This window comes from Ruegeria sp. AG7, assembly GCF_056541545.1.
This window is the reverse complement of sequence record NZ_JBQFYP010000001.1, coordinates 1-225401: the sequence shown is the minus strand read 5'-3', so window position 1 is coordinate 225401 and position 225401 is coordinate 1. Positions and strand designations below refer to the sequence as shown.

Annotated in this window: 225 protein-coding genes, 2 tRNA genes, 1 pseudogene and 1 riboswitch (1 of these 229 running past the window's edge); of the genes and pseudogenes, 135 read left to right on the top strand and 93 right to left on the bottom strand. The window is 58.8% G+C overall.

The window, feature by feature from the left end; all coding sequences use genetic code 11:
• The 5 genes from lnt to cmk all read left to right on the top strand — a co-directional run.
• Nucleotides 1-821, top strand: the 3' portion of a protein-coding gene (gene lnt / locus ACR0BF_RS01140; protein WP_480624106.1) for an apolipoprotein N-acyltransferase. 694 nt of this gene lie to the left of the window's left edge; only the last 821 of its 1515 coding nucleotides appear in the window; its start codon lies off the left edge, out of view; its stop codon occupies nt 819-821.
• Nucleotides 822-851: 30 nt separating this feature from the next.
• A riboswitch (SAM-SAH riboswitch) is annotated at nt 852-900 on the top strand.
• Nucleotides 901-905: 5 nt separating this feature from the next.
• Nucleotides 906-2087 (top strand): methionine adenosyltransferase, encoded by a 1182-nt coding sequence (metK, locus tag ACR0BF_RS01135; protein ID WP_480605077.1) that lies wholly within the window; start codon nt 906-908, stop codon nt 2085-2087.
• 95 nt (nt 2088-2182) lie between these two features.
• Nucleotides 2183-2893 carry a tRNA (guanosine(46)-N7)-methyltransferase TrmB gene (gene trmB, locus ACR0BF_RS01130; RefSeq protein ID WP_480605075.1) on the top strand — a complete coding sequence of 237 codons (711 nt, stop codon included), beginning with the start codon at nt 2183-2185 and terminating at the stop codon, nt 2891-2893.
• 68 nt (nt 2894-2961) lie between these two features.
• On the top strand, nt 2962-4308 hold the full coding sequence (gene aroA / locus ACR0BF_RS01125) for a 3-phosphoshikimate 1-carboxyvinyltransferase (RefSeq protein ID WP_480488258.1): 1347 nt from the start codon (nt 2962-2964) through the stop codon (nt 4306-4308).
• Nucleotides 4305-4922: a (d)CMP kinase gene (cmk, locus tag ACR0BF_RS01120; protein WP_480488256.1), complete on the top strand. Its 618-nt coding sequence runs from the start codon at nt 4305-4307 to the stop codon at nt 4920-4922. Before aroA ends, cmk begins: the two co-directional genes overlap by 4 nt.
• A 24-nt stretch (nt 4923-4946) precedes the next feature.
• Here the strand turns inward: cmk and ACR0BF_RS01115 are convergent, their stop codons facing one another.
• Nucleotides 4947-5423, bottom strand: a complete 477-nt coding sequence (locus ACR0BF_RS01115; RefSeq protein ID WP_480473785.1) for a YHS domain-containing (seleno)protein — start codon at nt 5421-5423, stop codon at nt 4947-4949.
• Nucleotides 5424-6052: 629 nt separating this feature from the next.
• Here ACR0BF_RS01115 and rpsA point away from each other — a divergent pair.
• The 6 genes from rpsA to ACR0BF_RS01085 all read left to right on the top strand — a co-directional run bounded on the left by rpsA (nt 6053) and on the right by ACR0BF_RS01085 (nt 12992).
• Complete coding sequence (rpsA, locus tag ACR0BF_RS01110; protein WP_480473784.1) at nt 6053-7729, top strand: 30S ribosomal protein S1; 1677 nt, start codon at nt 6053-6055, stop codon at nt 7727-7729.
• Between the two features lie 270 nt (nt 7730-7999).
• Nucleotides 8000-8284: an integration host factor subunit beta gene (gene ihfB / locus ACR0BF_RS01105; RefSeq protein WP_050603110.1), complete on the top strand. Its 285-nt coding sequence runs from the start codon at nt 8000-8002 to the stop codon at nt 8282-8284.
• A 7-nt stretch (nt 8285-8291) separates the two neighbouring features.
• Nucleotides 8292-8642: a LapA family protein gene (locus tag ACR0BF_RS01100; RefSeq protein WP_267365457.1), complete on the top strand. Its 351-nt coding sequence runs from the start codon at nt 8292-8294 to the stop codon at nt 8640-8642.
• 5 nt (nt 8643-8647) lie between these two features.
• Entirely contained in the window at nt 8648-9292 is a 645-nt protein-coding gene (locus ACR0BF_RS01095; RefSeq protein WP_480473783.1) for a phosphoribosylanthranilate isomerase, read from the top strand.
• A gap of 98 nt (nt 9293-9390) precedes the next feature.
• Entirely contained in the window at nt 9391-10638 is a 1248-nt protein-coding gene (trpB, locus tag ACR0BF_RS01090) for a tryptophan synthase subunit beta (RefSeq protein WP_480624105.1), read from the top strand.
• A gap of 698 nt (nt 10639-11336) precedes the next feature.
• Nucleotides 11337-12992 (top strand): Ig-like domain-containing protein, encoded by a 1656-nt coding sequence (locus tag ACR0BF_RS01085; protein ID WP_480624104.1) that lies wholly within the window; start codon nt 11337-11339, stop codon nt 12990-12992.
• 28 nt (nt 12993-13020) lie between these two features.
• Here ACR0BF_RS01085 and ACR0BF_RS01080 read toward each other — a convergent pair whose 3' ends face one another.
• The 7 genes from ACR0BF_RS01080 to ACR0BF_RS01050 all read right to left on the bottom strand — a co-directional run bounded on the left by ACR0BF_RS01080 (nt 13021) and on the right by ACR0BF_RS01050 (nt 19039).
• Nucleotides 13021-13395, bottom strand: a complete 375-nt coding sequence (locus tag ACR0BF_RS01080) for a DUF2237 family protein (protein ID WP_480494843.1) — start codon at nt 13393-13395, stop codon at nt 13021-13023.
• Nucleotides 13396-13404: 9 nt separating this feature from the next.
• Nucleotides 13405-14568 carry a serine hydrolase domain-containing protein gene (locus ACR0BF_RS01075; protein WP_480624103.1) on the bottom strand — a complete coding sequence of 388 codons (1164 nt, stop codon included), beginning with the start codon at nt 14566-14568 and terminating at the stop codon, nt 13405-13407.
• Between the two features lie 83 nt (nt 14569-14651).
• Complete coding sequence (gene pth / locus ACR0BF_RS01070; protein WP_480518747.1) at nt 14652-15332, bottom strand: aminoacyl-tRNA hydrolase; 681 nt, start codon at nt 15330-15332, stop codon at nt 14652-14654.
• Between the two features lie 142 nt (nt 15333-15474).
• Nucleotides 15475-16122 carry a 50S ribosomal protein L25/general stress protein Ctc gene (locus ACR0BF_RS01065; protein ID WP_480473778.1) on the bottom strand — a complete coding sequence of 216 codons (648 nt, stop codon included), beginning with the start codon at nt 16120-16122 and terminating at the stop codon, nt 15475-15477.
• A gap of 247 nt (nt 16123-16369) precedes the next feature.
• On the bottom strand, nt 16370-17536 hold the full coding sequence (locus tag ACR0BF_RS01060) for an alpha-hydroxy acid oxidase (RefSeq protein ID WP_480518750.1): 1167 nt from the start codon (nt 17534-17536) through the stop codon (nt 16370-16372).
• Nucleotides 17537-17679: 143 nt separating this feature from the next.
• Nucleotides 17680-18471, bottom strand: coding sequence for a tryptophan synthase subunit alpha (gene trpA / locus ACR0BF_RS01055; RefSeq protein ID WP_480605066.1), 792 nt, complete (start codon nt 18469-18471; stop codon nt 17680-17682).
• A gap of 79 nt (nt 18472-18550) precedes the next feature.
• Nucleotides 18551-19039 carry an acyloxyacyl hydrolase gene (locus ACR0BF_RS01050; protein ID WP_480518754.1) on the bottom strand — a complete coding sequence of 163 codons (489 nt, stop codon included), beginning with the start codon at nt 19037-19039 and terminating at the stop codon, nt 18551-18553.
• A gap of 200 nt (nt 19040-19239) precedes the next feature.
• On the opposite strand from ACR0BF_RS01050, the gene ychF reads away from it, so the two are divergent.
• The 6 genes from ychF (at nt 19240) to ACR0BF_RS01020 (ending at nt 27302) form a co-directional block, all read left to right on the top strand.
• The gene (ychF, locus tag ACR0BF_RS01045; RefSeq protein WP_480624102.1) at nt 19240-20337 is read left to right on the top strand and encodes a redox-regulated ATPase YchF; all 1098 of its coding nucleotides are present in this window, start codon (nt 19240-19242) and stop codon (nt 20335-20337) included.
• 65 nt (nt 20338-20402) lie between these two features.
• Nucleotides 20403-21284 carry a LysR family transcriptional regulator gene (locus ACR0BF_RS01040; RefSeq protein ID WP_480476813.1) on the top strand — a complete coding sequence of 294 codons (882 nt, stop codon included), beginning with the start codon at nt 20403-20405 and terminating at the stop codon, nt 21282-21284.
• Between the two features lie 85 nt (nt 21285-21369).
• Nucleotides 21370-23073, top strand: coding sequence for an NAD(P)H-dependent oxidoreductase subunit E (locus ACR0BF_RS01035; protein WP_480624101.1), 1704 nt, complete (start codon nt 21370-21372; stop codon nt 23071-23073).
• A gap of 13 nt (nt 23074-23086) precedes the next feature.
• A complete protein-coding gene (gene fdhF, locus ACR0BF_RS01030; RefSeq protein ID WP_480624100.1) occupies nt 23087-25870 on the top strand; it encodes a formate dehydrogenase subunit alpha in 2784 nt (927 codons plus the stop codon).
• A 111-nt stretch (nt 25871-25981) separates the two neighbouring features.
• Nucleotides 25982-26770, top strand: a complete 789-nt coding sequence (locus tag ACR0BF_RS01025) for a cyclase family protein (RefSeq protein WP_480624099.1) — start codon at nt 25982-25984, stop codon at nt 26768-26770.
• 10 nt (nt 26771-26780) lie between these two features.
• Nucleotides 26781-27302, top strand: coding sequence for a thioesterase family protein (locus tag ACR0BF_RS01020; RefSeq protein ID WP_480624098.1), 522 nt, complete (start codon nt 26781-26783; stop codon nt 27300-27302).
• 21 nt (nt 27303-27323) lie between these two features.
• Here the strand turns inward: ACR0BF_RS01020 and ACR0BF_RS01015 are convergent, their stop codons facing one another.
• Both ACR0BF_RS01015 and ACR0BF_RS01010 read right to left on the bottom strand, forming a co-directional pair.
• The gene (locus ACR0BF_RS01015) at nt 27324-31412 is read right to left on the bottom strand and encodes a translocation/assembly module TamB domain-containing protein (RefSeq protein WP_480624097.1); all 4089 of its coding nucleotides are present in this window, start codon (nt 31410-31412) and stop codon (nt 27324-27326) included.
• Complete coding sequence (locus ACR0BF_RS01010; RefSeq protein ID WP_480518768.1) at nt 31409-33214, bottom strand: autotransporter assembly complex protein TamA; 1806 nt, start codon at nt 33212-33214, stop codon at nt 31409-31411. The genes ACR0BF_RS01015 and ACR0BF_RS01010 overlap by 4 nt, the downstream gene beginning before the upstream one ends.
• Nucleotides 33215-33545: 331 nt before the next feature.
• Here ACR0BF_RS01010 and ACR0BF_RS01005 point away from each other — a divergent pair, with 331 nt between their 5' ends.
• On the top strand, nt 33546-34481 hold the full coding sequence (locus tag ACR0BF_RS01005; RefSeq protein ID WP_480624096.1) for a LysR family transcriptional regulator: 936 nt from the start codon (nt 33546-33548) through the stop codon (nt 34479-34481).
• Nucleotides 34482-34517: 36 nt separating this feature from the next.
• On the opposite strand, the gene ACR0BF_RS01000 is transcribed toward ACR0BF_RS01005, so the two are convergent.
• The 3 genes from ACR0BF_RS01000 to ACR0BF_RS00990 all read right to left on the bottom strand — a co-directional run bounded on the left by ACR0BF_RS01000 (nt 34518) and on the right by ACR0BF_RS00990 (nt 36826).
• On the bottom strand, nt 34518-35504 hold the full coding sequence (locus ACR0BF_RS01000; RefSeq protein ID WP_480518772.1) for a type I glyceraldehyde-3-phosphate dehydrogenase: 987 nt from the start codon (nt 35502-35504) through the stop codon (nt 34518-34520).
• A 53-nt stretch (nt 35505-35557) separates the two neighbouring features.
• A complete protein-coding gene (locus tag ACR0BF_RS00995; RefSeq protein ID WP_480624095.1) occupies nt 35558-35881 on the bottom strand; it encodes a hypothetical protein in 324 nt (107 codons plus the stop codon).
• Between the two features lie 111 nt (nt 35882-35992).
• A complete protein-coding gene (locus ACR0BF_RS00990; RefSeq protein WP_480605047.1) occupies nt 35993-36826 on the bottom strand; it encodes a bifunctional allantoicase/(S)-ureidoglycine aminohydrolase in 834 nt (277 codons plus the stop codon).
• 176 nt (nt 36827-37002) lie between these two features.
• Here ACR0BF_RS00990 and ACR0BF_RS00985 point away from each other — a divergent pair, with 176 nt between their 5' ends.
• Nucleotides 37003-37359, top strand: a complete 357-nt coding sequence (locus ACR0BF_RS00985) for a hypothetical protein (protein ID WP_480518776.1) — start codon at nt 37003-37005, stop codon at nt 37357-37359.
• Nucleotides 37360-37374: 15 nt separating this feature from the next.
• On the opposite strand, the gene ACR0BF_RS00980 is transcribed toward ACR0BF_RS00985, so the two are convergent.
• Nucleotides 37375-38310, bottom strand: coding sequence for a 2-hydroxyacid dehydrogenase (locus ACR0BF_RS00980; RefSeq protein WP_480605045.1), 936 nt, complete (start codon nt 38308-38310; stop codon nt 37375-37377).
• Nucleotides 38311-38542: 232 nt separating this feature from the next.
• Here ACR0BF_RS00980 and ACR0BF_RS00975 point away from each other — a divergent pair, with 232 nt between their 5' ends.
• From ACR0BF_RS00975 to ACR0BF_RS00965, 3 genes are read left to right on the top strand one after another with little or no spacing between them, the layout of a single operon-like run.
• Nucleotides 38543-39346: a thioesterase family protein gene (locus ACR0BF_RS00975; RefSeq protein WP_480483993.1), complete on the top strand. Its 804-nt coding sequence runs from the start codon at nt 38543-38545 to the stop codon at nt 39344-39346.
• Between the two features lie 44 nt (nt 39347-39390).
• A complete protein-coding gene (locus tag ACR0BF_RS00970; protein WP_480624094.1) occupies nt 39391-40065 on the top strand; it encodes a DUF1007 family protein in 675 nt (224 codons plus the stop codon).
• Nucleotides 40050-40964, top strand: a complete 915-nt coding sequence (locus tag ACR0BF_RS00965) for a nickel/cobalt transporter (protein WP_480605039.1) — start codon at nt 40050-40052, stop codon at nt 40962-40964. The genes ACR0BF_RS00970 and ACR0BF_RS00965 overlap by 16 nt, the downstream gene beginning before the upstream one ends.
• Before the next feature lies 1 nt (nt 40965).
• Here the strand turns inward: ACR0BF_RS00965 and truA are convergent, their stop codons facing one another.
• Entirely contained in the window at nt 40966-41733 is a 768-nt protein-coding gene (gene truA / locus ACR0BF_RS00960) for a tRNA pseudouridine(38-40) synthase TruA (protein WP_480518784.1), read from the bottom strand.
• A gap of 107 nt (nt 41734-41840) precedes the next feature.
• Between truA and ACR0BF_RS00955 the strand changes: the two genes are divergently transcribed.
• From ACR0BF_RS00955 to ileS, 8 genes are all read left to right on the top strand, one after another.
• On the top strand, nt 41841-43256 hold the full coding sequence (locus ACR0BF_RS00955) for a YcjX family GTP-binding protein (protein ID WP_480624093.1): 1416 nt from the start codon (nt 41841-41843) through the stop codon (nt 43254-43256).
• Nucleotides 43253-43708, top strand: a complete 456-nt coding sequence (locus tag ACR0BF_RS00950; protein WP_480624092.1) for a GNAT family N-acetyltransferase — start codon at nt 43253-43255, stop codon at nt 43706-43708. Before ACR0BF_RS00955 ends, ACR0BF_RS00950 begins: the two co-directional genes overlap by 4 nt.
• Nucleotides 43701-44690, top strand: coding sequence for a YcjF family protein (locus tag ACR0BF_RS00945; RefSeq protein ID WP_480605033.1), 990 nt, complete (start codon nt 43701-43703; stop codon nt 44688-44690). The genes ACR0BF_RS00950 and ACR0BF_RS00945 overlap by 8 nt, the downstream gene beginning before the upstream one ends.
• A 60-nt stretch (nt 44691-44750) precedes the next feature.
• The gene (locus tag ACR0BF_RS00940) at nt 44751-45461 is read left to right on the top strand and encodes a VIT1/CCC1 transporter family protein (protein ID WP_480624091.1); all 711 of its coding nucleotides are present in this window, start codon (nt 44751-44753) and stop codon (nt 45459-45461) included.
• Nucleotides 45462-45537: 76 nt separating this feature from the next.
• Nucleotides 45538-46854 (top strand): SDR family oxidoreductase, encoded by a 1317-nt coding sequence (locus ACR0BF_RS00935; RefSeq protein WP_480624090.1) that lies wholly within the window; start codon nt 45538-45540, stop codon nt 46852-46854.
• Nucleotides 46854-47333 carry a DUF2269 family protein gene (locus ACR0BF_RS00930; RefSeq protein WP_480624089.1) on the top strand — a complete coding sequence of 160 codons (480 nt, stop codon included), beginning with the start codon at nt 46854-46856 and terminating at the stop codon, nt 47331-47333. Before ACR0BF_RS00935 ends, ACR0BF_RS00930 begins: the two co-directional genes overlap by 1 nt.
• Before the next feature lie 80 nt (nt 47334-47413).
• A complete protein-coding gene (locus ACR0BF_RS00925) occupies nt 47414-50122 on the top strand; it encodes a DUF2339 domain-containing protein (protein ID WP_480624088.1) in 2709 nt (902 codons plus the stop codon).
• 164 nt (nt 50123-50286) lie between these two features.
• The gene (gene ileS, locus ACR0BF_RS00920; protein ID WP_480624087.1) at nt 50287-53199 is read left to right on the top strand and encodes an isoleucine--tRNA ligase; all 2913 of its coding nucleotides are present in this window, start codon (nt 50287-50289) and stop codon (nt 53197-53199) included.
• A 42-nt stretch (nt 53200-53241) separates the two neighbouring features.
• On the opposite strand, the gene ACR0BF_RS00915 is transcribed toward ileS, so the two are convergent.
• Nucleotides 53242-55212, bottom strand: a complete 1971-nt coding sequence (locus tag ACR0BF_RS00915) for a hypothetical protein (protein WP_480624086.1) — start codon at nt 55210-55212, stop codon at nt 53242-53244.
• Nucleotides 55213-55345: 133 nt separating this feature from the next.
• Between ACR0BF_RS00915 and ACR0BF_RS00910 the strand changes: the two genes are divergently transcribed.
• Nucleotides 55346-55801, top strand: coding sequence for a methylated-DNA--[protein]-cysteine S-methyltransferase (locus ACR0BF_RS00910; RefSeq protein WP_480473747.1), 456 nt, complete (start codon nt 55346-55348; stop codon nt 55799-55801).
• A 76-nt stretch (nt 55802-55877) separates the two neighbouring features.
• On the top strand, nt 55878-56345 hold the full coding sequence (locus ACR0BF_RS00905) for a hypothetical protein (protein ID WP_480494804.1): 468 nt from the start codon (nt 55878-55880) through the stop codon (nt 56343-56345).
• Between the two features lie 22 nt (nt 56346-56367).
• Here ACR0BF_RS00905 and ACR0BF_RS00900 read toward each other — a convergent pair whose 3' ends face one another.
• The 4 genes from ACR0BF_RS00900 to fsa all read right to left on the bottom strand — a co-directional run bounded on the left by ACR0BF_RS00900 (nt 56368) and on the right by fsa (nt 59608).
• Complete coding sequence (locus ACR0BF_RS00900) at nt 56368-57063, bottom strand: CDP-alcohol phosphatidyltransferase family protein (RefSeq protein ID WP_480494802.1); 696 nt, start codon at nt 57061-57063, stop codon at nt 56368-56370.
• 69 nt (nt 57064-57132) lie between these two features.
• Nucleotides 57133-58053: a tyrosine recombinase XerC gene (locus tag ACR0BF_RS00895; RefSeq protein ID WP_480624085.1), complete on the bottom strand. Its 921-nt coding sequence runs from the start codon at nt 58051-58053 to the stop codon at nt 57133-57135.
• Nucleotides 58050-58757, bottom strand: a complete 708-nt coding sequence (locus ACR0BF_RS00890) for a DUF484 family protein (RefSeq protein ID WP_480624084.1) — start codon at nt 58755-58757, stop codon at nt 58050-58052. Before ACR0BF_RS00890 ends, ACR0BF_RS00895 begins: the two co-directional genes overlap by 4 nt.
• A 197-nt stretch (nt 58758-58954) precedes the next feature.
• Complete coding sequence (gene fsa / locus ACR0BF_RS00885; RefSeq protein WP_480622775.1) at nt 58955-59608, bottom strand: fructose-6-phosphate aldolase; 654 nt, start codon at nt 59606-59608, stop codon at nt 58955-58957.
• An 88-nt stretch (nt 59609-59696) separates the two neighbouring features.
• Between fsa and ACR0BF_RS00880 the strand changes: the two genes are divergently transcribed.
• The 4 genes from ACR0BF_RS00880 to ACR0BF_RS00865 all read left to right on the top strand — a co-directional run bounded on the left by ACR0BF_RS00880 (nt 59697) and on the right by ACR0BF_RS00865 (nt 64600).
• A complete protein-coding gene (locus tag ACR0BF_RS00880; protein WP_480624083.1) occupies nt 59697-61892 on the top strand; it encodes a primosomal protein N' in 2196 nt (731 codons plus the stop codon).
• Nucleotides 61893-61977: 85 nt separating this feature from the next.
• On the top strand, nt 61978-63210 hold the full coding sequence (locus tag ACR0BF_RS00875) for an MFS transporter (protein ID WP_480473741.1): 1233 nt from the start codon (nt 61978-61980) through the stop codon (nt 63208-63210).
• 65 nt (nt 63211-63275) lie between these two features.
• A complete protein-coding gene (locus ACR0BF_RS00870; protein WP_480624082.1) occupies nt 63276-64154 on the top strand; it encodes a 50S ribosomal protein L11 methyltransferase in 879 nt (292 codons plus the stop codon).
• Between the two features lie 89 nt (nt 64155-64243).
• Nucleotides 64244-64600, top strand: a complete 357-nt coding sequence (locus ACR0BF_RS00865; RefSeq protein WP_480473739.1) for a hypothetical protein — start codon at nt 64244-64246, stop codon at nt 64598-64600.
• 106 nt (nt 64601-64706) lie between these two features.
• Here ACR0BF_RS00865 and ACR0BF_RS00860 read toward each other — a convergent pair whose 3' ends face one another.
• On the bottom strand, nt 64707-64922 hold the full coding sequence (locus ACR0BF_RS00860; protein ID WP_209505505.1) for a DUF1127 domain-containing protein: 216 nt from the start codon (nt 64920-64922) through the stop codon (nt 64707-64709).
• Between the two features lie 333 nt (nt 64923-65255).
• On the opposite strand from ACR0BF_RS00860, the gene ruvC reads away from it, so the two are divergent.
• The 18 genes from ruvC to ACR0BF_RS00770 all read left to right on the top strand — a co-directional run bounded on the left by ruvC (nt 65256) and on the right by ACR0BF_RS00770 (nt 81668).
• Nucleotides 65256-65753, top strand: coding sequence for a crossover junction endodeoxyribonuclease RuvC (ruvC, locus tag ACR0BF_RS00855; RefSeq protein ID WP_480624081.1), 498 nt, complete (start codon nt 65256-65258; stop codon nt 65751-65753).
• Entirely contained in the window at nt 65750-66427 is a 678-nt protein-coding gene (gene ruvA / locus ACR0BF_RS00850) for a Holliday junction branch migration protein RuvA (protein WP_480624080.1), read from the top strand. Before ruvC ends, ruvA begins: the two co-directional genes overlap by 4 nt.
• A gap of 4 nt (nt 66428-66431) precedes the next feature.
• Nucleotides 66432-67451 (top strand): Holliday junction branch migration DNA helicase RuvB, encoded by a 1020-nt coding sequence (gene ruvB, locus ACR0BF_RS00845; RefSeq protein WP_480605015.1) that lies wholly within the window; start codon nt 66432-66434, stop codon nt 67449-67451.
• Nucleotides 67452-67515: 64 nt separating this feature from the next.
• The gene (locus tag ACR0BF_RS00840; RefSeq protein ID WP_480624079.1) at nt 67516-68139 is read left to right on the top strand and encodes a hypothetical protein; all 624 of its coding nucleotides are present in this window, start codon (nt 67516-67518) and stop codon (nt 68137-68139) included.
• Nucleotides 68136-68519 carry a tol-pal system-associated acyl-CoA thioesterase gene (ybgC, locus tag ACR0BF_RS00835; RefSeq protein WP_480518814.1) on the top strand — a complete coding sequence of 128 codons (384 nt, stop codon included), beginning with the start codon at nt 68136-68138 and terminating at the stop codon, nt 68517-68519. The genes ACR0BF_RS00840 and ybgC overlap by 4 nt, the downstream gene beginning before the upstream one ends.
• A 109-nt stretch (nt 68520-68628) precedes the next feature.
• On the top strand, nt 68629-69324 hold the full coding sequence (gene tolQ / locus ACR0BF_RS00830) for a protein TolQ (RefSeq protein ID WP_209505518.1): 696 nt from the start codon (nt 68629-68631) through the stop codon (nt 69322-69324).
• A 2-nt stretch (nt 69325-69326) separates the two neighbouring features.
• The gene (gene tolR / locus ACR0BF_RS00825; protein ID WP_480473731.1) at nt 69327-69803 is read left to right on the top strand and encodes a protein TolR; all 477 of its coding nucleotides are present in this window, start codon (nt 69327-69329) and stop codon (nt 69801-69803) included.
• A gap of 9 nt (nt 69804-69812) precedes the next feature.
• Complete coding sequence (locus ACR0BF_RS00820) at nt 69813-70916, top strand: energy transducer TonB (protein ID WP_480624078.1); 1104 nt, start codon at nt 69813-69815, stop codon at nt 70914-70916.
• On the top strand, nt 70913-72232 hold the full coding sequence (tolB, locus tag ACR0BF_RS00815) for a Tol-Pal system beta propeller repeat protein TolB (protein WP_480624077.1): 1320 nt from the start codon (nt 70913-70915) through the stop codon (nt 72230-72232). The genes ACR0BF_RS00820 and tolB overlap by 4 nt, the downstream gene beginning before the upstream one ends.
• A gap of 72 nt (nt 72233-72304) precedes the next feature.
• Entirely contained in the window at nt 72305-72811 is a 507-nt protein-coding gene (pal, locus tag ACR0BF_RS00810; protein WP_480518818.1) for a peptidoglycan-associated lipoprotein Pal, read from the top strand.
• A 4-nt stretch (nt 72812-72815) separates the two neighbouring features.
• Nucleotides 72816-73640: a tol-pal system protein YbgF gene (gene ybgF, locus ACR0BF_RS00805; protein ID WP_480476809.1), complete on the top strand. Its 825-nt coding sequence runs from the start codon at nt 72816-72818 to the stop codon at nt 73638-73640.
• On the top strand, nt 73631-74890 hold the full coding sequence (gene tilS / locus ACR0BF_RS00800) for a tRNA lysidine(34) synthetase TilS (RefSeq protein WP_480624076.1): 1260 nt from the start codon (nt 73631-73633) through the stop codon (nt 74888-74890). The genes ybgF and tilS overlap by 10 nt, the downstream gene beginning before the upstream one ends.
• 75 nt (nt 74891-74965) lie before the next feature.
• On the top strand, nt 74966-76882 hold the full coding sequence (ftsH, locus tag ACR0BF_RS00795; RefSeq protein WP_480624075.1) for an ATP-dependent zinc metalloprotease FtsH: 1917 nt from the start codon (nt 74966-74968) through the stop codon (nt 76880-76882).
• Between the two features lie 99 nt (nt 76883-76981).
• Complete coding sequence (locus ACR0BF_RS00790) at nt 76982-77578, top strand: MOSC domain-containing protein (protein ID WP_480624074.1); 597 nt, start codon at nt 76982-76984, stop codon at nt 77576-77578.
• Between the two features lie 144 nt (nt 77579-77722).
• Nucleotides 77723-79399, top strand: a complete 1677-nt coding sequence (locus tag ACR0BF_RS00785; protein ID WP_480518824.1) for a formate--tetrahydrofolate ligase — start codon at nt 77723-77725, stop codon at nt 79397-79399.
• Between the two features lie 55 nt (nt 79400-79454).
• Entirely contained in the window at nt 79455-79760 is a 306-nt protein-coding gene (locus ACR0BF_RS00780; protein ID WP_480496684.1) for a chorismate mutase, read from the top strand.
• A gap of 51 nt (nt 79761-79811) precedes the next feature.
• Nucleotides 79812-80702 carry a bifunctional methylenetetrahydrofolate dehydrogenase/methenyltetrahydrofolate cyclohydrolase FolD gene (gene folD / locus ACR0BF_RS00775; protein WP_480554481.1) on the top strand — a complete coding sequence of 297 codons (891 nt, stop codon included), beginning with the start codon at nt 79812-79814 and terminating at the stop codon, nt 80700-80702.
• A 372-nt stretch (nt 80703-81074) separates the two neighbouring features.
• Nucleotides 81075-81668 carry a LytTR family DNA-binding domain-containing protein gene (locus tag ACR0BF_RS00770; protein WP_480473722.1) on the top strand — a complete coding sequence of 198 codons (594 nt, stop codon included), beginning with the start codon at nt 81075-81077 and terminating at the stop codon, nt 81666-81668.
• 2 nt (nt 81669-81670) lie between these two features.
• On the opposite strand, the gene pdeM is transcribed toward ACR0BF_RS00770, so the two are convergent.
• The 15 genes from pdeM to ACR0BF_RS00695 form a co-directional block, all read right to left on the bottom strand.
• The gene (gene pdeM / locus ACR0BF_RS00765; RefSeq protein WP_480624073.1) at nt 81671-82333 is read right to left on the bottom strand and encodes a ligase-associated DNA damage response endonuclease PdeM; all 663 of its coding nucleotides are present in this window, start codon (nt 82331-82333) and stop codon (nt 81671-81673) included.
• A 40-nt stretch (nt 82334-82373) separates the two neighbouring features.
• Nucleotides 82374-84785 carry a ligase-associated DNA damage response DEXH box helicase gene (locus tag ACR0BF_RS00760; protein ID WP_480624072.1) on the bottom strand — a complete coding sequence of 804 codons (2412 nt, stop codon included), beginning with the start codon at nt 84783-84785 and terminating at the stop codon, nt 82374-82376.
• A 40-nt stretch (nt 84786-84825) separates the two neighbouring features.
• Nucleotides 84826-86133: an ATPase gene (locus tag ACR0BF_RS00755; RefSeq protein WP_480473719.1), complete on the bottom strand. Its 1308-nt coding sequence runs from the start codon at nt 86131-86133 to the stop codon at nt 84826-84828.
• A gap of 117 nt (nt 86134-86250) precedes the next feature.
• Nucleotides 86251-86796 carry a prepilin peptidase gene (locus ACR0BF_RS00750; protein ID WP_480624071.1) on the bottom strand — a complete coding sequence of 182 codons (546 nt, stop codon included), beginning with the start codon at nt 86794-86796 and terminating at the stop codon, nt 86251-86253.
• A 3-nt stretch (nt 86797-86799) separates the two neighbouring features.
• Entirely contained in the window at nt 86800-87651 is an 852-nt protein-coding gene (locus tag ACR0BF_RS00745) for a tetratricopeptide repeat protein (RefSeq protein ID WP_480624070.1), read from the bottom strand.
• A gap of 30 nt (nt 87652-87681) precedes the next feature.
• A complete protein-coding gene (locus ACR0BF_RS00740) occupies nt 87682-88266 on the bottom strand; it encodes a tetratricopeptide repeat protein (RefSeq protein WP_480624069.1) in 585 nt (194 codons plus the stop codon).
• 9 nt (nt 88267-88275) lie between these two features.
• Nucleotides 88276-89256 carry a type II secretion system F family protein gene (locus ACR0BF_RS00735; RefSeq protein WP_480604995.1) on the bottom strand — a complete coding sequence of 327 codons (981 nt, stop codon included), beginning with the start codon at nt 89254-89256 and terminating at the stop codon, nt 88276-88278.
• A gap of 10 nt (nt 89257-89266) precedes the next feature.
• Nucleotides 89267-90235, bottom strand: a complete 969-nt coding sequence (locus ACR0BF_RS00730) for a type II secretion system F family protein (protein ID WP_480518841.1) — start codon at nt 90233-90235, stop codon at nt 89267-89269.
• An 11-nt stretch (nt 90236-90246) separates the two neighbouring features.
• Complete coding sequence (locus ACR0BF_RS00725) at nt 90247-91692, bottom strand: TadA family conjugal transfer-associated ATPase (RefSeq protein ID WP_480473713.1); 1446 nt, start codon at nt 91690-91692, stop codon at nt 90247-90249.
• Nucleotides 91693-91715: 23 nt separating this feature from the next.
• On the bottom strand, nt 91716-92951 hold the full coding sequence (locus ACR0BF_RS00720; RefSeq protein ID WP_480473712.1) for a CpaE/TadZ family protein: 1236 nt from the start codon (nt 92949-92951) through the stop codon (nt 91716-91718).
• Between the two features lie 221 nt (nt 92952-93172).
• Nucleotides 93173-93796, bottom strand: a complete 624-nt coding sequence (locus tag ACR0BF_RS00715; RefSeq protein WP_480554477.1) for an OmpA family protein — start codon at nt 93794-93796, stop codon at nt 93173-93175.
• Nucleotides 93797-93813: 17 nt separating this feature from the next.
• Nucleotides 93814-95187 (bottom strand): type II and III secretion system protein family protein, encoded by a 1374-nt coding sequence (locus ACR0BF_RS00710; protein WP_480624068.1) that lies wholly within the window; start codon nt 95185-95187, stop codon nt 93814-93816.
• 193 nt (nt 95188-95380) lie between these two features.
• A complete protein-coding gene (cpaB, locus tag ACR0BF_RS00705) occupies nt 95381-96259 on the bottom strand; it encodes a Flp pilus assembly protein CpaB (RefSeq protein WP_480604990.1) in 879 nt (292 codons plus the stop codon).
• A gap of 292 nt (nt 96260-96551) precedes the next feature.
• Nucleotides 96552-96779, bottom strand: coding sequence for a hypothetical protein (locus tag ACR0BF_RS00700; protein ID WP_480518852.1), 228 nt, complete (start codon nt 96777-96779; stop codon nt 96552-96554).
• Nucleotides 96780-97080: 301 nt separating this feature from the next.
• A complete protein-coding gene (locus ACR0BF_RS00695; RefSeq protein ID WP_480624067.1) occupies nt 97081-97317 on the bottom strand; it encodes a Flp family type IVb pilin in 237 nt (78 codons plus the stop codon).
• Nucleotides 97318-97670: 353 nt separating this feature from the next.
• Here ACR0BF_RS00695 and ACR0BF_RS00690 point away from each other — a divergent pair, with 353 nt between their 5' ends.
• Nucleotides 97671-98537: a lytic transglycosylase domain-containing protein gene (locus ACR0BF_RS00690; RefSeq protein WP_480518854.1), complete on the top strand. Its 867-nt coding sequence runs from the start codon at nt 97671-97673 to the stop codon at nt 98535-98537.
• 38 nt (nt 98538-98575) lie between these two features.
• On the opposite strand, the gene ACR0BF_RS00685 is transcribed toward ACR0BF_RS00690, so the two are convergent.
• The 6 genes from ACR0BF_RS00685 to tldD form a co-directional block, all read right to left on the bottom strand.
• Nucleotides 98576-99202 (bottom strand): 3-oxoacid CoA-transferase subunit B, encoded by a 627-nt coding sequence (locus ACR0BF_RS00685; protein WP_480473704.1) that lies wholly within the window; start codon nt 99200-99202, stop codon nt 98576-98578.
• Complete coding sequence (locus tag ACR0BF_RS00680) at nt 99202-99906, bottom strand: CoA transferase subunit A (RefSeq protein WP_209505579.1); 705 nt, start codon at nt 99904-99906, stop codon at nt 99202-99204. Before ACR0BF_RS00680 ends, ACR0BF_RS00685 begins: the two co-directional genes overlap by 1 nt.
• Before the next feature lie 112 nt (nt 99907-100018).
• Nucleotides 100019-100546, bottom strand: coding sequence for a superoxide dismutase family protein (locus ACR0BF_RS00675; RefSeq protein ID WP_480554473.1), 528 nt, complete (start codon nt 100544-100546; stop codon nt 100019-100021).
• 123 nt (nt 100547-100669) lie between these two features.
• Nucleotides 100670-103297 carry a type I DNA topoisomerase gene (gene topA / locus ACR0BF_RS00670; protein WP_480624066.1) on the bottom strand — a complete coding sequence of 876 codons (2628 nt, stop codon included), beginning with the start codon at nt 103295-103297 and terminating at the stop codon, nt 100670-100672.
• A 180-nt stretch (nt 103298-103477) separates the two neighbouring features.
• Nucleotides 103478-104605: a DNA-processing protein DprA gene (gene dprA, locus ACR0BF_RS00665; RefSeq protein WP_480624065.1), complete on the bottom strand. Its 1128-nt coding sequence runs from the start codon at nt 104603-104605 to the stop codon at nt 103478-103480.
• Nucleotides 104606-104844: 239 nt separating this feature from the next.
• Nucleotides 104845-106266, bottom strand: coding sequence for a metalloprotease TldD (gene tldD, locus ACR0BF_RS00660; protein ID WP_480624064.1), 1422 nt, complete (start codon nt 106264-106266; stop codon nt 104845-104847).
• A gap of 176 nt (nt 106267-106442) precedes the next feature.
• Here tldD and coxB point away from each other — a divergent pair, with 176 nt between their 5' ends.
• From coxB to ACR0BF_RS00600, 12 genes are all read left to right on the top strand, one after another.
• Entirely contained in the window at nt 106443-107354 is a 912-nt protein-coding gene (coxB, locus tag ACR0BF_RS00655) for a cytochrome c oxidase subunit II (protein ID WP_480473697.1), read from the top strand.
• Nucleotides 107355-107442: 88 nt separating this feature from the next.
• Complete coding sequence (gene cyoE / locus ACR0BF_RS00650) at nt 107443-108393, top strand: heme o synthase (RefSeq protein ID WP_480518862.1); 951 nt, start codon at nt 107443-107445, stop codon at nt 108391-108393.
• A complete protein-coding gene (locus ACR0BF_RS00645) occupies nt 108390-108551 on the top strand; it encodes a hypothetical protein (protein ID WP_267363054.1) in 162 nt (53 codons plus the stop codon). Before cyoE ends, ACR0BF_RS00645 begins: the two co-directional genes overlap by 4 nt.
• Nucleotides 108551-109126, top strand: coding sequence for a cytochrome c oxidase assembly protein (locus ACR0BF_RS00640; RefSeq protein ID WP_480484379.1), 576 nt, complete (start codon nt 108551-108553; stop codon nt 109124-109126). Before ACR0BF_RS00645 ends, ACR0BF_RS00640 begins: the two co-directional genes overlap by 1 nt.
• A 22-nt stretch (nt 109127-109148) precedes the next feature.
• On the top strand, nt 109149-109964 hold the full coding sequence (locus ACR0BF_RS00635) for a cytochrome c oxidase subunit 3 (protein ID WP_209505605.1): 816 nt from the start codon (nt 109149-109151) through the stop codon (nt 109962-109964).
• Nucleotides 109965-110052: 88 nt separating this feature from the next.
• The gene (locus ACR0BF_RS00630; protein ID WP_480624231.1) at nt 110053-110145 is read left to right on the top strand and encodes a twin-arginine translocation signal domain-containing protein; all 93 of its coding nucleotides are present in this window, start codon (nt 110053-110055) and stop codon (nt 110143-110145) included.
• Nucleotides 110121-110798: an SURF1 family protein gene (locus ACR0BF_RS00625; protein WP_480473693.1), complete on the top strand. Its 678-nt coding sequence runs from the start codon at nt 110121-110123 to the stop codon at nt 110796-110798. The genes ACR0BF_RS00630 and ACR0BF_RS00625 overlap by 25 nt, the downstream gene beginning before the upstream one ends.
• Complete coding sequence (thrC, locus tag ACR0BF_RS00620; protein ID WP_480624063.1) at nt 110795-112183, top strand: threonine synthase; 1389 nt, start codon at nt 110795-110797, stop codon at nt 112181-112183. The genes ACR0BF_RS00625 and thrC overlap by 4 nt, the downstream gene beginning before the upstream one ends.
• A complete protein-coding gene (locus tag ACR0BF_RS00615; RefSeq protein WP_480473691.1) occupies nt 112180-113442 on the top strand; it encodes a M16 family metallopeptidase in 1263 nt (420 codons plus the stop codon). The genes thrC and ACR0BF_RS00615 overlap by 4 nt, the downstream gene beginning before the upstream one ends.
• Nucleotides 113442-114026 (top strand): GNAT family N-acetyltransferase, encoded by a 585-nt coding sequence (locus ACR0BF_RS00610; RefSeq protein ID WP_209505614.1) that lies wholly within the window; start codon nt 113442-113444, stop codon nt 114024-114026. The genes ACR0BF_RS00615 and ACR0BF_RS00610 overlap by 1 nt, the downstream gene beginning before the upstream one ends.
• A 102-nt stretch (nt 114027-114128) precedes the next feature.
• A complete protein-coding gene (locus ACR0BF_RS00605) occupies nt 114129-114947 on the top strand; it encodes an MBL fold metallo-hydrolase (protein WP_480554468.1) in 819 nt (272 codons plus the stop codon).
• 38 nt (nt 114948-114985) lie between these two features.
• Nucleotides 114986-116401, top strand: coding sequence for an FAD-binding oxidoreductase (locus ACR0BF_RS00600; RefSeq protein ID WP_480624062.1), 1416 nt, complete (start codon nt 114986-114988; stop codon nt 116399-116401).
• A gap of 42 nt (nt 116402-116443) precedes the next feature.
• On the opposite strand, the gene ACR0BF_RS00595 is transcribed toward ACR0BF_RS00600, so the two are convergent.
• Complete coding sequence (locus tag ACR0BF_RS00595) at nt 116444-116983, bottom strand: adenine phosphoribosyltransferase (RefSeq protein ID WP_480473688.1); 540 nt, start codon at nt 116981-116983, stop codon at nt 116444-116446.
• Nucleotides 116984-117308: 325 nt separating this feature from the next.
• On the opposite strand from ACR0BF_RS00595, the gene ACR0BF_RS00590 reads away from it, so the two are divergent.
• Nucleotides 117309-117482 (top strand): hypothetical protein, encoded by a 174-nt coding sequence (locus ACR0BF_RS00590; protein WP_209505622.1) that lies wholly within the window; start codon nt 117309-117311, stop codon nt 117480-117482.
• A 7-nt stretch (nt 117483-117489) separates the two neighbouring features.
• Here the strand turns inward: ACR0BF_RS00590 and ACR0BF_RS00585 are convergent, their stop codons facing one another.
• Nucleotides 117490-118119, bottom strand: a complete 630-nt coding sequence (locus ACR0BF_RS00585; protein WP_480604974.1) for a LysE family translocator — start codon at nt 118117-118119, stop codon at nt 117490-117492.
• Between the two features lie 251 nt (nt 118120-118370).
• Between ACR0BF_RS00585 and ACR0BF_RS00580 the strand changes: the two genes are divergently transcribed.
• Entirely contained in the window at nt 118371-119219 is an 849-nt protein-coding gene (locus tag ACR0BF_RS00580) for an alpha/beta hydrolase (protein ID WP_480624061.1), read from the top strand.
• Between the two features lie 2 nt (nt 119220-119221).
• On the opposite strand, the gene ACR0BF_RS00575 is transcribed toward ACR0BF_RS00580, so the two are convergent.
• Nucleotides 119222-120094 (bottom strand): S-methyl-5'-thioadenosine phosphorylase, encoded by an 873-nt coding sequence (locus ACR0BF_RS00575; protein WP_480624060.1) that lies wholly within the window; start codon nt 120092-120094, stop codon nt 119222-119224.
• A 66-nt stretch (nt 120095-120160) separates the two neighbouring features.
• Complete coding sequence (locus tag ACR0BF_RS00570; protein ID WP_480473682.1) at nt 120161-120721, bottom strand: invasion associated locus B family protein; 561 nt, start codon at nt 120719-120721, stop codon at nt 120161-120163.
• Between the two features lie 165 nt (nt 120722-120886).
• Between ACR0BF_RS00570 and ACR0BF_RS00565 the strand changes: the two genes are divergently transcribed.
• Complete coding sequence (locus ACR0BF_RS00565) at nt 120887-122521, top strand: SulP family inorganic anion transporter (RefSeq protein ID WP_480518881.1); 1635 nt, start codon at nt 120887-120889, stop codon at nt 122519-122521.
• 135 nt (nt 122522-122656) lie between these two features.
• Here ACR0BF_RS00565 and ACR0BF_RS00560 read toward each other — a convergent pair whose 3' ends face one another.
• On the bottom strand, nt 122657-123262 hold the full coding sequence (locus ACR0BF_RS00560) for a flavin reductase family protein (RefSeq protein WP_480624059.1): 606 nt from the start codon (nt 123260-123262) through the stop codon (nt 122657-122659).
• 72 nt (nt 123263-123334) lie between these two features.
• Between ACR0BF_RS00560 and ACR0BF_RS00555 the strand changes: the two genes are divergently transcribed.
• The 5 genes from ACR0BF_RS00555 to ACR0BF_RS00535 all read left to right on the top strand — a co-directional run bounded on the left by ACR0BF_RS00555 (nt 123335) and on the right by ACR0BF_RS00535 (nt 126397).
• Nucleotides 123335-123829, top strand: a complete 495-nt coding sequence (locus tag ACR0BF_RS00555) for a GNAT family N-acetyltransferase (protein WP_480624058.1) — start codon at nt 123335-123337, stop codon at nt 123827-123829.
• A gap of 52 nt (nt 123830-123881) precedes the next feature.
• Nucleotides 123882-124625 carry an EcsC family protein gene (locus ACR0BF_RS00550; RefSeq protein ID WP_480624057.1) on the top strand — a complete coding sequence of 248 codons (744 nt, stop codon included), beginning with the start codon at nt 123882-123884 and terminating at the stop codon, nt 124623-124625.
• Between the two features lie 140 nt (nt 124626-124765).
• Complete coding sequence (locus ACR0BF_RS00545; protein ID WP_480554454.1) at nt 124766-125227, top strand: NUDIX hydrolase; 462 nt, start codon at nt 124766-124768, stop codon at nt 125225-125227.
• Nucleotides 125228-125299: 72 nt separating this feature from the next.
• Nucleotides 125300-125755 (top strand): DUF1178 family protein, encoded by a 456-nt coding sequence (locus ACR0BF_RS00540; protein WP_480554453.1) that lies wholly within the window; start codon nt 125300-125302, stop codon nt 125753-125755.
• A gap of 3 nt (nt 125756-125758) precedes the next feature.
• The gene (locus ACR0BF_RS00535) at nt 125759-126397 is read left to right on the top strand and encodes an SDR family NAD(P)-dependent oxidoreductase (protein ID WP_480624056.1); all 639 of its coding nucleotides are present in this window, start codon (nt 125759-125761) and stop codon (nt 126395-126397) included.
• Here ACR0BF_RS00535 and ACR0BF_RS00530 read toward each other — a convergent pair.
• Nucleotides 126391-126747, bottom strand: a complete 357-nt coding sequence (locus tag ACR0BF_RS00530) for a hypothetical protein (protein ID WP_480473671.1) — start codon at nt 126745-126747, stop codon at nt 126391-126393. The two genes, ACR0BF_RS00535 and ACR0BF_RS00530, sit on opposite strands and share 7 nt — an antisense overlap.
• 165 nt (nt 126748-126912) lie before the next feature.
• Between ACR0BF_RS00530 and ACR0BF_RS00525 the strand changes: the two genes are divergently transcribed.
• The 6 genes from ACR0BF_RS00525 (at nt 126913) to ACR0BF_RS00500 (ending at nt 135723) form a co-directional block, all read left to right on the top strand.
• Nucleotides 126913-128151 carry an aspartate kinase gene (locus tag ACR0BF_RS00525; RefSeq protein ID WP_480473670.1) on the top strand — a complete coding sequence of 413 codons (1239 nt, stop codon included), beginning with the start codon at nt 126913-126915 and terminating at the stop codon, nt 128149-128151.
• A gap of 46 nt (nt 128152-128197) precedes the next feature.
• Entirely contained in the window at nt 128198-130441 is a 2244-nt protein-coding gene (ptsP, locus tag ACR0BF_RS00520; protein WP_480473669.1) for a phosphoenolpyruvate--protein phosphotransferase, read from the top strand.
• Nucleotides 130442-130590: 149 nt separating this feature from the next.
• Nucleotides 130591-132036, top strand: a complete 1446-nt coding sequence (gene zwf / locus ACR0BF_RS00515) for a glucose-6-phosphate dehydrogenase (protein ID WP_480473668.1) — start codon at nt 130591-130593, stop codon at nt 132034-132036.
• A 2-nt stretch (nt 132037-132038) separates the two neighbouring features.
• Complete coding sequence (gene edd / locus ACR0BF_RS00510; protein WP_480624055.1) at nt 132039-133844, top strand: phosphogluconate dehydratase; 1806 nt, start codon at nt 132039-132041, stop codon at nt 133842-133844.
• A gap of 4 nt (nt 133845-133848) precedes the next feature.
• A complete protein-coding gene (locus ACR0BF_RS00505; protein WP_480507793.1) occupies nt 133849-134481 on the top strand; it encodes a bifunctional 4-hydroxy-2-oxoglutarate aldolase/2-dehydro-3-deoxy-phosphogluconate aldolase in 633 nt (210 codons plus the stop codon).
• Between the two features lie 51 nt (nt 134482-134532).
• Complete coding sequence (locus ACR0BF_RS00500) at nt 134533-135723, top strand: pyridoxal-phosphate-dependent aminotransferase family protein (RefSeq protein WP_480624054.1); 1191 nt, start codon at nt 134533-134535, stop codon at nt 135721-135723.
• Nucleotides 135724-135848: 125 nt separating this feature from the next.
• Here the strand turns inward: ACR0BF_RS00500 and ACR0BF_RS00495 are convergent, their stop codons facing one another.
• A complete protein-coding gene (locus ACR0BF_RS00495) occupies nt 135849-136964 on the bottom strand; it encodes a pyridoxal phosphate-dependent aminotransferase (RefSeq protein WP_480624053.1) in 1116 nt (371 codons plus the stop codon).
• 90 nt (nt 136965-137054) lie between these two features.
• On the opposite strand from ACR0BF_RS00495, the gene ACR0BF_RS00490 reads away from it, so the two are divergent.
• Nucleotides 137055-138125 carry an SMP-30/gluconolactonase/LRE family protein gene (locus ACR0BF_RS00490; RefSeq protein WP_480624052.1) on the top strand — a complete coding sequence of 357 codons (1071 nt, stop codon included), beginning with the start codon at nt 137055-137057 and terminating at the stop codon, nt 138123-138125.
• A 66-nt stretch (nt 138126-138191) separates the two neighbouring features.
• Nucleotides 138192-138974: a crotonase/enoyl-CoA hydratase family protein gene (locus ACR0BF_RS00485; protein WP_209505660.1), complete on the top strand. Its 783-nt coding sequence runs from the start codon at nt 138192-138194 to the stop codon at nt 138972-138974.
• Between the two features lie 141 nt (nt 138975-139115).
• Here the strand turns inward: ACR0BF_RS00485 and ACR0BF_RS00480 are convergent, their stop codons facing one another.
• The 3 genes from ACR0BF_RS00480 to ACR0BF_RS00470 form a co-directional block, all read right to left on the bottom strand.
• Nucleotides 139116-140279, bottom strand: coding sequence for a benzoate/H(+) symporter BenE family transporter (locus tag ACR0BF_RS00480; protein ID WP_480624051.1), 1164 nt, complete (start codon nt 140277-140279; stop codon nt 139116-139118).
• Nucleotides 140280-140414: 135 nt separating this feature from the next.
• Complete coding sequence (locus tag ACR0BF_RS00475; protein ID WP_480624050.1) at nt 140415-143492, bottom strand: valine--tRNA ligase; 3078 nt, start codon at nt 143490-143492, stop codon at nt 140415-140417.
• 94 nt (nt 143493-143586) lie between these two features.
• Nucleotides 143587-144486, bottom strand: coding sequence for a phytanoyl-CoA dioxygenase family protein (locus ACR0BF_RS00470; protein ID WP_480624049.1), 900 nt, complete (start codon nt 144484-144486; stop codon nt 143587-143589).
• Nucleotides 144487-144650: 164 nt separating this feature from the next.
• On the opposite strand from ACR0BF_RS00470, the gene ACR0BF_RS00465 reads away from it, so the two are divergent.
• From ACR0BF_RS00465 to ACR0BF_RS00450, 4 genes are all read left to right on the top strand, one after another.
• A complete protein-coding gene (locus ACR0BF_RS00465) occupies nt 144651-146942 on the top strand; it encodes a xanthine dehydrogenase family protein molybdopterin-binding subunit (protein ID WP_480624048.1) in 2292 nt (763 codons plus the stop codon).
• On the top strand, nt 146920-147996 hold the full coding sequence (locus ACR0BF_RS00460; RefSeq protein WP_480624047.1) for a DUF2235 domain-containing protein: 1077 nt from the start codon (nt 146920-146922) through the stop codon (nt 147994-147996). Before ACR0BF_RS00465 ends, ACR0BF_RS00460 begins: the two co-directional genes overlap by 23 nt.
• A gap of 253 nt (nt 147997-148249) precedes the next feature.
• Nucleotides 148250-148744, top strand: a complete 495-nt coding sequence (locus tag ACR0BF_RS00455) for a GNAT family N-acetyltransferase (protein WP_480624046.1) — start codon at nt 148250-148252, stop codon at nt 148742-148744.
• A gap of 145 nt (nt 148745-148889) precedes the next feature.
• A complete protein-coding gene (locus ACR0BF_RS00450) occupies nt 148890-149564 on the top strand; it encodes a class I SAM-dependent methyltransferase (protein WP_480624045.1) in 675 nt (224 codons plus the stop codon).
• A 210-nt stretch (nt 149565-149774) separates the two neighbouring features.
• On the opposite strand, the gene ACR0BF_RS00445 is transcribed toward ACR0BF_RS00450, so the two are convergent.
• Nucleotides 149775-150344 (bottom strand): GcrA family cell cycle regulator, encoded by a 570-nt coding sequence (locus ACR0BF_RS00445; RefSeq protein ID WP_267363457.1) that lies wholly within the window; start codon nt 150342-150344, stop codon nt 149775-149777.
• 126 nt (nt 150345-150470) lie between these two features.
• Here ACR0BF_RS00445 and ACR0BF_RS00440 point away from each other — a divergent pair, with 126 nt between their 5' ends.
• A complete protein-coding gene (locus tag ACR0BF_RS00440) occupies nt 150471-151274 on the top strand; it encodes an ABC transporter permease (protein ID WP_480624044.1) in 804 nt (267 codons plus the stop codon).
• Here ACR0BF_RS00440 and ACR0BF_RS00435 read toward each other — a convergent pair.
• From ACR0BF_RS00435 to ACR0BF_RS00425, 3 genes are all read right to left on the bottom strand, one after another.
• Nucleotides 151271-152506: an MFS transporter gene (locus ACR0BF_RS00435; protein WP_480624230.1), complete on the bottom strand. Its 1236-nt coding sequence runs from the start codon at nt 152504-152506 to the stop codon at nt 151271-151273. The genes ACR0BF_RS00440 and ACR0BF_RS00435 overlap by 4 nt on opposite strands.
• A 106-nt stretch (nt 152507-152612) precedes the next feature.
• Nucleotides 152613-153497: a DMT family transporter gene (locus ACR0BF_RS00430; RefSeq protein ID WP_480624043.1), complete on the bottom strand. Its 885-nt coding sequence runs from the start codon at nt 153495-153497 to the stop codon at nt 152613-152615.
• Between the two features lie 52 nt (nt 153498-153549).
• Nucleotides 153550-153915, bottom strand: a complete 366-nt coding sequence (locus tag ACR0BF_RS00425) for a MerR family transcriptional regulator (protein WP_480624042.1) — start codon at nt 153913-153915, stop codon at nt 153550-153552.
• A gap of 74 nt (nt 153916-153989) precedes the next feature.
• Between ACR0BF_RS00425 and ACR0BF_RS00420 the strand changes: the two genes are divergently transcribed.
• The 4 genes from ACR0BF_RS00420 (at nt 153990) to ACR0BF_RS00405 (ending at nt 157085) form a co-directional block, all read left to right on the top strand.
• Nucleotides 153990-154250, top strand: a complete 261-nt coding sequence (locus ACR0BF_RS00420) for a zinc ribbon domain-containing protein (protein ID WP_480555996.1) — start codon at nt 153990-153992, stop codon at nt 154248-154250.
• Nucleotides 154251-154492: 242 nt separating this feature from the next.
• Nucleotides 154493-155680 (top strand): acetylornithine transaminase, encoded by a 1188-nt coding sequence (locus tag ACR0BF_RS00415; protein ID WP_480624041.1) that lies wholly within the window; start codon nt 154493-154495, stop codon nt 155678-155680.
• Between the two features lie 75 nt (nt 155681-155755).
• Complete coding sequence (gene argF, locus ACR0BF_RS00410) at nt 155756-156682, top strand: ornithine carbamoyltransferase (protein WP_480473650.1); 927 nt, start codon at nt 155756-155758, stop codon at nt 156680-156682.
• A 58-nt stretch (nt 156683-156740) separates the two neighbouring features.
• Entirely contained in the window at nt 156741-157085 is a 345-nt protein-coding gene (locus ACR0BF_RS00405; protein WP_480624040.1) for a 5-carboxymethyl-2-hydroxymuconate Delta-isomerase, read from the top strand.
• 28 nt (nt 157086-157113) lie between these two features.
• Here ACR0BF_RS00405 and ACR0BF_RS00400 read toward each other — a convergent pair whose 3' ends face one another.
• Nucleotides 157114-157710, bottom strand: a complete 597-nt coding sequence (locus ACR0BF_RS00400) for a ferric reductase-like transmembrane domain-containing protein (RefSeq protein ID WP_480624039.1) — start codon at nt 157708-157710, stop codon at nt 157114-157116.
• 3 nt (nt 157711-157713) lie between these two features.
• On the bottom strand, nt 157714-158202 hold the full coding sequence (locus ACR0BF_RS00395; RefSeq protein ID WP_480624038.1) for a peptidase associated/transthyretin-like domain-containing protein: 489 nt from the start codon (nt 158200-158202) through the stop codon (nt 157714-157716).
• Between the two features lie 273 nt (nt 158203-158475).
• On the opposite strand from ACR0BF_RS00395, the gene ACR0BF_RS00390 reads away from it, so the two are divergent.
• A complete protein-coding gene (locus tag ACR0BF_RS00390; protein ID WP_480518928.1) occupies nt 158476-159471 on the top strand; it encodes a pirin family protein in 996 nt (331 codons plus the stop codon).
• Nucleotides 159472-159516: 45 nt separating this feature from the next.
• Nucleotides 159517-160491 carry a 2-dehydropantoate 2-reductase gene (locus ACR0BF_RS00385; protein WP_480518930.1) on the top strand — a complete coding sequence of 325 codons (975 nt, stop codon included), beginning with the start codon at nt 159517-159519 and terminating at the stop codon, nt 160489-160491.
• 9 nt (nt 160492-160500) lie between these two features.
• Here the strand turns inward: ACR0BF_RS00385 and ACR0BF_RS00380 are convergent, their stop codons facing one another.
• The 3 genes from ACR0BF_RS00380 to hrpB form a co-directional block, all read right to left on the bottom strand.
• Complete coding sequence (locus ACR0BF_RS00380) at nt 160501-161979, bottom strand: inorganic phosphate transporter (RefSeq protein ID WP_480624037.1); 1479 nt, start codon at nt 161977-161979, stop codon at nt 160501-160503.
• A gap of 89 nt (nt 161980-162068) precedes the next feature.
• Nucleotides 162069-162527 carry an NUDIX hydrolase gene (locus ACR0BF_RS00375; RefSeq protein ID WP_480624036.1) on the bottom strand — a complete coding sequence of 153 codons (459 nt, stop codon included), beginning with the start codon at nt 162525-162527 and terminating at the stop codon, nt 162069-162071.
• Nucleotides 162528-162718: 191 nt separating this feature from the next.
• Entirely contained in the window at nt 162719-165172 is a 2454-nt protein-coding gene (gene hrpB, locus ACR0BF_RS00370; protein WP_480624035.1) for an ATP-dependent helicase HrpB, read from the bottom strand.
• Between the two features lie 173 nt (nt 165173-165345).
• Between hrpB and meaB the strand changes: the two genes are divergently transcribed.
• The 5 genes from meaB (at nt 165346) to ACR0BF_RS00345 (ending at nt 168108) form a co-directional block, all read left to right on the top strand.
• Entirely contained in the window at nt 165346-166317 is a 972-nt protein-coding gene (gene meaB / locus ACR0BF_RS00365; protein WP_480624034.1) for a methylmalonyl Co-A mutase-associated GTPase MeaB, read from the top strand.
• A gap of 232 nt (nt 166318-166549) precedes the next feature.
• Nucleotides 166550-166837 carry a 50S ribosomal protein L28 gene (gene rpmB / locus ACR0BF_RS00360; RefSeq protein ID WP_008756960.1) on the top strand — a complete coding sequence of 96 codons (288 nt, stop codon included), beginning with the start codon at nt 166550-166552 and terminating at the stop codon, nt 166835-166837.
• Nucleotides 166838-167026: 189 nt separating this feature from the next.
• Nucleotides 167027-167176 (top strand): hypothetical protein, encoded by a 150-nt coding sequence (locus tag ACR0BF_RS00355; RefSeq protein WP_480555992.1) that lies wholly within the window; start codon nt 167027-167029, stop codon nt 167174-167176.
• Nucleotides 167177-167245: 69 nt separating this feature from the next.
• Complete coding sequence (locus tag ACR0BF_RS00350; RefSeq protein WP_480624033.1) at nt 167246-167596, top strand: hypothetical protein; 351 nt, start codon at nt 167246-167248, stop codon at nt 167594-167596.
• 38 nt (nt 167597-167634) lie between these two features.
• Nucleotides 167635-168108, top strand: a complete 474-nt coding sequence (locus ACR0BF_RS00345; protein WP_480518939.1) for a copper chaperone PCu(A)C — start codon at nt 167635-167637, stop codon at nt 168106-168108.
• Nucleotides 168109-168200: 92 nt separating this feature from the next.
• Here the strand turns inward: ACR0BF_RS00345 and ACR0BF_RS00340 are convergent, their stop codons facing one another.
• Both ACR0BF_RS00340 and ACR0BF_RS00335 read right to left on the bottom strand, forming a co-directional pair.
• On the bottom strand, nt 168201-168809 hold the full coding sequence (locus ACR0BF_RS00340) for an HdeD family acid-resistance protein (RefSeq protein WP_480473636.1): 609 nt from the start codon (nt 168807-168809) through the stop codon (nt 168201-168203).
• 62 nt (nt 168810-168871) lie between these two features.
• Nucleotides 168872-169570: an NAD-dependent deacylase gene (locus tag ACR0BF_RS00335; RefSeq protein ID WP_480518941.1), complete on the bottom strand. Its 699-nt coding sequence runs from the start codon at nt 169568-169570 to the stop codon at nt 168872-168874.
• Nucleotides 169571-169597: 27 nt separating this feature from the next.
• Here ACR0BF_RS00335 and ACR0BF_RS00330 point away from each other — a divergent pair, with 27 nt between their 5' ends.
• A complete protein-coding gene (locus ACR0BF_RS00330; protein WP_480604922.1) occupies nt 169598-170041 on the top strand; it encodes a low molecular weight protein-tyrosine-phosphatase in 444 nt (147 codons plus the stop codon).
• Here ACR0BF_RS00330 and ACR0BF_RS00325 read toward each other — a convergent pair.
• The 4 genes from ACR0BF_RS00325 to ACR0BF_RS00310 form a co-directional block, all read right to left on the bottom strand.
• Nucleotides 170038-170991 (bottom strand): LysR family transcriptional regulator, encoded by a 954-nt coding sequence (locus tag ACR0BF_RS00325; protein WP_480473633.1) that lies wholly within the window; start codon nt 170989-170991, stop codon nt 170038-170040. The genes ACR0BF_RS00330 and ACR0BF_RS00325 overlap by 4 nt on opposite strands.
• 65 nt (nt 170992-171056) lie before the next feature.
• Entirely contained in the window at nt 171057-171365 is a 309-nt protein-coding gene (locus ACR0BF_RS00320) for a hypothetical protein (protein ID WP_480624032.1), read from the bottom strand.
• 172 nt (nt 171366-171537) lie between these two features.
• On the bottom strand, nt 171538-172419 hold the full coding sequence (locus tag ACR0BF_RS00315; RefSeq protein ID WP_480624031.1) for a hypothetical protein: 882 nt from the start codon (nt 172417-172419) through the stop codon (nt 171538-171540).
• On the bottom strand, nt 172416-172646 hold the full coding sequence (locus tag ACR0BF_RS00310) for a hypothetical protein (protein ID WP_480624030.1): 231 nt from the start codon (nt 172644-172646) through the stop codon (nt 172416-172418). The genes ACR0BF_RS00315 and ACR0BF_RS00310 overlap by 4 nt, the downstream gene beginning before the upstream one ends.
• Nucleotides 172647-172764: 118 nt before the next feature.
• Between ACR0BF_RS00310 and lepA the strand changes: the two genes are divergently transcribed.
• On the top strand, nt 172765-174564 hold the full coding sequence (gene lepA, locus ACR0BF_RS00305) for a translation elongation factor 4 (protein WP_480624029.1): 1800 nt from the start codon (nt 172765-172767) through the stop codon (nt 174562-174564).
• A gap of 88 nt (nt 174565-174652) precedes the next feature.
• Here the strand turns inward: lepA and ACR0BF_RS00300 are convergent, their stop codons facing one another.
• The gene (locus ACR0BF_RS00300) at nt 174653-175222 is read right to left on the bottom strand and encodes a hypothetical protein (RefSeq protein WP_480624028.1); all 570 of its coding nucleotides are present in this window, start codon (nt 175220-175222) and stop codon (nt 174653-174655) included.
• Between the two features lie 529 nt (nt 175223-175751).
• On the opposite strand from ACR0BF_RS00300, the gene ACR0BF_RS00295 reads away from it, so the two are divergent.
• Nucleotides 175752-176105, top strand: coding sequence for a hypothetical protein (locus tag ACR0BF_RS00295; protein WP_480624027.1), 354 nt, complete (start codon nt 175752-175754; stop codon nt 176103-176105).
• Between the two features lie 116 nt (nt 176106-176221).
• On the opposite strand, the gene ACR0BF_RS00290 is transcribed toward ACR0BF_RS00295, so the two are convergent.
• From ACR0BF_RS00290 to ACR0BF_RS00275, 4 genes are all read right to left on the bottom strand, one after another.
• On the bottom strand, nt 176222-176986 hold the full coding sequence (locus ACR0BF_RS00290; RefSeq protein ID WP_480624026.1) for an SAM-dependent methyltransferase: 765 nt from the start codon (nt 176984-176986) through the stop codon (nt 176222-176224).
• A 438-nt stretch (nt 176987-177424) separates the two neighbouring features.
• Nucleotides 177425-177841, bottom strand: coding sequence for a type II toxin-antitoxin system Phd/YefM family antitoxin (locus ACR0BF_RS00285; RefSeq protein ID WP_480518955.1), 417 nt, complete (start codon nt 177839-177841; stop codon nt 177425-177427).
• Between the two features lie 831 nt (nt 177842-178672).
• Complete coding sequence (locus tag ACR0BF_RS00280) at nt 178673-178810, bottom strand: entericidin A/B family lipoprotein (protein WP_209505735.1); 138 nt, start codon at nt 178808-178810, stop codon at nt 178673-178675.
• A gap of 60 nt (nt 178811-178870) precedes the next feature.
• A complete protein-coding gene (locus tag ACR0BF_RS00275; RefSeq protein WP_480624025.1) occupies nt 178871-179212 on the bottom strand; it encodes an ArsR/SmtB family transcription factor in 342 nt (113 codons plus the stop codon).
• 359 nt (nt 179213-179571) lie between these two features.
• On the opposite strand from ACR0BF_RS00275, the gene ACR0BF_RS00270 reads away from it, so the two are divergent.
• From ACR0BF_RS00270 to ACR0BF_RS00245, 6 genes are all read left to right on the top strand, one after another.
• Nucleotides 179572-180204 (top strand): ATP-dependent Clp protease proteolytic subunit, encoded by a 633-nt coding sequence (locus ACR0BF_RS00270; protein ID WP_480473624.1) that lies wholly within the window; start codon nt 179572-179574, stop codon nt 180202-180204.
• A gap of 132 nt (nt 180205-180336) precedes the next feature.
• A complete protein-coding gene (gene clpX / locus ACR0BF_RS00265; RefSeq protein ID WP_480473623.1) occupies nt 180337-181605 on the top strand; it encodes an ATP-dependent Clp protease ATP-binding subunit ClpX in 1269 nt (422 codons plus the stop codon).
• A 195-nt stretch (nt 181606-181800) separates the two neighbouring features.
• Nucleotides 181801-182163: a RidA family protein gene (locus ACR0BF_RS00260; protein ID WP_480624024.1), complete on the top strand. Its 363-nt coding sequence runs from the start codon at nt 181801-181803 to the stop codon at nt 182161-182163.
• Nucleotides 182164-182243: 80 nt separating this feature from the next.
• Nucleotides 182244-182627, top strand: coding sequence for an NADH:ubiquinone oxidoreductase subunit NDUFA12 (locus ACR0BF_RS00255; RefSeq protein ID WP_480484513.1), 384 nt, complete (start codon nt 182244-182246; stop codon nt 182625-182627).
• Between the two features lie 11 nt (nt 182628-182638).
• Nucleotides 182639-183091 carry an outer membrane lipid asymmetry maintenance protein MlaD gene (gene mlaD, locus ACR0BF_RS00250; protein ID WP_480624023.1) on the top strand — a complete coding sequence of 151 codons (453 nt, stop codon included), beginning with the start codon at nt 182639-182641 and terminating at the stop codon, nt 183089-183091.
• Nucleotides 183088-183456, top strand: a complete 369-nt coding sequence (locus tag ACR0BF_RS00245) for a DUF2155 domain-containing protein (RefSeq protein ID WP_480484511.1) — start codon at nt 183088-183090, stop codon at nt 183454-183456. Before mlaD ends, ACR0BF_RS00245 begins: the two co-directional genes overlap by 4 nt.
• Here the strand turns inward: ACR0BF_RS00245 and aat are convergent.
• The 4 genes from aat to ACR0BF_RS00225 form a co-directional block, all read right to left on the bottom strand.
• On the bottom strand, nt 183402-184043 hold the full coding sequence (gene aat / locus ACR0BF_RS00240) for a leucyl/phenylalanyl-tRNA--protein transferase (protein ID WP_480624022.1): 642 nt from the start codon (nt 184041-184043) through the stop codon (nt 183402-183404). The genes ACR0BF_RS00245 and aat overlap by 55 nt on opposite strands.
• A gap of 48 nt (nt 184044-184091) precedes the next feature.
• Entirely contained in the window at nt 184092-185441 is a 1350-nt protein-coding gene (gene accC, locus ACR0BF_RS00235; RefSeq protein ID WP_480624021.1) for an acetyl-CoA carboxylase biotin carboxylase subunit, read from the bottom strand.
• A 9-nt stretch (nt 185442-185450) separates the two neighbouring features.
• On the bottom strand, nt 185451-185945 hold the full coding sequence (gene accB / locus ACR0BF_RS00230) for an acetyl-CoA carboxylase biotin carboxyl carrier protein (RefSeq protein WP_480473619.1): 495 nt from the start codon (nt 185943-185945) through the stop codon (nt 185451-185453).
• A 151-nt stretch (nt 185946-186096) separates the two neighbouring features.
• Nucleotides 186097-186633, bottom strand: coding sequence for a LuxR C-terminal-related transcriptional regulator (locus ACR0BF_RS00225; protein WP_209505755.1), 537 nt, complete (start codon nt 186631-186633; stop codon nt 186097-186099).
• 209 nt (nt 186634-186842) lie between these two features.
• Between ACR0BF_RS00225 and ACR0BF_RS00220 the strand changes: the two genes are divergently transcribed.
• The 5 genes from ACR0BF_RS00220 to ACR0BF_RS00200 all read left to right on the top strand — a co-directional run bounded on the left by ACR0BF_RS00220 (nt 186843) and on the right by ACR0BF_RS00200 (nt 192743).
• The gene (locus ACR0BF_RS00220; protein WP_480624020.1) at nt 186843-188135 is read left to right on the top strand and encodes a helix-turn-helix domain-containing protein; all 1293 of its coding nucleotides are present in this window, start codon (nt 186843-186845) and stop codon (nt 188133-188135) included.
• 77 nt (nt 188136-188212) lie between these two features.
• Nucleotides 188213-188593, top strand: coding sequence for a response regulator transcription factor (locus tag ACR0BF_RS00215; protein ID WP_480473617.1), 381 nt, complete (start codon nt 188213-188215; stop codon nt 188591-188593).
• A complete protein-coding gene (locus tag ACR0BF_RS00210; RefSeq protein ID WP_480518966.1) occupies nt 188593-188898 on the top strand; it encodes a hypothetical protein in 306 nt (101 codons plus the stop codon). The genes ACR0BF_RS00215 and ACR0BF_RS00210 overlap by 1 nt, the downstream gene beginning before the upstream one ends.
• Nucleotides 188898-191576 carry an ATP-binding protein gene (locus ACR0BF_RS00205; RefSeq protein ID WP_480624019.1) on the top strand — a complete coding sequence of 893 codons (2679 nt, stop codon included), beginning with the start codon at nt 188898-188900 and terminating at the stop codon, nt 191574-191576. Before ACR0BF_RS00210 ends, ACR0BF_RS00205 begins: the two co-directional genes overlap by 1 nt.
• Before the next feature lie 78 nt (nt 191577-191654).
• Complete coding sequence (locus ACR0BF_RS00200; RefSeq protein WP_480624018.1) at nt 191655-192743, top strand: FliM/FliN family flagellar motor switch protein; 1089 nt, start codon at nt 191655-191657, stop codon at nt 192741-192743.
• Nucleotides 192744-192755: 12 nt separating this feature from the next.
• Here the strand turns inward: ACR0BF_RS00200 and ACR0BF_RS00195 are convergent, their stop codons facing one another.
• Genes ACR0BF_RS00195 through ACR0BF_RS00180 form a run of 4 tightly spaced genes read right to left on the bottom strand, consistent with a single transcriptional unit; the run spans nt 192756 to nt 194957 of the window.
• Nucleotides 192756-193187: a protein tyrosine phosphatase family protein gene (locus tag ACR0BF_RS00195; RefSeq protein WP_480622716.1), complete on the bottom strand. Its 432-nt coding sequence runs from the start codon at nt 193185-193187 to the stop codon at nt 192756-192758.
• A gap of 9 nt (nt 193188-193196) precedes the next feature.
• Nucleotides 193197-193631 carry a DUF6691 family protein gene (locus tag ACR0BF_RS00190; RefSeq protein ID WP_267366618.1) on the bottom strand — a complete coding sequence of 145 codons (435 nt, stop codon included), beginning with the start codon at nt 193629-193631 and terminating at the stop codon, nt 193197-193199.
• Nucleotides 193631-194059 carry a YeeE/YedE family protein gene (locus ACR0BF_RS00185; protein WP_267366620.1) on the bottom strand — a complete coding sequence of 143 codons (429 nt, stop codon included), beginning with the start codon at nt 194057-194059 and terminating at the stop codon, nt 193631-193633. The genes ACR0BF_RS00190 and ACR0BF_RS00185 overlap by 1 nt, the downstream gene beginning before the upstream one ends.
• Before the next feature lie 34 nt (nt 194060-194093).
• Entirely contained in the window at nt 194094-194957 is an 864-nt protein-coding gene (locus ACR0BF_RS00180) for an MBL fold metallo-hydrolase (protein ID WP_480473612.1), read from the bottom strand.
• 244 nt (nt 194958-195201) lie between these two features.
• On the opposite strand from ACR0BF_RS00180, the gene ACR0BF_RS00175 reads away from it, so the two are divergent.
• The gene (locus tag ACR0BF_RS00175) at nt 195202-195417 is read left to right on the top strand and encodes a hypothetical protein (protein ID WP_209505776.1); all 216 of its coding nucleotides are present in this window, start codon (nt 195202-195204) and stop codon (nt 195415-195417) included.
• A 9-nt stretch (nt 195418-195426) separates the two neighbouring features.
• Here the strand turns inward: ACR0BF_RS00175 and ACR0BF_RS00170 are convergent, their stop codons facing one another.
• Nucleotides 195427-195645 (bottom strand): hypothetical protein, encoded by a 219-nt coding sequence (locus ACR0BF_RS00170; RefSeq protein ID WP_209505778.1) that lies wholly within the window; start codon nt 195643-195645, stop codon nt 195427-195429.
• A 246-nt stretch (nt 195646-195891) separates the two neighbouring features.
• Here ACR0BF_RS00170 and ACR0BF_RS00165 point away from each other — a divergent pair, with 246 nt between their 5' ends.
• A complete protein-coding gene (locus tag ACR0BF_RS00165; RefSeq protein ID WP_209505782.1) occupies nt 195892-196155 on the top strand; it encodes a DUF2312 domain-containing protein in 264 nt (87 codons plus the stop codon).
• A 594-nt stretch (nt 196156-196749) separates the two neighbouring features.
• Here the strand turns inward: ACR0BF_RS00165 and ACR0BF_RS00160 are convergent.
• From ACR0BF_RS00160 to ACR0BF_RS00145, 4 genes are all read right to left on the bottom strand, one after another.
• A complete protein-coding gene (locus ACR0BF_RS00160) occupies nt 196750-197760 on the bottom strand; it encodes a DUF2955 domain-containing protein (RefSeq protein WP_480624017.1) in 1011 nt (336 codons plus the stop codon).
• On the bottom strand, nt 197750-198814 hold the full coding sequence (locus ACR0BF_RS00155) for an HlyD family secretion protein (protein ID WP_480518978.1): 1065 nt from the start codon (nt 198812-198814) through the stop codon (nt 197750-197752). The genes ACR0BF_RS00160 and ACR0BF_RS00155 overlap by 11 nt, the downstream gene beginning before the upstream one ends.
• On the bottom strand, nt 198811-199890 hold the full coding sequence (locus ACR0BF_RS00150; protein WP_480518980.1) for an AI-2E family transporter: 1080 nt from the start codon (nt 199888-199890) through the stop codon (nt 198811-198813). Before ACR0BF_RS00150 ends, ACR0BF_RS00155 begins: the two co-directional genes overlap by 4 nt.
• A 181-nt stretch (nt 199891-200071) precedes the next feature.
• Nucleotides 200072-200398, bottom strand: coding sequence for a potassium channel family protein (locus tag ACR0BF_RS00145; protein WP_480518982.1), 327 nt, complete (start codon nt 200396-200398; stop codon nt 200072-200074).
• Nucleotides 200399-200748: 350 nt separating this feature from the next.
• On the opposite strand from ACR0BF_RS00145, the pseudogene ACR0BF_RS00140 reads away from it, so the two are divergent.
• From ACR0BF_RS00140 to ACR0BF_RS00130, 3 genes and pseudogenes are all read left to right on the top strand, one after another.
• Nucleotides 200749-201089 (top strand): annotated as a pseudogene (locus ACR0BF_RS00140) (transposase).
• Nucleotides 201058-201258, top strand: a complete 201-nt coding sequence (locus ACR0BF_RS00135) for a hypothetical protein (protein ID WP_480624236.1) — start codon at nt 201058-201060, stop codon at nt 201256-201258. The pseudogene ACR0BF_RS00140 and the gene ACR0BF_RS00135 overlap by 32 nt, the downstream one beginning before the upstream one ends.
• 309 nt (nt 201259-201567) lie before the next feature.
• Nucleotides 201568-204219, top strand: a complete 2652-nt coding sequence (locus ACR0BF_RS00130; protein ID WP_480624016.1) for an AsmA family protein — start codon at nt 201568-201570, stop codon at nt 204217-204219.
• Nucleotides 204220-204426: 207 nt separating this feature from the next.
• On the opposite strand, the gene ACR0BF_RS00125 is transcribed toward ACR0BF_RS00130, so the two are convergent.
• Entirely contained in the window at nt 204427-205182 is a 756-nt protein-coding gene (locus tag ACR0BF_RS00125; RefSeq protein WP_480607774.1) for an IS5 family transposase, read from the bottom strand.
• Between the two features lie 154 nt (nt 205183-205336).
• Nucleotides 205337-206881, bottom strand: a complete 1545-nt coding sequence (locus tag ACR0BF_RS00120) for a hypothetical protein (protein WP_480624015.1) — start codon at nt 206879-206881, stop codon at nt 205337-205339.
• A gap of 220 nt (nt 206882-207101) precedes the next feature.
• Here ACR0BF_RS00120 and ACR0BF_RS00115 point away from each other — a divergent pair, with 220 nt between their 5' ends.
• Complete coding sequence (locus ACR0BF_RS00115; RefSeq protein WP_480624014.1) at nt 207102-208214, top strand: linear amide C-N hydrolase; 1113 nt, start codon at nt 207102-207104, stop codon at nt 208212-208214.
• A 521-nt stretch (nt 208215-208735) separates the two neighbouring features.
• Here ACR0BF_RS00115 and ACR0BF_RS00110 read toward each other — a convergent pair.
• Nucleotides 208736-209734, bottom strand: a complete 999-nt coding sequence (locus ACR0BF_RS00110; RefSeq protein WP_480518992.1) for a HupE/UreJ family protein — start codon at nt 209732-209734, stop codon at nt 208736-208738.
• On the bottom strand, nt 209731-210555 hold the full coding sequence (locus tag ACR0BF_RS00105) for a peptidyl-prolyl cis-trans isomerase (RefSeq protein WP_480624013.1): 825 nt from the start codon (nt 210553-210555) through the stop codon (nt 209731-209733). Before ACR0BF_RS00105 ends, ACR0BF_RS00110 begins: the two co-directional genes overlap by 4 nt.
• A gap of 340 nt (nt 210556-210895) precedes the next feature.
• Between ACR0BF_RS00105 and ACR0BF_RS00100 the strand changes: the two genes are divergently transcribed.
• Nucleotides 210896-212851 carry a DUF3604 domain-containing protein gene (locus ACR0BF_RS00100; protein WP_480624012.1) on the top strand — a complete coding sequence of 652 codons (1956 nt, stop codon included), beginning with the start codon at nt 210896-210898 and terminating at the stop codon, nt 212849-212851.
• 246 nt (nt 212852-213097) lie between these two features.
• Here ACR0BF_RS00100 and ACR0BF_RS00095 read toward each other — a convergent pair.
• Nucleotides 213098-213172, bottom strand: a tRNA-Thr gene (locus tag ACR0BF_RS00095).
• An 83-nt stretch (nt 213173-213255) separates the two neighbouring features.
• Between ACR0BF_RS00095 and ACR0BF_RS00090 the strand changes: the two genes are divergently transcribed.
• From ACR0BF_RS00090 to ACR0BF_RS00050, 9 genes are all read left to right on the top strand, one after another.
• Nucleotides 213256-213411, top strand: a complete 156-nt coding sequence (locus ACR0BF_RS00090) for a hypothetical protein (protein WP_480624011.1) — start codon at nt 213256-213258, stop codon at nt 213409-213411.
• Between the two features lie 6 nt (nt 213412-213417).
• Nucleotides 213418-214686, top strand: coding sequence for a UDP-N-acetylglucosamine 1-carboxyvinyltransferase (murA, locus tag ACR0BF_RS00085; protein ID WP_480555604.1), 1269 nt, complete (start codon nt 213418-213420; stop codon nt 214684-214686).
• Nucleotides 214683-215159: a DUF2948 family protein gene (locus ACR0BF_RS00080; protein WP_480607764.1), complete on the top strand. Its 477-nt coding sequence runs from the start codon at nt 214683-214685 to the stop codon at nt 215157-215159. The genes murA and ACR0BF_RS00080 overlap by 4 nt, the downstream gene beginning before the upstream one ends.
• On the top strand, nt 215160-215681 hold the full coding sequence (locus ACR0BF_RS00075) for a GNAT family N-acetyltransferase (RefSeq protein WP_480624010.1): 522 nt from the start codon (nt 215160-215162) through the stop codon (nt 215679-215681).
• Between the two features lie 61 nt (nt 215682-215742).
• Nucleotides 215743-217044: a histidinol dehydrogenase gene (gene hisD, locus ACR0BF_RS00070; protein WP_480624009.1), complete on the top strand. Its 1302-nt coding sequence runs from the start codon at nt 215743-215745 to the stop codon at nt 217042-217044.
• Nucleotides 217045-217142: 98 nt separating this feature from the next.
• Nucleotides 217143-217622, top strand: coding sequence for a UPF0262 family protein (locus ACR0BF_RS00065; protein WP_480520976.1), 480 nt, complete (start codon nt 217143-217145; stop codon nt 217620-217622).
• A gap of 3 nt (nt 217623-217625) precedes the next feature.
• Nucleotides 217626-218084, top strand: coding sequence for an arsenate-mycothiol transferase ArsC (locus tag ACR0BF_RS00060; protein WP_209505795.1), 459 nt, complete (start codon nt 217626-217628; stop codon nt 218082-218084).
• A complete protein-coding gene (locus ACR0BF_RS00055; RefSeq protein WP_480488382.1) occupies nt 218081-218479 on the top strand; it encodes a ketosteroid isomerase-related protein in 399 nt (132 codons plus the stop codon). Before ACR0BF_RS00060 ends, ACR0BF_RS00055 begins: the two co-directional genes overlap by 4 nt.
• Complete coding sequence (locus ACR0BF_RS00050) at nt 218472-219065, top strand: GNAT family N-acetyltransferase (protein WP_480624008.1); 594 nt, start codon at nt 218472-218474, stop codon at nt 219063-219065. Before ACR0BF_RS00055 ends, ACR0BF_RS00050 begins: the two co-directional genes overlap by 8 nt.
• Before the next feature lie 55 nt (nt 219066-219120).
• Here ACR0BF_RS00050 and ACR0BF_RS00045 read toward each other — a convergent pair whose 3' ends face one another.
• Nucleotides 219121-220491, bottom strand: a complete 1371-nt coding sequence (locus tag ACR0BF_RS00045) for a KAP family P-loop NTPase fold protein (RefSeq protein WP_480624007.1) — start codon at nt 220489-220491, stop codon at nt 219121-219123.
• Between the two features lie 315 nt (nt 220492-220806).
• Here ACR0BF_RS00045 and ACR0BF_RS00040 point away from each other — a divergent pair, with 315 nt between their 5' ends.
• From ACR0BF_RS00040 to ACR0BF_RS00015, 6 genes are all read left to right on the top strand, one after another.
• Nucleotides 220807-221682 carry a carbon-nitrogen hydrolase family protein gene (locus tag ACR0BF_RS00040; protein WP_480624006.1) on the top strand — a complete coding sequence of 292 codons (876 nt, stop codon included), beginning with the start codon at nt 220807-220809 and terminating at the stop codon, nt 221680-221682.
• A 91-nt stretch (nt 221683-221773) separates the two neighbouring features.
• The gene (infA, locus tag ACR0BF_RS00035; protein ID WP_005978431.1) at nt 221774-221992 is read left to right on the top strand and encodes a translation initiation factor IF-1; all 219 of its coding nucleotides are present in this window, start codon (nt 221774-221776) and stop codon (nt 221990-221992) included.
• 11 nt (nt 221993-222003) lie between these two features.
• Nucleotides 222004-222582 carry a Maf family protein gene (locus tag ACR0BF_RS00030; protein ID WP_480495053.1) on the top strand — a complete coding sequence of 193 codons (579 nt, stop codon included), beginning with the start codon at nt 222004-222006 and terminating at the stop codon, nt 222580-222582.
• Nucleotides 222579-223601 carry a ribonuclease E/G gene (locus tag ACR0BF_RS00025; RefSeq protein ID WP_480624005.1) on the top strand — a complete coding sequence of 341 codons (1023 nt, stop codon included), beginning with the start codon at nt 222579-222581 and terminating at the stop codon, nt 223599-223601. Before ACR0BF_RS00030 ends, ACR0BF_RS00025 begins: the two co-directional genes overlap by 4 nt.
• The gene (locus ACR0BF_RS00020; protein ID WP_480520993.1) at nt 223598-223780 is read left to right on the top strand and encodes a DNA gyrase inhibitor YacG; all 183 of its coding nucleotides are present in this window, start codon (nt 223598-223600) and stop codon (nt 223778-223780) included. The genes ACR0BF_RS00025 and ACR0BF_RS00020 overlap by 4 nt, the downstream gene beginning before the upstream one ends.
• Nucleotides 223781-223859: 79 nt before the next feature.
• Nucleotides 223860-223934: transfer RNA gene (locus ACR0BF_RS00015), tRNA-Phe, on the top strand.
• A gap of 41 nt (nt 223935-223975) precedes the next feature.
• Here ACR0BF_RS00015 and ACR0BF_RS00010 read toward each other — a convergent pair.
• Both ACR0BF_RS00010 and ACR0BF_RS00005 read right to left on the bottom strand, forming a co-directional pair.
• Nucleotides 223976-225067: a tyrosine-type recombinase/integrase gene (locus ACR0BF_RS00010; RefSeq protein ID WP_480536733.1), complete on the bottom strand. Its 1092-nt coding sequence runs from the start codon at nt 225065-225067 to the stop codon at nt 223976-223978.
• A complete protein-coding gene (locus ACR0BF_RS00005) occupies nt 225067-225261 on the bottom strand; it encodes a hypothetical protein (RefSeq protein ID WP_480536734.1) in 195 nt (64 codons plus the stop codon). The genes ACR0BF_RS00010 and ACR0BF_RS00005 overlap by 1 nt, the downstream gene beginning before the upstream one ends.
• Between the last annotated feature and the right edge of the window lie 140 nt (nt 225262-225401).

The following is a 225401-nucleotide window of genomic DNA, read 5'->3' as shown; positions in this document are numbered from 1 at the left end:
CCCCTCAGCATCAAAAATGGGATCCGGCATATGCGCCTTTGTTTTTTGCGCGTCAGGTTGAGTATACTGCAGCCTCTCCTAGACCTGACCTGATTGTTTGGCCCGAGACCGCAGTTCCCGCATGGTTGGGCAGCGCACAACCGTTTCTGTCGACTATTGCGGATGCCGCGCAGGGTGCGCCGGTGATACTGGGGATTCAGCGCGCAGAAGGTCCGAGGATTTTCAACTCGCTGATCTATCTGGATGAAACCGGGCGTCTGGCAGGGGTGTATGACAAACACCATCTGGCGCCATTCGGCGAATATGTCCCCTTGGGTGATCTGATGGGGCGTTTCGGGATCAGTGGTCTGGCAACTACAACCGGGCACGGGTTCAGCGCGGGGCCGGGCCCTGCCGTGTTGGACCTCGGCAAGCAGGGAAAGGCGTTGCCACTGATTTGCTACGAAGCCGTCTTCCCGCAAGATGTGAACGGTGCGCCGGGTCGGGCTGATTTCTTGCTGCAAATCACAAATGACGCCTGGTTTGGAACACGGTCGGGACCGTTTCAACACCTGGTACAAGCCCGGATGAGGGCAATTGAGCAGGGCTTGCCGATGATCCGTTCGGCCAATACCGGTGTATCGGCCATGATTGACCCATTGGGTCGTTTGACTGCGTCGTTGGCTCTGGGTGAGGCTGGATATGTGGACGCCGTGCTGCCGCAACCACACCGTCGCACGGCTTATGCACGTATCGGGGACAGTCCGATCGTTGTTGTCTTACTGTTTATTCTGGCGATGGCGCTGTTTGGTACCCGCGGCAACCGGGCAATTAGAGATTGACCCCAACTTTGGGCAAGCGTATGCGTCTGTGGTCTGTCACAACGGCTTCCTGGCGTGGCGGAGAAACCTTAATGGAGCACATTTATGTCCCGACAGAACTATACTTTTACTTCGGAATCCGTTTCTGAAGGGCATCCGGATAAGGTCTGTGACCGTATCTCAGATGCTGTCCTTGATGCATTTCTGAATGAAGAGCCTGAGGCGCGCGTGGCCTGCGAAACCTTTGCCACGACCAACCGCATCGTTATCGGTGGCGAAGTTGGTCTGTCGGACAAGGACAAACTGCACGACTACATGGGCCGCATCGAAGAGATCGCGCGCGAGTGCGTGAAAGATATCGGATATGAGCAGGACAAATTCCACCACGAAACCGTCGAGGTGACAAACCTTCTGCACGAACAATCCGCCCATATCGCGCAGGGCGTGGATGCCGCGGACAACAAGGACGAAGGCGCTGGCGACCAGGGCATCATGTTCGGCTTCGCGACAACCGAGACGCCTGCGCTTATGCCGGCACCGATCCAGTATTCGCACGCAATCCTGCGGCGTCTGGCCGAAGTGCGCAAGAACGGCACCGAGCCTGCACTGGGGCCGGATGCGAAATCTCAATTGTCGGTCGTTTATCAAAACGGCAAACCGGTCGGCGTCAGTTCGATCGTTCTGTCGACGCAGCATCTGGACGAGGCGCTGACGTCGGATGACATCCGCGCCATCGTTGAACCTTATATCCGTGAAACTCTGCCCGAAGGCTGGTTGTCGGCTGATACCGAATGGCACGTCAACCCGACCGGAAAATTCGTTATTGGCGGGCCGGATGGCGACGCTGGTCTGACCGGTCGTAAGATCATCGTGGATACCTATGGTGGCGCAGCCCCGCATGGTGGCGGCGCATTCTCGGGCAAAGACCCGACCAAGGTTGACCGTTCGGCGGCCTATGCCGCGCGCTATCTGGCGAAAAACGTTGTAGCCGCCGGTATGGCCGAGCGCTGCACCATTCAGTTGAGCTATGCCATTGGCGTATCGAAGCCGCTTTCGATCTATGCAGACACGCATGGCACGGGTCAGGTTGCAGATGCGGCGATCGAAAAAGCAGTTGGTGAGGTCATGGATCTGACACCCCGCGGCATTCGTCAGCACCTTCAGCTGAACAAGCCGATTTACCAGCGTACAGCGGCTTACGGTCACTTTGGCCGCGAACCGGATGCGGATGGCGGTTTTAGCTGGGAACGCACTGATCTGGTCGACGCGCTGAAATCCGCAGTTTGATCTGAAAAATCCAAAGCGCGCCTTCAGGGGCGCGCTTTTTTTGGGGCGGTGCACGGCCCTTGCAACGTACTCCACTGCGCAGTATGGCCACCGCCATGAGCACCGAGATCCCACAACGCCCGCGCAGAAACTTTTATGGCCGCTTCAAGGGCAAGACCCTGAAGCCCAGTCAAAAGACCTATCTGAACGAAGATCTGGCCGCCTTGTCGCCCGGCGCCGTGGACTGGGCCTCGAATCCCGAACGCAAGCCACTGGACCTGAACGATCTGTTCGGCGGCAAGCCGGTCTGGTTGGAAATTGGCTTCGGAGGTGGTGAGCATCTGGTGCACCAGGCGCAAAACAATCCTGACATTGGCATCATCGGGGCCGAGCCATACATCAACGGTGTTGCCATGCTGCTGGGCAGAATCCGTCAGGCAGGTGTTGAAAACCTTGCCGTGCACCCCGGCGATGTGCGCGATCTGTTCGACGTGCTGCCAGAGGCCAGCATTTCGCGCGCGTTCCTTCTCTATCCCGACCCATGGCCCAAAACGCGGCATCATCGCCGTCGATTTGTAACCCAGGAACATCTTGAACCGCTGGCGAAAGTGCTGAAACCCGGGGCGATCTTCCGGGTTGCAACTGACATTCCCGATTATGTGCGTCAGACCTTGGAAGAGGTTCCGCGCGCCGGGTTTGAATGGCTGGCCGAACGCCCTTCTGACTGGCGCGAGCCGTGGGGCGACTGGATCTCCACGCGATACGAACAGAAGGCGCTGCGCGAGGGTCGGACACCTCACTACCTAACCTTCCGACGCAAAGGCTGATTGCCGCTGGACCAACGGGCGTCAATTCGCTAATCGGCTTGAGCACTGATAGCGCAAAAGGAGCCCTCATGTCCGGACACGGCACGCCCATCCCGATGACCTCGCATCCCTGCGGCCCGCTGACCGGCACGGCCGAGGTGCCCGGCGACAAGTCGATTTCGCACCGGTCGCTGATCCTTGGTGCGATGGCCGTGGGTGAAACCAGGATTTCGGGTTTGCTGGAAGGCGAAGACGTACTGGATACCGCAAAGGCGATGCGTGCCTTCGGCGCTGAGGTCACAGAGCACGGAAACGGGGAATGGACAGTGCACGGCGTGGGTGTCGGTGGCTTCGCCGAACCGGGTCAGGTGATCGACTGTGGCAACTCGGGAACCGGTGTGCGGCTGATCATGGGGGCGATGGCGACCTCTCCGATCACGGCGACCTTTACCGGTGATGCCAGTCTGAACAAACGCCCCATGGCGCGGGTGACTGACCCTCTGGCCTTGTTTGGGGCACAATCGGTTGGGCGATCCGGCGGGCGCTTGCCGATGACCATCGTCGGCGCTGCGGACCCGACCCCTGTGCGATACGAAGTTCCTGTGCCGTCGGCGCAGGTGAAATCCGCCGTACTTTTGGCGGGTCTGAATGCCCCCGGAAAGACCGTTGTGATCGAGAAAGAGGCTACGCGTGACCATTCCGAACGGATGCTGGCTGGATTTGGTGCCGAAATCACGGTCGAGGATACCGACGAGGGCCGTGTTATCACTCTGACCGGTCGCCCGGAGCTGAAGCCACAGGTCATCGCTGTACCGCGCGATCCGTCCAGCGCGGCTTTTCCGGTTTGCGCGGCATTGATCACACCTGGATCGGATGTTTTGGTGCCGGGGATCGGTTTGAACCCCACACGCGCGGGCCTTTTTACAACCTTGCGCGAGATGGGCGCTGATCTGACCTATGAAAACGAACGCGAAGAAGGGGGCGAGCCGGTTGCCGATTTGCGCGCCAAGTACTCGCCCAACATGAAAGGCATCGACGTTCCTTCCGAGCGTGCCGCCTCAATGATTGATGAATACCCGGTTCTGTCTGTGGTGGCTGCAAATGCCACAGGCACAACGATGATGGGCGGCGTGAAAGAGCTGCGCGTGAAGGAAAGCGACCGGATTGACGCCATGGCCCGTGGCCTGCGCGCCAACGGGGTGACAGTCGCTGAAGGCGACGACTGGTGGTCGGTTGAAGGGCTGGGCATCGGCAACGTTCCGGGCGGCGGCACCTGCGAAAGCTTTCTGGATCACCGCATTGCCATGTCGTTCATGGTGATGGGTATGGGGGCGCAGAATCCCGTAAGCGTGGATGATGGTGGCCCGATTGCAACGTCGTTCCCGATCTTTGAACCACTGATGGCGTCGCTGGGCGCAAAGGTACAGCGCACGTGAGTTTCACGGTTGCCATTGACGGACCAGCGGCTGCGGGCAAGGGCACGATATCCAAGGCTGTGGCGGCGCATTTCGGCTTTGCCCATCTGGACACGGGCTTGCTGTATCGCGCTGTCGGAAGGCGGACCCTGGAAGGGGTTGACGCGCTTGAGGCCGCACAGGCCCTGACAGCGGAAGAACTTGAACAAGGCGACCTGCGCACCGCCGAGATTGCGCAGGCAGCTTCCAAAGTGGCGGTTCTTCCGGAAGTTCGTGCAGCCTTGGTCAATTTTCAGCGCGCTTTTTCCCGCAGGGCAGGTGGGGCCGTTCTGGACGGTCGTGATATCGGCACGGTGATTTGTCCGAATGCCGAAGTGAAGCTGTTTGTAACAGCCAGTGCTGAAGTGCGCGCCGAGCGACGCTTCCTGGAGCTAAGTGCAAAAGGCGCTGACGTAACCCGTGAACAGGTTCTGGCAGATGTCAGAGAACGGGATGCGCGAGATGCTGAGCGCAGCACCGCTCCGATGAAACCCGCTGAGGATGCCGTGCGGTTGGACACCACCGATTTGAGTATCGAGGCGGCGTTGGCCAAAGCCCTTGAGGTGATCAACGCAAAACTGCCCGCGACGCGTTAACGCCGCAGGCAAACGGGGCAGGTCTTACAGCTCGCCCACGGCGACGGTTTTGATATTCGCCCATTGGTCATCCGCCGTCTTTGCGGTGGCGACAACGTCCTTCAAAAAGGCTGCCCGGGTTTCCGCGTTCAGGAACAGAAACAGTTTTCCGTCTGCGACAAGGTATTGATCCGGGTCACCGTCAAACTTCTTGCCGACCGATACGCCGAATGAACAGAAGCCACCATGCTGCGGCAGGTATGCAGCAGGGTTTGCCTCGAACGCTTCACGGTTCGCGGCGGACGTGAAATAATAGGAGGCTCCGTCATAAGTTGACGAGTGAGTGGCGAAGCCTTCGACCGGGTTGCCATCATTGACCAATGCAACCAGATCAACGCCATGTGCGGCCAGTGGCGCACCAGCGGCTGAAATGCCGTTGGACACGTTGATTTCGTCAGCGGCAAAGGCCGGGGTGGACAGGGCAATTGCAGTCGCCATGGCGGCAAAGATGAGAGATTTCATAATATTTTCCTTTTGGTTCTGGTTTCGGGTCGACCTCTTTGTCGACCGATAAAGCTAAACTAGGGAAAGGATACGGAACGTTTAATCTCAGATACGTCACCAAATCTTGCAGATCGTACAAACAGTCGAATGGTTGGCGTTCACTCTCCAATTCTCCACCATCCATCCTGTGACGCAGGAAGCCGGGCGCCGCGTGACGCGCGAAAAGTTGAGACATATCACCTTTGCGTTGCATGCTGAGGCTTAGCCGCGTGGTTCGGTTCCCGGTACCAAGATTCCTTCGGGCAAGAACCTGCCGCGGACCATGCAGACTTTTTCAGTCAGAACCTGCTATCATTCAGGTTGCCATCTTGCATTGGGGATCAGCGCTAGGCAGGAGTTCCTGCGCGCGCTGCCGCGCACCATAGGCTTTGCACTTGCACCGGTTCAAGATTCAGCCTATACGCGCGCTGTCGATACAAGGGCGGTCAACGTCCGGATGACGTTTCTGAGCAGGGCCGGGTTAACTCGGCCCTTTGTGTTTGTTTGCTCGGGGCGCACCGGATCACGCCTGAAGACGTCATGAAACAAGACCGGCGGAGACAACCGCTCGGCCAGCAAAAACGTACTGTAAAGGAAATGAACGCCACATGGCTAACACATCCATGGAGGAATTCGAAGCCCTCCTGAACGAAAGCTTCGAAATGGACACGCCCGAAGAGGGTTCTGTTGTCAAAGGCAAGATCCTGGCGATTGAAGCCGGTCAAGCCATCATCGACGTCGGCTATAAAATGGAAGGCCGCGTTGATCTGAAAGAATTCGCAAATCCCGGCGAAGCCCCTGAAATCGCTGTCGGCGACGAGGTCGAAGTTTACCTGCGTGCCGCAGAAAACGCCCGTGGCGAAGCCGTCATCTCGCGCGAGATGGCCCGCCGCGAAGAGGCATGGGATCGTCTGGAAAAAGCATATGCCGACGACCAGCGTGTCGATGGTGCAATCTTTGGCCGCGTCAAAGGTGGCTTCACCGTCGATCTGGGTGGCGCAGTTGCATTCCTGCCTGGTTCGCAGGTTGACGTACGCCCCGTACGCGACGCAGGCCCGCTGATGGGTCTGAAGCAGCCGTTCCAGATTCTGAAAATGGACCGCCGCCGTGGCAACATCGTTGTGTCGCGTCGCGCAATCCTGGAAGAATCGCGTGCCGAACAGCGCGCCGAAGTCATCGGCAACCTGACCGAAGGTCAGAACGTCGAGGGCGTGGTCAAGAACATCACCGAATATGGTGCATTTGTTGACCTGGGCGGCGTTGATGGCCTGCTGCACGTCACTGACATGGCATGGCGCCGTGTAAACCACCCGTCTGAGATCCTGACGATCGGCGAAACCATCAAGGTTCAGGTCATCAAGATCAACAAAGACACTCACCGCATCAGCCTGGGCATGAAGCAGCTTCAGGAAGATCCGTGGGATCTGGTTGCCGCCAAGTACCCGCTGGGCTCGGTCCATCAGGGTCGCGTCACCAACATCACCGACTACGGCGCATTCGTCGAACTGGAAGCCGGTGTCGAAGGTCTGGTGCACGTGTCCGAGATGTCCTGGACCAAGAAAAACGTCCACCCCGGCAAGATCGTCTCGACCAGCCAGGAAGTCGACGTCATGGTTCTGGAAATCGACGGCGCCAAGCGCCGCGTGTCTCTAGGCCTGAAACAGACTCAGCGCAACCCATGGGAAGTGTTTGCAGAAACACACCCCGAGGGCACCGAGGTCGAAGGCGAAGTCAAGAACATCACCGAATTTGGTTTGTTCATTGGCCTCGAGGGCGACATCGACGGCATGGTTCACCTGTCGGACCTGTCCTGGGACGAACGTGGCGAGGATGCAATCCAGAACTACCGCAAAGGCGACATGGTTTCGGCCGTTGTCTCGGAAGTGGATGTCGAAAAAGAACGTATCTCGCTGTCGATCAAAGCTCTGGGTGGTGACAAGTTCGCAGAAGCCGTTGGCGGCGTGAAGCGTGGCTCGGTCATCACTGTCGAAGTGACCGCAATCGAAGATGGCGGCATCGAGGTCGAGTACGAAGGCATGAAGTCGTTCATCCGCCGTTCCGATCTGTCGCGTGACCGTTCCGAACAGCGCCCCGAGCGTTTTTCGGTCGGTGACAAGGTTGATGTCCGCGTAACCAACGTTGACAGCAAGACCCGCCGTCTGGGCCTGTCGATCAAGGCACGCGAGATCGCAGAAGAGAAAGAAGCCGTGGAACAGTACGGTTCTTCCGACTCGGGCGCGTCGCTGGGCGACATTCTGGGTGCAGCGCTGAAGTCGGGCGACTAAGCCCGGGGCGCATCCCAAGTATGATTTACGGCCTCGCATGGAAGTGCGGGGCCGTTTTTGTTGCGAATCAACATGTTCCAAACACACTGCTAAAACTCGATAATGTTCGCGCTTGAAGTGTGTAAATCGGCCCGTCGGGCAAAATTTCGCGTGAGAATATGGCAAAATAAGGCCTCAACACGCAGAGTATCCGTTCCCCCGTTCTGGGTTTTTTCCTATACTGTCAAAACAGTAGACCTGTCACACCGGCTGCCTGGGAGGGTATCTCGAATGATCCGTTCAGAACTGATTCAGAAAATCGCTGACGAAAACCCGCATCTCTATCAGCGTGATGTCGAGCGGATTGTGAACACCGTGTTCGAAGAAGTCACCGATGCCATGGCGCGCGGCGACCGGGTCGAACTGCGTGGCTTTGGCGCGTTTTCGGTGAAAAAGCGGGATGCCCGCGTAGGGCGCAACCCCCGTACCGGTGAAACCGTTCAGGTCGAGGAAAAATGTGTACCATTTTTCAAAACTGGCAAGTTGCTCAGGGATCGTTTGAACGGTAAAGCCTGACCTCATGATGCGTTACCTTCGATATGCTTTTCTTGGGACTCTCGGGATCGTTCTGATTTCCGTGTCCTTGGCGAATGTTCAGTCTGTTGAACTGAAACTGATGCCCGATGCTCTGGCCGAGCTTCTGGGCTTTAACGTCAGTACCTCTTTACCGCTTTTTCTGGTCGTTCTCGGTGGCGTTGTCGCCGGTTTGATCATCGGTTTCATGTGGGAATGGCTGCGGGAACATAAACACCGCCGCGATGCGACCGTGAAAAAAGGCGAGGTCCGCAAGCTTGAACGCGAAGTCAAGAAGCTCAAGAAAAAGCAGAACGAGGGTAAGGATGATGTTCTGGCCCTACTCGACGAGGCCAGCTGAGGCTTATGTCTACCGATGTATCCGTTAAAATCTGCGGTTTGACCGCATCAGAACATGTGCGTGCTGCGGTTGAAGCCGGCGCACGCTATGTCGGGTTCAACTTTTTTCCCAAATCGCCCCGTTACGCACCAATACCGCAAGCCGCGGCCTTGGCCGCCGAAGTACCAGTCGGCGTTGCCAAGGTCGCTCTGGCCGTGAATTTCTCGGACGCGCAGCTTGATGAGATTGTCGCTGGGGTTCCGCTGGATATGTTGCAGCTTCACGGCGGAGAGTGCCCCGAGCGTGTGGCAGAGGTCAAGCAGCGCTATGGCCTGCCCGTCATCAAGGCGATCGGTGTGGCGGAGGCCGAGGACTTGGCAGCGATTGATCTGTATTCCGAAGTTGCAGACCAGCTTCTGATCGATGCAAAGCCGCCGAAGAATTCGGAACTTCCCGGCGGCAACGGTCTTCCTTTTGACTGGCGGCTGCTGGCAGGTCGCAAATACTGGCGCAGGCCGTGGATGTTGTCCGGTGGTCTCAACCCGGACAATGTCGCTGAGGCGATCCGCATGACTGGTGCGCGGCAAGTCGATGTGGCGTCAGGTGTTGAAAGCGCGCCGGGCGTAAAGGACGCTGGACTGATACAGGCATTTATCGACGCGACGCGCTGATTTTGTTTGCCTCTGCAAGGGGGCAATATGGTGCGTTTTGCCATGGCAAATCCCGCGACGACCACCTATGACAGTCAGGTACGACGAGGGAGACACCCATGGCCAACGATCTTTTCAATTCCTTCATGTCCGGCCCTGACGAGCAAGGGCGCTTTGGCATATTCGGCGGGCGTTTTGTCAGCGAAACGCTGATGCCGCTGATCCTGTCGCTGGAAGAGGAATACAACAAAGCCAAGGATGATCCGACCTTCTGGGCCGAGATGGATGATCTGTGGGCCAACTATGTGGGCCGTCCCTCGCCCCTGTATTACGCGGAACGCCTGACCGAGCATCTGGGCGGGGCGAAGATCTATCTGAAACGTGATGAGCTGAACCACACCGGCGCACACAAGATCAACAACGTGCTGGGCCAGATCATTCTGGCGCGACGCATGGGCAAGACCCGGATCATTGCCGAGACCGGGGCAGGGCAGCACGGTGTCGCGACAGCCACGGTCTGTGCGAAATTTGGTCTGAAATGCATCGTTTATATGGGTGCCCATGACGTGCAACGTCAGGCCCCGAACGTGTTTCGTATGCGCTTGCTGGGGGCCGAGGTGATCCCGGTCACTTCGGGTCGTGGTACGCTGAAGGACGCGATGAATGACGCGCTGCGCGACTGGGTGACCAATGTGCGCGATACGTTCTACTGCATCGGAACAGTGGCCGGTCCGCACCCATACCCGGCGATGGTGCGTGATTTCCAGTCGATCATTGGCAAGGAAGCCAAAGAGCAGATGATGAAGGCCGAAGGCCGTCTTCCCGATACGATCATTGCGGCTATCGGTGGCGGCTCGAATGCGATGGGCCTGTTCTATCCTTTCCTTGATGACAAGGCCGTCAACATCATCGGTGTTGAGGCTGGCGGTAAAGGTGTGAACGAAAAGATGGAGCATTGTGCCTCGCTGACAGGCGGTCGCCCGGGCGTGCTGCATGGCAACCGAACCTATCTGTTGCAGGATGATGACGGGCAGATTCTGGAAGGCTATTCGATCTCGGCCGGTCTGGACTATCCGGGTATCGGCCCCGAGCATTCCTGGTTGCATGAGGTCGGTCGCGCGACTTACGTCTCGATTACCGACACGGAAGCGCTTGAGGCATTCCAGCTGTGCTGTGCCACCGAGGGAATAATTCCAGCTCTGGAACCCAGCCACGCCCTGGCGCATGTCATGAAGATCGCGCCCGAGTTGCCCAAGGACCACCTGATCTGCATGAATATGTGCGGACGCGGTGACAAGGATGTTCAGACCGTCGCAAAATATCTGAACTTCGATATGTCAGACACCGAAGGCCGCACTGCAGGGTGATTTCAACCAGGACCGCACCGGGGCCACATGCCCCGGTTGACAATCTTGATCGAACAAGTAGCGGGGAAAACCCGTCGGTCCACCCGTGATTGTAATGCCCCTTTGAAATGGCTTTCGAATCTGATTGCTGTTTTTCCGGGCGCAGCCGGATGTTGTTCCTGCCCTGGCGCGGCATCCGGTTTTGTCACGCGTGCTCGCCCTCGCAAGCGATCCTTTTGGACCCGATGGAGCCCGTGCAAAGAATCGTCCACAAGCGATATCGCCCTGTTCAACTTGTGCCAGAAGGTTTCCAAATGGTGGTCAGTGTAGCAACTGGAGCCACACTGTTGCAAAAATGCTGAACTGACAGCGATTATGTCCCTTCTGTTTTTGCAGGCGAATTTCCAGCGCTGCCTGTCTCACGGTTCTTTCTCCACGCGACGACACAGTAAAAATTGGGTGTTTCAAGCTGTCTGAGAGTTGGTTCAGGTCAAAACCCGGTTGTTCCAACAACACTGTGTGGTCCGCACGCCCTAGTTGAATCCCGCAGCGTTCTATACAGCGTCTTCCAATTGAATTAACTTCTCATTAACCGGCGATTTGCCGCCGGTTCTGGGGATGTCTCTGCGAAGACGGGGCAAGGATGACGCTGCTTGGGATGTGATTTTGACCCCGGGCACTCTGGTGTTTGGCACCCACGCGGTGCTGTAGGAGGTAATATGGTTTGGTCCGCAATCACGAGGCTGTCATGTCTCTGTCTTCTGGTTTCCGCGCTTTTGATGGGAAGCGTCAAAGAGGGTCTGGCATTTGGCAACCCGTCCTTTCCGTCCCAGACAGTCGCAACACCTAACGGCGGGCAGATTTTCTTTTCCAATCTCCAAGGCACTGCAACAGCGTTTATGTCTTTGGGCGTTTCGGGAGAAGGCCCCGGAGGATCGTTCTATTTCAACAATGGTGTTTTGACTCAACCTTCGATAACGCCGGCAGGATTGGCCAATCTGGGGTATATTGGCGCGACGATACTCAGCCAGAACGGAGCGGACTCCACTTACGCCACTGATGGCTATCTTGGGGTCATGTTCACCGCGCGCGAAACCGTCGGAGGGCCGCTTTACCTTTATGAAATCGCGCTGTCCGGCGTCACGAATACCCAGATTATCAACACGCGGACTTTGGCCGACACGACGCAGCCGACGGCCTCAATCGGTGCACTGACAACAATCGGCAACGGTACGTTCCAAGCGGTGATCACACTTAGTGAACCCAGCACAGATTTCACAGTGGGTGACTTGTCGGTTACCAATGCTTCAGCCACCCTGACAGGGTCCGGAACCAATTATGTCGCAACGTTGACTGCGCAAAATAACGGTACAATTGAGCTGTTTATTCCCGCTGGCGTTTTTTCTGATGCCGCCGGGAACCTGAATCTTGCATCCAACAGGGTCAGCACACAACAGGGCGTAACGGATACACAGCGACTGGTGCAGGCCTTTCAGAACGCCCGGGCCAACAGCCTTGTGACCAATCAGCCAGAGCTGACGCAGTTTCTTCAGCAATCGGGATCAGGTGCGTTGGACTCATCAGTGACGCAGGGATCGGGGTATCTGAAATTTGCAAGTGATCCAACTCAACCGGTCTGGTTCAATCTGTCCGGCAACTGGAGCTCGCAAAACGATTACGACAGTTCTTATGCCTTGGCCGTGGTGGGGGCGCATGGCTGGGTGAACTCGAACCTTCTGATCGGCGCCATGTTGCAGATCGACTATGCCGAAACCGAAAACGGCCCGGCCAGCGTGGATGGCACAGGGTGGCTGGTCGGGCCTTATGTCGTCGCAAAACTACCTAGCCAGCCGGTGTTTTTCGAGGGGCGCGTTCTGTACGGTCAGGCCGATAACGATATTTCCCCGCTGGGCACCTATACCGACAGTTTCGATAGCGAGCGCTGGCTGATCCAGTCGCGCGTAACCGGAGAGATGAAGCGCGGGAACCTGACGCTTATGCCGCTGCTGGACATCAGCTATGCCAGCGACAATCAGGAGACTTATACTGATAGTCTGGGCAACCTGATTCCGCAGCAGGATTTCAGCCTGACCACCGCACGGTTGGGCATGGATTTCAGCCATCCAATCCAAGTGTCGCGCGGTCAGATGATGCTGACCGGTGGTCTATCTGGTATTTGGAGCACAACATCCGGCACAGGCACTGTTCCTGGCGTGACACCGATAGGGGATACGGCCCGTGCACGCGCTGATCTGGGTTTTGACTACCGACTGGAAAACGACAGCCTTCTGGCCGCAAATCTGTTCTATGATGGTATCGGTGAAAGCGGATTTGAAAACTACAGTGTCAGCCTGATCTGGCAAATGGCATTCTGAATCCGCCGTGTGCTATTTTGGGAGTCCGTCAGGTCTTCGCCTTGTTTTGGAGCAGAATGTCGAGCGGTACGATTTCAAGCGCGCGTTGATGTGTCGCCTCCAGATGAACCTGTGGCGCACATCCTTCGTCATGAGCTTGCAAAAACCGGCTTGCACATAAACACCAGCTGTCACCTGGGCGAAGGCCGGGAAAGCCGAATTCGGGCCGTGCCGTGCTCAGATCATTACCCACATATTTTGAGAACGCCAGAAATTCGGCTGTCATCACGGCGCAGACTGTGTGACTACCCTGATCCTCGGGGCAGGTGTTGCACGCGCCATCCCGGAAAAACCCTGTCAAAGGGTCGCGTGAGCAAGGGGCCAAAAAGCCACCCAGTACATTTACACTGTCTTGTTTCTGCATAATGGCATCTTACAGACTTTCCGCAATCTTGCGGAACATTTCGATGTTAAGATCATTTACGCCGGGTTCACGGAACAGCCTGTCTGCACCAGTTGTCACAATTAGAACGCCCCTGGGCTGGTTGAAATAGATGTACTGACCATAGACACCGCGGGCCAGAAACTCTCCTTCATGTGCGCCGCGGGGAATCCACCATTGATACCCGTACCCGATCTCTCCTTGTGCGGTCGGTGCGCTGGGTTGGGTGGCTTCGAAAATCCATTCGGCAGGAACCAGTTGCTTTCCGTTCGCGATGCCGTCCTGAAGGATCATTTGTCCGAACCGGGCGAAATCACGCGTGGTGAAGTTGAGGCCACCCAAAACAAAAGCGACCCCTGCACCATCAGTGATGTAGTATCCGTCCCGCTCCAGCCCCAACGGTTGAAGTATCTTTTCCGTCAGAAGGTCTGCCACGTTCCGCCCGGTCGCACCGCGTATCACCATGCCCAGAACATGGGTGTCGATCGACACGTATTGCCAGGTTTCACCCGGCGTCGCAAAGCTGTCCCGCAGCGAGGCTGCGAAATCGTCCAACTCACCACCCAGCGCAACCACACGCCCCATCCGATTGATGTCGGAATTTGGGTCGAGATAATCTTCATCAAACGTCACGCCGCTTGCCATGTTCAGCACGTTGCGGATCGATGCAGCCTCATACGCGCTGCCCTTCAGTTTGGGCGCATATTTGACAACCGGGTCATCCAACGACCCGATTGCACCCTCTTGCAGCAGGATACCGAAAAGCGCCGAAAGATAGCTTTTGGCGACCGACCAGGAAATCCTCCGGTCATCAGACCCGGTTCCAAGATAATATTCCTCGAACCTGATTTTGCCGTCCTGCATAACCAGCAACGACGTGACCGCGCGTTCATCGATCCAGCTGTCGGTTCCCTCCGGCAGCTCGAACCCTTCGCCATAAGGCAGGTCCCAGGTAGGTGCGTCGCCACGCGGCAGGTTCACGGTTAGAAAAGCTTCGTCCATGTGCGAGAAATTGTGAACGATCTTCTCTTCAGAAAATAAAGCGTTTACGGCTAAAAGGCGCTGCAACTCTTCGCGTTTCCACAGCCCGACGGCAGTGGCGGCCAGAACCAGCGCCAGCACGATGCGCAGCACCCACTTCAAGATGGATTTCATCGCATTGCCTCCCTAGTTGAGCGGTATTGGAACGCGGGAGATCACATTCCGCAACCTCTACGTAACGGAAAGAGGCCGACGTGCTACCTGAATTTGTCCAAAAGCTTCTGCATCGCCGACCGGTCATCGTCCGCGGCGTCGGGTGCGCCTGTTGAAGGTGTGTCGGTTTTTGGGGCAGCGTTCTTTGATGATCGCGGCGGGGCAGTGCGCAATGCAACCGCATTCATGAACTTGCCGCCCTCGTCCTGTGCCAGGTAGGGTGCTCCGTCCGAAACACCCCAAAGAACGTCGTCCAGCCATTCGGCTTCGGATTTTGCAAAGTCGTTCAGGACATATCCCGACACCATTTCCTTGCGGCCCGGATGCCCGATCCCAAGGCGCACGCGATCATAAGCCGCCCCGATATGCTCATGGATCGAGCGCAGACCGTTGTGCCCGGCGTGCCCGCCCCCTGCCTTGACACGCAGCTTGCCCGGAGCAAGGTCCAGCTCGTCATGGAACACAACAACGTCGGTGGAGTCGAGCTTGTAAAATCGCATCGCCTCGCCGACGGATTGACCCGAACGGTTCATGTAGGTTTGCGGTTTCAACAGCAGGACTTTCTCGGTGCCAAGTCGACCTTCCGAAATCTCGCCCTGAAACTTCGATTTCCAGGGGCCAAACCCGTGATCCTCTGCGATCCGGTCCAGGGCCATGAACCCGATATTGTGCCGGTTCCGGGCATATTTCTGGCCCGGGTTTCCCAATCCAACAAACAGCTTCATGTTTCCGTTTTGCCTCTGTAGCTCCAAAGCCATTTCATGCCCGGAAATCGTCAGGAAATCCAGTCAGGCCTGATGACTGAACCCGTAAAAAAAACGGGGCTCACCCGAGCCCCGCTTCAAAGTCGGAAACATTTTTCCAGACTTATTCTTCTTCTTTTCTGACAACTTCGACTTCATCGGCTGCAACTTCACCATCTTCATCGTCGTCGCTGGTGGACAGACCAGTCGGCGCCGAGATGTTGGCAATCACAAAGTCACGATCGATGGTCGGTTTGGTGCCCTCAGGCAGTTCAACCGACGAAATGGTCACGACGTCATTGATGTTCAGACCGGTCAGATCAACAGTGATCTTTTCAGGAATGTCACCGGCGGTGCAGATCAGTTCGACTTCCGGGCGGACAACGGTCAGAACGCCACCCTTTTTGATGCCAGGGGCCACCCCTTCATTGATGAACTCAACGGGGATGAACAACGCGATCTTGGTGGTCCGGCGCAGGCGCATCAGGTCCAGATGGGTCGGCAGGTCTTTGACGACATCACGCTGAACGTCGCGGCAGATGACGCGCACGTCATCGTGGCCTTCAACTTTCAGGTTCCACAAGGTCGACTTGAACCGGCCCGCTTTCAGGCGCTTGAACAGGACGTTGAACGGGATCTGGATTGGCAACGGATCTTTGTCACCACCAAATACGATGCCCGGAACCATGCCGTCGCGGCGTGCCTGACGAGCGGCGCCCTTGCCTGTCCCCGTCCGTTCCAGAGCTACGAGATCAGGAATCTCACCAGCCATGATATATTCTCCAATGTTAGGGCGGGCATCCTCCAAGGCTGTATACCCGCGTGAAGCCGCGTCCTTAGCTTGATTCACACGATTTGGAAAGAGGTAATCTTGCCATGCGTTCAGCTGGGTTCCACCGCCTATCCTGGAGTGTCGATCTGGTGGACGGCTGAAGAATCCCCAGCTTCATCTGGCCAAAAATATCCCGGGGGAGGCGCCCGGAACGGGCGTCGGGGGCAGAGCCCCCCTGTTTAACCGGTTACGCTTGCCAGCGGCCCCCAAAGTTTTCGGGTATCAGCAGATTGTGGCGCCCCAACGCGGCCACGTTTTTCTCACCACAAAGCGCCATTGTGGTGTCAAGCTCCCTCTGGATCAGCTCAAGCGCCGTGGTGACACCTTTCTGACCCATGGCACCCAGACCATACACAAACGCGCGGCCAACATAGGTCCCTTTTGCCCCAAGCGCCAAGGCTTTGAGCACGTCTTGCCCGGACCGGATGCCGCTGTCCAGATGCACCTCGATATCGCCACCGACCGCATCCATGATCTCGGGCAGGACACGAATTGAGCTTAGCGCGCCGTCAAGTTGACGCCCACCATGGTTTGACACGACAATCGCATCGGCACCCAGCTTGGCGGCCATCCTTGCGTCCTCCGCATCAAGGATGCCCTTGAGGATCACTTTCCCGCCCCATTGCTCCATCAGTTTTTCAACCTTGGACCAGTCCAGGCTGGGGTCGAACTGTTCTGCGGTCCAGGCCCCCAATGACGATGCGTCCGAAATACCATGCACATGCCCCACGATGTTGCCGAACTCGCGACGCTGGGCCCGCAGCATTTCAATGCCCCAGGCCCATTTGGTCATCAGGTTGGCGATGGTTTTTGCCGTCAGTTTGGGCGGGGCCGACAGACCGTTTTTCAGGTCCTTGTGCCGTTGGCCCAGAATTTGCAGGTCGAGCGTGATCACCAGTGCGGAACATCTGGCATCTTTTGCCCGCTGGATCAGGCGGTTGATGTAGTCCGTGTCTTTCATTGTATAAAGCTGGAACCAGAATGGCTTGTCGGTATACCCGGCCACATCTTCGATCGAGTTGATGGACATGGTGGACAGCGTAAAGGGTACACCAAATTCTTCGGCGGCTTTGGCGGCCTTCATCTCTCCGTCTGCATGTTGCATCCCCGTCAACCCGACCGGCGCCAGCGCAACAGGCATTGAAACGTCTTCGCCAATCATTTGCGAAGTTGTGGACCGACCGGACATGTCGACCGCAACCCTTTGGCGCAGGCGAATTTTTTCGAAGTCAGTGCTGTTGTCGCGAAAGGTCTGTTCTGTCCAGCTGCCGCTTTCGGCGTAGTCATAGAACATACGAGGCACGCGGCGTTCATATATGCGTTTGAGGTCTTCGATATTGGTGATCACAGGCATGAAAACAGGGCTCCGCTCACTTTGGTTAGTTTTTCTTACCAATTCATTCCCAAGGCTGCAATGTCTTGACGTCACAGTGAAGGAACAAAAAACCCGCCGCGGTATCCGCGACGGGTCATCATTCTGGCATGTTGGCTGCGAAATCAGGCGCTGTGCGCGCCATCCGAAAGAGATTTCACAAAGGTCAGCACTTCGGCCACAGGTTTACCTGCGCCGATCTGGCTGACGATCGCTGACCCGACCACCGCGCCGTCCGACACAGAGGCAATATTGCGCGATTTCTCAGGCGTGTTGATCCCGAACCCCACGATCACCGGCAGATCGGTCGCGGCCTTGATGCGGGCAACCTCGGGGCCAACATCGGTTGCTTCTGCCTCGGCTGCGCCAGTGATCCCGGTGATCGAGACATAATAAACAAAGCCAGAAGTGTTTTGCAGAACACGTGGCAGGCGTTTGTCATCCGTAGTCGGGGTCGCCAGGCGAATAAAATTCAGACCTGCCGCTTGCGCGGGCAGGCAGAGTTCTGCGTCCTCCTCGGGGGGAAGGTCCACCACGATCAAACCGTCAATCCCTGCCGCTTTTGCATCGGCCAGAAACGCGTCGACACCCCGGCTGTAGATCGGGTTGTAATACCCCATCAGGACAATGGGGGTTGTATCGTCCGTTTCCCGAAACGTTCGTGCCAGATCCAATGTGCGTTGCAAGGTCATGCCCCGCTCAAGCGCACGTTGGCCTGCGGCCTGAATAGTAGGGCCGTCGGCCATCGGGTCGGTAAAGGGCAGGCCCAGCTCGATAACATCCACGCCAGCACCAGGCAGGCCTTTGACCACTTCAAGCGAAGTGTCATAGTCGGGATCTCCGGCCATGACATAGGCGACAAAGGCTTTTTTGCCTTCGGTTTTCAGGGCGGCGAACTTGGCGTCGATACGGGTCATCGGATGTCCTTGCACTCGGGTTTCGACCTGATGTGCAGAAACTTTGACCGAAAATCAATCCCGCCCAGACAGGAATGGATCAGAAGCCCAGATGATAGCGTACCAGCAGGGCATTCACGCCCGGGTTCTCGTCATTTGTGCTGGCGTTGGATTTATGGGTAAGTGCGACAGATACGCTATTGCCATTGTTCAGGTTATAGCCAAGTCCCAAAAGGCTGCGAATCTGGAAATCGCCCCCCAGATCATTCAGGTCGTTGCTGGCGTTATAATACCCAGGCATCACGCTGCCTTCCACGAACCAGCGATCGCTTAGCGCATACTGCCCGATCAGGCCCGCGCCGATATGCGTGTCCCCATCCTCATCTACGGTTAGGGCCGCGCCCAAACCGGCGCGAAACCGCGTGGCCTGATGAAATGGCGTGTGGTGGTATTCGATCGAGATCAGACCCTGATCTTCAGATGTGTCTTCAGAATAGTCCGCGTATCCGGCACCAAAAACTACGGTCTGGGCCTGGGCTGACGCGCAGGCCGTTGCCGCCAGTACGGTTGCAAGAAAAAAGTGCTTCATCTGTGTCTGCCAACAAAAAGTGATCGTGCGCTAATAACTGGTATTCGTAGCCGTCGTTTTTCAATTTAGACAAGAACACGTTTTCCAAACAATTTTGTGATGTGGCGAAATTGACTCTGCCAAAGAGCCGCCAGCAATCCCTTGCGCAATCAGGCGGACCTGCATAGAAGCTGCGATCGTATTCTATGCAGGAGGCCGTGATGGGCTTTAAAATGGGAATCGTGGGTCTGCCGAATGTCGGCAAGTCGACCCTGTTCAATGCGCTGACCAAAACCGCAGCTGCGCAGGCCGCGAACTTCCCGTTCTGCACCATCGAGCCAAATGTCGGGGATGTTGCGGTTCCCGACGCCCGCCTCGACAAGCTGGCGGCGATTGCATCCTCAAAACAGATCATCCCAACGCGGATGACTTTTGTGGATATCGCGGGTCTGGTAAAAGGCGCGTCAAAGGGCGAAGGGCTGGGCAACCAGTTTCTGGCGAACATTCGCGAAACTGATGCGATTGCCCATGTGCTGCGCTGTTTCGAAGACGGCGACGTGACACATGTAGACGGGCGCGTTGATCCGGTTGCGGACGCTGACACGATCGAAACCGAACTGATGCTGGCCGATTTGGAAAGCATCGAAAAGCGTCGGGCCAATCTGGTGCGCAAGCTGAAGGGCAACGACAAAGAAGCGCAACAGCAGGATCGCCTGCTGGCCCAGGCGCAGGCCATGCTGGAAAGCGGCAAGCCCGCACGTCTGGTCGAAGTCAGCGACGAAGACGCCAAGGCGTGGAAGATGTTGCAACTTCTGACCACCAAACCGGTTCTGTACGTCTGCAACGTGTCCGAGGAAGACGCCGCAAAAGGCAACGAATACTCTACCCGCGTGGCCGATATGGCTGCCGCTCAGGGCAATGCCCATGTGATCATCAGCGCCAAGATCGAAGAAGAAATCAGCCTGCTGGATGAGGACGAAGCCCAGATGTTCCTTGAGGAAATGGGACTGGAAGAGCCCGGCCTCGACCGTCTGATCCGCGCCGGTTACGATCTGCTGAAGCTGGAAACCTATTTCACCGTCGGCCCGAAAGAGGCCCGCGCCTGGACCATCCGCACCGGCACCGCTGCACCGCAAGCAGCAGGTGTGATCCATGGCGATTTCGAAAAGGGCTTCATCCGCGCCGAGACCATCGCCTATGACGACTATGTCGCTGCCAATGGCGAACACGGCGCGAAAGAGGCGGGTAAGATGCGGGCAGAGGGTAAAGGCTATATCGTCAAGGACGGCGATGTGATGCACTTTTTGTTTAATACCTGATCAATTGGGCTGTTCCTGTCGGGTGAGCGGGGTATCCTGCCCTAACCGCAGCATTGGAGCTTTCCTTGATCGAAATCCGCGACCTGCAACTGCTCAGCGCTTTGGCGCGGCATCGGCATTTTGCCAAGGCGGCCGAGGAGTGCGGGATTTCACAGCCTGCGTTTTCTATGCGCATCCGCAATCTTGAGGATCGGTTGGGTGTCTCCATCGTCCGCCGCGCCAACCGCTTTCAAGGGCTGACCGAAGAGGGCGAGATGATCGTCCAGAGGGCGCGGCGCATTCTGGACGACACCAAGGCGCTGGAACAGCAGGTGCTTGCTGCCAAGGGCGAGATTACGGGCACACTGATCCTCGGCGTGATCCCGACCGCAATCGCCTTCACGGGGCGGTTGGTCAAAAGGCTGCGTGACGCGCATCCTCGTATCGTCACACGCATTGAAACCATGTCCGCCACCGCAATTCAACATCGGCTGGACGAAGGCAGCCTAGATGCTGGGGTAACCTATGGTGACAGTATTGGCACCGATTTCCGACAGGTTCAGCCCCTTTACGAGGAAACCTATGTATTGTTGGTGCCCACGCATTTGACGGACCAGACCGGCCCGATTCCGTGGGCGCAGGTCGCAGAATTTCCGCTCAGCCTATTGGAGCCGCAGATGCAGAACCGGCGAATTCTGGACCGGGTGTTTGCCGAACAGGGGCTGCACCCTGACATCGTGGCCGAAACCAGCGGTTTCACGGCTTCGATGGTCATGGTGCGTGAAGGGCTGGCAGCGACGGTTGTCCCTCGGGTTTTGGTGCGCGCGCTGGGCGATTTGAAGGGAACGAAAGTGTTGCCGCTGATTGAACCTGTTGTCAGCAAACCGATTTGTCTGGCAACCCTCAGCCGGGATCCCGAGCTGCCAACCGTCAAGGCTTTGCGGGATGTGGTGACCTCTTTGCGGTGATAAGGCGTCGTTATCGTGCGATTGCGAAAAGCGATTTGACGATATGTTTGCCTGATGAGAGACGGAACCTCAATCGGAGGGCATCATGGCACCATTAGATACCAAGCCATCAGGCACACCCAAGGGCGTCTGGAAGTCAGGTAAAGGCAAGGGGCGGCACACACCCAAGGGCCGTCAGTTCACGGATGAGGCGCAGGCTGAAATCACACGCCTGCTGGGTGATCGCCCGCGTCGCCGCGACCTGCTTATCGAGTTTTTGCATTTGATTCAGGACGAACACGGTCATATCAGCGCCGACCATATTGCGGCGCTTGCCGTGGAAATGCGGATCGGTCAGGCCGAGGTCTATGAGACCGCGACTTTCTATGCCCATTTCGATGTGGTGAAAGAAGGTGAGACGCCTCCTCCGGCATTGACCATCCGGGTTTGTGATTCCCTCTCCTGCGAAATGGCCGGTGCCCAGCAGTTGCAGAAGGCGCTGGAAGACGGTTTGGACCCTGCCGAAGTTCGCGTTGTTCGCGCGCCCTGCATGGGGCGTTGCGATACCGCTCCGGTATTGGAGATTGGCCACAACCACATCGACCATGCGACCCCCGAAAAGGTGCAGTCGGCGATTGCGGCAGGGGACACCCATGCGCATCTGCCCAACTATGAGACCTTCGAGGCCTATGAGGCCAACGGCGGCTACACCAAGCTGAAAGATCTGCGCGACGGCGGGAACTGGGAAGAAGTCCAGGAAACTGTTCTGGCCTCGGGCCTGCGTGGTCTGGGCGGTGCTGGCTTCCCGTCGGGCAAGAAATGGGGCTTTGTTCGCATGAACGACGGCCCGCGCTATCTGGCCGTGAACGGCGATGAGGGTGAACCCGGCACATTCAAAGACCGCTATTACCTGGAGCGCACACCGCATGTCTTCTTGGAAGGTATGCTGATCGCGGCATGGGCGGTCGAGGCCGAGACCTGCTTCATCTACATGCGCGACGAATACCCGGCAGTGCTGGAAATTCTGCGTCGTGAGATTGCGGCATTGGAAGATGCCAGTATCGTCGCAGAGGGATACATTGACCTGCGCCGGGGTGCCGGTGCCTATATCTGCGGCGAAGAATCCGCGATGATCGAATCGATTGAGGGCAAGAAGGGCCTGCCGCGCCATCGTCCGCCGTTCGTGGCGCAGGTTGGGGTCTTTAACCGTCCAACCTTGGTGCACAATGTCGAGACGCTTTATTGGGTCTCAAAAATCTGCCGCGAAGGGCCGCAGATTCTGAACTCTGTTGAAAAGAACGGCCGCAAGGGCCTGCGCAGTTATTCGGTCTCGGGGCGTGTGGCGAAGCCGGGCGTTTACCTGCTGCCCGCAGGCTCGACTATTCTTGATGTGATTGATGCCGCCGGCGGCATGGCTGATGGCCATGTGTTCAAGGCGTATCAACCGGGCGGGCCGTCGTCAGGTCTTCTCCCCTCGGGCATTGACGACGTCCCGCTCGATTTCGACACGCTTCAGCCGCTTGGCACTTTCATCGGGTCTGCCGCCGTTGTGGTTCTGTCCGATCAGGACACCGCCCGCGATGCTGCGCTGAACATGCTGCGGTTCTTCGAGGATGAAAGCTGTGGCCAGTGCACCCCCTGCCGGGCAGGCTGCGAAAAGGCGGTCAAGCTGATGCAGGCCGACAAGTGGGATACCGATCTGTTGGAAGATTTGTGCCAGGTCATGGGTGATGCCTCGATCTGCGGTCTGGGGCAGGCGGCCCCGAACCCCATCCGTCTGGTCATGAAACATTTCGCTGACGAAATCTGAGGGAGACAGAGCCATGCTTGACGCAAGCCCAACCAAGACCGTCACCTTCAACCTGAACGGCGATGACGTCACTGTGCCCGAGGGCACCACGATCTGGGAAGCGGCCAATGGCCGGGGCCTGGTGATCCCGCATCTGTGCCACAAGCCTGCACCGGGATACCGCCCCGATGGCAACTGCCGCGCCTGCATGGTCGAGGTGGAGGGCGAGCGTACTTTGGTCGCCTCGTGCATCCGCCCGGCGGCCGATGGGATGGTGGTCAAGACCGACACCGACCGCGCCGAAAAATCGCGTGCCATGGTGATGGAATTGCTCGTGGCTGACCAGCCCGAGCAGCCGCATGACGTATCCAGCCATTTCTGGGATATGGCCAAGTTGAACGATGTCAGCAACAGCCGCTTTCCTGCGAAAGAGGCCGAGAAAATCCCGCTGCTGGATGACAGCCATGTGGCGATGCGTGTCAATCTGGATGCGTGTATCAACTGCAATCTTTGTGTTCGGGCCTGCCGCGAAGTGCAGGTGAATGACGTGATTGGCATGGCCGGTCGTGGTCATACGGCGCAGGTGGTGTTTGACCAGAATGATCCGATGGGTACCTCCTCCTGTGTTGCTTGCGGTGAATGTGTTCAGGCCTGCCCCACCGGTGCACTGATGCCTGCGACCGTGCTGGACGACCAGCAGCAGGGGGACAGCAAGGATTACGATAGCGAGACCGAAAGCGTATGCCCGTTCTGCGGTGTGGGCTGCAAGGTGTCGCTGAAGGTCAAGGACGGCAAGGTGAAGTATGTCGAGGGCATCAACGGCCCCGCAAACGAAGGTCGTTTGTGCGTTAAAGGTCGCTTTGGCTTTGACTACATCCACCACCCACACCGCCTGACCAAACCGCTGATCCGGCGCGAGGATGCGCCCGCCAAGGGGCTGAACGTCGATCCGGGCGATCTGTCGACCCATTTCCGTGAAGCGACCTGGGAAGAGGCGATGGATCTGGCCGCGACCAAGCTGATGGCCCTGCGTGCCAAAGACCCACGCTCGGTTGCAGGCTTCGGTTCGGCCAAGTGTACCAACGAAGAGGCGTATCTGTTCCAGAAGTTCATCCGTCAGGGCTTCAAGCACAACAATGTCGATCACTGCACCCGTTTGTGCCACGCCTCATCCGTTGCGGCGCTGATCGAGAATGTGGGTTCGGGCGCGGTGACGGCGACCTTCAACGAGATCGAGAACGCCGATGTGGCGATCATCATCGGTTCAAATCCGATCGAGAACCACCCTGTCGCGGCGACCTATTTCAAGCAGTTCGCCAAGCGTGGCGGCAAGCTGATCGTGATGGACCCCCGCGGCGTTGGTATGCGCAAGTTCGCCGACGAAATGCTGCAGTTCCGCCCCGGCGCGGATGTCTCGATGCTGAACGCGATCATGAACGTGATCGTCGAGGAAGAGCTGTATGACAGCCAGTACATCCATCGCTGGACCGAGAACTGGGAGGCCGAGAAAGAGCACCTGCGCGCCTTCACGCCCGAAGCGATGGCACCGATCTGTGGTATTGAACCGGATCAACTGCGCCGGGTCGCCCGCACCTTTGCGCAGGCCAAAGCGGGCCTGATCTTCTGGGGCATGGGCGTCAGCCAACATATTCACGGCACCGACAACTCGCGCTGTCTGATTTCGCTGGCTCTGATGACCGGCAATGTCGGTAAACCCGGCGCAGGCCTGCACCCTTTGCGAGGGCAAAACAACGTGCAGGGCGCATCGGATGCGGGCCTGATCCCGATGTTCCTGCCGGACTATCAGTCGGTGACTGACGACGGTGTTCGGGCCAAGTTCAATGATGTCTGGCATTCGGATGACTTTTCGAACGAGAAGGGTCTGACGGTGACCGAGATTATCGATCAGGCATATGCGGGCAACATCAAGGGCATGTATATTCAGGGTGAAAACCCGGCCATGTCCGATCCGGATGTGAACCACGCCCGCGCGGCACTGGCCAAACTGGATCTGATGATCGTGCAGGACATCTTCCTGACCGAGACGGCGAACTATGCCGATATCATCCTGCCTGCCTCCGCGCTCTATGAAAAGAACGGCACGGTGTCGAACACCAACCGTCAGGTACAGCGTGTACGGCCTGCCGTTACTCCTCCGGGTGAGGCGCGCGAAGATTGGAAGATCACGGTTGAGCTGGCACAGCGCATCGGGCTGAATTGGGACTACACCGATGTGTCGCAGGTCTTTGCCGAGATGAAACTGACCATGGCGTCGCTTGACAACATCACGTGGGAGCGTCTGGAGACCGAGACGATTACCTACCCGTCACTCAGCGACACCGATCCGGGTCAGGCCATCGTGTTCGGGGATGGTTTCCCCCGTTCGGGCGGCAAGGCGAAGTTCACTCCCGCCAGCGTCATTCCGCCGGATGAGGCCCCGAACGAGGAATACCCGATGATCGCCACCACTGGCCGTCAACTGGAACATTGGCACACCGGCTCGATGACCCGCCGGTCCAATGTTCTGGACGCGGTGGAGCCGGAGGCGAACTGTTCGATGAATCCACGTACGCTCAAGCTTATGGGAATCAAGCCGGGCGATATGATCCGCCTGACCACACGTCGTGGTTCGATTGAGATCATGGTTCGCGCGGACCGGGCGATTGCCGAGGATATGGTGTTCATCCCGTTTGCCTATGTTGAGGCGGCGGCGAACATTCTGACCAACTCGGCCATCGACCCTTATGGCAAGATCCCCGAGTTCAAGTTCTCGGCCATTCGCGTCGAAAAGATCGAAAGCGCAGTTGCGGCTGAGTAAAACCAACACATATCAAGCAAAGAAGGCGGCCAGATGGGTCGCCTTTTTCTTTTCTTGACAGGCGCTTGCGCTCGACCAACCCTGTCGTAGATGTTGGTGGAGGAATTTCTTTTGGCACGCCGTTTCGTCGATCTGTCCGTTCCGTTGGAAACCGGGATCGTGTCTGACCCGCCAATCATGTTGCCGCAAATTGAATATCTGACCCATGATCAGACGGCAGAACAGGTCATGTCTTTCTTTCCGGGTCTGGAACGGCAAGACCTGCCGAACGGTGAAGGATGGGCAATCGAACGGTTGCAGATCGCGACCCACAACGGCACGCATCTGGATGCGCCGTATCACCATCATTCCACGATGAACAAAGGTGAACGGGCAATAACTATCGACGAAGTGCCGCTGGAATGGTGCATGAACCCCGGCGTCAAGCTGGACTTTCGACACTTCGAGGATGGGTATGTCGTTACCGCGGCAGATGTCGAAGCTGAATTGAAGCGCATCGGCCACGAACTCTGCCCGCTGGATATCGTCGTGGTCAACACTGCTGCAGGGACACGTTATGGTGCGCCGGACTATCTGGTCAAAGGATGTGGAATGGGGCGCGAGGCGACGCTTTTTCTGACTGAACGTGGCGTGCGTGTCACCGGCACCGACGCCTGGAGCTGGGATGCCCCGTTTCCGCTCACCGCTCAGGAATACGCTGAGACCCGAGATCCATCTATAATCTGGGAAGGCCACCGCGCGTCGATGGACATCGGGTATTGCCACTTGGAAAAGCTGACCAATCTGGAAGATTTGCCGCCCTCAGGGTTCGAGATTTCCTGTTTCCCCTTCAAGATTAAAGGGGCCTCTGCCGGATTTGTCCGGGCAGTTGCAATATTTGACGAACAAGACGCGCAGTAAAGGGGGCCAGATGCAGCCGACTACGACACCTCCTGGCGGGCATGATGGCCCGTACGCTGCGCCGGTGGAAATTCGCGGCTTTGAAGTACGGCCCGAATGGATCGACTATAACGGCCATATGAATGTTGGGTTTTACGGTGTCGCCTTTGACATGGCGTTGGAAAAGCTGATGGTTGATCATCTCGGGTTGGGCGAGGTGCAGGTCAAGGCGTTGGGGCAGGGGCCTTACATCCTGCAGTCTCATCTGCATTTCGTGCAGGAGGTCAAAGACGGTTCATCGTTTTATTTCAGGTTCCGTATGCTGGATGCTGACAGCAAGAGAGGACATTATTTCGCGCAGATGCTTTTGGCAGAAACTGACGAGATTTGTGCGACGCAAGAGGCGCTTTTCATGAATGTCAGCCACAGCACCGGGCGATCCGTACCCTACCCGGATTGGGCAGCGGCGCGTCTTGCGCAAATGGTGGATGATCATAAATCTCTGGAACCGGCTTCGCAGATCGGCCAATCGATAGGAATTCGCCGGGAATAATTTTGGAGGTCGGAAGCGATCCTAATAGTCCTTTGAAAAGAACACTCCGATGCCCGTTTCGCCGCGACCGTCAACCGTGCCCTTGACCGAGAAATTGTCGGTGACATCAAGGTTCAGGTTCACCTCGGTATCGCCTTCGGTATTGACGGTAAAGTCGGTATAGAGGTTTTCACCCAGATAGGCCCCGGCACCCAATCGGCCCGCGCCACCGTCTGACGCACCAACATCAATCGTATCAACACCGGTAGAGTCGCGTAATCCCTTGGTCGCGTCCCCTCCAGCACCGCTGAGTTGCGCCAGCGACGCGGCCATCTGCGCAATCAGGAAGGGTGAGATTTCCGAGAACCTGTTCCCAAAGAGCAGCATCGCCAGTGCCTCTTCCGCCGGGCGTTCGGGATCGGAAAACACGCTGACCTCGGGTGAATCCAGCGGCCCTGCGATTTCGATGGTCGCGGTGCCGTCCGAGGTGCTGGCAGAGGATTCAAACTCGATATAAGGCGTCAAGTCACCCTGTAGGGTCACGATGCCTTTGGTCAGGGCCAGCCTGCGGCCCAGAATATCGAAATTACCGCGGATCAATTCAATCTGACCTGATGGGACCACCGAGGTCGTGGTGCCACCAATGGAAATCCGGCCACCCAGTTCGGCATTTACACCGCGCCCCCGTACGAACACGGCTTTGGGTGCCAGCAAGTTGATGTCCAGTGCTATTCGGGATGTGCTTTGGCCCTTGTCTTTGGTGGTTACAAGACCTGCACGCTCGCGCGTGATGAAACTGGCACCGCTTTCGTTGACATGCTGTATTTCGGGGATCGGTGCGGCACCTACAGCCCCCGAAGCCGCAGCGAGGTTGATATTGGTCTCACCAAAGGTGATCTGCCCAGCCAGCGAACTGTTCCCGGCTAGAGCGCCGGTCATCGCAATCTGACCGTTCAAAGTCGTCTCGTATAAAAGCCGATCGGTCAGGACGAGGCTGTTGATTGTTGTCGTGATCTGCGCATTGAACGGGGGCGTCAGATCGACAGGTCCATTGACGGTAAAGCCACCACCGGCCCGCACCCCGCCGTTCAGCGTGATGGTTGCACGGCTTTGCGCCAGATCCACCTGTCCGTTGATCCCGGTGATGGTCTGGCCTGCGCCGGGAAGTGCAAGGGATGTTCCCGAAGTGGTAATCGATCCGCTTAGGGACGCCAGATCAGCCGGGCCTTTGAGGGCTAGATCAAAACGCGCGGACCCCTCAATCTTGTTAGGCGTGATGAAGACGTTTGCTATCCCCAGGTTTACGCCACCCTTTGCTGAAATATCTGCATTGCTGCTGGTTTCATCAAAGGTGCCTGCAACCGTGCTGACGATGTCTGCGGGACCTTGCGCCTTGGCGTCGATGGTCCAAACGCCACTGTCCCGCTTGGCATTGCCCGCAGCGGTAAGGGTGCCGGGAAACTCTGGCACAAACCTTTCGATGCGGTTGAACTTGGCATCGAAGTCCAGATCAGCGGATCCATTTGTGTCCACCGTACCGGACACTTTGGCATAGGAACTCTCTGGCCCAAGCAAGTGTGCTGTTCCTTCGAGCCCGGACCGTGTCGGAGCGACGTTGCCGTCCAGTTTCAGAGGCCCGGAGAGTGTTTTTGACAGCCGCCCCAGATCATCCAGCGCTGCGGAAAAGGTCAATCCGCCGGCATCGCGGTCCAGTTTGCCGGATGCATCCGCAGAAAGGGCGGTGCCGATCAGCTGGAATGTGCGAATATTCAGACCGGCCTCGTCATTCACCGCATCCACCGTCAGGTTCGTTCGCCCCTGGATCAGGTTGTCAACTGCATTGATGCCGGATTTGATGTCATCAGCAGCCAAGTTGCCTTTGATGTCAAATGCCTTGCTGCCAACCGTACCTTTGCCTGCGACGTCCGCGATGATCGAACCTGCAAGATCTCGCCCGGCAAGAGTTGAAAAAGTTGACAGGTCCGGGACGTTCAGACTGACCTGCCCGTCCACGGCCAATGCATCCGTCGGATCATCAATTGTTGCCGCGGCGCTTGCCACAATGGCTGAACCTTTGATCACCGCGTCGCGGATTTCAATCTGCTTCTGGCTCAGCGCGCCGTCGAAATTTATCTCGGTCCGACCGACCAGCAGCGGGTCAATCTCGGGTAGGCCCGTTTTGATGTCCCGGCTCATCACGCTGGCTGTGCCATCAAACTCGAGCGTCTGAACAGTGCCTTTGCCGTCCAGTTTCGCCTGTACCGCACCGCCAAGCTCACGTTTGGCGAGGCCCGAGAACACGGAAAGATCCCGCGCGTTGACTGTTGCTTGCCCGTCAATCGTCACGCTGCCGTCAGGGGTGGTAACCGTACCATCAGCCTGCGCGCGCAGAGTATCGCCGATCAGCGTAAAATCCCGGATCGTTACGCCATCTGGACCGCGTTTTGCGTCCAGCGTGATTGTTGTGTTGCCCCGGATCACTGGGTCAATGTCATCGCGCCCTGTGGAAAGACCGCGCCCTTCGACCTCCAGCTTGCCATCGAAACTGCCTTCAAGCGGCGAACCCTGGCCCGTGAGCCGGGCAGAGGCCTGACCGCCCAGTTCCAGCTGCGCCAGACCCGAAAACCGTGCCAGATCGGTCGCCTGCAATGTCGCGGTTCCATCGACGGCCAAACCACTGGACAAGCCGCTGATCTCGGCATCAACGCCCAGTTCATAGTCCGAGCCGACCATCTCGACCCCGGACACGTTCAGGGTCTGATCCCTGCCATACTGGAACGTACCGTCCAGCGTAATGCGGTCTCCAATAGCTGCGTTCAGGGCATCGTCAGTCAGGTCGATACCGTCCAAAGCAGCTTGCAAATCACCGTCGATCCGCAAAACGTCACCCTGTTCCAAAGTTCCCTGCGCCGTAATTTGCGCGCGTTGCAGGTTCAGGGTATTGGATTTTACCGCGTTAGCGGTCAGACTTAGATCCCAGAGATTGCCGTTTTTCTCATCAAACAACGCAGAGACCTGCGCAGCTTCGATCGATGTGTCGCCACCTGACAACGGAAGGACGACGCTTTGGCCCTCGGGCGGTGTAATGCGTCCTTGCAGGGCCGCCAGTTGCAGCCGACCGCCCGGCGCCAGTTGCAGCGCCCCTTTCAGGTTCAGTGCCTGAGAACTGAGTTCCAGATCACTGATATCCAACGCGCCTTCAGGCAGGGCCCGTCCATCCACGATCAACTGCGTTTTGGGGCCGAAAAACGTATCCATTTTTTCAGCAACAAAAGGTGTCAGGTCACCACCCAGATCCGCGGTAAAGGCGATGCCCTCCTCCGCGCTAGCCGCGGCTGTTGGGGCCGAACGCAACCGAACCTGTCCGGTCACTCGTGGCTGCCCATCACTGCTCAGGCCGATATCGGCCGTAAAATCCGTCACCGGCCCGGACCCTTTCGCGGACAATCCGATCGGGGGCCTGTCCGGCATTTTCAAAGCGGTCGAGATCAGACCCCCCGCGGCTTCGGTGACCTGAAGGTCAAGATCAATCTGGCTGTCAGTGTTCCGAAAACCCGCAGCTATGGAGATTTGATCACCGGCCCGATCCAGTCGGGTGATGTCCAGTTTGGTGTCCAGCGTCCCGTCGGCCAGCGACAGGTTGCCATTGACGGCCAGTTCCGCTGCAACGCCGATCAAAGGTTTGCCCAAGGCCAGCTCGCCAATGTGGATTTCGCCGATTTCGATGGCCACGGGCAGTTCAGGCAGTTGAAAAGCTTGGGTCTCGGCAGAAGCGGACGGTGTGTCCTTGGTCGTGGTGCCCGGCGCACGGGCGACGTCGATTTCCTGTGCGGTCAGCGCGTTGACCGAGAACCGCCCACGAATCAACGCCAACCGGTTCCAATCCAGTTCCGCTCCCCGGATGGTCAGCCAGACCCCTTCATCATCGGCCACCGTGATCTCGGTAATGGTGGCGCGTGAACTCAGCGCGCCTTGCAGACCTTTGACGGTAACATTCTGATCGTCGCCCGACAGCGTGTCCTGTAGGAACCGCTCGATCATGCTGCCGCCTTCGTCCTCCTGCGCGGGGCCGGCCACTGGCACAAGCATCAGCGTGCCAATCAGCAGAAGGTATGAAAGGTGCCGCCTCAAAACGCTTGCCCGATCCCGATATAGAATTGCAGACCGTTGCCGCTGGAGCCGCTTACCGGGAAGGCCAGGTCAAACCGCAGGGGTCCGAAGCCGCCCAAATCATATCTTACGCCGATACCGGCACCTGCATGATCTTCCGCGCCACTTCCTATAAAGGAAGAGGTATCGACGACACCGTAGTCGTAAAACCCAACCAACGACAGAGAATCTGTCACCTTGCCCCGGATCTCGCCTGAAAGTCCAAGGAACGATTTGCCGCCTGCGACACCGGTCCCGACCGGGATGCCAAGGCTTTCATAGGGTTGCCCGCGCACGGTTCCTGCACCGCCGGAAAAAAACAGAAAGTCGGGTGTAACGCCATCTGCTGGCGGGCCAATGACTGATCCAAGTTGCGCCCGCGCTGCCAGCACAACCCTGCCGCCGGTTCCAAGGCTGGTATAGATCCGGCCGTCGACAAACAGGCGAATGCCCGTATCGGTGCCGGAAAAGCCAATGAAAGGCATGACTTCGGAATCCAGATAATAGCCGCGCGTGGCGCTGACTTTATTGTCGCGTTCATCCCTTTCCGAGCGGAAGGGCAGGATAAAGTATCTGAACTTGCGGCCACTTCCATAGGCGTCGTCAGCATCTGACCACTGTAACCCAGCCGAGGCTTCGGCATAGAGCGTGTCCGAGAATGTGCGGCGCGCACCATATGCCACAGACGCAACCGATACATTGTAGTTTTCAGTGTTGCGGCGCTCCAGCAACACGTTCCAGAATGTATTGTCGTCCGGACCCAGACGATCGGGCTGATCCAGACGCAATCCGATCCGCCCATCAAGATCTTCGGAACCACCGATATTTCGTATCGCGGCCTCAAAACGCAGACGCTCCGCGCGTTTGAACATGTTTCGATGTGTCCAGGTCGCGGTCACGTCGAGACCGTCGCGCGAGGCCAGCTCGAGCCCAAAGGTCAGCTGACGCTTTGGTAGGTCTTCGAATGTGGCGTCGAAATCCAGTGTCCCGTCGGGGTTTGCTGTCTCATGTTCCTGCAATGAGACGACGTTGAACGTGCCGGTTCGGCGCAAACGCGTTCCAACCTTCTGGATTTTTTCTGGTGAGTAAACTTCCCCGCTTGGGAAACCGGCGATTTTTTCGATGGACCGGTGGCGCACATCCGTGTCGCCCTTAATGAACATTCTGCCAAACGTCAGCCTGCGCCCCGGGTCCAGATCAATCTGCGCATCCAGACGGGCCTGCGCGTGACGGGCGATAATGGTCTGATCCTCAATTTTTGCTTTTGCGTGGCCTGCATTCCGCCAACCCTGCACACCGTCCGAGCCTGCTTTTTGAATGACCCCTGTTGTTGCTAGTTTGCCGGGGGCGAAACCTTCGGGCAGCACGGTGCCAGACGCCAGGGGCTGAACAATGGCCGTGCCGAATTTGAAGCTTGGCCCGGTTTCAACGGTAATTGCGGCCCTGTTGATCTGGGCTGGCACAGTCAAAGAGCTCAACTCAGCGGCTTCCTGCCCGTCAAGCTTAATGCTGACAACCGGGCTGAAATACCCTTCGTCATACAAGATCTGCACAAGCGTGCGGTAATCCGACAAGGCGGCAGACAGGATCTCAAGTGGCGTATCCAGACCCCGCTCTTCCGCTGTTGTCACCGACGATGTCTTTTTCAGACGTTCAACAAGTTCCTTTGAAGCGCCCGGCGCCGTCAGAGAGGTTTCCAGCGCCATCAGAGCGGTCGGGGTCAGTGCCATGACAATGGCACTCAGCCAGCACTTCAAACGGCCTTGCGGCATGCGCCCTTGCATGAATAGCCCCAACTGTCCCAGTTCCAGATCTCAGCTACCGTGTGATGCACGGTCTTATAGTGTCAGTTTAGAACATCTGAATGCCGTTGGGAAAAGGGATAAACGCGGGATCGGGAAATTTTGGTCGAATTGTCCCGGCCTTTGCTGACACAATCGCTTTGCCGCACCTCGATTGGCAGACCGGAATTGCCGCAGTCCGGGCCAAAGCCAACCGTATACAACCAATGTCCTGGCCGGTCCTTGGCTTCGGCCCTGTGTAATTCACTAGGCAAACGGGCGGTTCTTCGGTATTCCCAATATATTGTCAACTGGTATCAAAAAAACCGAAAAAATGTCCTATCTCGACAACATCCGAACCTTTGTCAGGGTTTACGATCTGGGCAGCATGTCTGCGGCCGGGCGAGATCTGAGGATTTCGCCAGCGGTGACATCGGCGCGAATATCGCAGCTTGAGGACCATCTGGGTGTACGTCTGTTCCAGCGCACCACACGTAACCTGTCCCCGACAGAGCAGGGAAAAGCATTCTACCCCGGTGCGGTGGCGGTTCTGGATGCGGTGGACGAGGCCGAGGCTCAGGTCACGCATCTGACCGAGGCACCGCGCGGGTCGTTGTTCGTGGCGTCTCCACTGGGGGTGGGGCGGCGATTGCTGGCACCGCATGTGCCTGAATTTCTTGCAGAATACCCCGATATTGATGTCCGCTTGCGCCTGACGGATCGCTCGGTTGACCTGACGACGGAAGGTCTTGATCTGGCGTTTTTCATTGGCCAGCCCGAGGACAGCACGTTGCGTATTCGCAAGATTGCCGACTGCCAGCGTGTATTGTGTACTGCGCCGGATTATGTGGCGCGGCGCGGTATGCCTAAAACCGGAGCTGACCTGATTGCCGACAAGCATGAATGCCTGAATCTGCGCTTTCCGGGTGCGACCGAGTTTCAGTGGATGCTGAAAACGCCCGATGGTCCGAAACGTTTTGCCGTGTCCGGGCGGTTCGAATGTGATGATGGGGATGTCCTGACGGATTGGGCGTTGTCCGGTCAAGGCATTGCAATGAAGCCGGTTTTCGAGGTGGCCGAGCATCTGAAATCCGGTCGCCTCGTACCGGTTGCGACGGAAACTCCGCCTGTTCCAGTTCAGATGGCCTGCCTATACACGCATCGACGCCATCAGGATCCAAAGGCACGCCTGTTCATGGATTTCATGATTGAACGGATCAGTAAGGTAGTCCGCGTTACAGAATACCCTATCGCGGGGCCTAAACCATAGGCACCGACCCGACGCTGTGCACGAAGCTAAGTCCGGTCACGGCGCGGCCATCAGGCGAGCCACGTCCAGCATGCGGGCCGAAAAGCCCCATTCGTTGTCGTACCAGCCGAAAACGCGCACCTGATTTTCACCGACCATGCGGGTTTCGGGCCCGGCGATGACCAGCGATTCCGGGCGCGCCCGCAAATCGGAGGACACCAGCGGCATATCCGTCCAACCCAAAACCGGTGACTCGACAACAGCCTGACGCAAAGCATGATCGAAATCCTCGGCCCGCATACCGCGTTCCAGCGTGACCACGAGGTCGACCGCCGAAACGCTGGCTGTCGGGACGCGAACTGCGGCACCCGAGATGCGCCCGGCCAGATGTGGAAGGACCACGTCGATCAGGTGTGTGGCGCTGGACGTTGTCGGAACCATGGACAGCGCACCGGCCCGCGACCGGGCAAGGTCGCCGCGCGGGGCGTCAACCATGGGCTGGCTGTTTGTATAGCAATGGATGGTTGTCATATGGCCTGACAAAACACCACCAATGTGGTCCAGCACTTTAACCAGCGGTGCCAGCCCATTGGTTGTGCAGGAGGCGTTCGATACGATCCGGGCGCTGCCCAACTGATCTTCGTTCGCCCCCAGAACGACGGTTATGTCGGCCGCGGGCGAAGGGCCCGAGATCAGGACCTTGCTAGCGCCCGCAGATAACCCGCGACGCGCCACGTCGGATGTGCGCGCGACCCCGGTACAGTCCAGCATCACGTCAACGCCGGACAGGTCAACGCGTGTCAGATCGGCACTGTGGGTCATAGGAACAGAGCGCCCGTCCACGATCAGCGTTTCATCCCCCTGTGACACATCGCCGGGATAAGGGCCGAAGGTGCTGTCGTATTTGAACAGGTAAGCGCAGGTCTCCAGCGGCGCGATGTCATTGATCAACACCAGCTCGATATCCGACCCTTCGGGCAGGGCCAGAACCTGCCGCAGGATCGTGCGGCCAATGCGGCCGAATCCGTTTATCGCGAGTTTCATGCGCAAGCTATGGCAGGGCGTCGGGGCGACCTCAATGCCTGATCCGCAACAGCTTACTTGCAACTGACCTGAGAAAAGAACTGACCCGAGATATTCTGGTACATGCTGTTGAAGATCACCTTGCAGCCCGTCGCTTGTTGAATGGCAGCAATAGCTTGCGTCGTGCGAAGGCGTGGGGGCGGGCCGAACGGGTTCAGGTTGTTGTTGTCGCGTGTGGCGCGATAAATGACCGGTGCGTCAGCGACCTGTGTCACAGCCCAGTTACGGCTCATGACGAAGACGGATTTGGTCTCTTCCCCCGCAATGGCGGGTGCAGTGTGTAGGATTGCAGAGGTAGAGAGTACGGCAACGGCTATCAGGGCAAGGCGCAGTTTCATGGACAAATCTCCAATGCTCTAAACAAGAATTTACCTGGAGTTCAGCAAATTCCGACCCTTGTGTGAAGCCCTGGGATAAAAAATCACTGCGATTTCCAGCCAGACCAGCGTTTAGCGGTGCGACAGGGACAGGGGCATATGCCGGTTGACGTCCTTGTAAAGCAGATACCTGAATCGACCCGGCCCCCCTGCGTAACAGGCTTGCGGGCAAAAGGCGCGCAGCCACATGTAATCTCCGGCCTCAACTTCGACCCAGTCCTGATTGAGGCGATAGACCGCTTTCCCTTCCAGAACATAAAGCCCGTGTTCCATCACATGAGTTTCGGCGAAGGGAATGACCCCGCCCGGTTCGAAATTGACAATGTTCACATGCATGTCATGGCGCAGGTCCTGTGGGTCTGCGAACCGCGTGGTGGACCATCGGCCTTCGGTGCCCGGCATTTCGACTGGCGTCACATCGCGTTCGTTGGTGATGATCGGGTCTGGCGCGGGCAACCCGGGAACAGCCTCATAGGCTTTGCGGACCCAGTGGAACCGCGCTGCCGTCTGACCAGTGTTCCGCAATGTCCAGTCGCTGCCGACGGGGATATAGGCATAACCGCCTGTCTCCAACACATGGTTTTCCGAGTTCAGTGTCAAAGTCACTGTTCCTTCGACGACAAAAAGCACCGCCTGAGCTTGCGCGTCTGTCTCTGGCTGATCGCTGCCGCCGCCGGGCTGCACTTCCATGATGTATTGCGAGAACGTTTCGGCAAATCCGCTGAGCGGGCGTGAAAGAACCCACAGGCGTGTTCCTTCCCAGAACGGCAGATAGCTGGTGACGATGTCGCGCATCGTACCTTTGGGAATGACCGCATACGCGTCGGTGAACATGGCGCGGTCGGTCAGCAACTGGTTCTGGCCGGGATGGCCGCCGGTCGGGGCGAAGTAGGTCGGATGGGTCATTTGTGTGCCTCGGGATCGTTTGAATGGCACTATGGGCACAAAGGCGCGGCGCTATTAGGTCCTGACGCGCGATAGGTTTGTTCGGGATATTTTGAAGGTCGGCGCCCCGGGGCTTGGCCCTGCTGAAACAGAGGTATATCCTTGGTCACAAATAATTTCAGTTCTGTGAGGCCCCTATGAAAGCCCAGTTGTTACCCATCATTGCCGCGTGTGGCGCCCTTTTGATGACCGGTTCCGCCGACGCCAAGTCACTCTCCCGAATCATAGCTGAGATGGGGCTGTCCCCGGCAGACTTTGAAGTGGTTAGTGAAACCTCGAATGCGCTTTTGAACAATGGCACGCCCTCTGTAGGGCAGGAACGGTCCTGGCAAAACGACGAGACCGGCTCAAAAGGAACGATCCGGGTGCAAAACGTTCAGGGCAACTGCGTCGGCCTTCAGCATGTCATCCAGCCGGAAGGCAGCGATCAAAGCCGAGAAATCAGAACCCGCCGGTGTAATGACGGTAACGGAAACTGGATCCTGACACCCTGATCTCTGACTTGGCTATCAGTACCCGAGGTCCCGGCTGACTTCGTGCAGCAGGGGATCGCCGGATTTGAGCCTGTGGTAGTTCTCGGCCACATCCGACAGTGCATCGCCCAGATACCAGCCCGAGACGTGCGGTGTGATCGTCACAGCGGGGTGCCGCCACAAGGGGCTGTCCTTCGGCAGCGGTTCCTGTGATGTGACGTCCAACACCGCATGGCCCGGAGAACCGTTATCCAGCGCCGCGATCAGTGCCGCCTCGTCAATCAGGTTTCCGCGTCCGGCGTTCAGCAACTGACTGCCCGGCTTCATCGCGGCCAGCGTCTGTGCGTCAAACAGACCCACGGTTTGCGGCGTCGAAGGCAGGATGGCACAGACGTGATCACATTGCCCCAATAGCCGTGGCAGCGCGTCTTGCCCATGCTGGCAGGTGACACCATCGATGGACTTTGGTGAGCGGCTCCAGCCCATGACCTGAAACCCGACGGCACGTAACATGCGGGCAGTGCGGGCTCCGATATGGCCCAGACCCAGAACGCCCACAACCGTATCAGGTGTGAAAACGGGCGCGCGCGGCAACCACTCGGCGCGCCTCTGGGATGCCTCGTGAAAGACCATGTGGCGCTGAGCGCGCAGAATATAGGCGAGAAACCATTCGGCAATGCCCTGCGCAGGCGCGTCTGGCTTCAATCGCGCCACACGGATATGCGGAGGCAGGTCCGGATGGCCAACTATGGTCTCAACCCCGGCCCCCAGCTTCTGAACCAGTTTCAGGTTGGGCAGCTTCGTCGGGTGATTGCTTTGCATGCTGACTACCGCCAGCATCGTAATGTCGTTGGGGTCGCCCAGCGTTTCGGGTGTGCGGATGTCGGCACCAGGCGCCAGGGCCTGTAAAGTGGCGGCGATTTCCTCATCCCCAATCCAGTCCGACAGCCCGGTTTCAATCAACAACGCCATATGCGAACCCCACTTGGAATTGATGTGGTGACGTCCCGTCACAGCGGTGGACAGGATCAGGTCTGTTAAGCCATCCTCGTGCCTAAAAGTACAGCCCGGTTTCAAAACCCGAAAAGGACAGTTTCGTGAAGATACCACTCACCGCGCACCGGGGAAACCACGTTACATCGCAATCGGTTACCGGTATGAGTGAGCCGAGGCACACAACGCAGCGAATGACCAGAGGGGACTGATGGCAGGGCTCGACTTCACGGATCAGACCTATTTTCATCAGCGCGAGGATGGGGCGTTTGTAGGACATGATCCTGCACGCGGTCCGTGGTCTGCCGATCATTGCCACGCAGGGCCGGTCAGCGGGTTGATAGTGCGGGCAGCGGAAACTGAGGTTGGCCCCGAAAAGATGCTGACCCGCCTGACAGTTGACCTGTTGCGCCCTCTGCCCTTGGCCGGGTTGCGGGTTGCCGCAGAAACCACGCGCCATACCAAGACGCTGGCGACCACACGGGTTACGGTGCATGATCTGGATGACACACTCTGCGCCACGGCCACCACCATGCATCTGGTGCGGCGCGATCTAGGCGTGGTGGCAAACGTCGAAACCAGCGCGCCACAGTTGGAAGACGCGGTAGAAGGTCCTTTTCCAATCGGCGAGATTCGTCATGATTTGAAGGGGTTTGCCCACTACAGTGACATCCTTTATCCCAAAGACGGCAAACAGGGGGCCGGACCCAAAACGGTCTGGATGCGCACCCCAAAGCTGTTGAGCGGCGAAGATCAGTCGCCCATTCAGGCACTGTGCCCGTTGGCGGATTGCGGCAATGGAATCTCGTGGAATGCTCCGACGTCGGAAATGGGGTTCATGAACACCGATCTGACCGTGAATATCCACCGCGAACCGGTGTCAGATTGGCTGGCGTCCCGTTCGGTTTCACATTGGCAACCTACGGGCATCGGCATGTCTCAGTCCGTGCTTTTCGACACGCAGGGTCCTGTAGGAACCGCTCTGCAAACACTTGTGCTGTTCCCGCCAGTCTGAAGGTCGGCCAGTTTCCGCATGTGTGTGTAAAGGCCGTTGTCGCCGTGTCCCTTCAGACCTATATTGCGCATATGCGCTGGCTGTTCACTGTCATGACCTGTTGCCTGCCGATCCCGGCACTATCCCACCCGCATGTCTTTATCGACACCGGGCTGGAATTCATCGTGGATGAGGCCGGTCACCTGACCCATATCCGGGTGACTTGGGCATATGACGAATTCTACTCTCTGCTTGTTCTGGAAGACATGAATTTGGATCAGGATGCTGACGGCATTTTGACGAAAAGCGAAGAAGAACGTCTGAGCGGGTTCGATATGCAATGGGTCGAGGGGTATAACGGCGACTTCGTGCTCACCAAAGACGGAGCGCTGGTTGCACTGTCCGGTCCAATGGAGCCCAGTGCGACAACGGAAGATGGGCGGGTCGTGACCACCCATATGCGCGCGGTCGAAGGCGACGCGATACCTGCCATAGGGCTTTCCGCCAAGGCATTTGATGAGTCCTTCTATACGGCCTACGAGATTACGCGCCCTGTAACCGTGACGGGCCCGGCTTTATGCCGGGTGGATCGTAACGATCCCGACATAGACGGGCAGCTTGCACAGATGCAGGCGTTTCTGTTGACACTGGACGCGGATTACGACCTGGAGGAAAACGATATTCCATTGGTTGGTGAGAACTTTGCGACTGAGATCCTCGTTTCATGTCCCGTTTCCTGATTGTTCCGGTCGCTCTGGCCTTTGGTTTGCTGCTTTGGTTCTGGGGCAGTGGTGGGTTTGACAGCCTGGCAAGTTGGGCAGCCGGAGAGCAGCGGGACTTTCAGAACCAGATCGCGCGGTCCTTGCGTGCCGCGCGTGCGGAACAGCCTCAGGCGGTGGCCACGCTTCTGACTGTCTGTTTCGCCTACGGGTTCTTTCATGCCGTGGGTCCGGGCCACGGGAAGGTTTTGATCGGGGGCTACGGTTTGGGTCGGCGTGTTGCCTTCTGGCGGTTGTCGGCGATTAGCGTATTGTCCAGTTTTGGACAGGCGGTGATGGCGGTTGTGCTGGTCTACGCGGGGGTGCTGGTCTTTCAGATGTCCCGCGAAAGCCTTGTTGGGACGACCGAACAGGTGATGGCTCCGATCAGCTACGGAGCCATTGCGTTGATTGGGCTTTGGTTGGTTGTACGGTCTGTGCGCAATTTCGCACGACAACGAAAAAAGCATGTCCCTAACGATCACACCCATCAGCACCATCATGATGACGGAGACTGCGCGGAGTGCGGTCATCGTCATGGTCCAACCGCGGACGAGGTTGCGAATGTCGGCACATTGCGCGAAGCCCTGATCCTGATCGCAGGCATAGCTGCACGGCCTTGTACCGGTGCCTTGTTTGTACTGATCCTGACGTGGCAAATGGGCATCGCCATGGTGGGGATCGCGGGTGCTTTTGCCATGGCGCTTGGCACGGCGACTGTGACTACGCTGGTCGGGTGGACGTCTTTTGGTCTGCGCGGCGGGCTGCTGGCTTCGGCTTCGGCCACGCGCTTTGCGTCGATTTTGGCACCCAGCATCGAACTGGTGGCAGGACTTACAATTGCGGTGATTGCCGGCGGGTTGCTTCTGCGCGCGGTTTAGATCAGTCGAACACCGGTTCCGGGTATCCGACCCGCGCCAGATAAAGCCCCTGCGGCGGACATACCGGCCCGCAGGCAGCGCGGTCGGTGGCTTCCAAAGCCTCACGCACGTTGTCCGGGGTCCACGCTCCCGCCCCGACACGTTCCAGAGTGCCAACGAAACTGCGCACCTGATTGTGCAGGAACGACCGGGCGCGCACGTGGAAATGAACCTCGGGGCCGGAAAAGCCCTCGACCCGTTCAACGCGCAGTTCATCAAGGGTTTTGACCGGGCTGGCCGCCTGACAGATGGAGGACCGAAAGGTGGTGAAATCATGCCGGCCCAGCAGCATGTTTGCCCCTTCCTGCATGGCGTCAACATCCAACTGGTGGCTAATCTGCCAGACCTGTCCCCGGTCGTGGGTTGCAGGCGCACGGCGCATCAGGATGCGGAACAGATATTGCCGTTCAACCGCTGAAAACCGCGCGTGCCAATCCTCGGCCACTGGGGCGGCCTTAACGATAGCCACTGGAAGAGGCTTGAGATGATAGTTCAGCGCCTCAGACAGGCGAAACGGGTCCCATTCCATTGCCATGTCGCAATGGGCAACCTGCCCCAGAGCGTGAACACCGGCGTCTGTGCGCCCTGCTGCGGCAATTGTGTGGCCGCCCGGCTGAATTCGGGAAAGCGCCTGTTCGATGGCACCTTGCACGGATGGTTGATCCTTTTGCCGCTGCCATCCGGCAAACGGCTCCCCCTGGTATTCAACTTTCAACGCATATCTGGGCATGTGCCGCTGGTACAGCGCAGCGCAGGATCGGGCAAGGGGGCGAAAGCGCTGGTATGTGCCGCGACCGCTACCTATCTTGGGTAAAAGGAAAATTGCGGGGCGGCGGATTGGTCATCTCTTCACTGGCAGACAGTCTTGCGCGTGGCGTCGAAAGTATCGGCGACAGCGTGTCCGAGACATTTTTCGAGCCGGTCATCCGTTTGGGTGTCACCGGGCTGGCACGATCCGGCAAAACAGTATTCATCACTTCGTTGGTTGCCAATCTGTTGGATCGGGGCCGTATGACCGGGCTTGTTGCGCAGCAGGAGGGGCGGATCAATGCCGCCTTTCTGCAACCCCAGCCGGATGACACTGTGCCCCGGTTCGATTATGAATCGCACCTGTCTGCCCTGACGGGACCGACACCGCACTGGCCAGACAGCACGCGTGCGGTGTCTGAATTGCGTTTGTCCTTCAAGGCCCGTCCCGCCGGGCTGCTTGCCGGGTTGCAAGGGCCGCGCACGGTCCATTTGGATATCGTCGATTACCCCGGCGAATGGCTGCTGGATCTGGCCTTGCTGGACAAATCTTACGCAGACTGGTCTCAGGAAACTCTGGCACGGATCGAGACCCGTGCGGAGGCTGCCGCGTATCTGGCGCTGGTCCAAAATACAGACCCGTCGGTAGGGCACGACGAACCTGCCGCACAAGCTCTGGCCGCGTCGTTCACCGCCTATCTCAACGCAGCGCGCGATGCCGGGTTTTACGACTGTACGCCGGGACGTTTCCTTCTGCCGGGCGATCTGGCGGGATCTCCGGTGCTGACCTTTGCACCGCTGGCAATCACTGGCTCGTCGCGGCGCAGGACCCTTCAGCGCGAGATGGAACGGCGGTTTGAAGCTTATAAATCTCAGGTCGTGAAACCGTTTTTTCGGGATCACTTCTCGCGGATTGATCGGCAGGTGGTTCTGGTTGACGCGCTGAGCGCAATTCACAAGGGTCCTCAGGCCGTTGAAGATATGCGCCGCGCGATGGCCGATATCCTGTCGGCTTTTCGTCCGGGCCGGAACGCATGGCTGAGCCAGCTTTTGCTGGGCAAAAAGGTCGAACGCATCCTGTTTGCAGCGACAAAAGCGGACCACCTGCACCACAGGCAACATCCCCGCCTGACCGCGATTATCGAGGCTTTGACGCGCGAGGCGCGCGATCGTGCGAATTTCGCCGGGGCCCGGACCGCGGCCCTGTCTCTAGCATCGCTGCGTGCAACGACCGAAGAGATACGCAGCCACGACGGAACCGATCTGCCATGCGTGCGTGGTACTTTGTTGGACAGCGGCAAACAGGCCGCTTTCTATCCCGGAGACTTGCCCGAGGATCCGGCGCATCTGTTGGGTCCGGCGCGAAATGGAGCGGAGAGTTGGTTGAACGAAGACTATGGGTTCATGGCCTTTGCCCCGGCAAAACTAACCCTGAAACCCGGTGACGGCCCTCCGCATATCCGACTGGATCGTGCGGCGCAGTTTCTGATCGGAGACAGATTGTGATCGCGACACTGCGCCCCGCACGCACCACAGATGCCGGTACAATCGGTACGATCCTGCACGGCTTCGCCTTGGAAAACGACTGGATGCCCAAACTGCACAGCTGTGCTGAAACCATCGCCTTTTGCGGCCGGATGATTGATCAGGATTGGGTCACTGTGGCCGAGGCAGAGACAGGTGTGGTCGGGTTTCTGGCGCTGAATGGTGGTGAAATCCATTCACTTTATCTGGATGCGCAAGCTCGGGGGCAGGGGATCGGTCAGCAATTGCTGGATCACGCGAAAGCAAGCCAGCGGCGGCTGGGCTTGTACGCGTTTCAAGGAAACTCTCGTGCCTGTCGGTTCTATGAGCGAAACGGCTTTGCCGAAGTGGCACGCAGCGATGGGGCGGAAAACGATGAAAACCTGCCGGACATAAGGTTTGTCTGGCACTGCAGGGATACGACAAATGGCTAAAGGTCCGGTTCTGATCGATCTTGACGATGATGAACCCGCTGCTGATGTCGCGCAGGCAATACCGGTGCCGGATATTGTGCCGCCTGAAGGGCAGGCGATGCAAAGCGCGGCCCGGCTGGCGGCCCGCAAACCCTCAGTCCTTGCGCGCTGGTTCTGGGGGCTTGCGCTTTCGGTGGTCGGGGCGGCCATATCGGTGGCTGCCTGGGATTTTGCAACCTCTCTGGTGGAGCGGACGCCCGTATTGGGTTGGATCGTTGCCGGACTGTTGGCTGCATTGGTTCTGGTGGTGGTGATCATCGCGCTGCGCGAGCTCGCGGCTTTGGGGCGGTTGTCCCGTGTTGATGGGATGCGCCGTGCTGCAGATACTGCACTGGCTGATGAAAACCTGGCTCAGGCGCGGGCCGTCACACACCGGATTATCGCATTCTACAAAGGGCGCGAGGATACCCGCTGGGGTCGCGAGCGATTGTCCGAGCGTATGGATGAACAGTTCGATGCCGAGGCGCTTTTAAACCTTGCCGAGGATGAGCTGTTGGCCCAGCTCGACGCCGCCGCCAGCCGTGAGGTTGAGGCCGCAGCACGGCAGGTTGCCACCGTGACCGCTCTGGTCCCTCTGGCACTGGCGGATGTTGTAACGGCACTGGCTGCGTCCCTTCGGATGATCCGTCGCATTGCGGAAATCTACGGGGGGCGGGCTGGCACGTTGGGAAGCTGGCGTCTGACGCGTGCCGTCTTTGTGCATCTGGTCGCAACTGGGGCGGTGGCCGTTGGTGACGATCTGCTGGAACCTGTTCTTGGCGGATCCGTTCTCAGCAAATTGTCCCGACGGTTCGGAGAAGGTCTGGTCAACGGTGCGCTCAGCGCCCGAGTGGGCGTGGCCGCGATGGAAGTCTGCCGCCCGTTACCATTCTCAAAACGCCACAAACCCTCCATGCGGGGCATCATCAAGCGAGCCTTGCAGGGTCTATTCTCCAAGGGTTGATCCAGAGCAAAGCGTCAGAACACTCCCTTCGGCACTCTGCCTGTGAAAAAGGAGCTAGCCATGACGGATCACGGTCACAGTCCGCAGGAAATCGCCGACCGGATCAATGCTCCGCCCGGGCGTGGCGTGTTGCGCGACGTTGTGTATGGCGGCATTGACGGTTCCGTCACTACGTTTGCCATTGTCGCCGGTGTCGCGGGGGCGGGTCTTTCCCCGTTTGTCATCGTGGCGCTTGGTCTGGCAAACGTTCTGGCAGACGGATTTTCCATGGCCGCAGGTAACTATTCGGGCACCAAGGCCGAACTGGACAACATACGGCGCATTCGGGCGATCGAGGAACGCCACATCGCACTCTACCCCGACGGCGAGCGCGAGGAGGTCCGTGAAATTCTGTCACAAAAAGGGTTGTCAGGGGAAATTCTGAACGAAGCCACCGCCGCGATCACGTCGAGCCACGAACATTGGGTCAACCTGATGATCGAGGGTGAATATGGGCTGGGCAGTGTAGACCCGCATCCGATGAAAGCCGCGTTGGCCACGTTTTTCGCGTTTCTTGTGGCCGGGATGATCCCGCTGCTGCCGTTTTTAGCGTCGGTGGAGAACGCTTTTGAGATGTCGATCTGGATGACGTTGGGGGTTTTCTTTGCGATTGGAGCATTCAAAAGCCGGTGGTCGTTGGCGGCTTGGTGGCAATCAGGTTTCGAAACGCTGTTGATCGGTGGTTCGGCGGCACTGATCGCGTATCTCGTCGGGTCTCTGTTCCATCCATAAATGTCGCAGCTCGGTGGTCGCGACTGGTCAAAGCTTCCCGGATAGGTAGAGTGGCGCAAAACGGGTGCAAAGGCTAATGGCAGATCACGAGCTTTCTGGAAAGAACGTTTTGGTTCTGGGTGCTTATGGCTTCATCGGCGCCGCCGTCACGCGGGCAGTGTCAGCCGCAGGTGCCACGGTTCAGGGCATGGGGCGCAATCCTGAGCAAGGGGCAAAGGTCCTGCCGGGGGTGTCGCTGAAACAGGGCGATTTGCGAGATCTGTTGCACAAGGAAGACTGGCAGGACCTGCTGGCCAACGTCGATGTCGTGGTGAATTGCGCGGGGGTTTTGCAGGATAACGCGCAGGACAACCTTGAAGCGGTGCACCATACAGCAATCACAGCCCTTGCAGAGGCCTGCGCTAAAGATGGCATCAGCGTTGTTCAGATCTCGGCAATCGGGGCAGAGCCGGATGCGAGCACGCATTTCCTGCGCAGCAAGGCACGCGGAGATGCCGCTTTACGTGCATCGGGCGTAACACTTTGGATCCTGAAGCCGGGGCTAGTTATCGGGCAAACGGATTATGGGGGAACGGCGTTGCTGCGAATGCTGGCTGCCGTGCCTTTTGTTCAACCGCTGGCTTACCCCGATACACCCGTTCAATGCATCGGGATGCCCGATCTGTGTGACGTCGTGATTGCTGTCGTTGCCGGTCACCTACCGCAGGGTAATTACGATCTGGTCGAGGATATCCCGCATAGTTTGTCGGACGTGGTGCGCTGCACGCGGCAGTGGCTCGGGTTTCCTGCCGCGCGCTTTCATTTGGTCCTGCCGCCTGTCCTGACAAAAGCCGTTGCGTCCATGGCGGACTGTCTGGCCCGGTTGGGTTGGCGGTCTCCGCTGCGCAGCACGGCGATGACGGTCATGGCGGATGGCGTGGATGGCGACCCCGGCCACTATCGTGCAGCGGCCGGGCGCGGGATTGCCGCCTTGCCTGATGTCTACGCCAAGCTGCCTTGCGCGCGCGAGCATCGGTTGACCGCTCGGATGACGCTGTTGATGCCGTTGATCGTTGCAACACTCAGCCTGTTCTGGTTGCTGTCGGGCCTGTTTGGTTTGGCGGGTTTATCCACGGCTTCTGGCATGCTGGTCGAAGCAGGGTGGTCATCCGCCATGGCGGTGACCAGCGTTGTGTTCTGGTCCCTGATCGACATAGCGCTGGGTCTGGCCATCCTGTGGCGCCCATGGGCGGCGCGGGCCTGTGTGGCGCAGTTAACCGTGGCCGTGTTCTACCTGATCGCCGCTTCGATCACGATGCCGGACTTGTGGTTGGACCCGCTGGGGCCGCTGGTGAAAATCCTGCCCGCGATGATCCTGTCGCTTGTGGCGCTGCCCTTGTTTGAGAGCCGATGATGGACCCTGAACTGATTTTGCGATGGCTGCACGTCATCGGTGCATGTGTGCTGCTGGGAACCGGGGCAGGGATCGCCTTTTTCATGCTGATCGCGCACCGGACAAACGACCCGCGCGTCATCGCCCATACGGCGGGTACGGTGGTGCTGGGTGACCTTCTGTTCACCACGACCGCTGTCATCCTGCAACCGGTGACCGGAGCGCTGCTTGCCTGGCAGATCGGGTGGCATTTGGGTGAAGGATGGATTGTGTTGTCTCTGGTGCTTTATGGTTTGACGGGCCTGTTCTGGTTGCCGGTGGTTTGGGTCCAAATCCGGTTGCGGGACTACGCGCGAACGGCGGCAGAGCAGGGAACGCAACTGCCATCGGAGTATTACCGCTTGTTTCGGTTCTGGTTCACCTGCGGGGTTCCTGCGTTTCTGGCGGTTTTGACCATCCTTTGGCTGATGATCGCCCGCCCGGCGATTTCTGTGCTTTAGACTTTCTCACGGCTTTACTGACTGTTGCTGACCGACAGCACAAGATAGCTTGGCCGAAATTACGGATCGGAGAGACTCGGTTGGAAACGCTGCTTGTTCTTATTGGCCTGGTTGTTCTGGCCATCCCGGTGACATTGATTGCTCTTCTGGTCGGGCATTCCCGATTGCGTCGCCGGGTCGAACAACTGGAAGCGCAGATCAATGCGTTGGTGTCGCGTGATGCACCGGCATCGCTGCAACCGGAACAAGATGCACCGTCACCGCAACCTGTGGCAGAGGAACAGGTTCAAAGCCCAGGGCCGTGGGCCGCGCCAAAGCGACAGGAAGACGAAAGCGCCGAAGATGTAGACACCGACGCCGCTACGCCTGCAATTGTATTTCGCCATGACCGGTTTGCCGCGCTGGGCGCGTGGCTGCGTGAGAACTGGTTTTACGCTGTCTCGGCCCTGTCGCTGGCATTGGCCGGTATTTTCCTCGTGCAATATGGCGTTGAGAACGGATTGTTACCTCCGGTGGCCCGCGTTTTCGCCGCTCTTGGTTTTGGTTCGGCTTTGATTGTCGGGGGCGAGGTTCTGCGCCGCAGGTTCGGGGATGACGAAGCGGTGGCCACTGCCTATTTGCCATCGGTCTTTTCCGGGGCCGGTCTTGTCACCTTGTTCGGGGCCATCTTGTCTGCGCGGCAGCTCTATGGCCTGATCGGGGCCGAGACAGCTTTGGCAGGTATGGTTGTCATCGCGCTTGTTGGTCTTGTTCTGGGGTGGTTCCACGGCCCGCTGCTGGCTGCGGTTGGACTGATCGGAGCTTTTGCCGCACCCTTTTTGGTTGGGGGCGCATCTGACGATCCTTCGTGGCTCTATGCCTATTTTCTTTTGGTTGCCGTTTTGGGGCTGGGTATCGACACGGTGCGGCGCTGGGCATGGATTTCTGTTCTGACGTTGGTCGGCGTTTATGCGGCAAACCTGCTTTTGATAAGTGGCGCACCGAATACGGTACCGGGGTATCTGGTTGCGACAACAGTGCTGGCGCTTCTGGCAACAGCCATTCCGGTGCGGCGCGTTTGGCCGAATCATGCAGGGCGTATGATGTCTCAGGTAATCCGCACCCCCGGAACCCGCCCGTGGCCCGAGGTTCCAACTCGGCTCGCCGCCGGAGCGATTGCGGCCAGTGCCGCGATCCTGTCCTGGCATTGGGCAGACTCAGCAGCTGAATTCTGGCTGGGTGTCTGCCTGCTGTCCGCCCTGCTTCTGGCGCTGCTTTTGTGGGCCAAGGATGCGCCAGCCCTTCAGGATCTGACCGTGCTACCTGCGACGGGCCTTGTGTTTTTTGTGGCGGCTCACGGGCTGGAATACGGCGCGGTTCAGCGCAGTTTCGCCGACACCTATGCCGAGACGCCCGAGGCCGACTTTCCGATGGTGGCCACCGTGCTGGTTGCTTTGGGCGCGCTCATGTCGATTTTGATGGCATGGCGGTCATTCAGGGTAAACCAGTATCGTGCAATCTGGGCCGGGTGGGCTGTCATTTTTGCACCAGCGCTGGCCATCGCTTTGGAATTGGGCTGGCATCCCGCCACGGTTATCGGTGCGTACGCCTGGGCCCTACACGCGATTGTCCTGGCAGTTCTGATGGTGTTTCTGGCCGGGCGTTTTGGTCGCGCCGACGGCGATGACCGGATGCGGGCTGCTCTGGCCACGTTGTCGGCGCTGTCCTGTCTGGTCTTTGCCTGCGTCATCGTGCTCAGCTCGGCCGCGCTGACGATTGCGCTGGTGGCCAGCGTCGTCGCAGCAGCAGCGTTGGATCGCAGATTCACCTTGCCGCAGATGAGTTGGTTTATCTGGGCCGGTGTCTTCGCCGTCACCGTGCGCTTGGTGCTTGACCCGGGTCTGGACTGGGCCAACGCGGCCCCGGTGTCCGAAATGGCGATGGTTTATGGCGCGGCCACATTGGGTTTCGTGGCTGGCTGGTGGCTGTTGCGTCCCTTGCAGCGGCCGGTTGCAGCACTGCTGCTGGAAAGCGCGGCATGGGCGACGGGCGGCATTCTGCTGTCCCTGTTGCTACTGCGGTGGCTTGAAGGTTTCGGTGAAGGCGGGGCCGACAACAGCCATTGGGGTCTGGGCCTGCTGGCGGTCATCTGGCTGCTGCTGGCCTTTGCTCAGGTTCAGAGGTTTGGGCTGGGCGGCAAGCTGAATTATGCCCGGTACGCGTTGGCGGCGTTCTTTGCCGGTCATGGCTTGTTCCGTCTGACCTTGGCGTTGACCGAACAAAACCCGTTGTTGAACCCCAACGCCGACCCGGTGCTTGGCCCACCGATTCTGAACACCCTTGTCCTTGCTTATCTGGTGCCTGCACTGACCATTGGATTCTCGGCCTGGCGGATCAGGGACATGCCAAAGCAGATCAGGCTGGCAAGCTACGCCATTACGGGCGCGTTGATTGCCGTGTGGTTTGGGTTGACCATCCGCCATGTATGGCAGGGAGCAGCAGGCATGTTTGAAGGCAACGGCGTCACGCAGCCCGAGCTTTATACATATACCCTTGTTCTGCTGCTGGTCGGGGCGGTGCTGTTCTACCAATCTCTGGCACGTGGTTCGGATGCGATGCGCAAGGCGGGGCTGGTGGTGATTGGGCTGGCGGTGGCCAAGGTCTTCCTGATCGATATTGCCGGTCTGGGTGGGCTGATCCGGGTGTTTTCACTGCTGGCGCTGGGGCTTGGGCTCGCTGGTCTGGCATGGCTGAATCGCTGGGCCAAGCTGCGCCATTCGCCGCATGGGCCGGAACCTCTGGACCATTGAAGGCAGGCGTCTTATAAGCGCGGCCATGTATGACCGGACGGCCATCATTATTCGAATTATATCCCCGGCGCTCTGACCCTCTGAGACGCCGGGCAAAGGTGTTTGAGAACTCGCACCGACCGCTTCGATCCAAGTACGACCAGATCATCCAAAGGACGCTCAAAATGTGCGCCGACACGATTCAAACGCCTGACTATAAAGACACGCTGAACCTGCCAAAAACCGATTTTCCCATGCGTGCGGGCCTGCCCGCACGCGAACCCGCATGGTTGGAGCGGTGGGAGACCATCGGTGTCTATGACCGCTTGCGCGAGAAAACGGGCCGCAAACCCTTTACTCTGCACGACGGCCCCCCCTATGCGAACGGCCACCTGCATATCGGCCACGCGCTGAACAAGACGATCAAGGACATGATCGTGCGCTCCCATCAGATGATGGGCTTTGACGCGCGTTACGTGCCCGGTTGGGACTGCCACGGCCTGCCGATCGAATGGAAGATCGAAGAACAGTACCGCAAGAAGGGCAAGAACAAGGACGAGGTGAACATCGTCGACTTCCGTCAGGAATGCCGCAACTTCGCCGAAGGCTGGATCGACATCCAGCGGGAAGAGTTCAAACGTCTGGGCATCACCGGCAACTGGCCTGATCCCTACATCACCATGGACTTCCATGCCGAGGCCGTGATTGCTGACGAATTCATGAAATTCCTGATGAACGGCACGCTGTATCAGGGCTCGAAACCCGTGATGTGGTCGCCCATCGAGAAGACAGCGCTGGCCGAAGCCGAGGTCGAGTATCATGACAAGGAAAGCTTTAACATCTGGGTGAAGTTCAAGGTCGTGAACGCGGGTAATCTGGATGATGCATTCGTCGTGATCTGGACGACGACACCTTGGACCATGCCGTCGAACAAGGCAGTCGTGTATGGCAAAGACATCTCTTACGGTCTGTACGAAGTCACCGGCGCGCCTGAGGAATGCTGGGCTAATGTGGGTGACAGGTTCCTGCTGGCTGACAAACTGGCCGCAGATGTGTTGGGTCGTGCCCGTTTGAACGACGATCAGTGGACCCGCGTACGTGATGTCGCCACTGACGAGCTTGAAGGTCTGCAACTGACCCACCCGCTGGCCGGTGCCGAAGGTGGCAATGGCGAATGGGACGATGTCCGCGACTTCCGCGCTGCCGACTTTGTAACCGACACCGAAGGAACAGGCTTCGTTCACTGCGCGCCCTCGCACGGGATGGAGGAATTCGAACTCTATCGCGATCTGGGCATGTTGGAGCAGGTCATCACCTACAATGTGATGGATGATGGTTCGTTCCGTGCCGATCTGCCGTTCTTTGGTGGCAAATACATCCTGTCCCGCAAGGGCGGTGAGGGTGACGCGAACAAAGCCGTCATCGACAAGCTGGCCGAGGTCGGCGGGTTGCTGGCGCGTGGCAAGATCAAGCACAGCTATCCGCATTCGTGGCGCTCGAAAGCGCCGATCATCTATCGCAACACGCCGCAGTGGTTTGCATCCGTTGACCGCAAGCTGGATGACGGCATGGGTGAGATGGGGGACACCATCCGCGAACGTGCGCTTCGCTCGATCGACGAACTGGTCAAGTGGACGCCGCAGACCGGCCGTAACCGCCTCTATTCGATGATCGAAGCGCGCCCGGACTGGGTTCTGTCCCGCCAGCGTGCCTGGGGCGTGCCGCTGACCTGTTTCACCAAGAAAGGTGCCTTGCCCACCGATGCGGATTACCTGCTTCGCAACGCAGACCTCAACGCGCGTATCAAGGCGGCGTTCGAGAAAGACGGCGCGGATATCTGGTACACCGACGGGTTCAAGGAGAAAATCCTTGACGGCATAGCCAACCCCGATGACTACGATCAGGTGTTTGACGTGCTGGATGTGTGGTTCGACTCGGGCTCGACCCACGCCTTTGTTCTGCGCGACCGCGAAGATGGGACCGAGGACGGTATCGCCGACGTCTACATGGAAGGCACCGACCAGCACCGTGGTTGGTTCCATTCATCCATGTTGCAGGCCTGCGGCACCAAAGGCCGCGCGCCTTATCGCAACGTCGTGACCCATGGTTTCACGCTGGATGCCAAGGGCAACAAGATGTCCAAGTCGCTGGGAAACACCATCGTACCGGAAGAGGTCGTCAAGCAGTACGGCGCCGATATCCTGCGCCTTTGGGTGGCACAGACCGACTACACGGCCGACCAGCGGATCGGGCCGGAGATCCTGAAAGGCACCGCCGACAGCTATCGCCGTTTGCGCAACACTATGCGGTTTATGCTGGGCTCGCTGGCGGATTTCATCGAGGCCGACCGCGTTGCGCCCGAAGACATGCCGCGTCTGGAACGCTGGGTGCTCAGCCGGCTGGCCGATCTGGATGAGCAGGTTCGCAAGGGCTATGCGTCTTTCGATTTCCAGGGCGTATTCAGCGCGGTCTTTACGTTTGCCACGGTTGATCTGTCGTCCTTCTACTTCGACGTTCGCAAGGATGCACTTTATTGTGACGGCGACACGCCGCGCCGTCGTGCCGCGCGGACGGTCTTGGATATCCTGTTCCATCGCCTGACCACGTGGCTTGCACCGGTTCTGGTTTTCACCATGGAAGAGGTCTGGTTGGAGCGCTTTCCGGGCGAAGATAGCTCGGTCCATTTGGTCGACTTCCCGGAAACGCCTGCGGATTGGCGTTTTGCCGAACTGGAAGAGGCTGTTGCCAAAGTGCGCCGTGTACGCCGTGCAGTGACGGCCGCGCTTGAGATCCAGCGTCAGGACAAGGTGATCGGCTCCAGCCTCGAAGCAGCTCCGATTGTGCATGTTGAGGACAGTGAAACCCTTGATCTGCTGGTGACCTTTGACGTGGACGATCTGTGCATCACGTCAGGCCTGACTGTGACCGGCGACCCGGCCCCGGCCGAAGCGTTCCGCGTACCCGAAATCGAAGGCGTTGCCGTCGTGTTCGAGAAGGCCGAAGGCGAGAAGTGTCAGCGCTGTTGGAAAATCCTTCCTGACGTGGGCCGCCACGCCCACGCCGGAGTTTGCCGACGCTGCGATGAAGCGCTAAGCTGATGGAAACCGCCCTCTCGATCTTCCGAGGGGGCGTTTTTCGTTTCACGTCTGCACGGACTGCGGTGTCGGATTAAACAGGTCAAAGCCAATGGCTGGGTCCTTCAGGGCCTTCCAGACCTGATAATCCGTGAAATATCCAGTGTGCCCACCAGGATCGACCGGGATGTTGCGATTTACGGATATCAGCCCGCCTTCAATCTCGGTCCCTACAAAGTCATCCTGCCGGAAGATGTTGAACCATGCGGCGTTCAGGTTTTTGGGAACAACTGTGAACATCTCCGGAAAATAGCGCTGATAGATATGGGTCACAGGACAGCCCATCGTGATCAGCGTCAGGGTGCGCCCGTCAATCAGCTTTTGCACGCGTGGATCAGCCAGCATCTGTGTAGCAATCACGGTGCCTTGTGAATGTGAGATCACCGTGATGTGGTCCGCGGCAAAGATATCCACCACGTAATGCAGCGCACGGTAAAACCGTTCATCAATCGCCTTGCGATCCGGATAATTGCGCAGCCTGGTTTTAAGGCCCGCTTTCAGAAAGCACTTGTCGCGAATGGCATAGGTGACGATGTCTCTTGCCACGCCCAGCCCTGCCGCGACAAAATCGGAAAAGCGGTACATCAATGCTGTTGCACCCAGGACGATCAGGCCAATCTCGCCCTGTTTGCTTGCCAGCTTGTTCAAAACCAGGCCAATCACGTTGCAATTGTCCGTTCCGATCTGGCACAGGGGATCGACGTGCTGGCTCATCGCGATCTCTCGGATTGCGACTAGGGCCAGTGTGATTGCACCGAACAAAAAAACCCATTGTGCAAAACGATTGAGGATGGCGCGGCTGATCAGCCCGTCGCGGACATGCAGGTTTGCTTTCAACCTTCTGCGACCGGCAAACAGGCCAACACCGACAAACACAAGAAGGACAATTGCCGCAAAGGCAACGCTGAGCGTTTCGATGGAATCGCTGAAAAAATTGTCAAACAGACCGGTCAGTTTTCCATCCGAAAGCCCCGGAATCGTGTTGAGCATTTCCCGCAGCATAAGCCACAACCCGGATATAAAGAACATCCAGAACACCAACATCCCGGCACATATGCTGGGATACAGCCGTCTGTGTTCTTTCAGATTGTCTGCCTGAACCTTTTCATCAAGCCTGGTCGCAGAAAGCACGTACAAAATGATTGTCATGAAGATCAGTGAAGCCCAGAAAATCGCCAGCAGGTAGACCTGAAAAGCCACAAACTGCTCCAGCGCCGAAGGGCAGGCTGGGCTGCCCGGCAAGGGTGTGCAGGCCCGGATTTCCAGACCAAGCGGACCTATGATCAGGCAGATCAGCAGCAAGAACCCCATCCCGAAAATGCCGCGCCAGAATACGCGCCTCAGATAAGTCGGGGCTTTAAAGCTGCGCCTTAGTCCGTATGCGGCCCCTCCGGCGTAAAGCGTGAACAAGAGCCAGAAAAGCAGGATCGTGCTTTGAAAGAAGATCCCGGGAACGCGATCGACCATCACGGCGAGCGCTCCGATCAGAAGGTAGGCATTCAGGGTCGCGACTGCACCGAAGAAAACCCAGGTAAAAAGGTGAACCAGCCGCGCGGCCAAAGTGTTCCTGCCGTTGGCTTGGTCCGAGGCCACATCCGCGCGGCTATGCGTTTGTTCGGCATTGTCCATCGCCAGATAACCCAGTGCGAGAACAACCCAGATCAGGTCCAACGCTGTCTTAATGACACCTTTCGGGGCGGGTGAGCGATCTGCCCAGAAAACTTCGGCAAACATGGCCTCGTCCTGCGGTGCTGACGATTTCGTCACCTTGCGCAGGTTGACCGGGAACAATGTCGCGCTTCGGGGGGTGCCGTCGAAGGTTGTCTCGGCCAGCTCGATCATCCCGCGCTGAACCTCAATCGGCGGTTCGGGATAGCCATCCAGCCAGGTTGTCGCGGCCCCGACGACCTGATCGACGGTCTCACCGGGTATTTGTTCGCCAATTCCATGAACCGTCAGGATCAAATGACGACCCATCTCATGCTCCAAAACTCTTTTTTACAATGCAAGTAGGCTAACATGATTACCGCAATTCACAAAATCCGCGCGTCGCGCAGCCCCCATGGCTTCGCCACTTGAACTTGGAGGATTGATCTGAAACCGTCATCCCATGGCGATGATTGCAGTTGAAACTCAGTTCGGAAGACTCGGGATCGAGGAAACCGATGGCGCCCTCACGCGGCTGGTCTGGGACGGCGAGGACGAGGGCGAACCGACCGCTCTGCTGCGCGAGGCGGCGGCGCAGTTGATGGCCTATGACGCTGGTCGGCTTGACCGCTTCGATCTGCCCTACCGCATTCATGGATCGCAGTTTCAAAGGCAGGTCTGTGATCTCATGTATGCCATTCCCCTTGGGGAAACGCGCACCTACGGGGATATCGCCAAGGCGTTGGGGCAACCGGCGCAACCGGTCGGTCAGGCCTGCGGGGCAAACCCGATCCCCGTTATTATTCCCTGCCACCGAGTGCTGGCCGCCAATGGGCTAGGCGGGTTTTCCGGGTGCGGCGGGATCGAGACAAAGGTTGCACTGCTGCGGCATGAACGGGCGGCGGGTCTTTTGATCTGAGCCTCGAAATTCGGTTGCAATCCGGTTCTGGGAAGCACAACTTATATCAGTTGCTGAATTTGAAGGATCGCATTGAATGAGCACTGAAAATGATCGCGCAGCCCAGAAGAAGGCCATTATCGACCGGTTGATGTCGCTTGAGGCGGAGGAGCTTGCAACGGCGCAGGCCCATTACGATGCGTTTCTGAAGGATGCCCGACTGGACGACCGGGAAGGCCACGACAAGGATGACATAGCCGCATCGCGCGAAAATGCCGATCTGGCGGCTGCGTTTGACGCGCCTGTCCATGCGCATCATGCCAAGATCGATGTGATCGAGAATACCGATTTTGGGCTGACAGATACAGTCAAGCCGGGATCGGTGATCAGGTTCAACAACCGCAGCTTTGTCGTCTGTGTTTCGACGACCCGGTTTGAGGTGGGTGGAGATACATATATGGGGATTTCGACGCAAAGCCCGATCTATCTGGCCATGGCCGGTCTGCGAGCGGGTGACGTCTTTACCCATAACGGTACTGAATTTGAGGTTCAGGACGTTCTTTAAACCCGGTCCGGCAGCGCTCGTGTCAGGTACGGCGCTGCGGAATGACCTGTTGTGCGATACCCGCAAATGTCAGGTACAGGCTGGCGATGACCAGACCCCAGTGTGCCCAGCTTTCGGGATGAAAATCGACCCACGCGGCCCAGCCCGCAAAGAACGTCCATGCAAGGGCGACCGGCAAGGTCAGACTGCGCCAGCGTTCGGTGCGCACGGGGTGAACGAACTTCAAAGGTAGAAACATCGCAAGCGACAGCAGTGTGACCAGCAGCAGGATGATCCAGAAATTGGGTTCAAGCGCGAAGATCACGACAACGAACATGTTCCAGCATCCAGGAAAGCCGGAAAAGGAATTGTCCTTGGTTTTCATGCGAGTGTCCGCGAAATACATCGCGCTGGCGAAGGTGATGACAATGATTGCGAACCAGCCAGTCCACCCATCCATCAATCCGGATTTGAACAGCGCAAAGGCTGGAATGAACACATAGGTCAGATAATCGATGATCAGATCCAGCAAGACACCGTCAAACTCGGGCGCGTTCTTTTTGACGTGATAGTGCCGCGCCAGCGGACCGTCGATGCCATCAACAACGAAAGATACAACCAGCCAAAGGTACATTAGGCTCCATTTCTCTTCCACGGCGGCCAGCATGGCCAGCATTGCGAAAACAGCACCTGTGGCAGTGAAGAGATGTACGGCAAGAGCTTTGAATCTGAGTGTCATGTTAGGGTCATGACCGATGCACGCCAGAGATGCAAACCAAAAGCCCGAGGTTTCTGTTCGATGTATCGGTCACGCCTTGGGGTGCGCACGGTTGTAGACCTCCATAAGCCGCGCGGTATCCACTGCGGTATAGGTCTGTGTGGTTGACAATGAGGCGTGCCCCAACAGTTCCTGTATGGCCCGCAGATCTCCTCCGGCGGACAGCAGATGGGTGGCAAAGCTGTGCCGCATGGCATGAGGTGTGGCGGTTGATGGCAGCCCCAGTTGCATCCGTGCCTTAGCCATGACGCCCTGAATTGCGCGCGGGTTCAGAGGGCCGCCACGGACGCCCCGGAACAAGGCTGCGTCCTTCGCTTGCGGGTGGGGGCAAAGCTGAAGATATCGGTCAACCGCGTCTCGGGCAGCTGGAAGAACCGGGACGACCCGCTCCTTGCCGCCCTTCCCGACAATGCGCAACGTCTCGGGCAAGGGCGCGTCTGCACCGGTCAGAGACAAGGCCTCGGATATCCGCAGGCCGCATCCATAAAGCAGGGTGACAACCGCAACATCACGGGCCGCAACCCAGTCGGACACAGATTGCAGCTCGACCGTGTCAATCATGGCGCGCGCGGCGTCTTCGGCCAGAGGGCGGGGCAGTTTCTTGATGAATTTGGGCGCGCGGGTCGACAGAACGGCGGTGGGTTCAAACCCCTCTCGCTCGGCCAGCCAACGATAGAAGCTTTTGACAGCAGAAAGCTTGCGCGCCAGGGATCGCGCGCCAATATCCCCGTTGCGCTGATCCGCCATCCAGGCGCGCATGTCCGCCACGGTGATCCGTTCCAGCGCCTTCAGCCCCTGCCGCTCTGCGTGATGCAGGGTCATGAAAGACAGAAACTCGGTGACATCGCCGCGATAGGCGGTTTGCGTGTTTTGCGACCGCCCCGCCAGCGCGCCCAGAGTGTCCAGCCAGTGCTGGAGCGCGTCGCGGCAGGCGGGTGAGATCAGGTTCACGACAGCCAGTGGCGCATCGAGCGTTCGAATACGCCGGAAAAGAAGGTTAAAAGATCGGTGCCGAGCTGCGGTGTGAAATGCCGCGGATCACGGGCCCCCATGACGATCATGCCCGGCAGGCGACCCGGACCGAGGTCCAGCTTCAGGCAGGCTTCTGAGTGCAACTGATCCGCCAGCGCGCCGAAAACACGTCGGTTCGGCTGATGAGTTTCGCGCAAGGTCACGTCGCGGACAGGGCCGCCGCGACCGTTCGTCAGGTATTGGTTGATAAAGCCGGGCTCTGCGATCGTCAGAACGCCCCCAAGCCTGTCGATGGCAGGATCGTTCTGAACCACGGTGGTTTCCAGAACCAGCGTGATATGGTCAACCCGCAGGATATTTGCGACATCGGCGCCAAGGGCACGCAGGAAATCCTCGAATTCGACGGGTTCCAGCAAGCGCAAAATCGCGCGGTGTACCTGATTGGTGCCTGCAAGGTTTTCATAGGCCGCAGCGATGACCGAGCGGTGGGTATCTTCCAACCGGTCCAGCCGCGCCTCGAGCCGCTGCATGGCAATGCCGCGCAGATCGATCACATTATCACCCCGGGCGCGTTCGTTCGCGGCCACAAGGGCTTGCATCAGGTCCTTGTCGTCCAGAACGACGTCGGGCTCGGCCAGAATTGCCGCGCGGAGATTATCCTCGAGTTTGGGATTGCTGCTCATGTCCTGTCCGGTCTTTTTTTGTTGGGCGGCTTATAGCATGCCGAACCGGATTTGCCTTGGGAAAAATGCACGCAAGAGTGGATTTCCCAGGATGCTGTGGCGGATAGGCTCCCGCCTGCCACGCCCGATCGCAGATCAGGCTTTGGGCCGTTGGGCCGGGCGCGGCGCCTGATAGCGCCGCGCGGTTGCACACCAGATCAGAGGATTTTCTGACCGGTTTTGGCCCAGTCTGCCAGAAAGGTTTCCAGACCTTTGTCAGTCAGCGGGTGATCGGCCAGTTTCTTGATCACGGCTGGTGGCGCGGTGATGACGTCGGCACCAATGCGGGCACTTTCGGTAACGTGGTTCACGGTGCGGATTGAAGCGGCCAGAATTTCGGTTTCGAATCCGTAATTGTCATAGACCTGACGGATGTCGGCGATCAGATCCATGCCATCCAGGTTGATATCGTCCAGACGACCGATGAAGGGCGAGATGAAGGTCGCACCCGCTTTTGCAGCCAGGATCGCCTGATTGGTCGAAAAGCACAGGGTGACGTTGACCATCTGTCCTTCATCGCTGAGCGTCTTGCAGGTTTTCAGACCGGCCCATGTCAGCGGAACCTTCACTGCGATATTCGGGGCAATCTTGGCGAGCTTGCGGCCTTCGGCGATCATGTCGTCAGCTTCGGTGGCGACAACCTCGGCGGAAACGGGACCGTCGACCAGATCGCAGATCTCTTTGGTCACTTCCAGAATGTCGCGGCCCGATTTCAGGATCAGCGAGGGGTTGGTGGTCACGCCGTCCACCATGCCCAGATTGTTCAGTTCAGCGATGGCGTCGATCTCTGCAGTGTCTACGAAGAATTTCATGAGGGCAGTCCTTTGATGGGTTGGCCTTGGTCGCGGATGGCTTTACCTCAAAGAGAGCCATGCTGGAACCCCCTGCAAAGGATATGCTGTGAGCGCTAACGGATTTTTCGACGAGGGAGAGCTGATTGCGGTGCTGACAACGCAACCGCTTGACCGGACGTTGGATTACAAAGCGCCCGAAGGAGGGTGCTTTCTGGGTGCGTTTGTCGAGGTGCCACTTGGTCCGCGCAAGGTGTTGGGCGTGGTCTGGGGGCCGGGGCAGGGCGGTTTCGATCTGAACAAGGCGCGATCGGTGATCCGTCTGCTGGAAGTTGCACCGATGCGCGAGGAAATGCGGGCATTCCTCGGCAAGGTTGCCGACTATACCCTGACACCGATGCCCGCGATGCTGCGGCTGGCGACCCGCGCGCCGGGGCTGGGTGACCCGCCGTCCATGCGCAAGATCTATCGTTTGGGAGCCACCCTGCCAGACCGGATGACCGACGCCAGAACCCGTGTACTTGACGTGTTGCGCGACTATGGCGGGTTGGCATTCACGTTAAAGGAACTGGCGGAACAGGCAGGGGTAACTTCGTCCGTTGTCAAAGGCTTGGTCAAGCAAGGCGCGGTTCGTGAAGAAGACAGCCCGCGCGACCTGCCGTATCCGCATCTTGATCCCGATTTGCCGGGAAAGGACCTGACCGAAGATCAGGCAAGTGCGGTTGCGCAGCTTCGCGCCGGGCAACGGACGGGGAATTACGGCACGACGCTGCTGAAAGGCGTGACGGGTTCCGGCAAGACAGAAGTCTATCTGGAGGCCGTGGCCGAAGCGCTGCGCATGGGGCGGCAGGCGCTTGTCCTTTTGCCTGAAATTGCGCTGACCGCAGAATTCCTGACACGGGTTGAGGCGCGGTTTGGCGCGCGCCCTGCCGAGTGGCATTCGGGCGCGACCATGACTGAACGCAGGCGAGTCTGGCGGATGGTCGGGCAGGGGGAAGCTCAACTGGTTGTTGGCGCGCGGTCAGCCCTGTTTCTGCCATATCGCGATCTGGGGCTGGTCGTGGTCGACGAGGAACACGACACCTCGTACAAGCAGGAAGACGGGGTGCATTACAGCGCGCGAGACATGGCGGTCCTGCGGTCGGCCATCTGCGGCGCGCGGGTGATTCTGGCAAGCGCAACCCCCTCGCTGGAAAGCTGGGCAAATGCTGAGGCAGGTAAATATGATCGGATCGACCTGACTTCGCGCTTCGGCGCGGCAGTGTTGCCCGAGATGAAGCCCATCGACATGCGGGCCGAACAGATGCAGGCCGGAACGTGGATATCTCCGACTTTGCGGCAAGCGGTGCAGCAGCGGATCGAGAAAGGCGAGCAGTCGCTTTTGTTCATCAATCGTCGGGGATATGCTCCTGTAACCCTGTGCCGCGCCTGCGGGGAACAGATCGCTTGTGACCATTGCGACGCGCGCATGGTCGAACACAGATTCCTGAAGCGCCTGATGTGCCACCAATGCGGCGAGACCAAGCCGATGCCCGAGATCTGTCCTTCCTGCGGGGTCGAGGGCAAGCTGGCTCCGGTGGGGCCGGGCATTGAGCGTTTGGCCGAAGAGGCCGAGGTGACTTTCCCCGAGGCCAAAATTGCCATGCTAAGTTCTGATCTTTTCGGCTCAGCCCGCGCACTAAAGGCCAAGATCGAAGAGATTGCGGCCGGGGATGCCGATATCGTTGTCGGAACGCAGCTGGTGGCCAAGGGGCACAACTTTCCCAAGCTGACATTGGTGGGGGTGATCGACGCGGATCTAAGTCTGCATGGCGCAGACCTGAGGGCTGCCGAGCGAACATTTCAGTTGATGCGGCAGGTTGCGGGGCGTGCCGGTCGGGCTGAAAAACCGGGGCAGGCGCTGTTACAGACTTTTCAGCCGGAACATCCGGTGATCCGGGCGATTCTGTCGAGTGACGAAGAGGGCTTTTGGAAGGCCGAGGCCGCCGGTCGGCAAGCGGCCGGTGTGCCACCCTATGGACGTATGGCAGGGATTGTTCTGTCAGGGCCAGAGGTCGGCCCGGTCTTTGACATCGGCAATGCCATGGCGCGCAACGACGGTCCATTGCGCCAGATCGGTGCACAGGTGTTTGGCCCCGCCCCGGCGCCGATTGCCCGTATTCGCGGACGTCACCGTGTCCGCCTGTTGGTCAAGGCACCCAAGGGCGCACCAATCCAGGATGCTATCGCCCGTTGGATTGCCCCGTTACGCCTGAAAGGCGATATCCGCCTGACCGTCGATATCGATCCACAAAGCTTTTACTGACGGTGACGTCTGCATTAATGCAGGGCCATTGTGCGCCGGTCGCTTCCCCCTCGCCAAAGTTGGGAAATGGGCGTAGAGGATTCTCATGCTGAAACCTATGCCCCTTGCCGAGGCGCAGAGCCTTCCGTTCTGGCGTCGTCCTGTCACGCTTCTGTTCGTGATGGCCTTGACCATGCCCATCGCGTTTAATGCGTGGAGCGCGCTGTTGAACAACTTCGTCATTGAGGCAGCGAATTTCGACGGGGCCGATATCGGCCTGCTACACACGGTGCGCGAGATTCCGGGCTTTCTGGCGGTCGGCGTGATTGCCGTCATCATTTTCATTCGCGAGCAGGTGCTGGCCATGATCTCGCTGATGATGCTTGGGGTCGCAACGGCTTTTACGGCCTGGTTCCCAAGCCTTGGCGGATTGCTGTTCGTGACCTTGTTCAGTTCAATCGGGTTTCATTACTATGAGACTGTAAACCAGTCGCTTCAGTTGCAATGGCTTCCCAAGGATCGCGCGCCGCAGATATTGGGATGGCTGGTCGCAATGGGCTCGGCTGCAACGATGGTGGTTTACGGGCTGATCGTTCTGACCTGGGAGCGGTTCGATCTGTCCTATAACTTTGTCTTCATGGCTGCTGGCGGTGCAACAGCTTTGCTAGCCCTGTTTTGCCTGTTCGCCTTCCCGCAATTCGATGCCCCCACACCGCAAACCAAGAAACTGATCCTGCGCCGTCGATACTGGCTATATTACGCGCTGCAATTCATGGCCGGTGCGCGGCGACAGATCTTTGTCGTCTTTGCCGGGTTCATGATGGTCGAGAAGTTCGGCTTTGAAGTGCATGAGCTGACCAGCCTGTATCTGATCAACCTGATGATCAACATGATGGTTGCTCCGTTGCTGGGTAAAGCGGTGGCCAAGTTTGGCGAACGGCGCACGTTGATCTTTGAATACACCGGTCTGGCGATCGTGTTCGCAGCCTATGGTGGCATCTACTGGTTTGGCTGGGGCGTGCTGTTGGCGGCGACGCTCTATGTCATCGACCATGTGCTGTTTGCGCTGGCGCTGGCGCTGAAAACCTATTTCCAGAAAATCGCCGATCCGGCGGATATTGCGCCAACTGCCGCAGTCGCGTTCACGATCAACCATATCGCTGCTGTTTTCCTGCCCGCGTTGCTGGGTTTGCTCTGGGTCATGTCGCCAGGCGCCGTATTTGGCCTAGCGGCGGCGATGGCGGTCGTTTCTCTGCTGCTGTCCCTGCTGGTTCCACGCCACCCGGAACCGGGCAATGAGACCGTCCTGAGCAAATACGCGCCAGCCCCGGCGGAATAGGTCGCAAGCTTGACGTTGGCGGCGCACCGTCCTACGCGCAGTGCCAACTGACACAGGAGTTCCGGATGCCCACATTCACTGCGCTGACCACGCTGACAGGTAAGAAAGCCGCCGAAGGTCTGGGCGAAGCGATGGAGCGGCTGGAGCCCGAACCAACCGGCGTCGGTGTGTTCGAGGTCGAAGATGGCTCGGGCCTGTGGGAAGTGGGTGGATATTTCACCGAAGCCCCTGACGAGGCCGCGCTGGCCGTTCTGACAGTTGCCTTTGAAGCCAAACCTTTTGTTGTGTCGGAATTGCCTGAAACCGATTGGGTGGCCCATGTGCGGCGCGAGCTTGCCCCGGTTGAGGCGGGCCGCTTTTTTGTCTATGGCAGCCACGATGCCGACAATCTGCCCGACGGTCGCATTCCACTGCTGATCGAGGCGGCAATGGCCTTTGGCACCGGGCATCACGGTACCACGCTGGGATGTCTGAAAGCTCTGGACCGGTTGTTGGATGAAGGGTTCAGTGCCTCGAAAGTAGCGGATATCGGTTGCGGCACGGCCGTACTGGCCATGGCGGCAGCCCGGGTATGGGATGGTGATTTCATTGCCAGCGATATCGACGAAGTGGCCGTTGAAGTGGCCGAAGCCAACCTGAAGGCAAACGGTATGTCCGGCGCGGTTCGGTGTGTTGAAGCCGCAGGTTTCGATCATCCCGACCTCAAGGCGCACGCGCCATACGATCTAATCTTTGCCAATATTCTCAAAGGGCCTCTGGTGGCCTTGTCACCCGAAATGGCAGCGAATCTCCGCCCAGGTGGGCATGCGATCCTGTCGGGAATCCTTAACGAACAGGCCGATGACTTGGTTTCCGTTTATTCACAAAACGGGTTCGATCAGACCTATAGGGCCGAGATTGGTGAGTGGACGACCCTAATTTTAACCAAACAGGGCGCGAATTAGGCCATTTGCAGGAGTTTTATAGGTTTTTGCCACGTTTTTGTCGCAATCTCTTTTTACCGTTTTCTGAATGAAGTCGAGGGGGGCGGTTTTTGGAGGCTGCCATGACGGGTAAACAACTGGAGTTCAATCAGCGCGTAAATCGCCTGAACAAGAAACACCAAAAGATGAGCCGTGGCTATCGTGCGACGATGCGCAAGGATGGCCTGGTTGTGATGAGGCCGCAGCGGGTGAGCTCGGCGGTGCCAGCAAAGGTGCTGTTGCTTACGCTTGTGGGTTTCTTCGCCTTCAAAGCATTTCTTTTGTCCCACCTTAGTCCCACCGGCTATCAATATCGGATCGACAGCCTGAACGAAGGCACACCAGTCGAAAAAGCCGGTGCCTGGGTTATGCAAATCGATCCTGTGTCGCAAGCCCTCGCCACTCAGCTGAACAAAGTTTTCTACTAATCCGCTCCCTCGGATTAAAAAAACACCGCGTACCCTTACGGTGCGCGGTGTTTTTGTGTGCCCCTCAAGGGAGGAGGAAGGGGCATATAAGTGTTGGGGTCGGTTCTTAGCGGCGACCTTCGGCAATGGTGTCGATGTCACCGCGGCACAGGCCGATATCATCCAGTTCGCGGTCGGTCAGACCGGTCAGCGCGTTGCGGGTTACGCGGGCGTCATTCCATTCAACTGCGGCGTTAACGGCCGATACGAAAAATGCGCCGATACGGCCAACAAGGCCGAACGAGCCAGTGGTAGCGACGCGGGTTGTGTCCAGTGCAGCCATATCCTGTTTCCTTCTGGTTAGTGTTCACATTGCATTTCTGCGGTCTGCGGGGCATCTAGTGCCGTCATTTCGTTCGCACAAGTTCAGTTTTTGCATGTGTCCTATGCGTTTTCTGCAAGGCTTCACGAAGTTGTAATCCCCTTAAACAATTGGTGAAAAAGCCTTTGAGAAAGTGTCGAATTCAGACTTCACTGGGTCGCAAAACGCGCCCGAAGTCGCGCCTGAAGCACGCGTGTCGTTTTCAGCCCTGGGGTCAATTCGCTTGGAAAATGTTCACGCTTCGTGCTAGGCGTTGAAAAAAGATCACACAACCCGAGCAGGCCGAGGCAAAACATGCGAATTCTGGGCATCGATCCGGGGCTTAGAACCCTGGGATGGGGCGTCATCGAATCAAATGGCAGCCGCCTGCGCCATGTGGCCAATGGATTATGCAAATCGGATGGCGACGATCTGGGCGAGCGGTTGCTGTCGCTGCACAATCAGATTGTCGAAGTGATTGCGGATCACAGGCCCGATCAGGCTGCTATCGAACAGACATTCGTGAACAAGGACGGGGCCGGAACCCTCAAGCTTGGGCAGGCGCGTGGCGTGGCGTTGCTGACGCTGGCACAGGCCGGTCTGCCGGTGGGGGAATATGCACCCAATCGGGTCAAAAAGACCGTGGTGGGCGTGGGTCATGCCGAGAAAGAGCAGGTTATGCACATGGTCAAACTGCAATTGCCGGGCTGTTTTCCGAAAGGGGCCGACGCGGCGGATGCACTGGCGATTGCAATCTGCCACGCCTATTACGGAAAGACGCAACAGGCGCGTGTGAAAGAGGTGCGGGCATGATCGGAAAACTGACAGGGCGGCTGGATTATCGTGCGGCAGATCATGTGCTGATCGATGTCCGGGGCGTCGGCTATCTTGTCTATTGTTCCGACCGGACCTTGGCGGCATTGCCGGGGGTGGGCGAGGCGGTCTCGATCTACACTGACATGGTTGTCCGCGAAGACCTGATGCAGCTTTACGGGTTTCTGTCGCTTGTCGAGAAAGAGTGGCATCGCCTGCTGTGCTCGGTCCAGGGGGTCGGCGCGAAGGTGTCGCTGGCGATCCTGAGTGCATTGGGACCCGACGGTGTCAGCCGCGCAATTGCCCTGGGGGACTGGGGTGCGGTAAAGGCGGCCAAGGGGGTCGGGCCAAAAACAGCCCAGCGGATCGTGTTGGACCTCAAGGACAAGGCGCCGGGTGTGATGGCCATGGGTGGCACGATTACTCAGGCGCTGGACGGCCCGGAATTTGAGGTTGTTGAGCCGAATGATTCTACGCCCGCACCTAGACGTGTATCGAAACCGCCATCAGGTGCTGCGGCCGCGTCTGCCGGGGCGTTGTCGGCGCTGGCCAATCTTGGATATGGGCCGTCCGACGCGGCGGGCGCTGTGGCTGAAGCAGCTGCAAGCCAGCCGGATGCGGACGAGGCTGATCTGATCCGCGCGGCCCTCAGGCTGCTGGCTCCGAAAGGGTAAGTGAATGGTTGACGCTGATCCCACCCTGCGCCCGGAGCCCCTGCCGGAAGACAATGACCGCGCCTTGCGTCCTCAGGGGCTTGATGAATTCATTGGTCAGGCTGAGGCGCGCGCCAACTTGCGCATCTTTATCCAGTCAGCCCGGCAACGCGGCGAGGCGATGGACCACACCTTGTTTCACGGACCTCCGGGGTTGGGCAAAACGACCCTCGCGCAGATCATGGCGCGTGAATTGGGAGTGAACTTCCGCATGACCTCAGGCCCGGTTCTGGCCAAGGCGGGGGATCTGGCAGCGATTCTGACCAATCTTGAATCGCGTGACGTGCTGTTCATCGACGAGATTCACAGGCTCAACCCAGTTGTGGAGGAAGTGCTGTACCCGGCCATGGAAGATTTCGAGCTGGATCTTGTTATCGGCGAAGGTCCTGCTGCGCGCACCGTTCGGATCGAACTGCAGCCATTCACACTGGTGGGGGCCACCACACGGATGGGCCTGCTGACAACGCCCTTGCGTGACCGGTTTGGTATCCCGACCCGGCTTCAGTTCTACACGGTGGATGAGTTGCACGAAATCGTCACCCGGAACGCGCGGAAACTGGGTGCGCCCGCGGATAACGATGGTGCGCGCGAAATCGCGCGCCGGTCGCGTGGAACCCCGCGTATCGCCGGGCGATTGCTGAGACGCGTTGTGGATTTCGCAATTGTCGAAGGGGACGGGCGGATCACACGGGACCTGGCCGATGGTGCCTTGACCCGTCTGGGCGTTGATAATCTGGGTCTTGATGGTGCGGACCGGCGGTATCTGAAGCTGATTGCCGAAAACTACGCAGGCGGCCCGGTTGGGATTGAAACCCTGTCTGCCGCGCTGTCCGAAAGCCGCGACTCGCTTGAGGAGGTGATCGAGCCCTATTTGCTGCAACAGGGGCTAATCCAGCGTACTCCGCGCGGGCGGATGTTGGCGCAGAAGGCGTGGACGCATCTTGGGATGGCCGTGCCCAAGCGGCAAAGCGATCTGTTCGGTTGAAGCCCGCGCACTTAGATTTTATGCCTTTCGGCGAGAGTATTTTTAAAAAGATGAAGGGCTGGCGGTGACACCGGAAGAAATTGAGGCGCTGTTCACACGCGAAAGCGGCGAGTTTTTGTTTGCGCGCTGGGGACGGCCTGTTGTTCCGATCGTTTTCGGCGTTGAAGACGAGACGCTAGCCACCGTAAAGGGGGCTTTTGAAGCTGTTGTCACGCTGGCCGGTCACCAAATGGGCGAGACGGACCCTGAACTTGGCGCGAATTGCATGGTTTTCTTTTTCCGCGACTGGCAGGAGCTGCTGGAAGTACCGGACCTTGATCGTCTGGTCCCGGATCTGGAACCTTTGGTTGCGCGGCTGGTCGCGGCAGATGCAAACCAGTACCGCATTTTCCGGTTCGAAGAAGATGGCGCGATCCGCGCGGCGTTTGTGTTTCTGCGCATGGACAAAGAATTGTCGAAGGTTCCGGCTGAAACCCTTGCGCTCAATAAGGTCGTGCAGACAATCTTGCTCTGGTCGGACACTGCATTTCGCAATCAATCTCCACTGGCAATCGCAGGTGAGGCCACGATCCTGCGTCCCGACATCGCGTCCTTGATCCGGGCGGCCTATGATCCGGTTTTGCCACGGGCGGCACAGGATGCCTCGCACGCGTTAAGGCTGTTTGCCCGTCTGGAGACGTTGCAATGAAACACACCTACCCCATCCGTGTGTATTATGAAGACACCGACATGGGTGGGGTTGTCTATCATGCGAACTACCTGCGCTATATCGAGCGCGCGCGCTCGGACTGGGTGCGTAATCTGGGCAATGACCAGAACGCCATGCGGGAAGAGGGCATTGTTTGGGTCGTGCGGCGGCTTGAGGCCGAGTATCTGGCGCCTGCAAGGTTCGATGATGAATTGATTGTCGAAACCGAAGTTACCGAAATCTCGGGCGTGCGTCTGACCATGGCACAGCTTGTCCGACGCGGTGAGACCGAAATATTTCGTGCAACTGTCACGGCCGTTTGCATCAATAAAGCAGGCAAGCCGATCCGTTTGCCGGCAGAGATTCGCGCATTGATGTAACAATTTGCGGACCGTGGGTGGTTCTGTTGGCTTTTCATGACCAACTGAGATAGCGTTTGGCAAAACAAGGCCAAACGAACGGCCATCAGGCAAAACAAAGAGCAGGTTCATGGAAGCTGAAACGCTGGCGCTGGCGCAGGAGATCGACTTCTCCATGTGGGGGCTGTTTGCCCGCGCGACCTTTATCGTCAAACTGGTGATGCTGGTACTTACCGGCGCATCCATATGGTCCTGGGGGATCATCATTCAGAAGCTGATCAACTATCGCGCGGCCCGACGCGAGGCGCAGGTTTTTGATGAAAGCTTCTGGTCGGGCAACCCGTTGGATGAGTTGTTCGAGCAGATCGGAACCCAGCCGGATGGCAGCTCGGAAAAGATCTTTGCATCAGGCATGATCGAATGGCGCAGGTCGCATCGCAATGATGGCGGGCTGATTGCCGGGGCAACCGCGCGTATCGACCGGTCGATGGATGTCGCCATCGCGAAAGAGGCGGAAACCTTGCAAAAAGGGCTTCCCATTCTGGCGACTGTTGGCTCCACAGCTCCGTTTATCGGGCTGTTTGGCACCGTTTGGGGCATCATGAATGCGTTCATCGAGATTGCCGAGCAGCAAAACACTAACCTTGCTGTGGTGGCTCCCGGCATCGCCGAGGCGTTGATGGCGACAGGGTTGGGCCTTTTGGCGGCGATCCCGGCGGTGATTTTCTACAACAAACTCAGCGCAGATAGTGACCGGATCGTTGGCGGCTATGAAGCCTTTGCGGATGAATTCGCAACCATCCTGTCGCGCCAGTTGGACAGCTGAAGATGGGCGCTGCGATCCAGCAATCTTCGGGCGGCAATGGGCGCAGACGTGGTCGGCGTCGCGGTCGCGCGCAGCCGATGGCCGAGATCAATGTGACCCCTTTCGTGGATGTCATGCTGGTATTGCTGATCATCTTCATGGTGGCCGCGCCATTGCTGACGGTTGGTGTTCCGGTCGATCTGCCCAAGACCGCGGCCAGTGCGCTGCCCGGCGACAACGAAGAGCCTTTGACCGTGACTCTGACCGCAGACGGCCGCGTGCAGATCCAGACCACCGATGTGTTGCGCGAAGAGTTGATTGGCAAGCTGCGTGCCATTGCGGCAGAGCGGAGCAGCGACCGGGTTTTCCTGCGGGCCGATGGCGCAATCCCTTATGCACAGGTGATGCAGGTCATGGGTGCACTGAACGCGGGCGGTTTTTCCAACGTTGGCCTTGTGACCGATACCGGTGGGCCGACGCTGGATGAAGGTGGAGAGTGAGGTCGCACGGTGGATACCGGCACCAAGATTTCAGCGATTGCGCATGTCAGCCTGATCGGATGGGCGATGTTCGGCGGCACCTTCAGGTCCGAACCGTTGCCGATGGCTGTGCAGGACGTCTCAGTGATCACGGCTGAACAATTCGCGGCGATGACTGCCCAGCGGGATGCGCCGGAAGTCCCCGAAGTGCCGACCGCGTTGCAACAACCGCCCCAACCGGAGGCTGTGACCAAACCGCCGGAATCCGTGATTGACGAACAGCCGCGCCCTGAACCTGTTGCACCGGCTGAACCAGAACCAGAGCCAGAGCCTGTCATCGTGGAAGCGCCGCCAGAACCCGAGGTTCCTGACGAGCCTCCGGTTCTGACGGAACCTCAGGTCGAGCCTGTTGCACAGCCTGCGCCGCCTGGTCCGGAGGCACAGCCGCGCCCTTCGGATCGCGTCGCGCCCGAGGCAATAGCTCCGCCACCGCCCGAGGCAAAACCTGATGATTTTGAAACGCCGCCGGTATCCCTGGATGAAGGCGCAGAAGTTCAGCAGGAACAGCAGGATCAGACCGCGCCGCAAGAGGCAGCCCCGGAGATTGTGACCGAGGCCGAGGAAACCAAGGAACAGTCGCCCCTGACATCTCCGCGGCCGCGCGTGCGCCCAAACCGGCCAAGGCCGCCATCCGAACCCGCTGTGGCCAAAACGCCTGAAGCGACCCCGGAACCTGAAAAACAAACCGATGAAACGGCAATTAACGACGCCCTGGCCGAAGCCTTGGGCAGCGGGTCCGAACCTTCTGGTCCACCGCTGACCAGCGGAGAGAAAGACGCGATGCGACTGGCCGTCTCTGGATGTTGGAATGTGGGTTCCTTGTCCACAGATGCGCTGAACACTGTGGTTGTTGTCGCGTTTTCGTTGAACCGTGATGGTACGGTCGTCGGCGGCAGCGTTCGGATGCTGGACAGCTCTGGCGGCTCGGCGGGAGCCGTTAAACAGGCCTACGAGGCTGCGCGACGTGCAATTTTGCGCTGCGGGGCCAAAGGATATGATTTGCCTGCTGACAAATACGAACATTGGCAGGATGTTGAGATTACATTTAACCCCGAGAGGATGCGGATCAAATGATGAAGCTTCTGACCAGCCTCTTTGTCGGCCTGACATTGATGTCTGCGCCGGTTTTTGCACAGAGCGGGCCTTTGCGTCTGGAACTGGATGAGGGGATTATCGAACCCTTGCCCTTTGCCGTTCCGAATTTTGTGCCGGACGGCCCGGCCGCAGCTCAGTTCGCGCAAGATATCTCGCGCGTGGTGGCGGCTGACCTGACCGGGACCGGGTTGTTCCGCGAGATATCCTCGGATGCGTTCATCAGCCGGGTCAGCAGCTTCGAAGCTCCGGTTCAGTTTGCGGATTGGAAGGCGATCAACGCTGACGCCCTGATCACGGGCGCTGTCAATGTGTCCGGTCAGAAACTGACGGTCCGGTTCCGGGTGTGGGATGTGTTTTCGGGCCAGGAACTGGGCAATGGCCTTCAACTGGCAGGTACCACCGACGGGTGGCGGCGCATGGCGCATAAGGTGGCCGATCAGGTCTATAGCCGGATCACAGGTGAAGGCGGTTATTTTGACAGCCGCGTTGCCTTTGTTTCGGAAAGCGGTCCGAAGGACCAGCGTCTGAAGCGTTTGGCGATCATGGATTACGATGGCGCGAATGTGCAGTACATGACTGACAGCGCCGCCATCGTTCTGGCGCCCCGGTTCTCACCCACCGGTGACCGGCTGCTTTATACCAGTTATGAAAGCGGCAGCCCGCGCATTTACGTGACTGAAGTCGGGCGCCCGAAACCACGGGAACTGAAGACGCAGGACGGGACCATGAGCTTTTCGCCACGGTTCTCGCCGGATGGCCGGTCGATTGTCTATTCGCTTATTCAGGGCGGCAATACCGACCTGTGGAAAATGGATATCACCTCGGGGCAAAGTACGCGCCTGACCAACACGCCCGCAATTGAAACAGCTCCCAGCTATTCGCCGGATGGTGGCCGGATTGTCTTTGAAAGCGACCGCTCCGGCACGCCGCAATTGTACGTAATGGCAGCAAACGGGGGCGAAGCCACGCGGATCAGCTTTGGCGCGGGTCGCTATGGTACGCCGGTCTGGTCGCCGCGAGGCGACCTGATCGCCTTTACCAAGCAGAACCAGGGCCGGTTCCATATCGGCGTGATGCGCATCGACGGATCAGAAGAACGTTTGCTGACAGCGTCTTTCCTGGATGAAGGCCCCACCTGGTCGCCCAATGGCCGGGTCATCATGTTCACCCGCGAAACGCAGGGGGCCAGCGGTAGGGCATCGCTTTACTCGGTGGATATCTCGGGCAGGAACCTGCGGCCGGTACGTACACCGGACGGGGGGAGCGATCCGTCTTGGGGCCCATTGCAGAATTGATCGCAGCAAAGTTCACAACAAATCGTCCCTGTGGTAGACAGGCGGCAATAAACATAACACGAGGCACCTGAAATGAACGTATTGAGCAAAGTTCTGGCGCTGGGCGCGCTGAGTGTGATCGCCGCCTGCACAAGTAATGACCCCTCGGCCTTGGGCGGCGGTGGTAGCGGGGGCATTGGATCCATTGTCCCCGGATCACCGAGTGATCCGCGCTCGCCGGCGTATTTCCAGCAAACGGTCGGGGACCGTGTCCTGTTTGCCGTTGACCAGTCGACCTTGTCGCCCGAGGCGCAAACAGTGCTGCAAGGGCAGGCAGACTGGTTGCTGGCCAATCCGGATTTTGTCGCAACGATTGAAGGCCACGCGGATGAGCAGGGCACACGGGAATACAACCTTGGTTTGGGTGCCAAACGCGCTAATGAGGCACGAGAATACTTGATTTCACGCGGAGTTGCGGGCAGCCGCCTGAATACCGTGAGCTATGGCAAGGAACGCCCGATCGAGATTTGCAGCACCGAGGAATGTTATTCCAAGAACCGCCGTGCGGTAACGGTTCTGACCGGGTCAACTCTGGGGTAATATGATGCGCATTGCAGGATGGGTTTTGGCGGCGGTTGTGGCGACGGCTGGTGTTGCACAGGCACAGGATCAGCAAACTCTTGCAGATATCCGTCAGGAACTAACGGTGCTACATGTGGAAATTCAGCGTTTGAAACGCGAGTTTTCTACCACGGGTTCACCTGCACCGAACCTGTCCGGCAGTTCGGTCCAAGAACGCGTTGTCGCGATCGAAGCGGAATTGCAGCGCCTGACCCGCCAAACCGAGCAGTTGAACCAGCGGGTGCAGAACATTGTCACTGACGGCACCAACCGAATCGGTGACCTTGAGTTCCGGCTGGTCGAACTGGAAGGCGGCGATTTGACGACATTGGGTGAGACCTCGACATTGGGTGGTGACACGGCCGCTGTGATCACCGGGCCAACAAGTATCGAAACGCCAACGGCGACCGATCATGGTGAACTGGCCATAGGTGAACGTGCTGATTTTGATGCAGCCTCGCAAGCGTTGGCCGATGGCGATTTCCAGACTGCTGCCACGTTGTTTGCGCAGTTTGAAACAAGCTATCCCGGCAGTCCGCTGGCGCCCGAAGCCAACCTGAAACGCGGTCATGCCCTTGAAGGGATTGGCGACACGCGCGAAGCAGCCCGAGCATTCCTGGCCAGCTTCACGGGTGATTCCGAGGGCGCATTTGCACCCGAGGCGTTGTACGAACTGGGTGCGGCGCTTGGCCGTTTGGGACAGACTGATCAGGCCTGCATCACTCTTAATGAGGTCGGAGTACGCTTTCCTTCTGCGCCAGAGTTTTCGAACGCCACGCAGGAGATGACCGCGTTGGGATGTACTTGAACCATCACTCCAGCAAACTACTTGCAGACCTTCGCGCCCGGCTACCCGAAACACTTCCGCGCAAGTTGGGTATTGCAGTTTCGGGAGGCGGCGATTCTGTCGCCTTAATGCACCTTTTGCATCATGTGGCGCAGGATGAGGCTATCACCCTTTTCGTTGCCACGGTCGACCACGGGTTGCGCCCCGAATCCGCGCGCGAGGCCGAAACGGTATCCCGGCAGGCAGCTGCGTTGGGGATGCCTCACGACACGCTGCGTTGGTCGGGATGGGACGGTACCGGCAACTTGCAGGACCGCGCACGTCAGGCGCGGTATGATTTGTTATCCGAATGGGCAAAGGGCCGCGGAATCGATACCATTGCGCTGGGCCACACCGCAGATGATCAGGCGGAAACACTGCTGATGCGGTTGGGCCGATCATCCGGGGTCACGGGCCTGTCCGGAATGGCGGCTATTCGGGAACAGCGGGGGCTTACGATACTGCGCCCAATGCTGGGGATCACCCGTGAACAGCTGCGCACCTATCTGACTGAGGCTGGCGTGGCCTGGGTGGACGACCCTTCGAATCAGGATGCCCGTTTCGATCGGATCAAGGCGCGCGAAGCTTTGGGTGGTCTAGAACCTTTGGGAATTGATGCGCTTTCATTGTCCCGCGTGGCTGACAATCTGGCGCAGGCACACACGGCACTTGGCATCTGTGCGCAAGAATCCGCACGGTCCGTGGCGCAAGTGGATCAAAGTGACGTGAGGGTGAACCGGGCCGGATTTGCCGCGTTGCCCCTTGAGATTCGGCGCCGTGTCCTGCTGGGAATCCTCTCGTGGGTTGCCGGGTCGGGTTATCCCCCGCGTCAGGCGGCAGTGGATCGGGCGATGGATGCAGTTGCGAATGGGCAATCGGCGTCAGTGGGCGGTTGTCTTATTGTTCCACACGGCGGGAGTGTTTGGATTTGCAGGGAATTTAATGCCGTGAAATCTCAGTTGGCCGCACCCGGTGCTGTGTGGGATGGCAAATGGCGGCTGAGCGGACCGGCAACAATGGGCGCAGAAATCCGTGCTTTGGGGGGTGAGGGGTTGCAACAGGTGCCCGAGTGGCGGGCAACCGGGCGTCCCAGGATAGCTTTGACAGCGACGCCTGCGGTTTGGAATGCGGATAGGGTGCTGGCCGCTCCGCTTGCGGGTCTCGCGAATGGTTGGCATGCCAGTCTTGCGTCAGATTGGCCCGAGTTCCACACATCTTTTTTATCGCATTGAACATACGACAAACCTCTCTATTTTAAGAGGTAACTTGGCAGCGTCTCACCTGCCGGAACTTTTAGGAGAATTTCCTTGGGCAACGCTCGCAATATCGCGTTTTGGGTCGTTTTGTTCCTGCTCATCCTTGCACTGTTCAATCTGTTCAGTGGACCGGGCGGAACGCTTCAGAGCAACGAGAAAACCTATTCCGACTTTGTCGGTGCCGTCCAAAGCGGTGAAGTCAAGAATGTGACCCTGGATGGTGAGCAGATTCGCTATACCCTGCAAAGCGGTGCCAGCTATGTCACGATCAAACCCGGCGACGCCGAAGTGACCAAGCTTCTGATCGAGGAAAACATACCAGTCCAGGCCGTAAAACAGCAGCAATCAGGGTTTCAATCGTTCCTGATCACGCTGCTGCCTTTCCTGCTGCTGATTGGTGTCTGGGTCTATTTCATGAACCGGATGCAGGGCGGCGGCAAAGGTGGCGCGATGGGCTTTGGCAAATCCAAGGCCAAGATGCTGACTGAAAAGCATGGCCGCGTGACCTTTGATGATGTTGCCGGTATCGACGAAGCCAAGGAAGAGCTGGAAGAGATTGTCGAGTTCCTGCGAAACCCGCAGAAGTTCAGCCGCCTTGGTGGCAAGATCCCCAAGGGCGCGCTGCTGGTTGGCCCTCCGGGTACCGGTAAGACGCTGCTGGCCCGTGCCATTGCGGGTGAGGCGGGCGTGCCGTTCTTCACCATCTCGGGTTCGGATTTTGTCGAAATGTTCGTTGGTGTGGGTGCGTCTCGCGTGCGCGACATGTTCGAGCAAGCGAAAAAGAATGCGCCCTGTATCGTGTTTATCGATGAGATTGACGCTGTGGGTCGTCATCGCGGCGCCGGGTATGGCGGCGGCAATGACGAGCGTGAACAAACGCTCAACCAGTTGCTGGTCGAAATGGACGGGTTTGAGGCCAACGAAGGTGTGATCATTCTGGCAGCCACCAACCGCAAGGACGTTCTGGACCCTGCGCTGCTGCGACCGGGCCGGTTCGACCGTCAGGTCACAGTCGGCAACCCGGACATCAAGGGCCGCGAGAAAATTCTGGGCGTTCACGCACGCAAGACGCCGCTGGGCCCCGATGTAGATCTGCGCATCATCGCGCGCGGTACGCCGGGCTTCTCGGGTGCGGATCTGGCCAACCTCGTGAACGAGGCCGCGTTGATGGCGGCGCGCGTGGGCCGTCGCTTTGTCACCATGGAAGATTTTGAAAACGCCAAGGACAAGGTGATGATGGGGGCCGAGCGCCGCTCGATGGTGCTGACTCAGGATCAGAAAGAAAAAACAGCCTATCACGAAGCGGGTCATGCTGTTGTTGGTATGTCTCTGCCCATGTGCGATCCAGTCTACAAGGCGACCATCATACCGCGCGGCGGCGCGCTGGGCATGGTGGTTTCGCTGCCGGAAATGGATCGCCTGAACTATCACCGGGATGAGTGCGAACAAAAGCTGGCGATGACCATGGCGGGTAAAGCTGCCGAAGTCATCAAGTATGGCGAAGATCACGTGTCGAACGGTCCTGCCGGGGACATCATGCAGGCCAGCCAACTGGCACGCGCCATGGTGATGCGCTGGGGTATGTCGGACAAGGTCGGCAATATCGACTATGCCGAGGCGCATGAGGGATACCAGGGCAATACTGCCGGGTTCTCGGTATCGGCTCATACCAAGGAACTGATTGAAGAAGAGGTAAAGCGCCTGATCCAGCAAGGCTATGAACAGGCGCATAAGATTCTGACCGATCAGAACGAGGAATGGGAGCGTCTGGCCCAAGGTTTGCTGGAATACGAAACGCTGACCGGTGACGAAATCAAACGCGTCATGAACGGGGAGTCGCCCGGCGACAGTGATGACCGGAACGACAAGTCGGACGAGGGCAGTGCGCCCAGCGTGACAGCCATCCCCAAGACCAAGGCCAAGAAATCACCGCCTGAGGGCGGGATGGAACCTGAACCGACAGCATAACCAGCAAGAACCCGGGCTCTGACCCGGGTTTTTTCTCTTTCCATCAGAGCGTTACTGGGCATTATGCGCTGGCAGACACCAATGGGTAGGGAAGCGCGTATGCCGTTTTTGCGGGAAACCGAATTTGCAGCCGAAGTCGTTTGGCTGGGCCTTGTTCCTGCCGGCGGATCGCTTCTTGCCAAGCCCGTGGAGTTGCTGGATCTTGGGTTTGAGGGCGCGAAAGGCGAACGGCACGAAGGTCTGAACCGTGCGTCCTGTGTTCGGGTCTCGAACCTCTATCCCAAGGGCACTGAAATCCGCAATGTTCGTCAACTTTCGGTGCTGTCCTTGGAAGAGTTGCAGCAGATCGCGCAGAACATGGGGCTGGACCAGCTTGACCCGTCTTATCTGGGCGTATCCATAGTGCTGAAAGGTGTTCCGGATTTCTCGCACATTCCGCCGTCCTCGCGCCTTCAGGCGGTCAACGGGCTGACGATCACTGTGGATATGGAAAACGCACCCTGCGTATTGCCCGGTCGCGAAATCGAAGCGGTTCATCAGGGGTATGGTGCAGGGTTCAAACCCGCTGCCGTCGGGCGCCGGGGTGTCACGGGATGGATTGAACGTCCCGGGCGCATTCAACTGGGCGATCACCTCAAGCTCTTTGTTCCGGACCAGCCTGCCTGGAGCCCCGAAAATATGCAGGTTTCCGATTAGTTACCGATGAAGTGACCTGACGACGCTTCGCGACGCCAGAATGTCGGAATCCATGGCTAATCAGATTGTACACAAGGGTATGGAATGCGTAGCGCCGACGTTAGACGTCGGTTTTGCACGGTATTCAATCAAGGACCCCGGCCAATGAGCTATAAATCCGACATCGAAATTGCGCGTGAAGCGAATAAGAAGCCGATCCAGGAGATCGGCGCGAAGCTTGGAATATCCAGTGATGATCTGTTGCCGTATGGGCATGACAAGGCGAAGGTGAGCCAGGAGTTCATCAACTCGGTGCAGGGTCGTGAGGACGGCAAGCTGGTGCTGGTGACGGCGATCAACCCGACGCCTGCGGGTGAGGGCAAGACGACCACAACGGTTGGTCTGGGTGACGGTCTGAACCGGATCGGCAAGAATGCGATGATCTGTATCCGCGAGGCCTCGCTGGGTCCGAACTTCGGCATGAAGGGCGGCGCTGCGGGGGGCGGCTATGCGCAGGTTGTTCCGATGGAAGAGATGAACCTGCACTTCACCGGCGATTTCCACGCGATCACCTCGGCCCATTCGCTGCTGTCGGCGATGATCGACAACCACATCTACTGGGGCAATGAATGCGAGATCGACACTCGCCGGGTCGCATGGCGTCGTGTGGTCGACATGAACGACCGCGCCCTGCGCCAGATCACTGCCAGCCTGGGCGGCGTGTCGAACGGGTTCCCGCGCGAAACAGGTTTTGACATCACAGTGGCGTCCGAGGTTATGGCGATCCTGTGCCTGTCAAACGACCTGAAGGATCTGGAAAAGCGTCTGGGTGATATCATCGTGGCTTATCGCCGCGACAAGACGCCGGTCTATTGCCGCGACATCAAGGCCGAAGGCGCGATGACCGTTCTGCTGAAAGACGCAATGCAGCCGAACCTGGTGCAGACGCTGGAAAACAACCCGGCCTTTGTCCACGGTGGCCCGTTTGCCAACATTGCGCATGGCTGCAACTCGGTAATTGCCACAAAGACCGCGCTGAAAGTGGCTGACTATGTGGTGACCGAGGCGGGCTTTGGCGCCGATCTGGGTGCCGAGAAGTTCATGAACATCAAGTGCCGCAAGGCGGGCATTGCGCCCTCTGCCGTGGTTCTGGTTGCCACCGTGCGCGCGATGAAGATGAATGGCGGCGTCGCCAAAGCCGATCTGGGCGCGGAAAACGTCGCCGCGGTCAAGGCGGGCTGCGCCAACCTGGGCCGTCACATCGAGAACGTGAAGTCGTTCGGTGTTCCGGTTGTTGTCGCCATCAACCACTTTGTCACCGACACCGATGCCGAGGTTCAGGCGGTGAAGGATTATTGCGCCTCTCACGGGGTCGAGGCGATTCTGTCGCGCCACTGGGAACTGGGCTCGGAAGGGTCTGCTGATCTGGCCCGCAAAGTTGTGGAGATCGTCGAAGGGGGCTCTGCGAACTTCGCGCCGATCTACCCCGACGAAATGCCGCTGTTTGAGAAGATCGAAACCATCGCCAAGCGCATCTACCGCGCCGACGAGGTTCTGGCCGACAACAAGATCCGCACGCAGCTGAAAGAATGGGAAGCAGCGGGGTATGGCAACCTGCCGGTCTGCATGGCGAAAACCCAGTACAGCTTCTCGACCGACCCGACCCTGCGGGGCGCGCCCACCGGCCATTCGGTCCCGGTGCGTGAGGTCCGCCTGAGCGCGGGTGCGGGCTTTGTCGTGGTTGTCTGCGGTGAGATCATGACCATGCCGGGCCTGCCCCGCAAACCGGCCGCGGAAACCATCTGCCTCAATGACGCAGGTGAGATCGAGGGCTTGTTCTAAGTCGCTGAATAAGACATTTCATGGTCCGGAACCCCCGGGCCATGAGGAGACGATGATGCCCACTCTGACACCGCCGCAGGACTGCCATTCGATGCGGGATCTGCGGGTTCAGATCGACAGGCTTGACCACCAGCTGATCGGGATGCTGGTGAGGCGCGCAAGCTATATCGACCGCGCGTCTGAGCTGAAGCCGGGCGAGGGCCTGCCCGCCCGCATCCCGGACCGGGTCGAGGATGTGGTGCAAAAGGTGCGCGCCAGTTCGCAGGCGGCGGGGATGGACCCCGATTTGTCCGAAACGCTCTGGCGCATTCTGATTGACTGGTCGATTGCACGTGAGGAACGTGTGCTCGGCCCCGAGTAAAGACCGGGCGCGTTCTGCGCCCGTTTGGGTTTTGAAAGAAGGGACCAAAGGATGGTAGCGCAGGTTATCGACGGGAAGGCCTTTGCCGCCAAAGTGCGCGCGCAGGTGGCCGATCAGGTTGCAAAGCTGAAAGAGGAAAACGGCATCACCCCCGGCCTGGCCGTGGTTCTGGTGGGCGAGGATCCGGCCAGCCAGGTCTATGTCCGCTCGAAAGGCAAGATGACCGTCGAGGTCGGCATGAACTCGTATGAGCACAAGCTCGATGTGGAGACCTCCGAGGCGGACCTGCTGGCGCTGATCGACAAACTTAACACTGATCCGGCGGTGCATGGCATTCTGGTACAGCTGCCGCTGCCAAAACACCTGAACGAGGATCTGGTGATCAACTCGATCGATCCGGCCAAGGATGTGGATGGGTTCCACATTTCGAATGTGGGCCTGCTGGGCACCGGTCAGAAATCGATGGTGCCCTGCACCCCGCTGGGTTGCCTGATGATGCTGCGCGATCACCACGGGTCGCTGTCGGGCATGGATGCAGTTGTCATCGGTCGCTCGAACATCGTGGGCAAGCCGATGGCGCAGCTGCTGCTGGGGGACAGCTGCACTGTGACCATCGCGCATTCGCGCACCAGGGACCTGCCGGATGTGGTGCGCCGCGCCGATATCGTCGTGGCCGCTGTCGGCCGCCCCGAGATGGTGCCCGGCGACTGGATCAAGGAAGGCGCCACCGTGATCGACGTGGGCATCAACCGCATCGAACGCGATGGCAAGACCAAGCTGGTCGGCGATGTCGACTATACCAGCGCCGCCGAGCGCGCCGGCGCCATCACCCCCGTCCCCGGCGGCGTCGGCCCCATGACCATCGCCTGCCTGCTGGCCAACACCCTCACCGCCTGCTGCCGCGCAAACAAACTCCCCGAACCAGAAGGCCTGACCGCCTGATACACGCGGGGCCGGATCGGACCCTTCGGACCGGCCCCCTTTTTTGGCAGGCAAAGCTCCAGCCAAATCGCCCCCTGACTGCATGGGCAAAGCACCCTGAATGGGTTTGACAGCCGAACAAATCGTGATATCCCTGTAATCCCAGCTGGTTACAGGTGAAGGCACTATTGTGTTTGACACATTCGGGGTGAGCTATGCTAATTCATGCACAAAAGCGGTATGACGTCTAAAATAAGTATAATCCTGAAGGCATTTTCACCGCAACGTGTGGTGGCGGGTTTGGTCTTTCTTCCTTTACTTGCATATGCGTTTCCACCCTTCCTTGATTCTGACCTGTCATTTGGACTGCGGCTTGTATTCTGGGCGGGAGTGATGGTCCTTGCTTTGACGGTTACCGGGCTTGCCAGAAAGCTGATGCGGAAGAACCCCGTTTTCCTGAATGTTCCGGCGAGGGATCTGGCATTTGTTTCTTTGACCTTGGCATTGTTCACGCCTTCACTTTGGATGTTGGCCTGGGTTCTTTTCACCTGTGGTGGATATATGGCGCCGGACGCCGAGAGGATTGTGGTTTATGGCGCTTTGTTCGCGACAGGCTTGATGCTTGTACAGCGCAACGATCTGAATGCCGCGGCAATTACTGAATCTGATCTTGAAAAACCACGACTTGTCAAACGCTTGCCACCCAGATTCAACGGGCAGATCTATCGCTTGACCGTTCGGGATCACAACGTGGATGTTGTCACCTCAGAAGGCACCTTCACGCTCCGGTCGCGTTTCACAGATGCGATTGCCGAAATGGAGCCTGTCCCGGGTCATTGCTCGCACCGTTCGCATTGGGTCACCGACGCATCCATTGTAAGTGTCGAAAGGGAAGGCAGTAAAACCTATCTGAAATTGATCAATGGTGATCTGGTTCCGGTCAGCCGGAAATACAAACCGATGCTGGAAATGGATGGCCTGATCTGAACCTATTGCGGCATTGGCAACATGTATGGACGCGGACCTGTGAGGATCGCTATCGCCTGCGATCCCATCAGTGCCGACAGCACTTGATCAGAGCTGCGAAGCCCCCCGGTAAAAGCGCCATAGGCCGGAAGTATCATGCGATGATCATTCAGCAGAAAAGCGGGGCGTGAAATATGACGCCCCTTGACCCTGATCCGGACTTTTGGATGGTAATGGCCGGAAACTTCTCCTCGCGCGGGATCCTGCGCGATATGACGGAAAACAAGCGGGCCACGGTGCCATTCGAACAGATGGGTTCCACCCAACTCAATATGACCGGGATCGTGGTTCCCCTCAATCCAGATCCACTGACGTCCGGACTGTAAGGTCGCGATCCTCAGCATTTCTGATTTTGGCAGCGCCCGGGCAGCTTCAAGATCATCGAAGCTGTCGCCCAGACATACAATGGTTTTGGCCTTCGTTTGCCCCAGGTCATCTTTCAGGCGGTCGAGCGTTTCACGGCTGTCATAAGGCGGAAGTGAAGGCCCACCACGCCGCGCGACGCGCTCGGATTTACCCAGATGCAAGTCCGACACGCACAGCAAGCTTTCGTCTGGCCACCAAAGCGCACCGGACGGCAAAGCACACAGGCGCTGACCCGCAAAGGGAAACTCAAGTTCGTTCATGTTACGTTCTTGGCCTGTTTCAGGGCCCGGCGCAAGCAGATCAAAGCTGTTCCAACCCCGCCGCTTGCAGCAGCCGCGCGCTTTCTTCCGCCAGAAGCCTTTCTTCGGCACTGCCTTTCACCGGCACTTTGCCAACCTCCAGAAACAGTGGCGCTGACAGGGGCGAGACACGCTCGAGCCGCACCAGATCAATCCTGTCTCCAATTCGGGCCAGCATTGTTTCGATCCGACCGAAATCGACAAGCCCACGCATGGCTTCCTCGCGGGTGATCTGCATCAATAGGTGATCGGGATCGTATTTCAGCAAGGTGTCATACAGGATATCGGACGAAAACGTAGCCTGCCGCCCGCTTTTGCGCTGCCCTGCCATGTTGCGTTCGATCAGACCGGCAATGGTGGCCGAAGCACGAAACGTGCGCTTCATAACGGCGTTACCTGCCAGCCAGGTGTCAAGCCCGTCGCGCAGTGCATTGGGTTGAAGCAACGGGCGGGGATCGGTAACCGCGTCCAGACCCCAGATCAGTGTGGCATAGTCCGTGGCGACAAAACCCAGCGGGGCCAGTCCGGTCTCCTCCATCCGTTTTGTCAGCAACAGGCCCAAAGTCTGTTGTGCATTTCGTCCGGCAAAGCCGTAAACGCAAAGATGTTCACGCCCGTCGCTGGGAAAGCTCTCGATGAGCAGCCGGTCACGCTGGGGCAGGCGGGACATCTGGCGCTGCAAATCCAACCATTCAGCCGTATGAGGGGGAAGCTGTGGCCAGCCCTGTTGGGCAAACATGTTCAGGATGCGGTCGCTGAGCTGCGTGGAGGTTGCGAATTTCGTGCCCGAAAAGGTCGCAATCTTTGGCTTTCGGTCTGCGCGCCGTGTGACTTCGACCACCATCTCGCGCAGTCCCTCATACCGCACGATTTGCCCACCGATCAGGAAGGTGTCGCCGGGCGTCAGCGAGGCAGCGAATGCTTCTTCTACTTCTCCCAGTGGCTTGCCGCCCCGGTTGCGTTTCAGACGAACCTTGAGCGTATCCGTGTCCTGAATCGTGCCCAGATTCATACGAATTCGCGATGCGGCGCGCGGGTCGCGCAGTTGCCATTGCCCGTCGGCGCCGTGTTGCAGCCTTTGCCAGCGATCATAGGCTTGCAGAGCATAGCCGCCGGTAGCACAGAAATTCAGGCAGGCGTCAAACTCGGCCCGCGTCAATTGAGCGTAAGGCCCGGCGGATGTCATCTCGGCATAAAGATCATCGGCGTTGAACGGTCCGGCGCAAGCGGCAATCAGGATATGCTGGCACAAAACATCGCGCGGGCCACGGCCGCGGGGTTCCCCATCCAGCTCATGGGCTTTGGCGGCCTCTAGCGCGGCGACGCATTCGACCACTTCGAAGCGATTGGCAGGTACCAAAAGGGCTTTGGAAGGTGCGTTATAGCGGTGGTTGGCCCGTCCTATCCTTTGCACCAGCCGTTTGACATTCTTGGGCGCGCCGATCTGGATCACCAGATCGACATCCCCCCAGTCGATGCCCAGATCCAGCGAACCGGTGCAGACGATGGCGCGCAAGTCACCTCGGACCATCGCGGCCTCGACCCGCTCGCGCTGCTGCCGGTCCAGACTGCCGTGATGGATGCCGATGGGCAGACCGTCATCATTGGCCAGCCACAGATTGTGAAAGAATATCTCGGCCTGGGCGCGCGTATTGTGAAAGATCAATGTGGTCTTGTGCTGCTTGATCTGCTCCAGCACGGCTGGAATAGCATAAGCCGCGCCACCGCCAGACCAGGGCGGCATCTGCGACGTTTCCAGCATTCGGATATCCGGGTCCGGACCGGGGTCGGCCTGTACAATCTGGCAGGGATCAGGGTGGCGGGCCAGAAAGCGGGCAATCGCAACAGGATCTTCCACCGTCGCCGACAACCCGACGCGGCGCAGATCGGGATTGAGGCGTTGCAGGCGTGCCAGCGCCAGCATCAGCTGATCCCCGCGCTTGCTTTCAGCCAGTGCGTGGATTTCATCGACGATGATCCGCTGCACACCTTCAAACATACGCGGGGCATCCTCGTACGAGGTCAGCAACGCCAGACTTTCCGGCGTGGTCAACAGGATATGCGGTGGATCAGCCCTTTGGCGTTTCTTCTGCGTGGCTGAGGTGTCACCGGTTCGATCCTCGATCCTGACAGGCAGGCCGATCTCATCCACCGGGGTGCGCAGATTGCGTTTGATGTCGGCGGCCAGCGCCTTGAGCGGCGAGACATAGATCGTGTGCAATCCATTGTGGCCAGCATCCGCAAGTTCAGCCAGAGACGGCAGAAACCCGGCCATGGTTTTGCCGCCACCGGTGGGCGCAATCAGCAGTGTCGCCGGGCTGAATGCGCGGTTGAACATCTCTTGCTGATGCGGGTGGATGGACCAGCCTTTGGTGGAAAACCACGCGGCAATCCGTGCGGGAATCTGCGTCATGAACGCAGACTACCCGTCCCGGAGTGGTAATGGCACGGCGTTATTTGACGATTTTCTCGTCTTTGACGAACATGTTGGCCCAGGCCCGGTCAATCAGTTCGGGGCTCATCTGATAGGGGATGCCTTCGAACTCGCAGATCGAGATCATCTGGTCGATAAGAAAGATCGGTTGATAGTTGGCGTAGATGTTGTTGATGGTTGGGTATTTGACTTTCAGCAGATGCACCAGCGCTGCCTCATCCAGCGGCATCCCGCGTTTGCGCGCAACCATGGCGAATATCTTCAGGAAGTTTTCCTGATTCGGGCCGTCGATCTTGATCTTGAAGAAGATTCGGCGCAGGGCCGCCTGGTCAAATATCTCGTTCGGGTGGAAGTTGGTCGAGAAGATGACCAGCGTATCAAACGGAACTTCGAATTTCTCACCCGATTGCAGGCCCAGGATATCCTTGTTCTCTTCCAGTGGAACAATCCAGCGGTTGACCAGCGCCTGCGGTGGTTCGGCCTGACGGCCAAGGTCGTCCACGATAAAGATGCCGCCCGTGGATTTCAGCTGCAGCGGTGCCTGATAGGTTCGCGCGGTAGGGTTATAAACCAGGTCCAGCATACTAAGCGACAGTTCACCGCCGGTGACAACGGTCGGGCGTTCACACTGTACATAGCGTGAGTCGAACCGTTTGCGGCGGCGCAGGCTGTTCGGGTCGTCGGCTTCCTGCTCGATCGCGGTGTGCACGATCGGGTCGTAGACCGTGATCACCTGCCCCGCATATTCGATGGCGTAGGGCACATAGACATTGTCCCCCAGCGCATCGCGAATGCCGTTCGAGATGGACGATTTACCGTTGCCCGGCGGACCATACATCAGGATCGACCGGCCTGCGCTGACTGCCGGGCCTAGATGATCCAGCAGGCTGTCGGGCAGAACCAGATGGCCCATGGCGTTGGTCAACTGGTCGCGCGTGACCTGAATGTTGCGGATCGATTGACGTTTGACTTGCTCGCGATAGACATCCAGCGGAACGGGCATCGCACCGAAATACTCGGACTGGCTGAGGGCATCCAGAGCGCGGGCCTTGCCGGCATCAGTCAGCTGATATCCCATCTCGTTGCCGCTGTTGGCGTTCAGCGTCCCCATTGCCTCAAGCAGCTTCTGCTCGCGTGCGATGTCGATCAGTTCCTGGGTCACAGCGCCAGGCAGACATATGGCCGCAGAAACTTCTGACACGGTGCTGGTGTTCTTGCGGAATATGGTCTTAAGCAAGATATCCCGCATCATCACCAGCGGAAGCTTCATTTCGCTTAACCCCTTCGGGGTAGGGGGGGCCATAACAGAGGAAGTCTGCATATTCATGCGCGGTGCTCGTTCGTCAAATTGTAACGCCAACTGCCCGAATAAGGGCGACTTGAAGGAAAAATGACCCAGCTTTGTGGCGGGACAAAGGCAGCGGCAAGGCGCGCTGATGATAGTTTACGAACCGAGAACAGTACCCAGAATCAGATACATGGCCAGCGAGCCACCCAGTGCGAACCCCATGGGGAACTGTTTGCCCCGATCCCAGCTTTCCCAATGTGGCGCAATGGTGCGCAACCTTGTGATTTTCGCCAAACGATGCGTGACCACGGCGGCCAGAATACAGGCGGTCAGAATAAGCAGCACCAGCTTTAGATCGCCAAGCCAGACAAATGGCGCGGACGCGGCAAGAAACTTAGCGTCGCCCGCGCCCATTGCCCCTGACGCGTTCAGAAGAATGCCGAAAATCAACACCACGGGGATATGCAGAAGGTGCCAGAAATAGATCGGCATCGACATATTGATCAGCAACAGATGACCGCTGACCGCGCCGGTGGACCAGGGCGGGATGGCAACCAGCCCGACCACGACAAAAATCAACGCCAGCGCAACAACTGCATGGTTTTTGATCCGCATCTCACGCATATCCGTGAAGGCCACGTAAAAGCAGATCGGCAGCACGAAGGGCAGGAACCATGCCGCCGCCGCAGCGGGGATTTGCATGTGTCAGGCCTCTTCAAGCGCACGAAGCGAGCGGACCGCTTCATCGAAATGCTGCGGATGGGTGGCAATGGCCTCGCGGAACAGGTTTTTCGCGGTTTCTACATCGCCCTGCTTGACCGCGGAAATACCCATCGTATTCAGCAGTAGCGCCCGTTCAACCTGGGTCATCGGCACCACTGGAAGGCTATAGTTGCCCTGCGCTGACCGGGCCAGCACCAGATTATTCTTGGCAGTGAACAAAGAGCTGTCTTGGCGGACTGCGTCGGTGAACAGGCGTTCGGCCTCGGCATACTGGCCACGGGTCAGTTTCGAATACCCCCAATTGTTCATTACGCTGCCCGGGCGGGTGGTCAGCCCAACGGCCGTTTCATAGAAATGATCAGCCCGCTTCCACTCTTTCCGGGAATCCGCGACCACCGCCTCAAGGCGATAGCGTTTAAAGGTTTCGAACGTTGGGGGAACCGTATCCAGAACGGTTTTGGCCTGAGACCAGTCGCCATTTCGCACCAGCGCATCGGCGTACTCGACCTTGTCTGCGGCGTTCGTACCCTTCATTGTCGTCACGCGCTTCCACGCTGCTGCCGCTTCGGTGGTGCGTTTTGCGCGTCCCAGGGATATTGCCAACCCGCGCTGAAGATCGATGCGATCAGGGTTCTTGAGTGTGGCACCGTGAAAATAGGTCACTGCCTCATTCGGGTCGGCGGCACTCAACAACACATCGTTCAGGTTGGTTTCGTCAATAACGTTCACTTCCTGAAACGTCCGTTCCACTTTTTCCTCTTCGGATTCCTTTGCACAGGCCGAAAGGATCAGACCGCTGAAAACAACAGCCGGAATCAAGAATTGCTGGCGCATTTTTTGCGTCCTTTACTGCTCTTGCCTCGATTACTGGATTTTGCGTAGCGCGAATTGCCCGTCGCCAAGCTGCTCCAGTGTATATTCTTGTTGTTCTTGCGGGATATTATTAACAGGATTTTCCATTTTTGCGAGTGCTAAGCGCAGATTGTCGCGGATTGCGTCACTTTCGCCATTGTCCAGCGCGTAAGCCCGTTGAAAGACCTGCGCCGCTTCGGGGTACTCCTGTTTCTCCATCAGCAGAACGCCCAGATTATTCCATGCAACAGGCCAATCCGGATCGCCTTCCACAGCACGGCGCAGCAATTTCTCGGCCTGCCCTAAACGCCGCAACCCAAGATTGGCCGTACCCAGAGAGGTCAAGACCTGTGTCGTCATACCCTGGTCCAGCGCGGCGCGGGTAAAAGTATCAAGCGCCAGTTCGTATTCACCGGCAGTCATCAGCCGGTTTCCGACCTCGATATTGTCTTCTGCTTGTCCCCTGGGATCAACTCCCGGCGCATCCAGGCCGTTCGGCGACAGGCCTTCTGTGCAAGAAGCCACCATGGTGCAAACCACGGTGGCCTTAAGTATTCGGCGAAACCCGGACGGGAAGCACCAGAATTCAGCTTTCATAGGGTTTTATCATCCTGCGCGCCCGAAAGTTGAAATGACATTCGCCGACGGGCCGACCAGAATGATCAGCAGTGGCGGAACTGTCAGCATCATTGTGACAAGAGTCATCTTCGTAGGCAACTTGTTCGCAGCCTCCTCGGCGCGCATCACGCGTTTGTCACGCATCTCAGAGGCGTAAACCCGCAATGCTTCGGCAATGGATGTACCGAAAGTTGCCGACTGGATCATCACGGTGACGAATGAGTTTACGTCCTGTACGCCGCAGCGCACTCCGAAGTCGCGCAATACAGTGTCTTTGTCCTTACCGGCTTTCATCTCGTGTGCGACGGTTTCGAATTCCTGAGCGATATCGGGGTAGGAGGATTTCATTTCACCGGACACACGAACGATGGCCTGGTCCAGTGACTGTCCGGCCTCAACGCAGACCAGCATCAGGTCAAGCGTATCGGGAAAGCCTGCTGTAATTGCCTCTTTGCGTGCTTCGACCCGGCGTGTGATCCAGTATTTCGGGGCGAAATAACCAATTGCGGCTGGCACGAACACCCGGATCATCATTTGCTGACCGGTGAATTCCTGACCGTTTGAAAGGACCGTAATCAGCAGAACACCGACAACGATACCAATGATACCTAGCGAAAACTGCGCAAAGTGAAAGAACCGGACCGCATCTTTTGACCGATATCCCGCCTGACGCAGCTTCAGCTCAACCGCCGAATACTCTTCTTCGTTTTTCGGCTCCAGAAAAGTCGCGAATTTCTCAAGCTGCTCATTTCGACTGGAGTTTCGCAGTTGCTCTTTCTTGCTTTTTTTTGTTGCCCGCGGGGCCGCATTCGACCGCTGAAGTTTTTTCAGAGGATCTTCCGGCTGGCTCATGATCAGTGAGACAGCGACAAGAACCATGATCAGGCCAAGTACACCCACCACGATAAGGGGGCCGAACTCACCCAGGTGTTGAGTCAGCAGATCATTGATGTTGGTCAGAAATTCCATTGTGCTGCCCTCAGACCTTGATGTTGGTGATGATCTTCATGACGATCAGGTTCAGTGTCAGCAAAATGCCGACAACGAAACACGCAGGGATGAACCAGGGGTGGTCCAACACTTCGTCATAATACCCTGGGTCCTTGACCAGGATGAAAATCAGACACGCAATTGGGAAGCCAGACAGGAACTTGCCTGACCATTGTGCTTCGGCCGTGATTGCCTTGACACGCCGGAACAGGCGGAACCGCGCACGGATCACCTGTGCCAATCCAGCCAGAATTTCGGCCAGGTTACCACCGGACTGCTGCTGAATACCCACAGCAACCGCGAGGAACCGCAAATCCTGCATATCCAGACGTTCAGCCATATCCTTCAGCGCCTCGCCCACATCGCGACCATAGGCGCATTCATCCGCGATAACACCAAACTCGGTTCCCAGCGGATCCTGAACTTCGTTTGAAACAACCTGAATTGTCGAAACGAAAGGATTACCCACACGCAGCGAACGCACCATCAGCTCAACCGCGTCAGGCAGCTGCTCTTCGATCATTCCCATACGTTTCTTGGCCTTGTGGTTCACCCACGCGTAAACGCCGCCAATACCGATGGCGATTGAAATCGCGGCGCGCAGCGCTGTGTCTGTCGCGGTACCGATGCTCAGACCCACAAACGCCATGGCCGAGACCAGCGCCATGATCATGATCAGTTGACGGGGAGAAAACGCAATGGCGGCTTTTTGAGCCTTGTCAGCAAGCAGCGAATACAGAGGGATGCTCTGTGATTTCATGTGCTGCTGCATTTCCTTGCGCAGCTGCTCCAGGACCTGTTCGCGCCCGGCACCCTTTTCCAGCATGTCCAGACGCCGGTTGACCCGGCTGTTCAGACTGATGGATTTGCCGAACGCAACCAGATAGATGCCCTCGACCAGGGCAAGAACCCCCACAAAGATGGCGACATAGATGATCGCCTCCATAGGCAATTGCATACCCGGTTCTCCTACATTGTGGTTGGGTCGTAGATGGATGCGGGCAGATCAAAACCCCACAGACGGAAGCGTTCCGAATAGTGGCTGCGCACCCCAGTTGCCGTAAAGTGACCGATGATCTTGTTGTCAGGTGTCAGGCCAACACGTTGAAAACGAAAGATTTCCTGCATCGAAATCACGTCACCTTCCATACCGGTAATCTCGGTGATCGAGGTCATCCGGCGCGAGCCATCCTGCAATCGGCTGGCCTGAACGATTAGGTTCACAGCGCTTGCGATCTGGCTGCGGACGGCCTTAATGGGCATTTCGATGCCAGCCATCGCGATCATGTTCTCCAAACGTGAAATCCCGTCACGGGCCGAGTTCGCGTGGATCGTGGTCATCGAACCGTCGTGGCCAGTGTTCATGGCCTGCAACATGTCGATCACCTCGGCGCCGCGTGTCTCGCCGACGATGATGCGGTCAGGTCGCATACGCAGGGCGTTTTTCAGACAGTCGCGCGGGCTGACCTCACCTTTGCCTTCCACGTTAGGCGGTCGGCTTTCCATCCGGCCCACATGGGTTTGTTGCAGCTGAAGTTCCGCCGTATCCTCGATGGTCAGGATGCGTTCGGCATCGTCGATAAAGCTGGACAGAGCGTTGAGTGTGGTCGTTTTACCGGAACCGGTACCGCCCGACACGATGATATTAAGACGGGTTGATACGGCAGCCTGCAAATAGGCAGCCATTTCCTCGGTGAACGCACCGAAACTGACCAGATCATCAATACCCAGCTTGTCTTTTTTAAACTTACGAATCGAAACCAGAGACCCATCTACCGCGATAGGGGGCACCATGGCGTTGAATCGCGATCCATCGGCCAGTCGGGCGTCAACATAGGGGTTGGATTCATCAACACGACGGCCCACCGCAGACACGATCTTGTCGATGATCCGCATCAGGTGCTTTTCATCCTTGAACGTGATGTCGCTGATTTCCAGCTTACCAGCACGTTCCACGAATATCTGATGCGGTCCGTTGACCAGAATATCGTTGACCGTATCGTCCTGCAGCAGCGTCTCAAGCGGACCAAGACCCGTTACTTCGTCGTACAGTTCTTTGTTCAACTGCGATCGGTCATCGCGATTCAGAACGATGTTCCTGGTTTCCAGAACTTCGCTGGCGATTGCGCTGATTTCGGCTCGTAGCTCCGCTTCGGCTGCGGTCTCCAGAGCCGCCAGGTTCAGGTTCTCCAGCAACTCGCGATGCAGTTCGATCTTGATCTCACTCAACCGTTCCTTGCGTTTTCGATCACGATCGGCCCCGGCAACCTCGGCTGTTTTTTTCTGAGGTTTACGTACGACGGCCGTTGCTGCGGGGCTGGGGGCAGCTTGTGCGGCGGGTGCCGCCGTTTCGACCGGCTGCGCTGCCGCTTTAACGGGCTGCGCTGCTGGCTGTTTTTTATATCTTGAGAACACGGCGATCCCCCCTTGGGATGATGTTACGCAGCTTCAGCGCTGTTGCTGCCAAGGCTGTGAAGTGATTTCGCCAGCTTCGCGATTTCCCGGCGAAGCGGGTTCTTGGCGGCTGAATTGGCCAGCGGCAAACCATGGTCGCCACTTTGCATGACAGGCTTGCCCCCATCAGGCAGCAGCAGGTCAATTGAGATGCCAAGGCTTTCCCCCATGCGTTTCACGCGGCTTTTTCCATTCAGGTCGGTGAATTTTGGGGCCCGGTTCAGCGCAAAGCGCAGCTTGTTGAAGGGCAGTTCTTCGGCCTGCAACGCGCGCTTGAGGCGCAGGGCATTCTGAGCGGACCGCATGTCGAGTTCGATCATTGCAAAATACACATGTGCCGCCTGCAAGATCGTTTCCGACCACAAGACCAGCGTCTTGGGCATATCCACAACCACATAGTCGAAATGCGTGCGGGCCATGTCAATCACGCGCTGGATGTCTTCGGGCGTAATCAGGTCCAATGGCACCATGTCGGATGGCGCGGTCAGAACTTGCAGTTTTTCTTCATATGTTTGAAGGGCTTGCGAGAAAACCTCACTGTCCATCGAATCCGTGTCGGACAGCATTTCAAACACCGTCTCGCGACGCGCCAGGTCCAGATAGGTTGAAACCGTGCCGTATTGCAGATCCAGATCGATCAGACAGACGGACGGGGCATCCTTGTCCGATGCACAGGCCAGCTCCCAGGCCAGGTTTACCGCCAAAGTCGTGGAGCCCACGCCACCGGCAAGTCCCTGAACGACGAACAAAGCGCCTTCCTTTGATTCGCCATTTGCCAATGGAACAGCTGCGGCTTGTGCCATGACAACCGGATCGGGCTGCTTCATGCGTTCTACCGCTTCCTGCAATTCACCTTCCGGAAGCGGGTAGGGGACAAACTCGTCCGCGCCCTTGCGCAGCAGTTGGTGGAGCGAAGCAGGTGTGACGTCCTCGGCGATCAGGACGACCTTGATTTTCTTTTCCTTGGCCCGCGTGATGATTTCACCCATCAATGACAGGTTGTCTTCATCTTCCCCGTCGATTGCCAATGCAACGAATTCAAGCGCTTCGGCTTCTGGCTGGCTGAAAAAGGCCAGCGCTTCGGCAAAACCCAAGTCGCCCCAGCGCTCGCCCAGAATGGTTTCCATGTCTTCAATCAGAAGATCAAAATTCTGGACATCCCGGCTTATGGTGCAGGCCAGGATTGCAGAAGTTTCGTCTTGCGGCGTTGCGCTGGTCATAAACACTATCCTCGTCGTGAGGGCTCAGCATGTCATATGAACGAATTCCGCCAGATTGATGTGCTGTCGCCCCAATACGGTCAAATTTGGCCGCAGGTCACCCTATTTTTCACAATGTTGCTTTGAAGTTGGGCAAGAATTGGGCGCAAAAGAACCAATTGTAGGGAAATGGGCGACGATGTCGCCCATTCTGCTTGTATTATCCACCAATGCCTGCGGCACTAGTTGGCCGTATCTGTTGTTGATACGTTCTCGATCACGCTCTTCCACGTCGCACTTTCAACGTATTCGCGATAGATGATGTTCGCGTATTTTCCGTCGAGCAGTTGCGGGTGACGGTCAACAAAGCCAGAAACTTCCGTTACCGTCCGACGGTTGCGGCGATCCCGATTCGGTGTAGCGATCAACGGTTGCGTTTTTCCAAAGGATACAACGGCTTCAAGACGTGAACGCGAGATGCCTTGTCGTTCAAGGAACGCGACGACGGCCTGTGCGCGGCGTAGCCCAAGGCTTTTGTTGTAGCTCGTTGAACCTACGGCATCTGTATGTCCGTAAACCCGGAATCTGGCTTCGGGGAACTGTTTGATCCAGTCAGCCTGCTGCAACAGTATGCTTTGCGCTGATGCGTCCAGTTGCGAACTGTTGAAGGCAAAGTTCACTTGGCTGGGTACATCTGCGGCAAATCTGCGGCCGAGAATCTGAGCATAGGTCAATTCGCCGTTTTGAACCTGTATATTGTTCAATGTCGCGTTTCCGAAGGTTCCGGCATCGATCTCGTATCCGACCTCGCGCGTACATGCGGCAACGGCGACCGTAAGACCCAGTGTGATGATCCACTTCTGCATTGGTCCTATCCTCCTGATCAATCTAGGACGTAGCCGTACGAGCTGCCAAAATTCTGTTTGGCAACTTCGGATGCTCCGCCGGCTCCGGGACGCTGTGTACGAGCAACCCGACCATTCGCGAACAGGTCAAATTCGCTGGGCGGTTTGACACGATCGGTGGGAAGGGCTAGCGCCTCGCCACGCGTCGGCGTCACCAGATGCGCCGTGATGATGATGACAAGTTCACTTTGTTCACGCTGATAATCAGCGCTGCGGAACAAGGCCCCCAGAACCGGCACATCTCCCAGCCACGGCACTTGGTTGACCTGATCCACAAAGTTGTCCTGAAGCAGTCCAGCGATGGCAAAGCTTTCCCCGTCGCGCAACTCTATTGTGGTCTTGGCTTGCCGCACGATAAAGCTGGGAACGGTGTCTCCATTAATTGTGAAGTTCGTGCTGGTGTCGATGCTCGAAACTGATGTGCCCATTTCAAGATTGATCAGGTCGCCGTCAACAACCCGCGGAATGAAGTTCATATTGACACCGAAGGGTTTGTACTCGATTGCCACGACACCGTCGTCTTGCGGCACCGGAATCGGAACCTCACCACCAGCCAGGAACGTTGCTTCCTGCCCGGACAGAGCCGAAAGGTTCGGTTCAGCAAGGTTGCGTACAAGGCCCTTCGACTCGAGGGCTTGCAGCAGCAAGTTGACCTGAGCTGATCCGACCCCGAAGCCAAACAACAAGACACCATTTTCCACGGTGACAGGGGGAACAAGGTTCTGCGGGTTGAAACCACCGACAAAATCAGTGCCCGCAATTGAAAGCGTTGAAGAAAGCTCTTTTGCGACTGAGCGATTCATCTCGGCGAAGCGTACTTTCAGCATAACTTGCTGCACGCCACCCACGGACATCAGATTCGAAACACGTTCCGGCGCGTACCGTTCAGCCAATTCAAGTGCGCGGGCCAGTTTGGCCGCGCTTGAAACCGTGCCAGACAGTACGATGCCGTCATTGGCGGTGCGTACTTCGATTTGCTCGCTTGGCAGGATCTGACGCAGACGCTCTTTAAATTCGGTTACATCGGGCGAGACCCGGACACGTACGTTGGCCAGCAGATTTCCGGCGCCATCGAACAGTGTCAGTGTGGTCAGGCCAGGGGCCTTACCCAAAACATAGATTGTGCGATCCGAAAGCGAAGAGATATCCGCAATGCCTGCGTTGGCAATGCTGAGCTCTGCAAACGGTTGTTCGCTTTCCACAACAATCGCGCGGTTCATCGGAACGTCCAGCGTTTCCACTGTGCCCTTTTTTACCACGCGAAGGGTTTCAGCCCAGGCGGCATCGCCGACCGGGCCCATAACAAGCGACAACCCCAGCAGGGTTGCGCTGATCCAGGAACGTATTGTCATGTGACCTGCCTCTCCGATCACGCCTCATTTTTTGGGTCTTTTGCCCTATGTGCTAAGAGACTGCGCGAAATCCGAATTTATTGCAATAATCAATGGTTTCTGGAATTTTCCTTATGTGGAGAATTGGCAACAACAATAAGAAAAGAGCCGCATCAGGGATGCGGCTCCAATCTTGTAACACTCTGAATTGGCGTCAGTTTGTACAGGGGATAGGCACGTTGACAATCTCGCCGCCGCGTCTGATGCGTGTCGTGCAAACCTGTTCAACTTCTTTTTCGGGTTCCGGTGCGGCTGCCGTAATTCCAAGCAGTTTGCGCTGATCCACCTCGATTGCCGACGCAACTGAGTCATCCTGCACCCCAACAAGGGCCAGCGACAGGCGACCGGTGTTCTGCGCCTGCGCCAGCGCAGCAACCTGTTCCGGTGTGGCTGCGACCGTAACTGTGCGTGCAATCGTTGCACTTGCGACGTCCGAACCAGCGGTCTGGTCGACGGCGATGAGCTGAACGTTGGTTTCGATCAGTTTGGTGATGCCGCCAGAATTCCCTTCTACCGTTCCGCTCGATCCGGTCCAGTAGATGTCGACATTATCGCCGGGGCGCAGGAATCCTGAAACACCAGAGGCCACGTCAACGCTAATCGCAAAGGCCCGCATACCTCTTTCAAGACGAGAGGTCAAACCGGCCGATTCGCCAGGTTGTGTGATCTTGACCTCCATGATCGCCTCATCCTTTTCCATGGTCCTCAGAACATAACGCTCATTGGCGCCTCTTTCGGGAAAGAGCACAGCGAGATCAGAGAATGTACCTGCGGGAATCGCGTTTTCCGGCCAGTCTACGGCGCGAATGTCCTCCTGCGTCAGGCGTTCACCGTATTTCAGCGCACGATTTGAAACGTAAACGGTTACCGTTGGAATGACATCGACTTTGGCATTGGCCAGCGCTTCTTCTGCCGCTTGTTTCTGCCGCGCCAATTCGCTTTGATAAGCCGCAATATAGTTGCGCGCCATGTAAACGGCGCCCCCAGCCAGAGCAACGCCGACAATCAGGACAAGTCCGAATACCGCTCGCATACATGCACCTCTTTCTTATTTAGCCGGATACTAAGCGGCCAAAGGGCCACTTTGAAACAGCCCAAGTGTTAAATGTAAATTGTGTCGAAATGTGGGACAAAAATGTCTGCTTGTTAGATTCTGCGTCAGCTTTCGCACAATTCCGCAAAACGACTGCTGTCATTTCCTTCCGGCAGGCCAGACGAAGAACAGCGAAACAAACGCCGCGCCCCAAAAGGTCGCCGCGTTTATTTGCCCTACACGTTCGCCAACAAGCTCAGGAAGGCGCGTGAATGTGAAAACTCGCTATGGTTCAGTTGGTTCCCGCTGTGACGAGACCGCCAGGCCCGGTGTTCGAGCCGGTGCTGACAACAGAGGAACTCATGGCTTGGTTGATGTTACCGCCGATACCATCAACACTTGAGCTGATGACGAGGTAGGTCGCGCTTGACAGACCGATGAGCACTGCGGTCAAAACCACCCAGTCAACGGTCACCGCTCCTGCTTCGTCCGATTTGAAGCGAGTAAGGAACTTTAGCATCTACTTATCTCCAATACGACAATTCAGTGTTTCCCATAACGTCGCCCAACAGTGGTTCGTTCGGATGGCGGAAATCAGGCCAAAAGTTGATTTTGGTGGAAATATCTAAGATTCTGCACTTTTTCACGGGCTCTTTGGTGCGCAAAGACCTGCAAATTGGGCGTGATCAATTCGGTGACGCTCGCGGCGTGGCGCGCGGGGTAGGACTGTCAAACTCTATTCTTGGAGATATTGAAAGACCTCTGAACGAAAAAAGCCGCGCCTGAATGGCGCGGCCTCGAAATCTTGCTCAAGCAGAAGCTTAGCTGCCGCCGTTGGTGCCTGCAGTTGTGATACCGCCGGTTGCGGTGTTGCTGCCGGTGCTCAGCGATGCGCCGTTCAGCGCAGAGTTCACGTCGCCTGCCAGGCCGGTCGCGCCAGCCGAAATCTGCTGGTATGCAACGGCTGCCAGGCCGATGACTGCTGCGGTCAGAACAACCCAGTCAACTGTTACTGCGCCGTCTTCGTCTTTGCGGAAGTTCTTGATGAACTTGATCATGTTACGTCCCTCCTAAAGGATCAAAAAGAGTTTAACAAACCTCGGCGTTCTTCAGAGCTTTCTCTCTCAGGCCGCTCATGTCCGTCTCGGTATGGATTAATGTTTGCCTGTTGTGCGTGGCAGGAATTGGGCCAAACACAGATTTTTTTTCGTGCGGCTTAACTTTTTGGTCACTAAATGCGCAAATCATTGTAAATAAAATAAAAAAAAATTCTTTGATCCGCGCCAAGAGCTCCACAGCGGTGCAAATTTACGCCAAATGAGGCGAAATTGCCCCAATTCGCTTTGTTTTTCTGGCTTTGGGCGAAGATTCGCGGTTCAAATCGCGTAAAAAGAATACATGAGGCAGGCACATGACTCTCCGGAACGCACTTCAATGCGCCGGTGTACTGGCGTTTCTACTATCTGGTGTCGCACCGGGGTATGCGACCGAGGTTGAGCCGCGCGGAGTTTACAAGCGGATCAAAGCGCCCAAGCCGGGTGAGCGTCCTCGCGTGACCATTCAGATCACACCCGAGGAACACGCGGCCAAGCCCTCAGCCCCCAGCACAGGGGTGGAGCTGGTGGTTCCAGAAATCATAGCAAGAACCAAAGTGGTTCAGCCCACAGTGCCAGGAATCGGTGCCGCGCCTGACCCTAAAGGGTCGTACAAGGCATTCTGGGACCGCATTTCACCGCACATTGATGAAGGCGGGGCCGGGCGGCTTGATGCTGCAATAAACGCGCTGGCGGCGACGAATGTTAGATCACCCCGGCTGCAATCGCTGCAAGACATAGCGAAAGAACGTGGGATCGAGATTTTGCGATCAACCGTGGGAACCAATGTGTCGCCAGCTCTGGTGCTGGCTGTGATTTCGGTTGAATCGGCCGGTCGCGCGGATGCCGTCAGTTCGGCCGGTGCACAGGGTCTTATGCAGTTAATGCCCGCCACAGCTGCCCGCTTTGGAGTTAAGGACAGTCTGCAACCCTCGCAGAACATTGCCGGGGGTGTGAAGTACCTCAACTGGCTGATGGAAGAGTTCGGAAATGATCCGATCTTGGTTCTGGCCGGTTACAACGCTGGTGAGGGGGCTGTGCGTAAACACAGCGGCGTGCCGCCTTATGCCGAAACCCGAGACTATGTGCCCAAGGTTCTGGCCGCTTTCCAGATCGCGCGGGCTTTGTGCGCGACACCGCCGGATCTGATTTCAGATGGGTGCGTGTTCCAGACCTCAAACTGAAAAAGGCCCGCCTCGTTCCGGCGGGCCTTTTCTTTTGTTCAGCCGACGATTGTCGCTTCGGTCGCAGCGCGCATTTCGTCTTCACTGACACCTTCTGCCAGTTCAACGATCCTCAATCCGCCCTCGACCACGTCCAGAACGCCAAGATTGGTGATGATGCGATCCACGACGCCCTTGCCGGTCAGTGGCAGAGTGCATTCCTTCAGGACCTTGCTTTCACCGTGCTTGTTGGTGTGGTCCATAACCACGATCACGCGCCCAACGCCTGCAACCAGATCCATGGCACCGCCCATGCCTTTCACCAGCTTGCCAGGAATCATCCAGTTTGCCAGGTCGCCTTTCTCATCCACTTCCATGGCACCCAGGATCGCAGCAGCGATCTTGCCGCCCCGGATCATCGCAAAGGACGTAGCGCTGTCGAAATAGGCGGTGCGGGACAGTTCGGTGATTGTCTGTTTGCCCGCGTTGATCAGGTCCGGGTCTTCTTCACCCTCGTACGGGAAGGGACCCATACCCAGCATTCCGTTTTCGGATTGCAGAGTGATGTCCTTGTCGCCCACATAGTTCGCCACCAGCGTCGGAATACCGATGCCGAGGTTCACATACATGCCGTCGTCCAGTTCCTCTGCCGCGCGTGCGGCCATTTGATTGCGGTCCCAGGGCATTATGCGTCCTCCTTCTTGCGGGTGGTGCGCTGTTCGATGCGCTTTTCATGATCGCCCTGAATGATGCGATGCACATAGATGCCGGGCAGGTGGATCTTGTCCGGGTCCAGTGAGCCGCGCGGAACAATCTCTTCCACTTCGGCCACGCAGATCTTGCCGCAGGTGGCTGCGGGCACATTAAAGTTGCGGGCGGTCTTGCGGAACACCAGATTGCCGGTGTCGTCAGCTTTCCAGGCCTTGACGATGGCCAGATCGGCGAAGATTCCTTCCTCAAGGATGTAGGTCTCGCCGTTGAAATCCTTGTGCTCTTTCCCTTCCGCAATCACGGTGCCGACGCCCGTCTTGGTGTAGAAACCGGGAATACCGGCCCCACCGGCGCGCATCCGTTCGGCCAGTGTTCCTTGCGGGTTGAATTCCAGTTCCAGCTCACCGCTCAGATACTGGCGCATGAATTCGGCGTTTTCGCCCACATACGAGCTGATCATCTTTTTGACCTGCTTGGTCTGCAACAGGATGCCGATGCCGAAATCGTCCACACCGGCGTTATTCGACGCAAAGCTCAGGTCTTTGACGCCCGAATCCCTGATGGCAGCAAGCAACAGTTCGGGAATGCCGCACAGGCCAAACCCGCCCGCGGCAATCAGCATGCCATCCGTCAGCACCCCATCGAGTGCCTCGGCGGCATTGGCATAGACTTTCTTCATGGAAAACTCCCCCAATGACATGGTGATGGGCAGGTTTTGCCGCCACGTCATGGGGAAGTCAATGAAACCAGAAGGTTCAGGTATTTCTACGGTAGTTCAGCTTACAATAGTGTCAGTCGGCGATCAGGATTCCGCAGGCGATGCGCCCCCCGGCACCGCCAATGGGTTGGCTAATGTGATCGTCGCCAGCTTCGTGGATGATGAAAGTTGACCCGTCCGCATCCAGCAATGCGCTCCCGTCACCCTCAAGTGAAACAAGGTTTGTAAAGGCCTCCATCTCGCCCACACCATCCTGTCCCACATATAGATTGGGCAGATCGCCGGGCTCGGGGCCCTCAGGGTTCAGCAGCCCATGTGCGCCTTCAACTTTGCCAACATGGCCTTGGGCCGTCTTGAACCCTTCACCGGCCTCGCAGACACCATGGCTGTGCAGGTGTAACCCATGTTTTCCCGGCGGCAGGTCAGTGACGCGTACGTGCAGCAGAACACCATTGGGCCCTTGCGTCGCCTTCGCCTGACCAATGACGTCGCCTTGCGCGTTGATGATTTCGGCTGTGGCAGATTTGACGTGATGCGCGGCCTGGCCCTGCGTGGCAGCCGCAACGCCTATCGCCGCAACAAGAATGGCGGTTCTGAACATGTCTCAACTCCTTTACTGATCAACGCAATCCTGTATCGCGTCAGTCCATAAACACGCAGGCCGGTTCCTTTATTCAGAAACCGGCCTGCGCGCTTTGTGACATGTCCCGGTCAAACGTCCGGATTATTCAGCCGCTTTCTTTGCTGTCTTCTTCGCGGCTGCCTTCTTTTGGGGTGCAGCCTTTTTTTTGGTGCCTTTCTTGGATGCGCGCTCATTGACCAGTTCTATGGCCATTTCCTGCGTCAGCTCTTCGGGCTTGATGTCTTTCGGGATGGTCGCGTTGACCTTTTCCCATTTTACATATGGCCCGTACCGTCCGTCCAGAACCTGCATCGCGCCGCCGTCTGGATGCTCGCCCAGGTCTTTCAAAGCTTTTGCCGCGGCGCGCCCGCGTCCGCCGGGATTGGCCCGTTTCTCGGCCAAAAGCTCAACGGCGCGGTTCATACCGATTTCGAACACATCGTTTGGGTCTTTGAGATTGGCATAGACCGGCTTGGCTTCATCGGCCAGCTGATGCATCAGATAGGGGCCAAAACGCCCGAAGTTCGCTGTGATCATGCCGCCTTCGGGGTGTTCACCGATCTGACGGGGCAGGGACAGAAGCGTCAGCGCCTTGTCCAGATCCATGTCATCCTTGCTCCAGCCGCGTGGAAGCGAGGAGCGCGGCGGCTTTTTGTTCTCGGGCGTGGGTTCGCCTCGCTGGACATACGGCCCAAAGCGACCGGATTTCAGCCAGATCTCATCCCCGGCGTCTTCGCCCAGCAATTGTTCGTCGCCTTCCGCGCCTTCACCGGCGATGGGCCGTGTATAGTTGCACTCCGGATAATTGCCGCAGCCCACGAACCCGCCAGTGCGCGAGGTTTTCAAGTGCAATTGCCCCAAACCGCATTTCGGGCAGATGCGCGGGTCGGACCCGTCCTCACGCGGGGGGTAAAGCTGTGGCGCCAATGCTTCGTCCAGCTTGTCCAGCACTTCCGAGATGCGCAGTTCGGATGTTTCGCCAATCGCTGCCGAGAAATCGCGCCAGAACTTGCCCAGCAGATCCTTGTAGTCACGATCACCGGCGCTGACGTCATCCAGTTGCTCTTCCAGATTCGCGGTGAACTCGTAGCCAACATACTGGCGGAAGAAATTCAGCAGAAAGATAGTGACGATCCGGCCCTTTTCCTCGGGGATCAGCCGGTTCTTGTCCTTGCGCACATATTCGCGGTCCTGAATCGTGGTCACGATCGAGGCATAGGTCGACGGACGTCCGATCCCCAACTCCTCCATCCGCTTGACCAAAGTGGCCTCGGTATAGCGCGGCGGCGGTTGCGTGTGATGCTGCAACGCCAGAACGGCTTCGTTATCTGCCATGATTGCGGCTTTGTCCGACTCGCTGGTGGCCTTGGCAAACTGATCGCGCAACGTAGTTTTGGAAAAGCGCGCGGGGTCGCCCTGCATGATCTGCGGCAGGCGTTTTTCGTCATCATCGGCGACATCATCGCGGCCTTCCTCATAGACGCGCATGAATCCGTCGAACAATACCACCTGACCGGTGGCACGCAGACCGACTTGACCGTCATCACTGCCAATCTCGACCGTGGTGCGCTCTAACCGTGCTGCTGCCATCTGGCAGGCAATCGTCCGTTTCCAGATCAGATCATAAAGCTTGCGCTGATCTTCATCCGTGACCTTCAGCGCCTTTGCATCACGCGTCATATCCGTGGGGCGGATACACTCGTGTGCTTCCTGCGCGTTTTTGGCCTTGTTTTTGTACATACGCGGGCTGTCCGGCACATACTCTGCACCGTATCGATCCGCGATGGTGTCGCGCGTTGCCGTCACGGCCTCGGGGGCCATGTCGATCCCGTCGGTTCGCATATAGGTAATGTATCCGGCCTCATAGAGGCGCTGCGCCACCTGCATCGCGTGGCGCGCGCCCATGCCGAATTTGCGGCTGGCCTCCTGTTGCAGGGTCGAAGTCATGAACGGCGCGCTTGGATTGCGCGCGGCGGGCTTGGCTTCAACCGAAGTCACACGCAGCGCGCGGCTGGTGACGGCCTGAACCGCCAGTTCGGCCTGTGTTGCGTTGGTCAGATCGTGCTTGTCCAGTTTCTTGCCCGCCAACGTGACCAGCCGCGCCTCATAGTTTTGACCACGCGGTGTCTCGAACAGGGCCCGGACCGACCAGTACTCGACCGGCTTGAACGCTTCGATCTCCATCTCACGCTCGACGATCAGGCGCAGACAGACCGATTGCACCCGACCTGCGGATTTTGCACCGGGCAGTTTGCGCCACAGAACCGGTGACAGGTTGAAGCCAACAAGGTAATCCAAGGCGCGGCGCGCCAGATACGCTTCGACCAGGGGCATATCGACATCGCGCGGGTTCTTCATCGCCTCGGTCACCGCCTCTTTGGTGATGGCGTTGAAGGTCACCCGGCTGACCGGTGTATCTTTCTTGATCGAGCGGCGCTTGGTCAGCGCTTCCTGCAAGTGCCAACTGATCGCCTCGCCCTCACGATCAGGGTCGGTGGCGAGGATCAGCGCGTTGTCTTCTTTCAGCGCGTCGGCGATGGCCTTTACATGTTTGCGGCTGTCATTGCCCACTTCCCATGTCATGCAAAATCCATGGTCCGGATCGACCGATCCGTCCTTTGGCGGCAGGTCCCGCACATGGCCGTAAGAGGCCAGAACGGTGTAGTCAGGGCCGAGATACTTATTGATTGTTTTTGCTTTGGCCGGAGATTCTACAACAACTACGGGCATTTAAGGGGAAACCTCGCTCGACGAATGTGGCGCCTTTTATGGTGGTGCAAAATGTGTGGGGCAAGCGGGGATTGTCAATGCGTTCCTTTGGCAGGCGGAAAAGCGACGTGATTTCAGCGTGATACCCGCGCTGGCTGGCAGGCAGAGCGTTCGGCTGGGCAATCTTGCCTTCCATCCAAATCAGCCTGCCAGAGACAACAACCCGCCCGGCTGTCGCTGGATTCGTCCGTCCAGTTCAAGGTCGACCAGCGCTGGCCCCAGATCCCCTGCCGAGGCCGCAATATCGCGCAGCAACTGATCTTCGGCGATGGGGGAAGGTCCCAGCCGCTCAAGGATTTGCGCCTGCAAATCCTGTGCGGCAGACCGTGGCTGCTTGGTAGGTGGCAGCTCGGGTTCGGCAAAGATCGGATCACCGTGCCGTGGCAGGGCTTCGACAACGTCGTCCGCCGACCGAACCAGCGTTGCACCGTCCCGAATCAAAAGGTTGCACCCGGCAGCGCGGGCGTCGAACGGGTGGCCGGGCACGGCCAGAACCTCGCGCCCCTGATCCAGGGCGTCACGCGCCGTGATCAGGCTGCCGGATTTGGCGGCTGCCTCAACCACCACGACAGCTTGGGCCAGGCCCGAGATGATACGGTTGCGGCGCGGAAAATGCCTGGCCTGAGGTGTCACGCCCATCGGCTGTTCCGACAGCCGCAGTCCCTTGGTTGCAATATTATGCGCCAGTTCCGTGTTCTCGGCCGGGTAAATGACATCAACACCACCCGCCATGACGGCAACTGTGCCGGTGTCCAGCGACGCCATATGCGCCGCCGTATCAATACCGCGCGCCAGACCCGAAACAATCACATGTCCCTTTTCGCCCAAGGCGCGCGCCAGACCACGCGCCATCCGCGCGCCCAACGAGGAACAGTTGCGCGCGCCCACCATCGCAATCGCCGGTTTCTGCAACAGCGACACATCCCCGATGGCCCAAAGCAGAGGCGGGGCATCGGATAGGTCGTTCAATGCGTCGGGGAAATCCGCGGACCCAAGGCACAAAAGCCGCGCTTTGGCGGCTTGTGCGGCCCTGAGTTCCGCCTCGATCACGCCGGGGGGGCAGGTTTCATACCGTTCTATTCCGGCGGCGCGTGCCATTTCAGGCAGCGCGGCCAGCGCGTTCTGCGCCGAGCCATGTTCGCGCATCAGCCGACGAAACGTCGCCGGGCCGACCTTGCGCGAGCGCAACAGGCGAAGCCACGAAAACCGTTCCTCTTCCGTGGTGGGTGGGAGTGGGGGGTGATTGGAAGAAAGCTGCTCTTCGGTCATCCGTTGCTCCGCCTGATTGCAGAACTGGTTTACGGGACAGGGGGTTAACAGCCTCTGAATCGCAGATAATTAGCAGCGATTTATCTGTATTTCTCGGGGAATGCACCGGTTAAGTGTCTGAAAGTAAATAAAAGAAAACTTACCAACCGGCGCTCAAATTAATAGCGCCGGTTGGAAAGCTGTCGAATCAAAGTGGCGTATGGTTAACCCTGCGCCTGCCGTTGCGCTTCTCTTCCGACTCAGGCTGCCGACCCGCCGACAGTCAGCCCGTCCATCAGCACTGTCGGTTGACCCACACCCACTGGCACCCATTGACCGTCCTTGCCGCAGGTGCCCATACCCGGATCCAATGCCATATCATTGCCAAGGCCGCGGATACGTTTCAACGCCGAAGGCCCGTCGCCGATCAGCGTGGCCCCTTTGACAGGCGCTCCGATCTTGCCGTTTTCGACCCGATACGCCTCGGTACACGAGAAAACGAACTTGCCGTTGGTGATGTCGACCTGGCCGCCTCCGAATCCAACCGCCCAGATGCCGTCTTTAATATCTGCCACCAATGCTGCCGGATCAGCTTCGCCTCCCAACATGATCGTATTTGTCATGCGGGGCATTGGCTTGTGCGCATAGCTTTGCCGCCGCCCGTTGCCCGTGGGCGCAACGCCCATCAGCCGGGCGTTTTGTCGATCCTGCATATAGCCGGTCAGGATGCCATCCTCGATCAGCACGGTGCGTGAGCTGGGCGTGCCCTCATCATCCACAGTGATCGAGCCGCGACGGTCGGCAATCGTGCCGTCATCCACCACGGTCACGCCCTTGGATGCAATCTGTTGCCCCATCAGCCCGGCAAAGGCCGAGCTTCCCTTGCGGTTGAAATCGCCCTCTAGCCCGTGACCGATGGCTTCGTGCAGCAAAATACCGGGCCAGCCGGGGCCAAGTGCAACCTCCATCACGCCGGCCGGCGCGGGAACCGCGTCCAGATTGACCAACGCGATGCGCAGGGCTTCGCGCGCCTTGGCCTGCCAGTCGGCCGGGTCGATCAGCCCCCTTAGGCCAACCCGCCCGCCGCCACCGGCCGATCCGCTTTCGCGCCGCCCGTCCTGTTCAACAATGACCGAGACATTCACGCGCGTCATGGGGCGCACGTCACGCACCATCACACCATCGGGTCGCAGAATTTCCACCTCCTGCACGGCGGCTGCGATCATTGCGCTAACCTGAACCACCCGCGGATCCAGGTCGCGGGCAAAGGCGTCAATCTCCCGCAGGGTTTCGATTTTCACCGGGAAGGCGGCAGATTCGATTGGGTCTTCGTCCGTGTACAAGCGCGTATTCGTGGGCCGGGGGGCTTCGGCGAGCGTTCCGCCTCCATCGCCAACCGCCAGTCGCGCGGTCTCGGCAGCACGTTTCAGCGCGGCTATCGATACATCAGTCGAATGCGCGTACCCCGCCACTTCGCCCTGAACGGCGCGCAGACCAAACCCCTCGGATGCGTCATAAGACGCGGTGCGAAGACGCCCGTCGTCAAACACCAGAGATTCGGATTTCCGACGCTCGACAAACAGCTCTCCATCCTCGGCCCCGTCCGTTGCCGAACGCAATATGGCCAGTGCTTCATCTTGCGGCAGGGCGCTCTCAAAGGGGCGAAACGGGGCTTCAGGCATGGGTAGCGACCTTTCGGGTTTGATCCAGATCAAAAATAGCGTCTGTTTGACGCAAGCATTTTGCTTTATCTACCCGCTGGAATATGGTTTTTAACGCGGCCAAAGACAACGGGAGAGGTGCGACCGATTCACACCTTTCCGTCAGGGACGCAAAGATCAAACGATCAGGACAGAACATGAAGAATGCTTTGATGCTTTCAGGGTTTATGACAGCCCTCTCCAGCCTACCCGCCATGGCTCAGGAGCTTGAGATTATTGGCAAGCCGGTAGACGGCGGCATGGGCTTTCAGCCCGCGGCCACCAGCCTTGCCACAGGAATCCAGAAGCTGGACAGCATGATTCTTGTGATCATCACCGCGGTCTGTCTGCTGGTTGCAGCTTTGCTGGTCTATTGCATCGTGCGCTACAATCAGCGCGCAAATCCGACCCCGGCACGTTTCTCGCACTATACCCCTGTTGAAATCGCCTGGACCCTGGGTCCGATCTTGATTCTGGTGTTTATTGGCGCGTTCTCGTTGCCAGTTCTTTTCAAACAGCAGGAAATCCCGGAAGGTGACATCACCATCAAAGTCGTCGGCAACCAGTGGTACTGGACCTACGAATATGTTGATCACGATTTCGCATTCGACAGCTATCTGCTGGGCCATCCGGCGACCCTGGACGAGGGCGCACGCCCCGCAGATGCGGATGTAACGCCGTTTGTTCTGGATGACGCAATGCGCGCCAAGCTGATCGATGCAGGCTACAGCGATGATGAATGGCTGCTGGCCACGGACACCGCAGTAGTCGTTCCGGTCGGCAAGGTCATCGTGATGCAGGTGACTGCATCCGACGTGATCCACTCGTGGACCATCCCGGCCTTTGGCGTAAAGCAGGACGGTGTGCCCGGACGTCTGGCCGAGCTGTGGTTTCAGGCCGACAAGGAAGGCATCTATTTTGGTCAGTGTTCGGAACTGTGTGGCAAGGACCACGCCTATATGCCGATTACCGTCAAGGTCGTAAGCCAGGAAGTCTATGACGAATGGCTGCAGGGCGCGATCGAAGAATACGCGGGCCTGCCGCAAAGCTATCAGGTCGCCTCGAACTGAGCGCGATAGGGGCGGGTTGAACCCCGTCTGACACAAAACTCAGACTGCGCGGGCGATCCGCGCAGTTTTCGCCCCAAAAGGACCGGAAATGACCGACGCAAGCATCAATGCCAGCACAGTGACCGCCCGGGCGGACGAGGCCGGCTTTGGCGATTACTTCGCCCTGCTGAAGCCGCGCGTGATGTCGCTGGTCGTGTTCACGGCATTGGTCGGTTTGTTGGCGGCGCCTGTTCCTGTCCATCCCTTCGTCGGTTTTTGCGCCATCCTGTTCATCGCTATCGGCGGCGGAGCATCAGGCGCGCTGAACATGTGGTGGGACGCGGATATCGACCGTGTCATGAAGCGCACCAAGTCCCGCCCGATCCCTTCTGGCAAGGTCGAGGAAGGCGAGGCGCTGGCCGTTGGTCTGGCTCTGTCGGGTCTGTCGGTGATCATGCTGGGCCTTGCGACCAACTGGTTCGCAGGCGCGTTTCTGGCCTTCACCATCTTCTTCTATGTTGTCGTCTACACGATGTGGCTGAAGCGTTCGACGCCGCAGAACATCGTGATCGGTGGCGCAGCTGGCGCGTTCCCTCCGGTGATTGGCTGGGTGGCCGCCACGGGATCGATGTCGGTCGAGCCTTGGCTGATGTTTGCCCTGACCTTCATGTGGACGCCGCCGCATTTCTGGGCGCTGGCCCTGTTCATGCGCTCGGACTATGACGACGCGGGCGTGCCGATGCTGACCGTCACCCACGGTCGCCGGGCGACACGTGTCCATATCCTAGTCTATACAGCACTGCTGGCCCTGCTGGCCGTCGGAACTGCATTTTCGGGCATTGGCGGCCCGATCTATCTGACCGTTGCATTGGTTCTGAACATCCTGTTCCTGCGGGGCGCGTGGAAAATCTCGCGCCGGACCGAGGACGATTCCGAGGCCGATAACTTCAAGGTCGAACGCGGTTTCTTCAAGCTGTCGCTGCTGTATCTGTTCCTGCATTTCGGTGCCGTTCTGGCCGAAGCCTTGCTAAAACCCTATGGTCTGGGGGGATGGTCATGAGCCTTCGCAAAGACCACGAGCTGCATCAGCGCCGGTTCAGCCGCAATCTGGGTGTGGGCCTGACGCTGGCTGCCTTTATCGTGATTATCTTTGGCCTGACCATCGTCAAGGTCTCGGGCACTGATTTCAACAGGGCGACGCAAGAGGTTCAGAACTGATGGCGTTGTCCGGTCCTCAGAAAACGGTTGTCCAGACCGTCGGCGTGGTTGTCCTGATGGGCAGTCTCGCCTGGGCATCGGTGCCGTTTTACAACTGGTTCTGCCGGGTGACCGGATTTGGCGGCACCACTGGTGTTGCCGAAACCGCCCCCGATACCATTCTGGATCGCACAGTTACCATCCGCTTTGACGCGTCCAAGGCCAAGGATATGGAATGGGAGTTCAAGCCGGTCGTGCGCGAGATGGATGTGCGCATCGGCGAAACCGGCCTCGCCTTTTACGAGGCCTATAACCCGACAGACCGCCCCATTGCCGGGCAGGCGTCTTACAACGTGGCCCCCTATTCTGCGGGTGGGTATTTCCAGAAGATTGCCTGTTTCTGCTTTGAAGAGCAGGTGCTGCAACCTGGCGAACGCGTTGAGATGCCAGTGACGTTCTTCGTCGACCCGGAAATGGTCGAGGATCTTGAAGCCAAGTATGTTCATACGATCACGCTGTCGTATACATTCTACGAAATTGACCTGCCCGAGGGCTATGCCGCCCTCGATGCGCAGGCAGATACAAACACGAACTAACGCCTGTAGGTGAGGGACGCTGATGGCACACGCTAAAAACCACGATTATCACATTCTGGCCCCGTCGATCTGGCCTCTGATCGGCGCCGTCGGCGGCTTTGTCATGCTGTTCGGAGCCGTTCTCTGGATGCAAGGCATCACGCCCTTCATGTTCTGGGCCGGTCTGGCAGCGGTGCTTTATACGATGTTCGCCTGGTGGTCGGATGTGGTCGCAGAAAGCCGTCAGGGCGATCACACGCCTGTTGTCCGCATCGGTCTGCGTTACGGCTTCATCCTGTTCGTCATGTCCGAGGTGATGTTCTTTTTCGCCTGGTTCTGGTCGTTCTTCAAACATCGCATGTACCCGATGTACGACTATGCAGGCACCGAATACATCCAGCCGGATATTCATGCCGTTGACCCGTTCCACTTGCCGCTGATCAACACTCTGGTCCTGTTGCTGTCAGGCTGTGCGATCACCTGGGCCCACCATGCACTGGTGCATGACAATGACCGCAAGGCGCTGATCAATGGTCTGGCCATTGGCATCGTGCTGGGCATCGCCTTTACCTTCTTGCAGGGCTATGAATACGCCGAACTGCTCAAGCATGAAGGCTGGGAATTCGGCGGTGACCAGTTCTATTCCAACTTCTTCATGGCAACGGGTTTCCACGGCGCACATGTGATCATCGGGACGATCTTCCTGACCGTCTGCCTGATCCGCGCGCTGAAGGGTGACTTCACCCCGGAAAAACACGTCGGGTTCGAAGCTGCGGCTTGGTACTGGCACTTCGTTGATGTAGTCTGGCTGTTCCTGTTCTTTGCCGTCTACATCTGGGGTCAGGCTCCGCTGATGTAACGCCGATCAGACCGATCAGTTGCAAAAGCCGCCCCAAGGGGCGGCTTTTTCTCTATGCGGGGCGCAAGATTGCGCCCCATACAATTGCGTGGTTGCAATTCAGCCCGCACGCCCCTTAACAAGACGCCGGTTCCTGAAAAGAAGTTTGGTCCTGACATGCGCCGCATCCTGTTCCTGCTGATCTTCGGCCTCGCCGGTTTGGGCGTGCTGCTGTCGCTGGGCTTCTGGCAGGTGCAGCGCCTGGCATGGAAGCAGGACGTTCTGGCCGAGATCGAAGATCGGATCTCGGCCACGCCGGTTTCCCTGCCGCCGCAGGTTTCGGTGGATCAAGACAAATACCTGCCGGTAACTGCGTCGGGCGAGATGGAGCCTGCGGAGATCCATGTTCTTGTGTCGCTCAAACAGGTCGGTGCGGGGTATCGTATCATTCAGCCGTTCAATACCGAGGGCCGGACCATTCTGATTGACCGGGGGTTCATCCCGACCACGGCCAAACAGGCCGGGCGGCGCAACGGCCAAATGGAGATTACCGGCAATCTGCATTGGCCAGATGAAATCGACAGTTACACGCCCGCACCTGATCTTGATGCCAACATCTGGTTCGCCCGCGATGTGCCCGCGCTTGCGGCTGCACTGGGCGCGGAGCCTGTTCTGCTGATCGCCCGTTCGCAAACCGATCCGAATGTGACACCGCTGCCGGTGGACACGGCGGGCATACCAAACGATCACCTGCAATATGCAATCACCTGGTTTGGTCTGGCTCTGGTCTGGGCAGCGATGACCGGGTACTTCCTGTGGCGCAGCCGTGCCAATTCTGAAAGTGACGCGACATGAAATACATCTCGACCCGCGGGCAGGCGCCCGAACTGACGTTTGAAGAGGCAATGTTGACCGGGCTTGCCCGCGACGGTGGCCTGTATCTGCCCGCCGAAATCCCGGTGATGTCGCAGGACGAGATCGCGGCGCTGGCCGGATTACCCTATGAAGAAATCGCATTCCGCGTGATGTGGCCCTATGTCAGCGGCTCATTCGCCGAGGCTGAGTTCAAGGCGATCATCGCCCGCGCTTATGAAGGTTTCGGCCACGATGCCCGCGCGCCATTGAAGCAGCTGAACGAGAACCACTTCCTGCTGGAACTGTTCCACGGCCCCACACTGGCCTTCAAGGACTTTGCCATGCAGCTGATCGGCCAGTTGTTCCAGGTGGCGCTGAAACGCCGTGGTGACCGTGTGACCATCGTCGGCGCGACCAGCGGGGATACCGGTTCAGCAGCGATCGAGGCGTTCCGCGGGCTGGACGCGGTGGATGTGTTCATCCTGTTCCCGCATGGCCGCGTGTCCGAAGTGCAGCGCCGCCAGATGACCACGCCTGCGGACAGCAATGTACATGCTCTGGCCGTGGATGGCGATTTCGACGATTGCCAGGCAGCGCTGAAAGACATGTTCAACGATTTCGATTTCCGGGATTGCGTGAAACTGGCGGGTGTGAACTCAATCAACTTTGCCCGCGTCTTGGCGCAAATCGTCTATTACTTCTCGGCCGCCGTCAGTCTCGGCGCGCCGCATCGCAAGGTCAGCTTCACGGTGCCAACCGGCAACTTTGGTGACATCTTCGCGGGTTATCTGGCCAAGCGTATGGGGCTGCCGATTGACCGCCTTGTGGTGGCGACCAACCAGAACGACATTCTGCATCGCTGCCTGACAGGCGAGGGGTATTTCAAGGGTGAAACCATCCCTTCGATCAGCCCGTCGATGGATATTCAGGTCAGCTCGAATTTCGAACGCGCGCTCTATTATGCCTATGGCGAAGATGGCGGGGCCGTCGCACAATTGATGGATGAGCTGAAAAAGGGTGGTTTCAATATCAGCCAGGGTGCGATGGAAGCGCTGCGTGAGAATTTCGATTCGGGCCGTGTGTCCGAAGAGGAAACGTTGGCCACGATCAAATCCACGCTGGCGCACAGTGCCGAACTGGTCTGCCCGCACACCGCCGTGGGCATCAAGGTTGCCGAAGAGCACCGCGCGGCAGACGTTCCGATGATCACGCTGGCCACCGCGCACCCGGCGAAATTCCCGGCCGCGGTCGAGAAGGCGAGTGGCGAACATCCGCCTCTTCCCTCCCGCATGTCGGATCTGTATGAACGTCCGGAACGGGTGACCCGCATCGCCAATGATCTGGGTGCCCTTGAGGATCATATAAAAAGGCACATCGCTGAGTGACTGTCAGACAAGACCAACTGAAGAACGGGTTCCGTATAGTCAGTGAACACATGCCAGGGCTGCAATCTGCGGCCATCGGCATCTGGGTAACCGCCGGTGGGCGGCATGAGCGGATCGAGCAGAACGGCATCGCGCATTTCCTTGAGCATATGGCGTTCAAGGGAACCGAGCGCCGTTCGGCCTTGCAGATTGCCGAGGCGATCGAGGATGTGGGCGGCTATATCAACGCCTATACCTCGCGCGAGGTGACGGCGTATTACGCACGCGTTCTGAAGGACGACGTAGCGCTGGCGATGGATGTCATCGGCGACATCGTTCTGAACCCGGTTTTCGATCCGCGCGAGATCGAGGTCGAGCGGGGTGTGATCCTTCAGGAAATCGGTCAGGCCCATGACACGCCCGACGATGTGATCTTTGACTGGCTGCAAGAGCAGAGCTATCACGACCAGCCCCTGGGCCGGACGATCCTGGGCCCAACGGAGCGGGTGAGTGCCTTCTCGCGTGAGGATCTGTCGGGCTTTGTGACCGAACATTATGGCCCCGAACAGATGATCCTGTCAGCAGCAGGTGCTGTGGATCACGACATGCTGATGAAACTGGCCGAAGAGATGTTTGGCCATCTGCAATCCCGTAAGGGTCTGATCCCCGAGGTTGCACGCTTTACCGGTGGCGAAGCCCGGCAGGTAAAAGAGCTGGAACAGGCGCATTTCGCTCTGGCGCTGGAAAGCCCCGGCTATCGCGACGATGCGATCTATACGGCGCAGATCTATTCGACCGCATTGGGCGGTGGCATGTCTTCGCGCCTGTTTCAGGAAGTGCGTGAAACACGTGGGCTGTGCTACACGATCTTTGCGCAGACCGGTGCCTATGCCGATACCGGAACAACCACGATCTATGCCGGAACCTCGGCCAATCAGGTGGCCGAGCTGGCGACGATCACGATCGATGAGATGAAGCGCGCCGCCGAGGACATGAGCCCCGAAGAGGTCGCCCGTGCCCGCGCCCAGATGAAGGCCGGGATGCTGATGGGGCTGGAAAGCCCGTCGAATCGGGCTGAGCGTCTGGCGCGGCTGGTGCAGATCTGGGGACGGGTACCTTCGCTGGAAGACACGGTCGCCAAGATCGATGCGGTCAGCACCGAAGACGTGCGCGCCTTTGCCGAAACCATGGCTGTTCAGGCCCCGGCGGCGCTGGCGCTTTACGGACCGGTCGCAGACGCACCGACATTGGCGGACTTGCAGGAGAGGCGTGCAGCGTGATGCTGTTGGGCAGACGCAAGCTGAAACTCGAGACCGCGCGGCTCAGCTTGCGCCCGCCTGTACATTCCGATTTCAATGATTGGGCAGCGTTGCGGCGCGCCTCAAAAGGTTACCTGACCCCGTGGGAGCCGATCTGGGCCAAGGATCACCTGAGCCGCAAATCCTTTACCAATCGGGTCTACTGGGCTCAGCGCTCGGTCGCGAGTGGTACAGCAATCCCGCTGTTCCTGTTTCGCCGTGAAGACAATGTGTTGGTCGGGGCGATCACGCTGGACAATATTCGGCGCGGCCCTGCGCAGGCCGGAACCCTGGGTTACTGGACCGGTGAATCCTTTGCCCGTCAGGGATACATGCGCGAAGCGATCGGCGCGATGGTGCATCACGCCTTTACCCGTCTGGATCTGAGCCGGATCGAAGCCGCGTGCCTGCCGGAAAACCGGGCGTCGCGCGGTTTGCTGGAAAGCTCAGGCTTCAAATATGAAGGCGTGGCGCAGTCATATCTACAGATCAACGGGCGATGGCGGACGCATGTTCTCTATGCCAGCCTGCGGTCCGACCGGCGTGGCAAGACAGACGCGGGCTAGGGGGCTCTGCCCCCGCCGCGGCAAGCCGCACCTCCCCCGGGATATTTTTGGCCAGATGAACAAGGGGCATGACTTGGTGGCGATCTGCGCTACACTTTGGGTATGCGCTGGTTGGTTGCAGCATTGATGGTGATTTCGGGCGGGGCCGTGGCGCAGGAGCGACGGCCGAGCCATTGTATCGCCATCGCCGACGCGGCGCCGGGGATCGAATATCTGCACAAAGCCGCGTGGCAGGACCCGGTACCGGAGTTTTCGGTGCGCATCAGCTATGTCGCGCATGCCGCCTTTATGATCCAGACCCGTGGCGGGTTGAATGTGGTGACCGATTTTACCGGGTTCATCGGGGGTGCCGATCTGATTCCCGATGTGGTGACGATGAACCATGCCCATGACACCCATTGGACGGCGCATCCCGACCCGGCGATCCCGCATGTCCTGCCGGGATGGGGAGAGTTCGGGCAAGGAATCGAACATCATCTGGATCTGGGCGAGATGCTGATACGCAATGTCCCGACCGATATCCGCTCGGCCTATGGCGGGGTAGAGGAACGCGGCAACTCGATCTTCGTGTTCGAGGTCGAAGGTCTGTGCATCGGTCATCTGGGACATTTGCATCATGTACCTTCAGACGAACAGTTTGCTGCGCTGGGTCGGTTGGATGTGGTCATGGCCGCCGTTGATGGCGGAACAACCATGCCCTTGCCTGACATGATCTCGGTTCTGAAGCGGCTGAAAAGCTCGGTGATCGTTCCGATGCACTGGTTCTCGGAGTTTTCGCTGGATCGCTTCCTCGTGGATATCCGAGATGAGTTCCCGGTTGAACGTGACGGCGTGTCCGAGATCACCGTCTCACTGCGTGACTTGCCGGATCGGCCAACGGTTGTCGTGCTGGAGCCGCGCTATCTGATTGATCTGGAATAAGGCTTGCCGTGGAGGAATCGGTTGGGCATTGAAAGCGTATGAGTTTGAACCCCGCTGATGACCGCATTGCCACGCTGATCCGCTCGAAACTGGGCGATCAGGTGTTGCGCCCGGTGGCCGACCGGTATCTGGAAGAGCCGCGCGGGCGATTTGCCGGACAGGCTGGCCTGCTGGCCTTGCCCCGCACAACCGAGGAGGTCTCGGTACTGGTGCAGGTGGCGTGCGGGGAGCGCGTTCCGGTGGTGCCTTATGGTGGTGGAACCGGTCTGGTCGGGGGGCAGGTGATGCCGCACGGGCCAGCGCCCCTTGTGATTTCGCTGGAACGGATGACAGCCATCCGGTCCGTCTATTCCACTGAAAATGTGCTGATTGCCGAGGCCGGCGCCATTTTGCAGGACGTCCAAGCCGCGGCTGAAGCGCAAGACCGCCTGTTTCCCTTGACGCTGGCGGCGCAGGGATCCTGTCGGATCGGGGGCAACCTGTCCACCAATGCGGGAGGCGTCAACGTCTTGCGATATGGCAATGCGCGCGACCTGTGCCTTGGGCTCGAGGCCATTCTGCCCAACGGTCAAATCTGGCATGGTCTCAGCCGGTTGCGAAAGGACAACACAGGCTATGACCTGCGCAACCTGCTGATCGGGGCCGAGGGCACGCTTGGGATCATCACTGCAGCCGCACTCAAGCTGTTTCCCCGGCCTGCCGGGATCGGGACGGCGATGTTTCAGGTGGCGTCACCCGAAGCCGCCATTTCCCTGCTGGCCCTGGCGCGTGATCGCGTGGGCGAGGCTGTCAGCACTTTCGAACTGATCCACCAGCAAGGGTTAGAGTTCTTGTCCGAGGTTCTGCCGGACGTCCGGCAACCGTTTAAGACACCGCCAGAGTGGAGCGTTCTGATCGAGTTGGGGCTGGCTCCGGGGCAGTCTCCGTACGACGCGCTGGAGGATATCTTTGTCCGGGCGCAAGCACTTGGGCTGGTTCAGGATGGCGTGATTGCACAAAGCGAGGCGCAGCGCGGTGAGTTGTGGGCCGTGCGCGAGCGTATCCCCGAGGCCAACCGCCTGATCGGCTCGGTGTCGAGCCATGATATCTCGATCCCGATCTCAGGAATTCCGGATTTTGTGCGCCAAGGGGAAAAGGTGATTTCCAGTCTCGGGCCGTTCCGGATCAATTGCTTTGGCCATCTGGGGGATGGCAATCTGCATTACAATGTCTTTCCCCCGGAGGGGCAGCGCCGCGCGGAATTTGAAGGTCAGAGCGCCGTGGTCAAGCGGGCCGTGCATGATCTGGTCCACGCTTTTGACGGTTCGGTCAGCGCGGAACATGGCGTGGGCCGCATGAAAACGAGCGATCTGGAACGCTATGGCGATCCGGTAAAGCTAGATGCGATGCGGGCCATCAAGGCGGCGCTGGACCCCCATGGCATCATGAACCCCGGCGCGGTGCTGAAGGCGTGAACCTGACCCCGACCCTTGTTTCGCTATCCGAAGCTTGCCGCGTTAAAGCCCTTCGAATTCGCACAGGACATGCACGTCCATGCCCATATCTTCCAGTAGCTTGCGACCACCGAGGTCAGGCAGGTCGATAATGAACGCGCATGAGACGATCTCACCGCCCAAACGCTCGATCAGTTTGATGCCCGCCGCCGCAGTGCCGCCTGTGGCCAGCAGGTCGTCAACGACAAGGATCTTTTCCCCCGGTTGGATAGCGTCGTCGTGGATCTCGACAATCGCTTCACCATATTCCAGCTTGTAATCCTGGCTGATCGTTGTGCCGGGCAGCTTGCCTTTCTTGCGGATCGGCACGAAACCCAGGCTCAGTTGATGCGCAATCGCACCCCCAAGGATAAAGCCCCGCGCCTCAAGACCGACAACCTTGTCGATGCGTTCCCCGGCATAGGGGTGCAGCATCTGGTCAATGGCCATCCGAAATCCGCGCGGATCGGCAAACAGAGTCGTCACATCGCGAAACAGAATTCCTTCATGCGGGAAGTCGACAATCGTCCGGATGTAGTCTTTGACAGTCTTGTTCCTTGACATGAACCAACCCTTTTCCGCTTCAAATACCAAAACGTGTTTGGCCCAAGAGGGTTAGCCATGCAAGGAACAATTCATTTACGCGATCACCAGCGGCGCTAAACCACAGCCTTGGGCAGTCCGTAATACCGGTGAAGTGTGACAGGTGGCAAAGACAAGTGCGGTTTACGCCAATTGCGTTGATTTCGCAAAAGAAAGGCTCGTGTGGTTCGAAGGTTCATTGCCATTTCCATTCCGGTGCTGTTAAGTGCCAGATAACGACAATCACTATGCTATGTATACACAATGCATCGCCTAAAGTAACGAGCATTTGCTAGGAGCAACGCGCGTGCCAAAGAAAGACGGCAAGGGATCGACGAAGAAAAACAGCCAGCTGGTTCTGCGTCTGGACAAGGATGAACGCGACGCGTTTGTCGAGTTGTGCAGGGAGCTGGATACGTCTGCGGCCCGCGAAATCCGCCGGTTTATCCGCGGGTTCATGAAGGAAAACGCCGAAAACTGAAAAGGGATCAGGCCGGACGGCGTAGAACTGCCGTAACGACACCCATCCCGATCAGGGTCAGCCCGCCAAACCGCGTCATCCCCGTGATCACGCTGGCGCGGCCAATCAGCCGCCGCAACCGGTCGGCCAGCAACGCATAAGCCAGGGCATTCAGCCAGGCCAGTCCGACGAAAGTGGCGATCAGGATGGCAAATTGCGGCCCCAGTGGTTCAGCCGGGCGCAGGAACTGCGGCACAAAGGCGATGAAAAAGGCGATGGATTTCGGGTTCAGTGCCGTGACAGCGGCCGCATGTCCAAACACGCTGCGGGGGGTGATATCCCGCCCGGTCGCGACCGTTCCCAGACTACTTGCCGGGGCGCTGCGCAGCAGTTTAATTCCAAGCCAGACCAGATAAGCCGCTCCGACCCATTTGAGGACGGAAAACAAGGTGGCCGAGGCCAGAACAAGCGCGCCCAGTCCCAACAAAGATGCGGTCATCGCCACAAGATCCCCCACAGCCACCCCTGTGGCCGAGGCCACGGCAACACTGCGCCCCTTGGACAGCGCATAGCTCAGCACCAACAGCACGGTCGGGCCCGGGATCAGCAGCAAAGCGGTGGAGGCGGCGACAAAAGCCAGCCAGAGTTCAAGCGACATGGTGTCTCCTGTAAAGGTGTCGTCACACCAAGCCCGTGTATGATGCCAACGTCAAGCATCTGCCTTGATCGTTTGGCTGTTTTTGAGGCGACAAGATCGAGCACCTGTGCGTTTCTCGCATCTGAATCGCAAAGCTCATAGATTTAGGCAGTGTGACAAGGACTTGAAGTTTGGATGAAGCTTTGCTCATTCATCTTGAAACGGTCCTGAACCTGCCCAGCCTAAAAGGCACAACATAGCAGGAGGTAAAGGTGCAGATCCAAAGTACAGATGCCAATTCGTTGAAGCGGATCAATCGCATCAAACGGTTGCTGCTTGGCCTCATGCTGGCCGGGGGCGTCGTGTATGGGATCATCGTTGGATACATGTACTTCAACCAGCAATCGCTGCTTTACAAGCCAGATGGTGAATTGCCTGATCCAGCCTCGGTTTCTTTGGCGGATATCGATGTGCTTTCACTGCCTATGTCCGATGGTACGGTTCTGACGGTTTGGGCCGCGCCGGCAGCCGTCGAAGGTGCCCCGACCGTATTGTTCTTTCACGGCCAGAGCGGCAATCTGAGCGACCGCGCGGCCCGATTTCAAGAGATACTGAACAGCGGCTACGGGCTTCTGGCGCCCAGCTATCGCGGGTTTCCGGGAAGTACAGGCGCGCCGTCCCAAGCAGGTTTGATCTTGGACGGATTAGAGTTGTTTGACCATTTGCGTAGGGCCGGAGAGCCAGTTGTTCTACACGGCCAAAGCCTTGGTACAGGAGTGGCTGCGGCGGTTGCGGCGCAACGGCCCGAGGCCGAGATGCTGGTGCTGGAAGCGCCATTTACTGCGACTGTGGATGTGGCGGCTGAACGCTATCCTTGGTTGCCCGTAGCGTCACTGATGCGCGACCAGTTTGCCACCCGCGACATCATCGGGACAATCGAGATGCCGACGTTGATCTTCCACGGCACAGATGATCAAACCGTTCCAGCGCATCACGGCGCGCGCCTTGCCGAGATGGGCGGTGAGAGGGTCGAGTTTTTCTCGATTCCCGGCGGAACCCACAACGACTTGTGGTCATACGGCCTGTGGCAGACCGTTCAAGACCGCCTGCCACAGAACTGATTTCAGAGAATTCGCCCGGCCACCGCGTCCAGCTTGGCCAGCAGCGCCGGATCGCGCTTTTCGGGTGCGGTGAGGATGGCATATTCCAGCGCCCGGTCACAGCCATGCGGGCAGGGCGCGCGGTCAGCCCCCAACAGGGCGGGAAGGCCCTTGACCAGTGCACGGCCCTTGTCGGCATTGCCGGTCAGGGTCGCAATGATGGTGGTCACATCCACCTCACCATGTTCCGGGTGCCAGCTGTCATAATCCGTAACCATCGCGATCGAGGCATAACAAAGCTCGGCTTCGCGAGCGAGCTTGGCTTCGGGCATATTGGTCATGCCGATCACGTCGCAGCCCCATTGCTCGCGATACATCTTCGATTCCGCAAGAGAAGAAAACTGCGGCCCTTCCATCGCCAGATAGGTGCCGCCGCGATGGATCGTGATACCGGCAGCCTTGCCCGCGGTCTCACAGGCGTCCGACAGGCGCGGGCAGGTCGGATGCGCAACACTGACATGGGCGACGCAGCCTGTGCCGAAAAAGCTCTTGTCGCGCGCAAATGTCCGGTCGATGAACTGATCGACGATGACAAAATCGCCCGGTGCCATGAGTTCGCGAAACGACCCGCAGGCCGAGACCGATATCACATCCGTCACACCAAGCCGTTTCAGCGCGTCGATATTGGCGCGATAGGGCACATCGGTGGGCGAATGCACATGCCCGCGCCCATGGCGCGGCAGAAAGGCCATCGCGACACCGTCCAGCGACCCGGTCAGGATCTGATCCGAAGGTGTCCCCCAAGGGGTATCGACGCTGACCCATTCCGCATTTTCCAGCCCATCGATGTCATAGATGCCTGATCCGCCGATAACGGCAATCCTGGTTTGGGTCACTGTCCTGCTCCGCCTGAGATACTGATATTGAATTTGTGCGGGTTCGACCCGAAATTGACAAGAGGTCTATTCCTGTTTCGCCAGCAGGTTACGCTGTTGAGATTGCGTGTTGAAATCCGTCCAGGCGGCTCCAAACTCATCCAGAGGCCACGTCAGGTCTTGCGATTGACCATGCCTGTCACGAAACTCAAAACGATACGCATCCCCGTTCAGCATGGCATCCAGCAGGCCGTCGGCGCGATGATCCTCGAACGTACAGCTTAACCCTGTCAGGCAACCGGGACGCCGCGTGCGCCAGATCACATCCTGATCTTTCTCTATGCGGAATCCAGAAGGGTTGAAGAAGGTACCCGGCTCAATTCCAAACTCGATTTTGAATCCATCTGGCTCAGGTGTGATGAACATGAACTGCGCCGCAAATTTCGGACGCAAGGAAAACACCTCAGCGCGCCTTATGTAACAGCGCTGCACCAAAGCACCGGCTTCTTCACGCTCGTCACAAATCGAATTCCAGATGCCGAAAATTTCATGGTGCGTGACACGCCAGTTTCCAGCCGTGTCATTCCCTTGCAAGTCCTGTGCAAAGGCGGGCAGGGCCGATAAAAAAATGAGGGCAATCCAACGCATGAACTCACATTTGGGTGCTTGATCCGGGCGCCGCAAATCACGTTGCTGAGAGGCCAGTTATGCGCCATGTGCATGGCTGCATCCCACCTCCTGCGGTGGCTTAACAGCGGCGCGCCCGCTACAACGACCCCTTCGCGCGAACATAATATCCTATAGGACTGTCCAATGCCCCGAGCCTTGCTGGCAAGTTTTGCCAACCGTATCGCCATACCCGATCTGCGCTGGGTGCCGGATGAGGGGCTGACCTTCTCTCGCCTGCGGATCGAGCTGCTGTCCGGCCTGACCGTGGCCCTCGCGCTGGTGCCCGAGGCCGTGGCCTTTGCTTTTGTGGCAGGCGTGCATCCGCTGGTGGGCCTCTATGCCGCGTTCCTTGTGGGGCTCATCACCGCGCTGATCGGCGGGCGACCCGGCATGATCTCGGGAGCGACGGGCGCGCTGGCGGTCGTCATGGTGGCTTTGGTGGCCGAACATGGGGTCGAATACCTGTTCGCGACGGTGGTTCTGATGGGGATCCTCCAGGTTATCGCCGGGGCGATGCACTGGGGCCGCTTCATCCGACTGGTGCCGCACCCGGTGATGCTGGGCTTTGTGAATGGCTTGGCCATCGTGATCTTTCTGGCCCAGATGGGCCAGTTCAAGGTGCCGGGTACCATGGAAAACACCGGTCACGGCATGGGTGGTGGAGAATGGCTCTCGGGTGCGCAGCTATACACCATGCTAGGCCTTGTAGCACTGACAATGGCGGTGATCTGGGTGGTGCCGCGCATCACGCGTCTCATTCCAGCACCTTTGGCCGGTATTCTGGTTGTCGCTGCGCTGGTGATCGGTCTGGGGCTGGATGTCCCGCGCGTCGGTGATCTGGCCTCGATCGAAGGTGGCCTGCCTGCCTTCCACATCCCGATGGTTCCGCTGAACTGGGGCACGCTTGAGATCATCCTGCCCTACGCCGTCATTCTGGCTGCGATTGGCCTGATCGAATCCCTGCTGACCCTGAACCTTGTGGGCGAGATCACCGGCAAGCGCGGCGGGGCTTCTCAGGAATGTATCGCGCAAGGTGCGTCGAATATCGTGACCGGCTTTTTCGGTGGCATGGGTGGCTGCGCGATGATCGGTCAGTCGATGATCAACGTGAAATCCGGTGGCCGGACCCGCATCGCGGGGATCGCTGCGGCGCTGTTTCTGCTGACCTTCATCTTGTTTGCCTCACCGCTGATCGAACAGATCCCGCTGGCCGCGCTGGTTGGGGTGATGTTCATGGTGGTGATCGGCACCTTTGCGTGGAACTCGTTCAAGATCCTGCGCAAGGTTCCACTGACCGACGCCTTTGTCATCGTTCTGGTCACTGTCGTGACGGTGATGGAAGACCTCGCGGTGGCGGTTGTTGTCGGCGTCATTGTCTCGGCTCTGGCCTATGCTTGGAACAACGCCAAGCGCATCCACGCGGTCACCCGCGACTCGGCGACCGAAAAAGGGGCGAAGGTCTATGAAATCCAGGGACCGCTGTTCTTTGGGTCATCGGATGGCTTTATCGAACTTTTCGATGTGCCGAATGACCCGGAAACCGTCATCGTCGATTTCGCTGAAAGCCGTGTGGTGGACCAGTCGGCATTGCAAGCCATCGAAAACATCGCGGCCAAATACGAGGCCGCGGGTAAACGCGTCATGCTGCGCCACCTGAGCCGGGATTGCCACAAGCTGTTGAACAAGGCAGGCCACCTGATGGTCGACAGTGATGATGACCCGGATTATGAACTTGCCGTCGATTATTCGGTCCGTACCGGCATTCTGGGCGGCCACTGATCCTTTTGCGAGGCTCTGCCTCGCGCTCCGGGATATTTGAAGCCAGATGAATGAAGGATCCCTGCTTCATCTGGCCAAAAAATATCCCGGGGGAGCCGCCCGGAACGGGCGGTGGGGGCAGAGCCCCCGACAACCTCAATCATCCGGGCGATTGAGCGAGAACAGCTCGGACACGACCGAATAGTCCCGGTATCCAAGCCGTGCCAGAGGTTTGAACGAGGTTACGTCGAACTTGCCCTCCCGGATGTGGTCGTCGAGCAGATGCACGCCTGTCACTTCGCCAAACACGACGCGGTTGGCCGTGCCGGGCAGGGTCACGATCTGGGTGAGCTTGCATTCCAACGCCGCCGGGGCACCTTGTACGCGGGCACAGGGGATGGTTTCACATTCGACCGGGGTTAATCCGGCATGGGCAAATTCGTCCACTTCCTTGGGAAGGCTGGCCGAGCTGGCGTTCATGGCATCCTGATGCGCATGGGCCACTACATTCACGCAGAATACGCCAGTCGCCTCGATATTGGCGATACTGTCCTTGCCGCCGACCTGATCGTGTTTCGTGCCGGTTGTGGCAAACATCACTTGCGGTGGTGTGTAAGCAACCCCGTTGAAAAAGGAATAGGGTGCCAGATTGTTGATCCCATCCGCATCACGGGTCGAGATCCAGCCGATCGGGCGTGGCGTGATAATGGCGTTGAACGGGTTGTGCGGCAGGCCGTGGCCGTCTTCAGGGCGGTAGAACATCATATCTCCAAGCGTTTGCCCAAGGCGTAACGAAGTGCTAGGGCGATTTCCAGCAAGGAAAAGAGGGCAAACGTGCAGCAATTCGGGATCAGGCCGGAAGAGCCGGACGATTGGTGGGAAGTCGAGGCCCTATACGATCTGTGCTTTGCGCCGGGCCGTGAGGCGTTGTCGTCCTACCGGTTGCGCGATGATGTGCCGCCGGTTGCGGGCTTGTCTTTGGTCGCGCGCGACGGTCAGAGTATCTTGGCTGGGGCGATCCGCTTTTGGCCGGTCCATGTCGGCGAACACGATGCATTGTTGCTGGGGCCCGTTGCCGTGCACCCTACCCACCAGGGCGAGGGTCTGGGCGGATATCTGATCCATGCCGGTGTTGAAGCCGGGCGAAAACGCGGGTGGCAGCGGGTCATGCTGGTCGGTGACGAACCCTATTATAGACGATTTGGTTTTGCGCGGCTGCAAGGTGTCGAGATGCCGCCGCCCACCAACCCGGACCGGGTTTTGGGGCTGGAACTGATGCCCGGTGTCTGGTCCGGAGTTCATGGGGCCGTCACCCGCTGGACCCGCTGACCTATTGAATCGGCGTGGCTTAACGCCGATGTTGATAGGCAGGAGGACGCACATGCAGAACGTGGTTCTTGTCGAAAACGTGGATGCCGAGGCTGAACTGGATCGTTTGGCGGGTTATTACCGATCAGCCGGAGGGGCTGGTGTCAAACTGCTGAACAAGCTGGGCGGATCAGCCGAGTCACTGCTCGAGCAATTGCCCGATCCGGTTCGGAACGGCCTGACAGGGGCTACCGAGCAGGCGCTGTGGCTTGCGATGCACGCGGCTCAGGGGTCCCGGCGTGCGATCCCTGATCAGCAGCCCTGGGTCAATACCGCGCTTGCCACGGCCATGGGCGCGGCCGGCGGGCTGGGCGGTGTTTCAACAGCCCTGATGGAGCTACCTGCAACAACCGCCATGCTGTTGCGCGCCATTCAGGGGGCCGCCGCGCGTGAAGGTTTCGACCCGTCCGCCGAGAACGTGAAGTTCGATTGTGTGCGGGTTTTGTCCGCATCGGGCCCACTGTCGCATGATGACGGTGCGGATTTCGGCTTTTTCTCGGTGCGCCTGACTCTGACCGGTCCGGCCATGCAGCGTCTGATTGCTGCAGTGGCACCACGCTTTTCAATCGTGCTGGGGCAAAAACTGGCGGCTCAGTCCGTCCCGGTGCTCGGCGCATTGGCTGGTGGTGGAACGAACTATATCTATTCGCGCTATTACCAGCAGATCGCGCGTGTGCATTTCGGCCTGCGAAGACTGGCGGTTGACGCCGATATCCCGCATGACGAGCTGGTGAAGCAGCTGTCAGCCCGCATGTGATCAACAAATGCGCCGTCACGCCAGACTTGGCGGACACCACTTCATATGGTAGTTTTTCAAGAGAAGGGCGCTAAATAGGCGTGTCATGCGCGCCTATAAGGCCAAAGGGTCCGTTGCCCGAACAAAAGGTGCGTCGCGCAATGAATGCAAGACCGGTGCCGCGTGTATTGACTGAGACTGCGGAACACCCTGTTTTGCGGCAATCTTCTGCCCTGTGTTATCGGATCCGGCATGGCCAGCCAGAGGTTTTGCTGATCACGACGCGCCGAGCCCAGCGCTGGATTATCCCCAAGGGGTGGCTCATCCCCGGGCTGACCCCATCAGAAACCGCAGTGCAGGAAGCTTGGGAAGAAGCGGGCGTGACGGGGCGATGCAGCACAGCGGGGCTGGGGCAGTTTCTGCACCTCAAGCATAGCCCAAATCAGCCCCCGACCTTGATACTGGTTGATGTTTTTGCGCTGCATGTACAGGTTATGTCGCAGGATTTCCCTGAACAGCACGAGCGCAGGCGCAAGTGGTTTGCGCCTAAAAAGGCAGCTCAAAAGGTCGGATCACCCGAGCTAGCCGATTTGTTACGCGACTTTAAGACATATACACATTAAGATAGCTCCAGAGAGGCTTGATATTGTCAGTCTGGTCGGTATCTATTCGCCAATCGCAATTTTGGACTGAACATGATTCAATACGCGTTGAAATGCAGTGAAGGCCACACATTCGACAGCTGGTTTCAATCCGCAGAAGCCTTTGACAAGCTGGCCTCTGCCAGGATGGTGACCTGCGCGATCTGCGGATGTACGCAGGTTGCGAAGGCGATCATGACACCGCGTGTCCGTCCGGCCCGGAGTGCGCAGGGAAAACCTGAAAACGCGCCTGCATCCAATGAACAGATCAACGTCGCCACCCCTTCGCCTGAGATCGCGAAGGTTCTGGCCGAGTTGCGCCGCCATGTGGAAAAGAACTCGGACTACGTTGGCAAGGATTTTGCAAGCGAGGCGCGCAAGATGCATCTGGGAGAGGCGCCAGAGCGTTCGATCTATGGTGAAGCCAGACCGGATGAAGCGAAATCGCTGATCGAAGATGGCGTGCCGGTGGCACCGCTGCCGTTTTTGCCCAGCAGAAAGACCAACTGATCCATGCATGTTGTGATCACCGGTGCCAATCGCGGTATCGGCCGCGCCCTTGCCACGCGCTACGACACCCGCGGTGACGCGGTCACCGGAACCGCGCGCGATGGCAGCGCGCAGGTGCGTCTGGACGTGGCGGACCCTGCCCAACAGGCGGCAATGGCCGAACAGCTGAAAGGCCAGCCCGTTGATCTGCTGGTCTGCAATGCCGGGGTCTATCTGGACAAGGGGCACACGATCGACGGCTACCCCGCCGAAATGTGGGCGCAAAGCTTTGCCACCAACGTGACCGGCGTTTTCCTGACCGTTCAGGCCTTGTTGCCCAATCTGCGTGCCGCAGGCGGCAAAGTCGCGATCATCTCGTCGCAGATGGCGTCTCATACGCGGGCACCGGGGGGCAGCTATATCTACCGTGCCTCCAAGGCGGCGGCGTTGAATCTGGGGCGGAACCTGGCGACGGATCTGAAAGCCGACGGGATCGCCGTTGGCATCTATCATCCGGGCTGGGTACAAACCGACATGGGTGGCGCGGCCGCCGATATTGATGTCGATCAGGCCGTTTCGGGCCTGATGGAACGCTTTGAGGCCCTGTCGATCAGCTCAACCGGCTGTTTCGAGACCTATGATGGACAGGCGCACGCTTACTGACGGGACAGTGCCGCTTTGGGAATTTCATAGACTTCACCGGGTTCAATATAGATAACCATCAAATCACCGCGCGTTTCATACGACATCTTCGAGGTGGAACTGCTGGAGTCTGGTACGCCTTCCTTGAAATAGATGCGGCGCACCTCTCCTCCACCAAGAGCAACCGCAAGCGTTATCGTGCCGTCGTCATGGCGGCGCAGTTCCGCATTGCAGCTTTGCATCGGGTCACCGGCATTTGCGGCGCAGGGCACTTTGCCCAGTGCATTCTTTCCGTCCGTTCCGGCCACACTGGCAACCTGGGCCAGTACAGGCGACGACAACAAAGTAACGGCAAGGGCTAGGCGAAACATGGGGAACCTCTTGATTTGGTTGTTACTCGCAGGCTGACACCGCACCTGCGCAATGTAAAGCGGCCCTGTGCCACAGGCGGGTCCTGTTTGCGCTCTTGCTCTTGGGGTGCCCCTCGCTTATGAGGCTCGGGACCTCTAATCCAAGGCGCGGAGACATTTGCCCCCATGCCCGTACTCGTTATGAAATTCGGCGGCACTTCGGTCGCCAACCTGGACCGCATCCGCCGCGCTGCCAAGCGTGTTGGTGTTGAAGTTGCCAAGGGCTATGACGTGATCGTCATCGTCTCGGCCATGTCGGGCAAGACCAACGAGCTGGTGGGCTGGGTGAACGAGACCTCGCCGCTGTTTGATGCACGCGAATACGATGCTGTTGTATCTTCGGGCGAAAACGTCACCGCTGGCCTGATGGCTCTGACATTGCAGGAAATGGACGTTCCGGCGCGCAGCTGGCAGGGCTGGCAAGTGCCGCTGCTGACAACCAGTGCGCACAGCCAGGCGCGGATCGAAGACATCCCGACCACGAACATCAACCAGAAATTCGGCGAAGGCATGAAAGTGGCCGTTGTGGCCGGGTTTCAGGGGCTCAGCCCCGAAGGCCGCATCACAACGCTGGGCCGGGGTGGCTCGGACACCACTGCCGTGGCTTTTGCCGCGGCGTTTGGTGCGGAACGCTGCGACATCTATACCGACGTGGATGGTGTCTATACCACCGATCCGCGCATCTGCGAAAAGGCCCGCAAGCTGCACAGGATCTCGTTCGAGGAAATGCTCGAACTGGCGTCGCTGGGCGCCAAGGTGCTGCAGACTCGCTCGGTCGAGCTGGCAATGCGCTACAAGGTGAAACTGCGCGTTCTTTCAAGTTTCGAAGAACAATCCGACGAGGCCGGTACGCTGGTCGTTGACGAGGAGGATATCATGGAATCCAATGTTGTGGCCGGTGTGGCCTATTCCCGTGACGAGGCCAAGATGACCGTCGTTTCGGTGGCGGACCGTCCCGGTATCGCCTCGACCATCTTCACCGCGCTCAGCGATGAGGGCGTCAATGTCGACATGATCGTGCAGAACATCTCGGACGAGGGACGCACGGACATGACCTTCTCGTGCCCCACCGATCAGGTGGTCCGTGCCGAAAAAGCGCTGCTGGCGATCAAGGACAAGGGCGAGCTCAACTATGCCGAACTGGTCGCCGATACCGGTGTCTGCAAGGTTTCGGTGGTGGGAATCGGTATGCGCTCGCAATCGGGTGTCGCGGCCAAAATGTTCAAGGTGCTCTCGGATGAGGGGATCAACATCAAGGTCATCACAACCTCCGAGATCAAAATTTCCGTTCTTATCGACAGGAAATACATGGAACTTGCCGTTCAGGCACTGCATGATGCCTTTGAACTGGACAAGGCGGCCTGAGCTGATCGGCCAAGGGTTTCGCCTGACACACTGAATTGGTTGGGCCATGGCAGACGGCACGGAAACAGAATCCCGCAAGCTGCTGGGGCGGTTGCGCGAGGCGATGGCCAGCGAAGCCGCTGGGCAGGAGCGTCTTGATCAGATCACTCATCTGATCGCCGACAGCATGCGCAGCGAAGTGTGCTCGATATATCTGTTCCGCGATGAAGAGACCCTGGAACTCTGTGCGACCCAAGGGCTTGCGCCGGAATCGGTACACCAGACCCGGATGCGCATGGGCGAGGGGCTGGTGGGCCGGGTCGCCAAGACCGGCAAGGTGGTCAACACCCCGGACGCGCCGTCTGAAAAAGGGTTCCGGTATATGCCGGAAACCGGGGAAGAGCGGTTTTCGTCCTTTCTCGGCGTGCCGGTGCAGCGCCTTGGGGAAAAGCTGGGTGTTCTGGTTGTCCAGTCCCGCAAAGCGCGTGAATTTTCCGCTGACGAGATCTATGCGCTGGAAGTGGTGGCCATGGTGCTGGCCGAAATGGCCGAACTGGGTGCCTTTGTTGGCGAAGGCGCGGCCCTGTCGCCACGGCATCAGCAATCGGTTCTGTTGCGCGGCGGCCCGGCGCAGGAAGGTTCCGCCGAAGGCCATGTCTGGCTGCATGAACCCCGTGTGGTTGTTACCAATCCGATTGCCGAAGACCCGCACCGGGAACGCGAACGTCTGAATGAGGCGGTGGAAGAGCTGCGCGTCGGCGTCGACAAGATGCTCGAAATTTCCCGGGATGGTGACACCGAACAGCTCAAGGTGCTGGAAGCCTACCGGATGTTTGCCAATTCCAAAGGCTGGATGCGCCGGATGGAAGAGGACATTGCCCTGGGGCTCAGCGCCGAAGCCGCGGTCGAGAAAGAACAATCCCAGGCGCGCGCCCGGATGGGGCAGGTGTCTGATCCCTATCTGCGCGAACGGCTGGCGGATCTTGACGATCTCAGCAACCGTTTGTTGCGCATTCTGACCGGGCAGGGAAAAACCGACAGCGCCGATCTGCCACCCGATCCGATTCTGGTCGCGCGCAATATCGGCCCCGGCGACCTGTTGGAATACGGTCGGGCGCTGAAGGGGATCATCCTCGAAGAAGGTTCAGTCGGCAGTCACGCCACCATTGTGGCCCGTGCGCTGGCGATCCCTCTGGTGGTCCATGTGGGCCGGATCACGACCGAAGCGCTGAACGGCGACCACGTGCTGGTGGATGGCGATCAGGGCGTTGTTCACCTGCGTCCGGAAGACAGCGTGGTCAGCGCCTTCCGCGACAAAATCGCGATGCAGGCCAAGGCACAGGAACGCTATGCCTCGATCCGCGAAACCCCCTGTGTCACTCGCGACGGAACGCGTATCAATCTGGTGATGAACGCGGGTCTGATGGCCGACCTGCCATCGCTGGGAACGTCAGGTGCCGAGGGTGTTGGCCTGTTCCGAACCGAGCTGCAATTCCTGATCCGCAATAAGATGCCCAAACGGTCCGAGCTGGTCACTCAGTACCAGCGGGTTCTGGATGCTGCGGGCGACAAAAGGGTGGTGTTCCGCACGCTCGATATTGGGTCGGACAAGGTACTGCCCTATATGAAACACGTGGCCGAACCCAACCCGGCCCTGGGTTGGCGCGCCATTCGTGTCGGTCTGGACAAACGCGGCGTGATGCGGATGCAGTTGCAGGCCCTTCTGCGCGCCGCCAATGGTCGCCCGCTGACCGTCATGTTCCCCTTTGTCGCGCAGGCCGAGGAATATCGCGAAGCCCGCTGGGAAGTGAACAAAACCATCGAACGCGAAAAGCGACTGGGCCACGTTCTGCCCGAAACGCTTGAAGTCGGCGCGATGCTGGAAACCCCTTCACTGGCCTTTGCGCCGCAAAAGTTCTTTGACGAAGTCGATTTCATCTCGATCGGTGGGAATGACCTCAAGCAGTTCTTTTTTGCCGCTGACCGCGAAAATGAACTGGTCCGCCGCCGCTATGACACGTTGAATGTCAGTTTCCTGAGCCTGATGGAACGCATTGTCGAACGCTGCGGGCTTTCGGACACTCCGCTCAGTTTCTGTGGCGAGGATGCGGGCCGTCCGGTCGAGGCGCTGTGCCTTGCGGCCATGGGTATTCGCACCCTGTCTATGCGCCCGGCGTCGATTGGTCCGGTCAAAAGCCTGTTGCTGCGGTGCGACCTGATGGAGGTGCGAAAAATCATCGCCGACGCGCGCCATCGCGGCGAACAATCCGTACGTCCGGCCGTGATGGAATGGCTGCGCAGTCAGGTATAGCCCTCAAAACCTCGCTTTTTGGGGAAACTATGCTTGATTTTTTCGCGCAGGCTTTCTATCACGCAGGCAATGTTAGCGGTAACAGTGTGCCGCAGAGCCGTTTCATGCCGTGCTGAACTGATATCGGCAAACTCGAGAAGGAGCCTGTGATGGTTTCACGCGTAATTCCGGTAGAGCCGTTCGATCTTGTGTTGTTCGGCGCGACCGGGGATCTGGCGCAACGTAAGATCTTGCCGGGCTTGTACCATCGGTTCGAGGTTGGCCAGATGCCCGATGGGGCGCGGATCATCGGCACGGCGCGCTCGGATATCGACAGCGACGAATTTCGCGATCAGGTCCGCGCATCGATGCAGGAATTCGCACCAAAGTTCAAAAAGGACACGCTGGACCGGTTCCTGTCTCATGTTGAATACGTGCCGGTGGATGCACTGGGCGATGCCGGATGGTCCGATCTGTCCAAGCTGCTGCGCCCCGACGTGGTGCGGGCCTTTTACCTGTCGGTGGGTCCCAGCCTGTTTTCGGGCATTGCGCAGCGCCTGCATGACGCCGGTCTGGCCACGCCGGACAGTCGCATCGTTGTTGAAAAGCCTTTCGGTCATGACCTTGCCTCGGCCAGGGCGCTAAACGAAGGCTTGCGGGCGTGTTTCAAGGAACACCAGATTTATCGGATCGACCATTATTTGGGCAAGGAAACCGTGCAGAACCTGATGGCGCTGCGCTTTGCGAATTCCCTGTTCGAGCCGCTTTGGAATTCGACCCATGTCGACCATGTGCAGATCACCGTGGCGGAAACCGTCGGGGTCGAAGGGCGCGGGGCCTATTACGATCAATCCGGCGCGATGCGGGACATGATCCAGAACCATCTGGTGCAGTTGCTGTGCCTAACCGCGATGGAACCTCCGTCAAAGTTCTCTCCCAACGCGGTGCGTGACGAGAAGGTCAAGGTGATCGAGGCGCTGGAACCGGTCGAACCCAGGGATATCGCCCGTGGTCAATATCGCACGGGCAAGGGCGGTGACGGATACCTTGATCACGTTGGCAACCCCGCCAGCCGCACCGAAAGCTTCATTGCGCTCAAGGTCCATATCGGCAACTGGCGGTGGGCCGGGGTGCCGTTCTACCTGCGCACAGGCAAACGCCTGCGCGCACGTGCCTCTGAAATCGCGGTGTTCTTCCGCGACCCGCCACACACGATCTTTCCCAATGTCGGCCCGTTGCACGGCAACGTGCTGGTGATCCGCCTGCAACCAGACGAAGGCATCACCCTGCGCACGACGATAAAGGAACCGGGGCAGGGCGGGTTCCGCCTGTCCGATGTTGCTCTGGACATGAGCTTTGCCGACGCGCTGGGTGATGACTCGCAATCCCCGGACGCATATGAACGCCTGATCATGGATGTCATCCGGGGCGATCAGACCCTTTTCATGCGCGGGGACGAGGCCGAGGCCGCCTGGGCCTGGGTCGATCCCATCATTCACGGCTGGGAACAGCGCGGGGACAAACCCGCCAAGTACGATCAGGGCAGTTCAGGCCCCGAAGAAGCACTGATGCTGATGCATCGCGATGGGCGTCGCTGGCGTCAGATCGGAGGGTAATCATGGTTCACTCTGTCATTTCCGACGTCACCAAACGGATCATCGACCGCAGCGCCGATCTGCGCGGCCCCCATATCGACCGGATGGAACAGGCCAGATCCAAGGGCCCCGCTCGTGCGCACCTGTCCTGTAGTGGTCAGGCCCATGCCTATGCGGGTGCGGGTGAAGACCAGCAATCCATGGCCACCGGCACGGCGGGCAATCTGGGCATTGTCACCGCCTATAACGACATGCTGTCCGCCCATCAGCCCTTTGAAAGGTACCCCGCCCTGATCCGCGATGCGATCCGCGCCGCCGGAGGTACTGCTCAGGTCGCAGGTGGCGTGCCAGCCATGTGCGACGGTGTCACCCAGGGCGAAGCAGGGATGGAATTGTCGCTGTTTTCACGCGACGTGATTGCTCTGGCAACTGGCATTGCGCTCAGCCACAACACCTATGACGCGGCAGTCTTCCTCGGCGTCTGCGACAAGATTGTCCCCGGTCTGATCATCGGCGCGCAGGCGTTCGGGCATCTGCCTGCCGTGTTCCTGCCCGCAGGGCCAATGACCAGCGGTCTGCCCAATGACGAAAAGGCCAAGGTTCGCCAGAAATTCGCTGCCGGAGAGGTCGGGCGCGACGAACTGATGGCCGCCGAAATGGCCGCCTATCACGGCCCCGGCACCTGCACTTTCTACGGCACCGCCAATACCAACCAGATGCTGATGGAGTTCATGGGCCTGCACCTTCCGGGCTCCAGCTTCGTCAATCCCAACACGCCCTTGCGCGACGCGCTGACACAAGAGGGCGCGCGCCGCGCCCTGTCGCTCAGTGCGCTGGGAAACAGCTATACCCCTGTTTATCAGGTGCTCGACGAACGGGCCTTTGTGAACGGCATCGTCGGCCTTATGGCGACAGGAGGTTCGACCAATCTGCTGATCCACCTGATTGCCATGGCGCGCGCTGGTGGTATCGTTCTGGACTGGCAGGATTTTTCCGATATCTCCGCCGTGGTCCCGCTGGTCGCGCGGGTCTATCCCAACGGTCTGGCCGACGTGAATCACTTCCACGCCGCAGGCGGACTTGGGTTCACCATTGGCACGTTGCTCGAAGAAGGTTTGCTGCACCCCGATACGTTGACCGTTGCCGGGCAGGGCCTGCACAATTACACGCGCGAGCCCAAGCTGATCGATGGTGAGCTGACCTGGCAAGACGGCGCGGGCCACAGCCTGAATGACAAGATTGTCCGCCCCGCCCGCGACCCGTTCCAGCCCACCGGCGGCCTGTCGCGCCTGACCGGAAATCTGGGCACCGGGGTCATGAAAGTATCAGCCGTCGCGCCAGAACATCAGGTCGTCGAAGCGCCCGTGCGGGTGTTCCACGATCAGGATGAGGTGAAAGCCGCGTTCAAAGCCGGAGAATTCACCGGTGACGTCATCGTCGTGGTCCGGTTTCAAGGCCCCAAGGCCAACGGGATGCCGGAACTGCACTCGCTGACGCCCATGCTGTCGATCCTCCAGGGCCGGGGCCAGAAAGTGGCGCTGGTCACCGATGGCCGCATGTCTGGCGCTTCCGGTAAAGTGCCCGCCGCCATCCATGTTGTCCCCGAGGCGCTCGACCGCGGCCCCATTGCATACCTTCAGGACGGTGACATCCTGCGCGTTGACGCGGTCAGGGGTGATCTGGAAATCCTCACCGCAGGCGTTCTGGACCGCGCGCCCGTCACCACCGATCTATCCGCCAATCAACACGGCGCAGGGCGCGATCTTTTTGGCGCGTTCCGCCAGAATGTCGGCTCGGCCGACACCGGTGCCAGCATTTTCGGAGTTTAACCTCATGTCCAAATCCCAACGCACCCGTGAAATCTGCGCACTGGCCCCGATCGTTCCGGTTCTGGTTGTCGATGACGTCGCGCAGGCCCGCCCGCTGGCCGAGGCATTGGTCGCCGGCGGTCTGCCAGCGCTCGAGGTCACCTTGCGCACGCCCGCCGCGCTCGACGCGATCCGCGCGATGGCCAAGGTGCCCGGCGGCGTGGTCGGCGCAGGTACGCTGGTCACACCCGAAGACGTCCGCGCCGCCAAAGAGGCGGGCGCGCAGTTCGGCGTCTCTCCGGGCGCAACCGACGTGCTTATTGCGGCGTGCGAGGCCGAGGGCCTGCCGTTGCTGCCCGGCGCGGCCACGGCCAGCGAAGCGATGGCTTTGCTGGAAAAAGGCTATGACATGCTGAAATTCTTCCCGGCCGAGGCCTCGGGCGGCGCGCCCGCACTCAAGGCAATCGGTGCGCCCCTGCCGCAGATCAGCTTTTGCCCGACAGGCGGGGTGTCGCCGTCCAACGCCCGTGACTATCTGTCCCTGTCCAACGTGGTCTGCGCCGGTGGCAGTTGGGTCGCGCCCAAGCAGATGGTCGAAAGCGGTGACTGGGCCGGGATCGAAACACTTGCGCGCGAGGCATCAAAGCTGGCGGATTGACGCCGCGAAGCCCCTCGGTAATGTGGGCGTCACCTCAGACAGGCTGACCCCATGACACAGACATCTGCCCTCTCCCAGGGGCGAACTTATTTGGCAATCCCGGGCCCCTCGGTGATGCCGGACGCGGTCCTGCAGGCGATGCATCGCCCGTCGCCCAATATCTACGATGGCGCGCTCATCGACATGATGCCCGACCTGACCCGCGATCTGCGCCGGGTTGCTCGCACAGGCCATGACGTTGCCATCTACATTGCCAATGGTCACGGCACGTGGGAGGCCGCTCTGTCCAACGTGATCGCCCCCGGCGAAACCGTTCTGGCTCCTGCCTCGGGCCGGTTCACCCATGGCTGGGCCGAGATGGCCGAAGGCATCGGGGCAAAGGTGCAACTGATCGATTTCGGCACCTCATCCGCCTGGGATCTCGACCGGATTGCCGACGCTTTGCGCGCGGATAAAGGCCACCAGATCAAGGCTGTTCTCGCGGTTCATGTGGACACATCAAGCTCGATCCGCAACGATATCCCGGCGCTGCGCAAACTGCTCGACGATCTGGACCACCCGGCGCTGTTGATGGCCGATTGCATCGCCTCGCTGGGATGCGACCGGTTCGAGATGGATGAATGGGGCGTCGATGTCACGGTCACCGCCTGCCAGAAAGGCCTGATGACCCCCGCAGGCACAGGCTTTGTCTTTTTCAACGACAAAGCACAGGCCAAGCGGGCCGCCATGCCGCGTGTGTCACGATATTGGGACTGGCAGCCGCGCGCTAACCCTGAACTGTTCTACCAGTATTTCGACGGTACCGCGCCGACGCATCACCTCTATGGTCTGCGCGCCGCGCTCGACCTGATCCATGCGGAAGGGATCGAACAGGTCTGGGCCCGCCATGAACGTCTGGCTACTGCCATCTGGGCGGCCTGCGAAACATGGGCCGAAGGCGGCGCGCTGCATCTGAACGTTGCCGACCGCGCCTACCGCAGTCACGCCGTCACTGCCCTGCGCCTGAACGGGGGGCGCGGCACGGCCCTGCGCGCGTTCACTGAACATCAGCTGGGCCTGACACTGGGCATTGGCCTCGGGATGGAGGATTACGACAGCTGTTTCCGCCTCGGGCATATGGGCCATGTCAACGGGCAAATGGTGATGGCGATGCTGGGCGGTATGGAAACGGCCATGGTCGCGCTTGACGTCCCCCGTGGCAAAGGCGCGCTCGAGGCCGCCGCTGCCGTCCTGGCCGCCTGACACGCCTCAGACGAACAGCGCTGATCCGCCCCTTCATCTGGCCAAAAATATCCTCGGGGGGAATCGCGCTTTGCGCGATGGGGGCAGACAGCCCCCCTTTGACCCGATGGCAAGACAGACCAGCGCTAGTCCGTCTTTGCCCGCACTTCCGCGAGTGCCTTGGGCAAGGCGGCCGCGAAAGCATCCAGATCTGCTGTTTCACCACAGCTTATCCGGATGCACCTGTTCTGGGGCGTTGCAAACGGCATCCGGACAAACAGGCCCCGCGCAACCAGAGCCTCCAGAACCGCTCGGGCAAAATCCCCATCCCGCCCGCAATCAATCGTCACGAAATTGGTGGCCGAGGGCAGCGGCTCCAACCCGTTTTCGCGGGCAATCGTTGCTATCCGCTCACGCGCCTCGGCGATTTGCGCCTGAATATGCTCCAGCCACGCACCATCCTGCAACGCGGCCAGCGCCCCGGCCTGCGCCGCGCGGTTCATGCCGAAATGATTGCGCACCTTATTGAAGGCTGCAATCAGGTCGGGCGCTCCCATGGCATAGCCAACCCGTGCGCCCGCCATGCCATAGACCTTGGAAAATGTCCGCATCCGGATCACGCGAGGGTCGTCTGCGCTGACGGGTGCCGCTGTCCCAACTGGCGCGCATTCCACATAAGCCTCATCCAGAATCAGCAGGCACCCGTCGGGCAGGGCGTCCATCGCCGCCACGATATCCGCGCCGGAATGCCAGCTGCCCATCGGATTGTCCGGATTGGCCAGATAGACCAGCTTTGCACCCACCTCGGCCGCCTTCGCAAACAGGGCCGCCGGGTCTTCGTGATCCCCGGCATAGGGAACCTTGTGCAAAACGCCACCGAACCCGGCGACATGATAATTAAAGGTGGGATACGCCCCGTCCGAGGTCACAACCGCATCCCCGGGCCCTACAATCAGACGCACAAGATAACCCAGAAGCCCGTCAATCCCTTCGCCCACAACGATATTTTCGGAGGTTACCCCATGATACTCGGCCAAAGCATGGCGCAGATCGTGGTTCTCGGGATCACCATACATCCAGATATCAGACGCGGCCTGCTCCATGGCCCGGATCGCGTGGGGCGAGGGGCCAAACACGCTCTCGTTGGCGCCAAGACGGGCAATGAACGCCGCGCCGCGCTGACGCTCTTGCGTTTCGGGGCCCACAAAGGGCACGGTGGCGGGCAGGGATTGGGCAAGCGGGGTGTATCGTGGTCCTGTCATGCCTGCAGATAACCCCAAGCCCGAGCTTCGGGCAAGCGCGCACATCATCCCGCGCGTCAGAACGTATTGAAACACAAGTAAGGAGCGCAAATGCGCATACTGTCTGCCATTGTTCTTCTGGGCCTTGCCTATCTTCTGTTCTGGCCCGTTCCCGTTATCCCCGTCGCCGTTGAGATGCCGGAAGATGCCGGTTTCACAGGGGATTTCGCCGAGAACACCGTGCTGGACGCCGCGCAGCTGATCCACTTGCCCGATGGGGAAACCGGCCCCGAAGACATCGCCATCCTGCCCGACGGCGCGGTCTATACGACCAGCCGGTCTGGCACGCTCTATCGCATTGACGGGGCCGACCCTGTTGTGGCCGACCAACTCGGTGGGCGTCCTCTGGGTCTCAGGGCCGGACCGGATGGCGCGCTTTACATTGCCGACAGCTTTCGCGGCGTGATGCGCTGGACTGGGCCGGGCACGCTTGAATCCGTGGTGGCCGATATCGACGGTGCGCCCGTGGTCTATGCAAACCAACTGGACGTGGCGCAGGACGGCACGATCTATTTTTCGAACTCTTCCGACCGGTTCGATCCCGAAACCATGGGCGGGACCAAGCCGACTTCGGTCCTGACCATCTGGGAACAATCCGATACAGGCTATGTCGCCCGTCACACACCCGATGGCCGCACCGAAAAGATTGCCACTGGGTTCGTCTATACCAATGGCATTGCGCTCTCACCTGACGCAGATTTCCTGCTGATCGCCGAGACCGGTCGCGCACGGGTACACAAGCTGTGGCTCAGCGGGCCCAAAGCCGGTCAGCAAGAGGTCGTGCTGCACAACCTGCCCGGCTATCCCGACAATCTCGAAGCACAAGGTGATGGCACCTACTGGATGGCCTTCGCCAGCCCGCGTGTCCCGTCCGAGGCACTGATGCCGTACCCCTTCCTGCGCAAGGTGGTCTGGCGGCTGGGTCCGGCTGTACGCCCGGCACCGATCCATCGGGGTATGCTGGTGCAGTTTGATGGTGAAGGCACGATCCTGCGCACGCTTCAAGACCCTCAAGGCCGTATTGGCATCACGACAGGGGGCCGGATCGTGGGCGATCAGTTCTATGTCATGACGCTCGATTCCCCCTGGTTCGGGCGGATGCCTGTCAGCGATCTGCCCTGACGTCGCAGTGGAATTCGGCGTCCCGTCCGGGCATGGTCGCCGCAACTGAATTTCGGGAGGTCCCCCATGTCACGTGTATCCGTCACCTATCAAGACCATGTTGCCCATGTCACCCTGACCAGAGGTGACAAGATGAATGCGCTGGATGACGCGATGGTCAAGGCATTGCTCTCTGCCGGGCAAGAGGTCGCCGCCTCGGACGCCCGCGCCGTGGTTTTGTCGGGCGAGGGGAAAAGCTTCTGCGCTGGGCTCGACATGGCGAGCTTTGCAAAGATGGCCCATATGGATCCCACCGAATGGCTGATGACCCGCAGCCATGAGGATGCCAACGAGATGCAGGAGCTGGCCCTGATCTGGCGTCGCGTACCGGTGCCGGTGATCTGCGCCATTCAGGGCGTCGCCTATGGTGGTGGCCTGCAAATTGCGCTGGGCGCGGATATCCGTATCGCGCACCCTGAGGCGAAACTGGCGGTGATGGAGATGAAATGGGGTATCATCCCCGATATGGGTGGCATGGTTCTGTTGCCCCGGCTTGTGCGTTCGGACGTTCTGCGTCTGCTGACCTACACGGCCCGGCCCATCGGTGCGCAGCAGGCGATGGATTGGGGGCTGGTCACGCAGCTTTCAGATGATCCGCTGACCGAAGCTCTGGCCATTGCCGAGAATATCGCAGGACAAAGCCCTTCGGCCATCCGTGCCGCCAAGCGGCTGATCGAAGTGGCCGAAACCCAGCCCCGCGCGGATGTTCTCAAGGCGGAATCCGCCGAGCAGGTGGAGCTGATCGGCAAGCCGCATCAGATGGAGGTCGTGATGGCGCAGATGCAGGGCCGCAAGCCCGAGTTCAAATGATCAGCGGATGAAAGCCCGCCGTGCATCGCGGGCCATGTTGTAACGCATTTCAAAATCGGCGTTTTTCGCCATCACAACCTTGCGTTCTGCCGAACCAACCAAGGGGCGATTAATCCTGGCAAGGGCAGGATCCGAAAGCGGCTACCGGATTCTGTTGCTCACCAGATAGGCCAGCCCGCCGACCAGCAGGCCCCAGACCGCCGCGCCCAGCCCAAAGACCGAGATGCCCGATGCGGTGATCGCAAAGGTCAGCATCGCGGCCTCACGCTCGGCCGGAACCTCAAGTGCTGCGAAAATCGAATTGGCCAGCACGCCGATCAGGGCGACACCGGTCAATGTCCCCATCAACAGCGGATCGGCATGGGATGCAAAGCCGGTAATCGCCACGGCAAAGATGCCGAATACACCATAGAACACCCCACCCATGACGGCCGACCAGTACCGTTGCGCAGGATCGGGGTGGCTGTCCTCGTTGGAACACATCGCAGCCGTGATCGCCGCAAGGCAGGTGGCAGGCGCACCAAACGGAGCCGATAACAGGCTTGCCCCACCCACGGATGAAAACAGCCTGCCCGGAGCCGGGGTATAGCCAAAGCTGCGCATCACCGCGATGCCGGGAATGTTCTGGGTCGCCATCGTGACGATAAACAGCGGGATGGCGATTCCGATGGTCGAGGCCAGCGAGAAACCGGGCATGGTCCAGACCGGTGCCGCCAGCCATCGCGCCGGGGTCACCGAGGTGTCGCCTGCGTTCAGTACCACAACCAGCGCGGCGGCGGCAACGGCCGCCGGAACGGCGAACAGCCGGTTGATCCGGCCTGCGATGAACCATGTCAGGATCACCGGCAGGGCTTGCGCGGGCAATTCGACTGCGGCCTGAAAGGGCAGAATGCAAAGCGGCAGCAGAACGCCCCCCAGCATGGCCTGTGCCAAAGTCGTTGGAATGGCGGCCGCCAGCCGCCCCAATGGCCGCCAGAGCCCGGCCAGCACCGTCAGCGCCCCAGCACACAGGAACGCACCTGTTGCCTCGGAAAACCCCAGCGCCGGCGTCGCGGACACCGCCAGCAGCGCCGCCCCCGGTGTCGACCAGGCGACGCTGATCGGTTGCCGGTACCACAGGCTCAGCACAATGGCGGTCAGTCCCATTGCGATGGCCGCCATCATCAAACCCGAGGCCGCCTGCGCCGGAGACGCGTCCATCGCGGCCAGCCCCTGCAACACGATAGGAAAGGAACTGAAGAACCCGACAATGGCGACAACCAGCCCGGTCGAGACTGTCTGGAGCGGTGGGGCAAACTGGGTCATGACAGCCTCGGACGGTTGGGGTTGGTGATTGCTAACAAGCGGCGGCAGGGGCGGGCAAGGTCTGAACGCGCAAAAGAAAACCCCGCCGGATCAGCGGCGGGGTTCGGGATATGAGTTTTTTTGAAAAGATGAAGATCAGGCGATCTCGGCCAGACGGGCCAGCGCCTCGTTCAGCTTGGCTTCTTCTTCCTCGCGGGCGGCGAGGTTGGCTTTGGCTTCCTCGACCACTTCGTCCGGGGCAGAGGCCACGAATTTGGGGTTGTTCAGCCGTCCACGCAGGCCGCCGAGTTCCTTGGCCAGCTTGCCCTTGGCTTTCTCCAGCCGCTCCTTTTCCGCGCCGATGTCGATTATATCCGCCAACGGCAGGCCGAAGGAGGCTCCGGGGGCGGCAATCGAGATGGTGCCCTTGGGCAGCGCGTCCGCCTTAGTCAGGCTGTCGATGCGTGCCAGACGTTTGATCAGCGCCTCGTTGCGGTCCCATGCGGCTTGGCCGTTGGCGTCGATCTCGGTCACAAGCATCGGCACGTAGAGACCCGCAGGTACCCGCATCTGCGCACGGGCCGAGCGGGTGTTTTCGATTACCGAGATCACCCAGTTCATCTCACGATCCGCATCGGCGTCGACCAGTTCCGCGCCGTAGGTCGGCCAGTCGGCGTGGACGACCATTTTGGCGCGGTTGCCGGTCAGTCCCCACAGCTCTTCGGTGATGAAGGGCATGATCGGGTGCAGCAGGACCATGCACTGATCCAGAACCCAGCGCATGGTGGCGCGGGTCTCAGACCGTGCCTCGGCGTCGTCGCCTTGCAGCAGCGGTTTGGACAGTTCCACATACCAGTCGCAGACCTTGCCCCAGACAAAGGCATAGAGCCCGTTGGCCGCGTCGTTGAAACGATAGCTTTCCAGCGCTGCGTCGACCTCTTCCCGCACGCGGGCGGTTTCGCCGATGATCCAGCGGTTGACGGCGGCCTTGGGCTTCAGGTCTGACACATCCAGTTGCGGCACGGCGTCGGTAAAGACCTCATTCATCTCGGCAAAGCGGACGGCGTTCCAAAGCTTGGTGCCAAAGTTGCGATAGCCGGTGATGCGCTCCTTGCTGAGTTTCAGCACACCGCCAATCGCCGCCATCGAGGCGTTGGTGAACCGCAGCGCGTCGGCGCCGAATTCGTCCACGATTTCAAGCGGGTCAATGACGTTGCCGGTGGTCTTGGACATCTTCTTGCCCTTCTCGTCGCGGACGAGCGAGTGCAGGTAGACGGTGTGGAACGGAACCTCGTTCACCACGGCCAGCTGCATCATCATCATCCGGGCGACCCAGAAGAACAGGATATCCGCGCCGGTGACCAAAACGCTGGTCGGGAAATAGCGGCGCATCTCGTCGGTATCCTCGGGCCAGCCCAGCGTGCCGATGGGCCAGAGGCCGGAGGAGAACCAGGTGTCGAGGACGTCGGGATCGCGCCACAACGCAACGGGAAGCATGTATCCGGATTCGTCGCCAATGTCGTGAGCATGGCCAGCGTCTTCAGCTTCGCCAACCCATTTAGCATCTGGTCCAGCGTTTGCGTAGTAATACTCCATCGCCTTTGACTTAGCTTCGTCGAGCGTCGGCGCACAGAAATGTACTGGGTTGAGGTAGTCGTACTCCCAACCATTTACATCTTCATCGGAAATATCGACTACACGTGGCCCATACCAGACGGGAATCTGATGCCCCCACCACAGCTGGCGCGAGATGCACCAGGGCTCGATGTTTTCCAGCCAGTGGTAATAGGTCTTCTCGCCCGACTCGGGGATGATCTTGACCGTGCCATCCCTGACCGCATCCAGCGCCGGGCCGACGACCTTTTCGGCATCGACGAACCACTGGTCGGTGAACATCGGCTCGATGACGACTTTCGAGCGGTCGCCAAAGGGCTGCATGATCGGCTTGCTCTCGACCAAAGGCACCAGAGCCGCCGGGTCGTCATCCTCGCCCAGTTTGGTGCCCAGACGCGGATCATCCGCGCGGGTCATCACGGCCAGACCGTCAGCAGTGATTTCCTCGACCACCTTCACACGCGCCTCGAACCGGTCCAGTCCGCGCAGGTGATCCGGGATCAGGTTGATCGCGTCGATCTCATTCTCGGTGAACGCTTTGCCGCGCGCGTATTCCTGCGCCTTGCCCGCCTCCTCGGCGTAAGGCGCGCCATCGGCCCGCATCGCGCCCTTGGTGTCCATCAGGCGGTACATTGGAATGCCGCCGCGCTTGGCCACCATGTTGTCGTTGAAGTCATGCGCGCCGGTGATCTTCACCGCGCCCGAGCCGAAATCGGGATCGGGATACTCATCGGTGATGATCGGGATCTGGCGGCGATGCTCTTTCGGGCCAACCGGGATTTCGCACAGTTTGCCGACGATCGGCGCGTAGCGCTCATCCGACGGATGCACGGCCACAGCACCGTCGCCCAGCATGGTTTCGGGCCGCGTGGTTGCAATGGAAATATAATCCCGCTCCTCGCGGAAGATCACATTCCCATCTTCATCTTTTTCCAAATACTCATATGTCTCGCCGCCCGCCAAGGGGTACTTGAAGTGCCACATGTGGCCCGGCGTTTCAATATTCTCGACCTCAAGGTCCGAAATCGCCGTCTCGAAATGCGGGTCCCAATTGACCAGTCGCTTGCCGCGATAGATCAGGCCCTTTTCGTACATGTCGACAAAGACCTTGATAACAGCATCATGGAAGTTGGGTGAGTTTTCGTGCCCGGTGCGTGGGTCACCTGGCGCGCCCGCCATGGTAAAGGCATTGCGCGACCAGTCGCAGGAATTCCCCAACCGCGTCATCTGTTCGATAATCTTGCGGCCGTATTGCCCCTTCCAATCCCAGACCTTGGCCAGAAACTCCTCGCGCGCGTAGTCGGTGCGCTTCTTGCCCTCTTCGGCCATCAGTTTCTTTTCAACCTGCATCTGCGTGGCGATGCCGGCGTGGTCCTGACCAGGTTGCCACAGAGTGTCGAACCCGCGCATCCGGTGCCAGCGGATCAGAATATCCATCAGTGTATGGTTAAAGGCATGTCCCACATGCAGCGCGCCGGTCACGTTGGGCGGTGGCAGCATGATGCAAAAGCTCTCATCACGCGAACGGTTCGCGCCTGCCTTGAAGGCTCCGGCCTGTTCCCAAGCCTCATAGATACGGGCCTCGGCCTCGGCCGCGTTGAATGTCTTTTCCATCGCCATGGGATGCGTCCTGCGTCAACAAATTCGGGTCAGCGCCTGCAATAGCGAATGGAGACGGGAAGGGGAAGGCCCTGTGCGGCGACGATTGCCGAAGTCACCCCGTGCCGGTCGCCTCGTTTCCGTACAGGTGCGTGCTTTGTGCCGCGCCTTGTGTCATCGCCTTGGCCTGATCCTCCCGAATGCGGGCATGAAGCGCCAAGGCTGGCTGCGAAAACAACTCGGTCGGTGGTTCGATGAGGATGAAATTGCCCACCCGGTCTTCGCCCCGCGCCAAGACCGCGTAATCGCGGTCCGCCACTTTTTGCTGTGCGTTCGGGTTCAGATACCGGATCGCCAGCCCGATCCGCCGATCGTCCGACATATTGGGCCCCGAGCCATGGATTGTTAGGCCATGGTGCAGCGACATCTGACCCGGCTGCAATTCGATATGCGTTTTGTCCTCGTCTGCCACATCGACAGCCACCTCCTGCCCGCGCGACAGCAGGTTGTTGTCTGAAAACGTATCGTTATGGGGCAGAATCGGGTTTTTGTGGCTGCCCCTGACAAAGTCCATGCAGCCGCTTGCTACCGTGGCAGGCGACAATGCGATCCACGCGGTCATCTGATCCGGTGTTTCGCCCATCCCCCAATAGGTCAGGTCCTGATGCATTCCCACCACCTGGGTCGTGCGTGGTTCTTTGATGAACAGTTCCGCAGACCACAGCAGCAAGTCTGGCCCCAGTATTCCTTCGACGACGTCCAGAACCCTTGGATCCAATGCGATACGGGCGACCAGCGGCATCACCACATGGGCGTTCAGGCGCTTGTACATGTTCAGCGGCAGCGGAAGGTCAGCCACGCGCCAGGTCTCCTCGATCTGCTCCAGCTCGGCCCGGAACTGTGCGGTCTCATCCGGCGAAAAGACAGTGATGGGAAAGGCAAACCCGTCTTGCCAATACGCGTCGACCGATGGGGCGTCCAGACGGCCCTGTGACAGGGAAATGGGTTCGGGCATGGGGGACCTCCGGCAGGCTGTATCTTAAAACAGCCTACGAATCCCTCTGCGGCTCCCGCAATCCTGTTTACGACATCGGTGTCGCCACACGCTTTCATGCAAGGCGCTGGACATAAGCAAGCACAGGGCTAGTGTCGCCATCAAGGCAGCGACAGGAGCATCCCATGGAAAAATTCGGCAAAAGCCAGCCCGTCAAACGGACCGAAGATCGGCGGTTCCTGACCGGGCAGGGGCGCTATATGGACGATGCCGTGCCCGGCAATGCGCTGTTTGCCGCTTTCTTCCGCAGCCCAGTGGCCCATGGCGATATCACTGCGCTGGATCTTGAATCCGCGCGGAGCGCCGACGGGGTGCGGCTGGTCATGACATTGGACGATCTTGCCGCCTCGGGCATCGACACGGTGATGAATGCAGCAACCTTGACCAACCGCGACGGGACCGGCTCTGCCGCGCCGGATCGGCATATGCTGGCCAAGGACCGTGTGCGCTTTGTGGGCGAACCCGTGGCCGTTGTCATCGCGGATACGCTGGTACAGGCGCAGGACGCGGTCGAACTGATCTGGATGGATATCCGGGAACGCCCCGCCAAGCTGGACGTGAAAGCGGGGGGTGAGGCCCTGCACCCGCAAGCGCCCGACAACCGCGCGTTTGATTGGGGTCTGGGGGATGAGGCCGCGACCAAGGCCGCCTTTCAGGCCGCCGCCCACACCGTGTCGCTGAACGTGCACGACAACCGCGTCATCATCAGCTCGCTCGAGCCACGGGGCTGTCAGGCCGATTGGTCTGGCGGGCGTCTGCACTTTTCCTATGGCGGGCAGGGTGTCTGGGCGATGAAGGCACAGCTGGCGCAAAAGCTGAAACTCGATGCGGATGCGATCCGTGTCACCACCCCGGATGTGGGGGGCGGGTTCGGCATGAAGGTGATGCCATATCCCGAATATTTCTGCGTGGCCGTGGCCGCGATGAAACTAGGCCAGCCCGTGCACTGGATGTCCGACCGGTCCGAGGCAATGCTGTCCGATCACCACGGCCGCGACCTGACCTCTCTGGCCGAGCTGGCCTTTGATGCCGACCACCGGATCACCGCCTACCGCGTCCACAGCAAAGTCAACCTTGGTGCCTATAACAGCCATTTCGCGCAGGCGATCCAGACAAGCCTGTTCAGCAAGGTGCTGATGGGGGTCTATGACGTTCAGACCACCTATCTCCGGGTCGAGGGGTTCTATACCACGACAACGCAGGTTGACGCCTATCGTGGCGCCGGACGCCCCGAGGCGATCTATGTGCTGGAACGCGTGATGGACCGCGCCGCACGCGAACTGGGCCTTGACCCGTGGGAGTTGCGTCGCAGAAACTTCATCAGACCCGGCGATTTCCCCTACACCTCTGCCACGGGTGAAACCTATGACGTCGGCGATTTCGACATGGTCCTGCGCCGCGCGGCCAGCCAGACCAGCGGGTTCGAAGCCCGCAAGGCCGCCGATGCCGAACGCGGTCTGATCCGGGGGCAGGGTCTTAGTTACTATATCGAAAGTATTTTGGGGGACCCTTCCGAGAACTCGAAGGTCGAGTTTTGCGCGGATGGCACGGTGAACCTTTATGTCGGCACACAATCGAACGGGCAGGGGCACGAAACGGTTTATGCTCAGTTCCTGTCTGATCAGACCGGCGTCCCGATGGACAGAATCACCGTCATTCAGGGTGATACCGACCGGCTTGGCCATGGCGGCGGAACCGGTGGCTCGCGCTCGGTGACGGTGCAAAGTACCGCGACCCTCGCCACCATTGACAAGATGATCGCCGCATTCACGCCTTATCTGGCCGATAAGATGGGGGTCGAGGACAGTGATGTGCGATTTGACCATGAAACATTCCGCGCGCCGGGCTCGAACCTGACGCCCACCCTGACCGAAGCCGCGGCCATGGCGCGCGCCGACGCGCGCGTGGACTTGCTGACGCATGAGTCCCGCGCGCAACTGGATGCCCGCAGCTATCCCAACGGCGCGCATGTTGCCGAGGTCGTGATCGATTCCGTCACCGGCGAAACCCGTGTGGACCGCTACACCGTGGTTGATGATTTCGGAAATCTTATTAACCCGATGCTGGCCGAAGGGCAGGTGCATGGCGGGGTGGTTCAGGGCATCGGGCAGGCGCTGTCGGAACATGTGGTGCATGATGATCACGGACAGCTGCTCACGGCATCGTTTATGGATTACGCCTTGCCCCGCGCGGTGGACGTACCCATGATAAAGTTTACCTCGGCGCCGGTGCCGTCAACTTCCAACCCGATGGGGATGAAAGGATGCGGCGAGGCTGGCACGGTGGGCGCTCTGGCCGCTGTGGCAAACGCGGTTCAGGACGCGCTCTGGGATCACGGGGTGCGGCAGGCGGATATGCCTTTCACACCTCACAAGGTTTGGGAATTGCTGACGCATGAATCTGTCGCGGCTAAGTAGGAAGGTTCTGGGATGGCTCGGGCGGCCCTTACGGTCCGAGCACTCCGCCGAAACGCGGCACCGCGAGCCGATCAGCCACGTCATTATCCTAGATGGCACCATGTCCACCCTCGAACCGGGGTTCGAAACCCATGCCGGTCAGACCTATCGCCTGTGTTGCGAAATGGGCAGCAAGGTGTCGGTGTTCTACGAGGCGGGTGTGCAGTGGGAAAGCTGGAAATCCACCATGGACGTGATGATGGGCCGGGGTATCAACCGCCAGATCCGCCGCGCCTATGGCTATCTGGCGTCACGCTACAAGCCCGGTGACCGGATTTATTTCATCGGTTATTCCCGTGGAGCCTACGGCGTGCGCAGCCTGGCCGGGGTGATCGACATGATCGGCCTGCTCAAGGCCGAACACGCGACCGAGCGGAACATCCTGCAAGCCTACCGCCATTATGAATGCAATGTCAGCGGCACCGCCGCCCGCGATTTTCGCCGCAAGTTCTGCCATGACAATGTCAAGATCGAGATGGTCGGAGTCTGGGATACGGTCAAGGCGCTGGGCCTGCGCCTGCCGCTGCTGTGGCGCTGGGCCGAGGATCGCCATGCCTTTCACAACCACCAGCTGGGCCCGGCCACTCTGCATGGCTATCACGCGCTGGCCCTCGACGAAACGCGCGAGGTGTTCGAGCCGGTTCTATGGCGATGCAAGCCCGATTTCAAAGGTCATGTGGAACAGGTCTGGTTCCGTGGCACCCACGGCGATATCGGCGGCCAGCTGAACGGCTATGAAGAGGCCCGGCCGCTCAGCAATATCTCGTTGATCTGGATGCTGGACAAGGCCGAGATGCACGGGCTGCCGATGCCCGAAGGCTGGCGCACCCGTTTCCCGACGGATGCCCATGCGCAATCGGTTGGAACCTGGCGCGGCTGGGGCAAGATCTTTCTGCTGCGCAAACACCGCAAGGTCGGGCGGGATCAGTCAGAACGCCTGCATGTCTCGGTCGTGCCGGATGAATTGCCGGGCTGGGTGGCGATGCCGAACCTGCCGACACATCCCGCGCAGTGAAAGGCAACCATGTGCCAGTGACTCCAAGATCACCGGCACTTCAATGTCAGGTTCGAGCCCGGAGCAGTCATCCTTCGTTGCTTAAGCAGGAAAATAAATTGCGCATTTGACAACAAGTGTTTGCGGCCCTCATGCTATAACTTGAAAATCGAGGTGGAACGACCAAAGTAATTCCATGTTTAGATCATCAACCCGAAGTGAAGCAGAAAGTTTGTTAAGCGGACTTGCTCTTGGATTTTCTGCGGACCCATTCATGCGTTGGCTGTATCCTGAACCTGCCGATTTCCTTACCCACTTCCCGCGAGTAATGGACTTCTTTGGAGGGCGTGCATTTGAACAGGGCAGCGCGTTTCGAAACGATGATTTCACCGCTGGCGCACTTTGGCTTCCGCCAGGCATTTACCCCGATGAAGAACGGCTTGTCGCCTGTTTTGAGCAGACGGTCTCACCAGAAAAGCATAATGCGTTGTTCGAAACCTTTGGGCAGATGGACAATTATCATCCGGATGAGGACTGCTGGCATTTAGCTTTTATTGCGGTCGATCCATTTCGCCAAGGAAAAGGGTTGGGGTCCGCCTTGCTTGAATGCTGCCTCAAACGCTGTGACGAAGATGGAAGACCTGCTTACTTAGAGTCGACAAACCCTACAAATCTATCGCTGTATAAGCGCTATGGTTTTCAAGAGATGGGTCTAATCAAAGCCGACCAAGCCCCACCCCTGTTTCCGATGTTTCGAGCCGCCCAATAGCGATAGATCAAACGGCTGCATTGTCCGCTCAGCGGACCCCCATGAGATTAACAGAGAATGCCCGGTTCGAACCCATTCGGACTTTACTATATTTCTTTGCTAGTTTGGAAATGTTGTGCGCGCCGTCGCATTGGAGGTTATCCACATGGCACATATTGCGCTGTTGCGGTCCATGTATTCGATGAAGGGTCGCCCAGTTGTTGATATCGGAGCGGGGGATGGCGTGTACTCAAAGCAACTTCATGCGGAGGGTGCACATGTAACCGCCATCGAAATTGACCCCGCCAAAGTATCGAATGCGAAATCAAACTTGCCACCCGACGTTGATGTTCGACTAGGAACGGCAGAAAACTTGCCTTTGGAAACAAACTCACAGCAGTTGGCCTGTTTCTTCTTTTCTCTACATCACGTGCCAGCCAATCTGCACGAAGCCGCCTTCGATGAAGTTCGCCGGGTTTTGAGGCAAAACGGTCGATTGCATGTGGTCGAACCTTATCCGTATGGAACAATGTTTGACTTAGTTCGGATGGTCGAAGACGAGACGTCTGTGCGTACAAACTCCCACAACGTTTTGAATCGACTCGATAAAGACCAAAGCTACAGCTTGTTGGCCAAAAATGAGTATGTTTTGACCCGGGAGTACCCAACTTTTGAGTACTTTTTGGATAAGATCGTGCGAACTGATCCTGACCGGTATTCACAGTACGAAGCAGTGGCTTCCGATATGCGGCATACTTTTGAAAGCGTCATCGAAAGCGTCGATGGCAAGCGCGTCCTACATCAACCGTGCGCATCATATCACTACCAAGTTTTCACCTAGAGTTTTGACGGCCCAGTGTCCTAATTGTCCGCAAAGTTGACGCTCCGAACTAAAACACCCTCGCAGCATTCAGCGAGGGTGTTTTCTAAGTAAGAGCCCGTTACGCCTTGCGTCGTTCTGGACTATGCAACGCCTCCGGTAAGAGGCGTGGCGAAACGCCTGCGCCTTTTTCACGTTCCATAGACAAGATTTAGGTATTTGTGTTCGCAATTACCGCCGCCGGTCGCGGCGCGAGCTCATGGGCTGGAAGGCCACGCCCACATGCGCCTCGCAATAGGGTTTGCCTGCCTCAACCGGCAGGCCGCAGAACCAGAAATCCTCGGTCGCGGGGTCGCCCACGGGCCACTTGCAGGTTTTCTCGGTCAGTTCCATCAGCGTCAGCTTCTTGGCTTTCTTCTCGATCTCGTTGACCTTGGCCAGCGCCTCGGGGCTGATTTCGTTGGCCGAGGGCTGCGGCGGCAGCGGCTGACCGGCCGGGATGATCTGGCGGCGCGCCGGAACGGCGGGTTTCGCCTCGGCAGCAGCAGCCGGGCGCGCCGGTTCTGTCTTTGGCATGGGTCTGGGCTTGGCTTCGGCCTTGGGCGCGGGTGCCGGTTTCTCTTTCGGTTCGGACTTGGCCGGGGCTGCGCCTGCTGTCCGGTTGGACAGGCCCAGGCGGTGGACCTTGCCAATCACCGCGTTGCGGGTCACGCCACCCAGTTCCTTGGCGATCTGGCTGGCCGACTGGCCTTCGCCCCACATCTTCTTCAGCAGTTCTACGCGCTCGTCTGTCCAGGACATCGTCAGCCTTTCAAAAGCGGAAAGCGGCCCCGGATTCGGGCCGCCTTGGGAATTCGTCTCAGCCCCCTATTCTAAACACTGCGGCCCGAGTTACAAGCTGTCTTCGAATCAGGTTGAGGGCAAAGCATGCAGAATCCCGCAGAACAGACCGCACGCAGCTTTGGAGCGGTCAACTGGATGGGGCTTTACACGCTGGCGCAGCGCGAAATCCGGCGCTTTCTTTCGGTCTGGACCCAGACCGTTCTGGCGCCTCTGGTCACGGCTGGTCTGTTCCTGCTGATCTTCACAATCGCCATTGGGCCCAGCCGCCCTGACGTCATGGGCGTGCCGTTTGTGGTGTTTCTGGCACCGGGGATCCTGATGATGACGGTGATCCAGAACGCCTTTGCCAATACCTCCTCTTCGATGGTGATTGCCAAGGTGCAGGGCAATATCGTCGACACGCTGATGCCGCCGCTGTCCCCGCTCGAGATCCTGCTGGGGTATCTTGCCGGTGGCATCGCCCGTGGCCTGATGATCGCGCTGGTGATTTCGATTGCGTTGCTGGTTTTGCTGTCCATCGCGCCCCAGCACCCGTTGATTGCGCTGATCTTTGTTGTTCTGGGTGGCGCATTCATGGGCGCGCTGGGCCTCTTTGCCGGGATCTTTGCGAACAAGTTCGACCAGATGGCCGCGATCACCAACTTCATTGTCACACCTCTGGCCTTCCTGTCGGGCACCTTCTATTCGGTCGAGGCGCTGCCTTCTGTCCTGAACCGCCTGACCCATCTGAACCCGGTCTTCTACCTGATCGATGGGCTGCGTTACGGCATGATCGGCGTGTCCGACAGCTCTCCGTGGTTGGGCATGGCGGTTTGTGGTTTTGCCACGCTGGCCATCGGGCTGATCACCTGGCAGATGCTGCGTACCGGCTATCGGCTTAAGGCTTAACCGGGCTCTGCCAGCCTATCGGGCGACAGGGCAGGCTTGGGTTCGCCCAGCCGCGGATGCAAGCGGGCCGAGACAGCCCATGCCCCAAACAAAGCAATCCCGCCTGCCGCGAACACACCGGCCACCGGTGCCGCCAGCAAGACCAGAGCTGCAATACCGGGCGTCAGAATGCCCGAGACATCGCGGTAACTGGAATAAATCGCCGACATCTCGGTTCGCTCAGACGGTTTCACGGCCATAAGGAAGGGCAATCCGGCGCAGATATCCAGAACGATCAGCCAGGCAGACCCCAGAACCAGCGCAGCGACCGAGGCGACAGGCCATCCCGCGACCAATCCGGCTGCGAAAAAGCAGCCCCCGGCAGCAGCAAACCCGATGCGAACAGCCGACCTGAGCGACCGCGTCTGGACCCAGCGCAGGATCAAAGGGGCGGCCAGCAGCATGGCGTTTGTGCACGACAGAAGGATGCCGCCCAGTTGTTCTCCCAGCCCGTTTTGGATGGCGAAAATGGGCAGGTAGACCACATATATCCACCACCCGCAGGACCGGATCATTGCAAACAGATATCCGGCAACCAATCTGGGTTGAACAAAGAACCGGGGAAGAAAGGCCAACGGGTTGTTGGCCGGACCACGGGCCTTGGTGATCAGCTTGCCATTGCCCAGACGCATGCGCCAGAACTGCGCCAGCATGACCAGCGCTGCACCGGCACTGATGACAAACGGGGCAGGGTGCCACAGCTCCATCAGCAGGACACCGGCCATTGGGCCGCCCGTCCATCCCAAAGCGCTGTAGAACATGCGGCTGGTCTCGCACCGGCCAAGTTCGATCTTGCTGATGTAATCCAGCACATAGGTGTTGAAGCAGATGAAAGTGACAACCGTGGCCATGGTATTTAGGGCCAATGCGCCGACCACGGCCTCGGGGCTGCCCTCGATCGCCAGCGATGCACCACAGATGAACATGACACAACCGGTGGAATAGGCCCATCTGCGCGGTACAAAACGGATCAGGAACGGCACCATCAACCCGACCAGCAGGGACAGGATGCCAATCAGGAAATACAGGAATGACACGGACGAGGCATCGCCCAGCGCCCGGTACATCGCCAGCGGAAAGACTGAAATCAGGATGCCACGCACGATGGCTTCAATCCCGGCCAGAATCCCAAAATCGCGAACTGATGGGGCAGGCGCGTGGCGGACCCATTCAGGTATTCGGCGTTCATGCATGACAAACTCGCAAATCAACTCAGCCCAGAATGCGCCTGCTGCTTTGCCGTTCATGGGGGTTTGCGACACAAAGGTCGCCCCTGAACCGCAAGAGCAGTTTTTTCTGTCAGGTCCGGCGGTTTACTGCCTCGCGCCAGACCAGGATCAGCCCTCCGGTCAGAATCGTGACCGCGCCAATCAGACTGATCCGGTCGGGGATCACATCAAACACCGCAAAATCGTACAGCGCGGCGAAAATCAACGTGGCATAGCTGATCGGGGCCACGAATGACGCGTCCGCCCGTGCCATGCCGTTGATGAAACAAACCTGCGCGCAGGCCATCAGCAGGCCGATCCCCACCAGTGCAACCCATTGCTGCGGCGTAGGCATTTGAAACACAAAGCTGACCGCGACCGTAGCGATCACCAGCCCCATCGTGTTGTTGATCAGCAGAATCTGGATCGGAGCCTCGCGCCCCGACAGTTTCTTGATAAAGATCAGCTCCATCCCGATAAACGCCGCCGCAGCCAGCGCCAGAAGGGCGGCGGGCTGAAAACTTGCAGGTGTCGGGCGCAGCAGGATCACCGCACCCACAAGGGCCACGGCCGCCGCCAGCCAGCGCCACCGGCCGACCCGCTCCCTCAATAGCGGAATGGCCAGTACCATACCAAAGACAGGGTTCAGAAAGGAAATCGCCGTCGCATCCGCCATCGGAATGAACGCAACAGACGCGAACATCAACGTCACCCCGGCCCAGCCAAAGCTGGTTCGCCCGACATGCAGCCCCCAATGGGGCCGTCCCAGCCGGGGGCGAAGCACTGCGACCGCCGACAGGATGGCAAGCAGAGCAAACAGAAACCGCCCGTGACTGATCTGCATCGCGTGCAAAGGTGGCCCGAGTGTCTCCGTCCCCAACGCCTTGGCCAACAGCGTCGTCGCCGCGATAAAGGCAGTCGCGACAAAGATCAGCCCTGCGGCCACAGCAGGATTTTGCGCCTTCGGGGTGAACATGGGCGAAAGCGGTGCGCCAAAACGTGTGCCTTGGCAAGACGCAATTCTGCGCTCAGCGCAAAACCGGAGGGGCAGCCAGCGCCGCCTTGGCTTGTTTGAGGCTGTTCAAAAACCGCTCTGCCCGTGCGATCCGTGCTTCGACCTCGTCAATCCGGTCCTGCAAAAACGCCTCGCCGTCAAAGCTGTCGGGATCGGCGGCTTCCAACTGCCCCAGCAACATGACCAGCTCTGCAATGCTGATGCCTGCCGCCTGTGCATCTGCAACTTGCTCCAGCGTGATCAGCGCGTCTTCGGGATAGTCGCGATAGCTGTTGGTGTTGTCCGGCCCCGGAGCTGACTGGATCAGCCCTTGGCGTTCATAAAATCTCAGCGTGTCACGGCTCAGCCCGCTGCGCCGCGCAAGTTCCCCGATCCGCATGTTTCAAAACCGTTGACTCAACTCCATGGTTTTGATCCTATGTCAGACAGTTATTCTCTGCAAGGACAAGCACCATGGGTCCCAAATGCCAAAGTTGCGGCATGCCGCTGTCAAAAGATCCCCAGGGCGGCGGGTCCGAAGCCGACGGAGGGTGCAGCACGCGCTACTGCTCGCTGTGTTACGAAAACGGTGCGTTCCGCCATCCCGACGCATCGCTGGAAGAGTTTCAGTCTCACTGCGTCGATGCCCTTGTCGCCAAAGGCATGCCCCGCATCCTTGCCTGGGCTTTCACCCGCGGCATGGGCAAGCTCGACCGCTGGCGCCCGGCGAAATGATCAGGCGGCAATTTTGACCCTGCGGCAATAATAGGGTTTTCAGGCTGTCTTTTCACGTCTATAGAGCGGCCATGATCAAACGCGCACATATCCAGTTGCTCCGACGCCGACGCCGCTCTGCGTAATCGGCCTGTTTGATCCCATGTGCCTGCCAAATTGGCACAAATCTCACCAAATCTGTTGACGAACCGGGCCTTCGTGTATCACTCACGAGGCTCAAACGACCCGAAAAGGATGATCCCATGATCCCGTCCGTTCTGCCGACCTATAACCGCGCGCCCCTGTCATTTGTAAAGGGCGAAGGCGCCTGGCTGACCGAGGCGGATGGCCGACGTTTTCTGGACCTCGGTGCAGGGATCGCGGTGAACGCGCTGGGCCACGCCCATCCGGCGCTGGTGGCCGCCCTGACGGAACAGGCCCATGCGCTGTGGCATGTCTCGAACCTCTACAACATCCCGCAACAGCAGGCACTGGCAGACAAGCTGGTCGAACACACCTTTGCGGATACGGTATTCTTCACGAATTCCGGCACCGAAGCCTGTGAACTGGCCGTGAAGATGGCCCGCAAGTATTTCTATGACAAAGGCCAGCCCGAACGGGTTGAGATCATCACCTTCGACGGCTCGTTCCATGGCCGGTCGTCGGCGGGCATCGCAGCGGCCGGGTCCGAGAAGATGACCAAAGGCTTTGGCCCGCTTTTGCCGGGCTTTGTCCACGTCACCTTTGGCGATCTCGACGGTGTCACCAACGCCATCACCGAAAATACCGCAGCCATCCTGATCGAACCGATTCAGGGCGAGGGCGGTATCCGACCTGTGCCTGACGCCGAACTCAAGGCCCTGCGCGCCATTTGCGACGAACACGGTCTGCTGCTGATCCTGGACGAGGTGCAATGCGGCGTCGGTCGTACGGGCAGGCTCTTCGCCCATGAATGGGCGGGGATCACCCCGGATATCATGATGGTCGCCAAAGGCATCGGCGGTGGTTTCCCCCTCGGCGCCGTGCTGGCAACCGAAGACGCGGCATCCGGCATGACCGCAGGCACGCATGGCTCCACCTATGGCGGCAACCCACTGGGCTGTGCCGTGGGCTGTGCCGTGATCGATCAGGTCGCCACACCCGCCTTCCTCGAAGGTGTCAACCGCAAGGCCGGCCTGTTGCGCCAGAAACTCGAAGGTCTGGTTGCCGATCACCCCGAGGTTTTCGAAGAGGTGCGCGGATCGGGCCTGATGCTCGGCCTGAAATGCAAGGCGCCAAATATCGACGTGGTCAATGCGGGCTATGACAATCTGGTCATCACCGTCCCCGCCGCCGACAACGTCATCCGCCTGCTGCCGCCCCTGACCCTGACCGAGGATGACATCGCCCAGGCCATGATCCGCCTCGACAAGGCCGCCAATCAGATCGAAACCCAGCTCGCAACTGCCTGAGCTTCATCTTTTCCCAAATACTCCGGGGGTGTGGGGGCTGGCCCCCACCGCCCGACCAGCCAAAAGCGAAGCGATATGAATCACTTTCTCGACATCCACAAAACCGATGCCACCGCGTTGCGGTCCATGATCGATCAGGCGGGCGCGATGAAACAGGCGCGCCTGGGCCGTCCCAAGGCCGCCCCTGACGACGAACAGCCGCTGAAAGACCGCATGGTCGCGCTGATCTTCGAAAAGCCCTCGACCCGGACGCGCGTGTCCTTTGACGTCGGTGTACGCCAGATGGGCGGCCAGACCATGGTGCTGTCGGGCAAGGACATGCAGCTGGGTCACGGCGAAACTATTGCCGATACCGCCCGTGTGCTGTCGCGTTATGTCGACATGATCATGATCCGCACCTTCGATGAGACCATCCTGACCGAAATGGCCGAGTATTCCGACGTGCCCGTCATCAACGGTCTGACCGATCGTACCCATCCCTGCCAGATCATGGCCGACGTGCTGACGTTCGAGGAACACCGCGGCCCCATCGCGGGCAAGAAAGTGGTCTGGACCGGTGATGGCAACAATGTCTGCGCCTCGTTCCTGCACGCGGCGGGTCAATTCGGCTTCGATCTGACCTTCAGCGGCCCGGCCCAGCTTGACCCCGAAGAGGAGTTCATGGGGTTTGCCCGCCAGAAGGGGTCCAGAGTCGTCATCGAACGGGACCCGCACAAAGCGGTCGAGGGCGCGGATCTGGTGGTTGCCGACACCTGGGTTTCGATGCATGACAGCCAATCCGCCAAGGAACGCCGCCACAACATGCTGCGCCCCTATCAGGTCAACGCGGAACTCATGTCACATGCCAAACCCGACGCGCTGTTCATGCACTGCCTGCCCGCGCATCGTGAGGAAGAAGCAACCTCCGAGGTCATGGACGGCCCGAACTCGGTCATCTTCGATGAGGCCGAAAACCGCCTGCACGCACAAAAGGCCGTAATGCGCTGGTGTCTGGGCGTTTAGGATCAACTTGCAGTTTCGAGAGGGCCATCAGGCTCTCTCATGACCCCCGGAGCATTCAATGCCTCACGTTACCCTGGAATTCTCCAAATCTCTGGACGACACCCATGATTTCAAGATGATCTGCGAGCGGCTGCATACCGTTCTCGCAAAACATGATGAAATCGACGCCTCAGCGCTCAAGATCCGCGCCGCGCCGATTGCCTATTCCTACATCGGAACGCAACCGCAGACCTTCGTGCATGCCACGCTGCTGTTGATGCGCGGCCGGGATGAGGCCACGCGGGCCGAGCTTAACGCCATCATTCTGGACGTTCTGGCCCAGACCATGCCCGAGGTCGGCAGCATCACCGTGCAGGATGTCGAGATGACCCGCGCCACCTATGCAAAGCGTTTGGCTGGTTGACGCGGACCCGGCAGCGTTCCTCGGTGGTTTAACGCCGATGCACCTCCCAAATCCGCAACTTGGCGAGTGTTCCCACGCTCACCAATACCACCAGCGCGCACAGAGCGACCTTGGTCATCGTCTCCATCGAACCTTCGATCAGCAGTGCGTGAATGACGCTACCCAGAATGGTTACCATGGCCAGTCCTGCATGGCCCAGGCGCCAGACCCGAAACCGCAAGTTTAGTCGCTGCCGAAAATTCCCCATTGCCGCCGCCGCAAAACCCGCCCACATGGCGATGACCCCCCATGTCGAAAAAGGTGTTGCAGACACGAAAAGCAATGCGTCCGCCACATCAGGCGGGCTTGTGATCCACAAGCCGGTCACATGGATCATAATGCTTGCAGCAAGGGCCAAGCCACACCGCCTGTGCCAATGGCGGCTGTTGACCGGAGAAAGTCCGGGCAACCAACGCCCGGCCAGCAAGGGTTGCAGAAGAAGAAGACACATCCCGATGATGCCTGCGAAACCGGCGACGATGTAAACCGGCTCTCGCCACGCCAGATAGGGGCTGAAAGCCGCTGCTACGACCGGTGCCAGAAGTGCGGCGATCAATGCCGCCCAGATCGCAACGCGCTTTAACACCTGTCAGACAGGTTGCAGCACGAAATGTGCAGCAAGGGTTTTGTCCTTTGCGCTCGCCATCACAGGGCGCAGGAACACAGTCTCAAATTCACCGCTGTCATAGGCCAGATGCCCGTGCGGTTGACCAAAAGCAGGCACAATCTGAGGCATTTCCAACCGGAATTCTCCGTTCGCATCGGTTAGTGTCGCCCCATGGCTGCGCTGGTCACGTTCATGCCCCTCGGTCGTGTGGGCCCATATCTGGATGCGCTGGCCGGGCAGGGGGGCTCCGTCGCCCGCGCGCCGCACGGTGCCGGTCATCCAGAACCCGCCGCCGCCGATGCGCTTCACGATCGGCGCACCGGGCCTGTAATTGTTCGACCCGCCCCGCATCGACGGTGTCGGCGCAAGACCGGCGGCGTGCGCAGGTGTGAAAATGCCGATCATACCGGCTGCAAGTGTACCAATCCCTGTCGCAACAAACTTGCGGCGGTTGATTTCGAGTCGGGCCATTGCATCCACTCCTGTCGGTTGAATCCCATCTTCGACTGGCTTCCCTGAACCGGCGACACCCGATGTCTAAAGATAGCACGATTGTTCATGATTCCGAGAGTCGCGAAGGAGCGTGCCAAATACGCCATTCCACGCCTTTGTGAGTATCTGCAAATCGCTCCAGGGACTTCACGATCATTGTGCAAAAATGCACTTTTCATGCGATACTTTCCCAATACCTTCAGCATGGGCGAACATGAAGCCGTCTCGCAGGACCAAAAAAGGAGATCAGGATTGAGTTGGAACCCCACCCATGACCCCGAATGCGCCTCCGAAAAAAATGCGCTGGAAACGCTCATCATTCCCCGCGCCCGCGATCTGGGCGGGTTCGAGGTGCGCCGCGCGCTGCCCTCGGTCAAACGCCAACTGGTTGGCCCGTTCATCTTCTTCGATCAGGTCGGCCCGGCAGAATTTGTCACCGAAGGCGGCATTGACGTGCGTCCGCACCCCCATATCGGGCTGGGAACCGTCACTTACCTCTATCAGGGCGAATTCGAACATCGCGACAGCCTCGGCACTCACCAGATGATTTACCCCGGCGAGGTCAACTGGATGGTTGCAGGCCGTGGCGTGACCCATTCCGAGCGCACCAGCGAAGAAACGCGCGGTAAAGGCCACAAGCTGTTCGGCATTCAGACCTGGCTTGCCCTGCCCGAAACGCATGAGGATATGACCCCCGAGTTCGAACACCACAAGCAAGGCGCGCTGCCCCATATCCAAGACAAGGGCGTCAGCGCACGGCTGATCCTCGGCACTGCTTATGGCGAATCCAGCCCCGTGACGATGCTGTCCGAGACCTTTTATCTGGATGTTGAACTCGCCCCCGGCGCGACTTTCCCGCTGCCCGACGACCATGAGGATCGCGGTGTCTATGTCACGCAAGGATCAATCGAGATTGCTGGCGACACATTCGACGAAGGCCGCATGATGGTGTTCCGCCCCGGTGACAGGTTGTCGGCCCGAGCGGGTCCGCAGGGTGCGCGGCTGATGCTGCTGGGCGGCGCTACCCTGAATAAGGATCGCTATATCTGGTGGAATTTCGTGTCATCCTCGAAAGAAAAGATCGAGACGGCGATTCATGAGTGGAAAAGCGCCGATTGGGTCAGTGGCGCGTTCCACCTTCCGGCAGGGGATAACCGCGAATTTATTGCCATTTCGGAACAGCTTGAGCGCACAAAGCCCCGGCTGGCCCGCCCGCGAGCGGCGTCAGGGGCGGGTGGGCTTGTGTAACCGTCCGTTTGCGGTGATCCTTTCTGGTATACCAGAGGGGGTATCATGAAACTTGTCATCGCAGGCGCGGGCAGCATCGGCTGCTACTGCGGCGGTTTACTGGCCCGCTCGGGGCATGCGGTGACCTTGCTGGGCCGTGCCCGTGTACTGGACCCCATCCGCGAACATGGGCTGACGGTCACGAATTACGATGGCCTCAATTACCATGTTGCGGCGGAAGCCCTGACACTCAGCACGGATCCCGCCTGCCTGGATCAGGCCGAGCTGGTCATTGTCACCGTCAAATCCGGGGCAACGGCGGATATGGCCGGTCATATCGCGGACGCCGCCTGTCGGGATGCGCCCGTCCTGTCCTGGCAAAACGGGATCGAGAATGCGGCGACCCTGCGCAAGGCGCTGCCCGGTCGCGATGTGCGCGCGGGAATGGTCCCCTTCAACGTGGTCCCGAACGGCCCCGCCACCTATCACCGGGCCACATCAGGCGAAATTGTGATCCAGAACGGCCCCGGCGACCTGGCCACCGCCCTCAGCAGCCCGGACCTGCCCGTTATCGCAAGTGACCGGATCGAGGCGGTGCAATGGGGCAAGCTGGTGATCAACCTGAACAACGCGCTGAACGCGCTGTCAGGCCTGCCGCTTGTGGATCAGCTGCTCAGCCGTGACTGGCGCAACCTCATGGCCGACCAGATGGCCGAGGCGCTGTCCGTTCTCAAGGCGGCCGGGCATCCGGTGGCCTCGACAACGCCGCTTCCGGCGTGGCTGACGCCGCATATACTGCGCCTGCCGACACCTTTGTTCAGCCGGATCGCGGCGCGGATGCTCACCATCGACCCCACCGCCCGGACCTCGATGGCCTACGACCTGATGGCCGAGCGGCAAACGGAAATCGACAGCCTTCAGGGCCATATCATTCGGCTGGGACATGAAACCGGGGTGCCCACCCCCCTGTGCACAAAAGTGTCAGACCTGATCAAACACGCGCCTGATCATCCGCTGTCCCCGGAACAGATCAGGCTCTGATCCCGGTCGTCAGACGAGGCCGGTCAGTATCCAGAAAATCACGGCCGACATGGCGGCGGCGGCGGGCACGGTCACGACCCAGGCTGCAATGATCGTCATGAAATGCGACCGCCGCACCAGCTTGCGCCGCCGGAATTCTTCGGGGGCCAGCTTCTGCGCTGTCGCGTTTCTCCCATTGTTCTGCTTCCGCCTGCGATCCGACTGCCATTCGCGATAGAACCCGACGCCAAAGATTGCGCCAACGGCGATATGCGTGGAACTGACCGGCAGGCCCAGCCAGCTGGCCACAATGACAGTGATCGCCGCCGACAGTGCGACGCAAAAGGCCCGCATCGGGTTCAGCTTGGTGATCTGGCTGCCGACCATCCGGATCAACTTGGGCCCGAACAGAAACAGGCCGAACGATATCCCGAACGCGCCGATGATCATCACCCATAACGGGATCGAAACCTTTTGGGCGAAATCTCCGAACTCAGCCGCGTGTACAATCGCCGCCAGAGGGCCGACCGCGTTGGCCACATCATTGGCGCCGTGGGCAAAACTCAGAAACGCGGCCGATATCACCAATGGCAGGCCGAACAGGGTTTTCAGCGACCGGGTCCGGTTCTCCATCCCCTCGGATTTGCGGCGTACCCAGGGAACCGTCAGCGCCCAGACCAGCACGCCGCTGCCCAGACCGATCAGCAGCGCCACCTCCAGTTCGATCTTCACGATCCGCTTCAGACCCTTGACCGACAGATAGGTGGCAAACGCTGCCGCCATCACCGCCACAAGGATCGGCACCCAACGCCGCGCGGCGGCGATCTTGTCGTCCTGATACTGGATCTTGGTCTTGATCAGCGCCAGGAACCCAGCCGCGATCACGCCGCCAAGAACCGGAGAGATCACCCAGCTGGCGGCAATCGCGCCCATCGTGCCCCAGCTCACCGCGCTCAGACCGGCAGCGGCAATCCCCGCGCCCATGACCCCGCCCACAACCGAATGCGTTGTCGACACTGGCGCACCGATCCAGGTCGCCAGATTGACCCACATGGCGGACGAGATCAGCGCCGCCATCATGGCCCAGATGAACACATTGGTGTTCTGCACCGAGGCCGGGTCGATGATCCCCTTCGAGATGGTCGAGACGACGTCGCCTCCCGCAAGCAAAGCGCCCGCGCTTTCGGCAACGGCGGCGATCACGATGGCACCGCCCATGGTCAGCGCGTTCGCACCCACCGCGGGACCCATGTTGTTGGCCACGTCATTGGCACCGATGTTGATCGCCATATAGGCTCCGAACGCGGCGGCAGCCACGACGATATAGGTGCCGTCGGCCCGACCGAACAGCACCGCCGCCATCAATCCGGAAAGCACCATGAACGCCAGTGCAATTCCCGGCGCCAGCAGCGGGCGGGCGACATGAAGATTGGCGATTTCTACGCGCGAGATGCGTTGCAGGTCGCTGTCAAGCGACTGCCAGCGCGGTTTTGAATTTGTGTCAGACATGGGCTTGGTCAAAGTTTCGCAGATCGCCCGCAGCTAACGGTTTCCCGGTTCAGGGGCAAGCGCGCAGCCATCAAATTGTTGCGAAACGGCTACATCTGTCGCAGCAGCGCCTGCAACTCGGGCTCCTGCACCCGTTTGGCGGCTTCTGCCGGTGAAAACCACTGACGTTTGCGCTTATCCACTTCGGGAAAATCATCGGCAAGTTCTCGCACGGAAACCCGGTAGACGCGGGTCAGGACCGACTGTGCCGATCCCCCCTTGAAGATCTTGTCATAGGTGAATTGGCCGATGGGCTCCTTGTCGACCGCTTCTGCACGCACGCCAGCCTCTTCCCACGCCTCCAGCAGGGCCGTCTCCAACCCGTCCAGACCATTGACAGGCCAGCCCTTCGGGATGATCCAGCGCCCGGTTTCGCGGCTGGTGATCAGCAGAACCTCGTCCTGATCCTCATGCCTGCGTGTACACAGGGCCGCAAACTGCACCCTTAGGGGACGCAGGAACAAGGGGCGTCCGACCTCTTCCCAGATATTTCGCAGCCAAGCACTCATGAGATGTCTTCAAATCCTGTTTCTGTCTTCGAAACCTGTGTGACGTAACAACAATAATGCCAGACTTCAATGAAATGTCCGCTTATTTCTGATTATGACCGGTTCTTCGGTCAATTTACTGTGATTTGTGAGATTTCGTGCAACAGCCCCGAAAGCCTGAGCCGCTTGCCGGAAGCAACACGGCAATGGGTCTATTCCTGCCTGCGTTTGGCCCTCAGCGTCGGGTCGGCCTGTGTCGGGTCTTCGGGCCATGGATGTTTGGGGTATTGCGCCCGCATATCCTTGCGCACATCCGCATAAGACCCGGCCCAGAACCCCGGCAGATCGCGGGTAATCTGGATCGGGCGCTGCGCCGGGGACAGCAGCGTAATCTTCAGGGGCTGTCCGCCAACCACCGGATGCCGGGTCACTCCGAACAGCTCCTGCAACCGAACCGAGATTTCGGGGACCGCCGCGCCATAATCGATTGGTACCTTGCGCCCCAGGGGTGTTTCAAACGATCCCGGGGCGCGCCGGTCCAGTTCCTGGGACTGGGTCCAGTCCAGCCGCGCGCGCAAGGCGGGCAGCGGGTCGAACCGTTTCCAGTCCTCCGCGCTTTTGACACCGGACAGCATCGGCAACAGCCAGTCGTCCAGCTCGGCCATCAGACCCTCGACTGAAAAGTCGGGCAGGTCCACCCCGTCGGCGCGCACCAGTTCCACCCGCGCGGCCAGCCGTGCGGCGGCCCCGTCCAGCCGCAATCCCAGATCGCGCACCCCGTCCAGCATCGCACGCGCCACGGCGGCGTCCGGGACATCCTTCCAGATGCGGTCGTCCAGCGTGATCGCCCCAAACCGCTCCTGCTGTCGTGACACAACCCGCCGCTCACGTTTTGACCAGGCGCAAACCTCGGCCCAATGGATCTGGTTGGCGAACAGTTCGCGGATCTCGCGTTCCGAAATCTGGGTGGCCATCCGCACTTTTGCCTCGCGCGGGTTTCCATCGGTGTCGGTGACAACCAGAAAAGGCGCCGCCGCCAGCGAATCGCCGCTGTCCAGCACGACACCTTTGCCCCCCGACAACACATAACGCGGCGCATCGCCCTTGCGCCGCTGTCCGATACGATCGGGATAGGCGAGGGCGGCCATGGCAGCAGCGCTCAGATCATCCGTCTTGCTTCCGGCCTGTTTCCTCAACCGCTTGGCCTCGGCATTGATCCGATCCACGGCGCCCATGTTCACCTGCCAGACCCGGTTGCGCTGAAAGGTGCGCACATCCCGCAGTGCCTCTTGCCGCAAGGCGATATCCACCGGCGCGCCGCGCAGGGGGTCGCGCTCGGCCATCAAGGCGGCCAAAGGCGCGGCACTCGGTCCGGCCCGCACCAGCATATGCCCCAGCCGGGGATGCAACGGCAGCGCCGCCAGCGCCCGCCCGTGTTCGGTGATCCGCCCCTTGCCGTCCAGCGCGCCCAGCATCGCCAGAAGGGCGCGCGCCTCGGCCATCGCGCCTTCGGGTGGCGGGGTCAGAAAGGCCAGATCGGCGGCATCCGCGCCCCACAGCGCCAGCTCCAGCGCCAGCCCGGTCAGATCGGCGGCTTCAATCTCGGCAGGCGGATACGCGGCCAGCGCGCCATCCTCCCCCTTTGACCACAGCCGGTAACACAGCCCCTCTGCCACACGGCCCGCACGACCCGCGCGTTGCGTGGCCTCGGCCCGTGTCACCCGCTCGGTCACCAGTCGGGACATGCCCGAGCCCGGATCAAACCGTGCCCGCCGCGCTTGCCCCATATCCACCACCACCCGGATATCGGGGATCGTCAGCGAGGTTTCGGCAATCGACGTCGCCAGCACCACCTTGCGCCCGGTCTCAACCGGGGAAATCGCTGCGCGCTGGGCCGCAAAGGGCATGGCTCCGAACAGCGGGCGCACCGTGCAACTGGCGGGCAGGCGTCCGGTCAGGGCTGCTTCAGCCCGCCGGATTTCACCTTCACCGGGCAGAAACACCAAGATCCCGCCACCGGTGGCGCGGGTCTCGCGCTCGGCCTCAACGACCAGATCGACCAATGCATCCAGCCGCCGTGCCTGAGGCCCCAAGGGCCGGTCCAGCCAGCGCATCTCGACAGGAAAACTCCGGCCTTCCGACGTAACCAGCGGCGCGGCCATCAGGCGCCCCACCGGGTCCGCGTCCAATGTGGCCGACATGGCCAGCAGTATCAGGTCGTCCCGCAGCGCGCCCGTGACCTCAAGGCACAGGGCCAACCCCAGATCCGCGTTTAGCGAGCGTTCGTGGAATTCATCAAAGATCACCGCCCCGATGCCCGGCAGGTCAGGGTCCGATTGCAGCATCCGGGTCAGAATGCCCTCGGTCACCACCTCGATCCTTGTGTCTTTTGACACTTTCGCATCGCCCCGCACGCGATAGCCAACACTCTGGCCCGCGCGCTCTCCCAGCGTCTCTGCCATCCGCTCTGCCGCGGCCCGTGCCGCCAGCCGCCGCGGCTCCAGCATCACGATCCTGCCGCCGCACAGACCCGCCTCCAGCATCGCCAGCGGAACTCGCGTGGTCTTGCCCGCACCGGGCGGTGCTTGCAGCACAGCACGGCCCTGCGCCCGCAGGGTGTCCAGCAGGCCGGGTATGGCATCGTCTATAGGCAGGCGTAGGGTCATCCGGCCCTTATCCGCGATCCCGCAGGTGGCGTCCAGTTTCCGCGCTCACATCAGTAAATCGCCCCGCACGAAATGACACAGGCTGCGCGATCTTCGCATTTCCTGCCGCATCCGGTCTGGACAAACACCCCCCAAGCACGGCAACTGTTCCTGCCTCTAGGAACGGGACAAGAATGCAGACAGACAGCCTGAGCGACAGAATTCTGAAGGGCGAGCGCCGGGCGCTGGCGCGTGCGATCACCCTTGTTGAAAGCAAACGCGCCGATCACCGGGCACAGGCCAGCGACCTTCTGGCACAGCTTGCCGGTTCGGGGCGTCAGGCGCTGCGCATAGGTCTGTCTGGCACACCCGGCGTGGGCAAGTCCACCTTCATCGAAAGCTTTGGCATGATGCTGACGGGGCAGGGGCTGCGCGTCGCGGTTCTGGCGGTCGATCCCAGCTCGGCCCGCTCGGGCGGCTCGATCCTGGGCGACAAGACCCGGATGGAACGCCTGAGCCGCGAGCACAACGCCTTCATCCGGCCCTCTCCCAGCCAGAGCCACCTTGGCGGCGTCGCCCGCCGCACCCGCGAGGCCATCGCCCTGTGCGAGGCCGCAGGCTATGACGTGGTGTTGATCGAAACCGTGGGCGTGGGACAGTCGGAAACTGTGGTGTCCGAACTGTCAGACCTGTTCCTGCTGCTGCTGGCCCCGGCGGGTGGGGACGAGTTGCAGGGCGTCAAGCGCGGCATCATGGAAATGGCGGACATCATTCTGGTCAACAAGGCCGATGGCGACCTGAAAGCCACCGCCACCCGCACCTGCGCGGATTATGCCGGCGCACTGCGGCTGCTGCGCAAACGCCCGCAGGACCCCGAAGGCTTCCCCAAGGCAATGACCGTTTCCGCCGTCGAAGAACACGGGCTGGAACAGGCCTGGGACGAAATGCAAACCCTGACCCAATGGCGCCGCGACACCGGTATCTGGGAGGCAAACCGCGCTGCCCAGGCCCGCTACTGGTTCGATCAGGAGGTCCGCCACGCCCTTCTCGCCCGTCTCGATACACCGCAGGCCCGCGCCGAGATGGAGCGCCTGAATGACGAAGTCTCGCAGGGACGACTCAGCCCGGCGGTTGCTGCCGGACAACTTCTGGACACGCTCGGCTGAAGGGCCGTCATGGCCGCTTCACCTTTTGCCAAATACTCTCGCCAACGGCATGGCCCGTCCGGGCCATTCCTGCATGGCAGGCAAAATGAAAGATTTCGCGCGGCCCGTCTTGACCCTCCGCGCGATTCCCACTACACGCATCCAACCAGTTTTCGGGCGCGACTTCGGGTTGCGCCCCTTGTGATTTGGCCGCGGGTACCTAGCCCGGCCTCCAGAAACAAAGGAAGAAACCATGTCGCGCCGTTGCGAACTGACCGGAAAAGGCCCGATGACTGGCAACAATGTCAGCCACGCCAAAAACAGAACTCGTCGTCGTTTTCTGCCGAACCTGAACGACGTTACCCTGCAGTCCGAAACTCTGGGCCGTGGCGTCAAGCTGCGCATCTCGGCGGCTGCGCTGCGTTCGGTTGACCACCGCGGTGGTCTGGACGCGTTCCTGGCCAAAGCCAAGGACGATGAGCTGTCGGCAAATGCTCTGAAAGTGAAGAAAGAAATCGCCAAGGCGCAAGCTTCGGCCTAAGGTCTTTCACTTAACAGTTCTTCAGGCCCTGCACCCTATCGGTGCGGGGCCTTTTCTGTTGGGCCAGCCCCTTTCGGCCTCCATTGTTTTCAATATGGAACTAATTTTTCGCCATTGGTGAACTTCTTCACATACAGGTTTCCGAATCTGACCTAACGTCACTGTCATCCATCAGGCGGGGGCCAAATTATGACGTTAAAAAGTTTTTATCTTTTCCTGTTTCTGGCCGCGGTATTCCGCAAGGCGATTACAACCTGCACACGGATGCAGCGCTGGGTGAACCGGTCCCATACCAGCTTCACCACAGACAGGGTGAAAAGACCCGGACTGGATTATTGAAAAACAGCTTCAAGCGCGACCCTTTGGCGCTTGAAGCTTTTCCCGTTGCTGACCTATAGCTGGGTCAGAATGAGACCTTCTGTTACCAGATTTCTGCCTTATGTGCTGACCCTTCTGCTGGTTCTGACCGGGCATGGGCTGGCCATGTCGCGCGGTATGGACAAGGCGGTGGGTCAGATGGTGCTGTGTACGGGCACCGGCCCGGTTGTCGTCTATATGGACGAAAACGGGCAACCGACCGCCCCGCCGCATTACTGCCCGGAATACGCAATATCCTTGCTGGGGGCCGTTGCGGTTGCCGAACAGGCACTGCCAGCCGCGCCGGAACAGGCGCAACCAGCACCGCTGCGGCATCTGGGCAACCAGATCGCCCTTCCGGTTCCCGCAACCCCGGCCCGCGCGCCTCCTGTCAGCGTTTGAAACCCACCCTTTTCAAACCTTTATACAGGAGAGGCACGATGTCCCTCAAAACCACTCTGCTCGCAACCCTGGCCTCCGTGTCGCTGGCCATCCCCGCCTTTGCCGAAGGCACCATCACGGTTGACGACGCCTATGCCCGGTCCTCGGGCAAGACCGCCATCGCCGGTGCTGCGTTCATGATGATCCATAATCAGGGTGACGCGGATGACCGGCTGATCGGTGTAACCTCGGACGCGGCAGCGCGTGTTGAATTGCACACGCACCAGGTCGATGAAAACGGCGTGGCCAAGATGGTGCATGTCGAAGAAGGATTTGCCATTCCAGCCGGTGAAACCCACATGCTGAAACGCGGCGGCGACCATGTGATGTTCATGGGGCTGACGGCCCCGTTCGAACAGGACGCCAAGGTGCCGGTCACGCTGATCTTTGAAAAGGCAGGCGAGGTCGAGATCGAGATTCCCGTGGATCTGGAGCGTCAGGACAAAGGCGGCCACGGATCACAATCGAACTAAGGCAACGCCTGTCTTCGGGCCGCGCGGCAGCCCTCATCCATGCGTCAGGCCGGGCTTTGCCCGGCCTGTTTTCCATGCGGCCGCGGATGGCGTTATTTGTTGATGGTTTTCAGGCCGACACGGTCGCCCGCCTGATGGAATCGCGAGGCCAGCCAGAACATGACAGCGGCCATGGCCAGCGCCGAGAATGCGATACCCCAGCCCAGCGCAACCAGCGCCACCGCAGGCCAGATCATCAGGACAAGCCCGACGACAAGCGCGACAAATCCCGAAACGCGCATGGAACCGCGTTGCGGGTCACTTGCATGCATCTGCCCGGCAGCCGCCAAGGATCCGATCCCGATGATCAGCGCCCATGCGCCCAACAGGAAAAACGCCAGTTTCACCGTGCCTTCCGGCCAGATCAGCAGGACAAGCCCGATCAGAAGCGCGCCGATCGCAGCACCTCCCAGCACCCCGCGACGGCCAACCCCCAAAAGCGTCAGCCCACCGTCGAGGATCAGCAACACACCGACCAGCCGCAGCAGCAGCGCGATGCTGCCCGATGGCCAGAACAGGGCCGCGATGCCCACAAGCCCGGCCAGCACCCCGCGCAGCAGAAAAGTCCACCACAGGCTGGAAAGCTGTTCCCCCAGCATGTCGCGCCCGGCCATGTTGCCGTCATCCAGGATTTCACCGGTGCGGGGGTCTTGATCAGTCATGGGGCATCCTCCAGTCGTTATCGCAGATAGTGTACACAAATTAAGCCAGCGTTGTCTGTAGCTTAAGAGTATCCCGCAAGAAGCTGCCCGACCCATCGCGGAACCGTTTCGGATGCCCTGCCGACAATGCGCTCGTCAAAGCCCGACGGCCCGGGCGTCGGCTCCAGATTGATCTCGACCGTCCGCGCACCCGCCGCCTGCGCCTCGTGGACAAAGGCCGCCGCCGGATAGACCTGACCCGAGGTGCCGATGGCGGCAAAGATCGACGCGCTGGCAAGGTGGTCGTAGATGTCGTCCATGTAATAAGGCATCTCGCCGAACCAGACCACATCGGGCCGGGCGGTGGGCTGGCCGCAGGCGGGGCAGGGCTCGGCAACGGCCATCTCAGGCGGTGCGGGCCAGCGATGATCACATCCGGAACACAGGGCACCCGCCAATGTGCCATGCATGTGGATGACACCCGTCGCACCGCCTGCTTCATGCAGGCTGTCCACGTTCTGGGTCACGATCACGACCTCTGCGGGCCAGCCCTGCTGCAACCGGGCCAGCGCCATGTGGGCCGCGTTGGGCTGCACGGCGGCGGCCTGAACGCGGCGCGCATTGTAAAACCCCTGCACCAAGGCGGGATCGCGGGCAAAGCCCTCGGGCGTGGCCACATCCTCGATCCGGTGCTGTGCCCACAGCCCGCCTTCGTCGCGGAAGGTGCTCAGCCCGCTTTCAGCAGAAATCCCGGCCCCGGTCAGAATGACGATCTTTCCCATATCCCCTCCGCGCGTTACACCTTGGCCATGACACACCGTATCCTCTTTGTCTGCCTGGGCAATATCTGCCGCTCTCCCGCAGCCGAGGGCGTCTTTCGCGCCCGCGCACCGCATCATGCAACCGACAGTGCCGGAACCATGGGCTGGCACGCGGGCAATCCACCCTATGGCCCGATGCAGAAGGCCGCAAACCGCAGAGGCGTCGACCTCGGCGACCTGCGCGCGCGCCAGTTCACCGTCGCGGATTTCGACCGGTTCGACCTGATCATCGGCATGGATGCCCAAAACATCGCCGATATCGAAGACCTGCGCCCGTCGGGCAACGGCACGCCGGTTCGCCTGCTGACGGATTTCGCCCCTCAGACCGGTGCCGATCACGTACCCGATCCGTATTACACGCGGGATTTCGACGGCGCGCTGGACCTGATCGAAGCGGCGGTCGAGGGGCTTGCCGCCCATCTGGACACCTAGCCGCCGGTCACCCGCAACTGGCCGCTCAGCCAGGGCAGCTTGGCAACCGCCGGGTCCACGATCTGGTTCTGCATCAGACGCCGGGTCATGCCCGCAACCTCCTGCGGGACCTGATCGGACCACTCGGTGCGCGCCAGCAGCGATATGTTGCGCGAGAATTCCCCGAACGGGGCAGGGTGCGCCTCCAGCCCCTCATGGAACCGCGCCGCGCGCATAAAGCCCAGCGGCGTGGTGATTGCCCAGCCCAGACCCCGCGCCACCATGGCCATCAGCGCCATGTGCGAGCCGATCTCGAACCGTTCCTCGAACACCTGCGACCGGCGCGCCAGATGCGCCTCGATCTGGCGGCTGATCAGCTGCTCGCGGGCATAGCGCAGAAACGGCAGCCGCTCCTGCACGGCCTCGACCCCGCCCGATCCCTGCGGCGCCACCAGAATGAACGGATCATGGACCAGCGGGTATTCGACCACCCCCTCCAGTACTTCGCCGCTATGGGCGGTGACCGCCATATGCAGGCGCTGCTCGGCCAGCGCCTCGAACAGATCAAGGCTCGACAGGGTGATCAGCTTGAATTTCGACCGGGTCAGGCTGTCGGCCAGCAAGGTGGCCAGCCGGGGCGTCAGATCATTGTCGAAATCGTCGATCAGCCCGATCGACAGCGTGGTCAGATGCCCCAGATCCATGACCGACAGCTCGCTCTGGGCCATGTGCAGCTCGGCCAGAACCGCCTCGGCCCGCGCAAGGAAACTGCGCCCCGCCTGCGTCAGCCGCATCGGTCGCCGCCCGTGATCGACCAATTCGGTCCCCAGCGCGTTTTCCAGATTGCGCAATTGCTGCGAAACGGATGGCTGGCTGAGCCCCGTGATCTCGGCGGCCTGCGCCACCGATCCCGTCCGCGCCAAAGCCTCGAACACTTCAAGGCCCCGCAGAGTCAGCCCTTTCATTACCATGCAATACACCTTTCGCTGCGCCTTTCTGGGGCGCAGCGTGGATCAGGTCAAGCATTCTGAACGGGTTAGCTGCAGATCGCCTGCGCCATCTGGCCAAAGTTCTGGTACCGATCCCACAGCGCATCATCGCGCGCGGATTTCGACATCTTCAGCACCTGCGCCTGATGGGGGTCCTTGAACCATTTCGCCACGGTCTTCTGATCACTGCGCGTCAACGCCTGATCCGCCACGCGCTGAATGCAGCTGCACCGGTCCCGCGTCGCGGCCGAGCGGTCCGACGCCATGCACGCCTGCCTGATCTGCGCCGCATCCGCGTCCTGAGCCACCGCCGTCAGCGATGCCGCACAAAATGCGATAATGAGGAACTGTTTCATACTCGAGCCTCGTTTTTGCCTGCCCGGACGGGTCTTGCGCCCCTCTCGGTCTGCGGCGGAGTATGAATCAAACGGGCGCGCGGATCAATCATACGTTGCGAAAAAGTGATTGCACGGTCCGGAAACGATACACCCCCACCACCCCGTAGGCCGGGCTTCAGCCCGGCACCGGTCAGAGCAAGTGCGGCAGCCAGTCTTCGATGGCTTTGATCAACGCTTCAATTTTCTCTGGATAATTTGCAGCATACCCTGCTCCTGTCGCAGGAATACCCCACTTGATCAAAGTATCGACCGCAAGATCGCCTTTGCCTGCACACCATCTGAGGAATCCTGCCAATCCAGCTTTGAGTTTGCCCAGAATTGCTTCAATCCACTCACGAGCAGGGCGTTCCTCTTCCAAAGCCGTCGAGAGTTCTTCGGTCGCTTCCCAGATCAAGGTTATAGCGCCGGACAACTGTTCATCTTCGATGCTCTCAGGAGGGTTGTTCCCTCCGATACAGTGGCGTGCTGAGGTTCTGACACTCAGGTTGCCTTTGATGTCCGATAAGGCCTTCCCGACTTCCCACCGCGCCCGGATTTGTTCGATCTCATGGGCAATTGCGTCAACCCCAGAGTTCCATATGCTCTCATCGATCAGCGCAATCCTTCGTTGAAGTTCCCAGTCCAACGGTTCACCCTTCAGCATTCCCTCGTACCATTCAGCCCAAAACTCCCATGGCGTCTCGGGGGCATTTTCGGAAAACTGCTGCGACAAGCTGGCGTATGGTTCTGGTACTGCACCATGCCACAGTTCGGTGGCAAACACCTGCTCAGTTTCATCTGGTGTCGCGGTTAGCGCAATAACATCGGCAGATAGCGCTTGGGTAATTTCGGCACCGTAGGTGAATGCGTTGGCATTGAGATCGTGAATTGTTTCTGCAGACGTGGCGCGCGTTGCATAGAAGGTTGCGGCGACGGCAGTAGCGACATTGGATAAGGTCGGTTCGGTTAACGTACCGTACCCGTTTTCGGTATTGGCGGCGTCGAGGGTGACTAGAGCACTAGAGGTGATCAACCTATTTCTGGGTAAAGCCCAGCACCAACGAGTCCAGAAACAATATTGGCTCTAAAGCAAGCTAGAAGGAATTGCGCCTGTTCGCGGCTGCTACTTTCTTGATCTGATAAAACAAAAGCATAGGGAAGAACTTGTAAGGCTGAACGCGTTGCAAATGCTTTCAGTGCCGTGTTTGAAAGCGAATTTAGCCAATCGTCAAACTCTTCTGGACGGGATAATATAACCATGTGCATCCCTGCTAATATGTGCGTTCCAGCCTACCCTCCGGCAGTTTAGCACACAAGCAATGAAACACTGTCTCGTTTCTATTGACCAACCCACGATTCCTCTACATATCCCCACTCCATGACAGACCTCGCTCATATCCGCAATTTCTCCATCGTCGCGCATATCGACCATGGCAAATCCACCCTTGCTGACCGGCTCATCCAAGAGACCGGGACAGTGCAGGATCGTGACATGAAGGAACAGCTGCTCGACAGCATGGATATCGAGCGCGAGCGTGGCATCACCATCAAGGCCAACACGGTTCGCATCGACTATACCGCCGATAATGGCGAGACATATGTGCTGAACCTGATCGACACCCCCGGCCACGTGGATTTCGCCTATGAGGTCAGCCGGTCGATGCGTGCGGTCGAAGGCTCGCTGCTGGTTGTGGACTCGACCCAAGGGGTCGAGGCACAGACGCTGGCCAATGTCTATCAGGCCATCGACGCGGATCATGAGATCGTGCCGGTCCTCAACAAGATCGACCTGCCCGCCTCCGACTGTGACCGCGTGGCCGAACAGATCGAGGACGTGATCGGCATCGACGCAAGCGACGCCATTCAGGTCAGTGCCAAGACCGGGCAGGGCATCCACGAGACGCTGGAAGCGATCGTGCACAAACTGCCCGCGCCGCAGGGTACTCTGGACGCGCCGCTCAAGGCGATGCTGGTGGATTCGTGGTACGACGCCTATCTGGGCGTCATCGTTCTGGTCCGCATCATGGACGGCACGCTGAAAAAGGGGATGCGGGTCAAGTTCATGTCGAACGGCACCCTCCATCATGTCGACCGCGTCGGTGTCTTCCGCCCGGAAATGCAGATGATCGACAGCCTCGGCCCGGGTGAGATCGGGTTTCTCACCGCCTCGATCAAGCAGGTCCGCGACACCCGCGTCGGCGACACCATCACCAATGACCGGGGTGGCGCCGAAGTCGCCCTGCCGGGCTTCAAACCCGCGCAGCCGGTGGTGTTCTGCGGCCTCTTCCCGGTGGATTCAGCCGAATTCGAAGACCTGCGCGACGCGATCGAAAAGCTCGCGCTGAACGACGCCTCATTCTCGTATGAGATGGAAACCTCGGCCGCGCTTGGCTTTGGCTTCCGCTGCGGCTTCCTTGGCCTGTTGCACCTCGAGGTCATCCGCGACCGGATCGAGCGTGAATATGATATCGACCTCATCACCACCGCGCCCAGCGTGATCTATCACGTCTACATGAAAGACGGCGTGATGATCGAGCTGCACAACCCCGCCGACATGCCCGACCTGTCCAAGGTCGACCATCTTGAGGAACCGCGCATCAAGGCGACCATTCTGGTGCCCGACGAATATCTCGGCGACGTGCTGAAACTCTGCCAGGACCGCCGCGGCATCCAGATGGACCTGACCTATGCGGGCCAGCGCGCCATGGTCGTCTATGACCTGCCCCTGAACGAGGTTGTCTTTGACTTCTACGACCGCCTGAAATCGGTGACCAAGGGCTATGCCAGCTTTGACTACCAGATGACCGGCTACCGTCAGGACGCGCTGGTCAAGATGTCGATCCTTGTGAATGACGAACCGGTCGATGCGCTGTCGACCATGGTTCACCGCGACCGGGCCGAGATGCGGGGCCGCGCGATGTGCGAAAAGCTCAAGGACCTGATCCCGCGCCACATGTTCAAAATCCCGATCCAGGCCGCCATCGGAGGCAAGGTCATCGCCCGCGAGACCCTGTCCGCCCTGCGCAAGGACGTGACCGCAAAATGCTACGGCGGCGACGCCACCCGGAAACGCAAACTGCTGGACAAGCAGAAGGCGGGGAAAAAGAAGATGCGCCAGTTCGGGAAGGTCGATATCCCGCAGGAGGCGTTTATTTCAGCACTAAAAATGGACAGCTAAGGCTGTCCATTTTTAGTGACGGTGGGCGAAAGCGGTTGGCGCAGCCAACCTGCGTGCCCACACGGTTGGGGGGGAGCGACCGAGTTTCCTAAGTAGGGTGCTCTACTATCGGCACGATCGCTCGATGTACTCTAATTGGCAAATCTTCTTGGATACGGCCAATCATCCCAAGAACGATGAGGTAGATTCGATCTGCGTCTGCTAGTACTTCGTCAATACTTTCTTTTGTCACGGCACTTGTTGAACGTTTGAAGATAGGGTCCTTTCTCGAGCCAGTGTTCGTCACATAGTCAACACGAAGGAAACCGTTCAGCGATCCGAAAAAAGCGCCATGCGCGGCCATATGTCGGTTACCAACAAACCTTCCTATCCAATCTGATAACGCTGACAAGTCTTCATCGAATCCAAATTTTTTGGCGAGTTCGCTAGACTTTTTCAATTCTCTGATGAGTTCTTTTGTAGGGAGCTTTCGAACTTGGCAGTACCGATCAAACCAGTCTTTGTTTTCTGGCTTCAATCCTTCAAGGCAAACAATCAGCGCACTTACCCAAAGTTCAATGTGAGCGCAGGTTTGTAGATAGAGCCCTAGGCAATAAGCGAACTCTTTTGGAAGCAATCCCTCCATAGCCGTGCCTTTGTCAAAAAATTGTTCACTCATGTATTTGCTCGAACAGGTTCTGTCTCAATCAGCTGATTGAGCGCGAAAAAAATAGCTGCAGCAAGAGCTTATTTCTATTTTTTTGCTTTGTGCCGCGGTCAAATCAACCCACCCACCCGGCGGCATCACCGGGCCGCGTCATGCTGAAAGCATGCCTCCGGCATGACCCGCCCCCGTCAAACCAGAGGTTTGCCTCCGGCAAAACGGGCGGCGCGTTTGCTCCCCGGGGCTCCGCCCGTTCGGCCCTGAAGCGGTCCACTGGACCGTTTCCGAGACGGGCCTCACCCCCTCGGGCCGGCGCTGCCCTCTGTTCTGTCGCCCAATCGGGTTTAATATGCCGTAGGGCGGGCTTCAGCCCGCCAATCCACCACTCCCCCATTTCCCCGACCTCAAAACCAACGCGCATGGATTGGCTGCGTCCGGTGGCGGGCTGAAGCCCGCCCTACGGGGTGGTGTTCAAATTTCGGGAAAATGGCAAACAGTGATACACTCCCGGCATTCCAATCAATTGATAAACGGAGGGATTGCCATGGACGCGCAACTTCGGGCGCAATACGCCATCAGCCGGTTTCAAGACTACCACGTCATCATGCGCACCACGCTGTTCTGCTTTGTCGGTATCGCCGCCATCATCAGCTTTGCGCCCGACGGTTATGCGCTGGCTCAGGCCATTCTGGTCATCGCCACAACCGCCTACGGCATTCTGGCGGGCGGGGCCACTTTGGATGATCTGGTCAATCTGCGTTCTGATATCGACGGGGAATTCGCCAATACCCATTATGCCAAGGGGTTGCAGAACAGGAACACAAAAGGGTTGAAGCTGGTCTCTCACGCGCTGATTGGCCTGACCGGGCTGGTCCTGCTGATCGCAGCGTTTGTCTAGCCCGTCGCGACATCCGTAGGGCAGGGTTGGTTGGGCGGTTGTATCAGCGCTTGCGCCATTGGGGCTCTGGCCGTTCGCGGCCCTCGGGTCTGCGGGTCAATCGCCGAAACCACACCTCACCCGCGCGGCACCAAATGCAACCATTGCATCGGAAAACCGCGCCCCTCGGACAGGATCGGCCATTTGAAATCATCCCCCAACCGGATAATCTCATCCATCTCGGACGTGTCGCGCACGCTTCCGTCTACATAGGCGACATCAAAATACCCGGCGCAGAACGCTTCGATCGCTTTCAGTTTCGCATCGCCATCCTCGACCATCTGGGGGTGCAGTTCGATCAGAAACTCCGATCTGCGGAAATGCGTCAGAAAATCTTCGGTCAACAGGCTGAATTCAACGCCCTCGATATCGATCAGAAAGAAGATGTCGGCCGGGTCGGGGGCCACGCTTGCGATGTTTTCAACCGTGTCCGTCAGCGCATCCCCAAACACCGTCACCCGGTCGCTCACGCCGTTATGTTCCGCCGTTTCGCGGATGACATCCCGGCCTTTTGCCGAAACCTCAAAGCACACGCTTTTTTCGAACTGCCCGGCGGCCACCAGCCCGACGCCCCAAAAGCCGTCCGCCGCGCCGATATCCACCAGCACCGGCTTGTCCGAGTTGCTCAGCACCTTCAGGTTCTGCTGCTCATACAGGCCAAAGATTTTTGTGGCCGTATCCGAATGCCCGCCCCAGAATGCGTTTTCGACAAAGCGAAACCCCTTCATCGGCCCGCACAGCACCTGTCCGCGGCTTTGTTCCAGCACGAACAGCGAAAACTCGTTGCGGAACCTGCGCACAATGCTCTTGAACTCTCGATGTTGTCGCTTTGGAAATCGCATGTTCTGTCTGGCGCTTTTCAAGTTTGACCGGACGCCCCCGGATGAGGGCAGTTGCCTGAAATCCCTGTTTAAGTTGAGGCGCGCGGTGTTGGAAGGAAAAACGCAATGCGCAATACCCGGCAGGATGGGGTTTTCTTCTTGTCCACCTTTCCCGCGCATAAACCCTTGATGAAGTTTCCTTCAGACAAGTTGTAACCGCCGCGCGCCCTTCCAATCTCAGTCACAGGCCAGCACGGCCCGCATCCCAAAGGAGGGTGCCGATCATCAGATCAGAGATTTCCGTAGCCTGCGCACCGGGACTGTTTTCGACCCCGTTCCGGCCCGTCAGGTGAACCGAAGCGTTTCCGGCCCGGTCGGGTTGTTAAGGGGTATGAGCCGCCATTGCTCACGGATTGCGGCGGAGGGGGTGTTGGTACCACCGCCGGGCCGGAACGCTTCTCAGAAACGGAACCAGCGTCTCCATCGTGCGGAGGCAGGCCGGGCGGCCAGTTCACCGCCTGCGACAGGATCCAGACCGCCCCGCGCAAGAATGCGGCGTTCCTCGGCGCGGGTCATCTGGATCTCGCGGACCTTCAGCGCGGCCTCGCGTGCGGTGACATAGCGGCCGTCCGGTCCCGGTTCCATACCGGGGATGTTGCGCCCCTTCGACCACATCCCCCGCAGCCCCGACAGCGGGTGTTTCCATCCGATCTCCTCATCATCCTGCAACTGCCAGATCCGGTTGGCCTCGGTCATCGAGACCAGCGCGGCCAGCGGCTTGCCGTGCCGGGTCAGGATGATCACTTCACGCGGGTCCTGGGCGCGGGTGATCAACGGCCCCAGATGGGCGCGGGCATAGGAAATGGTGCAGCGCATCGGCGAATCTCCGTCTGTACGATTCGTAAGATTGGAGGTCCGAGCGTTGTACAAATCGCACAATTTTGGCCTAACGGCCCGCGCGGAGCGTTTTGCACCCGCAGCATCGCAGGAATTTCGGGCGCCGGGGTCATGTCCGGTTTTTTCCGCCCTCAACCCTTCGCGGGATCGGGGATTCTCGGGTTATCCACAAAACTCTCCCGCCGGATATCAACATCTTATCCCCGTCTAATTTTCATGCTGCAGTGCTATTTGCTTGTCGGATGCAGGGCGTGGTGCAACAGTCATCTCACCGCACAGGGTCTTCGGAACCGGGGCGGGACGCAAAGGCCAAGGGGGTCTGAGCAGAGGAAGGCGGATCTTAGGATTTGCATTTAACTGCAAAGGCTTACCGGTTGGTGATCAGCCAGATATGGGTCTCGGACCCAGGTCGGGTGGCCATCTTCTCAAACGGCCAATGCATGTCGCGATGGACCTTAGGGGACAAAGCGGCGGCTACAGTCTCTCAGGGGGCTGGGGCGACTGGATCGGAGTGCTCCTCGGGGTGCGTCGACCCGGTAAGGCGTCAGGGCGTATCCGTAAGGGTACATGCAAAGACCGCGTCTGCGCACCTGACGCCTTTTCTTATGCCGAAATTCGGTTTCATACAGGCTACCACTCACCCCTGCCGAACGGGAACGGGGCTCTTCTGCGTGCGCGAAAGAGCCCCGATTTAGTGTCAGATATGCAATGCCGCGTCTATGCACCTGTAGGGCTAGACTACTGCGTGTGGGCGCAATCTTCAACCATATATTGCGTTAATGTTCGGTTTGCCCGCAAGATAAGCGCGTTTTACAGGCTTTCCTGCACGTCCGAAGCTGCGTTCTGGATTGCATCCCCGGCCTTTTCGATATCTTTACCCGCGCCTTTGGCGGTTTCGCAGGCGGTCAGTGCAAACAGGCTCAGGCCAATCAGAATTACGCGGATCATGTGTGTCTCCTCAGTGCTCGATACGGATTCGGTAGCACCTTTCTCGACACCAAGCCAGAGCTAGCCTTTGTCCTCACCGCAGAACAGCTCGTACACCACTTCAAGCATCCGGCGCGGGCGGTCATCGGCCAACCGGTAGAAGATGGTTTTGCCCTCTCTGCGCGGTATCACAAGCCCCTCCAGACGCAGGCGGGAAAGCTGTTGCGAAACAGCGGCTTGTCTGGCGGACAACAGCTCTTCCAACTCGGTGACAGATTTCTCACCGAAGACCAGGTGACACAGGATCATCAGCCGGCCTTCGTGACTGATTGCTTTGAGGAAGTTGGACGCGCGTGTCGCATTATCGACCATACGATCCAGGTCGTGTTGCGACATGTCCTGAGACAGCTGTGGAAGTGCCATCGAATGTGTTCCTTGTGAACCCGTTGACCGGGCGTAGTTTCCGTTACGTAAAGCTCGTCGCCTGCGAGCCCCTTCAGTACATGTTTCGATCAATTATTGCTATATGTATGAATCAAAAAACCGTGATCAGAAAAGGGGAACCCGCAGCCGTTTTTCCCGCAGCCCCTTGTGCAGGGCGCAATCACGGATGTGGTGGTACTGCGAGGCAGCGGCAGGTGTGGCAATCTTATTGGCGTTGGTCCACATTCGTTCCGTGTTCTCACCGACACCCCCTTGCAGCCCCCCGGAGCCAACACTAAGACTCAGGTAACACTTGTTGGGATAATGTCCCGATCCACAGCAAAACAGGCAGGTTGCGAATGTTCGATCCCGTAGATACCTACATGAATACGCTTGTCCCCATGGTCGTTGAGCAGACCAGCCGGGGCGAGCGCGCTTATGATATTTTCTCCCGCCTGCTGAAAGAGCGGATCATTTTCATCAACGGCCCGATTCACGATGGCATGAGCCATCTGATCGTGGCCCAGCTGCTGCACCTTGAAGCGGAAAACCCCAAAAAGGAAATCTCGATCTACATCAACTCGCCCGGTGGCGTTGTGACCAGCGGTTTGTCGATTTACGATACAATGCAGTATATCAAGCCGAAATGTTCCACTTTGGTGATCGGTCAGGCCGCCTCGATGGGATCGGTTCTGCTGGCCGGTGGCGAGAAAGGGATGCGCTTTTCGCTGCCCAACAGCCGGATCATGGTGCACCAGCCCAGCGGCGGATATCAGGGCCAGGCCAGTGATATCATGATCCACGCGGCCGAGACGCAAAAACTCAAGGATCGCCTTTATGATATCTATGTACGTCATACCGGGCAGACGAAAAAAGCAGTTGAAAAAGCGCTGGACCGTGACAATTTCATGAGCCCGGAAGAGGCCAAGGAATGGGGCCACATCGACGAGATCGTGGAAAACCGCGCAAAAACGGACGCGGATGAGGTCTGAGTTCCGGAGCCTGCGTCACCGGCGCAGGAACCATTTTGAGATTGTAGCGGCCAAAACGCTGGCCTAAGCTGCACGAACAGGCGAAAACGCATCCCCGCCGGGGGTGCTGGGGTGAGGCCCGAAAGGTAGATCATGGCGACGAATTCAGGCGGTGACGGGAAAAACACGCTCTACTGCAGCTTCTGCGGCAAAAGCCAGCATGAGGTGCGTAAGCTGATCGCAGGCCCGACCGTTTTCATCTGTGATGAATGTGTCGAACTTTGCATGGACATCATCCGCGAAGAGACCAAGGCCAGCGGGCTGAAGTCTTCGGACGGCGTTCCGACGCCCAAGGATATCTGTGAGGTGCTGGACGATTACGTGATCGGCCAGTCCACCGCAAAACGCGTCCTGTCGGTTGCGGTCCACAACCACTACAAACGTCTGAACCACGCCCAGAAGGCGGGCAATGATATCGAACTGGCGAAATCCAATATTCTGCTGATCGGCCCCACCGGCTGTGGCAAGACGCTGCTTGCGCAGACACTGGCCCGGATACTGGATGTTCCCTTTACCATGGCCGATGCCACCACGCTGACCGAAGCCGGTTACGTGGGCGAGGATGTTGAAAACATCATTCTCAAGCTTTTGCAGGCCAGCGAATACAATGTCGAACGCGCGCAGCGCGGCATCGTCTATATCGACGAAGTCGACAAGATCACCCGCAAATCCGAGAACCCGTCGATCACGCGCGACGTGTCCGGTGAGGGCGTGCAGCAGGCGCTGCTGAAACTGATGGAAGGCACCGTGGCCAGCGTTCCGCCGCAGGGCGGCCGCAAACACCCGCAGCAGGAGTTCCTGCAAGTGGACACCACGAACATCCTGTTCATCTGTGGCGGTGCTTTTGCGGGTCTGGACAGGATCATTGCACAACGCGGCAAGGGCTCGGCCATGGGCTTTGGCGCCGATGTGCGTGACAATGACGAGCGCGGCGTGGGCGAGATCTTCAAGGATCTGGAACCCGAAGATCTGCTGAAATTCGGCCTGATCCCCGAATTCGTGGGCCGTCTGCCGGTTCTGGCAACGCTTGAGGATCTGGACGAAGAAGCGCTGGTCACCATCCTGACCAAGCCAAAGAACGCCTTGGTCAAGCAATACCAGCGCCTGTTTGAGCTGGAAGATGTTGAGTTGGGCTTCACCGATGACGCGCTGAAGGCAATTGCCAAGAAGGCCATCGAGCGCAAGACCGGTGCACGCGGCCTGCGATCTATTCTCGAGGATATCCTGCTGGACACCATGTTCGAACTGCCGGGCATGAAAAATGTCAGCGAGGTTGTGGTGAACGAAGAGGCGGTGATGTCCGACGCGCAGCCGCTGTTCATCTATGCCGATGCGGCCAAGGAATCGGCCTCGGCGGGTTGAGGCCGGGCTTTTTGCCGCGACGGTGGGACTTCAGTTGAACCGGTTCAGGGGGCTCTGCCCCCGCCGCCCTTCGGGCATCTCCCCCGGGATATTTATAGCCAGATGAAGCTGGGGATCCGTCGCTCGCACGCGAAGGCATGCGCGGTCAGGCGGCGGGAGCTTAAGCAAGTTTTCGAACGACAAAGGTGACAGGTTATGACTGTGAAACGCATTTCTTCGGGCGGTGAGTTTGAGGCGAAAGTCGGCTATTGCCGCGCGGTGGTTGCGGGTGGCTGGGTTCATGTCGCCGGGACCGTCGGGCAGGGTGACGACGTGGTGGCGCAATGCCGGTCTGCGCTGGATGTCATAGGTGAGGCGCTGGCTGAGGCAGGCGCGGGTTTCGAAGATGTGGTTCGGGTCACCTACATGTTGCCGGATCGCAATGAGTTCGCGCCGTGCTGGCCGGTTCTGGCCGAGACGTTTGGCGCCAATCCACCGGCCGCGACGATGATCGAATGCGGTTTGATTGATCCGAAGTACCGGATCGAGATCGAAGTGACCGCCTTCCTGCCGGAGTAACACTGGAAGCCCAAGGGGCACTGGACCTTGGCGAGCCTTTGGTCCATACCTTCTCTCGACCGAAATGCCGGAGGCAGCCGATGGGAATCCTGAACAGTCTTTTACGAGCCGTGACCTGGTGGAACGGGTCAACACTGAACACGCAGCTTTATACGGCGCGCAAGGGTGTGAAAGTGGGCGAAGACAATGAAGGCAATGTGTTTTATCGCACCGCCGACGACAGCAGGCGCTGGGTGATTTTCAATGGCGAGGCCGAAGCCAGCCGGATTGACCCGGAATGGCACGGCTGGTTGCATCGCACCTGGGATGAACCCCCGACCGACAAGCCGCTGCCGCACAAAGCCTGGGAAAAACCGCATCAGGAGAACCTGACAGGTACGGCACTGGCCTATGCGCCTGCCGGGTCGCTGCGTCGGGCCAAGCCGGTTGAGCGCAGGGATTACGAGGCCTGGAGCCCGGAATAAACGAGGCGAAGATGTCGACCCATAACTGGACCGAAGTTCTTGTCGGAGGCGTCGTATTGGCCGGTGCCATCGCGTTTGGCGTCTATGCCAGCCAATCGACCGGCCTGTCGCAAGGTGCTGCGGGCTATGAGTTGGGCGCCTCGTTCCGGTCGCTGGAAGGGGTGGGCGTCGGCACCGATGTCCGTCTTGCCGGTGTGAAAATCGGCACTGTTACCGGGGTCAAGCTGAACCCGGATAATTATCGTGCTGACACGACTTTCTCTGTTGCGGAAGGCGTTCTTGTGCCCGATGACAGCGCCATCGTGATCTCGTCCGAAGGGTTGCTGGGTGGAAACTTTGTCGAAGTTATGCCCGGCGGTTCGCCCTTCTTTTTTGAACCCGGAGACGAGATTCAGGATACCCAGGGTGCGGTCAGCCTGATCTCGCTGCTGGTCAAGTTCGTGGCCGGAGATGGCGGCGAATGATGCGCGCCGCCCTGATTGCCCTGTTGCTGACTGGAACCGGCGCCGCCGCGCAGCAGAAAGTCAACTCTGGCCCCGGCGCCATGCTGCGGGGGCTCGACAAGGTTAGTGGCCAGACGGTTGATATCGAATTGCAGACAGGTCAGACCGAACCTGTGTTCGGGCTGGATGTGGCGCTGGGGGATTGCCGGTATCCGGTGGACAACCCGACAGGCGATGCCTTCGCCTATCTGACCATTTGGGAAACGGGCAAGGCGGATCAGCTGTTTGACGGCTGGATGATCGCGACCTCTCCGGCGCTGAATGCGCTGGATCACGCGCGGTATGACGTTTGGGTCATCCGCTGTATCACGCCTTCTGCGGACTGAGTGATCGGCGCGGCAAAGTCGGCGCTCTGGCTCAGGGCTTCTTCCAGTTCTTTCTTGTAAGCACCACGCGGGATTTCGATCGCCCCAAGGGACGCCAGATGCGCGGTCAGGAACTGCGTGTCAAACAGGTGAAAGCCGGTTTGCCGCAGCCGGTCCACAAGATAGGCGAGCGCGATTTTCGAGGCATCCGTGCGACGCGAAAACATGCTTTCGCCAAAGAACGCGGCCCCCAGCGTCACGCCATATACGCCGCCCACCAGTGCCGCTCCATCCCAAACTTCCAGAGAATGCGCATGACCGGATTGGTGGAGCTGGCGATAAAGGGCGTGCAGTTCCGCGTTGATCCAGGTATCGGATCGGTCGGCGCACCCATCAACAACGCCGGAAAAATCCCGGTTGATTGAAATCCCGAACCCGCAGTTCCGGATGCGGCGGGCCAGACTGCGCGAGATGTGGAACCCGTCCAGCGGAAATATCCCGCGAAACTTGGGATCAACCCAGAACAGTTCAGGATCGTCGCGGTGTTCGGCCATCGGGAAGATACCGATGGAATACCCGTGCAGCAGCAGTTCGGGGGTCAGGCTCATGCCGGTGATAGGGCGACCAGAGGGCGCGGGCCCTCTGGCACATGGCCCTTATTTTTCCATGTTCTCCGCAAGCCAGCGCTCCAGCCAGTGGATGTTGTACTCGCCGCTGTGCAGATCGGGCTCCTGCAACAGGGCGTGGAAAAGGGGTACGGTGGTGTCGATACCGTCGACGATCAACTCTCCCAGCGCGCGTTGCAGACGCGCCAGCGCCTCGGCCCGGTCGCGGCCCTGCACGATCAGCTTGCCAATCAGCGAGTCGTAATAGGGCGGGATCGAATAGCCGTCATAAAGTGCCGAGTCCATCCGCACGCCCAAACCGCCCGGCGCGTGATAGGCCGTGATCTTGCCGGGGCAGGGCGAAAAGTTCGGCAGCTTCTCCGCGTTGATCCGAACCTCGATGGCGTGGCCGTTGATCTTCAGATCGTCCTGACCGAATGACATCGATTCACCCGCTGCGACAAGGATTTGTTCGCGCACCAGATCGACGCCAAAGATCCCTTCGGTGACCGGGTGTTCCACCTGAAGGCGGGTGTTCATCTCGATGAAATAGAACTCGCCCTTTTCATACAGGAACTCGATGGTGCCAGCGCCGATATAGTTGATCTTGGCCACTGCGTCGGCGCAGATCTTGCCGATCCGGGCGCGCTCTTCGGCGGTAATGCAGGGGCCGGGGGCCTCTTCAAAGACCTTCTGGTGACGGCGCTGCAACGAACAATCGCGCTCGCCCAGATGCACCGCATTGCCCTTGCCGTCGCCAAAGACCTGAATCTCGATATGGCGCGGCGTGGTCAGATATTTCTCGATATAGACCTCGTCATTGCCAAAGGCGGCCTTGCCTTCGGCGCGTGCGGTCATGAAGGCGCTTTCCATCTCTTTCGCGTTCATCGCGACTTTCATGCCGCGCCCACCGCCGCCAGCGGTGGCTTTGATGATGACGGGATAACCGAATTCCTCACCGATGCGTTTGGCGTCGGCCAGCGTGGGAACGCCACCGTCCGACCCCGGAACACAAGGCACACCCAGCGCCTTCATTGTGTCCTTGGCGGTGATCTTGTCGCCCATGACGCGGATATGTTCCGCGGTGGGACCGATGAACGTGATGCCATGATCTTCGACGATCTGCACGAACTCGGCGTTTTCGGACAAAAAGCCATAGCCGGGATGGATCGCCTGCGCGCCGGTAATCTCACAGGCCGAGATGATGGCGGGCACCGACAGATAGCTTTGCGGGCTGGGCGGGGGGCCGATGCACACCGATTCGTCCGCCATGCGCACATGCATCGCGTCGCTGTCGGCGGTGGAGTGGACGGCAACCGTCTTTATCCCCATCTCGCGTGCGGCGCGGATGACGCGCAGGGCGATCTCGCCTCGGTTGGCAATCAGGATCTTGTCGAACATGGGCCCGCCTTACTCGATGATGACCAGAGGGGTGCCGAACTCAACAGCGTCGCCATCGCCCACCAGCACGCGCTTGATGGTGCCTGATTTGGGGGCGTGGATGTGGTTCATGGTCTTCATCGCTTCGACGATCAGCAGCGTGTCGCCTTCGGACACTGTCGCGCCGACGGAAATGAAAGCGGGCGCTCCGGGTTCCGGCTGCATATAGACCGTGCCCACCATAGGCGAGGTGACAGCGCCTGGATGGCTGGCCGGATCTTCAGCGGCAGCAGGGGCCGCCGCGGGGGCCGCGGCTGGTGCCGCTACGGGGGCGGGCGCTGCTGCAGGAACAGCCATCTGAACCGGAGCGGCCACGGTCTGTGTCATACGGCTGACGCGCACGTTCAGGCTGTCTTCTTCGCCATATTCGCGTTTGACCTGCAACTCGGTCAGATCGTTTTCGCGCAGCAACTCGGCCAGAGCCTTGATGAATGCCACATCCGCTTCGTGTTTGGTGTCTGTCATGAGTATCCTCGACGGTTCCCCTTTGGCCCGTCTGTTTCTTGCGGGCTCTGATCAAATTACGCAGGGTTATAGGCTAAGCGGCGGTGCATGAAAAGCGCCGACTCGCACCATCTGGCATGCGTTTCACGCGTAATTTAAAGGGTCGGACAGCTCACAGGGGCATCCCCGATAATTTGGCGACCAGTTCAGACAGCTTTCGCGCGCCGAATTTTTCAAGCAAACGGGCGCGGTAAGCCTCGATTGTGCGGTAACTCAGGCCCAGCTCTGCTCCGATTTCCTTGGCCGACAGGCCACGGCAGGACAGGATGGCCACTTCGCGTTCACGGATGGTCAGTTCAACCAGCGGTCGTTCCTCGGATATGTCGGAAAAGCTCCAGATACCGTGGCGGAACGGGTCGTCGGGCGTCAGCGACCGACCCCGGGCGCGGCACCAGAACAGGTCCCCGCTGCGGCGGCGCATGACACGCTCATCCGTGTAATACCCGGTGCCGCGCATCACCTGCAGGCTGCGCTCACCGATCCTCTCCCAATCAGCGACCGAAGGGTAAAGATGCAACAGCGGCATGTTGCGATAGTCGTTTTCTTCTCCGCCAAAGGTGCGGGCAAATTGCAGGTTGCAGCGCCGGATGATCCGGTTTTCCAGCTCAACAAGCCCGATCGGCGCATATTCAAAGGCGGGGTCGCTCATGCGTGTATGGTGCCGGGAAAGCGCGCGGAAATGAAGGGGGGATGCGATGTCTTGCGCCAGATTGACGCCCGAAACAGATGCTGTGGTCTGCGCCAGTTTGTGAAAGTTGTAAATGCCGGTTGAAAAGAAATGATTAACCTACAGAAACAGATGTTATAATCTGAAAACGAATGTGAATTCCGCCGGATCTGAATTCAGGGAAAGTAAGCATGCGCGACACGTTGACAGGCAGCCGCATTCGCGAAAGACGCCAGATTGCCGGGCTGCGGCAGGCCGAACTGGCGCGGCAGGCCGGCGTATCGGCGTCTTATCTGAACCTGATCGAACATAATCGCCGCAGGATCGGGGGCAAGTTGCTGGTCGATATCGCGGCGGCGCTGGGCGTTGAACCTTCGGTCCTGACACAAGGGATCGAGGCAACTCTGGTTTCCGCCCTACGTGAAGCGGCCGAGGAAGCGGTCGGGCAACAGGCCGAGGTTGACGGGCTTGAGGAGTTTGCCGGTCGTTTTCCCGGCTGGGCCGGTGTTCTGGCGCAGATGCATCGCCGTGTCGTGTCTTTGGAGCGGAACGTCGAAACCCTGTCCGACCGCCTTACGCACGACCCGCAACTGGCCGCGTCGATGCACGAGGTTCTGTCAACCGCCGCCGCGATACGCTCGACCGCCGCGATCCTTGCGGATACGCAAGATATCGAGGCCGAATGGCGCGAGCGTTTCCACAAGAACCTGCATCAGGATGCCGAACGGCTGGCAGGCAGTTCCAAGGCGCTGGTGACCTTCCTCGACGAAAGCGACTCGGCGGTTGATCCACGTGCCGTTCCCCTGGAAGAGGTCGAAGCCTTCTTTGAAACCCGCGGCTACACGATTTCCGAACTGGAAGACGGTGGCGATGTGGACGCGGTTGACCTGAGCGGGCTCAATACCTCGGCGGCGCGCACCGTCGCGCGCGAAGTTCTCAGAATCTATCGCGCAGACGCGCAGGCCCTGCCGCTAGAGGCTGTCAAAGCGGTTGTTCAACAGGGTGATCCGAACCCCATCGAACTGGCGCAGCGGTTCTCGGTTGATTTTGCCACTGTCCTCAGGCGGCTGGCCTTTCTGCCGGATGGCATCCTGTCACAACCGGTTGGCATGGTGCTGTGCGACGCGTCCGGAAGTATCCTGTTTCTCAAACCGATTCAGGGGTTTACCTTGCCCCGGCATGGCGATGTCTGCCCGCTTTGGCCGCTGTTCACAGCCCTCAGCCGTCCGCTGGTGCCGGTGCGCAAGCAGGTCGTCCTGACCGGCAGGTCCTCGGTCCTGTTCGACTGCGTTGCCTATGCCTGGCCGCATGCAGTGTCGGGATACGATCAGGACCCGGCCTATCGCTCGGTCATGGTGGTGCGCCCTGTCAGGGACCCGTCAGACACGGTGCCGGTCACTCAGGTGGGGCCGAATTGCCGTGTCTGCCCAAACCGCGATTGCAAAGCCCGGCGCGAGCCGTCGATTTTGAGCGAAGGTTTTTGACACGTTCATGACAGACCGCTTAATCTGGCGGGAACCGGTCCCGGGATGGAAGGCCGGTTATGGGAGGAATTGAACATATGAGCCGAAAGGTTCTGCTGATTGAGGACGAACCGAACATCGCCGAGGCTATCCGGTTCCTGCTGTCGCGCGAGGGATGGCAGGTCGAAACGCATGGCGATGGAACGGATGCGGTTCAGGTGATCCAGGGGGCGCAGCCCGATCTGGTCATTCTGGATGTCATGCTGCCGGGCAAGAACGGTATGGATATCCTTCGGGAACTCAGAAAAATGGAGGAACTGGCAGGCTTGCCGGTTCTGATGCTGACCGCACGGGGTCAGTCGCGCGACCGGGAAATGGCCGAAAACGCAGGCGTCAGCCGCTTCATGACCAAGCCGTTTTCCAATGCCGAAGTTCTGACAGCCGTGCGTGATCTTCACGCGCAGGCGACGCGCATTTGATGTCCGGCGAGGGCAACAAGACCAAACCACCGGGCGCACGCCCTTCGCTTTTTCTGGAACGTCAAAGCTATCGCCGTCACAGGTTGACGGATGCCGCCCGGATTTTGCCCTTTCTGGGCGCGGCTCTACTGGCCCTTCCGTTGCTGTGGCCGGATCGGTCTGGCGGGGATGCGGCTGTGCCCTTGTCTTCGGCGATGTATTACATATTCCTCTGCTGGGGCGCGCTGATCCTGGCCGGGTTTGTCTTTGGGCTGGCCGCCCGCCGCATGGCCGCGCGTGAAGGATCGGACACGGGCGCTGAGTGATGGCCACCATAAATATTCTGATTCTGGTTTGCCTTGGCTATGTCGTGTTCCTGTTCGCGGTGGCCTTCGCCGCGGATCGCATGGCTGCGGCCGGGCGTGGCAAATGGTTGCGTTCGCCCGTGATCTACACGCTGTCCCTGTCGATCTATTGCACTGCCTGGACGTTTTATGGCGCGGTGGGCAACGCCGCGCGGTCGGGGCTGGAGTTTGTCACCATCTACCTCGGTCCGACGCTGGTGATGGTCGGCTGGTGGTGGGGGCTGCGCAAGCTGGTGCGCGTCGGGCGCAGCCAGCGGGTCACCTCGATCGCCGACCTGCTGTCGTCCCGGTATGGCAAGTCGAACACGCTGGCGGTCTGCGTGACCATTCTGGCGGTGCTCGGCGGCACGCCCTATATCGCACTGCAACTGCAATCGATTACCCTGTCCTTCTCGATCTTTGCCGAGGCTGATCCGTCAGGCCTCTACCGTGAAGGGTCCAGCGTGTTTTGGGTCGCGGCTGGTCTGGCCGTGTTTGCCATCCTGTTCGGCACCCGCAATCTGGACGTGAACGAACGTCATCATGGCGTGGTCACGGCCATCGCGGTCGAGGCCGTTGTCAAACTGTTTGCGCTGATCGCCGTGGGCGTTTTCGTGGTGTGGGGGATCGCGGGCGGCATTGGCCCGATGATGGACCGGATCGACGCCTCGGAAATCGGCCAGTGGAATGTCGATGCCGGGCGTTGGACGACGTTCATCTTTCTGTCCGCCGCCGCCTTTATCTGCCTGCCCCGGATGTTTCAGGTGATGGTGGTGGAAAACGATGACGAAGGCCATCTCAGAACCGCTGCCTGGGCCTTCCCGCTCTACCTGCTGTTCATGAGCCTGTTTGTCGTGCCCATCGCCGTAGTCGGTCTCGACCTGCTGCCCCAGGGCGCCAACCCGGACCTGTTCGTGCTGACCGTGCCGCTGTCCCAGGGCAATGACTGGCTGGCAATGCTGTCCTTCATCGGCGGGTTTTCCTCGGCAACCTCGATGGTCATCGTCAGTGCGATGGCCCTGTCGACAATGGTGTCAAACCATGTGGTCATGCCCATCTGGCTGAACACGCAGGAAGGCACCGGCTCGGTATCGGGCGATGTGCGCAACATTGTTCTTATGGCACGCCGAGTTTCCATTGCCGCCATCATTGCGCTGGGCTTTTTCTACTACCGGCTGTCCGGTGGCGGTGCGGCGCTGGCCTCGATCGGGTTGATCGCCTTTGCCGGTATCTCGCAGATTCTGCCAGCGTTGGTTGGGGGGCTGTTCTGGCGCAGGGCGACCCGGACCGGGGCGCTGATCGGGCTGACCGTCGGCTTTGTGCTGTGGATTTACACCCTGCTGCTGCCGGGAATGGGCGGGGCGTGGATGCCCGAAACCGTGCTGCAAAACGGCTTGTTCGGTCTCGGCTGGCTGCGCCCTCATGCCCTGTTCGGGATCGAGGGGATCGATCCGATGGTGCATACGGTGATGTGGTCCTTGTCCCTGAACACGCTTGCCTTCTGCGTCGCGTCCCTGCTCAGCTTTCCCAGCCCGTTGGAACGGTTGCAAGGGGCGCAGTTCGTCAACGTCTTCGATCACTCGGTCGCGCCGCGCGGTTGGTCCGGGTCAGTGGCGCAAAGCGAAGACCTGATGATCATGACGCAGCGCATTCTGGGCACCGGCCCCACACAGGAATTCTTTCAGGCCGAGGCGCAAAAACAGGGTGGCCGTTCGCACCTGCCGGAACCGACGCCGGGCTTTCTCAACCGTCTGGAACGCGAGCTCAGCGGCTCGGTCGGCGCGGCCATGGCCCATGCGATGATCGGCCAGATCGTGGGCGGATCGTCGGTCTCGGTCGAGGATCTGCTGGCCGTGGCCGACGAATCCGCGCAGTTGCTGGAATATTCCGGCCAGCTCGAGGAAAAGTCCTCCGAACTCAGCCGAACCGCACGCCAGCTGCGCGAGGCTAACGCCAAGCTCACCCAGATTTCCGAACAGAAGGACAGCTTTCTGAGTCAGGTCAGTCATGAATTGCGCACGCCGATGACCTCGATCCGGGCGTTTTCGGAAATCATGCGCGACACCGATGGCCTCAGCCGCCAGGAGCAGACCCGCTATGCCGCGATCATTCATGACGAAGCCCTGCGCCTGACCCGGCTGCTCGATGATCTGCTGGATCTGAGCGTGCTTGAAAACGGGCAGGTCAGCCTCAATCTCAGTGATGACAGCCTGCGCTCGGTTCTGGACCGCGCCGTGCCCAGCGCTCTGGCCGGGGCGGACCGAAAGATCACCGTCCGCCGGACCCGCACGGCCGAACGTATCTTTCTGCATACGGATCTGGATCGGTTGGGGCAGGTGTTCATCAACCTGATCTCGAACGCGCAGAAATACTGTGACGCGGACGATCCGGTGCTGGTCATTTCCGCCCATGATGTCGGCGGGCGGGTCATCGTCGACTTCATCGACAATGGCAGCGGCATCCCACCGGGTGCGCGCTCGATGGTGTTTGAAAAATTTGCCCGCGTGGGCGGCGACAAAGCTGGCGGAGCGGGGCTTGGTCTGGCCATCTGCCGCGAAATCATGCAGCGGCTGGGGGGTGAGATTACCTATCTGCCGGGGCAGGGCGGCGCGGCCTTCCGGATCAGCCTGCCACAGGCCTATCAGCAGGCGGCGCAGTGACGCGGCCATAAAGGACTTGGTAACGCCCGAGGGTGTAAACCGGTTGCCAGGTGCTGGAACAATTGGTGATCGGGCGTCATGTCACAAGATGTCAATGCCGCGTTGGCGCGCAAACTGTCCGTCGGACAAAAGGATCTGGGGGATCGCCCGCGTTCGGTTCTGCGGGCGCTGCGCCTTGGGTTCGCGCGGGCTGCGGGCGACCGGCTGAACCTGCCGCTGGCGGTTATCGGGGCAAAACAATCCAGCCAGTCGCAGGACGTGCCGGGGGACGCGGCGGGGCAGGATTGGCTGCTGCTGGTGTTTGACGGCCCTGAAGGCCGCGCCGCGGCCTGTCTGAACCCGAATGTGGTCTCGGCCATTGTTCAGGCCCAGACCATTGGTCAGGTTCTGCCCGGTGACCCCGGCGCACGCACGTTCACGGATACGGACGCCGCCATCGTGGCTCCCTTGATCGAAGCCGCGTTGGCCGGTTCCGCCGCTTTGTTCGACGCCTCAAGCGATCAGATTTGCCTTGAAGGGCTGGAATTTACCTCGCGCGCCAAGGATTTGCGCACCCTGTCGCTGGCGATGACGGAAGAGGTGTACCGCATTTTCGAACTGACCGTCGATCTGGCGAACGGAGAGCAGCAGGGTCGCATCTCGGTCTTTCTGCCAGAACATCCTGCAGTCTCGGATGTGGCAGAAGATACCGGGGAAAAGGCTGATCTGCGCATGGATCAGTGTTCGGGCGTGATGCGGGCGGAACTGACCGCCGCGCTGTGCCGCATGTCGCTGCCCCTGTCCGACCTGTCCGGAATGCGGATCGGGGACATTCTGCCGTTGCGCGGGGCGCGTCTGGACCGGACCGAGGTTCTGACGATCGACCGGACACGCGCCGGTATCGGTCGCCTTGGGCAATGCGGTGGTCTCCGGGCCGTGCGGCTGAATGAAACCGCTGCATTGCCAGCCCTGACTGGTTCTGACGCGCAGGACTTCATCGCCAGCAAAAGTGGAACACCACCGCAAGATCACCCGGTTGAACCGGCTGTGCATGATGCGCACGCCCAGACCGTCCCGGCCGGGGTGTCAGATCTGACAGATAGCGATCTGATCGTGAACGATTCAGAACGGATGGTCGCGGAAATCACGCAGCTGGCGGGGCTGGCGCCCCCGGAGTCCGCCAGCTAGGTTAAGGGGCACCTAGCCGCCATTGCCGCGCATCTGGTCCAGCATGGGGCGCAGATTGTCCAGCTGATACCCGGCTTTGCCGGTCGCACTCAGGATGTCGTCCGTGCTCATGTGGTCGCACTGGCCCAACGCCCAGACAACCGAACACCGCGTGCCCGAGGCGCAATAGGCCAGAACAGGGCCTCTGCCGTTTTCCGCCATGTCGCGCTGCCGCTTCACGTTCTCAGGTGTCATCGTCTGGTGGGTCAGCTCCAGCACCTCATATTCCATACCTGCGGCCCGCACCGCTTCGCCGATCGCGTCGGATTGCATGGCCGGGGGAACTTCGGCATTGGGCCGGTTGCAGATCACCTTGGCAAAGCCAGCCTCGGCGATGGCCGGAACATCCTCGACCGTGATCTGCGGCGAGACAGCATAGCGGGGGGTAATCTGACGAATCTCCATGCCAATTCCTTAGGCCGCGTTTGCCGCCCTGTCCAGTTGCGCGCCCAGCGGTGGTGCCACGAACATCCCGGCCGCCATTGCAACCAGAAAGACCAGCCCGCCCAGCCCGCCATAGCTCAGCGAGGCCATTGCCGGTCCGGGGCACAGCCCGGCCAGTCCCCAGCCCATCCCGAACAGAACCGAACCCACGATCAGCCTGCGATCAACCTCGGGCTTTGCAGGGGGTGGAAAGGCTCCGCCGGTCAGGGCGTTTTGCCGTCCGGTTGTCATCCGCCATGCCACAAGCATCGGCAGAATGGCACCGGCCATCACAAAGGCCAGCGTCGGATCCCAGTTGCCAAACACATCCAGCCAGCCCTGAACTTTTGTGGTGTCTGTCATGCCTGAAATCAGCAACCCGGCGCCGAACAGCGATCCGGCGATCAATGAAATGAAAAGGCGCATCAGATCACTCCCAACACATGACGCAGCAGCACAAGGGTGACGCCCCCGGCAAGGATATAGAAAACGGTGGCCACGATGCCGCGCAGCGAGAACCGAGAGATCCCGCACACCCCGTGCCCCGAGGTGCAGCCATTGGCGATCCGTGTACCGATACCGACCAGCAGCCCGGCCAGAATGACAACACCCAGATTGCTGGTAAGATGCGTCTGAGCCTCGGGCAGGATCAACGGGCGCAGAAGAAGGGGCATTCCGACAAGCCCCGCAATAAAGGCCAGCTTTTCGGCCATGCTCCCCTTAGCGCTGCCATCGACAAGGCCGCCCAGAATGCCGCTTGCGCCCATGATCCGGCCATTGCCCAGCAGGTAAACCGCCCCGGCCAGACCGATCACCAGACCGCCGCACAGCCCCCAGATCCACTCTATATTCATGTGGGATTTCCCTTTGTGATTTGTTGTTCCCGCGTCACAGCTTGTTGACCGGCAGTTTCAGGAAAACATCGCCCTGTTCATCCGCCGGAGGCATCTGACCGGCCCGCATGTTGACCTGCAAAGACGGCAGGATCAGGCGCGGCATGGCCAGCGTGGCGTCCCGCGCGTCGCGCATCTCCACGAATTCTTCGATGCTGCGCCCCTGTCCGATATGGACGTTCAGCGCCTTTTGTTCACCTACCGTTGTCTCCCACGCGTATTCGTCGCGGCCCGGAGCCTTGTAATCATGCCCGACATAGATGCGGGTGTTGTCCGGCAGCGACAGTATCTTCTGGATCGACTGGAACAGCGTAGCCGACGATCCTCCGGGGAAATCACAACGTGCGGTACCAAAATCGGGCATGAACAGTGTGTCACCGACAAATGCGGCGTCGCCAATCACATAGGTCATGCAAGCCGGTGTATGGCCGGGGGTGTGCAGCACGTCGCCCCGCATCTGGCCGATGTGAAAGCTGTCGCCTTCCTTGAACAGCGCGTCAAACTGGCTGCCATCGCGTTGAAACTCGGTTCCTTCGTTGAAAACCTTGCCAAACGTGTCCTGCACGGTGACGATCTGGTCGCCAATCCCGATCTTTCCGCCCAGCTCCTGTTGCAGATAGGGGGCCGCCGACAGGTGGTCGGCATGGACATGGCTTTCCAGAATCCACTCGACCTTAAGGTCCTGCGCGCGCACAAAATCGATGATCTTGTCCGCCGAGGTTGTCGACGTCCGCCCCGAGGCATGGTCGAAATCCAGCACGCTGTCGATGATGGCGCAGGCCCGCCCCTGAGGTTCATGAACCACATAGGAAACCGTGAAGGTCTGCTCGTCAAAAAACGCTTTCACTTTCGGTGTCATGATCTTCTCCGTTTCGGTCTGGCATATCATATATGTTAATTGGAATGTGATGCAATATCGAACCTGAATTTGATGCCGGTCAAAGCAACCGCTGAAATCCTAGCTTAATCTTTAACCTATCCGCGTCAGATTGCCGAAACTTCGACCATGGCAGGCAATTTCCCGCACAAGGCTACGATATTATCTGCTGGTCGTAATCCCGTTACGTATATTGGGGATACTGGCGCCACTTGGGAGGATGGTTATGACACCGACTGGTCTTTATTCCGAAGCCGAGCAGCTTGAACGTAAGCTTGTGAACGCGGGTCTGGAAACGCGTTTGGCGCTTCAGCCGAGTGTGAGTAAAATTGTTGACCGGATGCGGCAGCAGGGGATGGAGGTGCCTTCGCGCCTGCGTCGTCTGGATGCGGCCTTGTGCGAAGATGCGATTGAAGCGCAGTTTGATAACTTGCCGGTGTGAACCGGATGGTCATCCAAGGGAAATCCCGAGGATGACCAGCATCAATCCAAGCACCGACAGAAACAGCGAGGCCAGGTTCCAGGGCAAGACCCCCTGAACCACCGCGCGCAGCTCGTCATCCGACAGACCGGCCTTGCGCGCCCGCATCACGCGAAGAATGCACCAGACCAGACCGGCAAGCCCGGCCACAGACAGGGCTGCACCGCCCCAGGTGATGAATTCAAACATGGTTCCCCGCATATCCTCGTGACCTGATCACGCGCTTAACGGATCGGTTGGGGTCATACAAGTGCGCCAGCCCATTGGGTGCTTGCGACCCGGGCGGCAGCACTGTATCCGGCATTCCACACCAGGGTTTCAGCCTCTGGGGCAGGCGCGTATCGAAGGTGCTCCCGTTGATCGGGCTACCGCCGTTCACCGCTGGCCGCAGGCTGTTCTCTTCTGGTTGCAGGTCCATAACCGGGAACAAAAAAGATGAGCATGTCTGAAGAAGCAGAAGCAAATTACAAGGTCACCGCGGGCGAGCTGCGCCAGTTTGTGGAACGTATCGAGCGCCTTGAGATGGAAAAGAAAGACATCGCCGACCAGATCAAAGAGGTCTACGCCGAAAGCAAGTCGCGTGGTTATGACGTAAAGGCCCTGCGCAGCATCATCTCGCTCAGAAAAAGGGACAAGGATGACATCGCCGAGCAAGAGGCCGTCATCGAAATGTACAAAGAAGCGCTGGGTATGACCTAAGCCCGACCGCCATGAAACACGCTCCGCCGCAGTCCATCCCCTGGTCTGCGTAGCGGAGAAATATCAGGGTCAGACACCCCTGTTCCGGGGCCTTCAACCGCAGCTATCATTTCATTTTGCGTGGTCGGTTTCGTCCGACGCCAAGTGATCAGAGCCGTCGCGCGATCCCGCAGGCACTGCACTTGACGCCTCCGGGCTGTATCGAACCGCCCATAAACCAAACTCGAACCACTAAAGTCTCTGACGTGCCAATGGCCAAAGGCGCCGACCCGCTTGATGAACCTGATCGGAACACCCGCATTGATTGCCGCAATGAAGGCATAGGCCGTTTCTACGGCCGGAAAACCAGCCGCCGCACCGGTCCCATCAACCTAGACGGGCCAAAACAGCCACTAAGGTCGTTTTGCAACCGAAACTGAGAAATCTGGGGAAAACTCCGCGCCAAGACTCAAATCCTCAGAAACAGACAGAATACTGCGCGTTTCCACACAGCCTCCGGACAATGCAGACGTCTTTCGACTCGGATGAATTAAATAAAAGTGGTCAAGCTGGGAACTCTACTTGATTCAGAACCATACCACTTGGCAACTAACTTCATTGAGTTGCGTGGCGCTCTTTTTCCGGCCAGAATTCATCCACAACGACATATGCGATAATTACAAAGAAGGCGGCACTAGCAACTTGTAATACTCGAGTGATGCTCTTGACGTCAGCCTCGTCTGAAAATGGTGCAACAGACCCACAATACACAATCAGAGCCGTTGTAATAGCAGAGCCGGCGGCAGCTGCGAGCGGGACTTGAGATTTTCCAAGTGCTCCGAGGGTCAGACAGAAGAAAAAACATAGCAGAACGGGCGTCAGAATAACCGGAGCTATTACGTTTATTTCATAGCATATGATGGATACTGCCGCCCCAAGAAGGTTTGCCGTCAGCATAGCTTTTGCAACGGTTTTGCCTGCGGCAGGCATAGCCGCAAGTTGCTGGCTCAGCAGAGCGACAAAAAACAGAACCAGCAATGCGGACGCTCCGGAAATAAAGAACGCCATAGCAAACGGAACTGTTACAAGCGACATCCTGACAATTCGGCGATGGGGGTCGAAGTCCGGCGACGTTGCTGCCTTCTTTTGAGCCGCCGTTTGAGGTTCAGCGGGTATCAACACGAACATCAGCGTCGATACGAAGCCTGCAAAAAGCAGGTTCAACGGTATCCAATACACGAGCACCAAAGCCAGATTCTGAGATTGCAGAACCAGGTTTGGAATCATCAAGGCCCCCATGAGGGCGATGACACCCGGCAATACTCCGGCACCAGAAACTGACCAAATGAACGACAGGATTATTCCAATGGCCACGAGGATGAGGAACACAAGAGGATATGGCGAGAAGATTGACGAGACCAGGAAGGAAATGAACATCAATCCAATTGAAAAGACAAACAACTTAGCAAATGCTGCCAAAGGCAAAGCGGCAGGCGCTTGAAGAAAAAGGGCAGTGAAAACCGCCCCGACGACGGCGAGTGGCCACCCGAGAAACAGGCCCAATGTAAATACACCGGTAACACCTAGCGCAAGCCGGGTGACAGAGCGCCGGTCCTCAGTACGCATAGGACAGAATTGATACCACGCGGATGTAGGTACGGCCCACGAGGTTCAGCAACGAGTTGTCACTAAGATACATAATCACATCGGCCTGCCCGTTCAGTTGGAAACGAAGATCATCTTCAGCACTACCAGCTTCATAGCCGGGCAAGATAATCCTGACCGGGAACCTTTCCGGCTCACGCAAAAATCCCTTTGTGCTTGGTGGGCTAGCCAATTTCCCGGGTTCATCACCGCCACTCAAAGACACAGCAGCACTGAAGCTCTCAATGACGCCCGTAACAATTTGACCGGGATGCATATCCAACACTACATCAACCGGAGACCCCACCGAAGCTCTTCCCAAGTTGTTCTCGGTAAAGTACGCCTCGATCCAAATGTCGGTTGCATCCAGAAATGTCAGAAGATCTTGGCCGGATCTCGCATACGTTCCGGGGGCTATCAGCAGATTCGAGATTATACCTGTCGCCGGAGCACGCAGTTCAGTCCATTCAAGGTTTAGTTCTGCATCCGCCAAGGCCGCCAACGCGCGCTGGATTTTCGGGTTATCAATCCCGTCAACACCAAGCCGCTGCTTCGCCTTTTCAAGATCTGCTTTTGCGTTCTCAAAGTTCGCCTCGGACTGTGCCAGTTGCCCTCGGGCATCATCGGCCTTTGAGACGGCAATCAACCCTTTCTTTTCAAGCGCAAACACACGCTCCGTCTGCAGACGCATGGTGTCGAGATCACTCTGCGCCCTTGCCAGTTTGGCTTGCGCGCCGCTTACTTCCGCTGACGACGCTCCCACTTCCTGAGTGGCTGCCTCGAGATCGGCTTCGGCTTTGTCGCGATCAATTTCGTAAGGTCTGGCATCAATCCGAACTAGAACGTCTCCTGCCGAAACGACCTGACCGTTTTCAACAAGAACCTCGGTCACCGTCCCAGTGACCTGCGGAACGATCTGGGTCGCCACGGCCTTTACTCTGGCGTTCCCGGTGAAAGGTGTCTTGCGGTCAGCGACCAGATACCAGACGAGAAAGATGAGAATGACAGCCAATGTAGACCAGATCGTTTTCCTCATTTCGCCACTCCTTCAGCGGCGTTTTCGGTGCCCGGTGAGGCGTCGATCCAGACTTTGAACAACTCATAGAAGACAGCAAACAAAACGGGGCCCATGAAAATGCCGATTAAGCCATAGGCCATCATGCCTCCTAGCACCCCGATGAGGATCACAAGCATGGGCGTATCAAGGCCTTTTGAGATAAATACGGGCCGCAGGAAGCTGTCCATAATTGTTACGGGAATCGCCAGTATGGTGAAGATCAAAGCTGCACCTCCGGACATGGAACTCCATGCGTAGATGATAACAGGCAAAAGAACCAAGCCGGGTCCAATCTGGATGATCGAGAGGATCAGGCAGATGAACGCCAGCGTGGCGGCCGAGCCAATCCCGAACAGCACCAACAATACCCAAACGACCACCGCTTGAATCGCTGCAACGCCGATTACACCCTTTGTTACATTACGGATCGTTGCCCCCGCCAATGTTACGAATTCACCGCCACGCGGCGCAAATACACGGTTTGCAAAGTGCTGAAGGCCCTGAACCAGATTCGGCCCTGGGCTAAACAAAGCCCCCATTATCAATACCGACAATGCAAGGCCGAGAAGTCCAATTCCGATCCCCAGCACCTTTCCAAATAAGGATTTAGTGATCTCAAGAATCTGGGCGCCGTATTTTGCAAGCGCACCGTCCAGATTCCGTTCGAACATTCCCCAGACATCGGCAATTTTTCCTCCGACTAGCGGTAGTTCCTTGATACCTTCGGGCGCTGGGGGGATTTTCAATTCACCCCTGTCTGCTTGTTCCGCGAATTCAGACCCAAGTTCTGCGGCACCAGACACCGCAGTTGCGACTGGCCCGAGGGTCAGAACAAGACCCATCAAAACCAAGATCGTCGCTGTAAGCTTCTTTCGGCCTCCTAACTTGGACTGCATCCAATTAAATACCGGGTAAAGCGCCACACAGAGGATCGTTGCCCAGATAACTACGCTTGCAAGCGGGGCCACCATGACCAGAGCGCTGTAAAGGAATAGTCCGAGAAAGAGCAATCGTATCGCCAGATCGACAATCTTCGCGTCCTGGGTCTTTTCCATTCCATCCCTCCACTAGCTGTTTTCTGAACATTACACTCAAAAAGCAAAATATGTATATATGTTTTAGTTTTATGCGTCCGCCTATCAGCTTGAAGACACAAGTTAATCTGGGGCGCGGCCTGAGGTGCCTAGTCAAACTAATACCTGCGCATGAACTCAGTTTGGCTGAATTGGGTATAATCTATTTATCCGTTTTTTCGTCGTCTTGAGACAAGATCGTATCTGCCACCGTGGTAGCTGCTGTCACGAAGACACCGAGGCCCACGATGATGTATACCATTGTGAAGATTTTTCCTGCCGCAGTTTCAGGGGAGAAGTCACCAAACCCCACGGTCGAAATTGTCACTACAGAAAAGTAGATTGAGTCGAGCCAACTCCAACCTTCGACAAAGTGGTAGAAGACCGAGGCCCAAAAAATCATTCCAATTGTGAAGGCAAGGATGCCCTTAACTCTACCGTCCTTGAAAGCGACGCCTATCCCTCGTGTTATTCTGGTTAGTGAATTCATCTTGTCCTCGTTGATTGAAGAATTCACATATAGCAGTAATTACATGAATGTGGGGAATAGAAGGAATCTGATTGCCTGTAGTTTGGAAGATGTGTCCAGCAGCCATAGTCAAAGCTCATGCAACGTGTCCGTTTCTGGCTTTTGAAATCCACTTCAAACCAGCTGTTCAGAAACTGGGTGTGCCGGGTTTTGTTGCACAATTGCGCTTAGGGATTCACTCCATGAATCCAAGTTGATAGCTGGAGAGTATGAGCAGTTGGTCCCCTACGAAGTACAAGACCAAGAACTGACCGTCGTACAACACGGCGTTGAAGCAGCGCGGTTCACTATCGATCTGGTTTGAACCTGAGATGGCATGGTATGCGCCAGCGACGGGCAAGTGCGGTCGTCAGCCAGATTTCAGCGATGCAGCGATCCAGGTTTGTCTGATGCTGAAGGTGCTGTTCGGCATGCCTCTTCGCCAGACGACAGGGTTCGTTGAAAGCCTGTTGCGCCCAGCAGGGCTTGACCGGAAAGTTCCGGACTTCTTACCCTCTGTCGTCACCAGAAGACGTTGAACGTCTCTATCCCATACCGCGGTGGAACTGGGCCGTTGCACCTGTTGATCGACGCGACCGGGATCAAAGCTGAGGGCGAAGGTGAGTGGAACGCCCGCAAACATGGCGGCAGTAAAAAAGCGCCTGTGGCGTAAGCTTCATCTCGGAATAGATGAAGAAACACTGGAGATCCGCGCGGTTGATGTCACGACAAGCAACATCGGCGATACCCCAAGCCGCGCAGAGACAAAGATGAACTGCGTCAAACTCCTTGGCCAAGGCATCATGGCCCGAGACTTCGATCGGCAGGTTGCCGAGTTCTAGGTCCGGATTGCGGTGCTCAACCGCTGCACAGCTCTTGGCATAACCAACACTGAGCCCGTAGCATAAATCCGTCCGGGGAAAGGGGAAGTGTGCTCACCCCCTGATTTGTGCAACAGGCCGGTGTGCCGCACAAACAGAGCGTTGGTCATTTACCCGTTTCTTAGACGTTCGACCAAATCGGCGAGAGTGCCAGCTATACGGTCAAGGTCATTTACAGTTCAGAATAGTAGCCGACCATATATTTCATTAATTTATTGATCAAATGGTCTAGGTTGCCCACGGGATGAAACGGAATATTAGGAGAAAGCCTTGCGATACGTTGCGAAAGGTATGTTGATTTGTTGCGCTGTCGCGTTTGTCGCTGTGTTGGCAGCTTGGCTTTTCCTGTCTTCTGCGTTGTTTTCCTCTGTCAGAAAAACTTTCGTTGAAAATCTGATCTCTAAGAAACTTGGTCAAGAGGTTAGAATTGAAGATGAAGTGCGTCTGGGTCTTGGTCGGCAATTGCAGGTATCAGCGGCGGGGCTGGTATTGCCTGGACCTCCGAATGCTGATGTGAACTTGGCAGCAATCGATGAAATTGAGTTTGAAGTTTCCGCGCGCGACCTCTGGAACAGTAAGCTTTCGCTGAGTGACCTTTCTCTCTTGGGGGTTCACCTGAACCTGATCACAGACAAAGCAGGCGTCGGAAACTGGCAGTCCATTTCCCAAGCGGACGTTAATGCCGGGAAACCTGCAAAATCTCCGAAACTGCCAGTAGCTGGAATTCTATCGGACCACAAAATTGACCTGACTAATGTTGCCGTTCTTTACCGGAACGATCTAAACGGGCTTGAGTTGAATCTGCAGCTGCCTGAGTTGCTTTTGAAGCGTGATACGGAAACCGACGTTGCGACCGCAGTTGGGACTGGTTCGCTAAACGGAGAGAGTTTTGATCTGAACGGGACATTTCCCGCGGAAGACCCGTTTCAGGTTGCAGTGAACTTCGAACAGATCTCGATTGCCGCTCAGGAAGTCCCTCAAGAGAACGGGTTACAAGTGAAAACGACCTTAGATGTTGCCGAACTTGGCCAGTTTCTCGATATCCTGAAGCTAAACCGCGTTTTGGAAGGTACTGGGAATATTGGTGCAACGTTCAAATCAGTTGACGGCGTAGCACGAATTGACGACCTATCTGTATCGGCTGAATTGGAAGGCGGACAAAGCCTTTCGCTGACGGGGCAGGTCGGAGAATTGGGAAACCCGGAAGACGTATCGCTGACAACCCGCATTAGGTTGTACCCTGAAGATGCTGAACCAGCCCCTGCCGCATCGCGATATGATCTTAAACTTATCGCGGTCGACATGGTTATTGACAGCGTGCCCGGGCAGGTTCCGCAGCGACAAATGGTTATTGAGACCAACGGCTTCACGTTGGACACGTCTGGCGAAGGCCCGCCCCCGATGGAGTTCTCCGAGCTCTCTAGAACACCCGAAGGCGCCTTAAGGGTCGGGAGCATCAACCTGAGAATTGGGGAACCCGCCAATCCGTTTATCATTTTGAAAGGTTCGGTCGATGACGCGCTTCAGGTGCAAGGAATATCAGCCGAAGGCCTAATGGATATTCATGCAAGCAGTTTGATCTCACCAGAACTCCTAGGACCGGACGACCAACTCGGCAGGTTTTCCGGCGGCTTCCATTTGAACGGTGACATCAATCAGCTTTCGCTGACGAATTTGGATGCAAAGACAAGCGAAACGGAAGTCTGGAACCTCGAGGTGCATGGCACTGTTAAAAATGTACTTAAATTCGAGGACCTGGATTTGGCCATTGATGTCGCAGTCCCATCCGGAGCGGACCTATTGGAGGCTCTATCGCTTGAACGCGTGGAAACTGGGCAGGCTCGCCTTGAAATAGACATCGCTAGTGAAGGCACTGATTGGAACGCGAGTGCCAACGTCGAGGTTGCCGACTCGGTCTTGCAAATTGTGGCCGATCTTGATGATGCGACAAGTGACCCTGTACTGCAGGGTTCCATAGAGAGTGACCTGATAAAGGTAGATCAGATCCGAACCATCGTTCAGGCTGCTGCACAGTTGAGGAAAATAGGCGGTCCAGAGCCGGAAGAGAAAGAAACTAAGCAAGAAGACGAGCGCGACCAAGGTGCGCTAAGAGATGTAACGCTTAAACCTATCGGGCGTTCAATTCTCTTGTCCGGTATGGATATGGATGTCGACATCGACCTTCGGCACATAGAGGGTGCCAAGGGCATCAGCAGTTTGCAGAGCGAACTGACGCTCAACAAAAACGAGCTGAAGGCTGGGCCTTTGAAGTTTGAATACGGGGGCGCAAGTTTTGACGTCAGCGGGCAAATGGATCTATCAAACGACGCGCACCTGCTCACGTTGACCGGCAAAGCGGGTGGCTGGCAGTTGGAGGATATTCTTCACAATCTGAACTTCAAGAAAGGCGCGAGCGGTAAGATCTATACAGACTTTTCGGTGACAGGGGGAACCGATTCACCTAAGCATTTTACTAACACTATGAGCGGCAACGCCACAGTGTCACTGCGTGATGGCTCGATCGAAACCCAGCTTTTAGATCTGGCAGGGTTAGGGCTGCTACCTTGGGTGTTTACCAAGGAAAAACAGAAGGTAGCTCCAATTGTATGTCTGCGAGCGCCGATTAGTATTTCCAATGGGAACCTCTCGACGAAACAAACCACGTTGGAAACAGATCACGTCCAGGTTGTCGTCTTTGGTGCTGTTGATTTGGCGGGCAAGGCCTTGGACCTAAATCTACAACCCCGCAAAATCGGAGAGCCTCTTTCGAGAAGTCCGTGGCCAGTGACTTTAAAGGGCCCGCTGGCTAAGCCGAAGGTTAAGGTCAAAGACGGACCAAAAAGACTGAAACGATCGGATGGTGCGGACAAAATGCCGACAAAAAGAAAGCTATGCGTTCCGGATATCTTGCAATTGCAGTAGCGGCGGGGGCCGACAGAGAAAGAACAAATCTAGGGTTTAAGAAGCAGACAATTCTTCCGAAAAACCGCACGTTCTTTATCACTTTAACCAATGCCGAAAGCAACGATTCCGCATTCTGCGTCTGGCTGAACTTTGACCCAAACAGCTCAATTGATGTCTCGGGGCAAAGTTATGCGTTCCAGGTTGCCATGTCCCTACGGTCAGGACTCACAACAAAAAGATGACGGTCGCGGCAAGGCATATGGCGGACAGGAACAAGTCACCGCACCTGTCATAGCGCGTCGCGATACGGCGCCAGTCTTTCAATCTGGCAAACAGATTCTCGATGCGATGGCGCTGACGATATAGCTTGGCGTCATGTTCAGCCGGATTTCTTCGACCACGTCGCGCCAGTATGCAGGCCTCGGTGCCGCGTTCGGCAAGCGCCTCACGGAACCAGTCTGCATCATACCCTTTGTCTGCCAAGAGTGATTTGGCTCGTGGAAGGCTGCCCAGCAACACCATAGCACCCTTTGCATCGCTCATCTGGCCGGATGAGAGGAAGAACGTCAGTGGCCTTCCACGTCTGTCGCAGACCGTGTGCAGTTTGCTGTTCAAACCGCCCTTTGTGCGACCGATGGCACGCGTTCGAGCCCCCCCTTTTGAGAGGCTTGACGCTGTTCGGTGTGCCTTTAGGTGAGTGCTGTCGATCATGATGGTTTCACCATCCTGTCCTGGCTGAGCCAGTTCCCTAAAGATACGGGCAAAGATACCCATGCGGGACCATCTCACAAAACGATTGTAGAGCGTCTTGTGCGACCCATAATCCGCCGGAGCGTCTCGCCACCGAAGGCCGTTTCGAATGACATGGATGATACCGCTAAGCACCATTCGGTCGTCGGATCGTCCACCCCCGCGAGGTTTCGGGAAAAGGTGTTTGATGCGGTTCACGTGGTCTGACTTATGCCAAAACAGATGCGACATGTGCATTCCTCCCGTCGCCCTTGAATCACGGGCTTACGCCGGTTGGAACCGCCATATCTAACGTCAAGAATGCCGACTTTTCCGCCGTCTGACGGAAGGGGCAACCGTTAGCAAAACACAGCGCCAATTTCCAAAGCCCGCGTTCGGTTGGAGCTCATTTAACGGAGAGTAGAGCGCTAATCCCCTGCTCGATGCGTCCTGCGACAGGCTCCGCAAGCGGGATCGAACGCAGGAAATATTCTGGGTCGACCCCGGCCTCGAAGAATGCCGCCAGAGCCTTTTTCCCCATATCTATTCGCCCGGCCATTGCATGCATGGCGGCAATCAGCATCCAGTCGTACAGATTGTCACGGCCATCCACCTCGCTGATCATATCCGAGGCCACCTCGTATTCGCCCCGCATGAAGGGATCGAGCGCACAAGGGATGTTGATCCAGATTGGCAGTAGCGGGTTGTGTTCTCTTGCGCCTTCGATCATGGCTGTCGCTTCTCGCGTGTCCCCGATTGCGGCGAGCCAACCTCCCACCATCGCAGTCAACAACGTGGCATTCGGGTTCGCCTCGATAGCGCGCTCTATCAGGTTTGCGTACCGGGTGTTCTCACCGTGGAATCGCGCGAAACTCGCAGCGGCGTAGAGAGCTTCCTGACAGTTAGGTGCCAACGCGATGGCCGTTTCTGCATGGCTCCTTCCATCGGAGACAACATCTTCCGCAGACCGGGCGCCCAAAGCTGCTTCCTCGATTAGTGCAATGGCCTTGAGCGCGTGGGCCAACCCGCTCGAAGGATTGTCGCGTAGCGCGGTGTCGATGAGGTCACTGAACTCTTCGAGACTGGATCGGCGTGAAGTCCGCATGTGTGCGTGAAACGCCAGAAGGGCCTCAAAGACACCTGCATCTTCCGCACGCCTCCCGGAGTATTGCGCATTGAGATCTTCGGCGACTGCGCCGTAGGCGTCCGCCATACGGGTCGCGCATTGCCGCGCAATTTGTTCCTGCACATCGAAGGGATCTTCTGAATCGCCGGAAACGCGAAACCTGTCGGACCAGACTAAAGCTTTTCCAGGGTTTCGGTCGAGTTGAACTGACACACGCAGGCTCCCACCAGCCTCCCGGACATTGCCTCTCAAGATGTAGTCTGAGCTCTCTATAAGTTCTTGTTGCCCTACCTCCCGCGTTGAGTGGTCGGTGTGCCAACCTGACAACACTTTGATCTGGCCAAAGCGGGCGAGCTCGAGCGCGATCTCCTCAGGCAACCCTTCTCGGAAAATCAGGGCTTTTTCGGAGTCCGCACCTTCAAACTGCAAGATTGCGAGTGTTGGTAGTCCACGAGGGATTCTTTTTTGGATTTTGCTTTCCTCTACCGCGCGCCGCACGAACTGCGGGCGATACCTGCCCTTCGGAACAGTGATTATGATCTCGTCGGCGACACCAGCCGTCAGGTAGTAGTGTTCAATTGCCTTGCGCAGCTTGATCGCTTCGATTCGGACAATGGAGTCATTGTTTGAGTCGAAATCGGCGCCGCGTCCGAAGATATCCATCGCAAGAGCAGTGCCCTTCAGGTATTCGCCCCGACCCTCAAGTTCTTCGGTAACAATGTGGGCGAGGAATTTCTGTATCCTTGGGCCAGCCGTAAAGTCAGGCGATGCCAGGATTTGCTCAAGTTGTTGGGCTATCTCTTCGTTGCTCGGTTGGTCTCTCATGGTCAGCCTCTGTAGCTTCAACCCCTAAACTCTAAGCCGCAAGCCCGCGCTTGCAACCTGTTTGCAAAATTGCTCCCCATCGGGTGGATCGGTTGGCGTTCGGCTCTGATCGCCCAACTGTTGTTAACAGTTGTCGACGTCCCGCTTCATCACACCGTTGGCTAAGTCCCAATCATCGAAAACGCGGACAGATCCGCAAAAGCCGAAGGGAAACAGAAAGATGAAAGCCTCCAACACCAAGAACCGCTCCTTGACCTCCACCGCCATCACCGCCATCCTGGCTGCCACTGTGACCACCACTGCCGTCACAGCCAATGCTTGTTCGCGCTTCGTTGCCGACACGGACTATGGCACAATCGTGACCCGTTCGCTGGACTGGGGCGGCAGCCGTCTGGGCGCCTATGCCCGTGTCCACCCGGAGGGCGAAGCCCGCGTTTCCTCTGATGTTGCCGAATACGCCAACGTAAAGGAATGGACCGTCAAGTATCACACGGTTGCCATGGAAGAGCACGAGACATTCCACGGTGTCACCGCCGAGGCAATCAACGACCAGGGCCTGAGCGCCATGGGCCTTTACATGAACGACTCCAAACCGTTCGTTACCGAGCACAAGGATAGCGGTGCGCCAGCGGTCAACATGGCAGACCTGACGACATTCATCGCCGAGAACTACGCCACCGTGGCCGAGGTCGTCGCCGGACACGAGGCCGGAGATTTCCAGATCGCCTGGGGAGCAAAGATGCGCGGCAGCGACAGCTACCACGGCGTGCACTTCTCGGCGGTCGACAAAAGCGGCCATATCGCACTCTTCCAGCTCAACGAAGGTGGCTTGGAGGTCGTCTACACCGGCGATACCGACAGCGATCTGCGGGTCATGGTCAACAGCCCGCTCCAGCAGGACCAGCGCGAGTACGCCGCCCAATTTGATCTTGCAAACAATCCGTCGGGGCAAGGCATCCCTGCCGACATCGGGTCGGCCAACCGCAATGTCCGGATGCTCTGGACGTCAATGAACCAGGATTACAGCGATCTGAACTACGCCGAAACGCTGGGCCGCATCCAGCAGGCCTTCGATTACTCGGTGACCGTGCCCTTGAACATCCAGGACCCGCAGGACAACGGCGCAGGCGATGACTACCCCACCTGGGTAAGCTTCCAGTACAACTTGGACAATGGGGATATTCGCACCCGCGCCATGGATACGGCTCAGACGATCACTTTCAACATTGAGGACACGAAGGCCTTCGACGGTCCTGTCTGCGCCGACCTCATCCAGCAGGCCAATGATGGCAATGGCGACGTAAAATGGGGGACCTGCAACGCGAACTCCTGAAACTTAGACCGACCCCTCCAAGTATCACATGACAACCGCCGCTCCGGAAATCCGGGGCGGCGGAACATTGCGAGCCTAAATCCCCTGAACCAAGGCAGACCTCCGCCCGAATTGAATAGTTGCAGCTCCTCGCAGCCAGCAGATCACTTTATACGAGCAAGATTTGTAGGTCCTGAGCCTAAGACACGACCATTAATACCAACCCTGGCGCTGTCACCACTTACACTGAATTGATCTAGCCAGAGGGCCTTTCACCCAACTTGTTATATACACCGAAATCAATAACGATGACGGCATAAGTGGTTCTTTTGATCCGAAAGCCCTGTTTCAATCAAACCAATCCAACAACCGCAGTAATGCATTTGTGTAGTTTCGTAGATGAACCAGATGAATTGCTATGACCTCACGCTTATTCCAATCCACGTCAGACAACTTGGAGTAGCCGCCGATAAAGCTTGGATAGGTGTTCGCGGGCGAAGGTTTGCACCAGTGGCTTTTTCGGTAGCTTCTTCAAACTTCGCTCAAAATCCCGCAATCCGTTCAATCACCCAAAAGGCGGCTAGACTACCAATGCAGTAACTTGTCACGTGTTCAAGCTGGACCGCTCGCTCTTTTACTGCCGGATAGAGAAGCCGGGCCGCGAACCCAATGGTCAGTACCACAACGATAAACAGGATCTGACCAAGCTCTACCCCGACGTTGAAAGCAAACAGGGCCAGTGGAATGTCCCCTTCAGGCAAGCCGATCTCTCTCAGTGCCCCGGCGAACCCCAGACCATGTATCAAGCCGAATGCGAAAGCGACGATCCAGGGGAAACGCACGGCCAACGGGTCACGGTTCTCCGGTGAAAGCGATAGCTCATGGGCGAGGAACACGATTGAAAGCGCAATCACGGCCTCGACAGGTGGAGGAGGGAGGTTCAGCCAGCCGAGAGTGGCCGAAGCCAACGTGATGCTGTGCGCAACGGTGAACGCCGTGATCGCCCAGAACAACCGACTGCGATCGCGTATCAGCAGCACAAGTGCGAAGACAAAAAGCAGGTGATCAAGGCCTTCGAGGATGTGTGTCACTCCGAGCGCGACATAGCTCGAAAGGATGTCGAGAACCCCAGGATCCTCAGGTACAGTGAATGCGGTTTCGGTCCATGTCAGGCGACGCACCTGCGTCTGTCCCGGTTCCAATTCGTACCGCACTAAGGTTTCCGTTCTGGTCTGCTCCAGCCCGACGATCTCGATCACACCGCCCTCAAGGCCTCCTGGACAGGTGGTTACCCATGCGGTTGTCCAGGCACGTCCATCAAAGGACGGTGACGGAGGCGGCTCATGTGAACAGTTCCCTGGCAGGCGAGCCTCTATGGGCATCATTCGACCGTTCACGTCAGGTGCGCGCCAGGTCACGCGCCAGCGCTCTTGCCCCATGGACGCGAGATCGAGATACCCTGGATCAAGCGCGTGGGCCGGCGCGTATCCCGGCAGACAGATGGCGGAAATGGCGAGCAGAAGTAACAGCAGCCGTTTCATCTGTTCAACACCTCTTCGGCGTTGGGCAAGATAATGGTGTAGCGGTCCAGCAGCGCTTGACCGAAGCTTTCGCGCATCTTCTTTGTCTCAGCGGCGAGCCATTCGGCCTTTACGCGGTCGCGGATTTCGGACAGCGGTGGCAGCACGGCGTCCATTCTCTCGATTACCCGCACGAGATGCAGGCCATAGCCGCTCTCGACCGGACCCTGCCATTTTCCGACCGGCAGGTCCGCCAGCGCCTCGTGGAACCCCTCTCCAAATGTGCGGTCGATCACCGGCGAAGGCGTTATCGGAAAGGACTGTGGCAGTAGAGTAGCCGGTCCCAGCGTCGCCGGGTCGGCACCGTTCTCCAGCAGCGCCAGAAGTTCTAAGGTATCCCGATCTCCGGGCACAACGATCTGTTCCAGAGCCATTCGAGCGGTTTGCGTGAACCGTTCCGGGTTTTGGTCCAGATACGTCTGAAGCATGGCCTCATCTGGTTCCACCATCGCGGCGCCGGATTCTGCGAGGAACTTCATCTTCTGGTTCAATCGCTGGCGTATGACCACGTCGCCTTGATCAAGTCCGAGGATCAGCGCCTCGCGGACATAGGCCTCTTCCAGCGCCCACGATTGCATCAAGTTCTCCAACTCCCGGATCGTGGGGGGGCGGTTCCAGGTGGCAATGAAGTTCTGCACCAGTCGGTTTGCCTCGCTCTCGGTCAAGCTGATCATATCGGGGCTGAGCGCAACTGGCTCATCCTCGATCGCCGCGTATGCGGCAAAGATCAGGGCACCAAGCGCGAAGAAATGGACAAGCGGGGAAAGAAGAAGCGTGTGCATGCGTATCATCAGGCCTTCGGGTATCAGTCGCCACAAGGGGGTAAGCTCTACGGTCGGCGATGTGATTGCAAGCTATTACACAAAACCCAAGTAATCTTGAGGCAATTACAATCGCCAACCTCGCGACGCTTGCCGCCGGATTCCATGCATTCGACGATGATCAAGGGTATCGTGGCACGGAAGCTTTGGCACCAAACGGGCGCCCTTAATCAGACCAGATTTCCAACGCCAAATCTCTATACCAAGCACGACGTCCGTTTGATCTCGGTCATGGGGACTGTTCGACCAAACCGCTAAAATATGGTTTTATGCTAAAACAGAAGCGTTGGGAGGAGAAGACATGGAACAGCAGAGACACGCCGCCGTAAAAAACGCGATTGCCTTGCTCGCAACGACTGTCCTCACTACGGCAATGCCAGCCCATGCGCAGGAATGGACCCCAACTTCGGAACAGCTCGCCGATACCTATCCAGCGCCGGCCTATTCACCCTATGCTGGTCGAACTTTCCCGGAACGGCCACTTTGGGGAGAGACGCATCTTCATACGGGACAATCTATGGACGCCGGAGGTTTCGGTGCGCGCCTTGACCATGAGGATGCTTATCGTTTTGCGCGCGGAGAAGAGATCATCGCGTCCTCTGGCCAGCCTGTTCGCCTGTCGCGCCCATTAGACTGGCTGGTTATTGCAGATCACTCGGATGGTATGGGCATGATCTTCGACGCTCTTGCAGGCAATCCGTCGGTAACGCGCTATGAACAGGGCAAACGTTGGTCCGACGGGTTCCGCGCGGGCGGACAGACAGCAGTGGATACAGCGCTTGACCTGATCGGAAGCGTTTCTCAGGGCGCCATCGAAGAGGAAATGTTCAACAATTACATGCCCGGCTCGCGAAGGTTCGCAACGATTTGGTCGGACAACCTCAAGACCGCCGAGCGCTTCTACGAGCCCGGCATCTTTACCCCAATGCTCGGGTTCGAATGGACTTCGCTCGTCGCGGGCAACAACATGCACCGCAACGTGATTTTCCGCGATGGGCCGGACCGCGTTGGGCAAGTTGTTCCCATGGTGATGACGCCGCCCTGGGGCAGTCCCGATCCCATGGATCTCTATGCCTATCTCGAGGCCTACGAGGAGAAGACCAACGGCGCGGTGCTGGCACTTGCACATAACGGCAACCTGTCCAACGGCGTAATGTTTCCGATCGACATCCGGTTCGACGGCTCGCCTGTGACTCAAGAGTACGTTGAAGCCCGGGCCAAATGGGAACCGCTCTATGAGATCACTCAGATCAAGGGCGACGGCGAGGCACACCCGTTTCTCAGCCCGAATGACGAGTTTGCCGACTATTACAATTGGGATGTCGGCAACCTCGATCTATCCGAAGCCAAGACCGAGGATATGCTGGCGCGAGAATATGCCCGCGAAGCGCTGAAGAGCGGGCTGGCGCTGGAAGCTGAGTTCGGGACAAATCCTTACAAGTTTGGGTTCAGCGGCGCGACAGACAGTCATACCGGTCTTGTGACCGCCGAAGAAGAGAATTTCTTTGGCAAGCACACCGGGTACGAGCCGTCCGCAGAGCGGATGCAGCATCCTTTCATGAAGAATGAAAACGGTGAGCTGTTCGCTTGGCAGATGGTCGCTGCCGGTCTCACGGCGGTCTGGGCCGAGGAGAATACCCGCGAAAGCATCTTCGACGCCATGGCGCGCAAGGAAGTCTACGCCACGACCGGCCCTAGAATATCGGTTCGTTTCTTCGGTGGCTGGGACTTTGACGAGGCCGATATCGCATCTCGTATTCCGTCAACCGTAGGGTATTCGAAAGGCGTGCCAATGGGCGCTGACCTGTCCGCTGCACCCGATGGTGCCGAGGCGCCAACATTCATGGTGGCCGCGCTAAGGGATCCGATTGGCGCCAACCTCGACCGCATCCAGGTCGTGAAGGGCTGGCTCAATGAGGACGGCACGACCAGCGAAGCCATCTATGACGTCGCCTGGTCCGACGGGCGCGTCCCCGGCTCGGATGGCATGCTGCCCGCGGTAGGCGATACGGTGAATGTGGCGACGGCAAGCTGGGCTAACTCGATTGGCGCATCCGAACTCGCGACTGTCTGGACCGACCCGGATTTCGATCCGGCACGCCCGGCCTTCTACTACGCCCGGGTATTGGAGATCCCCACACCGCCTTGGTATGTCTACGATGCCTATCGCTACGGGATCGAGATTCCTGAAGGCGCACCAATGTCGCAGCAGGAGCGCGCCTATACCTCGCCGATCTGGTACACGCCGGCAGGCTGACGGATGGCGGAATTTGGGATGACAGTAACCCTCGACAGCCCCTTTGATGGCGCTGCTGTGCTACCGGAAGTGTCGCAAGGCTTCGAGAAAACCAATATCGTATACCACAGTTGGTACTCGCGCCGATTTTTCGGATAGCAAACAACCAAATTGAGAATGGTATTTCCATAAGGTGGGCCAAGGAGTAAGCCGAAAATATACTCAAAAGCGTAATATATTGATAACTACGTGAATTTTTAAGGGATATGGTGCTGCTGGAGAGAATTGAACTCTCGACCTCTCCCTTACCAAGGGAGTGCTCTACCTCTGAGCTACAGCAGCGCTGTGGGCGGGTGATTAGACTCAAACGAAACGCGGCGCAAGGGTGTCTGGACGGTTTTTTTCGCCTCCTGTAGAGAAAGATCATGACGGAAAAAAATTCACCCAAAAAACAAGGTAAACCCGGCGATGCGCGCGAGGCGCGGCTGAAGGCGGCGCTTAAGGCCAACATGGCGCGTCGCAAGGCGCAGGCCAAGGCGCGCGCGACCGCGGGGGACAAGCCTGACAAGGACAAGGGATAAGAGCAGATGGATTCGATTTTGGTAACGGGCAATGGCCCGCTGAACGGTCAGATACCGATTGCGGGGGCCAAGAATGCGTGCCTGACGCTGATGCCCGCAACATTGCTAAGCGAAGAACCGCTGACGCTGACCAATGCGCCGCGGCTGAGCGACATCAAGACCATGACCGCGCTGCTGCAATCGCTGGGGGCCGAGGTGTCGTCGCTGCAGGACGGTCAGGTGATTGCAATGTCCAGTCACAGCCTGACCAGTCAGACCGCCGATTATGACATCGTGCGCAAGATGCGTGCGTCCAACCTTGTGCTGGGTCCCTTGCTGGCGCGGTTCGGGCAGGCGGTCGTGTCACTGCCGGGCGGTTGTGCGATCGGCGCCCGTCCGATGGACCTGCATGTCGAAGGGCTCGAGGCGCTGGGCGCCGAGATCGAGCTGAAGGACGGCTATCTGCACGCCAAGGCTCCGGGTGGTCTGAAAGGGGCCGTGCATCAGATGCGCTTTGCCTCTGTCGGAGCAACAGAAAACATCGTCATGGCCGCCACGCTGGCCAAGGGCACCACGGTGCTCAAGAACGCCGCGCGCGAACCCGAGATCGTCGATCTGGTTGAATGCCTGCGCAAGATGGGTGCCCAGATCTCTGGTGAAGGCAGCTCGACCATCGAAATTCAGGGCGTCGACCGGCTGCACGGGGCCACACATCAGGTTGTCACCGACCGGATCGAGTTGGGCACTTATATGCTGGCCCCGGCGATTTGTGGCGGCGAGGTGGAACTGCTGGGCGGGCGCATGTCACTGGTCGAATCCTTTGCGGCCAAACTGGATGCGGCAGGCGTCAGCGTTTCAGAAACCGAAGGCGGTCTGAAAGTGGCGCGCAAAAACGGGCGCGTGCGCGCGGTGGATGTGGTGACCGAACCTTTCCCCGGCTTCCCGACCGACCTGCAAGCGCAGATGATGGCGCTGATGTGCACGGCTGAGGGCACCTCGGTTCTCGAAGAACGCATTTTCGAAAACCGCTTCATGCACGCCCCCGAACTGGTGCGCATGGGCGCGCATATCGAGGTGCATGGCGGCACCGCCACGGTCGCCGGTGTTGAACGCCTGAAAGGGGCGCCGGTGATGGCGACGGATCTGCGGGCTTCGGTCTCGCTGATCCTTGCCGGATTGGCGGCAGAAGGCGAAACAACGGTCAGCCGGGTCTATCATCTGGACCGCGGATATGAACATGTGGTGCGCAAGCTGGAAGGCGTAGGTGCAAAGATTGAACGGATCAAGGGTCAATGACAGACGCAAGTTTTGAAGACGGGCGCGAGGCGCCGCTAAATCTTGGGGCCGAGGATGCAGATGACCTTCAGGTAATCTCGACCCTCGCGCAGGATGCCGTGTTTCCTGTGACCGAGATGAAGTGGCAACCGGCGCAGCGCCGCTTTGGCCTGCTGCTGAACCGCTTCCGCTGGGAAGACAAGGATGCCGCCGCCCGCCGCGACCGCCCGTTTGAACGGGTGCAGTCGGTGCTGGTCTTCGGTTCGGTTCTCTCGGTGTCCAGTCAGGGCATTGATCGCGGTGACACCGACATGGTCATGTCGCTGATGTCAGTTGTTTTCGAACCCGGCGAGGATGGCGCGGGCCATGTCCTGCTGACGCTGGCCGGTGACGGCGCGATCCGCCTGACGGTCGAGGCGCTGGATGCCACCCTCAAGGACGTCACGCGCCCCTATCAGGCCCCATCCCGTCAGGCCCCGCATCACCCCGAATAGATGCAGAACAAGCGCGGGATTTCTCAGGCGTTTTCAAAGGTGCCCGAAGGGATCTCCCTGCGTCCGGCCACCGTGTTCGACGTGTTCGACCTCAGCCGGGTTCTGATCCGCTCGATCACGCAGCTTTGCGCGGCCGATCACAAGAATGACCCGGACCATCAAAGGCGGTGGACCGATAACAAGGACCCGGCCACCATACGGGGCTGGTTCAGGCCCGGATCGCAGATCTGGCTGGCCGAACACCGGGGGCAGGTGGCCGCCGTCGGGGGGCTGTTGGAAACTGGGACGGTCACTTTGCTCTATGTCGATCCGGATCATACGAGGCAGGGCGTGGGGCGCGCGCTGCTCAACCGGCTGGAACGGCAACTGGCTGTGTGCGGCTGTGCCGAGGCGCATCTGGATGCCACCCAAACGGCGCACGCGTTCTATCTGAAACAGGAATGGCAACCGGCAGGCCGGCCCGGTGACTGGCACGGCATTCCGCAATACCCGATGCGCAAATCGCTGCACTTTGGGGACTGAGGGTTGAGGCCGCGCGCTCCGGGCGATATGTCCCAATGCGCAACGCCCGGAGTGCCAGATCATGCCCGTCTTCCTTGATACCACATCGCCCGAATTCGAACCCGCCTTCCGGACCCTGCTCTTGGCCAAGCGCGAGGACAGCCCGGATGTGGATGCGGTCGTGGCGCAGATCATCGACGATGTGCGCAACCGGGGCGATGCGGCGGTGATCGAACTGACAGCCAAATTCGACCGGCTGACGCTGACACCCGAAACACTGGCCTTCAGCGCACAGGATATCGCGGATGCGGTGGCGCAGGTCTCGGACGAAGATCGCACGGCGCTGGAACTGGCCGCTTCCCGCATCCGGGCCTACCACGAAAGGCAGATGCCCGAGGATCAGGAATGGACGGATGCGACGGGCGCAACACTCGGCTGGCGCTGGTCTGCTGTTTCGGCCGCAGGGCTTTACGTGCCGGGTGGGTTGGCCTCGTACCCGTCATCGGTGCTGATGAACGCGATCCCTGCCAAGGTGGCCGGTGTGGAACGGCTGGCCATCGTGGTGCCCACCCCGGACGGACAGGTGAACCCGCTGGTGCTGCTGGCAGCGCAGCTGTCGGGTGTGGACGAGGTCTATCGCATCGGTGGCGCGCAGGCCGTGGCGGCGCTGGCCTATGGTACCGACACCATCGCGCCGGTCGACAAGATCACCGGGCCGGGCAACGCCTTTGTCGCCGCCGCCAAGCGGCGCGTCTTTGGCAAGGTCGGCATCGACATGATCGCGGGCCCCTCGGAAATTCTGGTCATCGCCGACAAGGACAATGACCCCGACTGGATCGCGCTGGACCTGCTCAGCCAGGCCGAGCATGACGAAAGCGCGCAGTCGATCCTGATCACCGACGATGCCGCATTCGGCCAATCTGTCGCGCAGGCGGTCGAAAAACGGCTGGAAACCCTGCAACGCCGCGCCATCGCCGGGGCCAGCTGGCGTGACTACGGCGCGGTGATCACCGTGCGCAACCTGGACGAGGCCGCAGCCCTGTCCAACCGCATTGCCCCGGAACATCTGGAACTTTGCGTGGCCGACCCGCGCGCGCTGAGCGAAAAAACCATCCACGCCGGAGCCATCTTTCTGGGTCAGTACACACCCGAAGCCATCGGCGACTACGTTGGCGGTCCCAACCACGTGTTGCCCACCGCCCGCTCGGCACGGTTTTCGTCAGGCCTCAGCGTGATGGACTTCCTCAAGCGCACCACGCTCAGCCAGATGACCCCCGAAGCTCTGCGTGCCATCGGTCCTGCCGCCGAACAGCTGGCGCGCTCGGAAAGCCTCGAGGCGCATGGCCTCTCGGTCACCGCGCGCCTGAACCGCCTGAATGGCTGAAATGACGCAAAGACCGGGCGCATATGGCGTTTCTGTGCGTTGCTCGCCGAATATCATTGTTATAGGTCTGTGCTGACGCAAGGAATGTGACTGTAAAGATGACCCGCATCTCGCATATCGAACTGGATGATAGAAATCTGCCGCCGCCAACGCCCGAGATCGAGCAGGAGCGCAAGGTCGCCATCTATGATCTGCTGGAAGAAAACAGCTTCTCGCTGCCCAAACGCGACGACCGCGTTGTGCCCGAGGGCCCCTATCACCTCCAGCTTTCGATCCGCGACAAACGGCTTGTCTTCGACATTGAAACCGAGGCCAACGAAAAAGCGGCCGAGTTTCACCTGTCGCTCGGCCCCTTCCGGCAGGTGGTCAAGGATTACTTCCAGATCTGCGAAAGCTATTTTGACGCGGTGAAATCGCTGCCACCCAGCCAGATCGAAACCATCGACATGGCCCGCCGGGGTATCCACAACGAAGGCAGCCGTGTTTTGCAGGAACGGCTGGAAGGCAAGGCAGATGTCGACACCGACACCGCCCGCCGCCTGTTCACGCTGATCTGCGTTCTGCATTTTGGGGGCTGACGCGTGAAGCCTCTGCCGCAGTCGGTCCTGTTCTGTTGCGACCACAACGCGGTTCGGTCCCCGATGGCCGAGGGGCTGATGAAGAAATTCTATGGCACCGGCACCTATGTCCAGTCCGCCGGTGTGCATAACGATCTGGAAATCGACGGCTTCAGCATCGCGGTCTGCCACGAGGTCGGCGTGGAACTGTCCCGCCACCGGTCGCGCTCCTTCGACGAGATGCAGGAATGGGGCGATGACCTCAGCTCGTTCGATCTGGTTGTGGCGCTTTCACCCGCCAGCCAGCGTCAGGCGCTGGAACTGACCCGTGTTTTTCACCTCGATGTCGATTATTGGCCAATAATGGACCCTACCGGGATGGGCGAGACCCGCGAACAAAAGCTACACCACTACCGACAGACCCGCGACCAGATCATTCAGCATCTGAAAGACCGCTGGGGCGAACCAACGGAGGGGACATGAACCAGACCGTCAAAACCTATTTCGATGCCTTCAACGCCGGTGACGTCGATGGCATGCTGGCCTGCCTGTCCGATGACGTGGCCCATCACGTGAACGAAGGTCAGATTCGCGTCGGCAAGGACAAGTTCGCCGCCTTTTGCGCCCATATGAACCGCTGCTACCGAGAAAACCTGACCGACATCGTCGTGTTCGAGGCTCAGGGCGGCACCCGCGCCGCGGCCGAATTCATCGTCAACGGCACCTATCTGGAAACCGACGAGGGCCTGCCCGACGCGCACGGCCAGACCTATCGCCTGCCTGCCGGGTCGTTCTTTGACCTCAGGGACGGCAAGATCACCCGCGTCACCACCTTCTATAACCTTGCAGACTGGACCAAACAGGTCTCGAATGGCTGACGTCACCGACGTCCGCCCCCTGACCGGAGCGGCACTCGGGGCCGCTCTGGATGATGTCGCCCGCCTGCGGATCAGGGTATTTCACGCCTGGCCCTATCTCTATGACGGCGATCTGGAATACGAACGCAATTACCTGCAATCCTACCGCGACAGCGACAAGGCCATCGTGGTCGGCGCCTTCGATGGCGACCGCCTGATCGGCGCCTCGACCGGTGCGCCGCTGACCGACCACGCCGACGATTTCGCCGCGGCCTTCGCAGACACCGGGCTGGACCTGTCGCAGATCTTCTATTGCGCTGAATCCGTCCTGCTGCCCGACTATCGCGGGCAGGGCGTCGGCCACAAATTCTTCGACACGCGCGAGGGGCACGCCCGCGATCTGGGCTTTGCCAAATGCGCCTTTTGCAGCGTGCAACGCCCCACCGACCACCCCCTGCGCCCCGACCACTACCGCCCACTGGATACCTTCTGGCGCGCCCGCGGATACAAGCCCTTACCCGGCGCAATCGCCCAATTCTCGTGGAAGGATATCGGGGAAGAGGGAGAAACGCTGAAGCCGTTGCAGTTCTGGATCAGGGATTTGTAGGGTTCGGGTTGGTGGGTAATGGCGTCGGTGCGTGTTTGAGCCTACTCGGTTCGAGTTACTCAACAGAAATCCGATGAACTGCATTCAGAATATTCTGGTGAGAATCCAGATAATGATCCGCCAAGTACATAACCTTTGCCCAGTCGTAGTAATTCTTGTCCTTTTCCGGCAATCGATAACGGTCAATTGGCAGCTTAAGGAGTTCTGTGCAATTGTCGTGAATAAAGCTATTTAGTCTATTTTGTAGTATTTTCTCATCATTCATTGGGTCCGATCGGTCGTGTCGTTCTTTGAGGCCATCCACAAACTTTTTGCTTAATCTCGCTCTTGGTAAGAAATTTTCAGATAACGGTTTCGATGTCATGGCATCTCGGAAAGCTAAAAAAACAAGTAGAGGCGCATCTAACGGCACATCTTTATAGCACCGCAGCGCCAATTCAACCTTGAGCAACAGTCGCTTTATTTGCCGCATAGTAAGCCTACTGACTGGCGCCAAAGTCCTTGCTAAATCGGCCGCCCGTTCCACAGAGAACTCCGGACCGTCACCGAATGGCTGTCCGAATGGCAAGGCTCTTACGAATTCAAATGCGGCTTGCCCAATATGTTCATCGGTTGTTGGCAATTGCAGCCGAATGTCAACAAACTTGTCCAGGTACCGCTCATCATCTGTGACAGCACCGAAAAGGCGCCCCGCCAGTCGTTCCAGATGGTCTGCGTTTACCATGAGTACGAAAACAAAACCATCTTGATTGAAGACCAATTTCATCGCTTCAAGTAAGGAAATTGCATACTCAGGATGGCACCGGTCGAGCTCATCAATCAGAATTACCACTCGTTGGGTGTTCTTCTCTGCCGTCAGTGCCTGTCTCAGCGCTTTCATTTGGTCAGGCATTTCTTGAGTGCGGACGCGCTCCGCCGCAATTTGCGCTGTTAGTTGTGCGCTTAATGACTTTGATGCTTCCTTGCTAAAATCCGCGACAATTTTATCAAGTTCGCTTTCGTCGTTATCGCTTTTTAACCAGCTCTCAATGGCATCAACAGCTTCCTCGCCAGCCTTGCGAGCAGCAAAACTGGCGAAGAGTTTTGCAGTGCCAAGCGCAAACACGGTTCCCTTTGAAATCGCCTTCGTCCACAACGTTTTGTCGGCAGGTTCCAAACTCTCCATCAGTGCAGCAAGAAAAGTCACTACAGGATCACCTGAGTGGTCAGATTGCTGTGCATCAATCTCTATGACCACTTCACCGGCGTTCCTAAGATGAGCAGCCCAAGCCTCGCGAAAGAATGTCTTGCCACGACCAAACCCAGCCTCAATTGAAACTACCTTTGAGTCGTCAATCGATTGAATTAGGTTTGTGTAAGCTTCACCGATAGCTTCATAACCAAGAAGGTCTCGTTCCCATGGGTTTTGAGTATTGTTATCTTTCATGAAAGGCCTCACCTAAAAACAATTTTCAAAGCAAAGTGTCGAAGTTACCCGTGCGCAAAAAGCCACGATCTTTTCTTTGAATGATACACCCTCGTCTAGAAAATTCGCGCAACATGTTTCTTGGATGACAAGTGAGGGAAAAAGGTGGTGGAGGCCCTGTTTGTGGCTGTGTTCTGCAAACTTTATCGACATTATCTCATCAGAACGGAAATGGCAGATAAGGCCTCTCACCCAACCTCAGCGCCAGTTTGATCTGTACACGCGGCGGCTCTCACGGTTTAGTGCCACGACACATCGGCTCAGGGGATCCCATCAATGAAAGTCGCAACCGCAGCGTATAATCTCGACTGGCTCGACAGCTGGGCGCAGTACGAGGACAAGCTGGACCGTTGGGTTGCCGAAGCTGCCGGGCAGGGGGCCGGGCTGCTGGTGTTCCCCGAATACGGCGCGATGGAGGTGTCGACGCTCGATGGTGCCGACGTGGCGGGTGATCTCGAACGCTCAATCCGCGCGGTTTCGGACCGGTTCGAGGATGTACAAAATTTGCATTCGCGCCTCGCAAGCGCGTACAAAACGTACATTTTGGGTGCATCGGCCCCGGTTGTGGATGGGTCCGGCCGCCCGGTGAACCGCGCCGCGTTCTACGCCCCGGACGGTGGCCGCGACCATCAGGACAAGCAGATCATGACCCGCTTTGAACGCGAGGACTGGGACATCGCTCCGGGCGGTCCGCTCAAGCTGTTCGACACCGCGCTGGGCAAAATCGGTGTTCTGATCTGCTATGACAGCGAGTTTCCCCTGCTGGGCCGCGCACTCAGCGAAGCGGATATGATCCTTGTACCGTCCTGCACCGAAGCGCTGTCAGGGTATTGGCGTGTTCGCATCGGGGCAATGTCAAGAGCATTGGAAAATCAATGTGTTACAGTTATGTCGTCACTGGTCGGAGCCAACGACTGGTCCGTAGCTGTGGACATGAACACCGGCATGGGCGGCGTTTTCGGCCCGCCGGACAAGGGGTTTCCGGCCACCGGAGTGCTGGCCGAGGGCGCTCTGAACCAGCCCGGCTGGACCTATGCGGATGTCGACCTGTCCGCCATCGCCGAGGTCCGCGCCGATGGCCACGTGCTGAACCGGACCCATTGGCCAGAGCAGGACGCCCGAGTCGAAACGGTCACATTATCCACCCTTTAGATGAATCCGCCCTTGAAATAAGGGAAAAATAGGCTCATTTAAGCGCACATCCCCGCAGATTCTGCGGGCGCAACCTAATGATGGAGACAACATGGCCAAGGAAGATACGCTCGAATTTCCCGGTGTCGTGAAGGAACTCCTGCCTAATGCGACGTTTCGGGTCGAGCTGGAAAACGGCCATGAAATCATCGCACATACGGCAGGAAAGATGCGCAAGAACCGCATCCGTGTTCTGGCCGGCGACAAGGTTCAGGTCGAGATGACCCCCTATGATCTGACCAAGGGTCGGATCAACTACCGCTTCAAATAACGCCTGCCGAGATGGCGTTTATCCTGGGATCGGGCAGCCCAAGGCGGCTGGACCTGCTGGCGCAGCTTGGCGTGCAGCCCGACGCCATCCGCCCCCCTGACATAGACGAAACACCGCTGAAGGGTGAGCTTCCTGTTCCGTATTGCAGCCGCATTACGCGTGAAAAAGTAAAGGCAGTTCAATCGGATAGCGACGACATCACGCTTTGCGCGGACACGACTGTTGCACTGGGGCGGCGTATTCTGGGCAAGCCCGAGGATGAGGGTCAGGCCGCAGAGTTCCTGTACGCTTTGTCCGGTCGTCGTCACCGGGTGATCACTTCGGTCGCCGTTCGGCGCGGGAATCGCATCCTGCAACGTGATGTCGTCTCGCAGGTCAAGGTCAAACGCCTGTCGGACGTTGAAATCAACGCCTACCTAGCGACCGGTGATTGGCAGGGTAAAGCCGGGGCCTACGCGATCCAAGGCCCTGCTGGCGCATTCATCCCATGGATTTCGGGCTCGTTCACTGGCATCGTGGGGCTGCCCCTGTCCGAGACCGCCGCCTTGCTGCAAGGGATCGGCTACCCACTATATAGCGAGGCATCATGAAGGGTCGAACCATCGTTCTGGACCATATCCAAGACCGCGAGGCCGCGGCATTGATGGTCGACGGAAAGCTTGATGATCTCCTGATCGCCGCCGACGCACCCGCGCCGGGCACCATCTATCGCGCCCGTGCCGATCGACCGGTCAAGGGGCAGGGCGGCATGTTCCTGACCACACCCGACGGCCCAGCTTTTCTGCGACAAGTCAAAGGGTTGGCGCCGGGTGCCACGCTTTTGGTGCAGGTTGGCGGATATGCCGAGCCTGGCAAGGCCATCCCTGTAACCAACCGTATCCTGTTCAAAAGTCGCTTTGCCATTGTCACGCCCGACGCGCCGGGCCTGAACATCTCGCGCAGCATCAAGGATGAAGACAGGCGGGATCAACTGCTTGAAATCGCGCATGAACAAATGGGCGACAGCCCCTACGGGTTGATCCTCCGCTCCTGCTGCATGGATGCGGATGCCGGTGACATTGCCGACGACATTTCGGCCATGCTTGCGCAAGCTGAACAAGTGATGAACGACGAGGGGTCCGACGTCGAACTGCTCAGCGAAGGTGACAGCCCGCATATCCTCGCATGGCGCGACTGGACCGATCCTGCCGAGGTTGTGACTAAAACCGGCAGTTTTGAAACCCATGGTGTGCTGGATGCGCTGGATGTTGCCCGTGGCATCTCCGAACCTCTACCCGGAGGCGGACACCTCTATATCGAACCGACCCGCGCATTAGTGGCCGTAGATGTGAACACAGGCGCGGATACGTCGCTGGCGGCAGGAACAAAAGCCAACTTCGCTTGTGCCAAAGCTCTGCCACGTGCATTGCGTGTGCGCGGGCTGGCAGGGCAGATCACACTGGATCTGGCTCCGATGCCCAAGAAAGACCGCCGAGGGTTCGAATCCGCCCTGCGTGCCGCCTTCAAGTCGGATCCGGACGAGACGATATTGGCGGGGTGGACACCTCTGGGTCATTTCGAGTTGCAGCGCAAACGCAGCCGGTTACCTGTCGCTGAGATCCTGAAATGAGCTGCCCGATCTGCGGAGAAGAAACGCAAAAGAAGTTCCGCCCGTTCTGTTCGAAACGCTGCGCAGACATTGATCTGGCCAAGTGGCTGAATGGCTCTTACGCGGTCCCGTCTCAGCGCGAAGACGACCCTGAGACCGAGGGAGATACGGACGAACACAATACAATGCGACCGCACTGAAAAAATGTAAAAAAGCCTCTGGACACTGCCGGTAGCAAGTCATAGAACGCCTCCACCCAACGACAAACGTCGTTCCCGTGCCCGGGTAGCTCAGGGGTAGAGCAGTGGATTGAAAATCCTCGTGTCGGTGGTTCGATTCCGCCCCCGGGCACCATTCAAACTCTTGATAATGCTCAATATTCATCCTTGAACCTTTCAGGGTTTGACAGTTTTCTTGAAGGGTTTGACAATTTTTGATCGGCGTTCGTTCTCCTTCTCCAGAGTTTCCATCGTTATCCGGTTACGCTCTGCCAAGTTGGCGGATCGGGAATAATGGCGAGCCATCGATGGGGTTTTTTGCCCCAGCAGGTCCGCAATCTGGCGTTCCTCAAGCCCTGCTTCTCGCAGTGTCGTGGCCACGGTATGCCGCAGCCCCTTGAGTGTCAGGCCGGGTTGCACAGCGCCCTCAGCTTCCAGCTTTTTCTTGAAGCGGTACCAGACCGTCGAAAAGCCGTTGTAGGTCCAAGGCTTTCTGTTTGATGAGGCAAGGATGGTCACGGCGTCGTGCGTGGGCGCAGCATCCAGAGCCGCTTGCAGCGTCGGACCGATTGGAACGGCAACTTCCTGGCCCGTCTTGCCCCTGACGCCCCAGATCGTGTCGCCGTCTATCTGGCGACGGGTCAGCTTAAGCGCATCGGACGGATCAAGGCCGGTATTCATAATCAACGCCACCGCCACTCGAACGTGCGGGGCGGCCCGATCCAGCACAACTGCGCGTTCTTCCACCGTCCAAGGCCGGTTGGCATAGGGCCGATTTTTCGGGCGCGGCTTGGGAATGACACCTGCCGCATAATCCCGGTCGATCAGACCGCGCGGAATGGCATAACGAAACACTTGACTCAGGAAGGTGCGGACCATGTTTGCTCGCCGCCAGCCAATCTTGTCCGCCGCTTTGTCATGGATGCCCGAAACGAGGGGCGTCGTTATTGCGGAAACAGGCGTGTCCCGGATTGGGTGCAGGAAGTCAGAGCACTTGCGGTAGTCGCGCTTGGTGGCGTCCGACAGATTGCCATAGTGTTCAGTCTGGAAATAGGAATTGACCAGACCGCCAAGGGTTCCCGGCTTAGGTGCTTGCGCCTTCTTCGCCTCTACAATGGCAGCAATGCGGGCACATTCCGCAAAAAACTCAGCCGATCCTAACGGAGTTTTTTCCAGGTCGATCTTGTGACTCGTGGCGCGATGATAACAGCGCGGTTTCCCGTGCCGATCATCGAATATCTTGAAACCTCTAACCCTGACACGTGTCATTACAACTTGCCAAGAATGACGTCCTGCGTTGCCATCTCGGCCCCTTCCTTCATTGTATCAATCCAATTGTCCAGATCGCGCTTGTCCCAAAGGACTGTGCCGGGCCGCATTTCAATTGGTTGGACGGGGCACGTTGTTTTGAAGAGCTTTGGAGGAAGTCCAGTGTAAACCGCCGCCTCAGACTGTTTCAGCATGCGTTTCTCATTAACGTTGATAGTGAGACTAGGTCATGTTGACAAAAGGGATTCACATCTGTCGGCGGGCATGATTCAAGCTGGTATCTACGACGGAGACCAGCTTGGCACGAGACCTGATGTCGGACGAGGAATGGGCG

Excerpts from the sequence above, each read along its gene's own strand:
- metK (WP_480605077.1), top strand. The coding sequence starts at position 906 with ATGTCCCGACAGAACTATACTTTTACTTCGGAATCCGTTTCTGAAGGG.
- trmB (WP_480605075.1), top strand. The coding sequence starts at position 2,183 with ATGAGCACCGAGATCCCACAACGCCCGCGCAGAAACTTTTATGGCCGC.
- aroA (WP_480488258.1), top strand. The coding sequence starts at position 2,962 with ATGTCCGGACACGGCACGCCCATCCCGATGACCTCGCATCCCTGCGGC.
- ACR0BF_RS01115 (WP_480473785.1), bottom strand. The coding sequence starts at position 5,423 with ATGAAATCTCTCATCTTTGCCGCCATGGCGACTGCAATTGCCCTGTCC.
- rpsA (WP_480473784.1), top strand. The coding sequence starts at position 6,053 with ATGGCTAACACATCCATGGAGGAATTCGAAGCCCTCCTGAACGAAAGC.
- ihfB (WP_050603110.1), top strand. The coding sequence starts at position 8,000 with ATGATCCGTTCAGAACTGATTCAGAAAATCGCTGACGAAAACCCGCAT.
- ACR0BF_RS01100 (WP_267365457.1), top strand. The coding sequence starts at position 8,292 with ATGCGTTACCTTCGATATGCTTTTCTTGGGACTCTCGGGATCGTTCTG.
- ACR0BF_RS01095 (WP_480473783.1), top strand. The coding sequence starts at position 8,648 with ATGTCTACCGATGTATCCGTTAAAATCTGCGGTTTGACCGCATCAGAA.
- trpB (WP_480624105.1), top strand. The coding sequence starts at position 9,391 with ATGGCCAACGATCTTTTCAATTCCTTCATGTCCGGCCCTGACGAGCAA.
- ACR0BF_RS01085 (WP_480624104.1), top strand. The coding sequence starts at position 11,337 with ATGGTTTGGTCCGCAATCACGAGGCTGTCATGTCTCTGTCTTCTGGTT.
- ACR0BF_RS01080 (WP_480494843.1), bottom strand. The coding sequence starts at position 13,395 with ATGCAGAAACAAGACAGTGTAAATGTACTGGGTGGCTTTTTGGCCCCT.
- ACR0BF_RS01075 (WP_480624103.1), bottom strand. The coding sequence starts at position 14,568 with ATGAAATCCATCTTGAAGTGGGTGCTGCGCATCGTGCTGGCGCTGGTT.
- pth (WP_480518747.1), bottom strand. The coding sequence starts at position 15,332 with ATGAAGCTGTTTGTTGGATTGGGAAACCCGGGCCAGAAATATGCCCGG.
- ACR0BF_RS01065 (WP_480473778.1), bottom strand. The coding sequence starts at position 16,122 with ATGGCTGGTGAGATTCCTGATCTCGTAGCTCTGGAACGGACGGGGACA.
- ACR0BF_RS01060 (WP_480518750.1), bottom strand. The coding sequence starts at position 17,536 with ATGCCTGTGATCACCAATATCGAAGACCTCAAACGCATATATGAACGC.
- trpA (WP_480605066.1), bottom strand. The coding sequence starts at position 18,471 with ATGACCCGTATCGACGCCAAGTTCGCCGCCCTGAAAACCGAAGGCAAA.
- ACR0BF_RS01050 (WP_480518754.1), bottom strand. The coding sequence starts at position 19,039 with ATGAAGCACTTTTTTCTTGCAACCGTACTGGCGGCAACGGCCTGCGCG.
- ychF (WP_480624102.1), top strand. The coding sequence starts at position 19,240 with ATGGGCTTTAAAATGGGAATCGTGGGTCTGCCGAATGTCGGCAAGTCG.
- ACR0BF_RS01035 (WP_480624101.1), top strand. The coding sequence starts at position 21,370 with ATGGCACCATTAGATACCAAGCCATCAGGCACACCCAAGGGCGTCTGG.
- fdhF (WP_480624100.1), top strand. The coding sequence starts at position 23,087 with ATGCTTGACGCAAGCCCAACCAAGACCGTCACCTTCAACCTGAACGGC.
- ACR0BF_RS01020 (WP_480624098.1), top strand. The coding sequence starts at position 26,781 with ATGCAGCCGACTACGACACCTCCTGGCGGGCATGATGGCCCGTACGCT.
- ACR0BF_RS01010 (WP_480518768.1), bottom strand. The coding sequence starts at position 33,214 with ATGCAAGGGCGCATGCCGCAAGGCCGTTTGAAGTGCTGGCTGAGTGCC.
- ACR0BF_RS01005 (WP_480624096.1), top strand. The coding sequence starts at position 33,546 with ATGTCCTATCTCGACAACATCCGAACCTTTGTCAGGGTTTACGATCTG.
- ACR0BF_RS01000 (WP_480518772.1), bottom strand. The coding sequence starts at position 35,504 with ATGAAACTCGCGATAAACGGATTCGGCCGCATTGGCCGCACGATCCTG.
- ACR0BF_RS00995 (WP_480624095.1), bottom strand. The coding sequence starts at position 35,881 with ATGAAACTGCGCCTTGCCCTGATAGCCGTTGCCGTACTCTCTACCTCT.
- ACR0BF_RS00990 (WP_480605047.1), bottom strand. The coding sequence starts at position 36,826 with ATGACCCATCCGACCTACTTCGCCCCGACCGGCGGCCATCCCGGCCAG.
- ACR0BF_RS00985 (WP_480518776.1), top strand. The coding sequence starts at position 37,003 with ATGAAAGCCCAGTTGTTACCCATCATTGCCGCGTGTGGCGCCCTTTTG.
- ACR0BF_RS00980 (WP_480605045.1), bottom strand. The coding sequence starts at position 38,310 with ATGGCGTTGTTGATTGAAACCGGGCTGTCGGACTGGATTGGGGATGAG.
- ACR0BF_RS00975 (WP_480483993.1), top strand. The coding sequence starts at position 38,543 with ATGGCAGGGCTCGACTTCACGGATCAGACCTATTTTCATCAGCGCGAG.
- ACR0BF_RS00965 (WP_480605039.1), top strand. The coding sequence starts at position 40,050 with ATGTCCCGTTTCCTGATTGTTCCGGTCGCTCTGGCCTTTGGTTTGCTG.
- truA (WP_480518784.1), bottom strand. The coding sequence starts at position 41,733 with ATGCCCAGATATGCGTTGAAAGTTGAATACCAGGGGGAGCCGTTTGCC.
- ACR0BF_RS00945 (WP_480605033.1), top strand. The coding sequence starts at position 43,701 with ATGGCTAAAGGTCCGGTTCTGATCGATCTTGACGATGATGAACCCGCT.
- ACR0BF_RS00940 (WP_480624091.1), top strand. The coding sequence starts at position 44,751 with ATGACGGATCACGGTCACAGTCCGCAGGAAATCGCCGACCGGATCAAT.
- ACR0BF_RS00935 (WP_480624090.1), top strand. The coding sequence starts at position 45,538 with ATGGCAGATCACGAGCTTTCTGGAAAGAACGTTTTGGTTCTGGGTGCT.
- ACR0BF_RS00930 (WP_480624089.1), top strand. The coding sequence starts at position 46,854 with ATGGACCCTGAACTGATTTTGCGATGGCTGCACGTCATCGGTGCATGT.
- ileS (WP_480624087.1), top strand. The coding sequence starts at position 50,287 with ATGTGCGCCGACACGATTCAAACGCCTGACTATAAAGACACGCTGAAC.
- ACR0BF_RS00915 (WP_480624086.1), bottom strand. The coding sequence starts at position 55,212 with ATGGGTCGTCATTTGATCCTGACGGTTCATGGAATTGGCGAACAAATA.
- ACR0BF_RS00910 (WP_480473747.1), top strand. The coding sequence starts at position 55,346 with ATGGCGATGATTGCAGTTGAAACTCAGTTCGGAAGACTCGGGATCGAG.
- ACR0BF_RS00905 (WP_480494804.1), top strand. The coding sequence starts at position 55,878 with ATGAGCACTGAAAATGATCGCGCAGCCCAGAAGAAGGCCATTATCGAC.
- ACR0BF_RS00900 (WP_480494802.1), bottom strand. The coding sequence starts at position 57,063 with ATGACACTCAGATTCAAAGCTCTTGCCGTACATCTCTTCACTGCCACA.
- ACR0BF_RS00890 (WP_480624084.1), bottom strand. The coding sequence starts at position 58,757 with ATGAGCAGCAATCCCAAACTCGAGGATAATCTCCGCGCGGCAATTCTG.
- fsa (WP_480622775.1), bottom strand. The coding sequence starts at position 59,608 with ATGAAATTCTTCGTAGACACTGCAGAGATCGACGCCATCGCTGAACTG.
- ACR0BF_RS00875 (WP_480473741.1), top strand. The coding sequence starts at position 61,978 with ATGCTGAAACCTATGCCCCTTGCCGAGGCGCAGAGCCTTCCGTTCTGG.
- ACR0BF_RS00870 (WP_480624082.1), top strand. The coding sequence starts at position 63,276 with ATGCCCACATTCACTGCGCTGACCACGCTGACAGGTAAGAAAGCCGCC.
- ACR0BF_RS00860 (WP_209505505.1), bottom strand. The coding sequence starts at position 64,922 with ATGGCTGCACTGGACACAACCCGCGTCGCTACCACTGGCTCGTTCGGC.
- ruvC (WP_480624081.1), top strand. The coding sequence starts at position 65,256 with ATGCGAATTCTGGGCATCGATCCGGGGCTTAGAACCCTGGGATGGGGC.
- ruvA (WP_480624080.1), top strand. The coding sequence starts at position 65,750 with ATGATCGGAAAACTGACAGGGCGGCTGGATTATCGTGCGGCAGATCAT.
- ruvB (WP_480605015.1), top strand. The coding sequence starts at position 66,432 with ATGGTTGACGCTGATCCCACCCTGCGCCCGGAGCCCCTGCCGGAAGAC.
- ybgC (WP_480518814.1), top strand. The coding sequence starts at position 68,136 with ATGAAACACACCTACCCCATCCGTGTGTATTATGAAGACACCGACATG.
- tolQ (WP_209505518.1), top strand. The coding sequence starts at position 68,629 with ATGGAAGCTGAAACGCTGGCGCTGGCGCAGGAGATCGACTTCTCCATG.
- tolR (WP_480473731.1), top strand. The coding sequence starts at position 69,327 with ATGGGCGCTGCGATCCAGCAATCTTCGGGCGGCAATGGGCGCAGACGT.
- tolB (WP_480624077.1), top strand. The coding sequence starts at position 70,913 with ATGATGAAGCTTCTGACCAGCCTCTTTGTCGGCCTGACATTGATGTCT.
- pal (WP_480518818.1), top strand. The coding sequence starts at position 72,305 with ATGAACGTATTGAGCAAAGTTCTGGCGCTGGGCGCGCTGAGTGTGATC.
- ybgF (WP_480476809.1), top strand. The coding sequence starts at position 72,816 with ATGCGCATTGCAGGATGGGTTTTGGCGGCGGTTGTGGCGACGGCTGGT.
- tilS (WP_480624076.1), top strand. The coding sequence starts at position 73,631 with ATGTACTTGAACCATCACTCCAGCAAACTACTTGCAGACCTTCGCGCC.
- ACR0BF_RS00790 (WP_480624074.1), top strand. The coding sequence starts at position 76,982 with ATGCCGTTTTTGCGGGAAACCGAATTTGCAGCCGAAGTCGTTTGGCTG.
- ACR0BF_RS00785 (WP_480518824.1), top strand. The coding sequence starts at position 77,723 with ATGAGCTATAAATCCGACATCGAAATTGCGCGTGAAGCGAATAAGAAG.
- ACR0BF_RS00780 (WP_480496684.1), top strand. The coding sequence starts at position 79,455 with ATGCCCACTCTGACACCGCCGCAGGACTGCCATTCGATGCGGGATCTG.
- folD (WP_480554481.1), top strand. The coding sequence starts at position 79,812 with ATGGTAGCGCAGGTTATCGACGGGAAGGCCTTTGCCGCCAAAGTGCGC.
- ACR0BF_RS00770 (WP_480473722.1), top strand. The coding sequence starts at position 81,075 with ATGGTCCTTGCTTTGACGGTTACCGGGCTTGCCAGAAAGCTGATGCGG.
- pdeM (WP_480624073.1), bottom strand. The coding sequence starts at position 82,333 with ATGAACGAACTTGAGTTTCCCTTTGCGGGTCAGCGCCTGTGTGCTTTG.
- ACR0BF_RS00760 (WP_480624072.1), bottom strand. The coding sequence starts at position 84,785 with ATGACGCAGATTCCCGCACGGATTGCCGCGTGGTTTTCCACCAAAGGC.
- ACR0BF_RS00755 (WP_480473719.1), bottom strand. The coding sequence starts at position 86,133 with ATGAATATGCAGACTTCCTCTGTTATGGCCCCCCCTACCCCGAAGGGG.
- ACR0BF_RS00750 (WP_480624071.1), bottom strand. The coding sequence starts at position 86,796 with ATGCAAATCCCCGCTGCGGCGGCGGCATGGTTCCTGCCCTTCGTGCTG.
- ACR0BF_RS00745 (WP_480624070.1), bottom strand. The coding sequence starts at position 87,651 with ATGCGCCAGCAATTCTTGATTCCGGCTGTTGTTTTCAGCGGTCTGATC.
- ACR0BF_RS00740 (WP_480624069.1), bottom strand. The coding sequence starts at position 88,266 with ATGAAAGCTGAATTCTGGTGCTTCCCGTCCGGGTTTCGCCGAATACTT.
- ACR0BF_RS00735 (WP_480604995.1), bottom strand. The coding sequence starts at position 89,256 with ATGGAATTTCTGACCAACATCAATGATCTGCTGACTCAACACCTGGGT.
- ACR0BF_RS00730 (WP_480518841.1), bottom strand. The coding sequence starts at position 90,235 with ATGCAATTGCCTATGGAGGCGATCATCTATGTCGCCATCTTTGTGGGG.
- ACR0BF_RS00720 (WP_480473712.1), bottom strand. The coding sequence starts at position 92,951 with ATGACCAGCGCAACGCCGCAAGACGAAACTTCTGCAATCCTGGCCTGC.
- ACR0BF_RS00715 (WP_480554477.1), bottom strand. The coding sequence starts at position 93,796 with ATGCAGAAGTGGATCATCACACTGGGTCTTACGGTCGCCGTTGCCGCA.
- ACR0BF_RS00710 (WP_480624068.1), bottom strand. The coding sequence starts at position 95,187 with ATGACAATACGTTCCTGGATCAGCGCAACCCTGCTGGGGTTGTCGCTT.
- cpaB (WP_480604990.1), bottom strand. The coding sequence starts at position 96,259 with ATGCGAGCGGTATTCGGACTTGTCCTGATTGTCGGCGTTGCTCTGGCT.
- ACR0BF_RS00700 (WP_480518852.1), bottom strand. The coding sequence starts at position 96,779 with ATGCTAAAGTTCCTTACTCGCTTCAAATCGGACGAAGCAGGAGCGGTG.
- ACR0BF_RS00695 (WP_480624067.1), bottom strand. The coding sequence starts at position 97,317 with ATGATCAAGTTCATCAAGAACTTCCGCAAAGACGAAGACGGCGCAGTA.
- ACR0BF_RS00690 (WP_480518854.1), top strand. The coding sequence starts at position 97,671 with ATGACTCTCCGGAACGCACTTCAATGCGCCGGTGTACTGGCGTTTCTA.
- ACR0BF_RS00685 (WP_480473704.1), bottom strand. The coding sequence starts at position 99,202 with ATGCCCTGGGACCGCAATCAAATGGCCGCACGCGCGGCAGAGGAACTG.
- ACR0BF_RS00680 (WP_209505579.1), bottom strand. The coding sequence starts at position 99,906 with ATGAAGAAAGTCTATGCCAATGCCGCCGAGGCACTCGATGGGGTGCTG.
- ACR0BF_RS00675 (WP_480554473.1), bottom strand. The coding sequence starts at position 100,546 with ATGTTCAGAACCGCCATTCTTGTTGCGGCGATAGGCGTTGCGGCTGCC.
- topA (WP_480624066.1), bottom strand. The coding sequence starts at position 103,297 with ATGCCCGTAGTTGTTGTAGAATCTCCGGCCAAAGCAAAAACAATCAAT.
- dprA (WP_480624065.1), bottom strand. The coding sequence starts at position 104,605 with ATGACCGAAGAGCAGCTTTCTTCCAATCACCCCCCACTCCCACCCACC.
- tldD (WP_480624064.1), bottom strand. The coding sequence starts at position 106,266 with ATGCCTGAAGCCCCGTTTCGCCCCTTTGAGAGCGCCCTGCCGCAAGAT.
- coxB (WP_480473697.1), top strand. The coding sequence starts at position 106,443 with ATGAAGAATGCTTTGATGCTTTCAGGGTTTATGACAGCCCTCTCCAGC.
- cyoE (WP_480518862.1), top strand. The coding sequence starts at position 107,443 with ATGACCGACGCAAGCATCAATGCCAGCACAGTGACCGCCCGGGCGGAC.
- ACR0BF_RS00645 (WP_267363054.1), top strand. The coding sequence starts at position 108,390 with ATGAGCCTTCGCAAAGACCACGAGCTGCATCAGCGCCGGTTCAGCCGC.
- ACR0BF_RS00640 (WP_480484379.1), top strand. The coding sequence starts at position 108,551 with ATGGCGTTGTCCGGTCCTCAGAAAACGGTTGTCCAGACCGTCGGCGTG.
- ACR0BF_RS00635 (WP_209505605.1), top strand. The coding sequence starts at position 109,149 with ATGGCACACGCTAAAAACCACGATTATCACATTCTGGCCCCGTCGATC.
- ACR0BF_RS00625 (WP_480473693.1), top strand. The coding sequence starts at position 110,121 with ATGCGCCGCATCCTGTTCCTGCTGATCTTCGGCCTCGCCGGTTTGGGC.
- thrC (WP_480624063.1), top strand. The coding sequence starts at position 110,795 with ATGAAATACATCTCGACCCGCGGGCAGGCGCCCGAACTGACGTTTGAA.
- ACR0BF_RS00610 (WP_209505614.1), top strand. The coding sequence starts at position 113,442 with ATGCTGTTGGGCAGACGCAAGCTGAAACTCGAGACCGCGCGGCTCAGC.
- ACR0BF_RS00605 (WP_480554468.1), top strand. The coding sequence starts at position 114,129 with ATGCGCTGGTTGGTTGCAGCATTGATGGTGATTTCGGGCGGGGCCGTG.
- ACR0BF_RS00600 (WP_480624062.1), top strand. The coding sequence starts at position 114,986 with ATGAGTTTGAACCCCGCTGATGACCGCATTGCCACGCTGATCCGCTCG.
- ACR0BF_RS00595 (WP_480473688.1), bottom strand. The coding sequence starts at position 116,983 with ATGTCAAGGAACAAGACTGTCAAAGACTACATCCGGACGATTGTCGAC.
- ACR0BF_RS00585 (WP_480604974.1), bottom strand. The coding sequence starts at position 118,119 with ATGTCGCTTGAACTCTGGCTGGCTTTTGTCGCCGCCTCCACCGCTTTG.
- ACR0BF_RS00570 (WP_480473682.1), bottom strand. The coding sequence starts at position 120,721 with ATGCGTTGGATTGCCCTCATTTTTTTATCGGCCCTGCCCGCCTTTGCA.
- ACR0BF_RS00565 (WP_480518881.1), top strand. The coding sequence starts at position 120,887 with ATGCCCCGAGCCTTGCTGGCAAGTTTTGCCAACCGTATCGCCATACCC.
- ACR0BF_RS00560 (WP_480624059.1), bottom strand. The coding sequence starts at position 123,262 with ATGTTCTACCGCCCTGAAGACGGCCACGGCCTGCCGCACAACCCGTTC.
- ACR0BF_RS00550 (WP_480624057.1), top strand. The coding sequence starts at position 123,882 with ATGCAGAACGTGGTTCTTGTCGAAAACGTGGATGCCGAGGCTGAACTG.
- ACR0BF_RS00545 (WP_480554454.1), top strand. The coding sequence starts at position 124,766 with ATGAATGCAAGACCGGTGCCGCGTGTATTGACTGAGACTGCGGAACAC.
- ACR0BF_RS00540 (WP_480554453.1), top strand. The coding sequence starts at position 125,300 with ATGATTCAATACGCGTTGAAATGCAGTGAAGGCCACACATTCGACAGC.
- ACR0BF_RS00535 (WP_480624056.1), top strand. The coding sequence starts at position 125,759 with ATGCATGTTGTGATCACCGGTGCCAATCGCGGTATCGGCCGCGCCCTT.
- ACR0BF_RS00530 (WP_480473671.1), bottom strand. The coding sequence starts at position 126,747 with ATGTTTCGCCTAGCCCTTGCCGTTACTTTGTTGTCGTCGCCTGTACTG.
- ACR0BF_RS00525 (WP_480473670.1), top strand. The coding sequence starts at position 126,913 with ATGCCCGTACTCGTTATGAAATTCGGCGGCACTTCGGTCGCCAACCTG.
- ptsP (WP_480473669.1), top strand. The coding sequence starts at position 128,198 with ATGGCAGACGGCACGGAAACAGAATCCCGCAAGCTGCTGGGGCGGTTG.
- zwf (WP_480473668.1), top strand. The coding sequence starts at position 130,591 with ATGGTTTCACGCGTAATTCCGGTAGAGCCGTTCGATCTTGTGTTGTTC.
- edd (WP_480624055.1), top strand. The coding sequence starts at position 132,039 with ATGGTTCACTCTGTCATTTCCGACGTCACCAAACGGATCATCGACCGC.
- ACR0BF_RS00505 (WP_480507793.1), top strand. The coding sequence starts at position 133,849 with ATGTCCAAATCCCAACGCACCCGTGAAATCTGCGCACTGGCCCCGATC.
- ACR0BF_RS00500 (WP_480624054.1), top strand. The coding sequence starts at position 134,533 with ATGACACAGACATCTGCCCTCTCCCAGGGGCGAACTTATTTGGCAATC.
- ACR0BF_RS00495 (WP_480624053.1), bottom strand. The coding sequence starts at position 136,964 with ATGACAGGACCACGATACACCCCGCTTGCCCAATCCCTGCCCGCCACC.
- ACR0BF_RS00490 (WP_480624052.1), top strand. The coding sequence starts at position 137,055 with ATGCGCATACTGTCTGCCATTGTTCTTCTGGGCCTTGCCTATCTTCTG.
- ACR0BF_RS00485 (WP_209505660.1), top strand. The coding sequence starts at position 138,192 with ATGTCACGTGTATCCGTCACCTATCAAGACCATGTTGCCCATGTCACC.
- ACR0BF_RS00480 (WP_480624051.1), bottom strand. The coding sequence starts at position 140,279 with ATGACCCAGTTTGCCCCACCGCTCCAGACAGTCTCGACCGGGCTGGTT.
- ACR0BF_RS00475 (WP_480624050.1), bottom strand. The coding sequence starts at position 143,492 with ATGGCGATGGAAAAGACATTCAACGCGGCCGAGGCCGAGGCCCGTATC.
- ACR0BF_RS00470 (WP_480624049.1), bottom strand. The coding sequence starts at position 144,486 with ATGCCCGAACCCATTTCCCTGTCACAGGGCCGTCTGGACGCCCCATCG.
- ACR0BF_RS00465 (WP_480624048.1), top strand. The coding sequence starts at position 144,651 with ATGGAAAAATTCGGCAAAAGCCAGCCCGTCAAACGGACCGAAGATCGG.
- ACR0BF_RS00460 (WP_480624047.1), top strand. The coding sequence starts at position 146,920 with ATGAATCTGTCGCGGCTAAGTAGGAAGGTTCTGGGATGGCTCGGGCGG.
- ACR0BF_RS00455 (WP_480624046.1), top strand. The coding sequence starts at position 148,250 with ATGCGTTGGCTGTATCCTGAACCTGCCGATTTCCTTACCCACTTCCCG.
- ACR0BF_RS00450 (WP_480624045.1), top strand. The coding sequence starts at position 148,890 with ATGGCACATATTGCGCTGTTGCGGTCCATGTATTCGATGAAGGGTCGC.
- ACR0BF_RS00445 (WP_267363457.1), bottom strand. The coding sequence starts at position 150,344 with ATGTCCTGGACAGACGAGCGCGTAGAACTGCTGAAGAAGATGTGGGGC.
- ACR0BF_RS00440 (WP_480624044.1), top strand. The coding sequence starts at position 150,471 with ATGCAGAATCCCGCAGAACAGACCGCACGCAGCTTTGGAGCGGTCAAC.
- ACR0BF_RS00435 (WP_480624230.1), bottom strand. The coding sequence starts at position 152,506 with ATGCATGAACGCCGAATACCTGAATGGGTCCGCCACGCGCCTGCCCCA.
- ACR0BF_RS00430 (WP_480624043.1), bottom strand. The coding sequence starts at position 153,497 with ATGTTCACCCCGAAGGCGCAAAATCCTGCTGTGGCCGCAGGGCTGATC.
- ACR0BF_RS00425 (WP_480624042.1), bottom strand. The coding sequence starts at position 153,915 with ATGCGGATCGGGGAACTTGCGCGGCGCAGCGGGCTGAGCCGTGACACG.
- ACR0BF_RS00420 (WP_480555996.1), top strand. The coding sequence starts at position 153,990 with ATGGGTCCCAAATGCCAAAGTTGCGGCATGCCGCTGTCAAAAGATCCC.
- ACR0BF_RS00415 (WP_480624041.1), top strand. The coding sequence starts at position 154,493 with ATGATCCCGTCCGTTCTGCCGACCTATAACCGCGCGCCCCTGTCATTT.
- argF (WP_480473650.1), top strand. The coding sequence starts at position 155,756 with ATGAATCACTTTCTCGACATCCACAAAACCGATGCCACCGCGTTGCGG.
- ACR0BF_RS00405 (WP_480624040.1), top strand. The coding sequence starts at position 156,741 with ATGCCTCACGTTACCCTGGAATTCTCCAAATCTCTGGACGACACCCAT.
- ACR0BF_RS00395 (WP_480624038.1), bottom strand. The coding sequence starts at position 158,202 with ATGGCCCGACTCGAAATCAACCGCCGCAAGTTTGTTGCGACAGGGATT.
- ACR0BF_RS00385 (WP_480518930.1), top strand. The coding sequence starts at position 159,517 with ATGAAACTTGTCATCGCAGGCGCGGGCAGCATCGGCTGCTACTGCGGC.
- ACR0BF_RS00380 (WP_480624037.1), bottom strand. The coding sequence starts at position 161,979 with ATGTCTGACACAAATTCAAAACCGCGCTGGCAGTCGCTTGACAGCGAC.
- ACR0BF_RS00375 (WP_480624036.1), bottom strand. The coding sequence starts at position 162,527 with ATGAGTGCTTGGCTGCGAAATATCTGGGAAGAGGTCGGACGCCCCTTG.
- hrpB (WP_480624035.1), bottom strand. The coding sequence starts at position 165,172 with ATGACCCTACGCCTGCCTATAGACGATGCCATACCCGGCCTGCTGGAC.
- meaB (WP_480624034.1), top strand. The coding sequence starts at position 165,346 with ATGCAGACAGACAGCCTGAGCGACAGAATTCTGAAGGGCGAGCGCCGG.
- rpmB (WP_008756960.1), top strand. The coding sequence starts at position 166,550 with ATGTCGCGCCGTTGCGAACTGACCGGAAAAGGCCCGATGACTGGCAAC.
- ACR0BF_RS00355 (WP_480555992.1), top strand. The coding sequence starts at position 167,027 with ATGACGTTAAAAAGTTTTTATCTTTTCCTGTTTCTGGCCGCGGTATTC.
- ACR0BF_RS00350 (WP_480624033.1), top strand. The coding sequence starts at position 167,246 with ATGAGACCTTCTGTTACCAGATTTCTGCCTTATGTGCTGACCCTTCTG.
- ACR0BF_RS00345 (WP_480518939.1), top strand. The coding sequence starts at position 167,635 with ATGTCCCTCAAAACCACTCTGCTCGCAACCCTGGCCTCCGTGTCGCTG.
- ACR0BF_RS00340 (WP_480473636.1), bottom strand. The coding sequence starts at position 168,809 with ATGACTGATCAAGACCCCCGCACCGGTGAAATCCTGGATGACGGCAAC.
- ACR0BF_RS00335 (WP_480518941.1), bottom strand. The coding sequence starts at position 169,570 with ATGGGAAAGATCGTCATTCTGACCGGGGCCGGGATTTCTGCTGAAAGC.
- ACR0BF_RS00330 (WP_480604922.1), top strand. The coding sequence starts at position 169,598 with ATGACACACCGTATCCTCTTTGTCTGCCTGGGCAATATCTGCCGCTCT.
- ACR0BF_RS00325 (WP_480473633.1), bottom strand. The coding sequence starts at position 170,991 with ATGGTAATGAAAGGGCTGACTCTGCGGGGCCTTGAAGTGTTCGAGGCT.
- ACR0BF_RS00320 (WP_480624032.1), bottom strand. The coding sequence starts at position 171,365 with ATGAAACAGTTCCTCATTATCGCATTTTGTGCGGCATCGCTGACGGCG.
- ACR0BF_RS00310 (WP_480624030.1), bottom strand. The coding sequence starts at position 172,646 with ATGGTTATATTATCCCGTCCAGAAGAGTTTGACGATTGGCTAAATTCG.
- lepA (WP_480624029.1), top strand. The coding sequence starts at position 172,765 with ATGACAGACCTCGCTCATATCCGCAATTTCTCCATCGTCGCGCATATC.
- ACR0BF_RS00300 (WP_480624028.1), bottom strand. The coding sequence starts at position 175,222 with ATGAGTGAACAATTTTTTGACAAAGGCACGGCTATGGAGGGATTGCTT.
- ACR0BF_RS00295 (WP_480624027.1), top strand. The coding sequence starts at position 175,752 with ATGGACGCGCAACTTCGGGCGCAATACGCCATCAGCCGGTTTCAAGAC.
- ACR0BF_RS00290 (WP_480624026.1), bottom strand. The coding sequence starts at position 176,986 with ATGCGATTTCCAAAGCGACAACATCGAGAGTTCAAGAGCATTGTGCGC.
- ACR0BF_RS00285 (WP_480518955.1), bottom strand. The coding sequence starts at position 177,841 with ATGCGCTGCACCATTTCCTATGCCCGCGCCCATCTGGGGCCGTTGATC.
- ACR0BF_RS00280 (WP_209505735.1), bottom strand. The coding sequence starts at position 178,810 with ATGATCCGCGTAATTCTGATTGGCCTGAGCCTGTTTGCACTGACCGCC.
- ACR0BF_RS00275 (WP_480624025.1), bottom strand. The coding sequence starts at position 179,212 with ATGGCACTTCCACAGCTGTCTCAGGACATGTCGCAACACGACCTGGAT.
- ACR0BF_RS00270 (WP_480473624.1), top strand. The coding sequence starts at position 179,572 with ATGTTCGATCCCGTAGATACCTACATGAATACGCTTGTCCCCATGGTC.
- clpX (WP_480473623.1), top strand. The coding sequence starts at position 180,337 with ATGGCGACGAATTCAGGCGGTGACGGGAAAAACACGCTCTACTGCAGC.
- ACR0BF_RS00260 (WP_480624024.1), top strand. The coding sequence starts at position 181,801 with ATGACTGTGAAACGCATTTCTTCGGGCGGTGAGTTTGAGGCGAAAGTC.
- ACR0BF_RS00255 (WP_480484513.1), top strand. The coding sequence starts at position 182,244 with ATGGGAATCCTGAACAGTCTTTTACGAGCCGTGACCTGGTGGAACGGG.
- mlaD (WP_480624023.1), top strand. The coding sequence starts at position 182,639 with ATGTCGACCCATAACTGGACCGAAGTTCTTGTCGGAGGCGTCGTATTG.
- ACR0BF_RS00245 (WP_480484511.1), top strand. The coding sequence starts at position 183,088 with ATGATGCGCGCCGCCCTGATTGCCCTGTTGCTGACTGGAACCGGCGCC.
- aat (WP_480624022.1), bottom strand. The coding sequence starts at position 184,043 with ATGAGCCTGACCCCCGAACTGCTGCTGCACGGGTATTCCATCGGTATC.
- accC (WP_480624021.1), bottom strand. The coding sequence starts at position 185,441 with ATGTTCGACAAGATCCTGATTGCCAACCGAGGCGAGATCGCCCTGCGC.
- accB (WP_480473619.1), bottom strand. The coding sequence starts at position 185,945 with ATGACAGACACCAAACACGAAGCGGATGTGGCATTCATCAAGGCTCTG.
- ACR0BF_RS00225 (WP_209505755.1), bottom strand. The coding sequence starts at position 186,633 with ATGAGCGACCCCGCCTTTGAATATGCGCCGATCGGGCTTGTTGAGCTG.
- ACR0BF_RS00220 (WP_480624020.1), top strand. The coding sequence starts at position 186,843 with ATGCGCGACACGTTGACAGGCAGCCGCATTCGCGAAAGACGCCAGATT.
- ACR0BF_RS00215 (WP_480473617.1), top strand. The coding sequence starts at position 188,213 with ATGAGCCGAAAGGTTCTGCTGATTGAGGACGAACCGAACATCGCCGAG.
- ACR0BF_RS00210 (WP_480518966.1), top strand. The coding sequence starts at position 188,593 with ATGTCCGGCGAGGGCAACAAGACCAAACCACCGGGCGCACGCCCTTCG.
- ACR0BF_RS00205 (WP_480624019.1), top strand. The coding sequence starts at position 188,898 with ATGGCCACCATAAATATTCTGATTCTGGTTTGCCTTGGCTATGTCGTG.
- ACR0BF_RS00200 (WP_480624018.1), top strand. The coding sequence starts at position 191,655 with ATGTCACAAGATGTCAATGCCGCGTTGGCGCGCAAACTGTCCGTCGGA.
- ACR0BF_RS00195 (WP_480622716.1), bottom strand. The coding sequence starts at position 193,187 with ATGGAGATTCGTCAGATTACCCCCCGCTATGCTGTCTCGCCGCAGATC.
- ACR0BF_RS00190 (WP_267366618.1), bottom strand. The coding sequence starts at position 193,631 with ATGCGCCTTTTCATTTCATTGATCGCCGGATCGCTGTTCGGCGCCGGG.
- ACR0BF_RS00185 (WP_267366620.1), bottom strand. The coding sequence starts at position 194,059 with ATGAATATAGAGTGGATCTGGGGGCTGTGCGGCGGTCTGGTGATCGGT.
- ACR0BF_RS00180 (WP_480473612.1), bottom strand. The coding sequence starts at position 194,957 with ATGACACCGAAAGTGAAAGCGTTTTTTGACGAGCAGACCTTCACGGTT.
- ACR0BF_RS00175 (WP_209505776.1), top strand. The coding sequence starts at position 195,202 with ATGACACCGACTGGTCTTTATTCCGAAGCCGAGCAGCTTGAACGTAAG.
- ACR0BF_RS00170 (WP_209505778.1), bottom strand. The coding sequence starts at position 195,645 with ATGTTTGAATTCATCACCTGGGGCGGTGCAGCCCTGTCTGTGGCCGGG.
- ACR0BF_RS00165 (WP_209505782.1), top strand. The coding sequence starts at position 195,892 with ATGAGCATGTCTGAAGAAGCAGAAGCAAATTACAAGGTCACCGCGGGC.
- ACR0BF_RS00160 (WP_480624017.1), bottom strand. The coding sequence starts at position 197,760 with ATGCGTACTGAGGACCGGCGCTCTGTCACCCGGCTTGCGCTAGGTGTT.
- ACR0BF_RS00155 (WP_480518978.1), bottom strand. The coding sequence starts at position 198,814 with ATGAGGAAAACGATCTGGTCTACATTGGCTGTCATTCTCATCTTTCTC.
- ACR0BF_RS00150 (WP_480518980.1), bottom strand. The coding sequence starts at position 199,890 with ATGGAAAAGACCCAGGACGCGAAGATTGTCGATCTGGCGATACGATTG.
- ACR0BF_RS00145 (WP_480518982.1), bottom strand. The coding sequence starts at position 200,398 with ATGAATTCACTAACCAGAATAACACGAGGGATAGGCGTCGCTTTCAAG.
- ACR0BF_RS00135 (WP_480624236.1), top strand. The coding sequence starts at position 201,058 with ATGGCGGCAGTAAAAAAGCGCCTGTGGCGTAAGCTTCATCTCGGAATA.
- ACR0BF_RS00125 (WP_480607774.1), bottom strand. The coding sequence starts at position 205,182 with ATGTCGCATCTGTTTTGGCATAAGTCAGACCACGTGAACCGCATCAAA.
- ACR0BF_RS00120 (WP_480624015.1), bottom strand. The coding sequence starts at position 206,881 with ATGAGAGACCAACCGAGCAACGAAGAGATAGCCCAACAACTTGAGCAA.
- ACR0BF_RS00115 (WP_480624014.1), top strand. The coding sequence starts at position 207,102 with ATGAAAGCCTCCAACACCAAGAACCGCTCCTTGACCTCCACCGCCATC.
- ACR0BF_RS00110 (WP_480518992.1), bottom strand. The coding sequence starts at position 209,734 with ATGAAACGGCTGCTGTTACTTCTGCTCGCCATTTCCGCCATCTGTCTG.
- ACR0BF_RS00105 (WP_480624013.1), bottom strand. The coding sequence starts at position 210,555 with ATGCACACGCTTCTTCTTTCCCCGCTTGTCCATTTCTTCGCGCTTGGT.
- ACR0BF_RS00100 (WP_480624012.1), top strand. The coding sequence starts at position 210,896 with ATGGAACAGCAGAGACACGCCGCCGTAAAAAACGCGATTGCCTTGCTC.
- ACR0BF_RS00090 (WP_480624011.1), top strand. The coding sequence starts at position 213,256 with ATGACGGAAAAAAATTCACCCAAAAAACAAGGTAAACCCGGCGATGCG.
- murA (WP_480555604.1), top strand. The coding sequence starts at position 213,418 with ATGGATTCGATTTTGGTAACGGGCAATGGCCCGCTGAACGGTCAGATA.
- ACR0BF_RS00080 (WP_480607764.1), top strand. The coding sequence starts at position 214,683 with ATGACAGACGCAAGTTTTGAAGACGGGCGCGAGGCGCCGCTAAATCTT.
- ACR0BF_RS00075 (WP_480624010.1), top strand. The coding sequence starts at position 215,160 with ATGCAGAACAAGCGCGGGATTTCTCAGGCGTTTTCAAAGGTGCCCGAA.
- hisD (WP_480624009.1), top strand. The coding sequence starts at position 215,743 with ATGCCCGTCTTCCTTGATACCACATCGCCCGAATTCGAACCCGCCTTC.
- ACR0BF_RS00065 (WP_480520976.1), top strand. The coding sequence starts at position 217,143 with ATGACCCGCATCTCGCATATCGAACTGGATGATAGAAATCTGCCGCCG.
- ACR0BF_RS00055 (WP_480488382.1), top strand. The coding sequence starts at position 218,081 with ATGAACCAGACCGTCAAAACCTATTTCGATGCCTTCAACGCCGGTGAC.
- ACR0BF_RS00050 (WP_480624008.1), top strand. The coding sequence starts at position 218,472 with ATGGCTGACGTCACCGACGTCCGCCCCCTGACCGGAGCGGCACTCGGG.
- ACR0BF_RS00045 (WP_480624007.1), bottom strand. The coding sequence starts at position 220,491 with ATGAAAGATAACAATACTCAAAACCCATGGGAACGAGACCTTCTTGGT.
- ACR0BF_RS00040 (WP_480624006.1), top strand. The coding sequence starts at position 220,807 with ATGAAAGTCGCAACCGCAGCGTATAATCTCGACTGGCTCGACAGCTGG.
- infA (WP_005978431.1), top strand. The coding sequence starts at position 221,774 with ATGGCCAAGGAAGATACGCTCGAATTTCCCGGTGTCGTGAAGGAACTC.
- ACR0BF_RS00030 (WP_480495053.1), top strand. The coding sequence starts at position 222,004 with ATGGCGTTTATCCTGGGATCGGGCAGCCCAAGGCGGCTGGACCTGCTG.
- ACR0BF_RS00025 (WP_480624005.1), top strand. The coding sequence starts at position 222,579 with ATGAAGGGTCGAACCATCGTTCTGGACCATATCCAAGACCGCGAGGCC.
- ACR0BF_RS00020 (WP_480520993.1), top strand. The coding sequence starts at position 223,598 with ATGAGCTGCCCGATCTGCGGAGAAGAAACGCAAAAGAAGTTCCGCCCG.
- ACR0BF_RS00010 (WP_480536733.1), bottom strand. The coding sequence starts at position 225,067 with ATGACACGTGTCAGGGTTAGAGGTTTCAAGATATTCGATGATCGGCAC.
- ACR0BF_RS00005 (WP_480536734.1), bottom strand. The coding sequence starts at position 225,261 with ATGCTGAAACAGTCTGAGGCGGCGGTTTACACTGGACTTCCTCCAAAG.